Below are 230,686 nucleotides of genomic sequence, written 5' to 3'. Positions count from 1 at the left end.
TACACCTCGCAAATTACATCTATAAAAGGATACGTGAAAATAATAAGTATTGCTGCCGCCGGAAGTATCATCCATTCGCCTATACTAAACACTTTAACAGCTAAAACATTTGCCAAAATTAAAAAGCCAACAAACAACCCATTTAAATAATACAGCATTAACGATTATCCACCTTTTCAGGATACAAATCGTGGTTCATCAAACGATGTTCCGCCATTTTTTCATATTTTGTACCTGGGCGACCATAGTTGCACCAAGGATCAATAGACAAGCCACCGCGCGGTGTAAACTTGCCCCATACCTCAATATAACGTGGCTCGATCAGCTTAACTAGATCATTCATGATGATATTGACACAGTCCTCATGAAAGTCTCCGTGATTACGGAAGCTAAATAAATAAAGCTTTAGTGACTTACTCTCTACTAGCTTTTTATCTGGAATAAAAGAAATATACATTGTTGCAAAGTCAGGCTGCCCTGTCATTGGACAAAGACTTGTAAATTCTGGACAATTAAATTTTACAAAAAAATCGTTTTCCGTATGCAAATTATCGACTGCCTCAAGTACTTCCGGTGAGTACTCAAATAAATACTTTGTGTTTTGGTTACCAAGTAGTGTTAAATCCTGTAATCCTTGTTCATCTGTTCTTCCTGCCATAAAAATGCCTCCTCAAGTTGTGAGAAGTCCATTATGCGTGAAACCTAATAAAAAAAAATCGCCATATCCGCATTTTTGGGACATGGCGTAAATGACGTCATCCATAGTTTTTTATAGAGGGTATGCGCTATGAACCTCTTTTATATTCGCTAGTTATCTTAACTTAATGAATGCAATCCGTCAACTAATTTTTTTCATATCTTGTGCATTGACAAAAATACCCTGACGTTATATGGTTAGTTACATAAGTAATTAACCAATCAAGGGGGTGGATTGTGATTCATTCTTTAAACAACGAAAAGCCCATTTTCCACCAAATACGCGAACGAATAGAGGATGGAATTTTAGATGGCCACCTACAACCCGAAGATCGAATTCCATCCACAAACGAATTTGCAAAGGAATATCAAATTAATCCTGCAACTGCTGGAAAGGGCGTGAACGAATTAGTGGATAAAGGCGTAATTTATAAAAAACGCGGTGTTGGCATGTTTGTTAGTTCTGATGCTCGCGAGATATTAATTACAGAGCGTAAGGAAAATTTCTTTAAGCAACATATAAAGCCATTAAAGAAAGAAGCAATTAGATTAGGTATTTCAGTTGAAGAATTACAAAATATGTTACAAGGGAGTTAACGTATGAAAATTGAAGCGAAAAATGTTAGTAAGTCATATAGACATAGAGAAGCTTTGAGAAATGTCACTTTTACAATTGAAGGACCTAAAATCATTGGATTTTTAGGTCATAATGGCGCTGGCAAAACAACATTCTTAAATTTATTATCAGGACTTATTGCGTCAACTAACGGTAATATCTCTGTCAATGGAGAAAATGTTTTCAATGCACCTGCAACTTTATGTGACATTTGTTTTGTTGCAGAGAGTGGAAACTTTCAAGAAGAAATGACAATTGCACAAACGTTAAAGGCTAATAGCTTTTTTTATCCGAAATGGGATGAGGATCTAGCAATGGAGCTTTTAGAAGTTTTTGCCCTAAATCCAAAAGATAAAGTTCGTAGTTTATCAAAAGGGATGGTATCTGCGTTAGGCATTATCACAGGCTTTGCGAGTAATGCAGCGATTACGATTTTTGATGAGCCTTACATCGGACTTGATGTTGCTGCTCGAAATACATTTTATGATTTATTGATTGAACAACAAACAGACAATCCAAGACTTTTTATTTTGTCTACACATTTAATTGATGAGGCAAGTGAGCTTTTTGAGGAAATACTTATTTTACACGAAGGACAATTACTACTTCAGAAAACAGCAGAGGAATGGCACGAGCATATTGTTGCAGTAAAAGGGAGTGCTTCTGATGTTGAGCAGGCAATAAACGGGTTAGAGAGTATATACAAGCATATGTTTATGCAGGAATTAACTGCAATTGTCTACGCTAATGGGCAATCCATCGAAGGACAGAACATTATCCTTGAGCGTGTTTCATTACAGGATATGTTGGTGTATTTAAGTAAACAGCAGAAAGCGAGGACAATTAAATGAATACAGTAAAGGGTAGCTTTTACGTATTATTTCAAAGCTATAAAAAACAGATTATGACTTTTTGGTGCATTTTATTTTCAATCGTTCTATTTTCGCTATTCTTAGATAATTTCTTTGGGGAAAAAACTTTCATTGCCATCTCTGTTTCTATACCTGTTTATATCTTTTACGGTATAATGGCGGCAAAGCTACTAAATAAAACTTTGCCCTATTTTTTAAAACTTGGTTTAAGTCGCTTACAATATATGTTCAATGTAGGACTCTTTTTCATCTCGTGGAGCTTAATAGGTGCCTTCATTATTGCTTGTACACAAAAAATAATTCCTTACGGTTCTAACCTTTTCATTATCCACCCTATTTTACTAATTGATAATTCCCCATCATTTTTACAAACGATGGCATTGGATACTGTTTTACTGCTCTTCTTCCTTACATCTGGTCTTTTATTGAATGTTGTCTTTTATCGCTTAGGAATTCTTGGCGGTTACAGTTTTATAGGGTTACTCTGCTTAATTCCAATTCTTACAATCATTTTCAAGTGGTATTCTTCTTTGTTTGACCTACTATCAAATTTATCTACCTTTACTCTATTAAGTAGTTTATTAATTTTTAGTGCATTCCTCTACTCTATCATAACAATGGCGATCCGAAATGTTTCTGTCAATCCAGCATAATTCTAGTGGCTATTCCAAAAAAATGATGCCAAGCCCCATTTAAAGGTCTTGGCATTTTCAGCCGAATTAACCACGTTTATCATCTTAATTTGTATAGTCAATGGAATTGGCGATATCGACTAACACTTCAGGTGTCACCTTTTCTGAAACCCTTTTATCAATCCACAGCATATATTGCCAATCTTCTCTTTCAAAAGCGAGTACATTGAAACCTGATATTTCCATATAAATTGAAGTCGTTCCGTTTTTCAATTCGAATGTCTTTACTATATATTCCTTTTTAGACGGTAACTTAAAATGATTAGGTCGAACAGTTATTTTATAATGATGCTCTGGAAGTCGATTATTAATAAATGTAACTTCAAAAAAATCATTCCTCTCACCATCAAGATTACTAAATCGACCAAAATGATGTGTAAAACTAATAGGAGGTATTCGAAGTGGTAGCTTTAGTTCTTGATGAAAGTGCCGCTCAAAATCGGAGGCAGCTGCTTCAACCGTTTTATAGCCTATTTCAGGATAAATTTCTTCATAAGGACTGAACGAATCATTTAGATAGGCATTATTTGGTTGAGAAAATAACAAATAAAAGGAACTTAAGCAGAGAGAAAAAATTCTGTCCATTTTATCACCTCAGTATCACTTTAGGTGTAGTTTTTCCCAACTCAATGAATTTATGCGGCAAGTTGTATTATGTTCACAGTTATTTATTCTTTTTTATCATGACTAGATCCAACTTGTTTTAAAGCGTGGTAAAATAGATATTTTTTCACACCGGAAGTCTATATGCAAAGAATTACCTCTAGTACGCGGATATTCTCCTCTGACGCGAAGTATTCTCTCTGTCACGCGGATTTAAATAAAGAAAAAGCAATTATTCGCACTCATTAAATGCGAACAATTGCTTTTTAGATTAGAAAAGTAAATGTGCAACTAATGCTGCGATTGGTAGTGAAATAATCGTACGTAATAAGAAAATAACAACTAAATCAAAAAACTTCAGCGGGATTTTCGTACCTAAAATTAGTCCACCGACTTCTGACATATAGATAAGCTGTGTAACAGAAACGACAGCAATGACAAATCGTGTAGTTTCAGCTTCGATGCCTTCTCCTAAAATCGAAGGTAAGAACATATCAGCAAAGCCGACAACCATTGTTTGTGCCGCCTCAGCTGCTTCAGGTAAACCAAGCACTGTTAAAATCGGTTCAAACGGCTTCCCTAAAACGGTAAAAATACTAGTGAATTCAGCAAGCATTAAAGCAATGGTACCAAATGCCATAACAACGGGCGCTACACCAATCCATAAATCCAAAACATTTCTAGACCCATCTTTAATAAATTGAAGAGGATCACGATTTGCATGTGCGACTGCTAAAGCATTTTCTAATCCATGTGACATCGAATTATAACCTTTCGGTAATTCCTCACGTGATAAATCTACTGGAGTACCATCAATATAAGTATCTTCCTTGTTAGCAAGTGGATAAATTCGCGGCATAATGATCGCTAACACAAGACCGCAAAGTACAACAGTTATATAATATGGAATAAAATAGCGTGACAAGTGCACTGTATCCAATACGACGATACAGAACGTGATGGATACTACAGAGAAGCTTGTTGCAATAATGGCAGCCTCTTTTTTCGTGTAGTTCCCCATTTCATATTGCTTACTCGTCATCAGAACACCAATTGTTCCATCACCAACCCACGATGTAAGTGCGTCAACTGATGAACGACCAGGACTTTTAAAGAGAGGACGCATAATTTTTACCATCATTGTTCCGAAAAATTCAAGTAAGCCGAAGTTTGTTAAAAATGGTAATAGTAGACCCGCAAATAAGAAAATCGTAAATAAAAACGTTACCAAACCACCATCAGGGTTCATTAATAACCCACCAGTATTTTCATTATTAATCGCTGATGGTCCAAAATCAAACACAACCATTGAAGCAAATATTAAACCGATCATTCGTATTATTGTCCAAAACCAATTGACATAAAATAATGTATCTAAAATACTAGGCTTCTTTGTATTGTCGCGAGGAATGAATTTGGCAATAAGTGAACCAATTGCCGAAATCGCAAACAGAATGATAGTAAAATAACTAATAACAGGCGCAACAACACCCGCTAATATATTTGCTAAAATAGCAATCGGAACTTTCCATCCCTCATCTGTTAAGACTGGTGTCATGAATAATAGGACACCAATAAGAGAGGGGATTATGAAGTAAAAGTAGGAAGAAGTAGGATATTTTTTCATAATTAAAAGCCTCATTTCTCTAGTTTTATCAAAGTTGTATACATCAGGCTTGTTAGTTATATACTGTTCAACCGCCAAGAAGTATATCTGTATAAAGCGAAACTTTAAACAGTGGAAATTTCTTTATCCTCGCTGATTATTATTCGCCAATTGGGCATTTACGAGCGGTTAATGAGGGATAAAATAAAAAAAGCATTCCTCTAAAAAGTAATAAAGGAACGCCTAAACACTACTTTTTTATAATTAACATCTGCAATGCAAAATTTTAACAATCCCAACATTATCCATAATTTACATTTATGAGCTACAAAAATATCGTAAACCCAACAACACATCCGGTTAATTCTACAACAAAATGAATTTTTATTCAATGTAAAATATTAGTTATTGTTATAATTCTCATCTGATATCATCCAGCACTTCTTCTTAGTTTCATTACCTTTCAACAAAGCTCAATTTTACAATAGCTAAAATGTTGCCTAAATTATATGTGTAACATTTAATGTATCCAACCTTGTTCAAAGTACGGATCTGCCTTACATACTGGCACTTTCAAACTATAATAAAGCACAGCTATCATAAAAAAATTCTTGAAATGGTCATAAATACTTTAAATTTCCACATGCATTTCATCACTTCGGTCTTCGATGGTAGTTTACATTATTAACATTTGATGAAATTTTTCAATAATCATACCTATTTTGATTGCCTAAGAGATTTAACCAGCTCTTAATAGGCATACAAATAGACCACATTGTCTTTCATCTCATATCTTAAGTATGAACCACAACTTATCAAAACAGGAGGTTATAACATGTTTAAACGTATGCATCACCATGCAAAAGGTCCACATTGTTGTCCACCACAAGCATGCCCAACTCAATTTGATCCACCACATTTTTTACCGCCAGAAGAATACGTTCGCACCAATTACATCCATACGGTCGTGCCACATGTACAACCAGCACATATTACAACAGTAAACAAACATATGATTGATCATCAATATTACTTCCCTTTCACAGAATGTGTAGTGAATGAATGTTGCGAAAATCATACACTTTGCGATATGCGACCTGATCCTTGCCATATGCACCATCATCATCGCATGCCACACCACCATCATCATCACCATCAAAAATATATGGGCTATTAATGGAATATGCGATGAGGTTATAATATGCCTCATCGCTTCTTTATTTTGATTGAAAATGTCTAGCACCTATCAGTTCTTGTTATAGTATTTACTATCAAATTATTAATTCCAAAAGAAAAACCGAGTACCTTGACTAGGTACTCGGCTAATATATTAGTACATTTTTAAATATTGGTCGCGTTCCCATTGATGTACTGTTGTACGGTACATATCGAACTCGATTTCTTTTGCTTCTTTAAAGTTTGCATAAATATGCTCCCCTAATGCTTCTTGCGCTACTTTGTCTTTAGCCAGTAATGCTAAAGCGTCGTCAAGTGCTGGTGGTAAGTTTTCAATACCGTTCGCTTTACGCTCTTCTTCAGTCATTACATAGATGTTACGATTAATCGCAGCTGGTGGTGTTAATTGTTGACGAATACCTTCAAGACCAGCTTCTAAAATAACAGCCATTGCTAAATATGGATTTGCAGATGGATCCACAGAACGTACTTCTACACGAGTTGAAAGACCACGTGCTGATGGAATACGGATAAGTGGTGAACGGTTTTGAGCTGACCATGCTACATAACATGGTGCTTCGTAACCAGGTACAAGACGTTTATAAGAGTTAACTGTTGGGTTTGTTACAGCTGTGAAACCTTGAACGTGAGCAAGGACACCCGCCATGAATTGCATTGCTGTTTCAGAAAGACCTAGTTCAGTCGATTCATCGTAGAATGAATTCTCTTTACCTTTAAATAATGAAACATTGAAGTGCATACCAGAGCCAGCTTCACCGAATAATGGTTTCGGCATGAATGTAGCATGTAAGCCATGTTTACGTGCAATTGTTTTTACAACTAATTTGAACGTTTGGATGTTATCACAAGCTGTGATTGCATCTGCATATTTAAAGTCGATTTCATGTTGTCCAGGAGCTACCTCATGGTGTGATGCTTCGATTTCAAAGCCCATTTCTTCTAGCTCTAATACGATATCACGACGGCAGTTTTCGCCAAGATCTGTAGGTGCTAAGTCGAAGTAACCACCATGGTCGTTTACTTCTAATGTTGGTTCACCTTTTGCATCTAATTTGAATAAGAAGAATTCTGGCTCAGGCCCTAAATTGAAGCTTGAGAAGCCCAACTCTTCCATTTTTTTAAGGATACGTTTTAAGTTGTTACGTGGGTCACCAGCAAACGGCTCGCCTTTAGCAGTGTATACATCACAGATGAAACGTGCTACTTTCCCTTTTTCAGAAGTCCAAGGGAACACTACGAAAGAATCTAAATCAGGATGTAAATACATGTCCGATTCTTCGATACGAACGAAGCCTTCAATGGATGAGCCATCAAACATCATTTTATTTTCTAGCGCTTTGTCTAATTGGCTTACAGGAATCTCAACGTTTTTAATTGTGCCAAGAATATCCGTAAATTGTAATCGAATAAAGTTTACGTTTTTTTCCTCGATAAGGCGTTTAATGTCCTCTTTTGTGTATTTACCCACAGTTTTCCACACTCCTATAAATTGTCTAACTTTTATTATTACCCTACCCTATTAAAACAATCTAAACTGTTCACCAGAAGCGTACGTTTACTTTAATTAATAGAATCGAGATAAATCCCCTTGTCTGATGGAAGATTTTTGCATACGCTGTGCTTGACGCATTTCTTCACGCATAATGCGACGTAATTCTGAATCACTTAAATTTGGTTCTTCTGTTGCAACAGCGTCATTCTTTTTAGCGAATAGTTTTTTAATCTTCGCCATATTCATACCCTGTTCTAAGTAATCTTTAATTTCAAGCAATATGTCGACGTCATTTAATGAAAACATTCGACGGTTGCCTTCTGTTCGGTGCGGCTCAATTAAATGGTGTTCTTCATAATAACGAATTTGACGTGCCGAAAGCTCAGTCAATTGCATCACAATATTCATGGATAATAACGGCATAGTTCGTCTAATTTCACGACTCATTTAAGTCCCTCCAATACCCGCTAATCATATAACGAAAATTTTACACTGTCAACTAGTCATGTAAGGTTTCCTGACATGGATTAAAATATTTTTTTCGAATTGATGAAAAATTGTAAAAAACTATTCAAAACGAAAGTATTGAATAGTTTTTCCATCTCCTATTTTTGGATTTTTTGTACTGCACTACAAATAGCAAATTTCACATGCTCGTACGTTAAACCACCTTGAATAAATGCTGTAAATGGCGGGCGAATAGGACCGTCTGCTGTAAGCTCAATACTGGAACCTTGAATAAATGTTCCTGCTGCCATTATGACATCATCCTCATAGCCAGGCATATAGGCTGGCTCTGGTGCATAATGCGCATTAATCGGTGAATTCGCTTGAATTTCACGACAAAACGCAATCATTTGCTCCGCTGTTTGGAATGAAACAGATTGAATCAAATCCGTACGATCAGCAGCATAGCTTGGCGATGTATCCATGCCGATTTCTTCCAGCATCGCAGCTGTGAAAATCGCACCTTTTAATGCTTGCGAAACAACATGTGGTGCTAAGAAAAAGCCTTGATAGAAATCACCAAGTGTATTTAATGTTGCACCAGCTTCAGCTCCAATACCTGGTGATGTCATACGATAAGCACATTTTTCTACTAAATCTGCACGACCAGCAATATAGCCTCCTATTTTCGCCAGGCCTCCACCAGGATTTTTAATCAACGAGCCTGCCATTAAATCAGCCCCAACCTCCGTTGGTTCCTGTGCCTCCACAAATTCACCGTAGCAATTATCAACGAAAATAACAGCATTGGGTGCTAATTCACGGATTTTTGCACACATTTCCGCAATCTGTGAAACGGTAAAGGATGGTCGTGTTGCATAACCCTTCGAACGTTGGATAGCAATCATTTTTGTGTTTGGCGTAATGGCAGCTGCAACACCTTCCCAATCGATCTCTTGATTATTGATTAAATCCACATGGCTATAACCGATTTTATAATCTTTTAACGAGCCAGTATCCTTGTCTCCACCATCGACTATTGATTGCAATGTATCATACGGCTGACCCGAAATATAAAGTAATTCATCACCAGGACGTAGCACTCCGAATAAGCTAAGTGTGATTGCATGTGTACCAGAAATAATTTGCGGACGTACGATGGCAGCCTCCGCTCCAAAGACCTCTGCATAAACACGCTCTAGATTGTCACGCCCCTCATCATCATAGCCATAGCCATTAGACGGATGCAGATGATAATCACTTACTTGATGCTTTCGAAACGCAGCAAGCACTTTTTGTTGATTGAAGAACGCCATGTCTTCTACTTTTGCATGAAAAGGACGCACCTTGTCTTCTATTTTAGCTGCTAATGCTAGTGTTTCTTCCATTAAATTTGTTGTAAAAGTCATTATATTCTTCTCCATTTCACATTTGTTCAAATCCTATCTTAACAATTTGTGTGCTTGCCTGCAAAACTTGCTATTGTTTCTAATTGCATTATGCGCTAATCTAAATTGCGGACTTCATCTATTATGTCCTACTAAAATAGGATATTTAATATCTGATAATTCCAAAGTATAAGTTGATACTTTTCTTAGCAAAAACTTCTACGCTACAAAAAGGGTTTGCAACTAATCGAAAAGATTTATTCATATAGGGAGTGAAAGGTTTGGCTTGGGAGGTTTTTAGTATTATTGGAACAATTGCCTTCGCTATTTCCGGGGCAATCATTGCAATGGAGGAAGAATACGATTTATTCGGTGTATATATACTCGGGATTGTAACCGCTTTTGGCGGAGGAGCTATACGAAATTTGCTCATAGGTTTGCCTGTAACAACACTGTGGGGACAGGATATGATGTTCCAAATTGCCATTGCAGCCATTACAATTTTTTTCTTATTTCCACATCGACTCATCCAACATTGGCATCGCTGGGGCAATTTCACTGATGCTATTGGTTTATCGGCATTTGCAATTCAGGGTGCTCTCTATGCTGTGAAGCTCGACATGCCCATTAGTGCGGTTATTGTAGCTGCTGTCTTGACAGGGTCAGGCGGTGGAATTGTTCGAGATTTATTAGCTAGACGACAACCATTAATTCTCCGTGATGAAGTCTATGGTGTGTGGGCAGCACTAGCTGGACTTATCATCGGGCTTGAATTAATTTCAGGGGATATCTATTTATATGTATTATTTGGTGTAATTACAGCACTAAGAGTTCTTTCATATATGAAGAAATGGCGTTTACCGTTGCGGAAGTTACAGCGGGCATAGCTAAGTTTCCTTACATCACCGTATAACAACAAGAGGCTGGGACAGAACTCGATTATTTTGAAAAATAACGAAAGCAGATAATAACTTTTCCGCTTCAATGAGTAGAGTGTTCCTTCCTAAATCAAAAAAATGTTAGACCAATTGCAATCGGTCTAACATTTTTTCTTTTTGTCCCAGCCTCTTATTTTTTATCAATAGCAGATTTTAAATCCTTTAACTATAACTTTTGTTTATGTGTAGCAGCGCCTAGAAACAATATATCCTAATAGAAATAGTATGTTACCCTAAGTAAACTTTGTACTTGCTGAGTAACTACTTTCATAAGAACTTGTTTTTAGAATCTCACAATATTTAATTACTTTTCTAACAGCAGCATAGCTTCCTCTAATGTTGTCATGTTTTTCATCATGGAACATGCTGCGTCCAAAATAGGAAAGGCTAAAGCTGCGCCAGAACCTTCGCCCAATCGCATATTCATATGTAGCATCGGTTCAACTCCGAGCAATTCCGCAGCAATTTTAGCACCTGGTTCTTCAGAAGCATGAGAAGGAATGATATAGTCTGTTACTTTTGGTTCGAGTTCGTATGCAATAAGTGCAGCAATGGTAGAAATAAAGCCATCAATCACAACAGGCTTGCGATTTGCAGCTGCAGCGAGTACAACTCCAGCCATAGCACCTATTTCTAAACCACCAACTTTTGCAAGAATGTCAATAGCATCATCACGATTTGGTTTATTTAATGTAATAGCATTGTGAATGACCTCTACTTTATGTGCTATCCCCCCTGGCCCAACTCCTGCACCGAAGCCCGTCACTTCATTTGGATGACAATCACGAAGAACCGATAATATTGCAGCACTCGGCGTTGTATTACCAATACCCATTTCACCTGTCCCGAGTACATTTATCCCTTTGTTTATTTCTTCCGTAGCTACTTCAATTCCTACTTCAATAGAATGAATGGCTTCTTCCCTTGACATAGCAGGACCTTTTGCCATATTGTCCGTTCCATATTTAATTTTTTTTAGGATAACACCAGCATCATGCGGAATATCTTCTTTTACGCCAACATCTACTGTGACAATTTTTGCATCTGTGATTTTTGCGATAGCACAAACACCGGTCCCTCCTCTGGGAAAATTTAATGTTTGAAAGACCGTTACATTTTGTGGATTTGATGTCACCCCTTCATCACAAACACCATGATCTGCGGCACAGACAATAATGGCTTTGTGATCAATCGCAGGAAATAGTTCTCCTGTAATTCCTGATAGTTGCACAGCAAGAGTCTCAAGTTTACCTAAGCTACTAGGAGGCTTGCAAAGTGCATCTATGCGTTCCCTTGCTTCCTCCATCATTTTGTGGTCAGCACTTTGAATGTTTTGAATCGTTTGTTGTAATAATTGCATGAAAATTTCCCCTTTCTTTTTTGCCCTTGTTACTCGAAGAATGATTTAGAGAAAAAATAAAAAGCCTGTAGTTTATTTCATCACAAATAAACTACAGACTTTTCCATCGTCTATATAATACGAAGCAGTTAGGCAGGTCTCCTGGCTCAATTTCAACATTTCATAGAACCTTCCCAGACTATGCTAGTGGCATTCTCTATGAAACTCTCTTTTACAGTGGTGGGACCGCTAAAGCATTTCACTTTATTCCCTATTCTCCCGCAATGGGCACCTAATGCATTTATGCAATTATTTCAAATTTACGATAAAGTGTTTTTTGTGTCAATATATTTGATTAAATGAAAAATTGTTCCAAGGATTCCTTTGCTGGCATTCGCTCCAAAAGAGTGAATGCCAGCAAAGGAATCTTTTAACACTTCGAATAACCAAATAAATCTAACGTACGCGAATTCAGGTTCCTGAGGGCTGGCAATTTGAGCCCATGCTGAATCTTCTCTAATAGCAAATTGATTCATAACGCGCCTACTCAACCATAATCCATTTTTTCTAGGTAAATTCCTAATCGTTCACAAGTAACGGATGCAATTAAGTTTCTTCTTTCCTATAAAATAGTAGGGAAAGTATTTTTTTGATGTATGTCTATTGAATAAAAATATGCTGATGACTAACATGAAAAATAACTACATTTCAAACTTAGCCTTCATTTTGCATTTTCCTAATCTCAACAATATTCTTCCAGATCGCCCTATCAACTTTGGCAAAACTACGTATGCTTGGCGTTGTATTTACTTCAAATAATATAGGTTTTCCTTCAAGATTTATTCCAAAATCAATGCCATATTCTCTACAAGGAAAGTGGGATGCTATTACTTCAGCTGCTAAAATTGAATCCTCTTTTAGAGAATCTATTGTTTGATCTTTCTTTGTATTATCCATCATCAAATAACCTGATAATAATTCCTCAATCGATATTGCTTTAGAACCCCGATTTGAATTGACAATCCCATGATCCTCAGTTGCCACCCTTCCGTAAATCCCACCAATTACCCATTTTCCCTTTAGATTTTGAACATGAACACGAATAGATATTGAATTCCCATCAGGGGTTAGACTTTTGACCCCCTCTTGTATAATATAAATTCCGCTTAATCTACCGTGTTTCTCATATGGATGTAGAACTTGGTGGAAATCCTCAATTGCTGCTACACATTTACTTATTTCTTCACCTTGCATGGTAAATCCGTTAAAACAATAGTGTCCATCTTTTCTTTTGTAGACTTTATACATTGCTCTTCCTTGTCCAGTGGTATTATGTTTCACATAAATATACTCATACTTATTTAATAAATAGATTAGGTTTTCTAGACTGTACAGTGTTGATTCTGGCATGCAGTTAGTTGTTAAAGGATTTTGTTTTAAAAGTAAGCATTGTTCCCATTTACCAAGTCCGTTTTTCAATAAACTCACCTCATTTAGTTAGATATTTTTATTTCTTTTGTATTGATAGTGTAGTCCTCTCCACTTATGGAGGTTACTGTATTGTATGTAAATAGATTTATCTTGCATAGGTGGGTGAGACTTGGTAACGCGATATCTCATATTTTTCTTTTTGAGTCCCATAATTAAATTTACTACACTAGAAAAGTAGCATTATGATTGTTCTCAATACATCCATTTTTTGATTTCAACATCATTAGTTTCTAATATACCTGCCCTGCTAATATTTACTTTTAGTCATATGATAATGTCGAGTTAGAAGATGGAAGATATCAGAAAAACAACGAAATTTTTTAATAAAAAAATATATTCAGACACACTTGAATTTTTAATGGATACCCATAACGGTCTTTCCGCAAAAGTTGTAGAGGAAGTTGGTTTAAATGGGATTTGGGCGAGTGGTCTATCGATATAAGGATCATTAGGTGTAAGAGATAATAACGAAGCATCATGGACGTAGGTATTAGATATGCCGGTTTAAACTTTGCCAGTTTATAACCTAAAGATTCGTGAGCAAAAAAAGGATAATCTCTACAATAATTTCGAAAAAAATTTTAGCCTCATCATGAACTCACTAAAAAAAATAAGAACAAGAAAAAAGAAAGAGCAAATTAATAGGCTCTTTCTCTTTAATGTATGTCATTATTTAAATTCTAACTCTCCATCATATGCAAGCATGCCACCTTCAAGGTTTGTCACGTTAAATCCTTGAGCTTCTAAGTATGAGCAAGCATTTGCTGAACGAGCGCCAGCCTTACAAACGATAATGTATGGCTTAGAAGCATCTAATTCGTTTATGCGATCAGGGATTGTCCCAAGAGCAATATGCTGAGCACCTGGAATCATGCCTTGTGCTACCTCATCATCTTCACGAACATCGATAATGAATAAATCTTCGTTCGCATCTAATAGTTCTAATATTTCTGTTGTCTCCATAGTTTTCATCTGTGTAGTCCTCCAATATATCGATTTCCTTTTACATTATAGCCTGAAGGCAAAAAAACAGCTAGTGTCATGAACACTAACTGTTTTACTCTAATGTTTCTATTCTTCTGTCTCTAAAAAATCGACTTGCTTTGCTGGAACAAATGTAGAAATAGCGTGTTTGTAAATAAGATGCTGTTTACTTTCAACATCTACTAATAACACTGTAAAATTATCATAGGATTTCACAGTCCCTTTTAACTGGAATCCGTTTAACAGAAACACAGTAACAAAAACACTATTTTTACGTAGATGGTTCAAGAATGTATCTTGCAAGTTAATTGATTTCATCAAATATGCCTCCCCTTGCTCTCTTCCTACCTCTTCATTCCTATATTAGCACGTTCTACCAATTTATCAATTAGTAATTTTTAGAAATTTATCAAAAGTATAAAAACAATATCTACGATAAGGCGAGATCAATCAACTAAAGTTGTTCTTCATTTTTAAGAAAGTAAACATCCATTTTATTGCGGAAATATGTTAGTTGTCTTTTCGCATAGCGGCGAGAATTTTGTTTCAAACTATCAATGGCTTCTTCTAAAGAACATTTTCCATCTAGGTAATCATATAATTCCTTGTAGCCGATCGCTTGGATTGACTGCACATCTCGAATATTTTGATGCCATAAACCCTTTACTTCTTCCAAAAGCCCCTTTTCCATCATTATATCAACGCGAAGGTTAATACGATCATAGAGCTCTTCACGTGACATATTTTGCCCAAGCCCTATAATCACATGATTATAAAGTGGAACTTCTCCACGATTATGTGCTTCTGCTGCCTTTGAAACGCCACTTAGTTCAATCATTTCTAACGCACGTATGACACGGCGAGTATTATTTGGATGAATGGTCTCTGCTGTTTGTGGATCAAGGTTTTTAAGTTTAGCATGCATAGCCTCTGGACCTAATTTCTCCAGTTCTTCATAATAGGCTTTTCTTGCTACTTCATCTACCTGCTCCTCAGTAAATTGAAAATCATAGAGCACTGCCTGTACATATAAGCCTGAGCCCCCTACAATAATCGGTAGCTTGCCGCGTGCTTGAATTTCCGCAATTTTAGCACGCACTAATTTTTGATAGTCAGCTACTGAGAAAGGTTCCGTTGGCTCTTTGAAGCTAATTAAATGATGTGGCACACCTTCCATCTCTTCTTCAGTAATTTTCGCTGTACCAATATCTAAATCTTTATAAATCTGCATGGAGTCACCATTAATGATTTCGCCATTATATTTTTTCGCTAACTCAATGCTTAGTGCCGTTTTACCAGAAGCAGTAGGTCCTACGATTGCTACAACCTCTGCTCGCTGTATTTTATCTTGTATCATATTTTTCTAACCACCGTAATAAAACTTGATAGACTACTGGATCCTTGCTACCACTTATCAATAATATCGGTAACTCTTTCTTTATTTTCGCTATCTCTTTTTTACGATTTAACGACTTAAAACCAGTTGTTAAATCCACAAAAAATTGATTTGTTGGGATAAAGCCACAATATGGATCATCTATATATTTTTGCACCTCATCCTCTGCCGAACATAACCAATCATACGCAGTCTTCGAACTTGGGAACTGCTTATTAAAACTACCAAAGCTGAGCTTATTTAATATTTTGCTCTCCGTCTCTTTACCAAATTGCTTGGCCAATGCTTTTGCTACTAAATTCCCCATCGTATGCAATGCTGTAACATTCCCTGTTCCACAAAGAATCGCATTATCCACTTGCTCGCTATACAATTGAATATATCTTCTAGTAATGAACGACCCCATACTATGACCAAATAATATCAAAGGTACATCGGCAAACTGTGCATGTAATGACGTAACGACTTCATGAGCATCCTCTACTACACGGTCAAACCCATTCTGTTCAGCAAAAAAACCTAGAGTTCCATTATAGGCGGCCGTTTCTCCATGTCCTCGATGATCATGCATTGTCACTGCATAGCCAGCTTCATTAAGAGTACGAGCAAATTTCACATAACGTCCACTATGCTCCGCCATACCATGTAAAATATGAATATGACCAATACATGGATTCGACGGCTTGAATGTTCGAGTAAACAGGAAATGGCCATCTGACATTTCAATATAGCGCTCCATTACCTACACTCCTTCCTATACAAAACTTGTTGCATCTAAAATAGCTTGCTCTAGTTGAGCGACATAAGTATTTCTTTGTGACTCTGTATAGTGAAAATGTTGTTGCATAACTTGAATGACCTGCTGTTTATAACGTTTTACCGCATCAATATCGAAGTATAATAAGCCTGTACGGCGAATAAAGAAATCACTTGGTGTGTACACCATTTCTGCTTCTATGCCATAAAGTAACATTGCATGTAAGGCAAGGGGCATCGTACTTCCATGCTCATGCAAATATTTCACCTGGTTAAATAACGCATCTACATTCGTGCCATATTTTTGAACGAGTGTCTTAGCTTCATCATAATTAAGGCCATATTGAACGCCTTCTCTTGCTTTATACGCAGTATAGTCAGGGAAATTGAGAGCGTTGATGCCTTTCGCACCAGAAAGCGATAACTCACGTGTTATACATGGACCTGCGTGCTTATATCTATGTGTTTTCACAATTTTATCAACGATCGTTTCTGCCATTTGACGGTAGCCTGTTAGTTTGCCACCTGCAATTGTCATTAGTCCACTTGGAGCTGTCCATATTTCATCTTTTCGTGAAATTTCAGATGGATCCTTTCCTTTTTCAAAAATAAGTGGACGTACACCTGCCCACGACGATTCAATCGTTTCACTTGAAATATTTGCAGTTGGAAAAACAGTTTTTGCAGCATCCATTAAATAATCAACATCCTCTTTGGTTGCGACAGGATGTGCAGGGTCTCCCTCGTAAACTGTATCTGTTGTCCCAACATAGGTTTTCCCATCACGTGGAATTGCAAAGGCCATACGTCCGTCCACTATATCAAAATATACTGCTTGTCTTAATGGAAAATCCTTTTGATCAAGGACAATATGAACTCCTTTTGTGAGTCGTAATTGCTTTTTGTCTGCTACTTTATCCTTGTGGCGGACCTCATCTACCCAAGGTCCAGTAGCATTAACGATTTGCGCAGCATGCACTTCGATCATTTTCCCTGTCACATGATCCTTTACTTGAACTCCTACAAGCTTTTTCTTTTGATATAAAAACTCTGTCATTTCCGCATAATTTAGACAAAGTGCCCCGTATTCCACTGCTTTTTTCAGCACTTCTATTGTCAGACGGGCATCATCCGTACGATATTCAACGTAATAACCACCACCGACAAGCTCATCTCGATTGAGTAAAGGCTCTAGTGCTGCTGCTTCCTGAGCACTCAGCATTGTTCTACGTTCATGCTTTTTGACACCTGCTAATCGATCATATACCTTCAATGCCAGTGATGTTGTTAATGGACTAAGTGAGCCCTTCTTATATAATGGCAGTAGCATTTTTTCTGGTGTTGTAACGTGAACCGCACTGTCATAAACAATTTCACGCTCACGCCCAACCTCAGCTACTACACCTACATCTAATTGCTTTAAATAACGAAGTCCACCATGAATAAGCTTTGTTGAACGGCTTGATGTGCCAGCAGAAAAATCCTGCTTCTCAATCAAAGCGACTGATAAACCTCTAGATGCAGCATCAAGCGCAATGCCAGCACCAGTAATCCCGCCACCAATGACTAATACGTCAAAGCTATATTGCTCTAAAAAATGTATAATTTTAGGACGATGTTCAAATGAAAACATACCTTTTTCCCCCATTAGCTATGATTTTAAAATACATGTAACCTCTACAACTTTTTGCTAGATCGCTTAAAGAGCCGGTCCTTATTGTGCATCCATTTCTGATTGATAAGTTTGGTTATTCATTCATAATACGGATATTGTCTCCTTATTCGACGCAAGACCTATTGTACCTGCTAGCGGAATATCCTCACCAAAGAATACACTTAGCGCAGTCTTTGTATAAATCTCTGGAGAAATTTTCACCTCTAGTAACATTGACATTGGAATATTTAATAGCGTACAAAGTTCTTCTTCCCACTTCAAGTCGTAGATATTATACAGCAATGTACGAGTGGCAATACATTGTCCCCCTTTCTAAAATGTCAGGCGTTACAACTACATTACCCGTTTAAACATTTTCTCCACTTCATAAGTTGTAAAATGAATAAGTACTGGACGTCCGTGTGGGCAGGTAAATGGATTATCAGCATTACGTAAATCTTGTAATAACGTTTCCATTTGCTCTTTCGTTAAATAATAATTGGCCTTTATCGATTTTTTACAGCTCATCATAATCGCTGCTGCCTCACGCATTTTTTTAACGTCCGCCTTTTTAGTTGTCAGTACCTGTTCAATTAAGTCCTCGATAATCTCCTGTTCTTCCCCTTTAGGAAACCAGCTAGGATGCTCTCTCACGACAAATGAGGACTGTCCAAACTCCTCTAAAAATACGCCGACAGCCTCTAACTCCTGTCTATTTTCTCTTAAAAGAAGCGCCTCATCAGCTGCATAATGGAAGGTCAATGGGAGCAATAAAGCCTGTCGTTCATTCGGGTTTACCTGACCGACCTTTTCACGGAAAAATTCATATTTAATACGCTCCTGTGCCGCGTGCTGATCGATTAAATAAAAGCCATCCTCCATCTGTGCAACAATGTACGTACCGTGAATTTGCCCTACTACTTCAAGCGCAGGGAATGGTTCTTTAATAGACTCATCGTGTAAAACTTCTCTTGGTTCCTCTAGCGTCATTTCTTCAGGTGGATTTGCTTCCATCATTGGTGTTGGCTGCCAGCTATCTTCAATAACAGTAGGGACGGGCTCTGGCACTATAGGGTCTAATTGTTTTTGCTCCTGAACAGTTTGTACATCATAAAGCTTTTCTACAATGGCATTCATTTTCTCCACATTAAGCTTTGGTGCCGGCTTCCATATATTTAACTGCTCCGTCGCAGGCTTCGCGACTTTTTCCTTCTTTTCCATTTGCGGCACGCGAATAACATGGCGTATTTGCTCCCGTATTGTTTCCTCAATCAGTTTAAGAAGCTCTGGTTCTTTACTTAAACGTATTTGATGCTTAGCAGGATGAACATTGACATCTGTTAAATAAGGATCACCTTCTATAAAGAGTGCTACAATCGGAAAACGCTCAATTGGTAAATACGTATGATAGGCATCTACAATCGCTTTTTGTACTAAATAATGCTTCACCCAGCGACCATTAACAAACAACGACATATAGTTTTTCGAAGCACGAGTCACCTCTGGTAGTGACACGAAGCCAGAAACTTTATAATCGTGTGACTCTCCATTGAAGGACACCATTTTCTTAGCATTATGCACACCGTAAATGGCAGCTAATACTTGCTGCACGTCACCTCGTCCATTTGTTTGTAACAATTGCTGACCATTATGTAGCAATCTAAACGCAATTTGTGGATTCCCAAGTGCAAGACGGTTCATTAGGTCAATGGTATGCCCAAGCTCGGTCTGTATTGTTTTCATATATTTTAATCGAGCAGGTGTATTGAAAAATAACTGTGCCACTGTAATATCTGTTCCTTTACGCAAAGGACCAGGTTTATGTGTAGCGACGTGTCCACCTTCAAGCTCTAAATAAGTACCTGATTCACCATTTGATGTAATGAGTGTCATTTTCGACACCGATGCAATTGATGCTAACGCCTCACCGCGGAAGCCAAGTGTACGAATTCGAAATAAATCATGCTCCTGATGGATTTTACTTGTTGCATGGCGAGAGAATGATATTAATGCATCCTCTTCATCCATGCCACTACCATTATCAATTATTTGAATTGAAGTGAGGCCCGCTTCTAGTAAAAAAACATCAATGGACGTACTTCCTGCATCAATGGCATTTTCAACAAGCTCTTTGACTACAGAGGCTGGCCTTTCAACTACTTCCCCTGCAGCGATTTTATTAGACAGCCACTCGTCCATAATTTGTATTTTTCCCATAGCGCATCACTCCTTTACTTTTTTGCGTTTAATAATTGCTGTTGTAATTCATATAAAATATTCATCGCTTGCATTGGTGAAGTGCCCAGAATATTTACCTTTTCTAAGCTTTTAAGCACCTCTGCCTCTGCTGGAGCGATTGGTTCCGCCTCCGCAAATAGTGACATTTGCATTGGCTGTTCAGCAACCTCCTCCTGTGACTCAGCTACTACCTTTCCAGCCTCGAAGTTTTCAAGCAAAACTCGTGCTCTTGTTAAAATTTCCGCTGGCAATTGAGCAAGCTGTGCTACATGAATTCCATAAGATTGATCGGCAGCTCCCTTTTTCACCTTGTGTAAAAAGACAACTGTGCCATTTTTTTCAGTAGCAGATACGTGTACATTCTGCAGTCGAGGAAGCTCCTTTTCAAGTGCTGTTAATTCATGATAATGCGTTGAAAACAGTGTATTTGCGCCAATTTTATCATGGATATATTCCATCATCGATTGAGCAAGACTCATGCCATCATAAGTAGATGTCCCTCGACCAATTTCATCAAACAACATCAAACTATTTTTCGTAGCATGCATAATAGCGTGCTGAGATTCTAACATCTCCACCATAAATGTTGATTGTCCAGCAGCTAAATCATCCGCTGCACCGATACGTGTAAAGATCTGATCTGTAATTGGTAACCTAGCTTTTTCAGCAGGCACATAACAGCCCATTTGTGCCATGACAACGATCAGTGCAACCTGACGCATATACGTACTTTTACCGGACATATTCGGTCCTGTAATAAGCATCATATTGTTAGTATCCTCAAGTACACAATCATTTGGTACATACATTTGCTTATTGAGCATTTTCTCAACAACTGGATGGCGCCCCTCAATAATTTCAAGGGAACGACCTTCATGAAATTCGGGCTTCGTAAAACGATATTTCTCCGAAACGCTCGCAAAGCTTAAAAGCACATCTAATTCACTAATACTTGCCGCTAACGCTTGTACACGTGGAATAAATGCCTTTAACTCATCGCGTATTTCTACAAACAAGTTGTACTCTAACGTTAAACTCTCTTCTTCAGCATTTAATATTAATGCTTCTTTTTCCTTAAGCTCCTGTGTAATATAACGCTCGGCATTTGCCAATGTTTGCTTACGTTCGTAGCGTGTTAAATCAGCTAAATGGATGTTCGATTTTGTAATTTCAATATAATAGCCGAAAATTCGATTATAGCCGATTTTTAAGTTTTTAATGCCAGTTTTCGTTCGTTCTTCTTGCTCTAGCTGCGCAATCCAATCCTTTCCATTACGAGAAGCATAGCGTAGCTCATCTAATCGATCATTGTAGCCATCGCGTATGACGTCACCCTCTTTAATCGTAATTGGTGGATTATCTGTAATAGCTCGAGCTAATAATGCCTCTACATCCTCACACATATCCAATGCTGCACCTAGCTTTTGCAACGTTTCTTTATTGGTACTAAGTAATTGTTGCTGAATAGCAGGTACTTGACGTAACGAATCACGTAGCTGTGCTAAATCTCGTCCACCAACATTCCCGAAAGCTACACGACCAGCTAAACGCTCTAAATCATATACTTGTTTTAAAGAGGCTTGTAGCTCTGTTCTTACAAAATACTCTTCCAATAAATCAGTCACAATTGCTAATCTTGCTTCAATGGCAGAACATGTTGCAAGAGGCTGATGTAACCACTGCTTTAACTTTCGCCCACCCATTGCAGTTACTGTGTCATCTAATAGCCATAATAGGGTACCTTTTTGATCGCCACCGCGTATAGATTGAATAAGCTCTAAATTACGCTTTGAGCTAGAGTCAATTCGTAAATAATTTTTCATTTCATTGTACGTAAATGTTTGAATATGTGATAACGAACGCATTTGTGTTTTATCGATGTAAGCAAGCAAACGAAGACAAACAACATGTAACTCATTTGGCACCGCTTCTAAATAGCTTGCTGCTTTGTCCATTGTCATTTCATCCGTTTCAACAGAAAGCACGATACTAGCATTGATTGCATGCTCCGTTAACAAAAGCTGTAAACTATCCGTTACAATCAGTTCACGAATACCATATGCCTGCATTTGCATTAAGAGTGCTTTGCCATCGCCCTCAATAGAGGAAGCAACTGCCTCACCCGTCGATAAGTCTAAATATGCATAGCCGAATGTTGTGTCATCAAGTTGCTCTGCCGCACCAATAAAATGATTGGTTTTACCATCGAGTGCTTTCCCTTCCATAATCGTACCCGGTGTAATAAGTTGTACGACTTCACGTTTCACTACACCCTTTGCTTGCTTCGGATCTTCTGTCTGCTCACAAACGGCAACCTTATAGCCCTTTTGCACAAGTGTTTCAATATAATTTTTCGCCGAATGATGAGGAACGCCGCACATTGGAATACGCTCTTTTGCGCCTGCATCCCGGCTCGTTAATGTTATTTCTAAAATTTGTGAGGCATTAATTGCGTCCTCAAAAAACATCTCGTAAAAATCGCCTAGTCTAAAAAATAAAAAGGCATCCTTATAATCTTCCTTTACCTGCAAATACTGTTGCATCATTGGTGTGTAAGTTGTCATTTTTTATATTTACCTCGCTCTTGCCATATAGATATTTTTATTATAACAAAAGATACATGCGAAACGCTTCATTCACCTTTTTTAAGATGCTAGCGTTTCGCATGTATGAAAGAAATATGGCTATTAGTATTATCTTGATTTTTCACCAGGAAACGATGAGGACTCTAAAACAAACCTGCCTTCTTCGCTAGAACTCGACGATGAGCTTGAACTAGAGCTTGAGCTAGATGAAGACGAAGATGAGCTCTCATCTTTAAAGTTCCATTCCTCTTCGAAATCTAGTGGATGTACACTAATGCAAATCGTCGTTTCACCCATTACCTCTACAACGACTTCGCGTTCTACTACAATTTCAAATTTCGTGCCGCATGGAGAAATGATTGCCTCTATGCAGTTTGGTTCTTGAACTACACGCACTCGAACTTCATCACTAACACTCACTTCGCCATCTCTAAAATGGAGCTTCACTTTGTCTTTATAGTGAACCGTTTCAGAAAACACTGCTGTTTTCGAATGATTACTATAGGCATACCAGACATTTACATCAAATTTCCCTGATACTTCTACAAATTTACCGACTTTTTTTGCGGAGCAAGTATGATTGATGACCCAGCAACCCAGAATACTCGTCGGTTTATTTGATGGACATAATGTTACACGTTCTTCCGTTCTCTTCTTCCCTTTGGCAACTACTGCTTTCGTCACGATTTGTCGTAAACGTTTCAGCGCAATTCCTCCTTCGACTCTTTTCACTCCATCATATGCAGGTAGCGCCCATTGGGTGAACATATATTTTTATAGAATTAAATTGCGTCCGGATTTTGAATTGTGCCAGCACAATTCATTCCTTTGAAAATCCGTGACATCCGCCAGAGGCTTGATCTTCATATTACGTTGTCTAAATCACGATAACTTCTAAAAATATTCACCTTAATCAAACGGAATAGACTTATACCAGTGACGACTCGGAAAGCGCCCAGCCGGAACGGAAATCAACCCCTCGTTTTGCCGAAGAGCCATGCTTTATTTAATTTCATTGACACAATAGTTTTTTCAACAATAGGAAAAGCCCGAATGAAATCATTCATTCGAGCTATTTCTTCTATTATTTTTATGAGCAACTACCTGGCGTAGTATTGGCTACGTATGAGCCAGTTTCTCCACGTAGTACATCGCCACCTGTTGAGCGAACAATCTCATTTGTGACATTGTTAGCAATCGTATTCGAAACTAATTGCAACAAATCATTTACATCACCTTGAGATTCTTTAAATTGTTGGACTACTGGAATTGCGTTGATTTCTTCTTCGATTTTAGCAATTTTGTCTTCAATCAATTTCAGCGCTTTTTCTTTTCCTAAGTGTTGGAAGTTTACAGCTTGCTTTTGTAGGCTTTTTAGACTTGCAATACGCTCACGTACTTGTTGGTTTTCATTAATTTGTGCTTCTGCCTTTTTGAAAAATTCAACTTCTGGCGTATTGGCAATCATATGCGCAATTTCGTGTGACTTCTTGATTAGATCTTCTTTTGTATATAATACTTGTGTCATTTACGCTTCCACCTTTTCATTTTTTACTACTTCTACGAATTCACCACTCAATGAATATGAAGTAGCTTCAACTATTTTCACCTTCACTAATTGACCAATTAGATCTGCTGGGGCTTTAAAGTTTACAAGTCGATTTTTACGAGTATAGCCAGCTAACACATCATCGCGTCTTTTACTTGTACCTTCGACTAAAACTTCTACAATTTCACCCTTCAAGCTCTCTAAAGCTTTGCGAGAGTATTCCCCTACAACCTCATTTAATCGCAGAAGACGTTCTTTTTTCACTTCTTCAGGTACATTATCGACCATTTTGGCAGCAGGTGTACCCTCACGAGGAGAGTAAATATAAGTAAAGGCCATTTCAAAGCCTACTTCACGGTACAAGGCTAATGTCTCTTCAAATTGCTCCTCTGTTTCATTTGGATAGCCAACAATAATATCAGTCGTTAGTGTCACTTCAGGAATTGCCGCTTTAATTTTTGCTACTAGTCCAAGGAAATGTTCACGTGTATATTTACGTGCCATAATTTTTAACACTTCATTTGAACCAGATTGTACTGGTAAGTGAATATGCTCTACTAAGTTACCACGTTTTGCAAGGACTTCGATTAAATGATCATCGAAGTCGCGTGGATGACTCGTAGTAAAGCGAATACGCGGGATATCAATTTTTCGTAATTCGTCCATTAAATCACCAAGTCGGTAATCAATATCCTCGAAATCCTTACCGTAAGCGTTGACATTTTGTCCAAGCAGCATAATTTCTTTATAGCCAGAAGCTGCTAGTTCACGAACTTCAGCAATGATTTCTTCCGGACGGCGACTACGCTCCTTACCACGCGTATAAGGTACGATACAATACGTACAGAACTTATCACAGCCGTACATAATATTTACCCAAGCTTTGATAGAGCCAAGACGTTTTTTCGGCAGATTCTCAATAACATCGCCTTCTTTAGACCAAACCTCAATGACCATTTCCTTTGACATATAGGCTTCTTTCAAAATGTTTGGTAGACGGTGAATATTGTGTGTACCAAACACCATATCGACATGAGGATAGCTTCTTAAAATTTTATTTACAACGGATTCTTCCTGTGACATACAGCCACAAACCCCAATAAGCATTTCTGGATTTTTACGTTTATATTTCAGCAGGAAACCAAGTTCTCCAAATACTTTATTTTCTGCATTTTCACGGATGGCACACGTATTCAGTAGCACGACGTCAGCCTCATCGATCACATCTGTAGGCGTATAACCAAGCTGCATAAAGATCCCAGCCATTACTTCTGTATCATGCTCATTCATTTGGCAACCATAGGTACGAATATAAAATGTACGTCCTATGCCCATGCCTGCAAACTCTGCTGCAATGTTAAAGTCTTTACGGTACTTAACTTCTTCTTTCCCACGTTTTTTAGCATCTTTTAATGAAGGTGCCGTAAAGACCGTTTCAAAATATTTACTATAATCCTTTTCAGGCTTGTCTTCTTTTTTTGGTTGATTGACTTGTTGATTAGCTAAACGTTGTTCCTCATTCATCGCAATCAGGTAACTCCTTTCAAACGAATTCCATACACTTGAATTCCCATTTTACTATTATACTTAATAATTGCTACATCCTACAAGGTTTGCGTTCTAAATGTCGTGGTTTAGACTTAATTACGGCTCATTACCAAAACGTATGGTTGATTTCCGTTCCGGCTGGGCGCTTTGTTGCTGCCGCTACGTTAGCACTACGCTTTCGCACAGAGCAAAGCTTCCTGGGGGCGTCCGATGAGCCGCTTTTGTTGTTGCTGACGCTTCGCTTTCGCACAGATAAAACATTTGCTGCCGCTACGTTAGCACTACGCTTTCGCACAGAAAACATCCGCTTCGCTGCAGGGTCTCGGGCCAACAGATGTTTTTTGCGCGAAAGCGTAGCGGCAGCAGCACCGATGTTGGTCACGAAGGCGTTATCACAGGACGTGATGCTCTTAGCCTTCGTTCCTCTTTCGCTGATCCCCAAGGAGTCGCCCAGCCTCCACTCCAATCAACTTATAAACAAAACATACGTCTCAACAAATATCAACTACAACTTTTGGTGATGAGCCTTAATTACTCTTAGCTACCTTAATTCCCCAAAAAGAATAGGACACCTTTGATAGGATTCTGTATCAAAGGGTGTCCCTGTACTTATCTCGATCTTATTTGTAGTACTTTTTATATTTTAGATTCAAATAAAAATTATATAGTTTCAGCTTTGACCATCGCTTTACGTTCATATCTTCTTTAAAATATAGGGCATTCGAATATTTGCCCTGTTTTATTAATCGCTTGGCTTCTATTTTCAATTTTTCATTTTTCAAACCTTTAAACAACACACTTTTTGGAATAAGTGACCACAAATGCTTAGTCTGAACATACGTTAGCTCTTGACTTGCATTGAATATATAATCATCAGCGACATACTGCATTAAATTATGACCACTCGCTGTCACATAATAACTAGAAGCACCCGATCGTAAGTTCATTTCAAATATTTTATATTCCCCGTCACGAACGTCTAATTTCATGTCAATATTCGCATACCCAACATATCCAATATCTTCTAAAAAATAACGTATATTGTCCATTAGCTGTTCATCGAAATCCGTCATAATCGCCAGAGAAGTTCCAATATTTTGTGGCGAGGGATCTTCGAGAAGCTTGTTACCTAAACACATCAATTTAACCCTCTTATCCTTCCCTACGTAAACATCTAATACACGAATATAAGAATCATCACCTGGAATAAATTCTTGAAGAATTAAAGAATCTTTATATGTAGAACGATAAATACTGCGAATAATCTGCTGCTTCTCTTCTTCATTTTTTGCAAGAAATACTTTTTTCTTCTCAGGGAAGGAACAACTTGTATATTCGACAGAATTCGATGGTTTAATAATCATCGGATAATCAAATGGAACATCACTTATTGCATGTTCCTTTGTCACTACCACCGTTTTTGGATATTTAATATTGTATAAATCACAACACTTATAAAAATCTTCCTTTGTTCGAATCCGCTTCATTAAATCTGCATCTATATAAGGCAAAATAAAATATTGCTGTAGCGTCTGTTTATTGGTAATGATAAGCTCCGCATAGTAACAATCACCTACAAGTAAGATCAGTTTCTTATTTTTGAACTGCTTCGCGACGTCTATTAAAGCTTGTACAAAATAGTCTGGTTCATCTAATCGGTCCACATATTGAAAGTCGATGATTTGACTATTTTGAGTTGCTATTCCTCGTGACCCACCTAGCAAGAGTGTTCGAATGCCTTTTGTTTTCAATGCGGGTTCTAATACAAGACTTTTTATACAATACGCTTCGTAAAAGGAGCGGGCTACTCCATATGCATTTTGGCCAGATTGTATGATAACTGGCAAAAAGGTTTGATCTATTGTTATTGACAAATTTACTCGCCTCTCATTTATAAATGAATTTAATCATTTGTATGCAATTTGTCTTGTACTTATGTAACTAAGAGTAAATAAAGGCACTGAAACAAAAATGAATTTCTTAAGAAACCTCATTTTTGTTTCAGTGCCTTTATATTTATGAACTACAGTGTGCTAAATCTGAATTAATTTTTTCTTACGTTGTTCTAAGCCTACAATCGTTTGTACACCAAAGCTTTTAAGTAATTCTGCATTGACAAATGTATACTTGCCTAAATCGTCTGGAAAATGTGCATCTGAGGAAATTGTAAAGGCTACACCATGGTCAATTAAAACTTGCAAGAAACGAGGTCCTGGGCACATTTCCTTTACTGGATAGCGATAATATAAGCCGGCATTTATTTCAGTGGCAGTTTGTGTTGTCATAAGTGCCTTTGCAATTCTTTCATACCAAGAGTCAAGAAAAACCGTATCCTTCACTTGATAGTCAAATACTTTAAAGTTGTCCAAATGTGCCACAAAATCAAACATATTGGAGAGGATCATTTTTTCTACTGTGGCAAAAAAACGCGTATAGTTCTGCTGTAATGTAGCTGGATCCATACCCTCAAATATGTATTGTGTTTGAGGATTATCAAAGCCCCAGCCTTCCACAAAATGGACAGATCCGATGACATAATCCCATTGGTATGCTGCTAATAATGATGCTAATTCTTCCTCACCACCGACAAAATAATCAGCCTCAATGCCAAGCTTTAAGGAAATACCATGACGACTCCACTTTGCCTTTGCTCGATTAATAACTGACACAAAATCATCCATGCTTTCTGTCATCACACGATCAAGCCAGTAACGCTGCACTTTACCAACGTCATTGTCACCCAACTGCATATAACGCTCAAAATATGTTCGCGTCTCCTTAAAACGATATAGATGGTCGACAATGCCAACCTCGCGCAAACCAAGCTGTTTAGCCTGTTGTAGATATAAATCTAACCATTCCTCACTATAGCAGCCACTTTGTAATCGCTTTGACAACTGCTGTATTTGCCACTCTACAAATGCTTTAGAACCTTGTGCTGCCGCTTCATCTTCTTTAAAAAATCGAATAGCTTGAGAAGTACGCTCTAGCCAACGAAATGAATATGGACCTTCTTCTAAATGTACATGATAATCAATCATCCGCTCTTCCCTCCATTACATACCGTCCACTTTTCCTCGTATGCTTGCCACTCCACTGGACAAGCGATATCACAAAGAATTTCTGAACACTCCTCGATATGACATATTTGATAAAAGGACTTACCATTTATTTTAGATGCATCCGCTAATAAAAAGTTCATCTTGCTACGGTCAAGCATTTTTTTAGAAATTAACGATTCATCCAAATCGTAATCGTATACGATACCATCACAAATACCGCCACATGATATAAATGCTTTATCAAAATTCATATTCCCTAATACCTCCAAAGTCATAGCTCCTGCTACTGAGGATTGCCTTGGATTCGTCGTTCCTCCGAGTAAAATAACCTTCCCCGTCATTCGTCGCTCTTCAATAGCCAAATTAAATTGTACTGCAGCAGCTATAGAATTCGTTACGACTGTTATATCATCGACTGCCAGTAAAAAATCAGCGATATGCACCGTCGTTGTACCGGTATCAACGGCAATTGTATCCCCATCACATATACGTCTAGCTGCCAAACGAGCTATATTACGTTTTGCCTCTTTTTGCATTTGCAGCTTGCGCAAAAATACTGGTTCATTTCTAACGTGTGTATACTTCACAGCTCCTCCGTGTACTCTCGTTAATAAATGCTGCTGCTCTAGCTCATCAAAATCTCTGCGAATCGTTTCAGGTGCCACTTGTAATTCTTCCGCAATATTGGCAACAATAATTTTCTCATCAACCTCTAATTGCTTTAAAATAAACTCAAATCGTTCAATTTTTGCATACGTCATGATAATGCAATCACATCTTCCCTTGCCACATAGCACGTATATTTTTTGCCCTGCTCAAACGAATATCCTCGTTGATGCAGCTGTTCCATTGTAAAGAAACATTCACCCTCAAACGTTGTTCGAATAACATTGCCGCTCATTAACGACTGCTTTGCCTTTCCAGTAAAACAAACATCTCCCGGTCTCTGATCGAGATGTATGGCTTCTGGTCGAATTGCAAATTTTGAGCATTCTTTTGGTAACGTCTCACCAATCATATTCTCAAGAGCTGGACGCGTAAAAACATTGTAATGTCCGATAAAATTAGCGATAAATTCACTTTCAGGGCTTGTATAAATCGCAGTAGGGGTTCCACATTGCGCAATCATCCCATTGTTCATTACAAATATTCTGTCAGAAACAGCCATCGCTTCCTCTTGATCATGCGTTACTAACATCATCGTTATGCCTAGCTTTTGTTGAATGACTCGTAAATCTGCCTGTAATTTTTTACGAATTTGGGCATCTAGTGCACTGAGTGGTTCATCTAGCAACAACACCTTTGGTCGGACAATTAAAGCACGCGCAAGGGCAACACGCTGCTGTTGACCCCCAGACAATTCTTTCGGATAAACGTTTGCTTTTTCAGATAAATGGACAAGCGCAAGCATTTCTTGAACACGCTGGTCAACTTCAGCAGTATTTATTTTTTGCACGCGTAAACCAAAGGCTACATTTTCCTTCACCGTCATATTTGGGAATAGTGCATATGATTGAAATACCATACCAACTTGGCGATCCTTTGGGTGAATACCCATCATATCCTTGCCTTCAATGACAACTTGGCCAGCCGATGCATCTGTTAATCCTGCTACAATACGTAAAATAGTACTCTTACCACACCCACTAGGACCTAAAAGTGTTATAAATTCACCTTTTTCAATCTTCATATCTATATTGGTCAAAACAGTTGATTGTCCATATTTTTTATGAAGTCCTTCAATAACAAGATAACTCATAGATTTGTAGCACCTTTCGATCGTTTCATTAATTTTGCAATCACGAACGTTAATAAGCCCATAAGAACGATATAAATAAAGACAACTGCACTGGCAATATGCCCACTTGTACTAAGTTTTTTCATTAAATAAATTTGTACCGTTTCAAAGCGAGAACCTACAACTAGATTAATCAGTACAAACTCTCCAAAAAGTACGGAAAACGATAATAATGCACCTGCAAATAAGCCTGGGTAAACAGTAGGTAACAATATTTTGCTAAATGCCTGCAATTTCGATGCTCCCAGTAATTGCGCTGCATCTAAAAGCTGCCGAGCATCTACATTGCGTAAACTATTGCGTGTCCCTTGGTAAATGTACGGAAGGATACCGATGACATAGGCCCCTAAAACGACTAAAATCATTGGCACATCAAATTGGCTATAAACACGAATGAGTCCGACTGCTAAAATAATTCCCGGAAATGAATACACCATAACAACTGCAATCTGAATCCATTTTTCGTATTTTGGAAAATACAACACGATGACGAAAATGGCTGGTACGATCACGAGCAATGCGATTATTACAGCCCCACTCGACAATAAAACAGAGCGTCCAAACGCCTGTATAAATTCTGCATCCTGAAATAAGGTAGCAAGCCATTTCAATGTCAATCCTTCTGGCAAAATGGTCTTATTCCAATTCGTCGCAAATGCATAAAGCATTGTTGCACCAACTGGCAATACCAAATACACTACTAACAGGAGGAAGAATAAATCAGCAAAGCCTCTTTTTTTCACTATAACTTCCTCCTTGTTTTTGAAATACTCCATTCACTTAACAGCATTGCCGTCACCATCGTTACTGCTAATATCACTGCAATCGCACTTGCCAGCTCTGGCTGGGCAAAAATATCTCCCTGAATAAGAGAACCAATACGAATGGCGACTAAATTGTAACTACTATTCGTTAGCGCATAGGCTGAGGCATACGCTCCCATTGCATTGGCAAACAATACACTAAATGTTCCAACTATCCCGGGAAGCATAACAGGAACACCAATCCTCACCCAAAACTGCCATGTAGACGCTCCAAGCAATGCCGCTGCTTCCTTCCATTGTTGCTGAATTCCATCATAAATTGGGTATAAAAGCATTAGCGATAACGGTAGCTGAAAATAAATATAAATAAGTAACAAGCCACCCCAGCTATAAAGAGAAAATGACGATAATGCGTCGATCCCCCATTGATCGAATAGCAAGGTAAAGAGCCCGCTATTTCCGAGTAATACGATAAAGGCAAATGCTAATGGAATTCCTGAAAAATTTGATGTTAAGTTTGTTAATATTAAAATCTTCTCACGTACTGGCTCAGAAAATCTCATAATCGCATAAACCGCAAATAAAGTAACGATTAAGGCGATTACTGCTGAAATGACAGACAGTGTAATACTATTTTTAAAGCCTTGTAAAATGTAATCATTCGTTAGTACAGATTGATAGTGTGCAAGTGTAAATCCATCACTATTTTGAAAGCTTGTTATTAGCATATACAGTAACGGTACTAAGAAAAATAACAAGACAAGTACTAGGAACGGAGAAAGCCAGGCAACTGTTTGCCGCTTCGAAATCAAAACAATCACTTCTTTCTTTATTTAATAGCGGCCATTTAGATTAATCATTATTATTAATTAGAAGGCTCATTGACATAACGTGGGGTTGATTTCCGTTCAGGCTGGGCGCTTCCCTGGGGGCGTCGGGGCAACAGGAAGTTGGTCACGAAGGCGTTATCACAGGACGTGATGGTTTTAGCCTTCGTTCCTCTATCGCTAATCCCCAGAAGTCGTCCATAGTTGATAAAAACTGAAATTGTTCCGATAAAATGAGATTTTGTTCCGATAAATGCTAAAATTGTTCCGATATATCTTCAAAGTCTGAATAAATAATAAAAATTAAGCCCTTTTTAAAGATTGCATCCCCTCTAATAACAGGGGCACCATTTCATCAGAAGGTTCGATATTTAATAAATGACAGCACAGCGGAGCAATTTGTAACTGTGATACAATCTCATCCTTAATGCCTGCTTTAACGCGATTTGAAATAACAAACATTGGTACATGACGATCCTCAGCTGTTGTTCCTCCATGATTACCATCACTCGTCATCCCATGATCAGCTGTCACGATTACCTCATAACCCTGTTCAAGACATTTTGGAATAAATAATGATAGTAAGACGTCGACGGCTAAAACACGATTACGATACTGTGCTGAGTCAGCTGTAAATTTATGGCCATCGTCATCTACATTCATCGGATGTATATACAAGAAATCTGGTTGCTTTTGATCCATTAGCCATGCAGCTTCAGCAAATAAATGACTGTCTGGGTAGTGATCCTCAAAATAGAACAAGCCATTCTCAATCGGCAACTGCGTATCCAATTGTAGCCTGTCCTCCATATGCACAAATGGAGCACGATTGTATAGCTCACTTACCCAATAATAGGCAGCTGCCGCTGTAGACAGACCGTTTTCTTTCGCTAAATGAAATAAACTATTTTGCGTGGACAAACGTACGGTCATATTGCTCGTCACACCATGTACAATAGGTGGTGTCCCCGTTAAAATCGTTTCATATAAAGGTCTTGATAAAGATGGGACCTCCGAACAAACCTTATAACGTGCTGCAAGATTACGTTCAACTAAATGGTGCATAAATCCCATATGGGTACAAGCTGTATCAAAACGAAGAGCATCTATGACAATTAAGACAACTTTATTATTTTGCATGAATCAATACCTGCTCCTGATATAGTTGTGGAATTTGTTTTGTAGTTTCTTCCCATTTCTTCTGATCTTTTACTGGCTGTGCGTTTTTGTACATTTCTGCAGGTAATAATAGCTCCTTAACATCTTGAGACAATTGAACCTTATCACGAATTGGGCGAGCATAACCTTTCGCTAAATTTTCTTGACCTGCATCAGATAAAATATACTCTTTAGCTAACATGGCTGCATGAGGATTTTTTGCGTATTTATTAATGATCGTTGCATATCCTGATGTGACAGAGCCTTCTGATGGAATGACAACATCAAAACGTTTCTCATCGATTTGGTGACGATAGCCAAGCGCATTAAAATCCCATAAGATGGCTACGTCAATTTCACCCTTTTCTAAATTCGCTACAGATGGATCACCTTGTAAACGCCCTTGCTTTGCTAAGTCTGCGAAAAAGTCTATTCCTGGTTGGATATTTGATTCGTCGCCACCAAATGCCATAGCAGCTGCTAAAATAGCAAACTGCGCTTGGTTTGCTGTAAGTGCATCACCAATGCTGACAGTGTAATCTCCGTTTTTAATATCCTCCCAAGATTTTGGAGCGTTTTTGACGTTGTTTTTATCAGTTAAAAAGGCAATCGTACCTGTATAACCTACAACCCAATGCCCTTCATCATCCTTTGCCCAGTCAGGTATTTCATCCCAATAAGATGTTTTGTAAGGTAATGTTAAACCTTTGTCCTTAGCAATCGGACCAAAGGCAATTCCTACGTCGCCAATATCTGCAGTCGCATCGTCCTTTTCTGCCTCAAACTTTGCTAGCTCCTCGGCACTCGACATATCAGTATCCTTATGCTTCAGGCTATATTCCGTACCAAGTTCTTCCCAAGTCTCCACCCAGTTTGCCCACGTGTCTGGCATACCGACAGAATTTACAGTGCCTTCTTCTTTTGCTTTTTTCGTAATTTCTTCAAGCGTTAAATCACTGTTTACCTCTTTGGAACTAGACGAACTGTCAGAACAAGCCGCCAACATCGAAATTGCTAATGCACCGATTAGACCCTTCTTCCACAACTTTTGAATTGCCATGAGTTGGAACCTCCATTTGTTTTTGTTTATTTTTATTTGCTTACAACAGTTATGTTATAAAACAAACATTAAGCAAGTATGGAGGATTTTAAAATATTCAGTAAAAATTATTTAGGAATTATTGATTTAATGGGGAAATTGTAAAGATATTCATTTATTTGAGGGGAAGATAAAAAGGATCTAGTTAGGTATGCGCACGTTTGTGTAGTATTTCAAGACGTGCACACACTCTAGATTATTCAGAAAAACCAAGAAAATCTGCATATGTATGCGGCTCGTTCTCCTTTAAAATTGTTAAAAATGTAAATGCAAGCTGCACAACCGACCACCATCTCATATTGTAGGACATCTCAAAGCGAGCAGGCTCTAATGTAAAAACATCCTGAAAAATATCAAGCGGGTCAATTTTTTCATCTTTTAAAATGGATAAGAAACCTAGAAATAATGTATGATCTTTCACTTCAATTATCTTTTCATCAACAAGTGCATCAATTTTTTCTGGTTGTTGAAAATTACATTGTGTCGCAACGTACCTTTCTAAATCCTGCGCACGCTGCCTTTCCTCACGCTCTCTTTTCTTTGCGACAAAATCAATGACGTTATCCACGTGCATCGCCTCTTCTTTTTTCTTTTATTGTAGCATTTTTTACAATAATATTGCCCGGACAGGCTCCCCCCTTTTTTCCTTACTGTCAAAACAAAAAAAGAATGATAGTAGCAAATTTGCCAAAATCATTCTTTTCTCAAGATATTTTATCAGTAGAGAAACGACAGCCAAAAATGTTTTCTGTGCGAAAGCGAAGCATCAGCAACAAATGTTTTCTGTGCGAAAGTGAAGCGTCAGCCACAAATATTTTCTGTGCGAAAGTGAAGCGTCAGCCACAATTATGCCAAAGCGAAATTTATTGGGATTGTTATGGCTACTTTTCCTCCACCAGCTAATAAATCATTGGCAATTTGCAGTGTTCCACCATGACTCTGAACAATTGATTGGGCAATATAAAGTCCCATGCCATGGTGATTTCCTGCATTTCGGCTTGGATCTCCGCGATAAAATTGTTTGGTAGCCTCATTTAAATCTCTCGGAGAAAACCCACAACCGCTATCGGTAACCGTAAATTGCATAAAATCCGCAGCACCTTGAACAGTTAAGGTCACCGTTCCATTTTCAGGTGTGTGCTCTATAGCATTGGCAATGACATTAAAAATTGCTCGATAGAAATGCTCTTCATCGATAAATATAAGGGCAGGAAGCATTTCCTTTTGGACAGCCACTTGAAGCTTTTTCTCTAAGGAAAGAGCTCTCATTTGATGCTCTACTTCTGCCATAAATGCATCCATTTTAACATTTGTTTTTTCACGAACGATATTTTTCTCCATCTTCGATAAATCAATTAGCTCTTTCGTGAATTTTTCTATTTTAATTGTATTTTTCAAAATATAGTCATTATATTCTCTTTGTATATCGTCTTGAACCGTGTCCTGTAAGAGCTCTGCATTTCCCCGAATAATTGTAAGTGGTGTTTTCAGATCATGGGCAAGAGCAGAAATTTGTTCTCTACGAGTCTGCTCATTTTCCCATTGCTGTTTTAACGAACTATTTAAGGCCTCTTTCATCTGCTCAAGAGAAATCGATATTTCATCTATTTCACGAATTCCTGAAGAGTTAATCGTAAAATCCAAATTTTGATTTTGTATTTTTTCAATCGCTTCCTGTAAACCAAACATTTTTTTCTTTAGACTTCTGCCAAAGTGGATCGCAAGCACAGCTGCATACGCCACTATTCCTACTATAAACACTAGAAACACGAACAGCTGCGGATTAGGCAAATATTTTCTTAAAATTTCTGAACGATACTGGGGTACTAAATAATAACGTAATATACAAATCTCATTTTCTCGCTCTATAAACGAATAAAATTGGGAACCACCTTGAGTTTCCCCTTTTTTCATGACATCCCAAGCTTTAAAAGCTTCCTTTTCTGAAAGATTCCCTGCAAGAAATTGTCCATCTTTAGAAATGACAGCGTAGTCAACAAGGTCTGGGATAATATCAGCTGTAACCGAACTACTAGACGCAATACGATCCCTTGATAATGAAATTTGAGTTTCTGCATAATTTGCTGGCAAAACGATGTTGGCAGAAAAGGAAAATAAAAATAAACTAAACAGTAGTACTACTAATAGAATAGTGCCTATACATAGGAAAAGGAGATATCGAAGGAAAAAAGTATGAAGGCGTGTCCCTTTATTCGGCTTCATTGTCTCCATTTATACCCAATCCCCCAAACAGTGTCAATGACATCAATTTCAAAGGCATGTAGCTTTGAACGAATATTTTTAATATGCTCAGTAATAGCGGTACTGTCACTTCTCCCATCAAATCCAAAAATCGTTTCATAAATCTTTTCTTTAGAAAAAACCTGTCCTCGATTTCGAGCTAAAAATTCACATATTTCATATTCGCTTTTTGTCAGTATTACCTTCTCCTCATTTACAAACAGCTCTTTACCAGATAGATTGAAATGAACTTGATCTGCAAAGAGAATGCTTCGTCTCTCCCTTTTTTCGCGCCTTAAATGCGCATTCACTCGGGCACGGAGCTCTCCAATTCCAAAAGGCTTAATCATATAATCATCCGCGCCTAGGCCTAGACCATACATTAAATCTGCCTCTAATGATTTAGCCGTTAAAAAGAGGATAGGACAATCTACCGCATGACGGATTTGACCACATATTGTAAACCCATCTATTTCGGGCATCATCACATCTAGTAAAATTAAATCAAAGGCACCAAGATCCATCTTACTTACTTCTGTCGCATCAGAGACTATCGTTACTACATGTTCGTCTTTTAGTAATGCATTTTTTATCAATACTAAAATATCTTTTTCATCATCTACTGCTAATATTTTCCCCATACTACTACCCTCATCATTCCTTCATACCCTAATTCTCAGATTTTCTTCCTTCCCACTTCCAAAACCATAAACAAGACAGGGTTAATGCTAGCAATGTTCCACTAATAGCAGCCAAAATTCCAGCCTGTAGTCCTGTATCCACCATTGATAGTTCAATTCCCGACGCCTTTAGTGTCCATAACGAAACAAAGTGACCGCCCCATCCATAAGGTATAAATGACCAAATACCATCACCTAGACCAGTAAGCAGTAAGGCTACTAAAAGTGATTCCACAATACCTAATCCGATTGAGGCACCTTTCCCAAAATGAAGACTAACAAAAAGATGTAAAATATATAAAAATACATAGCTTACAAACAAAATGCATCCAGCTATTAAATAAAATTGAAAACCTAACGTATCTTCATGCAAAAGTTCAATAAATCCAACACTAAAAATACCGATGGACAGTAATAATGCCCCAAAACTAAACAACAATAACAGTAGTAGTTTGCTTAAAAAGGCCACTATTTTTGTTTTAGTAGCTTTTAGCATCTCCTGAAAATGTCCTGCCGTTGCTTCTTGCTCCGCTACCATTGCGCAAACTAATCCAATAATAATTGGAAACCCACACGAAAGCCCCTCAAAATAAGCCGATACTTTCCCATTAAAATCCCATGGTGAATAAGTATAGTACGCTAAAAACACCCCTGAAATAATGATCGGTACAATTAGATGTGTAAGCAAAAACGGCGTTCTTTTTGTTTTAAGAAGCTCTGCTCTAAGTAATCTTAACATTACCATACTCTATTTGGCCTCCCTTTTTTGAAACCAACGTGCAGTAATGAAGCTTATTAAAGCAAACCATGCTAAGGCAACTAATATACCCGGAGCTATAACCCATGTGTTTAATAATGGACTGCCCTCAGGTACCGGCAAGCCATTTGGTAAAATCTCAAGAGTTGGACAAATTAGTCTTGCTGTAATGCCATAAGGAATGCTAAACCAAAAATCTCCATCTGCAAGTGCTACGATCCCCACAATATTGCCAACTAGATTGATTAAAATAGCTATATAAGTACCTAATTTTGCCGCAAGAAATAGACAAAGTGGAATTTGCCATAACATCGTTAAGAAAATTAATAAACTACCTGCAAGACTTTTTGTTAAAGGAAAACTATGACCAAAAAGTATTCCGCCAGTAGTAATACCTGCAAAGAAAATGAGCGTAATGAGTAACAACCAGGCACTACAAGCAAGTATTTTGCTAAACCATATCTTTTTAAGGTCAATCGGCATTGCGAGAATGCTATGATATTTTAATTTAGCATCTTTCTCTACCACTAACGCACAACATATTGTCAGTGCACCTGGTAGGAGCATTGAATACCACCAATTATAAGCACCCTTTTGAAAAAAACTTCCTCCCATTAAAACTGCACTCAGTAACAGTGTCACGATGGGTGCTAGCCAAACTAATTTAGGAATAAAAGTCTTTTTCCATTTTAATCTTTCAGCCTTCATTATAGAAATCATTTTATATGCCTACCTTTCTATTAGCAGACACTACTTGCATAAATAATGATTCTAATTCCTGACCTTGTGGGGCAACTCCCTGATAACCTAATTTCCCTCCTGCAATGATGCCAATTTCATCAACGACCTGTTCTACCTCTGACAGGATGTGGCTAGATAAAATGACTGTAATACCTTGCTCTGGAAAAGATCGAATCAGCTTTCGAAGTTCTTGAATGCCGATAGGATCGAGACCATTTGTCGGCTCATCAAGAATTAAAAGCTTTGGATAGTTTAATAGCGCAATAGCTATTCCAAGACGCTGTTTCATCCCTAACGAAAACTGTCCTGCTCGTTTTTTTCCTGTATTGGTCAAATCAACAATTTTTAATACTTCGTCAATACGTGACTGCGGCAATCCGAGGGCAATCGTTCGAACCTTTAGATTTTCTCTTGCCGTTAAATTTTCATAAAGCGGTGGTGTTTCAATTAATACACCAATGTCTTTTAAATCATTACGATTCCATTCACGTCCATTAAAAAGTATCTTTCCAGCATTCGGACGCAACATACCTGTAATCATTTTTAACGTTGTTGATTTCCCTGCACCATTTGGACCGAGCAAACCATAAACAGTATTGCGAGGTATCGTTAACGATAAGTCCTCTACAATTTTTTGCCCCTTAAAGCCTTTACTAAGATTTTCTGTTTGTAAAATAATATCTTCCATCTATAATCATCTTCCTTTCGATGACTATAGTGTAAAAAATGATTATAAGGATTTTATAAGGATAACGAAAAATTTTGTGGAGCATCACTAAAAAATAAATTTGGCCAAGGCTTGTGAATGTTGTGACGCTTTAAATAAACGGAAATCAACGATATAGTAGAACTTTTTATCCATTCCAAAAATGAACACTATGACTACTCACCATAATCAAACAAAATAGCTTGTTACAGTGAAGTGATTTACATTTGCTGTCGCTTCACTTTCGTATAATTGCTGAAGTTTAACTTTAACTAAAGTGGCATGCCAAAAGATACACGGTATGTGAAGTGGTTGATTGGAGTGGAGACTGAGCGACTCATTGGGGATTAGCAATAGAGGAACGAAGGCTCATCGGACGCCCCCAGGAAGCTTTGCTCTGTGCGAAAGCGTAGTGCTAACGTAGCGTCAGCAACAATGTTTTATCTGCGCGAAAGCGTAGCGTCAGCGGCAATGTTTTATCTGTGCGAAAGCGAAGCGGCAGCGGCAATGTTTTATCTGTGCGAAAGCGAAGCGGCAGCAACAAAGCGCTCAGTCGGAACGGAAATCAACCCCTCGCTTTGCAGAAAGAGCCATATTTATTTATAAGTCATCTTAATTCCATTGACATAACAGTCTAGCAAAAGCACAAAAAGCATTTGGAATGAGAACATCCCAAATGCTTTTTGTCATGCTATATAAAATTTGATTTACATAAATTCTTTCACTAATTCATTAAAATCATTTTCGCTCATTTTAATATCAATATCCGTTAATGGTAGTTCTGAGTAGCCTGGTACTTTTTCTTGATATGAAGTTGTTTCAGTATCTTGATAAATAATACCGGTTACTAAACCTTCATGCTCCATTACTGTACGCATCGCCATACCACGGTCAGAATTGTCATAGCCTTCGATATCAGCAAGCTTTGTTAAGTTCTCTTTAAACCAATCGTACGTGTTCACTTTGTTGTATGTTACACAAGGTGAGAATACGTTGATGAACGAGAAGCCTTTATGATTAATACCAGCTTCAATTAAAGCAGTTAACTCTTTAATATCCGTTGAGAAACCTTGTGCGACAAATGTAGCGCCACTTGTTAAAGCTACTTCTAATGGTTTTAATGACGGCTCAATCGCACCACCTGGCGTAGATTTTGTAATAAACCCTGCAGCAGAGCGTGGAGATGTTTGCCCCTTTGTTAAACCATAAATTTGGTTATCCATAACAACATACGTGATGTCGATATTACGACGGATGGCATGAATTGTATGCCCCATACCAATCGCAAAGCCATCCCCGTCACCACCAGAAGCAATCACCTTTAAATCACGGTTTGCCATTTTTAAACCTTGTGCGATCGGCAATGCACGACCATGAATACCGTGGAAACCATAAGAGTTGATGTAACCAGAAATACGACCAGAACAGCCAATTCCTGAAATGACAGCTAGTTCGTTTGGTTCTATACCTACGTTAGCCGCAGCGCGCTGAATTGCAGCTTGTACAGAGAAGTCTCCACAGCCTGGGCACCAGTTTGGTTTCACTGTATTACGAAAATCCTTAAATGTTGCCATTAGCGAGTCAACTCCTTCACACGATTTTCTAATTCACCTGGCAAGAATGGTGTACCATTGTATTTTGTAATAGTCTCGATTTTATCGTGACCACCAACATTCATCTTCATAATATTTGCTAATTGACCTGTGTAGTTATTTTCTACAACAATTACTTTTTTCGCTTTTGCTACAAGCGGTGCCACCTCAGTAGATGGGAATGGGTGAATTAAACGAATATGCGCATGGTTCACCTTCATACCTTGAGCATTTAAGCGTTCTTGTACTTCTTCAATAGCTCCACGAGTTGAGTTAAAGCCCACTAATAAAATATCAGCATCTTCGTGTGGTGCATTTGAGTATACCGGATTATCAAATTTCAATGCAGCTAACTTACGGAAACGTTTATCCATTTGTACTTGACGGTTACCCGTTGCCTCAGATGGTTTACCTGTTTCATCATGCTCAACCCCTGTTACATGGTGAATACCATTTAACGTACCAGGTAGTACACGTGGTGAAATACCGTCTTCCGTATTTTCAAAACGTTTAAAGTATGCTTTATCAGCCGCTTCTTCAATGTTATCAGAAACAATTTTACCGCGACGAATTTCAATTTTATTGTAATCAAATGGTTCAACAGATTGTTTACCTAGTGATAATTGTAAGTCAGTCACTAAAATCACTGGTAATTGTAACTCCTCTGCAATGTTAAACGCTTGGATTGTATCAAAGAATGCTTCCTCCATAGTAGAAGGTGCAATTACTACTTTAGGAATTTCACCATGCGTACCATATAACATCGCCATTAAATCTGATTGCTCTTGTTTTGTTGGCAACCCTGTTGATGGACCACCACGTTGTGTATCAACAACAACTAGTGGCTGCTCTGTCATACCTGAAAGACCAATCGCTTCCATCATTAATGAAAGACCTGGACCAGCGGAAGCTGTGAAAGAACGGACACCACCAAAGTTTGCCCCAATTGCCATTGTCGCTGCAGCAATCTCATCTTCTGTTTGAATAACCGCACCACCGAATTTCGGTAATTTTTTAATAAGGTATTCCATAATTTCAGATGCTGGTGTAATTGGGTAAGCTGCCATAAAGCGTGTCCCAGCTGCAAGTGCACCAAGTGCTACTGCATCGTTCCCAATCATGAACATACGGCGTTTGCCATCTGCTGGCGCTATTTCCCATTCACCTATACGCTCGCCTAAAAGCTCATTCATTAATTCATGACCGCGTGCAATGGCCTCCATATTTTTTTGAACAACTTCTTCACCTTTTTTGCCAAAAATATCATCTACAACATTTTGAAACACTTCGTCCTCTAAATTCAGCAATGCAGCTGTTGCTCCGATTGCCACCATATTTTTCATCAACGAAGTGCCAAGCTCTGCCGCTACCTCTGTAAAAGGTACCGCAAATAATGGCGCTTTTGAATCTTCTGGCTTCACTGGATCGAATTTTGAATCCGCTAAAATAATGCCAGTCTCTGTTAGCTCTTTATAATTGACGTCGATTGTTTCTTGGTCAAATGCTACTAAAATATCTAAATCATCCGCAATAGAACGTACTTCTGTTGGACGAACTGTAATTTTATTATTCGTATGGCCACCTTTAATTCGAGAAGAGAAATGACGATAACCGTATAGGAAGTAACCCAAACGATTCATTGCCATTGAGAAAATTTCCCCTGTACTTTCAATCCCTTCACCTTGTTGCCCACCGACTTTCCATGAAAGCTGATGTAACATGTCAACAACTCCTTAAATCCAATGTGTACTATTTATTTTTTCCTTCATAAGTTTAACATGAAGAATCGTTCTGCACTATTGTTATTCCACGATTTCAGCGAAATTCAGACCTTTGACCGAAAACCTTGTTCATAAAGTTGTAATTTTCAAAAAATAATATGTGAACAGCTATTATTACTCCGGGTACATTACGTAAAAAATAAATTAGTCTAAACAAAAATGTTAATTATTCCCTTGATTCATGATCAGTACAGACTCATATAGCCGCTAATATTTCATTGATATTTTTAGAACCATCTATAATTTTTACTATGCCTTCTCTTTTATACATTTGAAAACCCAGCCTGTAATAAAAGATGTTTGAAGCAATTTAATACGGTCACTCCACAAAAAAGCTTTGTATATAATGATGCCGAGCAGTTCTCGACCATCTCTGAGCTCTTGTTCACTCGATCAACCTCCTAATACAGAAAAAAATGCCTTGCAACTTATTGTGCAAGGCATTTTACTTCATAACTTATTATCGAACACGTTTTTCTACAAGAAGCTTTAAAGCTGTACGTTCCTCACCAGCAATTAAAATATCGGCAAACGCCGGTGCGCAAATTAAATCTGTGCCACTTGGCGCTACAAATCCGCGTGCAATGGCCACTGCTTTCACGGCTTGGTTAAGTGCACCTGCCCCAACTGCTTGCATTTCTGCTTGCCCTTTTTCTCTGATTACCGCGACTAATGCACCTGCAACTGAATTTGGATTAGAGCGTGACGATACTTTTAATGAATCCACAATTATTCCTCCCCGTTTCGCGAATAGTGTTTACGCTCAACAACTCATGTCCCCCTTTTTTGGACCTCAAGTTATTGTCGATAGGTCATTTTATGCTTGGTAAAAAGGAAATAGACTATTTTCGTTTCTTATATATTTAAATAAATCAAAAAAGACTGAAAATTCTCGTTAAAACATTACTATGTCAATGAAATAAAGGTGCCATTTTAAATAACTGAGGGCTCCTTGACAAAACGAGGGGATTTATCACTATAAATTAGAGTGACATGCCAAAAATTCATACTGAGTAAAGAGGTTGATTGGAGTGGAGGCTGGGCGACTCCTTGGGGATTAGCGATAGAGGAACGAAAGCTAAAACCATCACGTCCTGTGATAACGCTTTCGTGACCAACATCCTGTTGCTGACGCTGCGTTTGCACTACGCTTTCGCACAGAAAACATTTGTTGCCCCGAGACCCTGGAGCGAGCAACGCGAGTGAAGCGGCTCATCGGACGCCCCCAGGAAGCTCTGCGCGAAAGCGAAGCGTCAGCGGCAAATGTTTTATCTGTGCGAAAGCGAAGCGACAGCAAATGTTTTATCTGTGCGAAAGCGTAGCGACAGCAACAACAAAGCGCCCAGTCGGAACGGAAATCAACCCCTCGCTTTGCCGAAGAGCCATACTTTAATTTCATTGACATAACAGTTTTTCAACATAAAAAAACTATTGTGCATTTTTTCATACACAATAGTTTCTCTCCTTATCCTTGAAACGGATAATCTTCGTTTATATAAATTCGCTCACAATGCTTAGCTTTCCCTGTTTTATCATCAATATCTACAAAGAACCCACTTAACACATCGCGTCCTTTTTTCGGCACTTCAAAACGGGATGGCATATTTGTTTGGAATTTATAAATAACACTTTCCTTCGTCATCCCCAATATTTCATCGTATGGGCCTGTCATACCAACGTCTGTAATATAGGCTGTGCCATTTGGATAAATACGTGCATCGGCAGTTTGTACATGTGTATGTGTCCCAACGACCGCCGAGGCCTTTCCATCTAGATGCCATCCAAGAGCAATCTTTTCACTTGTCGCTTCGGCATGAAAATCCACGAATACAAGCGGTGACGTTTTATGCGCTTCTTCGATTAATTTCTCAGCCATCGCAAATGGATCCTCATGAGGAGGTAAAAACACGCGACCATGCAGATTAATTACAGATAATGTTACACCGTTTTTTGAAATTTGCACCATTCCTTTACCTGGTGCTTCACTTGAAAAGTTTGCCGGACGTATTAAATAATCTGCATCATCTATAAAATCAAAAATATCTTTGTTATCCCAAGTGTGGTTGCCCATTGTAATAACATCTACACCCATTTGCAATAGATCATTATAAATATTTCGCGTAATCCCACGACCTGCTGCTGCGTTTTCACCATTTGCAATAACAACATTTGGATTGTATTTTTTCTTCAAGCGAGGTAAATATTTTTCTACAGCGTCTCGCCCTATTGAACCTACAATATCACCTATAAATAAAACTTTCATTTTTACAATACCACTCTTTCTATCCATTACGCCTTACGGTCATTTTGGTTTCCTGCTAATGATATAGTGAGACCTACTCTTCATTACACATACCAAAATAACCGCTACTTTGCTTTCATTGACGATCAATATCATCATTAATTGTAACCTCAGTAAGAACATTAAGCAAAAAAAATATAAAACACTAATTATTCGGCAGTTCACTAAATTATTTTATTCTTTTTTAAATTAACATAAATAAGTGTGGAGGATAAATTGAGCCAATTCATCTTTACTAGCCTAAAAAAGAGTAATTGCTTCACATTCCTATTAATAAGTTTGACCTTTAATAGATCCGGATACTTTTTTACAAATGATTGTATCTCTATTTTGATATCTTGTCTGACTCTACTTGTCTGTATACGATGCAAAATCACAAGCAAACCTTCAAATTGATAATTTAAAAAGCTATTTTTTACTTCATTATATACACCGCTTATTTCCAACTCTATTTTTAGCTTTTCATACAATACATCGTACTTTTGACGTACATTTATATTCGTCCCTCTCGTTAATGAGTTTTGATTACCAACATTATAGTAATATAACTGCTTCGGAACATAGCAAATAGCTTGATTTTTTATGACGGCTCTCGTAATAAAAACTGTATCTTCTGCAAAATTCATATCTTCATCAAATCGTAAAGCATGTTTATCTAAAAAGGCTTTTAAATATAATTTACAGCTAGCAAAACCGAAATGCCTTTCTCCTATTTCAGTAAATAACTGATTTAAGCAATCTACTGCACTAACAGTACAATAAACATGAGATGAATAATTCAATTGCCTACTACCAGTCGTCTCCTGCCAATATAAATCACACTTCGCAATATTCGATCCCGTTAACCGACAAGCAAGATACAATTCTTGGAGCATTGTTACCTCAATCCAATCATCTGCATCAACAAAGGTGATATATTGACCATTTGCATGCTCAATGCCTAAATTTCTTGCCTTACTTACCCCTCCATTTGGTATATCAAAAACAGTGATTCGTCCATCTTCTTCTGCAAATTTACGTAAGATCATCAAAGATTGATCACTACTACCATCATTAATAGCAATAATTTCAATGTTTTTTAACGTTTGCCGACATATGCTAGTTAAACATTTTTTTAAATATTTTTCTGCATTATAGACAGGAAGGATGACACTCACTAAGATTTTGGGTTCCAAAATTTTGCGCCTCCCCTATTAACAAGAATGACTTTTAGCTGCTCAAGCCATTTTTTTCTCTGCTCTTTTTTTAAGCCTACACATAAAAGACTAACGCCCACAATTACACTATAGTAAAAAATATATAGAATGATTGAAAACCAAGTAATCGTTGGATTTGCCACTAGCCATAAAAGCTTTATTAAACTAATAGCAAGTCCAAATGCTAGCGCTAACCTTCCTACCGCTTTCCAAAATCCATAAATATCTAATTTTATTTTCTTATAATAATAAATATTCATAACCACTACATTACCAATCAATAAGGAACACGCTGTGATAATTGCTGTGCCAATTTTTCCATAATAATAAATAGCAGGAATCGACATAAAAATATTCCCCACCGCTACACTTATTAATAAAATCGTTCTAAATTTAAATAAATTTTTTGCCTTCAACACACTTAATCCCAGGTTTTGAATGAGGTCTATTATAAAAGGCATCATAATGATTAGCACAATATAATAGACGGTTATAAATTCTTTCCCTAACCATAACGTTAAAAATTCTTTTCCAAAAAGAAAAAAGCCTCCCAAAATATAGCCAACTACTAAAAACTGCATGGATCCTACTTTTATAAATAACTTATTTATTTGCTCTAACCCATCTTCTTGTGTCACTAACATCGAGATTCGAGGCAAAAATAAACCGCTGATTGCCAAGGCCAGCGACATAAAAATTAAGACAATTTGTATAGCAACTGCATAAATTGCCACATCCTCAGTTCCCTTTAATATTCCTAAAAGAACTTGATCTGTTTGCCAATAAATTTTGTCGACAATAACCGTAATAAAAATAAAAATGGCATAGACGAAGATTTCCTTTATAAATGCTTGATTATTCAATTTAAACGTAAATTTAATAGCCAATACTTTTAGACAGAATATCGCATCAATTAGTAAAAATAACACATTGTAGATGGCTACAATGTAAATCAACGTAACAGCACTTGTACCCTGTAAAAGAAAAAACAACATCGTCAAAGGCTGTATAATGACCTGTAGTAATGCTGTTAATTTAATAAAAATGAATTTTTCATAGGCTTGTAAGATAGAGGAAAATACGCTTAGTGGAAATTGTGCTGCCAAGCTTATTGTCATAATATAGCCCATTATCTTGGCTTTATTTAGCTGCTCAACAGTCAAGCTTTTTCCAAAAATAACGTCCACTTGTGAAAATAAAAGGAAGCCAATTAGTAATGTAATGAAACCAATGCCAATAAATAATTTTAGAAAGAAACCATTTAACGACGCTTCTAATGCTTTATCATCTGTCGCTCGGTTTCTAGAAATATAGCGTACAATGGCGTTGCCTAACCCTAAATCTAAAATGGAAAGGTAGCCAACAAGTACAATCATAAGTGAATATAAACCGTACTCTTCTTGACCAAGTTTCGAGATAATGATTGGCGTAAATATTATGGAAGAAATAATCGTACAACCGATTGTTATATATGAAAGAACTGCTGCAATTTTAATTTCTTTCATAAACACACCTTTTCTTTATTTTGAATAACTTTTAGGCAACACCATTGGATACAAAGATTGATACTGCTCTATTACCTGTTTAATATTGAAATTAGCTAGTACATGCTCTCTACCGAGTTTTGCCTTTTCAGCATATTGCTTTGAACTATAATTTAATGCTTTATTAATGGCTTGAGCTAACGCATGAGCATCCTTTGCAGTGACCGTCTCACCAAATTCTCTCACTAAATATTTGCAATCACCAACATCTGTCGTGATACAGCATGTCCCACTCGCTAATGCCTCCACTAATACATTTGGTAATCCCTCACCTGAGGAGGATAAAACAAACAGATCTGCTGCCGACATTAGCTGAGATATATCATCTCTACCGCCTAATAAAAAAATGACATCCTCTAAATGGGCATCCTTTATCATTTGAAGTAACTCACTATTATTCGCATCTATTTCAAGCCCTACTAAAAACATATAAAAATCCTGTCTTTCAAGCCTTAACAGCTGTAAGCTAGCAATTAAATTTTTATAATCCTTTAAAGGATCCCATCTGCCAACGTGTAATAAAATATGTCGATTCTCTACATTAAAATGCTCGAAATAATATTGCCTCTTAACACTAGGCTTAAATAAATCCGTATTAATGCCATTGACGATGACCTTATGTTGATGACTATCATAGCCAATTTCTTCATGAATCTCTTTTACTTTTGGACCACAGGAAATAATAATATCCACCTTTTTAGATAATCTCGCACAAAGCTTTGCAATTAAAATAGTTGTCCATTTATTTTCCTTTTTATCTAAATTGCTATGATGAATCCCCCAAATTAGCTTTTTTCTCCGAACTCTTGAAATAAGATAACCCAATAAGTTTGAATGGTACATCCATGTTTGGATAATGTCGCTATTTTTACATACTTTAAAACACATTAGGAATGAGCGTAGAAAATTAGATCTCAAATCACAAATATAAACATTCATATTTAATTGCTGTTGAATTAACTCGCCATACACATCCATTTCGGTCAAACAAATAACATCTACCTCATACAAATCCCTGTCAACAGATTGCAATAATCGATAAAGCATAGTTTCCGCTCCACCAAAGCCAATCGCGGTTATAATATGAGTAACTTTAATCTTTTTTTGTATACGATCATCCTCTTTTTAATTATGAGTTTAGATTTTATTTGCTTACATCAGGGCCTAAAAGGGGTAGTACTTTTAGCTGAACGAATTCTTGATTTTGAATCTTGTACATGAGCGGTTTACCCGAGCAGTTTCTCCGGTTACCTGAGCAGTTAAGAGCCCTTTCCGAGCGAGGCTTAGATTACTTGAGTATTTATAGCTTCATTTTATATGTAGTAAGTACACATCTTTTGTGCAATATCTTCTGCATTCAATCCTTTATTGTCGATCCCATTTATTATATTGCTTAGTTCAATCGGTTCGTTTTCTTTAATGATTTCATGTAGCCAATCTTCAATATTTCCGTTTATATCTAAATACTGAATTAGACCAACATTAAGATCTACTGCTCTTGGTACAGTTGCAGAAACAATTGATGGCGTGCCACATACTTGTGCTTCTAATAGGACAATTCCAAATCCCTCATATTTAGATGGTAAAATAAATTTATCGAACAACTGAAGAAGATTGATAATATCAGCACGTTGCCCTAACAGTTTTACAGATTCCTGTAATTGATTACGTTCGACCAACAAACGGATTTCTTCCTCTAAAGGACCCTCTCCAATAAATATAAATTTATAATTAATACCTTTTTGCTTTAATCTCGCGGCAAGTTTCAATAAAAACTGCTGATTCTTCACAGGAACAAAACGTCCAATATGTCCTAAAACTAAATCATTATCACGAATTCCTAATTCTTTTTTTAATAATTTCTTTTCTGCCTGTGAGAGATATTTTATTTTGTTGATATCCATTGGATTAAATAATATGTCAAAGGGTTTCTCTCCAAAACAAAATTTTCCTGCATGTGCACTACATGCAACTAGCTTCGTCGCATTCATGACACTCATTTTTTTTAGGAAAGACAAAAAATATTTATTACTCCATTCTTCTGCTACATTTGTATGACTGTGTAACACTCTACATTTGACGCCAGCCAAACGTGCCGCTAGCAATGTAAAAATAGCTCGGTAACCCGTATGATCATGGACTGCATCATATCCATTGTCTTTAATTATTTTGTATATTTTCATCATATAGGCAAGAGGACCTTGCTTTGTGATAAATTTTTGATAAAACAATTGGGAACCATGTTCTACAAAGGAGTCATGAGATCTTCCCTTATTAAACACGACAAAGTCAAAGTGGTACAATGACTTATTTGTATTAGCCCAAATGTCTAATATCATCGTTGTAATGCCACCAAAATCTGTAGTCGGAATAATATGCAAAATCTTCTTCATAGATTTTTTAGTCACCCTTACTCTATTCCATAATATTGATCATACATATTGCGCTTCATTTTAAAATTATTTAATACAATTCCCAAAATATTGGCTTGTGAAATTGTTAATATGGACTTTGATTTTAAAACTGCAGCTTTCCCAACTACACCAGAATTGACAATCAGTAAGGTTCCATCGCACTTATTGGATAAAATTTGTGCATCAGATACAAATAATAAAGGCGGAGCGTCGAAAATAACGATATCGTATTTTTCTTTGGCGATTGCCATAAAAGATATCATTGTTTCAGATGCCAGTAGCTCAGTTGGATTTGGTGGAATTGGTCCACTTGCAACAATGTCTATTCCTTCTACAAACGTTTTTTGGATCACATCTATAAACTTTTCCTGCCTAGATAATATAGAGGAGAGGCCTACACTATTGGCGAGATGAAATGTATGGTGGAGAGTCGGCTTACGCATGTCGGCATCGACAATTAAGACCTTCTTCTCCTCTTGTGAAAAAACTACACCGATATTCGCTGCGTTTGTAGACTTTCCTTCCCCCGGAATAGAGGACGTTACTAAAATAGTTTTCACATCTTGATTTGGCTGTGCAAATTTAATATTTGTACGAATCGTCCGAAACTGCTCAGATGGAATTGATTTAGCATCAGAAACAGTAACTAGCTTGCGAGCCATCAGTGATTTATTCCTCTTTTTCCTTCGCATCGAAAACATTATGGGTTCCCCCTAGACTTAGACTTCTTCCTTACTTGCGACTCTATATTACTGACCACCCCGATAACCGGTAATGATAAAATTTCTTCGATATCGCGTTCAGTTTTGATTGTTTTATCAAATGTTTCCATCATATAAGCAAGCACAAGGGCCAGAGAAAAACCAACGATAGTTGCTATTAGTATATTTAATATTTTGTTTGGTTTAACAGCTGCTGCATTTTCACTAGATTTCGCTACAGACAAAATATTGATATTGTCCACATGCATGAGCACAGGAATTTCTTCTTTAAAAACTTCGGCGACAGTATTGGCAATTTCTACAGCCCTAGACTCTTTCTCATCTTGTACACGAATATTCACTACCTGAGAATTACTCGCACTAGAGACGTCTATTTGATTCATTAATCGTTCAGGTGTGGTCGTTAGTGACAGCTTATCAATCACCTTCGTTAAAATAGCGGGGCTTTTAATAATGACGTTGTACGTATTGATTAACCGAAGATCCGTATCAACATTTTGTGCCCCTACTAGTTGCTGATTATCATAGCTTTTTTGATTCACTATTATTTGTGTTTCCGCTTCATATATGGGTGTTAAAATAAAAAAACTTACCATAGCAGCTATACCCATCGACAACATTGTAAGCACTAGGATAAAGAACCAGCGTTTTTGCAATGTTTTTACTATACTTTGCACTGTAATTTCTTCATTCACAAAAATAGATTCCCTCCTACAAATGCGGATTATTGTACTATTAATTAAGTATATTAAGTAAGCCTTACAGTTATTCGGTAAAATATTTTTACAATAACTAAGTCGAATTTTTATTTCTGTCAAATCCGCTTACTACGAAGACAAGTATATGAAGCACATTAAAATAGAGAATTTCAAATGTAGATACACCAAGTGCAGCAACAACGACGAAGACTGTAAACACCATTAGTTGTTTGTCCATTTGACTATGGCCTTTCGCAATCGAAATAAGAAAGACAGCATAACATACTAGCGACAGTAAGCCCGCCTCCTGCAATATATTTAAAAATGTATTGTGGGCATGAGAAACGCCAATTGCCCATAGTGATTCAGCACCATGTCCCCAAAAATTAAAATGCTCAAATACATATTTCCATATTTCAAGACGACCATCTGTAATATTTGTAGATTTTTTCTCCATTTTCAAAAGAATACTTTGAAACGCCTTCTGCATCATGTCAACTTCATTAATAGCTATTACTAGTATTGAGCAAGCTGCTATCAATAAAAAAATAAATTTTAATAATGGTAAAAATCTTTTTTTCATCCTTTTTACTACTAAGACAATCATAACTATTGTCACAATGGCAATTGTTAATAATGATGTACGTGCGTTTGACAGCATAATGACATACAAAGCAAATAAATAAATAATTGTATAAATCCCTAAAAGAATAGTTAATTTCAGCTGTCGGTGCCCCTCCAGCATGGCCACTATTATTTCATATAGCTTCATAAGTACCACAACCATCAAACCAATCATAGAAAATCCTAATGTATTTGGATTTTCAAATATCCCTGAAAAAGCACCGAACATAAAATGATTTTCTTGAAAACATAAAATAAGAAATGGTATATATGCTAATAAAACACCATTAAGGACAACTTCTTTCACATGCTTTCTCACGATATCATTAAAGAAAATCGCTACAGCTAAAAAAATGCAAAATAACTGAAGGCTATTTTTTAATAGTCCTAAATCCTGGTTGACCCCTGCGGATATAACACAAAAAAAAGTATATAAACTAAAAAATAGGCTGGCTTGTACATTTTGGATGATTATTTTTTTATGCATTAGAAAGGATAGAAGGATTATTACTAGGCTAATCAACAATGTTAATTTATGATAAATCCCTTCAACGGGTTGCATTAAGCTCATAAATATAAGGGCGCTAAACAGTAGCGTGGAACACAATTTCATCTGAAAATCACGCTCAATTCTAGTTAGATTGTAAAAAAATCCCACCATTTCTTCGTGTAGATTTTGTCCAATTCAAGTGGAAGTATCGGCTTGTTTGCGATGACAAGTGCATTATTCTTTAAAAGTTGATCAACAGCATCTAGCTCCTTCTGCTTTTCAAGGTAATTGAGAGCTCTGTTATAAAGAAATGGCCTCGATGTTACGTTATGCGCGTCGGATCCAAATGTATGAATATAATTCGCTCGCACTAACGCTAACGATAAACGCTGTACCTCTTTACCATAAAGACCTGTTAAACTTCCAGCCGTTATTTGCGTTAATGCACCTTCTTGAATCAACATTTCAAGTCGCGTCGGTTTTTCTCGAATGGCATAGTTTCGTTCAGGATGCGCAAGGATTGGTGTATAACCCGCTGCCTTCAACAGTATAATCATTCTTTTCGTATACGCAGGGATTGTGCTAGAGGGTAATTCTAAAAGAATGTAGTTAGAATTCGCTAATGTATGAAGCTGCTTTTGCATAATCAAAGTATGTAGTTCTTCATGTAAACGCACTTCATGCCCTGTATGCAGTATGATTGGTATCTGATGCTCCTCTAATGCTTGTCGTAAATATATTGTTTGCTCCTCTACAAGTGAATAATTAACATGATATTGTGGATGCATCACATGGGACGTACAAATTATTTCTGTTATTCCTTCACCGGATGCTTGCTGCAACATCTTTAATGATTCCGCTTTATTTTTTGGCCCATCATCAACACCGAATAATAAATGAGCATGTAGATCAATCATCTATATCACAACTTTCTTCTTTAATGACTGATTATCTAATTGGCCTTCTTCTCTTTTATGAAAAATACTTGTTAAACATGACTAACATAGTGCTTTTTTCTAGATATGTATCAGATGTTAAAGTTCAATCGGTGCTTCGGGCTATTCTAACTGTCGTTTAGGCCTTTCTATACGTCGCTTTGGCTTCTTTCCGTCGCTCCGCCTTCCTATCCGCCGCTTTGACTCTCCTTTCCGTCGCTCCGCCTTTCTATACGTCGCTTAGGCTCTCCTATGATAGAAACAATAAAAAAAAAAGAGGCTTCTCTAGATTTTCATCTAGAGAAACCTCTAACTTTCAATATTATTTCGCATACTCCACTGCACGTGTTTCACGAATGACTGTTACTTTAATATGACCTGGGTAATCAAGTTCTTCTTCGATACGCTTACGGATATCTCGCGCTAAGCGATGTGAAGCCAAGTCATCAATTTTTTCAGGTTGCACAATAATACGGATTTCACGACCAGCTTGAATCGCAAATGATTTTTCTACACCATCATAGCTTTCAGAAATTTCTTCTAACTTTTCAAGTCTGCGGATATAATTTTCAAGTGTCTCACTTCGAGCACCTGGACGAGCTGCTGATAATGCATCAGCTGCAGCTACTAAAACAGCGATAACAGATGTTGCTTCTGTATCACCATGGTGAGAAGCAATACTGTTTATAACGACTGGATGTTCTTTGTATTTTGTTGCTAACTCCACACCGATTTCGACGTGACTACCTTCAACTTCATGGTCAATTGCCTTACCAATATCATGTAATAAGCCTGCACGACGAGCTAATGCTACATCTTCACCAAGTTCTGCAGCGAGCAGGCCTGATAAATACGCGACTTCAATTGAATGTTTTAGAACGTTTTGTCCATAGCTTGTACGATATTTCATGCGGCCTAAAATCTTCATTAAATCTGGATGTAAATTATGAATGCCAATTTCAAATGTTGTTTGCTCACCAGTTTCGCGGATTTGTTCATCCACTTCACGACGAGCTTTTTCCACCATTTCCTCAATTCGAGCAGGGTGGATGCGGCCATCCTGTACAAGTTTTTCAAGTGCAAGTCGAGCAGTTTCACGACGAATTGGATCAAAGCCTGATAAAATAACCGCTTCTGGAGTATCATCAATAATTAAATCTATACCGGTTAACGTTTCCAGCGTACGGATATTTCGACCTTCACGACCAATAATACGACCTTTCATTTCATCATTTGGCAAGTTCACGACAGAAACTGTTGTTTCTGCAACATGGTCTGCTGCAAAGCGCTGCAGTGCCAGTGATAAAATTTCACGTGCTTTTTTATCTGAGTCTTCCTTCGCACGTGTTTCAGCTTCCTTCGTCATCACAGCAATATCAGTTGCTAGCTCTTTTTCTACTTCTCCTAAGATAATAGCTTTTGCTTCATCTCTAGTTAAAGCAGAAATTCGTTCTAGCTCTGTTTTTTGCGAGGCAACGAGCTCGTCCACTTTGCTTTCCATCTGTTCAATATGCTGTTGTCTTTCGGCTAGAGCCTGTTCTTTTCTCTCTAAGCCTGCTTCTCTCTTATTTAGAGCATCATCTTTGCGATCAAGATTCTCTTCTCTTTGCAATAAACGGTTCTCTTGTTTTTGAAGTTCTAAACGACGTTCACGAATGTCATTTTCTGCTTCAGTACGAAATTTGTGAGTTTCATCTTTGGCTTCAAGTAGTGCTTCTTTCTTCAATGCCTCCGCTTCTCGTTTTCCTTCTTCAACGATTGTTTCAGCAACGTGTTTAGCACCAGTGATTTTTGAGTCATTCACTTTTTTCATGTAGATATAGCTAACAGCGGCACCAACGATGAGTCCAAGCAAAGCGGAGATGATAGTAATTCCATCCATATGAACACCTCCTCTTGCTATTTAGGTAATACAGTTTCAGTAGGCGCATACATTGCATTGCCTATTTAAAGTCATAATTCAGAAATTATACATATTTAATTGTATAGCTAGCCTCAAGCTCTGTCAAGGATAGTCGGGCATCTGTTCGCCCTTCTTAAGAAAAAAGTAAGTCACCTCCATTAAGAGAATTAATTCCCACTACCTTTACACTAAGCCACATTTATAATTTTTTATTAAAAATATAAAAAGTAGTACATAGATCAACACATTTTTATGATGACGTTCTATCCGTCGTTTCGATAATTCTATTCATCCTTATTTTCTAGTATGTATAAATACAAAAAAATGCATTGCTCTCACTCTTAAGAGTGGGAACAATGCATCTTAACTTATTTCAATAAGTTAAAAATTATTTTTCGTCTTCAAGTAGAAGTTGTAACTCTTCGTCCATTTCTTCATCTTCATCATGCGCAGCAATTGTGTAAGAAGCAGATGCCATGCCATAAGAAGCACGGATTTTATTCGCGATATCATCAAGGACTGCTGTATTTTCTTTTAAATACTGCTTGGCATTTTCACGGCCTTGACCAAGGCGCTCATCACCGTAAGCATACCAAGACCCACTTTTTTGAACGATGTCTAATTCAACACCTAAATCGACAGTTTCGCCCTCTTTTGAAATGCCTTCACCGTACATAATATCAACTTCAGCTGTACGGAACGGTGGTGCTACTTTGTTTTTCACAATTTTAATCTTTGTACGGTTACCCATTATGTCATTGCCTTGTTTAATAGCTTCCGCACGACGCACTTCTAATCGAACAGAGCTGTAGAATTTAAGCGCGCGACCACCAGGTGTTGTTTCTGGATTACCAAACATAACACCAATTTTTTCACGTATTTGGTTGATGAAAATAGCAATTGTTTTTGATTTATTAATAGCACCTGAAAGCTTACGTAATGCTTGAGACATTAAACGAGCTTGTAGTCCGACATGAGAGTCACCCATATCTCCTTCAATTTCAGCTTTTGGAACTAAAGCTGCAACGGAGTCAATGACGATAATATCGATAGCACCACTACGTACTAAAGCTTCTGCAATTTCAAGTGCTTGCTCTCCTGTATCTGGTTGTGATAATAATAATTCATCAATATTGACACCTAATTTTTGTGCGTAAATTGGATCTAGTGCATGCTCGGCATCGATAAATGCTGCTTGTCCACCATTTGCTTGTACTTCTGCAATGGCATGAAGAGCAACCGTTGTTTTACCTGATGATTCAGGGCCATATACTTCAATAATACGTCCACGTGGATAACCGCCAACACCTAATGCAGCATCAAGTGCTAACGAACCACTTGAAGATGTAGCGATTTCTAAATCCGTCTTTTCACCAAGTTTCATGATAGAACCTTTACCAAAGTTCTTTTCAATTTGTTTTAACGCCTGTTCTAAGGCTGCTTTACGATCACTCATTCCTTTTCCTCCTTCGAAAACTGTTCACTGTTTTTCTCTATCTCTACTATACTTGTTTTTAAGAGAAGACGCAAGAAAAAAGCGAACGTTTATTCGTTTTTTATTCAAAATAAAAATTTGGGTAACTTTTCATTACCCAAATTTCTATTTTCACTTCTATTAGTAGCGTTTTGTAAAGCCTCTTTCTTCCAAAAGTTGCATTAAATAATGACATGTAAACTTCACCGTACGAAGTCGATTTGTATTGCGCATGCCCGATAAATGAAGTAAATACGTAATTGGCTCTTCATCACCAATTGCAATACCAATCCAAACCGTCCCTACTGGTTGATGATCATGCGCCGTAGGACCTGCCGCACCTGTTAATCCAATACCTATATCCGTACCGAATTTCTTACGTACTGTACTAGCCATGGCCGCTGCACATTCACTGCTTACAATCCCATGTGTATCTAATAATTCTTTAGAAATACCGAGCTGCTTAATTTTAGCCCCTTCTGTATACGTAACAACGCCACCGACAAGGGCATCCCCTACGCCTGGTATCTCAGCAAGCTCTGACTGAAATAACCCTGCTGTTAAACTCTCTGCCGCAGCAATTGTTAACTTATTATCTAGTAACATTTCTACTGTTTTAGAGGCAAGAGAATCATCATCACTGCCGTATTGATAGTCACCAACAAGCGCTTGAATCTCTGCCACCTTTGCGGCAATAAGCTGCTGCGCTTCTTGCTCCGTTTCTGTCTTGGCAGTTACACGTAATGTAACCTCGCCGTCAGAAGCAAGTGGAGCAACAGTTGGGTTTGTTTGTGAATCTAAAATATCTTGGACACGTACTTCGAGCTCTGCCTCACCAATCCCATAAAAGCGCATAACGTGAGATGCAATTACCCCTCCAGTATTTAACATCACACTAAGCTTTGGCTTTGCCTCAAACTGGAACATCGGCTCAAGTTCTTTGGGTGGCCCTGGAAGCAAAATATACGTACGCTCATCTTTTGTTAGTATCATGCCAGGTGCCATACCGTGATGGTTGGCAAGCACCTCACTACCTGCTAGTATTAAAGCTTGCTTACGATTATTGTCCGTCATTGGACGTCCTCGTTTTGCAAAAAATTGCTCAATATACGTCAGTGCGATCTCATCAAATTCGAGTGAAACGCCAAGATGACGAGCAATCGTTTCCTTTGTTAAATCATCCTTTGTAGGACCAAGCCCACCAGAAAAAATGATTAAATCAGCACGAGTCTCTGCAACAGAAATAGCCTTTTCTAAACGTTTCGCATTATCCCCTACAACAGTGTGATAATACACATTTATCCCTAACTCAGACAACTGGTTAGAAATAAATCTCGCATTTGTATTCGTAATCTGACCAAGCAATAACTCTGAGCCAACTGCAAGAATTTCAGCATTCATGATCCCCAAGACCTTTCTTATTTAGACTCAAGTAAGACACGTCGATTTAGATAGAAATAATCCCATCCAGACCATACTGTAAAGAACAATGCAATATATAGCATAATTTCATCAAATGGAATACCAATCAGTGTAAAGATTGTATTGTGTAAAAGCGCTGCTGCAATAGCCATAATTTGAGTCCATGTTTTAATTTTACCAAGCTGATTTGCCGCAACAACTTCTCCTTCGCCTGCCAATATTAAACGAAGACCAGTTACCGCAAACTCACGGCTAATAATAATTATTATGATCCAGGCAGGCGCCATATCAAGCTCTACCATTAAAATAAAAGCTGCTGAAACTAGCAACTTGTCCGCTAGTGGATCTAAAAATTTCCCAAATGTTGTCACAAGATTATACTTACGTGCATAATAACCATCCACCCAATCAGTTGTTGAAGCAAAAATAAAAATAAGTGCACCTATAAAATGATGAACAGGCATCTTCGCACCGAATAGTGACATTGTTCCCCAGTTGAAATCAAACATCATCACAATGACAAAGAACGGAATAAGTAAGATTCGAGAGATGGTAATTTTATTTGGAATGTTCATTTTACTAACACCTTTCATGATGAAAGAAAGTAGTCATCACTAGATGACTACTATTCTTTATTGAAATTGATGACGATGTTTTGCGTTACAATTTGCTGTGCATACGTTAAAAGCTCGTCATTAATATATACCTTAGCTTGCGCTGAATTACCTAAACGGATACGTGCGTAGTTTTGAGATGTTGCGTCGAATTCCACTACTTCACCTGCATTGTATACACGAGTATCTGTTAGTATTTCTTGTTGCTGTTGATTTCGAATACCAATAAATGTAGGACCTGATACCTCAATACGTATTTTAAATGTATCTGTACCTGCTAACGTATAAGAAGTCGTAGCTCCATCCGCTTCAATAGCTCCAGCTGAAATCGATTGCTTAACCTCTTCAGTTTGTTTTTCATCAGATGTTTCCTTTGCTGAATCTTTTGAGTCTTGTTTAGCATTCGCTTGAGCTTTTTTATCTTCTTTTTCTTTTTCTTTTTCTGTATCTATTGGTTTTACTTTTGTATCATATTCTATTTCTGATGGAATATCGTCTTTAACATCTGGTATTGCATTATTTTTAGACTGCATTAGCACCCAAATCACCACAATAATGACAATGATAAATAAACCAACGATTATTTTTGGCATTGACTCCATCATTTTATTGGAAGGTCCCTTTGAAACTTTTCTTCTACTTGGGCTATTCGTCATCGATTGACTTACTTGATCATTTTTTGTACCTGGCAGTTCGCTCTTATAGGTTTCTAAAATTTCCTCTGCGTTCAAACCTACAGCGTCTGCATATTGTTTAATAAAAGCTCGTACATAAAACGAACCAGGCATAATCGAATAATTGCCCTCTTCAATTCCTACTAAATAACGCTTTTGAATTTTCGTTATTTCTTGTAAATCGTCTAAGCTGTAGCCTTTAGACAGTCTCGCCTCTTTCAGTCGAGTCCCCAATTCTGCCACTCATAACACCTACTTTAATATTAAATTAAAAATTAAAATCCTCCAAATGAATCGGATTCGGACATCATATGGTTTTTTTCCATTATTTCATACGTAATTTCTTCATCTGGGTGATGACGTAATTCAATGATATAATCAAAATCCTCAATCTTATATTCTGAATGCTGAACAAACATATCTGGATGCTCGACGACCTTAATAGAAGGCATACTCATCATTTCACGTACTAGTTGCAAATGCCGTTCATCAGACGAACGACGCGTCACAATGCCATCTAATATAAAAATATTATTGTCACTGAATTCATCACCAGCAAGTTTATTGCGGACGGTCTGCTTAATCATTGTAGATGATAAAAAAATCCATTTTTTATTGGCACATACACTAGCCGCTACAATCGACTCGGTTTTCCCAACACGAGGCATTCCTCGTATTCCAATGAGCTTATGCCCCTCTTTTTTAAAGAGTTCAGCCATAAAGTCAACTAAAATACCAAGTTCATCTCGTACAAAGCGGAAAGTATTTTTTTCATCTGCATCTCGAGGAATATAATGACCGTGCCTCAGAGCTAAGCGATCACGGAGTTTAGGTTGTCGAAATTTGGTAACGTTGATATGTTCCATTGTCGAAACAATTGTACGAAAACGTTCAATTGCCTCATCGTTGTCTGTATGCACTAACATACCACGTCGATCCTCATCGACACCATTTATTGAAATAATATTGACACGAAGCATCCCTAAAAGTGAAGCAATATCTCCTAATAATCCAGGGCGATTCACCTGAATTTCATATTCAAAGTACCAATCGCTCAAACACACTCGTTCCCTTCCTATTAGTTAACGTAATAAATCCTTTATAAGTTCCATCATAGCTGATTTTTTATGTAATTAAAAGTTCGAATATATGGAATTACGGCGTTATTTTTAAAAACTTACTATTTTTTTAAAAAGCATTCAAAATAGGCTTACATACGTTCCCTTTTCTATGCCAAAATTGCTTCTTCATATAGAAAAAAGAGGAGATAAACTCTCCTCTTTTTTTTACTGCACATGCTTATTTTGTACAAGTTTAACGACACAATTCGCCAATGCTTCTTTTTCATCTTCAGAGGCAACGCCCCATAAATCCGACAGCACTCGCTCTTGTTCATTTTTAGGATCGACATTTGTCGCCAAATATTCGCCAATTTGTACCGCAGCCTGTTGAATCAATTTCTTTGGCATACCGCTTGATTCTGCCTGCATAACATTTTGTCCTAAAAACGATGTCCATTTTTGCCAGTTTTCTAAAATGGTCATATGTTCCTCCTCCTTTACACATGTAGTATGTGCAAAAAAGAAAATTATATGTACCAGCCACCGTTTAATCGAATTATTTGTCCCGTAACATAATCTGCTTTTCCAGAAAGATAGAAGCGCACCATTTCAGCAACATCCGTAGTTTGCCCAATTTTACCTAAAGGAATGTCCTCCAAAATATATACAAGCTCCTCTTCACTTAAATGACTATTCATCGATGTATCAATAAAGCCCGGTGCAATAGCATTCACACGAATTCGTGACAATGCCGCTTCTTTCGCATAGGACTTTACAAAAGCATGCTGGGCTCCCTTCACAGTGGCGTAAAGTGCTTCACCAGCGGACCCGGCCTCTCCCCAAATGGAACCGATAAAAAGCACATAGCTGACATCATGAGCGCGAAGCTTTGATGAAAGCAATGCCGTCAGACGCATAGGATTTTGTACATGCACACGCCATAATGCTTCCATATCCTCCATTGTAGTATCTTCAAGTAGAGAATAATGCGCCTGACCATTCGCAAATACAATCGCTTGCACATTAAAAATTTGAGATGCTAGCGATTGCGCCCCAGATATTTTCGAAAAATCCCCCTGTACAAGCATAAACTCCTGTGCAGGGAAATTTTCTGAAAGAGAGCAGTATAAAGCCTGAGCTGCTTTCTCATTGTTTGAAAAGTGTATGTAGATGGACCAACCATCATCTGCCAGACTCCGACAAATAGCACGGCCAATCTCACCCGATGCACCTAACACGAGGGCAAACTTTTTCACTGTTCGCCCTTCTCTGTAGGTAAAATTTTAAAGACAGTTTGTTGAGCTTCACCTTGAATCGAAGAAAATGCTTTTTTCAAATCATCAATCGTTAGTTCTTCAAGTACCGGCACAACATCAAACAAATTCATCTCATTAAACGAATAACGTGTAAATTGGTTTGCGATAAATTCAATAGAGTTCAGTGCACGTAAGAAGAAACCTATTTTTTTACGTTTCACTCGTTCTAAATCGGCACTTTCAAATTGTGCATTTCCTTCATACTTTGCCAATTCTTCTTTAATTGCCTTTTCCAATGCAGCAGGTTCGGTTGAATCCGAACCAATCATAGCAAAACCAAAACCACTTTCTAACGTAAAATCAAAGGCATACGTTTCATCAATTAAACCATCTTCATAGACACGCTCATAAAAATTAGATGTACGTCCAAAAATAAGTTCAAGTGCAATTTGAACAGACAGCTCATGCTTTAACATGTCACGACCAGAAAGATTCGTTTCTTTTGCTTTTAAGCCTACATAGACCTTAGGCTTTTGTACATCCATATGCAATTCACGCTCTTTGACAGCAACCTCTGTCGGCTCCTGATCAAAGAAGCGTTGAATTGGAGTTGGTTCAGGGAATTCTTTTTTGTTTTGATTGTCACGAATAAACGTCATCATTTCATTAGGATCCACAGCACCAATGACAAATAATAGCATATTGGACGGATGATAAAATGTATTGAAGCACGTATATAAATGATCCGCTGTAATGCCGTCAATCGACTCTATTGTGCCAGCGATATCAATTTTGACTGGGTGATTATGGTACATGTTTTCGATTGTGCCAAAATACAGGCGCCAATCTGGCTGATCATCGTACATCGTAATTTCCTGACCAATAATGCCCTTCTCCTTATTGACTGTAGCTTCTGTAAAGTAAGGCTCTTGAACAAAATTTAATAATGTTTCAGTACTTTTGTAAATATTGTCTGTCGATGAAAATAAATACGCCGTACGTGTAAATGACGTAAAGGCATTGGCCGAAGCACCATACTCACTAAACTTTTGGAAGACGTCTCCATCTTCTTTTTCAAACATTTTATGCTCTAAAAAGTGGGCAATACCATCTGGTACAGTAATGCTTTCTGTTTCACCCATTGGCATAAATGTACGGTCAACAGAGCCGTACTTTGTTGTGAACGTCACAAATGTTTTTGAAAAGCCCTTTTTCGGTAAAATATAGACATCTAAGCCATTCTCTAGTTTTTCATAATACAAAGTTTCATCTAATTGTTTGAATTCAATTGTTTTCATTGTGCGGCTTGCTCCTTTCCACATAAGAAATAGACCGCTTCTAGCTGTACTTGCTTCGCCATTTCAACAACATCTTCCTTCGTAACAGCTTTCCATTTATTTGCCCAGGTTTCAACAGCGAATTCCTCAGGTAAATCTTTATATTGGTCAAAAATTTCTATTTGTCCTCGGGCAGAATCCAATGATTCTTTTAGCTGATTCGTCAGCATTGCCTTTGTTTGCTCTAATTCTAAATTCGTAATATCACCTGCTTGCATAACAGCAAGTTGTTCCTTAATAAGTGATAGTGCCTTTTCTTCATTCTTTGGTTCGATGCCAGACACAACAAAGACTAAGCCATAATGTGATGCATATGAGCTAGACGCATAGTAGGCTAAACTTTCCTTTTCGCGAACATTCATAAATAATTTGGCATGAGGATAACCACCGAACACCCCGTTAAAGATTTGCATTTTTGCGAAATCTGGATTACCAAATCGTACTGGTGTACTAAAGCCAATATGCATCTTTCCTTGCTTCATCTCTTGTTGTTCACGTACATAATCATTTTGTGGTTGCTGTTGTGGAAGTACAGCAGGAATTTCTTCAGGTGTACGATCATTAAATGGTAGCGCTTTTTTCAACTTCGCCACGATTTCGTCTTCATTGATATCACCTGCGACATAAATGTCTATTTTATCGTTAGCAAGCATGGATTGGTATGCTTCAAACAATGATGCTGAGGTAATATTTTGAATGTCCTCGACAGTTCCATTAGCAGAAATAGACGCCGGTTCATTCGGTCGTAAAATTTGCTGAAGGCGTTGCTGTGCAAAACGAGATTTATCGTCAAAAATGGATTCAATACGCTGAATAACCGTTTTCTTTTCACGTTCCACAATAGATTCCTTAAATACACCGTTTTCTAAATTCGGTTCAAATATTGCTGTGTGCAATAAACCAATCACTTCATTTAAAACACTTGTATTTGCCAAGTAATGATCATTAACGGCTTCTACATTCATCAGTACTGTATGTTCATTGCCACGCTTAGATGTGTCAAAATACAACACTGTGCCATACAAGTCATCTAAAAAACTACGGAATGCAGCTGTTGTTGTATATTTGGCATTGCTGTGTTGCAAAACATTTGTTAACACCGTGCGTTCAGAGGCACTTTTGGCCGTTAATGCTCTTCTCCATTTAATTGAAAAGTTTACGGTTTTAAATTGGGTTGTTTGTCGGATATGCAAATTGACACCTTTTGCAAAAGGTATTGTTTTAAACATATGGGAACCCTCCTATCTTTCTTAATATAACAATGTACTACACATACTATACATGTCTATTGTCTATAATTGCAAAAAGAATCCAAAGTATGTATATAAATATGTAAAATTACATGAGGTTTGTTGAAAAAGATTAATTTCCAACCTTTATTTTCCCAAACATTAGTGCTATGTACAAAAAAAGACTGAGCATTTTCGCCCAGTCTTCCTCGATAGATCTGTTTTTATTAACGTTTACCTTTAATATAAGGTTGCCCACTAGCCTTCGGTGCATTCGCTTTACCGATAAATCCTGCTAATGCAAGAATTGTTAATACGTACGGTAAAATTTGTAGGTAGACAGCAGGAATGTCTTGAATGTAAGGAATACCGCTCCCTGCAATACTTAACGTTTGTGCTACTCCAAAGAATAAGGCTGCACCTAGCGCACCAATCGGATGCCATTTCCCGAAAATCATTGCTGCAATGGCCATAAAGCCTTGCCCAGCAATTGTTGCATGTGAGAAATTAAGTGTAATTGATTGTGCATAAACTGCACCACCAAGACCACCTAATGCCCCAGAGATAACAACAGCAATATAACGCATTCTATTAACTTTTACGCCCATTGTATCTGCAGCCATTGGGTGCTCACCAACAGCACGTAAACGTAACCCAAATGGTGTTTTATAAATGATAAACCATGCCCCAATAGCTACTGCAAAAGCTAAAATTGACGTACTATAGACATCACGGAATAATAATGGACCAAGGAATGGGATATCCTGTAAATAAGGGATACCAAAACGGTCTATTGATTGGGTAATCATATCCGTTTGACCTTTATCATAAATCATTTTTACTAAGAATACAGATACCGCTAAACCTAATAAGTTGATAGCAACCCCCGATACCGTTTGATCGGCACGGAAGGAAATAGACGCAACTGCATGGAGAAGTGAGAAGATTCCTCCAGCAATGACAGCTGCCAGCATCGCCACCCAAATGGTTGCTTCACCGAATGTTGAAGCATATTCTAAATTGACATAAATACCAACAAATGCACCAACAATCATTAAACCTTCAAGTCCGATATTTACTACACCAGAACGTTCAGAGAATACGCCACCGATTGCCGTAAAAATTAAAGGTGTTGCATAAAGAATTGCAGAAGGGATGATGAAATATAACATTTCTAAAAAGCTCATGTTATTGCCCCTCCTTTTTCTTGCTCAATTTTTGTAATGCTACTCGTATGATATAACCTGATGCTACAAAGAAAATAATTAACGCAATAATAATAGATACGATTTCCTCTGGAATACCCGCAGCATTTGGCATATTTAGCGCTCCGTATTTAAGTGAGCCGAATAATGAAGCCCCAAAAACTACTCCTAGTGGTGTGTTGGCACCAAGTAAGGCAACGGCGATACCATCGAAACCTATACCAGTAAAGCCTGGTTTAATAGAGGCGTTTCCGAAAGTACCTAGTGCCTCCATCGCACCACCAAGACCTGCGAACATACCTGAAATCGTCATAGCTAAAATAATGTTTTTATTAACGCTCATACCCGCATATTCTGCAGCATTCTTGTTAAATCCTACTGCTTTTAGCTCATAGCCACGTGTAGTTTTTTCTAATATGAACCACATAACAACTACCATTAACAGTGCAACAATGATCCCATAGTGAAGACTTGAATTGTCTGTAAGCTCTCTTAAAAACGGAGAACGTAAAGAAGCCGATTCATGAATTCGTTCTGTTTTAAAGCCACCGTCGGACAATTTACTAATCACTGCATTCGCAATATAAAGCGCAGTATAGTTTAACATAATTGTCGCAATTACTTCGTGAACTTTAAATTTCGCTTTTAAGAAACCTGCAATAAAGGCCCAAAATGCACCAGCAGCTGCAGCCGCCAGTAATGCTAATGGTAAATGAATAACTTTAGGTAGTTCAAATGCATATCCTACCCAAGCTGCTGCTAGCCAACCTAAAATTAGCTGACCTTCAACACCGATGTTGAACAGTCCCGTACGGAAGGCAAATGCTACTGCAAGACCTGCCAAAATGTACGGTGTTATTTGACGAATTGTGTTCCCAATTGAATATGAATCTCCAAAAATACCTGTCCAAAGGGCCATATAACCTTGTACTGGGTCATAGCCGCTGACTAACATCACAATAGCCCCAACAATTAAACCGATAATGATAGAGATGATAGGAACGAGTATATTAATGACACGATTTGACATTAGTCGTTCCCCTCCTTCGCACCATGCATATTATTTTTACTACTTTGTCCTGCCATTAATAGGCCAAGCTCTTGTTCTGTTGTTTCTTTCGGATTTAACTCATCAACAATTTGACCATCATAAATTACAGCGATACGGTCCGAAACATTCATGACCTCATCTAATTCAAATGAAATTAATAGTACTGCTTTTCCTTTATCACGTTGCTCGATCAGGCGAGAGTGAATAAACTCAATAGCACCTACGTCAAGACCACGTGTTGGTAATGCCGCAATTAATAAATCTGGATTACGATCAATTTCACGACCGATAATTGCTTTTTGTTGGTTACCACCTGAAAGGGCACGTGCTGGTGTCATTTCACCATTACCAGTACGCACATCATACTCTTCGATAATTTGGCGTGCTTTTTCAGAGACCTTCTTGTAGTCCATGACAAAGCCCTTAGCGATTGGAGACTGGTAATATGTTTGCAGCGCGATATTATGGCCAATTGGGAAATCTAATACTAAACCGTGCTTATGGCGGTCTTGTGGGATATGCCCAACGCCTTCCTCTGTAATTTTTCGAGGCTTCATATTTGTAATATCTTTGCCATTTAATTTAACGTTACCACTTTTAATTTTACGTAGGCCTGTAATAGCTTCGATTAATTCGGATTGCCCGTTACCATCAATACCGGCAATACCAACTATTTCACCTTTACGAACTTTTAAGCTTAGACCTTTTACTTTATCAATATTGCGGTAGTCTGTAACGACTAAGTTTTCAATCGTAAGCGCTTCTTCAGTTGGTTTTGCTTCAGTTTTTTCGGTTTTAAATTCGACTTGACGACCTACCATCATTTCTGCTAATTGGTCAGGATTTGTTTCAGCTGTTGTAACTGTTCCAATCCCTTCACCTTTTCGGATAATCGTCACACGGTCAGAGACTTCCATAATTTCTTTTAGCTTATGCGTAATCAAAATAATAGATTTACCCTCTGCAATTAGGCGTTGCATAATCTGAATAAGCTCTGTAATCTCTTGTGGTGTTAAAGATGCAGTCGGTTCATCAAAGATTAAAATTTCTGCACCGCGGTATAATGTTTTTAAAATTTCAACACGCTGTTGCATCCCCACAGTAATATCCTCGATTTTGGCATATGGATCAACATCTAAACCATATTTTTCAGAAAGTGCTTGTACTTTCTTTGCCGCATCTTTAATGTTAACAATCCCCATTTTTGTAGGTTCAGAACCTAAAATAATGTTCTCTGTCACTGTAAAATTTTCCACTAACATAAAGTGTTGATGGACCATACCAATCCCTAAATCATTAGCCACATTCGGGTTTGTAATTTTTACAGCCTTCCCACGAACTCGAATTTCGCCACCCTCTGGTTGATACAAACCAAAAAGAACGTTCATTAAAGTCGATTTACCTGCACCATTTTCGCCTAGCAATGCATGGATTTCGCCTTTTTTCAGTTGGAGGGTGATGTTATTATTCGCCACGAAACCACCGAATTCTTTTCGGATTCCTAGCATCTCAATCACGTATTCCAAATTTGTCACTCCCTTAATAGGCACTTTTGTAAAATAAAATTTGCCGTGCGTATTAGTATCTGCCGCTTTGACTTTTGGTACAGATAAGCAATACGTCCAGTTTTTGAAATGTTATTTAGATTTTTTTGAGACAACATTAATTTGATATTAATAAACGAGTCTACTAATCTAAATGCTAGCCATAATCACTGTTAGCCCAACGTTTTTCACATCGTATAACATTGACTTCAGCCAAAGGTTTTATCTTCTTTCAGTGGGCATTATGAAACCCAATTAACCATAAACTCACGCATATCTTAACCCAACAATAGAGGTAGATATCTTCTGAATGAAGAAAAATTAATACAGGAAAGGTCATCGTTAGAAACCTTTCTTCTATTAACTTGTTACCATCTTACTATTCTTACGATAAACTCATAGAAAAATTACTACCTCTATGGTAAATAAAAATATAGTCTAATTGAGTATTGCAAATAGTCGAAATATAACGATAGATTAAAAAATCATCATAAGGGTCTTCTAAAAGTCCCTTATGATGAGTAAAAGATGAATTATTTTTTCACTTTTTCTGGAACTTTAATTTCACCTTTAGCAATTTTTTCTTTATATTCGTCAATGACAGCTTGAACATCTGCTGGGATTGCACCACGAGAATCTGCAAGTTTCACACCGTCTTCAGCTAAACCATAAGTAAGCGTTTGACCACCTGGGAATTCACCGTTTTTCGCTTTATTAGAAATATCTACTACTGCTGTGTTAACACCTTTTAACATAGAAGTTAAAGTTACATTTGTTTTATCGTCAATTTTACCTTCTTCGTATTGGTCAGCGTCTACACCAATTACCCATACATTTGCATTAGGATCTTTTTTCTTACGTTCTTTTGCCTCAGAGAATACACCGTTACCAGTTGCACCAGCAGCGTGGAAGATTACATCTACACCTGAAGAGTACATGCTGTTTGCAGTAATTTTACCAAGATCAGCTTTATCGAATGCACCAGTGTATTTTTTTTGGATTTCGATATCTGGATTTACAGCTTTTGCGCCTTCAACGAATCCAGCCTCGAAGCGGTTAATAACTGGAATATCTACGCCACCTACGAAACCGATTTTACCTGATTTAGACATTTTTGCAGCTGCTACACCAGCTAAGAAAGCGCCTTCTTGCTCTTTGAACATTACATTAACAACGTTATCTGCTTTTACTTCAGCGTCGATTAATGCAAAATTGTTATCTGGGTTTTCTGTAGCAATAGCTTCAACTGCGTCAGCCATCATGTAACCGATACCAAAAACTAAATCGAAGTCTCGACGTATTAAGTTGTTTAAGTTTGTTTCATAATCTGCGTCTGTTTTTGATTGTAAGTAGTCGAAGCCGCCCTTACCTTTTTCTAGGCCATGTTCTTTACCGTAAGCTTGAACACCTTCCCAAGCAGATTGGTTGAATGATTTATCATCAACGCCACCTACGTCCGTAACCATTGCTACTGAGAACGCTTCTTCTTTGTTGTTTTCGCCTGATGTTGCATTTTCATTTTCTTTTGCAGGTTTTTCTTCGTCTTTCGCACCACATGCACCTAGGATTGCACTAGCTGCTAAAACTGATGTTAATACTAAGCCAAATTTACGTTTTTTCATTTTGATAACCCCCCAAAGGTAATGTAATTAGCAGGAAAAATATTTAGAAATGTTCTACACCCGTTTACGAACTACATGGAAGCTGAATTTATCAGCTCTGAAATAATTTTTTGAATATAACACTACTTGATCATGATCATCGTAGTGCAACTGCTTTAATACTAAAAGAGCTGTTTCACGGCCACAATTTAAAATCGGTGATGCTTGCTCATGATACCCAACTGGATCAATATATGTCACAGCATAGGCAACATGAATTTTACCGGATTGTTCAAGTGCCGAGAAAAGTGAAACTTCTTTTTTTTCTACAAAGTCAGTTGGCAGAAAGCTTGCAGGTAGTCTGTCAATGCAGTATACTACTGGTTCACCATCTGCTGTTCTGACACGTTCAATCGTGAGTATTTTATCTCCGCCATCACATTGGAAGCGTTTTAAATCTTCCTCAGAAGGTATGTTTTCCGTCGCTTTTAAAAAGCGGGAACCGGGTTCCATACCTGCTGACTCGATCATAGAAGAAATGCTCGATAAATGCTCGATACCTGATGTAAACAATGGCTTAGGGTTTACAAACGTCCCCACCCCATGTCGACGCACTATGACATTTTCTTCTTCCAACAGCCGTAGCGCTTCTCTAAGTGTTGCTCGACTTACTCCTAGTGATTTCGATAATTCAAACTCTGAAGGCAGTTTTTCATTTTCTTTAAAAACGCCTGTATCAATGTCAGACTTTAAACGATCAATTACTTGAAGATAGAGATGACGATGATCTGCTTTAATAGTCACATATATCACCACCAAAATCAGAGATCAGACATCTGATGTACAACATTCCTACTAATCGTTCATAAATATAACATTTTTGCAGAATGAAATAAACAGTTTTAAATAAAATCTGTTATAGAATTCACCCTTTCTCCACAACCTTTTCAAATTAATAGACAAAAATACAATATTATCCACTAATTTGTTATTATTTTTGTGTTAATTATCATATTGATGAATGAGCACTTGACGAGGTTTACTACCCTCAGAAGGCCCGACAATACCGCGTTGTTCCATTTGATCAACAATACGCGCAGCTCTTGAATAGCCGATACGGAAGCGTCGCTGCAACATGGAAACAGAAGCTGTCTGCATACTTACCACTAATTGCACAGCTTCATCAAATAACTCATCCGTTTCCTCTAAAACGGTTTCTTCTTCGGTCGGTATCATCTCTTCCTGATACTGCGCCTTTTGCTGTTCTATAACAAAATTAACGACCGATTCAACTTCTTGATCTGATAAAAAGGCACCTTGCACCCTTTTTGGTTTAGATGCACCGGCAGGTAAAAACAGCATATCTCCTCGACCGAGTAAACGCTCTGCTCCCCCCATATCTAATATCGTTCTTGAATCAATTGCTGACGATACCGCAAAGGCAATGCGCGAAGGAATATTTGCTTTAATAACACCTGTCAAGACATCTACACTTGGTCGTTGAGTTGCAATTATTAAATGAATCCCTGCAGCACGTGCCATTTGTGCTAAACGTGTAATAGAATCCTCAACATCACCTGATGCAACCATCATTAAGTCCGCTAACTCATCTACAATTACCACAATATAAGGTAATTTCGGATGTTTTTCATCCGTTTGCTCATTTACCTTTTGTACATGGCCATTATAGCCCTCAATATTACGTGTACCTGTATGAGAAAATAAATCGTAGCGGCGTTCCATTTCTGACACTACTTTCTTTAGTGCCTGAGACGCTTTTCGTGCATCTGTAACTACTGGTGCCAGTAGATGCGGAATTCCGTTATAGACGTTTAATTCCACCATCTTTGGGTCAATCATCATGAGTTTTACTTCATGAGGTTTCGTACGCATTAGTATGGACACGATAATACCATTTATACACACACTTTTCCCACTGCCCGTTGAACCTGCAACAAGTAAATGCGGCATTTTATTAAGCTCTGCAAGTACCGCTTGCCCTGTAATATCACGACCAAATGCGACTTGCAGTAACGCTTCCGGCTTTGCTCCATCTTTAGATTCTAACACTTCACGCAGTGTGACAATGGCTACCTCACTATTCGGTACTTCAATGCCGATTGCAGACTTTCCAGGAATAGGTGCCTCCATACGAATATCCTTCGCGGCAAGTGCTAAAGCAAGATCGTCCTGTAAGTTTACAATTTTACTCACTTTCACGCCCACATCTGGCAATATTTCATATTTCGTTACAGCCGGACCTAAATGAACTTGCGTTACTTTGGCCTTTACACCAAAGCTTTGCAATGTTTGCTCAAGTTTTTTTGCATTTGCTTGAATAACAGAATATTCACCACTTTGGTCATGTTGTGGTGGTAATTGTAATAAACTATACGAAGGAAGTTGATAATCTGCATTTTCTACAGCATCTGCCCCTTCAATATGGACATCATCAACTATCTCTCCATGTTCAACACCTTCATTTTCAGCAGTTGCAAATACTTCTCGTTCATGGGATACATTTTGAGTAAAAGCAGAAATAATTGGTTCATGAGAAACCTCTTCCTCTTCTTCCTCATATATCTCAGGTGTCTGATTGACAGCAGCAATTTCATCCTTGCTTTCTACTTTTGAACGACGATTTTTAGGTTTCTTTGGCACATTTTTTTTCTTTTCACGATGTTTCTTTTGCCATTTGCCAAAAAGGTCGGGCATTTTTTCCGCTAAATATGGAACAAGCGCCTTTCCTGTTACTAAAATTAACCCAATAAAGAAAATAACCCACGCGACGACCTTCGCTCCTGTTGCCTCAAATAATACATGTAGCGCACTAAATAACAGTGCACCAATCATACCACCGCCAAGTGCATCACTTCGATGAATGACACCCTCTGTATTAATTAAAATTCGCCAAGACTCTCGCAAAACAGAATCTGATAATAAACCACCAGATTTCGATAATTGTTCAAAAAGAATACCATGACTAAAAATGGTTAAACTCATAACGATTAGGAGCATACCTAATATTAGACGATCCTTCATGCTTACTTTTTTTCGACCAATCATAAGCAACAGTGCAATAAATATAAGCATAAACGGCACAGCAAAATGTATATTTCCAAAAAGAAACATTGCTATTGTTTGCAGGACACGTCCAATCATGCCATATTCAAAAATCATAATAACCGCTATCGCAATTAAGATGAGTCCTAAAATTTCATACATAAGCGGGTGCATTTCTTTTTTTTCTGTTGTTGCTTTTCCTTTAGTGATTTTTCGCTTTTTACTAGTCGCCATCTATTCCACCTTCTTTTGCAGTCCATTCTATATATGTAGCGAATAATAACATGTAGAACTTGATTATTTCAAAAAAAAGGCTCATTACCATAGCGTGGGGTGATTTCCGTTCCAACTGAGTGCTTGCCGGAGCGTCCGATGAGCCGATTCTCTTGCGCTCCGGGGTCTTATCCACCTATAGAGGCGGGAGACTTCTTTAGCTGACGTGTCACTTTCGTTACAAAAAACATTGCTGAAAGAAGTTAAATCCCCAAGGAGTCACCCAGCCTTCACAGCCATCAACCTATATACATAGCTTGCGCTTTAACAAAGGTCATCCCCAACTTTTAGTAACGGGCCAAAAAAAGGATTTTCCACCGTTCACATTCGGTTAGAAAATCCTTTTTCATTCATTTCTTACTCAAAGCTTCAACGATGAGTTATTTTTAATATTCCATAATGATTGGGATAATCATTGGGCGGCGTTTTGTTTTTTGGAATAAATACGTATTCAGTGTATCTCGAATTTCTTGTTTTATGTTTGTCCATTCAAACGTATCTTTACCCACGTATTTTTCAATAACATTTTTAGCAATATCAGAAGCTTCCACCATTAATTCCTCTGATTCGCGTACATATACGAAACCACGCGATAAAATTTCCGGACCAGATGCAATTTTCTTTTGAGCACGATTTAATGTTACTACAACAATGAAAATACCATCTTGTGATAATAACTTACGATCGCGTAGTACAATGTTACCTACATCGCCAACACCAATACCGTCTATCAAAACATTACCAGCTTGTACACGACCACTCATTCGCATTTTACCATTTTTGTACTCTACAATATCACCTTTATCAGCGATAAAAATTTGTGATTTTTGCATACCTAGCTGTTGAGCAAGCTTAGAGTGAGCAATCAGCATGCGGTATTCACCTTGCACAGGGATAAAGTACTTTGGTTGCATTAAGTTAAGCATTAACTTTAAATCCTCTTGGCTACCGTGACCTGACACATGTACATTTTTGCTAGATGTCAGAATTTCAGCACCTGCTTTTGCGATGGAGTTCATCGTATTAGCCATCTGTACTTCCATACCTGGAGATGGTGTAAAAGTAATTAATACTGTATCATTTTTCTTAATTTTAATGTCTCGGTGATGTTTACGGACAATTTTTTCTAATGCATCAAGTGGCTCCCCTTTATTACCTGTTGCAATAATAATAATCTCATCATCTTGATACTTTTGCATTTCTGAGATAGGGATGATTGTATCTTCCTCTACCGTTAAGTAGCCTAGCTGTACACCTAAATCCACAGCTTTCTCTAAAGGTTTTCCTACAATGGCTACTTTACGGAACGATTTTTGAGCTTGTGTAAATACTTGTTGAATTCGAATAAAATTCGATGCATAAACGGCAACTAAAATACGACCTGGCGCTGAATGGAATGTTTTTGATAATTGCTCTTCAATCACAATCTCAGATGTCGTATAACCTGGTCGCTCAGCTTCACACGACTCAGATAGCAGAATAAATACGCCCTCTTCCCCTAACTGTGCCATTTTTGCTAAATCAGGCTTAAATTTACCTGTCGCTGATTGATCGAATTTAAACTCACCTGTATGAACAATTGCTCCTTCAGATGTATGGAACACTACCCCTAACGAATCGGGAATACTATGTGTTGTATGGAAGAATGTCACATACGTTGAGTTAAAATTCATACGACTACGGTTTGTAACCTCAAAGAATTTCACCTGATGTGGTGCAGGTAAATCCTTTAAATGTTCTTTTGCAAGTGCAATTGTTAATTTTGACCCGTACACTGGCGCTTTCAATTTTTGTAATACGTAGGCAATCGAGCCAATTGCATCTTCATGACCGTGCGTTAAGAAAATCCCTTTTACACGATCTTTATTTTCCTCCAAGTACGCAATATCTGGAATGACGATATCAATGCCCAACATTTCGTCTTCAGGGAACATTAAGCCGCTATCGACTACAAATAGCTCTTCATCAATTTCTACTACGTACATTGCTTTTCCAATTTCGCCCACGCCACCAAGTGGGATGATGCGAATTAATTCATTTTTCTTTTTTGTCAATTTATTTCCTCCTAAAAAATATCCCGAACAGCAACCACTTAACATTCATTATACGATTTGCAAAGCTTTTGCACAAATTAAAAATACATGTTTTGTAATGGGAACAGAAAATAATTGTGAATTTATATTACCATTAGGTGGAAATGAATGTGAGGATATAGTGTAGTGAAGGGTCTAAATTTTGTCTTTTAAATGCAAAAACCATTTAAAGCAGGCGGGATTTATCATTGCTAGGATGTTCATATACTTTTGCATAGATGGTACTAGCGCCTGAGCGTTTTTGATGTTACTTGAGCCGGTCTCCTTCTACCCAAGCAAATTCCGCCGTTGCTTGAGCGATTTTCACGTCCTATTCCTAAAAAGAAAAAAGACTTTAGACAAACCTAAATTTCAAGTTTGTCTAAAGTCTAAAGGGGCTAATATGAATTAGCCCCCATTACAATTTAGCTAAAGCTACTTATTTTTCTAAAGCTTCTCGCCTTTTCTTGATACGTATCCCAAATTCGGTCAAAGTTTGCTTTTTCTTCATCCGTCATTTCCATCATTGGCAGACGAACATTGATTGTATCAAAGCCTAATTTGGTCATCGCATATTTTACAGGCGAAGGGTTTGGTTGTGCGAACAGCGCACGTACAAGTGGTAGTAATGCTCGGTGAATTTTGGCTGCTAGCTCGTGATTACCTTCTTCAAACGCTTTAATCATTAATTGCATATCATTTCCAACAACATGGGCAGCCACTGAAATAATGCCTGCTCCACCAATTGCTAGTAGTGGAAGTGTTAAACCATCATCCCCACTATACACTAAGAAATTATCTTCTGAATCAACATTTTCAATAATATCGCCCATTTGAACTAAATTGCCGCTCGCTTCTTTAATCCAAGCAATATTAGGAATTTTACTTAAAGCAACGGATGTTTCATAGGCAACATTAATGCCTGTGCGTCCTGGCACATTATACAGCATGACAGGTAAACTTGTTTCCTTAGCAATTGTTTCAAAGTGTGCAAAAATACCACGTTGATTTGGCTTATTATAATATGGTGCTACAAGCATAATACCATCTGCACCATTTTCTTCAGCCTTGTGCGTCATTGCAATAGAGTAAGCAGTTTCGTTATCCCCTGTACCTGCAATAACGGGTACACGACCAGCTACTTTTTCTACTGTAAAGCGTACAACTTCAATTTTTTCTTCTGTGGACATAGTTGGATTCTCAGAGGTTGTGCCACATGCAACAATACAATCTGTACCATTATCAATCAAATGATTAATAATACGTTCTAGTTCTGGATAATTAATCGTGCCATCTTCTTTGAACGGCGTAATCATCGCCGTACCAATTCGACCTAAATTCATCCTTACACCCCTCTTATAGTAAGTTATCCTCAAGCAATGCTTCTGCAATTTGGATTGAGTTCAATGCAGCGCCTTTCAAAAGATTGTCGGAAACGATCCATAGGTGGAATCCTTTTTTGTTGTCTAAATCTTGACGGATACGTCCTACAAAAGTAGCATCTTCCCCTTCTGCATAGATAGGCATTGGGTAAGTTTGTGTTGCAATATCATCTTGTAATATCACACCTGGTGCACTGCGTAATACTTCAAACATCTCTTGTACCGTTGCTTCTTTTTCTAACTCAATATAAACAGATTCAGAATGTCCTGAAACGACTGGCACACGAACGCAAGTTGCAGCTACTTTAAGTTCTGGTGCATGCAAGATTTTCTTCGTTTCATTAATCATCTTCATTTCTTCATATGTAAAGCCATTGTCTGTAAATTTATCAATTTGCGGAATGACATTACGAGCGATTGGATAATGACGTTTGTCACTACCAGAAGGCAAAATATTTGCTGCTACATCCTTACCTGCATCCCAGTTTTCACTTTGTGCCTTTAATTCCTGAATAGCAGAAACACCTGCACCTGAAACTGCTTGGTATGTCGATACGATAATTTTTGTTAAGCCAAATGCATTACGAATAGGTTCAAGTGCTGCCATCATTTGAATGGTAGAGCAGTTTGGATTCGCAATAATTCCTTTATGCTTAGCAAGATCACCTCGATTTACTTCAGGTACAACTAGTGGCACCTCTGGATCCATGCGGAAATGGCTCGTATTATCGATCACTACTGCACCGCGTTTTGCCGCTTCTGGTGCTAGCACGGCTGAGACCGAACCACCAGCTGAGAATAAAGCGACATTCACGCCCTCAAAAGCTTCAGGTGTCGCTTCTTCTATTGTATAGGTCTTACCATTAAACTCGATTGGTTTTCCTGCTGAACGAGCAGAAGCTAAAAACTTAATATCTCCGATTGGAAAATTACGTTTAATTAGTTGCTCCATCATTTTTGTTCCTACTGCTCCTGTTGCCCCAACCACTGCAACTGTTAACTGCTTTGTCATCTATCATCTCTCCTTGAGTACAAGTTACATAATGTGTGCTATTGTATCATAAAAATACTGAAAATTGTGTGTAATTCATGAATTATTTTAAATATTGTATCAACAGGGGTTGTAATTGCTTTTTCTCAGTAATAGCTTCGTGAACAGTGCCGACCATTTGTTCAAAATCAGCAATCAAAGAATTGGGTTTTGAATGTGGTGAGTCCTGCCCAAATGGAATAAAGTAAATGTTTTTGGTATTTAGCAGTTTCATAATATTCAAGCCATTTAAGCCAAGAGCATCATTTGTTGAAATGCCTAGAATAACAGGCGAACCATTACGCAACGTTGCCTTAGCAGCCATTAACACCGGGCTATCTGTTGCTGCATTAGCAAATTTACTAATACTATTGCCTGTCATTGGTGCTATAACCATCGCATCAAGTGGATTAGATGGTCCGAATGGTTCTGCCTCTTTAATAGAAGAAATAACCTTTTCACCAGTCAATTCTTCTATTTTTGCGATCCACTCTTCCCCAGTACCAAAACGCGTAGCCGCATGTAAAACGGAGTGCGTAATGATTGGGATAACTGTTGCCCCTGCATCTATAAAGTTTTGAATTTTAGGTACTACATCCTCATACGTACAGTGCGAGGCTGTAATACCTAAACCAATTCGTTTCCCCGTTAACAATTTTCTTCCTCCTCTATTGCCTTGCACAGTATTGTAGCCGCATCATGTGCAAAGTATTTCCCGGGTAATGACGGCAATAGCACGTACGTTTGTAGTTGATCAGCGTCTATATCTAAACATCCAGGCTCCGAAGCCAAATCATATAGCACAGTCGGGACATGCTCTTGGAATGATTCAGTAATCCACTTAGCTGGAATTGTATTTATAAAAATTCCATCACTAATTGACCACTCGCGATCATCTAAATTCGTAGCTCTATAACCATATGCTTTTGCTTCACTCACTTGTACAACCGAACGCGCTACAATATGGACATTAGCGCCCATCTTGACGAGTAAAGATGCGAGCATTTTGGCGGTGCGCCCAAACCCTGCGATAGTAAAGTTTTGTCCGTAAATACATTTCTGCTCGAGACCGTAAAACGTGGCGATAAATCCCTCCGCTGTTAATCTTGCATTTTGCCAAATAAAAGATTCTTGCTGTAAATAGCAATTTGTTTCATTTTTCTCAAGTAAATGCTTCCAATGCATCGTCAAACGCCCTGTATAAAATTTAACTTGGGATATGCCATATAGTTGCTCTACTTCAATTTTTAGTGGAAGAATAGGCAGAATAATTCTATTTGGTTGGAATTCTAATACAAGCTTATTTAACTCCTCATTCCAAACTGACGTTCTTTTATAAAATACAGTTCTCGATGGGCTTCTTAGCATTGTAGCTAATTCCTTTAATCTAAGATCTTCACCGATAACAAGCCATTTTTCGTTTTTCAAAAGCTCACCTCACTGTAAAAATTCTGACTGTACCGTCGTTGTTTTGTTAAATAAAATCCGATCTTCACCAATTAGTATAATTTCATGCCAAGGGATCATTTCACTAACTTTCACTTTCTTTTTTTGGAATGGCAATTTATCTTTAACAATCTCAAAGCCATGTATCTTTCCTGTTTGCACATCTAGGAGACATTCCGTATGTGCCAGTATGCCAAAGTGTACGCCACCTTCAACTTGAATTAACTCTTTATCTACCATCTCTGATAGTAACATGCCTCATCTCCCTCCTTGAACCATTACCTCAATATATGCCGAGTTTTTGCAATTCGTGACCCCTACCCAAAGTATGAAATGGTGCTGGAATTTACCAAAAATAGAAAATGCCGAAATTTTGCTAATTGGTAAGGATGTTGTCGAACGTGAATTATCGATAAAAAACGACATTGGTGTGGTTTTTGACGATTTTCATGTACTTGAAACGCTCAATGTGACGTAACTCGACAATTACGAAAAAAGTATTTAAAAAGAGGGATTCAGACATTATTTTGAGCGATTAGCACAATTTAAAATTCTAGAGAGGAAAAAGGCAAGAGAATTATCTCGAGGAATGAGGATGAAGCTGTCCATTGCATTAGCACTGTCACATCATCCAAAGCTACTATTTTTAGATGAACTAACAAGTGGACTAGACCCAATTATGAAAGTAAAGAGGGTACTGATTTGTGAGTACGGCATATTTAAAGGAAGTAATGAGGAACTAAACGAAATACCAGAGCACGCTATAATAAGAAAGCGTAATGGAGCCTTTGGTATATCCACAAGCAAAAAATCTATAGTTTCCTTAACGAAAAAAGGTTGCCTACATGGGCAACCTTTTTTAAGCTTCAGGGCCAATAATTGAAATGGCTGGCTCAGCTTTCAAGATTTTTGCTATTAAACGATTTACTGATTCCATTGAGACTACATCGATTGACGCTAATACTTCGTCTACTGATCGATGTTTACGATGCACTAATTCACTTGTACCGTTGCGATTCATACGCGCTCCTGTCCCCTCTAGACCGAGCACAAAACTCCCCTTAAGTTGCTCTTTCGCATTATCCAGTTCTTCCTCTGTTACGCCACCAGCTACGATATCAAGTAATGTCGCATCAATTGTATGCTGAAGCTGTGATAATTGCTGACGACTTGTACTACCATAAATCGTAAATGCGCCAACATCTGCATAACAAGATTGGTAAGAAAATATTGAATAGGCTAAACCACGTTCTTCACGTACTTCTTGGAACAAACGAGAACTCATATTACCACCAATAATATTATTAAGTGCAATAAAACTATACATATCTGGATCTTTTACACCCATAGCTGGATAAGAAATGGCTAAATGCGCTTGCTCTGTATCGCGAGTTTTTGAAATCTCTCCAGGATAAAATTGAGGATTCGTTAACACAGGTGCAACAGCAAGTGGAGATGGCTGATAATGGCCAAATAGATCTTCAATCGTTTGTATGAGCTTTGCAGAGATATTTCCCGCTATTGAAATAACAACTGACTCTGGACCATAATGTTTAGCCATATAGTTACGTATCACATCTGCTGTAAATGTTTTTAAAGTAGCCGCAGTTCCCAATATCGGACGACCAAGTGCATCGTTTGGATACATAACTTCCCATAGTTTTTCATGGACATCGTCATCAGGTGCATCTTCACTCATTAATATTTCTTCTAGCACAACTTGTCGTTCTTTCTCTAACTCTTCCTCTGCAAACGTAGAATTAAAGAACATATCTGCTAATATTGTGACTGCAAGCTCAGCATGATGGTCTAAAACCTTTGCATAATAACAAGTGTTTTCCTTAGATGTGAAGGCATTTAACTCCCCACCAATTCGGTCAAATTCTTCAGCAATTTGACGAGCTGTTCTAGTTTTAGTCCCTTTAAAAAGCATATGTTCTATAAAATGTGTAATGCCATTTTCCTCAGGTAACTCATAACGAGATCCCGCATTAACAAAAATACCCAGTGCAACAGACCTTACATGATCGATTTGCTCAGAGACAATACGCACACCATTCTGACATGTATGTACTTGTACCAAAAAATCTCCCCCCATAAACATTGCTTGATTTAAAAAAGGCTACGCATTATACGCAGCCTTTTCTACAATTTTTTATTTATCTTGCTCAGCGCGTTCTTTTTCCTCTTGTATAACTACTTTACGAGATAAATTCACACGACCTTGCTTGTCTATTTCAATAACTTTTACAAGTAATTGATCGCCAAGTTTCAATACATCTTCAACTTGTTTTGTACGTTCCTCTTGAATTTCAGAGATGTGAAGTAAGCCATCTTTACCTGGGAATATTTCACAGAACGCACCGAATTTTTCAATACGTTTAACTGTTGATAAGTAATACTCGCCAACTTTTGCTTCACGTACGATATCTTCGATAATTTGTTTTGCACGAGCGTTCATTTCTTCATCTGCAGAAGAGATGTAAATTGTACCATCTTGCTCTGTATCAATTTTCACGCCAGTTTCTTCAATAATTTTGTTAATTTGTTTACCACCAGGTCCGATGACATCGCGAATTTTATCAGGATTAATTTTCACGATTACAATTTTCGGTGCAAATGCAGATAATTTTTCACGTGGTTCTGCAAGAGTAGCAATCATTGATTCTAAAATATGCATACGGCCAATTTTAGCTTGTGTTAATGCTTCTTCTAAAATATTGCGTGATAAACCATCAATTTTAATGTCCATTTGAAGTGCTGTTACACCTTTAGCTGTACCTGCAACTTTAAAGTCCATATCTCCAAGGTGGTCTTCCATACCTTGAATATCAGTTAAAATAGAGTAATGTTCACCTTTTTTAATAAGACCCATTGCAATACCTGCTACAGGTGCTTTTAATGGAACACCAGCATCCATCATCGCTAACGTTGAAGCACAGATAGAAGCTTGCGATGTAGAACCGTTTGACTCAAGTACTTCTGATACACAACGGATTGTATATGGGAATACAGATTCATCTGGAATAACCGCATCAAGAGCACGTTCTCCTAGTGCACCATGACCTATTTCACGACGACCTGGTCCACGAATTGGTCCAGTTTCCCCTACAGAGAATTGCGGGAAGTTATAGTGATGCATAAAGCGTTTTGATTCTTCCACACCTAAACCGTCGATAATTTGTACATCACCAAGTGCACCTAATGTACAAATAGAAAGGGCTTGTGTTTGTCCACGCGTAAATAATGCTGAACCGTGAGTACGTTGCAATAAGCCTGTTTCAGAAGAAAGTGGACGGATTTCGTCTAACTTACGACCATCTGGACGAACCTTATCTTCTGTAATCTGACGACGTACTTCGTCTTTAACCATTTTATCTAGCATTGTATAAACTTGCTTCATTGTTACTTCATCCGCTTCTTGCTCTTCATAAGAAGCAATAACACGGTCTTTTACCGCTTGAATAGCCTCATCACGTGCATGTTTTTCAGCAGTTTGAATAGCATCATGCATGTCAGTCTCACAAGCTGCTTTTATATCTGATTGAATCGCTTCATCAATTTCAAATAATGTTACCGGTAATTTTTCTTTCCCTACTTCTGCAACAATTTGCTCTTGGAAAGCAATAATTTTTTTGATTTCTTCATGACCGAACATAATGGCTTCTAGCATTATTTCTTCCGGTACTTCTAGTGCACCTGCTTCAACCATGTTGATAGCATCCTTGTTACCTGCTACAGATAAATGGACTGTTGATTGATTAGATTGTTCCACTGTTGGGTTCACAATAAATTTACCGTCAATATATCCAACTTGTACACCTGCAATCGGTCCGTCGAATGGAATATCCGAGATAGTTAACGCTAATGATGAACCAAGCATTGCAGCCATTTCAGACGTGCAATCCGAATCGTTAGACATAACCATTGAAATCACTTGTACTTCATTACGGAAACCGTCTGGGAACATCGGACGAATTGGACGGTCAATTAAACGGCTTGCTAGTATTGCTTTTTCAGATGGACGTCCTTCACGCTTAATAAAGCCACCAGGAATTTTACCTGCTGCATATAAACGTTCTTCGTAGTTTACTGTTAATGGGAAGAAATCAAGTGGTTTCGGTGATTTTGACATTGTTGCTGTTGAAAGTACAGATGTATCACCATAGCGTACTAATACGGCCCCATTTGCTTGTTTTGCTAACTGTCCAACTTCAATTACAAGTGGACGGCCAGCCCATTCATAGGAATAGACTTTCTTTTCGTTCATTCAATGAACCCCTCTCTATTATAAAAACACTTACTTCGTCTGTATGTACTAATAGTAAGTGTACCAAAAATGCTTGTTCTATGCTAAATATTTCATGAAATAATCATACATTTAAATTCAGTTATTGCCAATTTATTTAGGATTTATTTCTGTATTTTATTGGAACAGTGTTCTTTTGCTTAAAATTAATGTCATATATGCTTTTTTTCTCAATAATAAAGTTTATTAAACATAAAGAAAAAGCGGGATTAATCCCGCTTTTCGATGACAATTAGCGACGTAAGCCTAAACGAGTGATTAGTTCACGGTAACGTTGTACGTCAGTTTCACGAAGATATTTTAATAAGTGACGACGACGACCTACCATTTTAAGAAGACCACGCTCAGAGTGGAAATCTTTTTTGTGTGTACGTAAGTGAGCGTTTAGAGCGTTAATTTCCTCTGTTAATACTGCAACTTGTACTTCTGGAGAACCAGTGTCACTTTCGTGAGTACGGAACTCAGCAATAAGTTCATTTTTACGTTGTTTTGAAATAGCCATTTGTATGGACCTCCTAAATAATTTTTAATCCCCATTAGCACAGTAAACGTTGGAGTCATCGATATACCGAGCTAAGGTTAAGCATATTATGCACTTATGAATGTTACCATAAATCAATAGGTCAAGCAAGCGTTAACGTCATCCTATTCATATGTTAAAGTAGTTTTAATGTGCATTAACTCAATAAAATATGACTCATCACCATAAAGTGGGGTTGGTTTCCGTTCCGGCTGGGGGCGTCCGATGAGCCGCTTGGGCCTACACGATGTAGGTCACGAAGGCGTTATCACAGGACGTGATGGTTTTAGCCTTCGTTCCTCTATTCGCTGATCCCCAAGGAGTCGCCCAGCCTCCACTCCAATCAACTTATATTCATGGTATACGCTTTAACTTTTGGTAATAACCTTAAAATATTCAATCGCTTCTTGTTTATCTTTTTCGATTTGTACTTTCAAAGCTTCAATACCATCGAATTTTCGTTCACTTCTTATACGTTTATACCAAGCGACATGCACTTCTTCACCGTAGATGTTTTTTTCGAAGTTTAATATATGGACTTCGATGGACAATTGCTTGTCGTTTGGATCTTTAAATGTTGGTTTATAGCCTACATTACATACACCATCATACCAATTATTTTGGACAAGTAAACGAACCGCATACACACCGCTTGCTGGAATATAAGTACCCTCTAATGCTTGAACATTTGCAGTTGGGAAACCTATTGTACGACCTCGCTTATCACCATGGACAACGATACCCGTAATTTCAAATGGTCGTCCTAAAAGCAATCTTGCTTCTTCCATATCTCCCTCTTGCAAAAGCTTACGGATACGTGTAGAGCTAATTTTTTCGATGTTGTCGGTTTTCTTGTCAACAACCGTCACACCATAATCGCCATTACTCAATGTACGCATATCTTCCATTGTGCCTTTACCAAAAGCACCAAAAGAATAATCAAAGCCAGCTGTAACATGTTGGATGTTCAACCCACGAATAAATGTATCAATAAATGCAACAGGTGAGAGCTTTGCAAAATCAGATGTGAAATGTACAACAAATACTGTATCTACACCTTGTTCTTCAAAAAGCTGTAATTTCTGCTGTAGTAACGTAATATAAAAAACTTTTTCGTTACGTCCGCCTAGCACTACAGAAGGATGTGGATCGAATGTCATAACAGCTGTTGGAATTTGAAGCTTGTCTCCTTCTTCCTTCGCTGCTTTAATAACTGTCTGATGCCCTCTATGTACACCATCAAAAAAGCCAAGTGCCAATGAATATGGCTGCATGCTTTCTCGTTGCTGTAGTTGATGTGGGTATTTTAAATGAATGACCTCCATACAAAAATCCTCCTACTCTATCGTCGGAAACATCTTATGTGGCTTCATAAACCCTTCCTTTGTAGGATGGGCTTGATACACCGCCATTGCTTTCCCATTGATTCCAAAAACAATTTTATCATGTATCTTTAATAATGCATCTGCGGGAAGCACTTGTCCATTGAAAATTTCTTTTTCATTAGCAGAAGTTATCTCAATGTATGGATAATCTGTTAGTGCATACTCAACTGGTAAAATGCATGTATCGATTTGTTCAGCCTCCATCAGCTCAGCAACTTGCGCCAATGTAAAGCAATTTTCTTGCGTAAATGTACCTGAAGCTGTGCGTATGAGCTCTTTCATATGTGCAGGATAGCCAAGTGCTTCTCCAATTTGCACAGCTAGTGTACGAATATACGTCCCTTTACTACAGGCTATTCGGACTGGAAATATAATGTCTTGACCTTCATATATCTCTACATCTTCTAGCAACTCTAATGCATAAATAGTAACCTGACGTGAAGGTCTTTCTACTATTTCACCTTTTCGAGCATATTCGTAGAGACGTTTACCATTTACTTTGACAGCTGAAAACATTGGTGGTGTTTGAGTAATGACACCTGTTAACGAAGCTAAAACTTCTTGCAATTGAGTACGTGTGAACTTTTTAATCGTATGATCTTGCTCAACCGTTTCTCCTTCTGCATCCTCAGTTGTCGTTGTACGGCCAATTGAAATCACGGCTTCATAGGTTTTTCCTGCATCCGTTAAATATTCTGCAATACGTGTTGCTTGACCTATACAAATCGGAAGAACACCCTCTACACCTGGGTCAAGCGTGCCTGTATGTCCTACTTTTTTAGTACGTAAAATTTTTCGCAATTTAAAGACGCAATCATGACTCGTCATGCCACGTTCCTTCCACAGCGGTAAAATACCGTTCATAAACTTCCTCCTTAAATCAATTCATTTTTCGTATATTTGATTGTTTGCTTCATTTTATCTAAGAAAAATCTGCAATAGCATTTCTATGAATGTAAAAAGTCTGCCTGCATAAACATGCATTTGGCAGACTTTTTATGTTAGGCTTATTCTTTGTGTAAATTACGTAGCAATGAATCAATACGGTTCCCATATTCAATCGATGAATCGAATTCAAAGATTAGTTCTGGTGTACGACGTAAACGGATTCGTGTACCGATTTCTGAGCGAATGAAACCAGAAGCCTTTACTAAAGCTTTTAGTGTTTCCTCTTTTTCACGTTCATTGCCTAGAGTTGTAATATAAATGGTCGCTTGCTGTAAATCACCTGTTACCTCAACACCAGTAACAGTAACGAAACCAACACGCGGATCTTTTATTTTACGTCCAATAATTTCACCAAGCTCTTTTTTCATTTGCTCAGCGACACGGTTTGAGCGTAGAGACATAGTTTGTCACCTCAATTTCGATGTACAGATCGTTGTGTCCTTCACTTGCACAAATATTTACTCGCAAGGTAAGGCTTAATCACGCATAACACAACATCTTATGTTACTTATAGATAGTCTCGCCACACATCTAGCTGTTCCCATGATGGATTTGACTGTAAGTAATGGAGCGCATGATTAATTTCCCGCTCTGCTGCTTCTTTTGATGAAGAAACAGCAACAAGCGCTAATTTCGTGCGTTGCCATACATTTTGATGGTCAATTTCCGCAATGGATACATTAAATTTTTGCTTCGTGCGGGTAATCATACGCTGTAGAACAGCACGTTTTTCCTTCAACGAATGGGCAGTTTGAATAATAAATTCAACCTCTGCATAAACAATCATTATACGCGTTTAACTTCTTCCATAATGTAGGCTTCAATAATGTCGCCTTCTTTAATATCGTTGAAGTTTGTAATTGTAATACCACATTCGTAACCTTTTGCAACTTCTTTAACTTCATCTTTGAAACGTTTTAGTGTATCTAATTCACCTTCAAAAATTACTACATTTTCGCGGATTATACGTACGCCAGAATCACGAGTTACTTTACCTTCTGTTACGTATGAGCCAGCAATAGTACCAACTTTTGATACTTTAATTGTTTGTCTAACTTCTGCTTGACCAATAATTTTTTCTACGAATTCTGGATCAAGCATACCTTTCATTGCTTGTTCAATTTCCTCGATTACTTTATAGATAATGCGGTGTAGACGAATATCTACGCCCTCTTCTTCTGCTGCACGTTTTGCATTAACATCTGGACGAACATTGAAACCAATAACAATTGCATTTGAAGCCGCAGCAAGAGAAATATCTGATTCTGTAATCGCCCCAGCGCCAGTGTGAATAATTTTCACGTTTACGCCTTCAACATCAATTTTCATTAATGATGCAGCCATAGCTTCTACAGTACCTTGAACGTCAGCTTTAACAATTAAGTTTAGCTCTTTCATTTCGCCTTGACTCATTTGTTCGAATAAGTTATCAAGCGTTACGCGTTGTTTTTCTGAGCGTTGTGCTTGAATCGCTGACATTGCACGAGTTTCCCCAACTTGGCGTGCTGTTTTTTCGTCTTCAAAGACAACGAAACGGTCACCAGCCTGTGGTACATCATTTAAGCCTGTGATTTCTACTGGCGTTGATGGTCCAGCTTCTTTCACACGACGGCCTTTGTCATTCACCATTGCACGTACTCGCCCATAAGTATGGCCGACAACAATTGGATCCCCAACTTTTAATGTTCCATCTTGTACTAAAAGTGTTGCAACAGAGCCTCGACCTTTATCTAGTTGTGCTTCAATTACTGTACCAAGTGCTAAGCGATCTGGGTTCGCTTTTAATTCTCCAACTTCAGCGACAAGTAAAATCATTTCTAATAATGTGTCAATGCCTTCACCTTTTAATGCTGAGATTGGTACGAAAATAGTCTCTCCGCCCCAAGCTTCCGGAACTAGACCATGCTCCGTTAACTCTTGCATTACACGGTCTGGATTAGCTGAAGGTTTATCCATTTTATTGACTGCAACGATAATTGGTACTTCTGCTGCTTTTGCGTGGTTAATTGCTTCAACTGTTTGTGGCATAACACCATCATCTGCAGCTACCACTAAAATTGTTAAGTCTGTTACTTTCGCACCGCGTGCACGCATTGTTGTGAAAGCTGCGTGTCCTGGTGTATCAAGGAACGTGATTTTTTTGTCGCCCTCAGTTACTTGATAAGCACCGATATGCTGAGTAATACCTCCAGCCTCTACAGCTGTAACTTTTGTATTGCGAATAGAGTCTAATAATGTAGTTTTACCATGGTCAACGTGCCCCATTATTGTCACTACAGGAGGACGTTCTGATAAGTCCGCCTCGTTAACTTCTTCTGTTTGCTCGAAGTGTGTTTCTAAATCCGTAATATCTACACGAATTTCTTCTTCAACTTCTACACCATAGTCTGCGCAAATTAATTCAATTGCATCCTTATCTAATTCTTGGTTAATTGTTGCCATTACACCAAGCATAAATAATTTTTTAATAATTTCTGATGGTTCACGGTGCAGTTTTTTTGCTAATTCTGCTACTGATAGTGATTCAACAAAAGTAATTTTTTCTGGTAATTCCTTTTGTTTCACTGGTAGACTTGGTTGATGTGTTTTTGGATGGCGACGTTTTCCGCCGTGAATTCCTGGTTTTGGACGTTGGTTGTAACCACCGCCACCTCTGCGATTATTATTATTATTATTATTATTTTGTGTCATATTTCGATTTTGGTTACCTTTTATATTCTTAGATTTTTCGTTAGACGAATTTGAGTTTTGATGCGTTTGTTGCTGATTATTAACTTTAGGCTTAGAAGTAGCAGATTGCTGCCTTTGCCCTTCTTGCTTTTTCACCGATTGCTGTGGTTTTTGTTGGCCATTAGCTTGTGATTTTTGCGATACGTTTTGAGTAGGATTCTTCACTTCTTTTGTAGCTTTAAATGATTGGTTTAACTTTGATACCATGTCTTTTTCTAACATTGACATATGATTGGTTACACTCACATTTAATTGATTTAGTGCATCAATAACCTCTTTACTCGTTTTATTCACTTGTTTCGCATATTCATGAACTCTGATTTTGGTCATCTGCTCACCCCCGATTATTTTTCGTTGAGTAGACTAGACAATTTGCTTGCAAAACCTTTATCGGTAATAGCTAAAGCCACTCGGGCCTCCTTACCTGTAGCATGTCCTAGATCATAACGATCACCAATTACATGATACTCAACGTTATAGTACGTGCATTTATCTTGAATTTTTTTGCCAGAGTTTTTAGAAGCATCGTTTGCAAGCAGTACTAGCTTAGCATTCCCATTGCGGACTTCCTTTACTACTAACTCTTCTCCTGAAATAACTTTACGTGCTCTTGCCGCTATCCCAAGCAAATTAAACACTGCTTGATTCATCATATAATAGACTCCCTACGAATTAGCATAATAAGCTCATCGTAGACTTCTTCAGGGATTTTCACATCAAGTTGGTGCCCTAAAACATTTTTCTTTCGGGCAATTTCAATCGCCTTTTCCGATTTAGACACATAGGCACCACGTCCGGGTTTTTTTCCGGAAACATCAACACTTACCTCGCCCTCTTTCGAACGAACGACACGAATCATTTCCTTCTTAGGTAGCATTTCTCCAGTAGCTACACATTTTCGAAGAGGTACTTTTTTATTAATAACCATAAGAATCACCTTTCCTCTCTGAAGCTTGTCGTAAGAGGTGGACTAGCCATGCTCTACCTTGGTCAGAGTCCAGATTTACAATCAATAAATCCATGACAATTTCCGTTGTAGGCTCTGCCATTATTCAGTCGGCGCAACCCAACGCCCACTGAATAATGGCAGCTAACTAGTCACACGGGCTTTCTTACTTATTCTTCGTCGTCTTGATATAAGTCAACTGCAACATCAGCAAAATCACTTTCTTCATCCTCAGCAGGTATGAAAGTGCTTGTAGCAGATGGATAAATACCTGACTCACGAGCATCTGTTTCACTCTTAATATCAATTTTCCAGCCAGTTAGCTTTGCAGCTAAACGTGCATTTTGACCACGTTTACCAATTGCTAATGATAATTGATAGTCTGGTACGACAACCGTAGTAGATTTTTCTTCTTCATTTACTTGAACATCTAAAACCTTCGATGGGCTAAGTGCATTTGCTACAAAAACAACTGGATCTTCTGACCATTCAACGATATCGATTTTTTCGCCGTTTAATTCATTTACAATTGTTTGTACACGGGCGCCTTTTGCTCCTACACATGAACCTACTGGATCTATCTCTTCGTTATGTGCATGAACAGAAATTTTAGAACGATCTCCTGCTTCACGAGCAATTGATTTGATTTCTACAATACCTTCATAGATTTCAGGTACTTCCATCTCAAATAAGCGACGTAATAAACCAGGATGTGTACGTGAAACAATGACTTGTGGTCCGCGTGTTGTACGTTCAACCTTTGTAATATAGACCTTGATACGATCATGTGGACGATATGTTTCACCTTGAATTTGTTCGTTTTGTGGTAAGGCAGCCTCTACTTTTCCTAGACCTACGTAAATATTACGAGCATCTAGACGCTCAACTACACCAGTGACGATATCATCTTCACGATCCACATATTGCTCGTAAATTAGGCCGCGTTCTGCCTCACGTACACGTTGAGTAACAACTTGTTTCGCTGTTTGTGCGGCAATACGACCAAAGTTTCGTGGAGTCACTTCTTGTTCAACCACATCTTCTAACTGGTATGCAGGATTGATAGCCTTTGCATCTTCAACAGAAATTTCTAAACGGTCATCCTCTACCTCTTCAACAACATCTTTACGTGAAAAGACACGGATAGAACCCTTATCTAAGTTTAGGTCAACACGGACATTTTGTGCTTGATTGAAGTTGCGTTTGTAAGCTGTAACTAATGCCGCTTCAATCGCTTCAATTAACACTTCTCTTGAAATTCCTTTTTGTTCTAGCGCATTGAGCGCATCTAACAAATCACTACTCATTTTGTTTTCACTCCTAAATATGCATTATGCTTAAAAATCGATAGCTAGTCGTGCCATTGCGATTTTTTCTTGTTCAATTGTCACTGTAATTTTACGCGTTTTAATGCGTACTTCTATCACTAATGTATGTTCATCATATGACGTTAAGTAGCCTTGGAATTCCTTCATGTCCTTGACGGGCTCATAGGTTTTAACATAAATAAATTTGCCAATCGCTTTTTCAAAATCAGCATCTTTTTTTAATGGACGTTCTGCTCCAGGTGAAGAAACTTCTAAATAATAGTTTTGTGTAATTGGATCATTTTCATCCAATAGCAAACTTAGTCGTTCACTAACTTGAGCACATTGTTCAATGTCAATTCCACCCTCAGGTGTATCCACATAAACACGTAAAAACCAGTTACGTCCTTCTTTTACGAACTCGACATCCACTAACTCAAGATTCAACTCTTCAACAATCGGTTTAGCGAGCTCTTCAATTAAAGATGGTACTTTGCTCATTGTTTCCTCCTGCATCTATCAAATTCTGGCGTAATAAAACAGAAATTCCACCAGTAGCTTTGGTGAAATTTAACGGTCTTACCTGCTGTTAGTAAAAAATTTGTTTTGCTACGGTATAACAACAGAAAAGAGCGGGAAGGCCCCACTCTTTTGCTGGAAAACTATCAACAAATTATTACCATAAGGATAGCATAGTTTACAGCACAATGCAAATTTCCTTTTTCTAGACATCTATTAGGCAAAGCCATAATTGTGTCTGGAATCTGAAATTTGTGCTTAATTTGTTCATAAATCAAATAAGTTATTCATTATTAATGGTGATGTCTTTAGACTATCCGTTTCAATATTGAAGGACATTAGAAAAGTGATAGCTGATTGGCATCAGGCATCCCTTCTAAACAGCCCAATTGATCCATGTATTCTATTAATGTCTTGGATACACGACCACGTTGCTGTAAATCTTCCTTCGATAAAAATTCGCCGTCCTCACGTGCTACCACAATTTGTTTAGCAACGTTCGTACCGAGTCCAGGAATCGCATCGAATGGTGGAATTAAAGAGTTCCCCTCAATGACAAATTCACTAGCCTGCGAACGATATAAGTCCACCTTTTGGAAGTTCATGCCGCGCTCACACATTTCAAGTGCTAGTTCCATTACAGTTAATAGGTTTTTTTCTTTTGTTGAGGCATCTAAGCCTTTCATATTGATTTCATCTATTTTTGCACGAATCATTTGTGGGCCTTGTACCATGGCAATTAAATCAAAATCATCTGCACGTACTGTGAAATACGCCGCATAGTAAAGTATCGGGAAATGCACTTTAAACCACGCGATACGAACTGCCATTAAAACGTAAGCAGCAGCGTGGGCTTTCGGGAACATATATTTAATCTTTTTACATGATTCGATATACCAACCTGGTACCTTATTCGCTAGCATCTCTGCTTCGAATTCTTCTGATAATCCTTTCCCTTTACGCACAGACTCCATAATTTTAAACGCCAGTGACGGTTCTAGCCCTTGGTAAATTAAATACACCATAATATCGTCACGACAGCCAATTACTTCTTTCAGTACACATGTACCATTTTGAATTAATTCTTGTGCATTACCAAGCCACACGTCTGTTCCGTGTGAAAGTCCTGAAATTTGCACAAGCTCCGAAAATGTTGATGGCTTTGTATCTTCAAGCATTTGGCGTACAAAACGAGTACCAAATTCAGGAATTCCAAGTGTCCCTGTCTTACAGCCAATTTGTTTTTCTGTTACGCCTAAAGATTCTGGGGTACTAAAGATTTTCATAACGACCGGATCATCTGTTGGAATGGTTTTTGGATCTATTCCTGATAAATCTTGCAACATCCGAATCACAGTCGGATCATCGTGCCCGAGAATATCAAGTTTTAAAATATTATCGTGAATAGAATGGAAATCAAAGTGGGTTGTACGCCACTCTGCATCCTGTGCATCCGCAGGAAATTGCACTGGTGTGAAGTCGAAAATATCCATATAGTCTGGTACTACGATAATCCCCCCAGGGTGCTGTCCACTTGTACGTTTTACGCCTGTACAGCCTTGCACTAACCGATCTACCTCAGCGCCACGGAAATGTAGGTTGTTATCATTAGCATAGCCCTTAACGTAGCCATACGCTGTTTTCTCTGCAACTGTACCGATTGTTCCAGCACGATATACATAATCTTCACCGAATAAAACCTTCGTGTAGTTATGAGCTTGTGGTTGATATTCACCGGAAAAATTCAAATCGATATCAGGTACCTTATCTCCTTTAAAGCCAAGGAACGTTTCGAATGGAATATCCTGACCATCCTTTTTAAAAGGTGTACCGCATTCTGTACAATCTTTATTTGGTAAGTCAAAGCCAGAGCTTACTGAACCATCATCAAAAAACTCGGAATGCTTACAATTTGGACAAACATAATGAGGTGGAAGTGGATTTACCTCAGTAATCTCCATAAAAGTTGCCACTAATGAAGATCCTACCGAACCACGAGAACCTACTAAGTAACCATCCGCTAATGACTTTTTCACAAGCTTCGCAGAAATTAAGTAAATTACACCGAAACCATGTCCTAAAATTGACTTTAATTCCTTTTCAATTCGGGCTTTCACGATTTCTGGTAGCTCTTCTCCATATATGTGGTGGGCCATTTCATACGTTAAATTTGTTACCTCATCATCAGAGCCTTCAATTTTTGGTGTATATAAATCATCTTTAATTGGCTTAACATCACCAATCATATCGGCGACTTTTTGTGAGTTTGTCACAACTACCTCTTTCGCAAGATCTGGTCCTAAAAAGTCAAATTCCTCAAGCATTTCATCAGTCGTTCTAAAATGAACCTCAGGCAGCTTCGATCTATTTAATATGTTGGCACCACCTTGAGAGCCGATTAGTATTTGTCTGAACTTCCCGTCTATCGGATCTAAGTAATGCACATTACCTGTTGCTACAACAGGTTTATCGATCTTCTTCCCGAGCTTCACTAACTTGCGAATAATATCTTCAAGTGTCCATTCATCACGTACGACATTGCGCTCAATTAACGGTGCGTATACTGCTTTAGGTTGAACTTCAATGTAATCATAAAACCTCGCAACTTGCTCTGCTTCCTCTGGGGATTTATTCATCATGGTTTCAAATAATTCACCGTTGCTACAACCTGAGCCCACTAATAAACCTTCTCTATATTGCTCTAAGATTGCTCGTGTTACACGAGGTACACGATAGAAAGTTTTTGTATGGGCGTGTGTGACTATTTTAAATAAATTCTTTAGTCCAACATTATCTACTGCTAATATTGTGCAGTGCATTGGTCGTCCCTTTTTATAAGCATCTCCACCACCAATATGCTTATTAAAGTCATCATGGTATTTAATATCTAATTCATCTGCATCTTTTAACAGCTGTAAAAGCAAGTAACCCGTTGCTTCTGTATCATAAATAGCTCGGTGATGCTGGGTTAATTCAATATTGAATTTTTTACAAAGTGTATTTAAACGATGGTTTTTCATCGTTGGATAAAGCAATCTGGCAAGCTCCAACGTATCAATAACTGGATGAATTGTTCCCTCTAGCTCAAATTTTTTATAGCCTGTGTATAAAAAGCCAATATCAAACGATGCATTATGGGCTACGACAATACAATCTCCAATAAATGCATGGAACTCCTTAATGACTTGCTCCACTTCAGGCGCGTTTCGTACCATATCATCTGTAATACCTGTCAATTCAATAGTCGTCGCTGACAATGGGTGATGTGGATTGGCAAAGCTTTCGTATTTGTCGATCACATTTCCATCTTTAATCTTAACTGCAGCAAGCTCAATAATAGTATCGTAAGCAGTAGATAGACCTGTCGTCTCTACGTCAAACACGACATAGGTAGCATCAGCTAATAATTGGTGCTCAGGAGCATAAGCAATCGGTACACCATCGTCTACTAAATTAGCTTCCAAGCCGTAAATAACTTTTATTCCATGCTTTTTCCCTGCTGCATAAGCATCTGGGAAGGATTGCACAACAGCATGGTCGGTAATAGCCACGGCCGGGTGACCCCATTTCGCAGCCTGCGCAACAAGTCGATCAACTGGTGTCACAGCATCCATTTGACTCATTGGTGTATGCAAATGCAATTCTACTCGTTTCTCTCCCTCTGGTGCCTTGTCCTGTCGTGTTGCTTTTTTGATTTCATTAATATCATTTGCCATGACGATTAAATCACGAATAAATGTGTCAGTTTGTACGGAGCCTCGGACTTTTACCCACATACCCTTTTTCAAATATTGCATAAGTTCCGCATCATCATTATCACGCGAGAACATTTTTACAACGATGGAATCCGTATAGTCGGTAATTTTAATTTGCAATAAAGAACGGCCGCTTTTTAGTTCTTTAACTTCTGTATCAAAAACAAATCCTTCAATAATAACACGGCGTTCTTCTTCAACAATGCGTTTAATTTCCATAGTTTCATCGTCTTTAATTAACATACCGAGCTGGAATGGACGGTCACCAAGGTTAGCAATGGCTGGATTTTCTTTCTTCTCCTGCTCACGCTTTTGGAAATCTTGTATCGCTTGCTGAGATAAAGCCGCCTCCTCTAATTGCTTCTGTTCTCTGAAAGCTTTCTGCGCCGCAATCATTTCTTCCGATTGATCTTGAAGCACAAAATCTATTGCAATGTGTGGGAAGCCAAATTGACTATAGCTCTCGGAAAGCTTTTCTGCATACTTTGTTTTCAGCATCATAAATTCCATTTCTTGCATGCAGGATAATGTAATTTTTTGCCCATTCCACATTGGCATTTGCGATACGAGGCAATTTTTTAAAGTTGGCGCCATCTCATCTATTTGCTCTACTACAGTTAACCAATATCCTTGAACAAGCTCCTCCGTAACATTTTTTTCTACCGTATCAAAAGTGGTGTGAATTTGAGCGATAGCTGAAAATTTTTCAGTCAAACGAGTACGAAAAAGTTGGTATAGCGGAAAAGGGAGTATATCTCGTAATTTAATGGTAAAATTCCATAGCCTGTTCTTTTTGTGTACGGTTAACCGTGATAATTCACCCTCTTCAAAAAAGGACATATACACATCATCTGTTAACTCTAGTTGCTGCAAGAACATTTGAAACCTCATTCTTGCTTCTTGTTGCTGTTCCAATCTATTGACACCTACTTTCAGAAAGAGGCAGTCTTAAAGCCCCTTGTTTTATTTCCTGACCAACGTTTACGAATCAAAGAAAAAATTCGCTCCCTTTCCGCAGGTGACCGTCAAGCCTCACAAATCCTAAACATCTATGAATTCATGCTTGGCTCGCTGTCCCTGGGAAGTGGCGCGAATTTATTATCTATTTAATGCCATTTCCATCCTTTTTGGGACAAGCATTTAAAGGAAAATCAATTATGCCTTGGCATAATTGCGTCTGGGATCGGCTTTGTGCTTGCACAAAGAACTCCTCTCCGATTCCATGACATCCGCCGGAGGCATTAACTTCTTTCAGCTGTGCTTGGACACCCACTAAAAAGTAGCTTAAAACCCGTATTCATCTCACCACCATTGAGATGGAGACTTCAGCTGAAAGGAGTTAATTTTTGCGGAAAAATTCATTTAAGCGATCAATGACCTCTTCTTTTTTCCATTCAAACGTTTCACCTGTTTGACGGAATTTTACTTCAACAATACCTTCAGTTGCTTTTTTACCTACTGTTACACGGACAGGTAATCCAATTAAATCAGCATCTGCAAATTTAACCCCAGCGCGCTCAGCACGATCATCTATTAGCACATCATAACGGTATGATTTCAATAAGCCATACAGCTCATCAGCTAAGGCTACTTGTGTTTCATCCTTTGTATTAACAGGTACAACATGGATATCATAAGGCGATAATTGTGTTGGCCAAATAAAACCATTTTCATCTTGGAAATGCTCTGCAACAGCAGCTAAAATACGTGATACACCAATACCGTAGCAGCCCATAATAAATGGCTGTGTCTTCCCTTGTTCGTCTAAGAATGTACCATTCATTTTTGCAGAGTAAGTTGTTCCTAATTTAAAAATATGTCCAACCTCGATACCTTCTGCAAATTTGATAGTACCTTGTCCATCTGGAGATGGATCACCCTCTTGAATAAAACGAATATCTAAGTATTCATTTATTGCAAAATCACGCTCTGGATTAACGCTTACTAAGTGGAATCCATCCTCATTTGCACCAGCTACACCGTTACGGATTGATTTAATAGCATTGTCAGCTACTACTTTTATGTCTACTGGTAATTTAACAGGACCGATTGAACCAACTCCGCAGCCTAATAAATTACGGATTGCCTCTTCACTAGCAAGTTCAACAGAATCAGCATTAAGCGCATTTTTCAGTTTAATATCATTAATTTCGTGATCTCCACGAGCAAGTACCACAACTAATTCACCATCAACGTCAAACACTAATGATTTAATGACAGTTGAAGGCTCAACATTTAAGAAAGCCGATACTTCTTCGATTGTTTTTTGATCAGGTGTTGCCACTTTTTCTAGGTCTTTTAATGCTTCATCTGATGGTTGATAGTCTACAAGAACTTCTGCCATTTCGATGTTCGCAGCATAATTAGACGTGTCAGAATAGGCAATTGTATCTTCTCCAATTTCGGAAAGCACCATAAATTCATGTGTACCTTTACCACCGATTGAGCCTGCATCAGCAATAACTGCACGGTAGTTTAAACCAAGGCGAGAGAAAATATTTGAATAGGCACGATACATATCATCATATGTTTCATCTAAGCTTTCACGTGTTGCATGGAAAGAATATGCATCTTTCATAATAAACTCTCTGCCTCGTAGCAAACCAAAGCGAGGACGTTTTTCATCACGGAATTTAGTTTGAATTTGATAAAGTGTTAACGGTAACTTTTTATATGATTTAATTTCATCACGTACTAAAGTTGTAATCACTTCTTCATGTGTTGGTCCTAATGCAAAATCGCGATCATGACGGTCTTTCAAACGCATTAATTCTGGTCCGTATTTTTCCCAGCGACCTGATTCCTGCCAAAGTTCCGCAGATTGTAACGAAGGCATTAAAAGCTCAATTGAATTGATTGCTTCCATTTCTTCACGAACAATATTTTCTATTTTTGTCAACACACGTTTTGCAAGCGGTAAATACGAATATACCCCACTTGTATTTTGACGAATAAACCCTGCACGTAGTAATTGCTTATGTGATTTTACTTCTGCATCAGCAGGTACTTCACGTAGCGTTGGGATTAATGTTTTACTTTGCTTCATTAAGTGTTCCACCTTTTTTAATAAATATGTTTTTATACTCTAATTAGCATAAACAAATTTAGCTTTGAGCGCAATGTTTCAAAAAAATTGCGCTCAAAGCTATCTTTTCAATCAGTTTTCACCTTGGCGTCATGTAACATTCGCTAGGGCTTTTTCTAAATTATGTTTTACTTGATAATTTAGTTAAAAGAAAAATCGTTGTATATCGTTCCATGTAACTATGACCATTAGAATCATTAATAGTACGATACCTACAAAATGCACAAGACCCTCTTTTTGACGATCAATTGGCTTACCACGTAATGCTTCGTAGCCGAAGAATAATAGACGACCACCATCAAGTGCTGGAAGCGGTAGTAAGTTCATAATTCCAAGGTTAATACTTAACATTGCAGCCCAATTCATTAAATTCATGAATCCATATTGAGCTACTGCTTCTGTAGCTTTATAAATGCCAACTGGACCAGATAGAGCATCTATCGTGAATTTACCGGTAACTAACATACCGAGCAACTCAAATATTCGAACCGTCATATTATAGGTTTCTTGAGCGCCATAAACAACTGCCTTCAATGGATTAAATTCACGTGGGCTCTCGTACTTAACACCAATTTGACCAAACGTCTCACCCGTATTTTCATCTTTCATTTCTTTAACCGTCATTGGAAGATTTTTTGTTTGTCCATCTCGTTCAATTGTTACATTAATTGTTTCACCTGGACGATCTTGTACATTTCCAGCTAAATCTTGCCATTTTTCAACCGCTTGTCCGTCGATAGCAGTTACTTTATCGCCGGCAACCATTCCTGCCTGTGCAGCTGGATCATTTGCTACAACTTCAGTTATGATTGGCTCATACGTAGGTACCCCGTAAAATAATCCAATTAGCAAATAAATAACAAAAGCTAAAATAAAGTTAAACAAGGGACCTGCAAAGATTGTCATGGCACGTTGACCAACTGTTTTAGCGTTAAATTGACGATCATATGGTGCAATTAACGTTTCTCTACCGTTTTCTACGAGCATACAATCTCTTGCAACATTGTAACGAACTAATTTTTCTTCTTCATCATAGCCTTCTACAAACAATTCTTTTTCTAAATCGGCACGCTCAACTTCTAAAAATAACAAATCTGGTAATTGCTTATTATTTTGATTGAAGATAATTTTCTTCACTACATTATCTTCATCTACAATAAGCCCTACGCGGTAGCCCGGCTGTAATTCGGCGCCATCCATGTCTTCACCAGCCATACGAACGTATCCACCAATCGGCAATAAGCGTATCGTATAGATTGTTTCACCATGTGTTTTCCCATAAATTTTTGGTCCCATACCAATGGCGAATTCTCGAACCATGATTCCTGCGCGTTTCGCAAACAAGAAGTGACCAAATTCATGGAAGAATACGAGTAGGCCAAATATTAAAATAAATGCAATAGCTGTTTGCATAATACCCCACCTTTAAAAACGAATAGTTAACGATATCTTCTCTCGTTATTTTACCATGTCTAACACTGTTTTTCTTGTTTCACCATCTACATGTAAAATTGTTTGCAAATCTGGCACCAATATGTTGCTATGTGCCTGCATTACACGCTCAATCGTTTCGTCAATTTCAAGGAATGTTATTTGCCCTTGTAAAAATGCCGCAACCGCCGCTTCATTCGCCGCATTCATCGCCGTTAAAATTGTGCCGCCTGTACGCCCAGCCTCATAAGCTAGACGCAATGCTGGATAACGTTCAAAATCCATTTCTTTAAAATGTAACTGACCAATTTGTGCTAAATTAAGTCGTTGTCCGTTATGTAGCGGCATACGATCTGGGTAGCTTAAGGCATATTGAATAGGTACACGCATGTCCGGTGTACCTAGCTGTGCAATGACACTAGTATCATGATACTCAACTAATGAGTGAATAATACTTTCTCTATGCAAAAGTACATCAATTTTATCATAAGGCATATCGAATAAGACATGTGCTTCAATGACTTCTAGCCCTTTATTCATCATTGTAGCTGAATCTATCGTTATTTTCGCACCCATTGACCAGTTCGGGTGATTTAGTGCATCTGCAACCGTAACATGCTTCAATTCCTCACGTGTTTTGTCACGGAAGCTACCACCAGAAGCTGTAATGATTAAACGTTCAATATTTTTCGGATTCTCACCATTCATCGATTGGAAAATTGCAGAATGCTCACTATCAACCGGCAAAATTGTTGCATTATATTTCTTTGCCTCCGCCATTACTAAATGTCCAGCAGTGACAAGTGTCTCTTTATTGGCAATTGCAATGGTTTTGCCCATACGAATTGCGGCTAATGTCGATTCTAGACCAACACTCCCGAGAACAGCGTTTACAAGCACTGTTGAATCAGGGTGTGTAGCAACCTCTACTAGTCCTTTTGCTCCAAACGTAAAATGGACTTGTGGATATTCCTTAGCGAGCGTAAGTGCATCTTCCTCTAATTGAACAGATACTAGCTCAGGCTTCAAAGTTTCGATCATTTCACGAGTTTTATCGATGTTTTTTCCAGAAGAAAAGGCCACTAAATGAAAGGCTTCACGTTGTTCTTTTAAAATATCATAGGTTTGCCAACCGATTGAACCAGTTGCACCAAGTAAACTTATTTTTTTCACGACAAATTGTCCCCTTTTTCTATCTAAGCAAATAAAAATGTACGATATAAAGCAATGCTTCTATTGTTCTTAGTTACCGAAAAGATGTAAAAAATGTAGTAATGGCACGACGAATAATAGACTATCAAAGCGGTCTAAAATACCACCATGCCCAGGCAAAATAGTACCTGAATCCTTGACGTCAAAATGACGCTTTATAGCTGATTCCACTAAATCGCCCATTTGACCGATAATTGAGGCAAAGATTGTCACGAAAATAAGTGAAACATAGCTATTCATAAATGGATAAATTGCTTGCATTCCGATAGCAAAGATCACCGCAATGACAATCCCACCTACAAAGCCCTCTACGGTTTTCTTAGGTGAAATTTCAGGCCATAGCTTATTTTTACCTAGCTTTCTTCCTACAAAGTATGCGCCTGAGTCAGTTGTCCAAACAACTAGCAAACAGTAGACAACATATTCAAGACCGACATTTCTTGTTTCATTTAAATAATGAAAGCCTAGGCCAACATAAAACGCACCTAATAAAATAAAAGCAACTTCATCAAATGTTATTTTATTTTTCACAAGGACTACGTATATGAGCAATAACATCATAAGTCCATAAACAACCATTAGCGTGGACGAATAGCCAATTGCCTCTACAACTTCACTAGACCAGTCCTTTGGTATAACAAGCAATATTAATGTTAGTAGCCCTAAAAAGCCCGGCACTGAAAAAAGTGAAATACCTTTCATTTTTAGTATTTCATAAAAGCCGACAACAGCCATTGCAAGCACAAGTAGTGTAAATGGCACTTTTCCATAAATAACGAATGGAATAAATAGCGCTCCTGCAATTATTGCTGTGATAATTCGTTGTTTCAAGTTGTTTCTTCTCCCTTCAGCCCACCGTAACGGCGATTACGTTTCTGATAGTTTTCCACCGCTTCCAGTAAGTTTTCCTCGCTAAAATCTGGCCACAATGTATTTGTAAACCAAAATTCTGTATAAGCGAGCTGCCATAACATAAAGTTGCTTAATCGTACTTCACCACTTGTACGAATTAACAAATCTGGCTCTGGCAGATGGGCCGTCATTAAATGAGATGTCAAGCATTCTTCTGTTATGTCTTCCATCGTTAATTGACCGTCTTGCACTTTTTGAAGCATTGTTTTCATGGCGCCAACCATTTCTGAACGACTTCCATAATTCAAAGCAAAATTTAAAATTAATCCTGTATTATGCTTCGTTTCCTCCATCGCCTCATACAATGCTTTTTGTGTATGTGCAGGCAACAAAGATGAATCGCCGATCATTTCAACACGTACATTGCGTTCCATCATTTCAGGTAAAAAGGAACCTAAAAATTCAACAGGTAAACGCATTAGAAAATCGACCTCTGTTTTTGGTCGTTTCCAATTTTCCGTAGAGAACGCGTATACCGTTAAAACTTTAATACCTAGATCTGATGCAAATCTAGTTACCTTTCGTACCGTCTTCATACCTTCATGGTGTCCAGCAACACGTGGCATGGCACGTTTCTTCGCCCAACGTCCATTTCCGTCCATAATAATCGCTACATGGGCAGGAATCGGCTCGTTTTTAGCATGGGCAACACGTTCCTCCAATGATAGTGTATCCATTTTTATTTGTTTACCTAATAGCTTTTTAAACATGCTAACTCCCCCACTACAACTAATCGGACGTATTCTAACCTATCATAACAAACAAAAGCGCTTTTTGTCTTTTTTTTCCCTCTAAATTGACTATGTATGAACTATCTTATTTTAGAACAACAATTTTATAAAGAAAAGCCTGTAAAGAAGTCTGTTAATTGTATCACACCATCTACGAAGACTTAATCCGAGGCATTCCCCTCAAATCGCGTAAAAAACAGTTCCTCTTAAATCCTAAGCAAAAATAGATGATAGGTTATTTTCATTAAAACTAAATATATTCTGTTACATAATAATTTAACAGTAAAGAGAAAAGACGTCCTGTTATTTATAGGACGCCTTCATCTCATTAAAAAGTTCCATCATAGACATGCAAATTGAGTTTTTTACACTTCTAGAATTTCTTTTTCTTTGTCTTTCGTTACTTGGTCTACCTTTACAATGAAATCATCCGTTAGTTTTTGAATGTCTTCACCGTAGCCACGTAGATCATCTTCTGTGATTTCGCCAGCTTTTTCAAGTTTTTTTAGATCATCATTGGCATCGCGACGTACGTTACGTACAGCGATTTTTGCATCTTCTGCTTCTTTTTTCACTTGCTTCACAAGATCTTTACGACGCTCTTCTGTTAAAGCTGGAATCATTAAACGAATGACAGAACCATCGTTTGTTGGTGTAATACCAATATCTGATTTCATGATTGCTTTTTCAATTTCACCTAAAATCGTTTTATCGTAAGGTGCAATAACTAATAAACGCGCTTCTGGTACCGAAACACCTGCAAGCTGATTAATTGGTGTTGGTGCACCATAATATTCAACTGAAATGCGATCTAATAGAGATGCATTTGCACGCCCTGCACGGATTGAAGATAGTTCACGTGTGAAAGCAGCGATTGTTTTGTTCATTTTTTCTGTAGTTTGTTCTAAAACTTGTTTAGTCATTCTGCATTCCTCCTAACAACAGTTCCAATTTTTTCACCTTGTACGGCACGTTTAATATTACCTGGTTCCGTAATCGAGAAGACAATTAACGGGATATCGTTATCCATACATAAAGTTGAAGCTGTAGAATCCATTACTTGTAAACCTTGTTGAATAACGTCTAAATATGTGAGTGTATCGTATTTAATGGCAGTCGTGTCTACCTTTGGATCTGCAGAATAAACACCATCTACATTATTTTTTGCCATTAAAATTGCATCTGCGTCGATTTCTGCTGCTCGTAATGCTGCAGTTGTATCAGTAGAGAAGAACGGGTTACCTGTACCTGCCGCAAAAATTACAACTCGTTTTTTCTCTAGATGACGAACTGCTTTACGACGAATGTAAGGCTCTGCTACTTGTGTCATCACGATGGAAGATTGTACACGTGTTTCAATCCCTAATTTTTCAAGTGCATCTTGTAACGCTAATGAGTTCATAACTGTTGCAAGCATACCCATATAATCGGCTGCTGCACGATCCATGCCCATTTCGCTACCAATTTTTCCACGCCATATGTTACCGCCACCAACAACAACAGCAACTTCTACATCAAGATCTACTACTTCTTTTACTTCTTCTGCAACAGACTTGATTATTTTTGGTGATAGACCGAAGCCCGCCTCTCCAGCTAACGCTTCACCACTTAATTTTATAACTACTCGTTTATATTGTGGCACACTCATTGTAAACCTCCATCAGACTTTATTTAAAACATCTCTATTCCCTTTTCCATTATAATATATATAACAATAATTGCTAGTTGTGAATAAGGCAGAATAGGAAATTATATGGCTCATCACCATAACGTATTGTTGATTTCCGTTCCGACTGGGCGCTTTCCTGGGGATGCCCCGCCTCCACTTCAATCAACATACATTGCATACGTTTCAACAAATGTCATCCACAACTTTTGGTGGATGAACCAATGCTATCTTTTTTTGCTCATTTCGGAAAAATAGGGAACACGCTATGTTGTGTTCCCCATTTTTAGTCTAGAAAATCTAGATATTATTTGATTAGGATCAAATGCAAGCTAAATTAGTTACCTTTAACTTGGCTCATTACTTCTTCAGCGAAGTTATCTTCACGTTTTTCGATACCTTCACCTACAGCGTAACGTACGAAGCCGTTTACTGAACCGCCAGTTGAAGCAACGAAGTCACGTACTTTTTGATCTGAGTTTTTAACGAATGATTGGTCAAGTAAGCAAACATCTTCGAAATATTTACCAAGACGTCCTTCAACCATTTTCGCTACGATATTTTCTGGTTTACCTTCGTTAAGTGCTTGTTCAGTTAATACTTTACGCTCACGTTCAACTTCTTCAGCAGAAACTTCATCACGAGAAACATAAGTTGGGTTAATAGCTGCGATGTGCATAGCAACATCTTTAGCAGCAGAAGCATCTGTAGAACCTTCTAAAGTAACTAATACACCGATGCGGCCGCCCATGTGTAAGTAAGAACCGAATGCATCTGCATCAGTTTTTGTTTTCACTTCGAAACGACGAAGAGTAATTTTTTCACCGATTGTTGCAATTGCTGTTGAAATTTGGTCAACAACTTTTACACCTTCAGCATTTTCAATCTCTAATGCAGCTTCAATTGATGCAGGTTTAGCAGCAAGTAATTGTTCAGCTAATGAAGCAACTAATACTTGGAATTTATCGTTTTTAGAAACGAAGTCAGTTTCAGCATTTACTTCTAGGATGATTGCTTCGTTACCATTTTCTAAAATGTATGTTGTACCTTCTGCAGCGATACGGTCAGCTTTTTTAGCAGCTGAAGAAAGTCCTTTTTCACGTAGGAAATCGATTGCAGCTTCTAAATTGCCATCAGTTTCTACTAACGCTTTTTTACAATCCATCATTCCAGCGCCAGTTTTTTCGCGTAATTCTTTTACTAATTGTGCAGTAATGTTTGCCATTTAGTGTTTCCTCCTTAAGTTGGTTGAACAAATTTTATTGATAGGTTCTAAAAAAGGTGATAAGGGTCCTGAGCCACTTATCACCTTTTTGTAAACGTGAATTACTCAGCAGCAGCTTCTACAGCTGGAGCTTCTTCTTCACCTTGTTTTGACTCGATTAATGCGTCAGCCATTTTAGCAGTTAAAAGTTTAACAGCGCGAATAGCATCATCATTAGCAGGGATTACGTAGTCGATTTCATCTGGATCACAGTTTGTATCAACAATACCTACTAGAGGGATGTTTAATTTAATAGCTTCTGCAACAGCAATACGTTCTTTACGTGGGTCAACAACGAACATTACGTCTGGAAGAGCTTGCATATCACGGATACCGCCTAAGAATTTGATTAGACGTTCGTGTTCTTTTTTAAGTTGGATTACTTCTTTTTTAGGTAGAACTTCAAAAGTTCCATCTTCTTCCATTTTTTCGATTGCTTTCATACGTGCAACACGTTTTTGAATTGTACCGAAGTTTGTAAGAGTACCACCTAACCAACGTTGGTTGATGTAGTAGTTGCCTGAACGTTCAGCTTCATCTTTGATCGCTTCTTGTGCTTGTTTTTTCGTACCAACGAAAAGAACTTTACCACCGTCTTGACCAACTTGACGCATGAAGTCATAAGCTTCCTCTAATTTTTTAACAGTTTTTTGTAAGTCGATGATGTAGATCCCGTTACGCTCAACGAAGATATATTTCTTCATTTTTGGGTTCCAACGACGAGTTTGGTGACCGAAATGTACACCAGCTTCAAGTAATTGTTTCATAGAAATTACTGACATGTGTATTTCCTCCTAGTATGTTTGGTTTTTATCCTCCGCATTTATCACTTGCAACAAGCTACCCTAAGCTTAGAGCACCACTTACTACATCAAAATGCGTGTGTATTAATAACACCATTTGCAACTATATCATAGCTTTATCCCATTCGCAACTGTTTTAGTTATGAAACTTCAATAATAGCTCGATTTCTGTTTTTCCTCTTTGAAGCTGCTTTGCAATTTCTTCTGATGTTTTACCTTGTTTCGCTAATTCAATAGCTTGTTGTTCTATTGTTAATGGCTTTACTTCTTCTTTTCGTCTTGCTTCATTTAATTGTTCGGCTGAATGTACAACTTTTGCTTCAGTCTTAACTCCAGGTTGTTGCTGACGTGAATAAGCATTGGCTACGATCTTTTTTGGCACATAAATACGCGGTTCATGATCTACACTATTAGAACCGTCTACTGTGCTTTCTTCCTCTGTCAGGGAAGGAGATTGCTCCTGCTCCTTTTGTCTCGCAATCTCCTCTACCTGTTTAACAGCATTCGTTTTAGTTGTAGTCATTGAAACTCTTTGCAACTCTTGAATTAGGCGATCGTTTTCATCTTTCATTTCAGCTAAATAGACACTTATAGTATCATCCATTTCACGCATTAAACGTTCTTGCTTTTTTTCTAAATCTTTAAATTTTGCTAGTTTTGTATTTAAAATGATGAGGAAATAAAATGAAAGTAATTGTAAAAAAAATAGAACCGCAATTAGTATGGTTGTCATTGTAAACTCCTATCCACTAAAATCCACGAAATTACCCTTAAACGGATGTTGAACCTGTTTTTTCGGCTCTTCGTTATTATTTTTTTTCTTTTTTCGAGTACCTTTTATATACTCGACACCCGCTTCTTCATCTTCACCAATCTCATCCATACCCTCAGAAGTATTCACAACTTTTTGCTTGCGTTCAATTTCTTTTTTTAACGCTTCATTTGCATGTGCTTGCTGAGCCAAAGTTTGTTGATGTGCCTGATCTGCCATTTTCCCAGCTTCAAATGTTTTCGGAATAGCTATTTGTAGTTCGACACCCTTTAAACTCATTAGACTTCCTCCTTCAATAGTAGGTATATAAGATCATTACGCATTAATCATTTCGTTAGATAATAATTTTCGCAACTTTAATAGCGCCTTAGAGTGGATTTGTGAAATACGTGACGTAGATAGTTCCAACATTTCCCCAATTTCTGTTAATGTTAATTCTTCTGTATAAAATAAGCTAAGCACCAGCTGCTCTTTATCATTTAGCTTTTGGATATTTTCAGCTAAGTCTTCCAGTAATTCTGACTTAACGATCGCTTGCTCAGGGGTCTCAGTCGTATCATCACGTATAACAAATGACTTTCCATCAGTTTCATCTTGATCTTGCTGCTCATTAATGGAAAGAACATTTGAAAAGAAATGTTCCTGTACAGTTTGGTGAACTTCCTCAATAGGTAAAGCCATATGCTCCGCAAGCTCTTCAGGTGTTACATGACGCATATATTTTTGTTCTAAATGTTCAATTTGTGCATCTAATTTCTTTGCCTTTTCACGAGCTGAACGCGGCAACCAATCTTCCTTACGTAAACCATCTATAATTGCTCCTCTTACTCTAAAAGAAGCATATGTATCAAATTTCAAGTCTCTATTAATATCAAATTTATTTAATGCATCAAAAAGACCTAACATGCCTAAGCTCGTTAAATCGTCTCGAGATACACTCTTTGGTAAACCCGTACCAATGCGCTGTACATGATATGATACTAGAGAAATATATTTTTTTATTAGCATATCACCAGCATCTGGATCGCGCTCATGTATCCAACGATTCCACAGCTTTTGTTCATCGTTCAGAATTGGTTGTGTCATGTAATCCACCTCTCTTAAGAAAAACGCATTTACGCGCCTGTTTGCCATTGACTACGATTACCTTCTAGAAAGAAATATGTCCCTTATTGTTCTTTTTCCTGCCAAAATTCTGTTCAATCGATAGGGGCGTTAGCCATAAGCCTCTCACATAAAAAACATTGCCCTTCTTTCCTATATTATAACAAGAATCGACTTTAATTTCATTTGTTTCTCCTACTCTATCACAGATTCTTTAAATTTATTTGTCGGCCATATTTTAGTTTGGTTATAGCCAAAATCCGTCTAGTTTTAAAAGAGAATCAAGATGTAGCTCTTTAGCAAAGATGAAAACTATGCCCTTGGTTTTCCACCGATAAGTAGCTTTCACAAAAAAAGAGCCGCTATTTGCGACTCCTATGTTTATGCATTTATTTGTTGTTCATCCTCACGATTCATCATCGTTCGTACAACCTGGGCAATTTCATCTGAGCTTTCATCCTGAAACTCAACGGTTGAGTTAGCCGTCGGTGTTTCTTGATCTTCCTTGGAATTGACAGATTCGTTTTCTTCTAGCTCACCTTCAACGACTTCTTCATCGCCCTCTGGTGTGAATAAAACGTAGGCAATTAAAAACCTTACAATATACATGACAAAAAACATAATTATTCCCGCTACAAATGATCCTATGATAATACGTAATGGTGTAAAAGGTTTTTGAAATGTACTAAAAAAATATAGAGAAAAGGCAGCTAACGCACCCCATAGGTTATAAAAAATAGAACCAAACATTATATTTCACTCACTCCTTGGTTTACCGTTCGAATATGTAATGTCGACGTCGCAGGAGAAAATTCAATTGTTCTCCCACTATTACCACCCGTGTCTTCGGCAACTAAAGGAATTCCATGGCGTTTTAACTCAAACTTTACCGCTTCTACATTACGCGGACCGATACGCATTGAATCTTTGTCAGAGGTAAATTTAAACATCTGCGCACCACCCGCAATTTTTGCCTTTAGCTTAAATTTTTGAACGCCCTCTAACTTTAATAGGTCAATCATTGCCGCGACGCTTGTGTCAGCAAATTTAGCCACATTTATTGACTCTTGTCTACCTAAACTCGAATCTGGCAACATTACATGTATTAAACCAGCAATTTTTTTTGACTCATCATATAAAATAACACCTACACAAGATCCAAGACCTGATGTTCTGATCGTGTTTGGTAACTTTACTACATCCATTTGTGCAATTCCAACTTTTATCACTTGTCCATTACTATTACTCAGCATCATCTATGAAACTCCTAATGCTTTAAAAATAGCATCAAATGAATCTGGATCCGGTAATAAGAAAAAATGTCCTTTTACTGTTTCTTGGTCCTCTGCACCGTCTTCAAAAATGGATGTATTTATTACGATTACATTATCGCTAATATGTGATAATTCAATCAAACCAATACTAATAATGGCACCAAACATGTCAACACTTAGTCCTGGGACTGTCGGATAAATTTTTAAATTTGTAAAGTCAGATAACGCTGATAAATAAGAGCCAGATAAAATATTACCCATTTCCTGCATAGCTGATAAACCTAACTCTGAAACAGGTTGTTTTTTAAAGTCGAATGATTCATCGTATATGAGACGACGGATAAAACGATTTGCTTGTTCAATTGGCAAGATAAAAAACATACTACCTTCAGCATCACCTTCAATGCGTAGATAGATTCCAACTACGACATTTTCAGATCCTCCAGCAAGCTCCATCATGTCATTAAATGACACCATTTCAACCTTTGGTACTCGCATATCAATTTTTTTACCAAGTAAATTGGAAAGTGCTGTAGCAGCATGCGCAGCACCAATATTTCCAATTTCTTTAAATACGTCTAAATGTAGTGATGTAATTTTTTGATTAAATGTCATTATCGACCCCTACTTTAGTGGATTTAGTACTTTCTCTAAATGTAATAATATTAATAAACGTTTATCTATTTTAGCTACTCCTGAAATAAACTCTTCTCCAAGTGAACCAACTACTTCTGGCTGTGGTTCAATTGAGTTTGCAGGTATGTCTAACACATCATTTGCAGAATCTACTACGAAGCCTACTTCCATATCCTCTAATGAAATAATGATAATACGAGTTGTTTCTTCATGCTCAGAGATCGGTAATTCAAATCGTTCACGTAAGTCCACAATTGGTGTTACGACTCCGCGTAGGTTAATAACACCTTTTACAAATTTCGCTGTTTTTGGTACACGTGTAATATGCATTAGTTTTTCAATCCCTTGAACATGCGATACAGGAATCGCATATTCTTTATCTGCTAATTGAAAAACAATCACTTTAATACTTTCTTGTTCCACTGCGTTTGTCATTGTTTACACCTCTCTTATTCATTCACTTTATTTAATAAGTGCGTTACAATCCACAATTAAGGCTACTTTCCCATTACCTAAAATTGTTGCACCTGAAATTGCAAAGATATTCGTTAAGTAATTTCCTAATGATTTCAGAACAATTTCTTGTTGACCAATGAATGAATCCACTACTAAACCAGCAAGCTTCTCACCTTTTCGAACGATGACCACTGAATGGAATTCGTCAACTTGTGGTTCTTTGCGAGGTACCTCAAAGATTTCTTCTAAGAATACTAGTGGTACTACTTTGCCACGGAAATCGATTACTTTTTGATTATGCGCATTCATAATTTCTGATGAACGGATAATGGAAGTTTCAATAATTGATGAAAGTGGAATTGCATAAATCTCTTTTTCAATTTCTACTAGCATGACAGAAATAATCGATAATGTCAGTGGTAATTGAATCGAGAATATTGAGCCTACGTCTTGTGTAGATTCAATGGAAATATTTCCACCCAATGATTCTATTGTTGTTTTAACAACGTCTAATCCTACGCCTCGGCCTGATACATCAGAAATAACATCTGCTGTTGAGAATCCAGAAGCCAAAATAAGCTCATTAATTTGCTTATCTGACATTGAGTATGATTGTTCTTGTGTAACAATACCTTTAGAAATAGCTTTCGCTAGTACTTTTTCACGGTTAATACCTGCTCCATCGTCTTCAATTTCAATAAAGACATAGTTACCGCTATGATAAGCACGTAGTACAACCGTTCCTTCTTCTGGCTTTCCTTTCGCAAGGCGAGCTGTAGGATTTTCAATACCATGGTCGACAGAGTTACGGATTAAATGAACAAGTGGATCTCCAATTTCATCGATTACAGTACGATCTAGCTCGGTTTCGGCACCGATAATTTCCAGGTTAATCTTCTTATTAAGATCACGAGATAACTGACGGATCATTTTTGGGAAGCGGTTGAATACTGTTTCAACCGGAACCATACGCATCGTTAAAATAATTGTTTGTAAGTCACCCATGACGCGGCTCATACGCTCTACAGTTTCATTTAACTCACCGTGATTAACCTCAGTTGAAATAGACTGTAGTCGCCCTCGATCTATCACAAGCTCTTCAAATAAGTTCATTAAAATATCAAGACGCTCGATATTAACACGAATTGTTTTATTACCAACAGGCGCATGGCTTTTATCAGCTTTAGCAGGAGCTGCCGCTTTTGCAGGTTTAGGTGCTGGAGTAGTGTTTTCAGGTGCAGTAGCAGGTTTAGCCTCCGGTTCTATCGTTGCTGTAGCTGTTACTTCTTGAATTGCTTGTTCTTTTTCACTAAATTGCTTTTCTTCGATCGTAGCGACAATCACTTCTTCGACTTCTGAAACTTTCATAATCTTTTTCTGCATATCTTCAGCAGATTCTTTTGTCACGAAAGCTACATAAAATTGTTGATCGAACTGCTCATCTTCAAGCTTATCTACAGATGGATTTGATTTAATAACATCCCCATCTTTTTCTAAGATTTCAAACACCATAAATACACGTGCCGCTTTTAACAGACAGTCCTCACGTAGTCTCACTGATATTTCAAATGCATTGAAACCTTGTTCAGCAGATTGTGCAATAACTGTTTCTTCAAAGCTGTCATACTCTAAAACACTTGCTACAGCAGTAACTGTTGTCTCAATAGTTGCGACAACCACTTCTTCAACTTCTGAAACTTTCATAATCTTTTTCTGTATATCTTCAGCAGATTCTTTAGTTACGAAAGCTACGTAAAATTGTTGGTCGAACTGTTCGTCTTCAAGCTTTTCTACAGATGGATTTGATTTAATAACATCCCCATCTTTTTCCAAAGCCTCAAACACCATGAATACACGTGCTGCTTTTAAAAGACAGTCCTCACGTAATCGCACTGATATTTCAAATGCATTGAAACCTTGTTCAACAGATTGTGTAATAACTGTTTGTTCAAAGCTGTCATACTCTAAAACACTAGCTACAGCAATAACTGGTGTCTCAGTAGTTGCTACTACTTCAGGAATCGCGTACTCACCTAATTCAATACGCTTTAACTGCGCTACAGTTGAGGATACATCACGCTTTCCATCTCCGCCATTCGCAATGTCCATTACCATTTCTTCTAGATGGTCTACAGACTCAAAGACAACATCTAAAATTTCAGGAGTTACATGGATTTTCTCGTTTCGGATTGCATCTAACACGTTTTCCATTTTATGAGTTAAATCCGCTAAATCTTCAAAGCCCATTGTCGCAGACATACCTTTTAATGTATGTGCAGAGCGGAAAATTTCTCCAACAATCGCCAAATCATCTGGATTTTTCTCTAGTTCTAATAAATGTTCACTACATGCTTGTAAATGGTCTTTACTTTCTTCGATAAACATCTCTAAATATTGATTGACTTCCATAAGAGGACACCCCTTTTAAGGCAAATATTTCATTATTGTTTGTGCAATATCATCTACATCTGCAACTTCATCGACAAGTTGCGTTTCTACTGCGGCTTTTGGCATACCATACACTATGCAAGTTTCAGCTGACTCAGCAATGGCAATCACATTCCCAGAACTTTTCAGTGCTTTTAGCCCATTAGAGCCATCATGACCCATACCTGTCATAATAACTGCCACTTTATCAAAATCTTTAATTTGGCTCACATCTTCGAACATCACATCTACAGAAGGGCGATGTCCAGATTTAGGTGGTTCATTATTATCAAGGACTATGCCAAAGGAGGTACCTACTTTTCTAAGTTTTAAATGATACCCACCAGGTGCAATATACGCCACTCCAATTTGGAGAATATCTCCTTGCTCAGCTTCCTTTACGGTAATCTCACTCAATTGATCTAGACGAGTAGCAAGAGATTTTGTAAATCCTGCTGGCATATGCTGGACAATTAAAATGGGTGCTTGAATTGATTTAGGAATCTTTGTAATTACTTCCTGCAGCGCTCTTGGTCCACCAGTAGACGTACCAATTAGTACAATTTTCTTACTCACTTTACTCCATTCTACATGTGGCTTCGATAGTTCTGTCCTTGTCGGAGTAACATGGACAGGAGGAGTCACCCTACTTTCACTAAGTGGTTCTCTTCTAATGGTACTCGCATTTAATGCCTTTTCTTGTTGTTTTTTACTACCAGAAGGTTTTTTTAATTTTGAAATAGGTACTAATGCTGCTTGTTCAACCTTGTGGACAAGCTCAGTTTGAATTTTATGTAAATCAAGAGAAATTGTTCCGCTAGGCTTCGCGACAAAATCTACTGCCCCAAATTCAATTGCTGTTAAAGCATTTTCAGCCCCTCGTTGAGTTGTACTAGAAAGCATAACAATAGGTACTGGACATATAGTCATAATTTCTTTTAAAGCATCAAGCCCATTCATTTCAGGCATCTCAATATCCATTGTCACAACTGATGGCTTCAATGTTTGAATTTTTTTTATCGCATCTTTCCCATTTCGAGCTGTTCCAACTACTTCAACCTTCGAGTTGCCAACAAAAAAGTCACTAATTAGCTTTCTCATAAAAGCAGAATCATCAACAACCAGTAGCTTGCTTTTATGTAAAAAGTCCAATTAATCACGTCCTTTCGAAAAAATACTTCTTAATTTAGATAAGAATTTACCCGCTGACTGATCATGTGCATGAACTTCCTCCGCACGGTGTTCTATAAAACGCGCCACTATAAGTTGAAGTGTCTTTGAAATAAGTGCGTCTGGATAAGCAAGTGAAAAAGGTACTTGCTCACGCACAGCCTTACGCACAACAGAATCTTCAGGTAATGAACCCAACACAGTAACTTCTTTTTCCAAAAAACGTTTCATCGTAAGCCTAAGCCGTTCATTGGTTTCTGTTCCTTCTTCCTTACTAAAAGCACGATTACAGAGTATATAAAATTGCTTGTCAGCATCTCGTAAATGAATGTATTTCATCATCGAATATGCATCTGTAATAGAGGTCGGCTCTGCAGTTGATATAACAATGATTTCATTTATTGAGGCTAGTAATTCTAATGTCCAGCTTGTAGCTCCTGCCCCCATATCAAATAAGATATAATCGAAGTTTTTTTGAAACTGTTCAAATCCATAAACAAGTCGTTCAAACATCACCTCTGACCACTCGAGGACACTCGACAAACCAGATCCACCTGCAATATATTTTAAACCATAAGGGCCTTCGAAAATTACTTCTTCTAGCCCCTTATTCCCATCCAAGTAATCTTTCAAACTATTAGAAACATTTTTTCCAATTAAAATATTGATATTCCCCATACCAATATCCATATCTACGATTAGAACTTTTTTCCCTTTATTGGCCAATGTAGTGGCAAAATTCATTGTGAAGTTACTTTTGCCGACCCCACCTTTGCCGCTTACAACTGCTATTGCTCTACCTAATTCACCCTGCTGCCCCAACATTTTCAAACGTAATGTTTCAGCTTGGTCTCTCATTTTTCTTCACCTTGGAAAATTAAATTTAGTACTACTTCTAAATCAGCTTCTTCAATATCTTCTGGTACTTCTTGACCATTCGTGTAGTAAGCAAGTCCTTTATTATATTTAATCATTAAATTAATCATTGTGCCAATAGAATTTGTTTCATCAATCTTAGTAAAAATAAATTTTTCAATTGGTAATTGCTTAAATTGATCTACAATGTTTGTCATGTCCTTTTCTTTCGTCGTCATCGCAAGTACTAAGAAGGATTCTGCTTGATCATCAAATTTTATGAGACGCTGTAGATCATCTACATATTTAACCTCTTTATAATTGCGACCTGCTGTATCTATAAACACTAGATCTAAATGGGACAATCGTTGGATTGCTTGTTCAAAATCAGTAGCATTATAGGCAATTTCGACAGGTGCCTGCAATAGTCCAGCATACGTTTTTAATTGCTCAATTGCGGCAATCCGGTAAGTATCGGTTGTAATAAAGCCTATTTTTTTCTTTTTCTCTAAAACTGCTCTAGCTGCCATTTTCGCAATTGTCGTGGTCTTTCCGACACCTGTTGGACCTAAAACATTAATATATTTTTTTTCGTAGGATAAGCCTCCGACCGAAAGATTCTCAAGCTCTTTGCGCAATAAATTTTTCGTAATCATCTTACATTGAGAGAAATTGATTTCTGACGCTTCTCTGAAATGCATAAAAAGCTCATCACCAATCGTTGTGATGAGCTCTTCATTTAGCTCCTGCTGTCTTAAGTATTCAATGAAGGGTAAGAGTTCATCGGGATATTGAGCTTGTGTGGTCTTCTTATGCATGGACTGCATTAAAGCCTTAAGATCTGTAATTTCTTTCCTCAATTCTTCAGAAATGCCACTTTCCTCATGTAAGACTGCAGGATGCTGTGGCTGATGTATCTTGGCTTGAACAGCATTCGTAATCTCTAGTAACCTTGCATTCTCTTTTGTTATAGGTAAAGCTGCAGGTGCTGGAGCCGTATTACTTGGCTCCATTGAATCGATCCCTGCTACAACCTCAAAACTTTTCTTTTTAATGATTCCAAAAAATTTTTTAGTGACCACTACTTTTGAATTCAAAATGACAGCGTCCTCACCTAATTCCGCACGCACAAGCTTCATCGCCTCTGGTATGGAGGATGCATAATATTTTTTCATTTTCATTCAACATTCACCACCCCAACACTTTGAATTTCAACCGAAGCATCAAGTTCATTGTATGAAAGAACTGGAATTTGCGGGAAATAACGCTCCGTTAGTTGACGTAAATACATACGAACTGCTGGCGAGCATAAAATAATAGCAGATTGTTCCATAAAGGAAACGCGCTCTACTTCTGCAGCAATGGTTTCCAAGACCGTTTGAGAATCTTGTGGATCCATCGCTAAGTAATTTCCGTGATCAGTTTGCTGAATACTATCAGCAATCATTTTCTCAACTTTACCCGAAACAGTTATGACCTTCAATGACGAGCTGTCTCCTACGTATTGAGAAGTAATCTGACGTGCCAATGATTGGCGTACGTACTCGGTTAGTATATCTGTATCGCTCGTTAACTTTGCGTAGTCTGCTAGCGTCTCAAAAATAATTGGTAGATTTCGGACTGAAACATTTTCTCGTAAAAGTTTACCCAATACTTTTTGAATCTCACCTGTTGATAATGGTGTAGGTGTCAGTTCTTCGACTAAAATTGGATGTGTTTCACGTAAATGATCGATTAGCTGCTTCGTCTCTTGACGACCGAGTAATTCATAAGCATTTGCACGAATCATTTCCGTTAAATGGGTTGATACAACACTCGGTGGATCAACAACTGTATAGCCGAACATTTCGGCATCCTCTTTCACTTGCTCAGTAATCCACTTAGCAGGTAGTCCAAATGACGGTTCAACTGTGTCAATACCCTCGATAGAATCATCGTCTCCTGGACTCATTGCTAAATAATGATCAAGTAAAAGTTCACCACGCGCCATTTCGTTACCCTTTATTTTAATTCGATATTCATTTGGTTGTAATTGAATATTGTCACGAATACGTACAACTGGAATGACAATCCCTAATTCTAATGCTAACTGTCGACGTATCATGATGACGCGATCTAATAAATCGCCACCTTGAGCAGCATCTACTAAAGGTATTAAACCATAGCCAAATTCAAACTCAATTGGGTCCACGTTTAATAAATTCACAACGTTTTCAGGGCTCTTCATGCCGTCTGTGGCCACTTCTTCCTCAATTTCAAGTAATTCTTCTGCATCCTCAGGTTTCTTACGTTCCATCATGTAAGCACCAGCAATTAGTGAAATACCAATTGGTAGTGTTACCCAAAGAGGTATAGGTGTGAAAAATCCTAGTAAAAGTATTGTTCCACCTGCTACATAAAGCAGTTTTGCTTGAGCAAATAACTGTCCTGTAATATCTTCACCAAGACTCCCTTTAGAGGATGCACGTGTTACAACAATCCCTGTCGCTGTAGAAATCAACAATGCCGGAATTTGCGATACAATACCGTCCCCAACCGTTAGCTTAGAAAAATGAGTAGCTGCTTCAGCAAATTCAAGATCCATCTGCACAACCCCGATGATGATACCAAATAATAAGTTGATAATAACCATAACCATTGAGGCAATGGCATCCCCTTTTACGAATTTTGTGGCACCATCCATCGCTCCGTAGAAGTCCGCTTCACCCGCTACTTTGTCGCGTCGTTCACGTGCTTCTCGCTCAGAAATAACTCCTGCATTTAAGTCAGCATCAATACTCATTTGTTTACCCGGCATCGCATCAAGAGTGAAACGTGCTGCTACTTCTGCTACACGTTCCGCCCCTTTTGTAATAACGATAAACTGAATTAACACAAGAATTAAGAATACAACTAAACCAACAAGAACATTCCCGCCGACTACGAAATCACCAAAGGTTTCAACAACAGAACCAGCATCTCCATTCGCTAAAATAGCACGTGTTGTGGAAACGCTCAGTCCGAGTCGGAACAAGGTTAACAGTAAAATAACTGAAGGGAAAATAGAAAAATCTAACGCTTCCTTCATACTCATTGCTGTTAACAGTACTATTATTCCTAGTGTAATATTAATGACGATTAAGAAACTTAACATCCACGGAGGAAGAGGGATGATGAGCATCGCAACGATTAAAATAACCGCACCTAAAACCCCTAAATCGCGAACTTTCATTTGTGTCCCTCCTACTAAAAGCTTTAAATTTTCCGCTTAATTCGATAAACATAAGCAAGCACTTCTGCTATTGCTTTGAAAAACTCTTCTGGTACCTGATCGCCGATTTCTACTTGATCATACATTGCTCGTGCTAATGGTCTATTTTCAACCATAATCACATCATTTTCTTTGGCAATCAGTTTAATTTTTTGAGCGATAAAGTCTGTCCCCTTCGCGACGACGCGTGGGGCTTCCATACTTTCCTCATCATACTTGAGGGCAATCGCATAGTGAGTAGGGTTTGTTATGACAACATCAGCGCTTGGAATCTCTGACATCATACGACGCATCGCCATTTCGCGTTGGCGTTGTTTGATTTTCGATTTGATCAGCGGGTCACCCTCACTATTTTTATATTCATCTTTAATGTCTTGCTTCGACATTTTAAGATTTTTTTCGTATTCAAGTTTTTGATATACCCAGTCTAAAATAGATACACAAAGTAAAACGAGGGAAGCTGCAATTCCCATAATACCAACAAGCTTACCCACTGTAATTAGAGTCATCCATGGACTTTTAAAGGATAACGCCAAAACCTCTGGCAAATTTGTCCATATAATAATTGTCGTAACACCACCGATAAAGCCAATCTTTAATACTGACTTTAAAAGCTCTACAATGGCTTTAACAGAAAATATTTTTTTTAACCCTTTAATCGGGTCCATCTTTTTCAAATCAAACTTCATCGGCTCCAATGTAAATAGAAAGCCGAATTGTAGAAAGTTACCTGCCAATGCTCCAACAAATGCAATTGCCATAATTGGTATGACAATAATAGCCATTTGCATTAATGTTTCTGTAAATAGGCGCATCACACTATCAATTGTTAGTGTTTCTACGCGTATGTTATGAATGAAAGTTTGCCTGAAAAAAGCTAGGAGTTCGTCTCGCAGTGAACCTGCAAAGAAGAATAAAAAGATAAATACCATAAGCATGACAATCGCACTGGATATATCCTGACTTTTGACAACCTGACCTTTTTTTCGAGCATCCTGTCGTTTTTTTGGTGTCGCCTTTTCCGTTTTTTCTCCCGCAAAGTACTGTAAATCTAAATCCAGCAGTAGCAGCATCTTACCCACCACCTAAAATAGCCATTAAATCACGCATAGCGTAAATCATAATTGTAATAAGTTTTTGAATAACTTGAACCATGACAGCCATCATTGTGAATAACACTAGTAAACTAACACCAATTTTAATGGGAAAACCGACTACAAAAATATTTAATTGTGGTACAGTTTTCGCTGTGATTCCTAAAGCCAAATCGACTAAAAATAAAGTTGCTACGACAGGAGCGGCCATTTGAAAAGCAATCGCAAAAACAGCCGTAAATGTTGTGATGATAAACTCGATATAATCATCATTTGCGAAATTAGGGAATCCCTGATCCATCGGTAAGAATTGATAGCTATAATAAATTCCATCGAGAATCATATGATGTCCATCTATTGCTAGCAGAAAGAGTAATGCTAGCGTATTAAAAAATTGTCCAATCAATGGACTTTGTGCACCTGTTTGCGGGTCAATAATGTTGGCAATGGCAAACCCCATTTGAAAATCTATAAAGCTTCCGGCAATTTGAATTGCCGACATGATGATGTAGCCTATTAGACCAAGTAACAGCCCAATGAGCGCTTCCTTCACCACTAAAAGTATGTAATCACCATTAACTACAAATGGTTCAACGTCAATTGTATAATACATCATCCAAGCTAAAACTATTGCGAGAGTTATTTTGACTTTTGCCGGAATCGTTCTGTATGAGAATAAAGGTACACTCACAAAGAAAGCTGAAACGCGCACAAGTACTAATAAAAAAACCGTAAAATGCGGGATTAATTCATTCATCTACTCACCCTATATAACGCGTTAAATTCTCAAAAATGTCTCTCGCATAGCTTGTCACCTGTGATAACATCCATGGACCGAAAAATACGATAGCTACTAATACAGCGATGATTTTTGGAACGAATGCTAACGTTTGCTCTTGAATCGAAGTTGTTGCCTGAAAAATACTTACTGCTAAACCAACGATTAAAGCAACTAATAGTAGCGGACCGCTTGTTAGAAGGATAATCATAATGGCACGCTCTGCAATTGAAATAACCAATTCACCTGTCATACTGTATCATCCCCTAAAAACTTTGTAGTAATGATTTTATCACCAGGTACCAACCATCAACGAGTACAAATAATAAAATCTTAAACGGTAATGAAATCATAACCGGCGGTAACATCATCATCCCCATCGACATTAGAGTACTTGCGACAATCATATCGATTACTAGGAATGGAATAAAAATCATAAAACCAATTTGGAACGCTGTTTTAATCTCACTCAACGCGAAAGCAGGTACTAGCATTGTAAGGGGAATTTCTTCTACAGATGCTGGCTTTTCTGCCTGATTATACTTTAAAAACAAATCAAGGTCCTTTTGCCTTGTATGCTTACTCATAAACTCTTTAAATGGTACACTTGCCCGATCATACGCTTCCTCAAGCCCAATTTCTTCAGCGAATAATGGCTGTAATGCCTCTTTATTGACCTCTTGAAATGTTGGAGCCATGATAAAGAAAGTTAAAAACAAGGAAAGACCTACAATGACCTGGTTTGGTGGCATTTGCTGTGTCGCCAATGCCGTACGAACAAACGATAGCACAATAACAATTCGTGTAAACGATGTCATTAAAATTAAAATACTTGGTGCTAGTGATAGAACAGTCAACATTAAAAGGAGCTTAACAGAAGTTGAGACGTTTGTCGGATCGCTGTTGGAAAAAGTATTGATTACATCATTCATTTATCATCGTTCTCCTTTTGCTTCCATTTATCCAGTTCTTCACTACGCTCCTGTTTAATTTCGGAAATCTTTTTTTCAAATAGTTCACCAAAAGCGTTTTGATTTTGCTTTGTTGATGAACTCTCATTATTTTTTCTCTTAAACTTCGAAAATACTTCTGCAATATACGGTGATGTTGCTGCAAGTTCTTGTCGTTCATTATAAAGTGCTAATAGTGATGCAATTTCATCAGGATCAGTAATTTCACGTAACAACTGTACATCCTCACCAACCCCAACTAAATACAGTGTTTTACCTACTTGTAATAGCTGTACCGACTTTTGAGCACCTAACGATAAACCGCCTAAATTTTGTACCAATTGATTACGTTGAAAGTTTAAATTTCTTTTATTTAAAAACTTCATCAATCCATAGAATAAAGCTACAACAAAAATAAGCGCCAAAACCATTTTTATGTATTCCCATGCAGATATGTCTCCAGCTGCTTCTACATTTAAATCATCTTGCTTAGCAGCTGGATCTTTATCTTCTGTACAATCTCCTTTATTTATGCAGTCATTTACACTATTCGTGTTAGAGTCTGCATACACTGAAGTCGTTGTAGGGTACAAAAACAGGAAGGATACAAGAAATGCGAAAATCATCGTTAGACGAAATGATTTTAACATTCTCATGCAATCATCCTAGAGCTTTTTGAATCGCTTCAATTACACGATCAGCTTGGAAAGGCTTAACGATAAAGTCTTTCGCACCCGCTTGAATTGCATCGATTACCATAGCTTGTTGACCCATAGCTGAACACATAATTACAGTTGCATTTGGATCTGAACCCTTAATCGCTTTAAGAGCTGCAATACCATCCATTTCAGGCATTGTAATATCCATCGTTACTAAATCTGGCTTTAATTCGTTGTACTTTTCAACAGCCTGTAAACCATCAGCTGCCTCACCAACAACTTCAAATCCATTTTTCGATAAAATATCCTTGATCATCATGCGCATGAATGCAGCGTCGTCTACAATCAAAATTCTTTTTGACATGGTTAACTCCTCCAATTGAAACTATCTTAAATTATTTAAACGCTCTGCTTGACTTAAAACATCCGTAATGCGGACACCGAAGTTTTCATCAATAACAACGACTTCACCTTTAGCGATTAAACGACTATTTACTAAAATATCAACCGGTTCACCAGCCAATTTATCTAGTTCAATAATCGAACCACTAGATAGTTCTAAAATCTCTTTTACAGAACGCTTTGTACGTCCTAACTCTACAGTAACTTGCAACGGAATATCAAGTAGCATATTTAAATTTCTAGCTTCAGGTTGCGAGATAACATTTGTATCAAAACTAGCAAACTGTGCTTGTTGAACATTGACCGGTTGAACAGGTCTTGTTGCATGAGGAATTTGTTGTTGCTCTTGATACATTGGTTGCTGTACTGGTGCTGCCTGCTGTTGATAAACTGGCTGTGCAGGCGGCGCTGATGTTACAGGTGCTTGTGGTTGCACAAGCGACGCTACTGGTGCTTCAGGCGCTATAGTTGCAGCCACAGGTTCCTCGATTGATTCTGTTTCCCCTAATAGAGATTTTACAATGTTTTGACTAAATTTAAGCGGTAATAATTGCATTAGATTTGAATCAATTAAATTACCGATTTTCAATCTGAAGGATACTTTTACGAGTAAATCATCTTCAGGAATATTTTCTCGCCCTTCATTTTGAGAAATATTCATTAAATCAATGGTTGGTGGAGAAATATCCACTTTTTTATTGAATACCGTTGACATTGAAGTAGCCGCAGAACCCATCATTTGATTCATAGCTTCTTGAACAGCGCTTAGCTGAATTTCACCTAGGTCTGGTTTCGGATTTAAGCCATCTCCACCTAACATTAAATCAGCAATAATCGCTGCATCGGATTGCTTAATAACAAGTAAATTCATACCTGATAATCCAATCGTATATTCAACTTGTACGGCTACATAAGGATGAGGAAATTCCTCTTCTAATTTGTTACGGTTAATCATTGAAATACTTGGGGTAGTAATATCTACTTTTTGACCTAATAACGCTGAAAGTGCTGTAGCAGAGCTACCAAAAGATATATTTCCTACTTCACCTAATGCATCTTGGGCAAACGAATCGAGGTAATCCTCCACTCGTAAATCATTTATTTCTTCATCTGTAGAAGCTTCAGTGTCGCTGTTTTTATCTTCCAACGTCTCGCCCCTTAATAACGCTTCAATTTCTTCTTGGGAGAGCATTTCATCACTCATCTTCGTCTCCTCCTTTCAAAGGGTCGATAATCTGGATTGCTAATTTTTTACCGTGTTTTCCTGGTTGAACTGTGAATTTCGGTAATGTCCCTACCTTTAATAGTAACGGGTCTTCAATTTTTTGTTCTAATTGAACGACATCCCCAACTTGCATCGTGAGGAAATCCTCAATGGTGATGTCTGTAATACCAAGTTCGACGGAAAGAGGTAGTTGTGCTTGTTTCACACGTGTTTCAAGCATTTTTGTTTGCTCTGGAGACATCTCTTTTGTATTTGTCTGCATCCAATAGCGAACAGAAAGATTTGGAACAATTGGCTCCAATACAACATGCGGAATACAAATATTAATCATTCCGCTTGTCTCACCGATGATCGTATTTAATGAAATAACGACAACCGTTTCATTGGGTGAAATCATTTGTAAAAATTGAGGGTTGACCTCAAGCTCTACTAAAATCGGATCAATTTCCGCAACATTTTCCCACGCCTCGCGTAAATTATCGAATGACCGTTCAAAAAGGTTCGTCATAATCTTAGTTTCAATTTCTGTTAAGTTATCCACATTACTATGACTCGCCCCGCTACCGCCCATTAAACGATCTAACATCGAGTAGGCAATGTTCGGATTTATTTCCATCAATATGTTACCATCCAATGGTGGTACTTCAAATACATTAATGAGTGTCATATTCGGAATCGAACGTACAAACTCTTCAAATGGTATTTGGTCCACTGATGCAACAGTAATCTGCACATAGCTCCTTAGCTGTGCAGAAAAAAATGTTGTCAGTAGTCGTGCAAAATTTTCATGTATTCGGGTCAAACTTCGGATTTGATCTTTTGAGAAACGCAGTGCTCGTTTAAAGTCATATACCTTAACCTTGCGTCCTTCGTCCTCTTTTTTTATGTCGTCTGCTGACATTTCCCCTGTTGATATTGCGGAAAGCAGCGCATCTATCTCGGATTGAGATAACACATCTCCTGCCATTTGCCCACCTCCATTTCAAGCAGTTTCTTTATTATTGAGTAATGAAGGAGGTAATATAAATCTCTTGAATTTCTCCCTCTTGCATCAATTCATTTATTCGTGTTTTTAATGATTTTTGGAAAGCTTGTTTACCTTGCTTACCTTCTAAATCTTTTTGCTCCATTTCGGAAAGCTCTTGAATAACAATATTTTTCACTTGGAAATCACGCTTTGTTAACTCGGCAGCTGCATCTTTATTTGTTGTTTGAATTTTTAAAGACATACGTACAACTTTGTTATCAGCTAGATTTGTCGTAATTTCGGGAACTTCTACAGAAGCTTCTACGATTTCATCAATTGTTGGTTCAATAGGTCCTGCTGGCTTATTAAATTGGGTAAACAAAACAAACGCAATAACCCCGATAAGTATGATTGCTACTAGTACGATGATAATCATCGTTAACATTTTGTTATTCTTCATCTTCATCACCTCGTAGATGCGGGTTTGATAGTATTTGTATATTTTTATAAAAGGCTCTTACCTTTTGTCGCACCTCATCTTCACTCTGTAAAACAATGATTTTGGTTCCAGTCGTTAATGTAATGGTCGTGTCTGGGAAAGATTCGACCGTTTCTATGTATAAAGCATTCAATGTAAATGCTTTGCCATTTAGACGTGTTAGTTCAATCATTGAAATAGGGCCGGGTCTACATGAGAGCCGGCCCGACCCTCCCTCATATGAAATTATGTTTTTCTACAGTCTGAACGCCAGCTATTTCTACCATGCTTATGTCCTAGTATTCTAAGCGTTTAAATGGCTTTCCTTAACACACTTGGCGAGCCAAACTGAAAATATTCCAATTATTTCAGACTATCGTTTTAAGTTTACTAACTCTTGAAGAATTTCATCTGATGTTGTAATAATACGAGTATTCGCTTGGAAACCACGTTGTGCAACAATCATCTCAGTAAATTCTTCAGATAGGTCAACGTTAGACATTTCTACCTTCCCAGCTTGAACACTACCCATACCTGCCACAGTACCTACTTGTGCATACGCTACACCTGAGTTTGTTGTTTGTTGATAGTAATTACCGCCTACTTTAGCAAGCCCACCAGCATTCGGGAATTTAGCCATAATCAATTGACCAGCCCATTGTAGGTCCCCATTTAAATCTGTATAAGTAATCGTACCATCCTGACTAACGTTTACCGCTTTAGCTGTAGGCGGGATACGAATTGGTCCTACAGTACCGTCAGCAGGTGTTAATTTGCCAGTATCATCAAATAAGTTGGCACCTTCATCACCAGATGCTTTTGGTCCATCTGCCGCTAAGATACCTGTATCATCCTTCTCGATAACAAGCTCGTCACCAGCTGAAATACCTACCATATATTTACCATCAGCATTCACTAAATATCCATTATTATCCATGTAGAAAACACCATTACGTGTAAATAATGTGTTATTGAAACCTTCTTCATCAATAAAGCCACTATCTGGATCTGGTGCACCATTAGCATCAGCCACCATAAAGAAGCCATCACCTTCAATAGCTAAATCTAATCCACGTCCTGTTTGTTGTAAGGATCCACCACCGTGAATGGTATCAATAGCCGCTATTTGTGAACCTAAACCTACTTGTTTTGGGTTTACACCCCCAGTTGTTGCAGTAGATCCTGAAGCACCTGCTTCCGTTTGAGACATTAAATCTTTAAATTGAACACGACCTTTTTTAAAACCAATTGTGTTAACGTTTGAGATATTATTACCAATAACATCTAGCTTTGTTTGGAAGTTTTTAAGACCTGAAATACCTGAATACATAGAACGTAACATAATACCGTTCTCCCTTCATTTAAAATTGTGCACCTCTATCAATCAGCACACCTAGGCTTCCTTTCAAAGGTCCAGCCCTTACAGCACAATTGTGCCATCAATATTTGTAAATATTTGCTGCTTTGCTTCCGTGCGGTCCATTGCTGTAATGACAGTAGCGTTTTTAGCACTGACAATTAAAGCTGCTTGATCCATCAAGACTAATGGTTGTTTAACACCTTTTGAGTGCGCTTCAAATACCTTGTCTGATACAACTTGCCATTCTTGTTCAGAAATCGCTATATTACGCTCGATAATACGTTCATGCGCGTGCTTGCTCACTTTTAGTTCTTGTTGGTTGGTAGCATCCTGTAAATGAGCCTTAAACGATTGCTGTGATTTTAATGGCGTAGGTTGTGTCTGGCGAATAGATGGATGCAATGGTACACGATGAATTGAAAACTTATCCATCATTTTTCTCCACCTTTATTCGCTTATTACGGTAAAATCTTTATCCATTAGTTTTTTATCATTGTCTAATACATAATGAATGACGCCATCTTTATTCGTTACAGAAACGATTCGTCCTTGTAGTTCTTGGTCGCCTTCCTTATAAGTAACCTTTTTACCGATTAACTTACTTGCCTGTACAAGCGGGGATTCTGGTACCGTATTATCATTCGAATCCGTTCCTGAACTACCTAAAATTGCTGAAATATTGCCAGGGGTAATTTCCTTACCATCTGCTAATTTAAACACTACATCACCGTCTACAAAATTCAACGACTCAATAATGCCTGTTCCTTCTGCGACAATAGGTTTTTGCTTTTCATCAAGCTTATCTGTAATCTCATGCCACTTAACTTCTTTACCAATAAATGTTGAATAATTCATCATCTGTGTTTGTTGCTGTGAAGCAAGCATTGACTCCATCGCTTTTGTCATGTTTTGCATTTGCTCTAAGGAAGAAAACTGTGCCATTTGCGAAATAAATTCTCTATCATCCATTGGATTCGTTGGATCTTGGTTTTGTAATTGTGTAATTAACAATTGAAGAAAAGCATCCTTCCCAAGTTCACTATTTCCTGTTTGCTTCGTAGGCTTCTTATAATTGGAATAATGAAAGTCATCCGTTACTGTTGTATTTGTTGCTTTAGGTGTATTTGTTGATTTAGGTGTATTCATTGGTTTTGGTGTATTCGGTGTTTTAGTTATTGCATCTGCCATCCTTACACCTCCTCATTTAATAAATATTCACTAAAGGACTTGCTCTCATCGTCATCTTCGCTTTTTTGCTCCTGCTCATCTTCCTGCTGTTGCTTAAAGAAATTGTTGAAGAAGCTTTGGTCACGTTGTTGACGATCTGCATCTTGCAATGACTGGGCAATATCGAGACGATCAACTTGTATATTTTGCTGTACAAAGGCTTGCTTAAGTTGATGTGCCTGACTATCTAGTAATTCACGTCCATGAGCCGTTGAAGCAAGTAGTCGTGCTGAGAGGACTCCATCATTTTGCACAAGCTCGATACGAATTGTCCCTAGATTTTCCGGGTACAATTTCAATGTTAAACGTGTAATCCCTTGTGCATTAGAGACTTGCGCTCTATTGATGATTGCTTGCATCTCTTTCAGCAATGCCTCAGACTGTGCTGGTTTTGCTGCTGGCAATGTTACTTGGAATGAGTCTGCTTTTGTTTGGACTGTATTGGCCGTCACCATTTCATTAGCACTTGTGTCGGTCTGCTTTGTAACTTGAACTTGCTGCACTACTTGCTGGAAGCCCTGTAACGGAAGCGTTACTGTTGTTTTAGTTGTTACTTGCTGAGCAGTTTGAATCGTCTCTACTTGTGTTTGCATTGTAGTTAAAAAACTCTTAACGTTAGTTAGCAAGCTTTCTTGTTGACCTGTTAAGTCTGTTTTCTGTCCTACTAATTGTGCTAACTTCAACACTTGAAGTAATTGTGTTGCTTCTTTCGGTGTTACTTGACCTTCACCTTGCAAAGCTGATACAACTTGCGCTTGAAGCATTGGTGCCTGAGCGTCTACTAGCGCTAAAAGCTCCCATACATCACTAGCTTCTTTATCTTCCCCTAGCAGCTGTTGTACTAATTTTTGAAGTTGCTCTGAATCAATTCCTAATGCATCCATTAAATTTTCTAGATTTAGCATCTCATCTATCGCAACAGCTTTGCCTTCCTCACCAACTTGAAGCATTAACAAACCATCGTCGTGTGAAATACCTAGTAAATCTAGAACATCTTCAATAGATTCAGCATTTAAAACTTCTGTTAATTCTGCAGTATCATTTGTTTCTGTTGATTGTTTAGACTGCTGTGTTTGATTTGAAGAAGAAATAATTTGTCCAAAAACAGAGCCAAACGTTGATAGATTTTCTTTCTTCGACGTTTCACTTGCTTTCACATCGGCATTGCCCGCTGGTCCAGGTTTGGTAGCTGCTGTTTTAGTTGGTATAGTCTTGGACATCATTTGCATCGTTGCCACATCCATCATTTCACCTCCTTTCTTATTTCCTTATTCCTTAGCCATCATTTCTGTATATTTCGCTGCATCTTGTGGATCCATTTTTTCCAGAATTGCTGCTAATTTATCTGGTTTTAAGTTCGTTAAAATACGAAGTGCTTCAACATCGCTCATTTTAACAAGCACTGGCGCTGCTGCTTTAGGAGACATGGTATCAAATGTTTTTAAAATGTCATTAAAGTCACCCTTTACGTCATCTTGTTCCCTATTTATTTTTTCAACTTCAAATTTCAACTGCTCAATTTCTGTCGTTAACTTTTCTTTTTCAGTTGTTGCCGTATCCAATTTTTTTTGCAGTTGAGCGATTTCCGCTTCTTTTTCTTGAATATCAGCCTGTAATTTTACAACCTTCGAATCGTTACTAACAACAGCATCTTTTGCTTGTTGTTCTTCTGAAGGTACGAATGGTAAGCTTTCATATGCCTTCTTTCCTAAATCAAAGACATTCGTATTCATTAGTGTTGCAACTACAAGTAGAATTGCTACTACAAACATTATAGGTATTACAAACCACATAAAAAACTTTCGAAAGCCACCTGATTTTCGTTTAGGTGGATGTTCTTCTAACTCCGTTGTAAATCGATTATCTTTTTTTGCCATGAAATCACCTGATTTCTCTCTTGTTATACGTAAGTGATGAAATCTCATCTAAAAAAATGCCTTCGACGCGATCCTGTTCTTGCTGGAATAACTTAAAATCTTTCTCTCGCATTTTTTCAAATTTACGTACTTCCAAGTTTTTTTCTAATAATTTTTCTTCGTGCCAATTCATTTTTGCACGAGCTTGTACAACTTTTTGCTGTACATCAGTAATTGTTTTTTCGAGACTATCAATAAATCGGGCATAGTGATGAATCTCCTCTATTGATGAACCCACAGATAAACGATCCTGCTGAAAGTCTAGTAAATCTTCTTTCTTTTTTAGCAAACTATAAAGCTTTGATGCTATCTCTTCAAAAGAACGTACAGATTCTTTATAGGCCATTTCAGTCTCATTTTTTTCCTGCTCTCGAATGGTTAATACTTTTTCAAAACGATATATATAACTTGTCATCTATTTGCCACCACCGTTCGATAATGTAATTAACTCATTCATACTTTCCTCAAGCGTCACTTTTTCCAAATAGCCTTGCTTTAAATAAGAGGTAATAAGAGGTTCATAGTAAATCGCTTCATCAATTTCTTTTGATGTTCCCCGCTTATAAGCACCGATGTTAATTAAATCCTCCGACTTGTCATATGTATAATAGAGCTCTCTTAAGCGTTCTGCAGCCTTTTTATGCTCTGGCTCTGCCACATGATTCATTAAACGGCTGACGCTTTTTAATACATTAATAGCTGGATATTGACCTTTATTAGCAAGGTTTCGATCAAGAACAATATGGCCATCTAATATCCCTCGTACAGTATCTGCAATTGGTTCGTTCATATCATCACCATCTACTAATACTGTATAAAAGGCAGTAATAGTGCCATTCTCATTAGTACCTGTGCGCTCTAATAGTTTAGGTAAAATCGCAAATACAGATGGTGTATATCCTTTTTGAGCTGGTGGTTCACCTGTCGCAAGGCCAATCTCTCGCTGTGCCATTGCAACACGTGTCACAGAATCCATCATCATCATTACATTTAAACCACGATTTCTAAAATACTCTGCAATCGCTGTTGCGGTAAAAGCCCCTTTAATTCGCATCAGCGCAGGCTGATCAGAAGTAGCAGCCACCACTATTGAGCGTCTCAAACCCTCTTTTCCTAAATCACGCTCTATAAACTCACGTACTTCACGTCCACGCTCTCCAATGAGTGCGATAACGTTTAAATCGGCTTGCGTATTTCGCGCAATCATTCCGAGCAATGTACTTTTCCCGACCCCAGAACCAGCGAAAATACCTACACGTTGTCCACTTCCGACTGTTAGCATACCATCAATCGCTTTAACCCCAACTTCAAGTCTTTCATCAATCGGTGGACGTGTCAGTGGATTTGGTGGGTCCTGCTCTGTCGGTACTGTCATTAATCCTTTTGGTAATACAGTTCCATCTATTGGATTTCCCATAGAATCAAGTACCTTACCGATGAGCTCAGGACCCACTTTTATCTCTAGTGGTGCTCCTGTGCCTTCAACTAGGCAGCCAATGGAAATTTCTCGAAGAGATGTATAAGGCATTAAGACGACAATTTCATCTTTGAAGCCGACAACCTCTGCTAAGATGATTTGATGGCCGTTTTTCGAAGTTTCCACATGAATTTTACAGACATCACCAATGGAACTATCTGGACCTTGCGACTCAATCATCAAGCCGACAACTCTAGTTACTCTACCAAATTTTTTAAAGGTTGGCATTTGAGGAATTTGTTTGATCAATTGAGCCGTTTTCATCTAGATCATTCCTTACTTTCTAATATTTCATGTAGCTTCAATCTTAGTTCATTTAATTGCTCATCAATACTTACAACAATACGCCCATGATTTGTTTCGATATAACAATCTGTTGCGTTTTCTAAATCCTCATTTGCAAAAATCATAAACGGTACGTCTGTTGGGAACATTTCAGCTAGTTCATCTCGATTTGAAGTAATTAATGCATAGTAGATAGGTGAAACATAAATTTTTATTTCTTTCATTTCTCTAGCTTCTTTAAGTCCTCTGCGAACGATAGAAACAAATAATTCATTGTCTCGCTCTAAAGATGCATCAATAATTCGCGCTGCTGCAGTTAAGCCTAGCTCTAAAATAATCGCTTCCTGATCTTCAATATATTTTCGTGCATTTTCCTTCGCCTGAAGGATTACTTCATTGGCTGTTTGGAGAGAATGTGCCATCGCTTCATTCGCTTTATTTGTCCCATCCTCATAGCCTTGACCAAATCCTTCATCATAAGCTTCTTGCACTCGATTAGGTCGTTCTTCTTCCCAACTTTGCTTTAAATGCTCAATTTCCTGAAAGAACATTTGCTTTTTTTGTTCAAAAGCCTCACGTTCAGCCTGTATAGTAGCTCTAGCCTCTGCAAGTAAACGTTCGCGCTCTTCCAGTACTTCTTCTATAGTCATTTGTTTTTGAAGTGGAATTTCTTCATTTTCTACTTCATGCATGTCAAACATGTCACGAATCTGAATCTTTTTTACATTTTCGCCATTGGATTGTGTATATACGGAACGGATGATTCTAGACAATGACGTCATCTCCTCCACCGCGTGCAATAATAATCTCACCAGCATCCTCTAAGCGACGAATGACCGCAACAATTCGAGATTGCGCTTCCTCTACGTCACGCAGACGCACAGGTCCCATAATTTCCATTTCTTCCTTAAACGTGTCAGCCATACGTTGTGACATATTGCGGAAAATAATATCTTTTACTTCTTCGCTTGAAACTTTCATTGAAAGCAGCAAATCTTCATTTTCACAATCACGAATAACTCGTTGAATCGAGCGGTTGTCGAGTGTAACAATATCCTCGAATACAAACATACGTTTTTTGATTTCTTCAGCAAGCTCTGGATCTTGAATTTCGAGTGCATCGAGAATCGTTTTTTCCGTTTGTCGGTCTACACCATTTAACACTTCAACAACTGCATCAACGCCACCTGTTTCTGTGTAATCCTGTGTAACTGTCGATGATAATTTACGTTCTAAAACAGATTCAATTTCACTAATAACTTCTGGTGAAGTTGATTCCATTACAGCTATACGTTTAGCAATATCAGCCTGAACTTCCTGCGGTAATGACGATAAAATAACACCCGCTTGCCCCGCTTCTAAATAAGATAGAATAAGGGCAATTGTTTGTGGATGTTCATTTTGAATAAAGTTGAAAATTTGTGCTGGATCAGCTTTACGCGCAAAGTCAAATGGACGCACTTGTAAAGATGATGTTAGACGATTAATAATTGTTTGCGCCTGTTCTACCCCAAGTGCTTTTTCCAATACTGTCTTCGCGTAACCAATACCACCCTGTGTAATATAATCTTGTGCAAGTGCAATATTGTGGAATTCTTCAATAATTTCCTCTTTAACATTTGCTTCTACTTTTTTAACGCTTGAAATCTCTAATGTTAAACGTTCAATTTCTTCCTCTGTTAAATGTTTATAAACAGCAGCTGAAACCTCAGGCCCTAATGAAATTAACAAGAGAGCGGCCTTTTGTTTTCCGGTTAATTCCTTTTCTTTCTTGGACACAGCCGAACCTCCTAGTTATTCTTCCGCAATCCAACTACGCAGTAACTTCGCAAAATCGTCTGGCTTTTCTTTTGCCATTTTTTCAAGCTGCTTACGACGCATTGTAGCTTCCGTTTCAATTTCTTCATTAATATCTTCAATCATCAGTTCTTCTTGTTCTTCTAGGATGCTAAACTCTTCTTCTTCCTTCGCACGTTTACGTGAACGGATAATGAAGAATGCAAGCAATAATATTACAGCTAGTAATATTCCGCCGATTACCCAAACCCACCATGGGATAATAGATTTTTCGCTAACTTCATCTGTTGCTTTACCATTTAAAGGTTGTACTGAAACAGCTACTTTTTCATCAATTTGCTCTTGAGTAAGCTCTGCTGCTACATCTTTAGAAATCGTCGTACGAACAATAGTACTTAAAATTTTCTCGATATCCTCTTGAACCCCATCTGGTAATGACGCTGCATCAGTTGCTGTCGGAGGTTCAACAATTACTTGGATACCAATATCTTGGACTTTATATGGTGCCTCTTGGATTTCTTTGCGTATACGGTTTACGTCATTATTAATTGTTTCTTCAGTACGCTCGTAATCCCCGTTACCCGTTGCACCTTCGTTATAAGTTGTAAAGTTATCTGTCGTCGTTTCAGCTTCAGGTGTTCCAGTAGCAGCAGCTCCTGTACCAGAATATTGCTCTGTTATACGTTGGGCGCTAATAGCAATCCCTTCCATATTCTCTTCATCAACTGGCGAAACTAGATTTTCTTCACGATTTTCTTTTTTAAAATCGATGTCTGTTGTCACAGAAACTATTACTTTGTCTTGTCCCATAAGCGTACCTAACATAGTTTGCACTTGACGTTGTAGATCACGCTCAACCATTTTCTTCGCCTGTAACTGACCTTCAGCTGTCGTTGTTGAAGTTCCATCAGCCGTAGTAGCATTCAAATCAAAGTACTCAGAGAACTGGTTAGATATAACGATATTTTCTGTTTTTAAATTTGGTACACTTTTTGCTACTAGGTTGTACATAGTGGCAATTTGTTGCTCGGTAAATTTATAGCCAGGGTCTGTATTCAATACAATAGATGCTGTCGCTTCCTCTTTTGTATCATTCAAGAAAACTCCTTCTTCAGGAACATTTATCATTACTTTTGCATCTTTTACACCTTCTAGATTTTTAATGAGTTTGGCAATTTCTGTTTCAGTTGCCGCCTTTTTTAATAAGTTAAACTCATTATCCGTCATACCAAATCCAGAGCTGTTCGCAAATGAGTAATCAATCGTTCCTGTTTGCGGATATCCTTCCGAAGCTAATTGCACTAACAATGCATCAACTTGTTCCTGAGGCACTAAAATTGCTGTCCCTCCGGGTGCAATTTCATATTTTACACCTTGGGAGTCCAACGCTTCCTTTACTTGACCGATTTCTCTAGTCGATAAATCTTTATAAAGTGGTACATATGTAGTTTTTGTAGCAAAAAGTGTAATAACGGCAGCAAGCACTAAAACACCTACTACTGAACTAATCATTACAATTTTTTGTTTTTTACTACGACTTGTCCAAAATTGGCTGGTGTCGTTTTTTATTTTCGTCAATCGTTCATTCATTATGAATCCTCCGGTTATAGTGAATAACCTATCCATCTAATAATTCGCGAAAACAGTGACATCCCGCCACATTCATTTAGTCAAAATTGCGGGATAAAATCTTTACTTCAATAGTGAGTGAATCACTTGTTTATTAAAGTTAGACACTCATTCGCATTATTTCTTGGTAAGCTTCAATCACCTTATTGCGAACTTCCATTGTTGCATTTAATGTAATACTCGCTTTTTGTGATGCAATCATCACTTCGTGCAACTCTACATCTTCACCAGCAATTAGCTTTTGAGTAAGATTATCAGAAGTAATTTGTTGGTCATTAACTTTCGCTATCGCTTCTTTTAACGAGTTCGCAAAGCTTTGTTGTGCTTCATAAGGTGTCGTGTTAAGTTTATTTGTTTCTTTTACAACCTGTGTAGGTGTCATTAGTGAAACGGACGAAATTGCCATTATGTATCTTCCTTTCTTCTTATTTATTTACCAATCTCTAAAGCCTTTGTCAGCATAGACTTATTTGCATTCAATACAGTTACGTTTGCCTCGTAGGAACGAGTGGCTGACATTAAATCTACCATTTCTTTTAATGGATCTACATTTGGCATATTTACATAGCCATCTGCGTTAGCATCTGGATGAGTTGGATCATACACAAGTTTGAAAGGTGTTTCTCTATCTTCTTTTATTTGTGTAACTTTTACGCCGTTGCCAACGCCGCTTTTCGCATTTTTCCCAAGTGCGGCATTATAGAACTTTGAAAACTGTCCTTCTTGAGCTGTCAATGTCACAGACTTCCGGCGGTATGGTTCCCACTCCCCATTCACTTGTCTAGCACGCGTTACATCCATGCCTGCCATATTAGAAGAAATGACATCCATTCGTAAACGCTGCGCTGTTAAAGCTGAGGCAGTGGTATTCATTCCATGAAAAATAGACATTTATTACTTACCTCCTTTAATAACAGTGTTTAATGTATTTAACTTACCGTTCATACGGTCAATTAATGCATTGTAATAGATTTGATTTTCTGCCATTTTCACCTGTTCTGCATCCATATCTACAGCATTACCATTATTTCGATAACGCAAGCCGTCTACATTATTTACACCAGGTGTAGATTGTCGAATCGTAAAATCATAATGTCTATTATCAGTACGATATGCCGAAATTGATATTTGTTGTTCTTTCTCCAACATATCCTTAAAACTTACATTTTTCGCCTTATAGTTCGGTGTATCGACATTCGCAATATTATTGGCGATTGTTTTATGATTCAAAGTTGCATAGGAAAGTCCGTTTTCCAGGCTACTAATAGTTCCTCCAAATAAATTCAAAACCATTCACCTCATTTATTTCTTTTTATGTATTTCTTATTTTATCCAATAATACAATTGTAATTAAGATGATACGTTGTGTCTATTGTCTTTTGTCACTTTTCGCTAGTCTATACGACCCATTTTTTACCTCACCTAACCAGGACAATAATGCCGGAACCCTTGATCCGCCTGCTTTCGCGAGGATTCTACAAACTCTAGTAATTTTACACTATTTCGACAGTGTTTAAGGGCATAGTATCAGATTATTCCCTTTTTTTCACTTTATCGCATTCGACACGATGTCTAATTTAAGGTTCGTTTTTACTACTTCTGAGTATTATACTGAATATTCCGTTAACTATCAAAAGAATTTTCTACCATTCCAGACAGGTAACAAAAGGGGTATTCGCAACTTTCGTTTTTTATGCTAATAGTAGCGGAATTTTGGTGAAAATATTTAGGGAGAAAGAAACGGGGTTATTCAAGTTATAGAACTCAGGATTATTTAAGTTAATTTACTCTTCATCTTTTAGCACTACTTTACCCATAATAACAGGCAGTAATTTAGCTGTACCGAAAGCGAATCGTCAGATATATGACCCCACCACAAAATTCGACACAAAAGACTATGAAAACTAATAATCAGTCGGGATAAAGACAAACTCACTGATTAAAGCTTCACTATAGTGTTTTGTTTACTATGATGTAATTTACACCAATCATCCATAAAGGTATCAGCTCTCTTTTAACTAATCGAGTAGGACACTAGCCATTAATTGACTAGTTGACTAGTCGACCTCTCACACCCGTACATACAATCCCGTATTCGGCGGTTTAGCTTCTTAAGTGTCCATTCCTTCTCAACGGAATGGACATCCTTGTCTTTCGCTAACAGTTCCTACTATCAAGCCTGCAGTGGAGCGTCACCATCAAGTTATTGCGCATGCCGAGCACATAAAAAAAGCATCTGGAACAAAATTGCTCCAGATGCCTTGTAAAGTTCCCATGATCTAAAGGGAACTTATCATTATTTCATTTTAATTTCCGCTAATGCATTTAAGAATTTATCGTTTAGTACTTTAATGTAAGTACCTTTCATACCTAGAGAGCGCGATTCAATAACACCTGCAGATTCTAGTTTACGTAATGCATTTACGATTACTGAACGTGTAATACCTACTCGGTCTGCAATTTTTGAAGCAACAAGTAAACCTTCATGTCCATCAAGTTCTTCAAAAATATGTTCAATAGCTTCTAACTCACTGTATGAAAGAGAATTTATCGCCATTTGTACAACCGCTTTACTACGTGCTTCCTCTTCGATTTCCTCTGATTTCTCACGTAAAATTTCCATACCAACTACAGTTGCACCATATTCAGCTAAAATTAAATCATCATCCTCGAATTGTGCAGCTAAACGAGCAAGAATTAATGTACCAAGACGTTCACCACCACCAACAATCGGTACGATCGTTGTTAACGCATTTTGGAATAACTCTTTGTTTTCAACTGGGAAAGCAGTGTGTTCGTCATGAATATCTAGATTTGAAGATGTCTCAGAAATTGTAAACAAGCTATGTGTGTATTCTTCTGGGAATTGTCGCTCTTCGAACATCTTTTTCATACGTTCGTTTTCAATTTGTTGATGAATTGAAATACCTAAAAGTTTCCCTTTACGGCTTACAATATATACATTACTGTCTATAATGTCTCCTAATGTATCTGCCATTTCTTTAAAGTTTACTGGCTTGCCAGCAGATGCTTGGAGCATTGAGTTAATTTTACGCGTTTTTTCTAATAAATTCATTATATGTTCCTCCTATAAATAATCCGAAGAGTATTTACTTAATATTCTAAAGGTTTTTACAACCGAATGATACTATTTTGACTTATTTTACAATATAAACTGTGACAAATCTTTGTTTTTTACTATACCCGCAAGTTTTTGATCGACATATGCAGCTGTGATTGGAATATTTGCAGGTGCAATTTCAGATGCTTCAAATGACAATTCTTCTAACAAGCGTTCTAAAATTGTGTGCAAACGTCGAGCCCCTATATTATCAGTCTCCTGATTAACTTCGGTAGCAATTTCAGCAATTCGTTCAATCGCATCTTCCGTAAAGTTTATTTCTACACCCTCTGTTTCTAACAATGCCTTGTATTGCAGAATAAGTGATTGATCTGGTTCTTGCAAAATACGTACAAAATCTTGTTTCGATAATTTTTCAAGCTCTACGCGAATCGGGAATCGACCTTGCAACTCAGGAATTAAATCTGACGGCTTTGACATATGAAATGCTCCTGCAGCAACGAAAAGCATAAAGTCAGTCTTTACAGCACCGTACTTCGTTGTTACAGTAGAACCTTCAACGATTGGTAGAATATCACGTTGTACACCCTCACGTGATACATTTGCAGAAGAGTTACCTTCTTTACTAGCAATTTTATCAATTTCATCAATAAAAATAATTCCTGACTGTTCAGCTCTTGAAACGGCTTCTTGTGCAACTTCGTCTGCATCTATCAGCTTATTTGCTTCCTCGATTGTTAAAATACGACGCGCGTCTTTCACTTGTACACGGCGTTTCTTCTGCTTTTTAGGCATTAAACTAGATAGCATATCTTGCATGCCATTGTTTGCAGACATATCCATGCCCGTTCCTTGTAAGGCATCAAAAATAGAAGGAGTTTGTTCCGTCACTTCAACGGTAACCCATTCATTTTCTAATTTACCATTCCGTAAATCAATAGCGATTTGCGCACGTTTAGAACGCACCTCGGTCTCTTCAGATGAAGTATCGTCATTTGTTTGCTGATCTTTACCACCAAACAACATTTCAAACGGATTTTGCATGGATTGTTTTTTTCGTAAAGAAGGAACCAATAGCTTAACTATTGCTTCGTTGGCTAATTCTTCTGCTTGTTCCTTCACAGACTCCATCATTTCTTCTTTTACAAGACGATGTGAAGCTTCTACTACATCACGTACCATCGATTCTACATCGCGTCCAACATACCCTACTTCTGTAAACTTCGTTGCTTCGACCTTTACAAATGGCGCATTCGTTAACTTCGCAATTCTTCTAGCAATTTCTGTTTTTCCGACACCTGTAGGTCCAATCATTAAAATATTTTTCGGAATTACTTCAGCCTTCATATCATCACTTAGCAGCGAGCGACGATAACGATTACGTAATGCAATAGCTACTGCTCGCTTTGCCTCATTTTGCCCAACGATATAACGATCCAAATGCTCAGTAATTTGTCTTGGCGTTAAATTATTTAGTTTCATTAGTTAAGCGCCTCCACGATAATATTATGATTCGTAAATACACAAATCTCAGCAGCAGTTTCTAATGCCGCCTCCGCGATTTCGCGAGCAGACATTGTATCACCCGCATATTTTTTTAAAGCACGACCTGCTGATAATGCATAGTTACCCCCAGAACCTATTGCCAAAATACCGTCATCTGGTTCAATTACTTCTCCCGTACCTGAAACAAGAAGAAGTGTAGTTTTATCCATTACAAGTAGCATAGCCTCTAATTGACGTAGCATTTTATCACCGCGCCACTGCTTGGCAACTTCTACTGCTGCACGTTGTAAGTTGCCATTGTATTCATTTAGCTTTCCTTCAAACATCTCAAAAAGCGTAAAAGCATCAGCAACCGATCCTGCAAATCCAGCAAGCACCTGCCCATTAAACAGACGTCTGACCTTTCTTGCTGTACCTTTCATCACAACCGAATTCCCTAGGGTTACTTGACCATCACCAGCCATAGCGCAACTTCCATTATGATGAACTGCAAATATCGTTGTCGCATGAATTTGTCCCATTTGCCTTCCTCCTTAGCTCTATTATGCCCTTGGATGAGCATTCATATATGTTTGACGAAGATGCTCTTTTGTTACATGTGTGTAAACTTGCGTAGAAGATAAATGAGCGTGGCCTAATAATTCCTGTACCGTTCGTAAATCTGCGCCATTATTCAATAAATGTGTGGCAAAAGTATGACGAAGCATATGTGGATATATTTTCGTATGAAGCGAGGCCTTGTCAATCATTTCTGTTAAAATATGACGTACACCTCGTGGAGTAAGTTCCCCACCACGCATGTTGACAAACAATTGCTGATGACTTGTTTTCTTCATCAATCGTGGACGAGCTTGCTCTATGTAATCCTGCATGGCTAAACTCGCAAATTGACCGAATGGAATAATACGTTCTTTTCGCCCTTTCCCCATTACCCTAATAATCGAATAATGGAAATCCACATCTGCTACTTGTATGGAAGTGAGCTCACTTACACGAATACCTGTCGCATATAACAGCTCTAATATAGCTGTATTTCTTAATGATTTCAAATCATCGCCAGCATTCGCATCAAATAGTTGCTTCAATTCTTCTTCGTAGAAAAAACTAGGTAAACGTGATTCTTTTTTTGGATGATATAGTGATCTAAACGCTCCATCATCTAATCCGTATTGTCTATTTAGAAAACGAAAAAAGGAGCGTATTGAGGAAATTTTTCTTGAAACAGATGATCTTGCTCTTTTTTCATCGTACAACTTTGTTACATAGAGACGTGCATGTATATACTCAACACTAGCTAAATCATTTACGTCCTCCGCCTGTAAAAACGCTAAAAAATCTAGTAGATCTGATTCATATTCTCGTACTGTATGAACAGAGAAGTTCTTTTCAACTTGGATGTAAAGCATGAACTGTTCAAGTGCATCTTGGGACGAAACTAACATGAAAGATTCACCACCAACGAATTATTGATAACCGTCTCAAATTACTAACACTTGCATAAAAGGATATACTAATTTGTTTATCCTTCTTATTGCGTCCGGAATTGCACTGACTGAAGTGAAGATAAACATACATACTGACACTATACCTATCTTCATCATATAGCAAGTGAAAAAGGTTATATTTTGAGAAAATCTCCATACAAAACAATAAAATACGTGTAAATCAGCATTTTGTCTACAAAAAAGAAAAGCCTCTAAGAGTATATCAACTTTTAGAGGCTTTTTGCAATTAAATTGTTTGTGAATTCACAAAATTTTGAATTGTACTTATTGCTCGTGTAGCATGCATCTCTGCACGCTCTGGTTTTGAACGACGACCTGGTGGTAGTTCAGGGAAAATCCCGAAGTTGACGTTCATTGGCTGGAAGTTTTTCGATTGCGCTTCTGTTATATAACGCGCCATGCTTCCTAACGCTGTTTCGAATGGGAAGATAATCGGTTCTTGACCTAATACTAATCGAGCTGCATTAATGCCAGCAATTAATCCACTACCAGCAGATTCAACATATCCCTCGACTCCTGTCATTTGACCCGCAAAGAAAATATTTTTTTGCTCGCGAAGCTGATACGTTTTCTCTAGAACTTTTGGTGAATTAATGAACGTATTTCGATGCATAACTCCATAACGGACGATTTCAACGTTCTCTAACCCTGGAATTAGTTGCAATACTTCTTTCTGCGGGCCCCATTTTAGATGTGTTTGGAAGCCAACAATATTGTAAAGAGTACCTGCTGCATCATCTTGACGTAATTGGACAACAGCGTAAGGGCGTTTTCCTGTTTTTGGATCTTCCAGACCTACTGGCTTCATCGGTCCAAATAACATTGTTTTCTCCCCGCGTGCAGCCATTACTTCGATAGGCATACAACCTTCAAAGTAAATTTCCTTTTCAAATTCTTTTAACGGCACAACTTCTGCTTCGATTAACGCTTGACGGAAACGATCAAACTCTTCCTTTGTCATAGGACAGTTTAAATACGCCGCTTCCCCTTTATCATAACGAGATTTTAAATAAACCTTATCCATATCAATGCTATCTTTTTCGATTATTGGTGCTGCTGCATCATAGAAATACAGATAGTCTAAACCTGTTAAGCCCTGAATTTTTTCAGCTAAAGCTTTCGATGTCAGTGGTCCTGTGGCAATAACAGTAACGCCTTCTGGAATCTCAGTAACTTCTTCATGAATGACTTCTACAAGAGGGTGATTTTTCACTGCCTCTGTCACATATCCTGCAAATTCATGACGATCTACTGCTAAAGCACCGCCTGCTGGTACTGAACACGCATCTGCTGCCTTCAAAATCACAGATTCTAAAACGCGCATTTCTTCTTTAATCACACCCACTGCATTTGTTAATCCATTAGCACGTAGTGAGTTCGAACAAACAAGCTCCGCAAATTTATCAGTATGGTGAGCCGGCGTTTGCTTTACTGGGCGCATTTCATAAAGTTTAACTTTCACACCACGTTTGGCAATTTGCCAAGCCGCTTCACTGCCTGCAAGACCCGCGCCTATTACATTTACTACTTGTTCAGTCATGTTCTTACCATCTTTCTATCATTGAGTAGGTGCTTCTTCATAGTCACATTTCGTACACTGAATTTGCACACCTTTTTTTATTTTTTTCTCTACTAATAATGCACTACATTTCGGACATGGTCTACTAATCGGCTTGTCCCACGAGACAAATTCACACTCAGGGTACTGATTACAACCATAGAATAAACGCTTTGTTTTACTTTTGCGTTCTACGATCTCGCCTGTTTCGCAGGAAGGACATTTTACGCCAATTGGCTTCATAATCGCCTTCGTGTTACGACAATCTGGGAAGTTTGAGCAAGCCATAAATTTCCCATATCGTCCAAGCTTATAAACCATTGGAGAACCACATAGCTCACAATCTTCGCCGGCTGGTTCATCTTTAATGACAACCTTTTCCATAGCCTCATCCGCATGCTTTACATGGACCTCAAAATCCTTATAAAACTCATCTACAACCTCTACCCATTGTCGACTACCTTCTTCAATATCATCTAAATCTTGTTCCATTTTTACTGTGAATTCGATATTTATGATATCAGGGAAAAACTCTAGTACGAGTTGGTGTACGATTTCACCCAGCTCTGTTGGCATAAATCGTTTGGCATCTAACACGACATAGCCTCTGCGCTGAATTGTGTCGAGGGTCGGTGCATACGTGGACGGGCGCCCTATACCTAGCTCTTCCATTGTTTTTACAAGACGCGCCTCGGAATAACGTGGTGGTGGCTGTGTAAAATGCTGCTTGGGCTCGATTTCAAGGGATTTTACTTGATCACCAACTGCCATCTCTGGTAGAAGCTTAGTTGTTTCTTCTGTCTGATCATCGGTACCCTCAATATATAGTTTCATAAAGCCTGCAAATTTAACTTGCGAGCCGTTTGCACGGAATAAAACATCACCATTTTGAAGGTCTACAGCAACTGTATCGAGTACAGCTGGTGCCATCTGACTTGCGATAAAGCGCTCCCATATTAAACGATATAAACGCAATTGATCACGACTAAGCACCGCTTTTAACTCTTCTGGAGTTCGCATCGTGCTAGTTGGACGAATAGCCTCATGGGCATCCTGTGCATTTGATGCTTTTTTCGTCTGCTTCGTTTCTGTAGAAATGTATTCTTTGCCGTATTTGGATTCAATATATGCAATTGCCTCTGTTTTCGCTGTTTCCGAAATACGTGTTGAGTCAGTACGCATATAAGTGATTAAACCGACTGTACCCTCTTTTTTACCAATATCTATACCTTCATACAATTGTTGAGCAAGCATCATCGTTTTCTTAGCACGGAAATTTAACTTACGTGCTGCCTCTTGCTGTAAAGAAGAAGTTGTAAAAGCAGGTGCTGCATTTCGTTTACGTTCTTTTTTAGATACATTTACGACATCAAAGTTTGTACCTTTAACATTTTTTAAAATAGATTTTACTTGTTCTTCATTTGTTAATTTAATTCTGTCTTTACCATTGCCATAGTAAAGAGCATCGAACGTTTTTTTGCCTTTTTCAAAAGAGCCTTCAATTGTCCAATATTCTTCAGGTTGGAAGTTTTTTATTTCATTTTCACGATCGATAATCATGCGCAGTGCTACAGATTGTACCCGTCCTGCTGATAATCCTTTTTTAACTTTTTTCCACAAAATCGGGCTAATGTTATAACCAACAAGTCTGTCCAGTATACGTCTTGTTTGCTGTGCATCTACTAAATCCATGTTGATAGCCCGTGGATTTTTAAAAGATTCTACTATCGCATCTTTTGTAATTTCGTTAAAAACAACTCGACAATCTGAATGAATATCAATATTTAACGCAGTCGCAAGGTGCCAAGCAATCGCTTCTCCCTCGCGGTCTGGATCGGCCGCTAGAAACACTTTCTTCACTTTTTTAGCCGCAGACTTTAATTCCTGTAAAACAGGCCCTTTTCCACGAATAGTAATATACTTAGGTTCATAATTATTTTCTGAATCAACGCCCATTTGGCTACGTGGTAGGTCACGAACATGCCCGATTGACGCTTTCACTTTGTATTTCTTACCTAAATAACGTTCAATTGTTTTTGCCTTTGCTGGTGATTCTACAATCACTAAATAATCCGCCATCTATGTCTCCCCCTTAGCGAGGTCTATTGCTTATTTTTTTAAGTTACCTGTTGCAAAATGTATAACAGATTTTAAGATAATGCAACTTTTTTTCAATTTTTGTTAGAAAAGAGCGCAAGTGTTTCAACGATTTCTTGACCACTACACACTGGTATAGCCCCTTCTAATAGTAATTTATTTGTGCCTTTTGATTGCTCAGCATTAATTGGTCCTGGTACAACAAATACATCCTTACCTTGCTCTAATGCGTGTTCTGTTGTAATAAGCGTACCACTTCTTAATGCAGCTTCCGTTACAACTAAAGCTTTGGACAATCCACTAATTATTCGGTTACGCATTGGAAAATGCCATTTCTCAGGCTTCATATATGGGGGGTACTCCGTGACAAGCAACTGATGCTCCGCCATATGCTCAGCGAGTGACTGGTTTTCCTTAGGGTATATATAATTAAAACCGTGACCAAGTACTGCAATTGTGGAACCACCAACTTTTATAGTAGTTTCATGAGCTATCGTATCCGCTCCTCTTGCAAGCCCACTGACAACAGTATATCCGTGTTCAATAAGAGGTGGAACAATTAAGTCCATTGCAGTTTTTGTATAAACTGTAGCCTTTCTAGAGCCTATAATGGCTACTTGTTTTTCTTTCGTTAGTAGAGAATACTGACCTTTCACATACAATACAGTAGGTGGACTGGATATTTCAAATAATTGCGCCGGGTAAAAAGGATGATAAAAAGGGATGGGGGAAATATCGGCCCGTTCATAGGCATCTTCAAATGACAATGTCATAATTTGTCTAAAATTCCTAGAGATTTGCAAGGCTCTTTGCGATGATAGTTGCAGTGCTTTTGCAATCTCGTAGGGGGGCGCTTCTTCAAAATAACTTAATATATCCACCGGGGACAGTAATTGCTGAAGTTTTTGAAGTGGTAATGGGTATACATAATGTAAAGCTAGTAATCTCTGTGTATCGACTGAAAAAATCATTTAAAAACCTCCTTTTAATAGAAGAAAATTAAATGACCGCATTATAAATTTACATCACAACATCAAATCTTGAAAAACAATGTGACACAACTTTTTAGGAAAGGCTTTTTAAACAGAGTAAGTAGGAAGTTAGAAATTACATCGCTTGAACACAGTTCCATTAGAAGCATGTTAAACAATGTCTAAAAAGGAAATAGAAAAGATGTAGCCACAACGTGCTACATCTTCCATTTTAATGGGTTTTACACTTTTCGTATAGCCCTTTTTCTTTAATTACTTTAATAAGCGTTTCACCAATAACAGATGGCGTTTCCGCTACTTCAATGCCAGCAGCATTCATTGCCTTAATTTTCTCTGCTGCTGTTCCTTTACCACCAGAAATAATAGCACCCGCGTGACCCATACGTTTACCTGGAGGCGCTGTTTGTCCACCGATAAAGCCAACGACAGGTTTCGTCATATTCGCTTTAATCCACTCAGCCGCTTCTTCTTCAGCTGTACCTCCAATTTCCCCAATCATCACAACTGCATATGTTTCTGGATCATTATTAAACGCTTCCAAAACATCGATAAAGTTTGTACCATTGACAGGGTCTCCACCGATCCCTACAGCTGTAGTTTGACCAATACCAGCTTGTGTCAATTGATGTACAGCTTCATATGTTAACGTACCAGAGCGAGAAACAACTCCTACATGCCCTTTCGTATGGATATAACCAGGCATAATGCCAATCTTACATTCATCTGCCGTAATAACACCAGGACAGTTTGGACCTACAAGGCGTGTCTTTTTACCTTCCATATAACGTTTAACCTTAACCATATCAAGGACAGGAATATGCTCAGTAATACAGATTGTTAATTCTAATTCTGCATCAACAGCCTCTAAAATAGCATCTGCCGCAAATGGCGCAGGCACATAAATAACTGAAGTTGTCGCGCCTGTAGCAGCTACAGCTTCTGCCATAGTATTGAACACAGGGACTCCCTCAATTTCAAGACCACCCTTACCTGGTGTTACACCTGCTACAATTTTAGTACCATACTCAAGCATTTGCTTCGTATGGAAAAGCGCTGTTTCGCCCGTAATCCCTTGTACAATTACTTTCGTATCTTTGTTAATAAATACAGCCATTATTCTCCCCGCCTTCCTTAGCCTACTAGTCCCACAATTTTTTGTGCACCGTCAGCCATTGAATCCGCTGCAACGATGTTTAAACCAGATGCATTTAAAATTTCTTTTCCTAGTTCTACATTTGTACCTTCTAAACGTACAACTAACGGCACAGCTAAGCCAATTTCTTTGGCAGCCGTTACAACACCCTCAGCGATAATGTTACATTTCATAATTCCGCCAAAAATGTTAACGAAAATGCCTTTTACATGTGGATCAGAAAGGATAATTTTAAAAGCTTCTGTTACTTTTTCAGCTGTTGCACCGCCACCTACATCTAGGAAGTTAGCGGGGCTTCCGCCGTAATAACTAATTGTGTCCATAGTAGCCATAGCAAGACCAGCTCCATTCACCATACAGCCAATGTTGCCATCTAGTGAAATATAGCTTAAGTCGTATTTTGATGCTTCGATTTCCTTTGCATCCTCTTCATCAAAATCACGTAATTCGACAATATCTTTATGACGATACAACGCATTTGCATCGAAATTAAATTTAGCATCTAATGCTACAACTTCGCCTTGTCCAGTTACAACAAGTGGATTAATTTCTACAATCGAAGCATCTTTGTCGATAAACGCTTGATACAAGCCTAACATTAATTTGACAGCTTTCCCCACTAGGTTTGCTGGAATATTCATATTAAACGCCATTCGACGTGCCTGGAAGCTTGTTAATCCAACTACTGGATCCACAACTTCTTTGAAGATTTTTTCTGGATGTGCTTCCGCTACTTCCTCAATATCCATGCCGCCCTCTTCAGATCCCATCATTGTTACACGGGATGTTGCGCGGTCTAATACTAAACTTAAATAGTATTCTTTTTGAATATCAGAACCCTCTTCAATATATAAGCGTTTTACTTCTTTTCCTTCAGGACCTGTTTGATGAGTCACTAAGATTTTTCCTAATAATTCTTTTGCGTACGTACGCACTTCGTCAAGGTTTTTAGCGATTTTCACACCACCCGCTTTACCGCGTCCACCTGCATGAATTTGCGCCTTGACTACTGTCACATTAGAGCCAAGTTCCTTCGCTACTTTCACTGCTTCATCAGGGGAAAAAGCAACTTTTCCATTCGGTACAGCTACACCATACTTTCTAAGAATCTCTTTCCCTTGATATTCATGGATATTCATAATACATCCTCCCATCAAACATTTGCATAAAATTGTTTTACTAACATAATCTATTCTAACTAAAGATTCTGATAAAGTCTACACTTTGTCTTTTGTTCGTTTTTTATCTTTTAATATTACACTTTCTTCTACTTTGTGTACTAAAACAGATTTTTTCGAAAATTAGAATTATCTTTCTTTTCTATATATTTGCGCATATTGTTGGTCTAACCGATAAATAAATGCAAAAACTTCAGCGACAGCTTGGTACAGTTCTTCAGGAATCGACTCATTTAAATCTAATTGTCCAAGCAATTGAACAAGGTTAGGATCCTCATAAATCGGCACATTATACTCATTCGCACGCGCTAAAATATTTTCTGCTACTTTACCTTTTCCTTTTGCTACTACCGTTGGACTATCAAAGCGTCCTAACTTATACGTGAGCGCAATAGCCTCTTTTCGAGTAAATTTTTCTTCACTCATACGCGGAAATCCACCCCAATATGTTCCTCCTGCTGTTCTAATACAGAGGTTGTTTTTTCAGGTTGAGCTTTTTCAAATTGCTTAATAAAAACGCCTGAAAGTTGATAATCTTTTTCAGCTAAGCCTATTTTTAAAGCTGCTTTTAGTGGTTCTGCAAGTGGAATAATATCATCATTTTCATTAAATACCGTCACAGTAACGACACGATTTTGAACCTGCATATCAATAACCGTCTCTTTCATTGATTCCATTTGTAAATAAAATAATATACGCGCATAATTGGCATCAATTTTACCATCATCCTTCATGCGTCCATTCCACTGTAATGTTGCATCCATTTTCTTGCCGAAGAACTCCAATGGTACTTGCATAACAAGCTGATGCTGATGACCATTCTCGCCTGATGCTAGCTGCATACCGTTCATACGCGCCATTAACATTTCTGCCGCTTCCTTCAGCTGTGGAGTAGTATGTGTCTCCTGCAATAACGTATGAAGCTGAGGTTTTAATTGATGGGCAATCTCCTGTAAATCGGCTGACTTATTACTAAGTGTCGCCTCATAGCTAATTCCTAGATTTTTTAATACCGTTTTCAGTGCATGTTCCATTGCTTTACTATCCATGGAATTTTGTACATGGGCATCTGCTTGCGTAACAATCTGCTGAATCATTGATTGCGGCGATTCAACACTATTTTTCATCAGATTTCGCATGAATGCGTCGTTTTGTAATGGGGTAGTTGCTCCATGCTTTAAAAGCGATAGTAAGTGGTCCTTCACTGAAAGAGCGTTGGCGTCTTGTGTAAATAAACGCTCCGAGGAATTTTCAGTAAATGCTTTGATCAGTTGTTCTTGCATCTGCTTTGCAAAAATCTCTAGCGTTTGTTTAGTTGCTGGTAGCTGATTCAATCGATCGATCAGTTGATTTACTTGTTGCTTTTGTTCATTGGTTAACAAGCTTTGATTCGCTGTCCATAATTTAAGTTGGTCGATAAGCTGATTTGTATTGTCAGGTTGTGCCGTTAGAATCGTTTGAATAACTTGTCCAGCATGTTGAAGCTGATTAGGCTGAACGGCGTTTACACCGCTGAGACTTGACCAGTTTTGCAAGGTTGCCTGCTGAGGTAATATCCCAGCCTCCTTTAACATATTCATAGCTTGAATCTTTTCACTCATAGAAGCCGTATTATTCGTTAATATTTGTATAGACTTGGCTAGTACTAAACCACCTGTTTCTACTTCAAAAGGTTTTGCAATTGCCTGTACCTGTTGCATTAGATTTTGCTTGATGTTTTCTGGTAAAGCTGTATCTTTAGCTAAAAGCTGTGTAAAGTTTTCCATTACAGAAATCATGCCGGTCGTTTTTTGCCCACTAATAAGAGCTTGAAAAACGTCATTTGTCATTGGCATTTTAAGCTCCACCATTTTTTGAATAACTTGTAGAGCATCTAGTTTAGTAATGCCCTCTGGTAATGCCTTTATCCACATTTCTGCCTGCATCAATTGATCCTTTGAAATCGGTAGCTGTGCTTTCATAAAATGGGCTAGAAGCTGTTGCATTTCAGCTGACTTAGGCAAATTCATCGATTCAAGTAACTGATTGATTTGTTGACTTTGGGAAGCCGTTTGCGTCATAGGTCCCGTAACAACTTTTAATTCGGTTTGCGGGTTTGTACCAGTTACTTGAAAGAAATGGGCATCACCTGCTTTTAGTGGAACTTCAAGTTTAGCAATAAACTTCTGATGGCCAACTTGTATCTCTGCCATTTGATCTGGATATAATTGTTTAATCGTACCATGAAATACTTGTCCCTGTTTCAAAGCAAGTGGCTGATTAGTTGCGGTTATAGCAGCTTGTTGCATCTGAATCGGATTAAAAGATGTCGCTGTCATATACATACTCCTTTCATCAATTACTCTTTGGCGTAATTGGTGTCCTATTTTTTATTTTTAGTATGCTAGTTATTAAAACATTGACTTTATTGGTTCAAACGATTTGCGATGATGAATGGTTGGACCGAATTCTTCAAGTGCTTTTATATGTTGCTTTGTACCATATCCTGCATGCTGAGCAAAACCATACATAGGGAATTCTTTGTCCAATTGATCCATATAATCATCACGAGCTGTTTTCGCTAATATCGATGCAGCTGCAATAGCTAAGCTTTTTGCATCTCCTTTAATAATTGAATCCTGTGGAATAGAGATTGGCAGTGTCATAGCATCAACTAGGACATAATTAGGCTTACTAGTTAACGATTCTACACTTATCTTCATCGATTGCTTTGTCGCTTCGTAAATATTTAATTCATCAATTTGTTGTGTTGATTGGAAATGGATAAAATAACTTACTGCATGTTCTTTTATTAAAGCAGCGTAGGCATTACGTTTCTCTTGTGATAATTGCTTTGAATCATTTAATCCGACAAGCATCTCACAGTTTGCAGGTAAAATAACAGCAGCTGTTACTACTGGGCCCGCTAATGGTCCACGCCCTGCTTCATCTACACCTGCGATTAAAGCACTTACTCCTCCATAGCTTCGATCGAAATCGACTTTTGCTTGATGCTCCTGTAATAACTGTTGTTTTTTATCTTGACGCTTGTTCCAGCTTTGCCAAGCCTTTTGCACACCTGCTCTTTCATCAGTTGCTACTTCTGTCATCCAGTCCTGCCATTCCTCAGCTTCCTTCAATGCTGCTGTTATTTCTTTAATCGTTTTCATAAATTTACTCCCTTTTTGGTTCTTAAAAGTTAATCGCTAATTTTACGTATCAATTTGCCTCGGGCGTCTCTCCCAGTATGTATTCCCTTTTTGTGGTTCATCACCAAAATGAAGAGTTAACATCCGTTTTAAGTTATCATTATTTTTCTCGCTCTATATCATTTATCGGCAAGAAGAGGCATTCCTAAAAGAAAAACTGCCATGCTCACGATCTGCTAAAGTGAGTATGACAGTTTTTAACTTATTGCTGCTCTGCTTCTTTTTCAAGTTGTTCGTCAACAAAGTCAAATGTTAGTTTGCCTAATTGTAATCCACGAATATCTCGAACGATCAGTTGAGCTACTTGATCATAGTCGATTTCTCCTCCAGGACCGAAAACACGACGTAGCTTACCTATATGATCAAAGGTTTCAACTAAATCTTCATGGACAAATTGGAAGCCGTAGCGTTCCTCCATACGTGCTGGATAATGATTGGATAAAAAGCGTAGGCCATATACAGCTAAATCCTCCATATTTGTTATCGTATCCTTAATAGCACCTGTTAAGGCTAATTTGTAGCCTACTTCTTGATCTTCAAACTTCGGCCATAAAATACCTGGTGTATCGAGTAATTCAAGCTCCTTACCAACTTTTATCCATTGCTGAGCCTTAGTTACCCCTGGGGTATTCCCTGTTTTTGCGATATTTTTCTTCGCTAAGCGATTAATAAGCGTCGATTTCCCTACGTTCGGGATCCCAACAATCATTGCACGAATGGCTCTTGGCTTCATCCCACGTGCCTTCATACGATCAAATTTTTCTTTTAATATTTCTTGGGCAGCCTTTGTCACTTGCTGTAATCCTTTGCCTTCAAGAGAATTGATGGCTACTGCCTTATGACCACGTTGTGCAAAGTACTCTACCCACTTACGTGTTTCCTGCTCATCTGCCATATCTGCTTTATTTAAGATTAGGAGACGCGGTTTTTGATTAATCACTTCGTCTATCATCGGATTACGCGAAGATAGAGGTAAACGTGCATCTATTAATTCAAAAATAATATCAACGAGCTTTAATTTTTCTGTTACTTGTCTGCGGGCCTTCGCCATATGCCCGGGAAACCATTGTATAGTCATATCTTTTCCTCCTAAACTAAAAGAAAAAGGGAGTGTTAGACCTCCCTTTCATGCGTTACTTTACAATTTTTATATCACTAAACGGCCAGAAAATTAGACTTGTATTTCCAATGATCTCTTTTTGATCGACAAGTCCAATATGACGACTGTCCTTACTGTATCGACGATTATCTCCCATAACGAAAACATAACCCTCTGGAATTACATCTAGTTTTACATCAATGTCTTTTAATGTAAAATCTTCTGTTAATGTACCTTCCGTAATTTGTGATTTGTAGGCATCTAAATAAGGTTCGTCTATTGGTTCACCATTAATGTATAATTGATCGTTTTTATATTCTAGCGTGTCTCCTGGAAGTCCAATAACACGTTTAATATAGTTTTTCTGCTCTGGAGCGTGGAACACCACAATATCAAAGCGTTCTGGTTCACTTATTTTATAACCAATTTTATTGACAATCATACGGTCCCCATTTTCAAGGGTTGGCATCATGGACTCGCCATCTACTGCAATGGGTGTAAATAAAAAATAACGAATAATTGCCGCAATCGCAAATGCAATTAGAAGTGCCTTTGTCCATTCCCATAATTCATTCTTTTCTTTCACTTGTTTTTCCATCGAGATTTGCCCCCTTGTCTATCTTCATTTTAGATGATAGTTATTTAAGATGACAAGCAAAAAGAAAAGGAGCTTGTTGCACAAGCCCCTCACTTTTAAGTCATTATTATCGAATTTCTTTAATACGAGCAGCTTTACCACGTAGGTTACGTAGGTAGTAAAGTTTAGCACGACGTACTTTACCACGACGTACAACTTCTAAGTTAGCGATTTTTGGTGTGTGTACAGGGAATGTACGTTCAACACCTACACCGTAAGAAATTTTACGAACTGTGAAAGTTTCGCTAATACCGCCACCACGACGTTTAATTACTACACCTTCGTATACTTGGATACGTTCACGAGTACCCTCTACTACTTTCACGTGTACCTTAACAGTATCACCTGGACGGAAAGTTGGTAGATCAGTGCGAAGCTGAGCTTTAGTAATTTCTGTAATAATGTTTGACATTGTTTTCTCTCCTTAGACAGATGCTCTTGCACGCAATCTATGCCACAGCGGAACACCGTAATTCAGTACTTCACATAGAAGTACAGAATAGATGTTATCACAAATATAGATAGCAATCAAGCATCTTTATTATTGTTTTTAAGTTTTTCTACATACATTTTTTGCTTATCTGTTAACTGATAATTCTCGAGTAAATCTGGACGACGCTCGAATGTTCTTTTCAGAGATTCTTCCGCACGCCATTGCTCAATTTTTGCGTGATTGCCCGATAGTAAAACATCAGGTACTTTCATTCCGCGAAATTCAGCAGGTCGTGTATAATGCGGGTGCTCTAGAAGACCTGTTGAGAACGAATCTTGTATGTGAGAATCCTCTTGTCCTAAAACCCCCGGCAGAAGTCGTACAACGCTATCAATAACCGTCATAGCCCCTAGCTCTCCACCAGTTAAGACGAAATCTCCAATTGAAATCTCGTCTGTGACAAGATGTTGACGGATGCGTTCATCATAGCCTTCATAATGTCCACATAAAAATACTAGTTCTTGTTCTTGCGCTAGCTCTTCTGCCTTTTTTTGAGTAAAGCGCTCACCTTGCGGACACATCAAAATGATACGAGGTTTTTTTCCTGCAGTAATGGCCTCGACAGCGCTAAACATCGGCTCTGGTTTTAACACCATTCCCGCACCACCGCCATACGGATAATCGTCTACTTGGTTATGTTTGTTACCCGAAAATGCACGGATATCGGTTACTTCTAGCTTTACGGCACCTTTTTCCTGTGCTTTCTTTAAAATTGATGCACCAAAGACGCCTGTAAACATATCAGGAAACAGACTTAACACATGAATATTCATCATAGCAGGCCTTCCATTACGTGGATCACAATTTTCTTCTCATCAACTTTAATTCCCTTGACGATGTCTTCGATATACGGGATGTAATGCTCTTTTTTAGCACCTTTGACTACCCACACATCATTTGCACCTGTTTGAAGAATGTCAATCACCGTTCCGATTGTTTCACCTTCTTCAGAAACCACTGAACAACCAATTATATCGTGGAAGAAATATTCATTTTCCGCTAATAAATCATCTGACATTTGATCCTTCGTCACTTTGAGCATACCTTCTTTGAAAGGCTCTACCAAGTTAATATTGTGCATTCCTTCAAAAGTTAATAAAATAAAGTTTTTATGACGACGCATTGATTCAATTGTTACCCATGTTGGCTTTTTATCGTCTTTTTTAAACGCCGCAAGCTTATTTCCTACTACGAAGCGCTCTTCCTCAAAATCTGTTGTTGATAATACACGTACCTCACCGCGAATACCATGCGTATTGACAATACGACCTACATTAAACCATTCCATTTAAATCTCACCTCATATAAAAAATGCTATCCACGTCAAGCTACTAGCTAGCCAGATCAAAAGTAACCATCTCTCACTTTTATCTAAGAAAGCAGATTAACTTTTGGCGGATGATGTTTTAGCTAAGACGTTGACCAGTCTTCCTCCATGTCATTATGGTCAATTACCTCTCAATGTAATGACAATAATGAATAAAGATAAAAAAAGGAAGGAACTCGCAAGCTCCTTCCTTCTTAGTCCAGATTTTACGCTTCACCTCAAAGCCACTTCGAATTCCTAAATGCATGTAAACATACCTATCAGGACTCTCAAGTGCTTGTTGCATGTAAAAGAGCGTGAAAATCTTTTCTATCAATCCAATATATCGACGTAGGTCTTTTTTTGATGGTGACTACCCGCCGCTGAATAAACAATTGTACGAATCGCTTTTGCTACTCGCCCTTGTTTGCCTATGACTTTCCCTCGATCCTCTGGATGAACAAAAAGTTTATAAACAATTCGATTTGCATTTTCATCCGTCTCTATACGAACTTCTTCTGGATAATCGACTAACGGTAAAACGATTGCTTCAATCAGCTGCTTCAAAAATGTCGCCCCCGATTATTTACTGAATTTTTGGTTATGGAATTTTTCCATGATACCTTGTTCTGAGAACAAGTTACGCACTGTATCTGATGGTTTTGCACCGTCAGCTAACCATTTAAGAGCTTTCTCTTCATCAATGTTTACAGTAGCTGGTTGAGTAAGTGGGTTGTAAGTACCAACTGTTTCAATTGAACGACCGTCACGTGGTGAACGAGCGTCTGCAACTACGATACGATAGAAAGGAGATTTTTTAGCTCCCATACGTTTTAAGCGAATTTTAACTGCCATTTTAATAGCACCTCCGAATAAGTTTCACACAAGATAGTATATTATCAATGTTTAGGTTGTTTGTAAAGTGTTTTTTCTTAACACCTATAAATTATTATTTAAACAATGAATCCAAGCCCGGCAATTTCATCTTTTTCTTCCCTTTACCGCTCGCCATGCCTGTCATTTGTTTCATCATTTTCTTCATTTCATCAAACTGCTTTAATAGACGATTCACCTCTTGAATTGAAGTCCCAGAACCCTTCGCTATGCGCTTTTTACGGCTGCCATTAATAATTTCTGGATTCGTCTTTTCGGCAGTTGTCATCGAATAAATAATCGCTTCTACGTGGCCCATTTGCTTATCATCAACTTTAACGTTGTCTAAGCCTTTGATTTTGTTAGCGCCTGGTAGCATTTTCAAAATTTCATCTAAAGGCCCCATTTTCTTTACTTGCTGCAATTGTTCAACAAAATCATCTAAAGTAAAGGTTTGAGTTTTAAATTTTTCCTCTAGTTCTTTAGCCTTTGCTTCGTCAACATTTGCCTGAGCCTTTTCAATAAGCGATAGCACGTCACCCATTCCTAATATACGAGACGCCATACGCTCTGGATGGAAAGGTTCGAGTGCATCCATTTTTTCGCCCATCCCGACAAATTTAATCGGCTTCTGTGTTACTGAACGAATTGATAATGCCGCACCACCACGTGTATCACCATCAAGCTTTGTTAAAACAACCCCAGTAATGCCGATTGCCTCATTAAAGCTTTCTGCTACGTTTACAGCATCCTGACCCGTCATAGCATCCACAACAAGGAATACTTCATCTGGCTCTTTTAATGCACGAATATCTTTTAATTCTTGCATTAAATCTTCGTCGATATGCAAGCGACCAGCCGTATCGATAATCACAACATCATGATGCTCTTCTTTTGCCAATTCAATTGCCTGACGTGCAATTTCTACTGGGGATACATCAGTGCCTAATGCAAAAACAGGTAGTGATAACTGTTTTCCTAATGTTTGTAATTGCTGAACAGCTGCTGGGCGATAAACGTCTGCTGCAACTAGTAGTGGCTTACGATTATATTTTTTTCGTAACACATTTGCCAGTTTCCCTGTAGTCGTCGTTTTACCCGCACCTTGTAATCCGACCATCATAATGACAGTTGGCGGCTTCGTATTAAATTTGATTGGGCTTTGTTCGCCACCCATTAATTCTGTTAATTCGTCTTGTACGATTTTAATAACTTGCTGACCTGGTGTTAAGCTTTGCATAACATCTACACCGACAGCACGTTCACTGACCTTTTTAACGAATTCTTTGACTACTTTTAAGTTAACATCCGCCTCGATTAAAGCAAATCGGACTTCTCGCATCATTTCTTTAACGTCTTGTTCCGATACTTTTCCTTTACCTTTAATCTTTTGGATTGTCCCTTGGAGTCGTTCCGCTAATCCTTCAAAAGCCATTGCTTTCGCCTCCTAATCCCATTCTTTCAACTGTTCTATAAGCGCTAACTGCTCTTCAACTGTCATACTTCGTTCTGTAATCCCCGTTGTTAGCTGCGCAAGCATTTGTGTACGTTGTTGAAATTTTTCCAATAAACATAGTTTTTCTTCATATTCTTCAAGCATCGCTTCTGTTCGACGAATATTATCATAAACAGCTTGACGTGAAACTCCATACGATTCAGCGATTTCTCCAAGTGAGTGATCATCTAAATAATAGAGCTCCATATAACTCCGTTGCTTATCTGTTAATAATGCTTGATAAAAGTCGAAGAGAAAGTTCATGCGTGTTGTTTTTTCAAGTAGCATCGAATATTTCTCCTCCCGTAATTAGTCATTTGTATCATAACGAAAAGCGCCCGCATGTGTCAAGGTAATCTCCTTGTCTAAAAGCCTTAATTAACTGCTTTACAGGCGTTTTCACCTATAGCTAGCATTTCCCTTTTAAACAATGCGATTCCCCTGCACAGACGAGCGCAATTACAAATTTACTTACTTAAATGTTAATCCTCGGACCATCACCAAAACGTGTGGTTGATTTCCGTTCCGACTGGGCGCTTTCCTTGGGGCGTCCAGCCTCCACTCCAATCAACTTAACATAGTATACGTTTTAACAAAAGTCATTCACAACTTTTGATGATAAACCTAGTCTTCACTATTTTGTAATTCTTTATCTAAACCATCAGCAAATAAGCCATACACATAACGTTCAGCATCAAATGGCTGTAAATCATCCATTTTTTCACCAAGACCAATAAACTTCACAGGAATGTGTAATTTATTGCGAATGGCAAGGACAATACCACCTTTTGCAGTACCATCAAGTTTTGTTAAAACGATTCCCGTTACATTAGTAGCTTCTTTAAACGTTTGTGCTTGAACAAGTGCATTTTGACCTGTTGTTGCATCTAATGCTAATAGTACTTCATGCGGAGCATTCGGTACCTCTCGGGAGATTACTCGATGAACTTTTTCAAGCTCATTCATTAAGTTCACTTTGTTTTGCAGACGTCCAGCTGTATCACAAATTAACACATCCGCTTTACGATTTTTCGCCGCATGAATTGCATCATACATAACCGCTGCTGGATCGGAGCCTTCCGATTGTTTAATCACTTCACACCCAACACGGTCTCCCCAAACTTGTAATTGATCGATGGCACCAGCACGGAAAGTATCACCTGCTGCTAAGACAACCGTTTTACCTTGTGATTTTAGACGATGGGCAAGTTTACCGATTGTTGTTGTCTTCCCAACCCCATTTACGCCAACGAATAAAATAACAGTAAGCTCACCTTGAGGCTGCATATTAAGGTCGATTAAATCTTCTTCTCCCTGCTCATAAATTTCTACAAGTTTTTCAGAAATAATCGTTTGAATACCATTTGTATCTTTTATATTTTTACGCTGAACTTCGAAGCGTAATTTGTCCATCAGCTCCATTACTGTTTCAAAGCCTACGTCTGCCTGTAATAATAGGTCTTCTAATTCTTCAAAGAAATCTTCGTCTACTTTTCGATAACGAGCAACTAGGTCGTTCACTTTTGAAGTAAATGAATTACGCGTTTTTTCTAGTCCGGCTTTGAATTTTTGCGTAATAGACCATGCAGAAGGTTTTTTCTCCTTCACAGGTTCTTCCACTATCGCGACCTCTTGCACTTCTTGTTGTTCTTGATCTTCTATTACTACAGGATTTTCTGTTTCAATTGGACTGTCCGTTACAGAAGTCTCCTCTACTTCCTCAACTTCATCTATAACTGCTTCAATTTGAGCAGGCTCTGTTGCATCATCTAGCTTCTGTTCAGCAACTTCTTCTTCATTTATCTCAACTACTTTTTCTTCCTCGGCTGGGTTGCCAACCAATTTGTCTTTTAAACGTTTAAAAAAACTCATGCTTGTTCGCTCCTTTGCTCCGCAAGTACGGGTTCATCTTCTAATTTTACTGATACAAGTTTAGATACGCCAGATTCCTGCATTGTAATACCATACAACACATCCGCTCCCTCCATCGTTCCTTTACGATGTGTGATCACAATAAATTGCGTGTCACGGCTAAATCTTTTTAAATATTGGCTATATCGAACAACATTTGCCTCATCTAATGCCGCCTCTACCTCATCAAGAATACAGAATGGTACAGGTCGTATGTTTAAGATAGAGAATAATAAAGCGATTGCTGTTAGTGCACGTTCACCACCCGAAAGCAAACTTAGATTTTGTAATTTTTTTCCTGGTGGTTGCGCTACTATTTCTATACCTGTTTCTAGCAGATTTTGAGGGTCCAATAACACTAAATCTGCCTGTCCTCCACCAAACAATTCACGGAAAACATGTTTAAATTGCTCACGAATGGCATAGAAGGTTTCGCTAAAGCGTAGCGTCATTTCCTCGTCCATCTCTTTAATAGCCTCATGTAACGTTTCCTGTGCAGCAAGTAAATCTTCACGCTGCTCTGTTAAAAATGAATGACGTTCAAGCACTCGATCGTATTCCTCAATGGCACTCAAATTAACAGGACCTAGCTCCTCTATAGATTTCTTCAGCAGTTTCACTCGACGTCGCATATGCTCTTCATCTTCAATAACAAGGGCCAACTCCTCAGCTTCCTCTACCGTTAGCTGATAGTTTTCTTCTAGCTGTTCATTGAAATTATTGACTTCAAATTCTACGCGACTTCGCTTCAATTCATTAGCACGTATTGCTTCAAGATAGCCTTTATGTGTACGTTGCAATTCCTTCAGCTGTTCTTCTAAAGTAGTAAGCTCTTGTTGTTGTGCTACTTTTTCATCTTTTTTCTGTGAGATTATGTCCTGCAGTGAATCTCTTCTCGCCTTCCATGTAGCAACTTGCTCATCCACTTCTTCATCGCTTAAAAGTTTTGTCGATTCATCAGATTGAAGCCAGATTATTTCCTGAGAAATATTATCGACTTTTTGACGACCTTTGTTTAATTGTAGGGCTAACTCGGCTGTAGCAATTTGTACTTGTGACATTTGCTCCTGCATAACCGCTAACTGCGAGCGTTTTTCCGCCGATTGCTCACGAAGTACATCCTTCTCCGTCTCACTTTGCAGCTTCGCCTTACTTAGTTGTTCCACTGTTTCATTAATTTCTAACAGTTCGGTTGCTAGTGCCACTAAACGCTCTGTAGCTGCTTCCTTTTGAGCTAACAATGCTTCTTCTCGTGTTTTTACATCTTGTGTCTCATTAGAAGCAAAAGATACTCGAGCAGATAAGCTTTTTTCGACAACCTCTAGCTCGCGAATACGACTCGCCTGCTGCATTTCATCTTTTCGTAATTGCTCTCCGTCAAGCTTCAATTGCTCTACTTTTTCTCGTAATGTTGCAAGTTTCTCTTTTTCAGCTACAACAGCCTGTTCAGCACTATAGATGGAAGCTTCTAACGATTGTAGCTTCAAGATTAAACCATCTAATTCCGCTTTTCTAGTAAAGAGTGAAGATTGTTGCTTCACAGCACCACCTGTTAATGAACCGCCTGCATTGACGATATCACCTTCAAGTGTTACAACACGATATCGGAAACCACATAAACGAGCAATTTGGCTTGCACCTTCTAAATTTGATGCAACGATTACATTGCCAAGGAGGTTTTCGACAATTGTGCGGTTGTCTTCATCGAACGTAACAAGTGCATCAGCCATTTGGACAAATGCTGGGTGCTCAGTAGCTAACTGAATCGTAGAAAGATTGATTTTACGTGACTTTATGACTGTTTTAGGTAAAAATGTTGCGCGTCCAGCTCTCTTTTGTTTTAACCAATGAATTGCCTGTTGAGCATGTCGTTCATCGGTTGTCACAATATGCTGAGAGGCTGCACCTAATGCTGTTTCAATAGCCTGAGAATATTTTCCACCAACTTGGATTAACTCAGCAACAGCTCCTTCAATTCCAACTAATTCACCTTTATCACGTGCTAACAATACTTCTTTTACTCCATGGAAGAACCCAGAGAAATCTGCTTCAAGTTCAGCTAGCGTATCTTTTCTAGCCTTCAATTGCTGCTGATGCTGATAGGCCTTATAAAGCATATCCTGCTTTTCATTAAACGATGCATTGACGTTCTTAAGCTGTATTTGCAATGTTTCATATTGCTCGAGCTTTTCCTGCAATTCATTAGTTGTTGTTGTATGGGCAGCAACTAGCTTCTCTTTTTCTGCTAAAATTTGCGTAAGCTCTTGCCCGATTTCATCAGTTTGATCTGTCATTCGTGCTGCCGTCGCTTTTTGTTGCGCTAATTGCTGATCGATATTTTTTAATTCATTTTTGATGGTTGCTTCTTCGTTTAAGGAATCAATATACCGGTTTTTTTGTTCTTCAATTTCTTGTTCAATTTCAGAAACAGAGCGGTTTAAAGATTGTTCCAATTGCTTGAGGCTTTGTTTTAGCTCTGATACTTCTTGTTGTTTTTCAGCGAACAATTCTTTTTTCTCTTGTTCTTGAACAATGAGAGCCTCTACCTCATTTTTTGCTTCTTGTAATGCTGTATTCAATTGTAGTAGTTGATTAGAAGCATTTTGTCGCTTTTCAGCCATTAACGCTTTACGACCATCCCAACGCTCTACCTCCATCGTCGCATTAACAAACTCAGCCTGAGTAGTATCTAAATAGCTATCTAGCTCTTTTAAAAACTTACGAATGCCTACAGTTTGCTTTTCAATTGAAGAAATATTATGAGCTTGTTTTTGTTCTATCTCATATAGCTCTGAGTACTCATTTTTCAAAGCACGCAAAGATTGTGCACAATTTTTCAAATCGTGCACAAGGATGGCGATATCAAAATCCTTTAACTCTGTTGACATTTGCACATAATCTCTTGCACTTGATGCCTGAATTTCTAACGGCTCCAGGCGACTATCTAGTTCATGTAAAATATCTAAAACACGATACAAATTTTCATCTGTTTCAACAAGCTTATGCTCTGCCTTTTTCTTTCGTAATTTATACTTTAATACGCCAGCTGCCTCTTCAAAAATTGAACGACGGTCATCAGGTCTGCTATTTAAAATTTCATCTACACGGCCTTGTGAAATAATGGAGAAGGCCTCTTTTCCAAGTCCTGAGTCCATAAACAAGTCCGTAATATCCTTCAGGCGACACTGCTGGTTATTTAATAAATATTCACTATCACCTGAACGGTATACGCGTCTTGTTACGCTGACTTCTGTATATGAAAAAGCAAGCTGTTCATCGGTATTATCTAAAATTAACGTTACCTCTGCAAAGTTTAGTGGCTTACGTGAGTCACTCCCAGCAAAAATAACATCCTCCATCTTTGCCCCACGTAACGACTTTGCAGATTGCTCCCCAAGTACCCAACGAATAGCATCAATGACATTACTTTTCCCACTGCCATTTGGTCCAACAACCGCTGTAACACCGGGTACAAAATCAATTCCAATGCGCTCCGCAAAAGATTTAAAGCCAATCACTTCGAGTCGTTTTAGGAACATCTATTAAGCCTCCTCTTTTGCAGTTTGGTCACGCATTGCACGCATTGCACATTGCGCAGCTTGCTGCTCGGCTTCTTTTTTTGATTTCCCACGCCCAATACCAAGCTCCTGTCCATTTAATAGGACACTCGATACAAAGGTACGATTATGTGCAGGACCCTTTTCATCAATAATTTCATAATGAAGAAGACCGTTATTTGTTTGCTGTACCATTTCTTGCAATTGACTTTTAAAATCCATCACATGCGAAAAAGCACCGACTTCTACTTTCGGGAATACGATTCGTTCTAAAAAGGACACAACCGTTTGTAAGTCTTGATCTAAATAAAGGGCACCTACAAATGACTCAAATACATCTGCAAGTAGCGCTGGGCGTTCCCGTCCACCTGTTAATTCCTCACCTTTTCCGAGTAATACAAAGCGACCGAATCCTAATTCATTTGCAAAGATTACAAGTGATGGCTCACATACTATGGATGCTCGTAGCTTCGTTAGCTCACCCTCACTCATATTAGCGTATTTCTCAAAAAGGTATTTAGAAACAGACAGTTCAAGTACTGCGTCTCCTAAAAATTCAAGACGCTCATTATCCGTAAACAATTTACGGCGATGCTCATTCACATAAGATGAATGTGTGAATGCTTGATACAATAGATTTTTATTAATAAATGTGATATTTAATTCATGCTGTAACAGCTCGAATTGATTGCGTACTTTTTCAGGAAGTACGCCAGATTTCTGCATAGTTCCTCTTCTTTTCATAGCCATTGAACAATCTGCCTTCCTAATAGTTTCTACCGTTTTAGTGTACCTTTTTCACGGCATTTATGCAAAAGTATTTCGGCTGAAATACAACGTTTTGGAAATTTTTTCGCAAATTTTTTCCGCCATAATCAATTTCGCCTTGGCGTAATTGCGTCCGGATTTTGAATTGTGCCCGCACAATTCATTCCTTTGAAAATCCGTGACATCCGCCGGAGGCTTTAGGCCAACGTGATGTTGGTCACTCAGTCGTCGCCACAGGACGTGGCGTTCTTAGACTGAGTTCCTTTATATCAGTAGATGTTTGGACACCCACTGACAAGGAACCACTCCTGCATTCATCTCACCATCTTTAGAAGTAGAATCTTCTACTGAATGAAGATAAAAAAAAAGGGACGTTCACAGTTCGAAAAACGAACCGTTTCGTACCCTTTTAAATACACCTTAGTATAGTATCTGCTCTTCACATTTAAGCAAAAAACAGGAGTAATCTCTGCCATAGGCTTTAACTTTATTCAACTAATTCATAAACACTTATTGTATAAAAACTATGACTGCGTTCATGTCAACACCGATAGCGGTGATAAATTTATGCTGAATAAAGCTAAACGAAATTAGTTTATTTTACTTTCGATGTATGAAATTGCAGAACCAACTGTTGAGATTTTTTCAGCATCTTCATCAGAAATTTCCATATCGAATTCGTCTTCAAGCTCCATTACAAGCTCAACTACGTCTAATGAGTCAGCACCTAAATCATCACGGAAAGAAGCTTCTAGAGTAACTTCACTTTCCTCAACACCTAAACGGTCCACGATTACTTTTGTTACGCGTTCTAATACTGTAGTCAAAACATTCACCTCCCCTCAAATGATTATACAAAAAATTATTATTTATGACTAATTGAAATTACATCACCATTCCGCCATCTATATGTAGCGTCTGCCCCGTCATATAGTTTGCATCATCTGAAGCTAGGAATACTACTGCCTTTGCGATATCCTCTGGCTGCCCAAGTTTAGCAAGAGGAATTTGAGTAAGCATTCCTTGCTTTATATCATCTGGTAGTTGATCCGTCATTTCTGTTTCAATAAAGCCTGGTGCAATCGCATTTACTAAAATATTGCGTGATGCCAATTCTTTTGCAGTCGTTTTAGTTAATCCAATAACACCTGCTTTGGCAGCTACATAGTTTGCTTGCCCCGCATTACCAGCTACACCGACAATCGATGAAATGTTGATGATACGACCTGCACGTTGCTTCATCATTTGACGTGTTACTGCTTTTGTACAAAGGAAAACACCTTTAAGGTTTGTATCTAACACATCATCCCACTCATCTTCTTTCATACGCATTAACAAGTTATCACGAGTAATACCAGCATTATTTACTAAAATATCAAGTGAACCGAATGTTTTCACAGCTGCATCCATTAATGCTGTAACTTCCTCTGTTTTTGAAACACTACCTTGTACAGCAATAGCCTCGCCGCCATTTTCTTGAATCATCGCGACAACTTCTTCTGCCTTTGCCTGTGAGCCACTGTAGTTAACAACAACTTTAGCACCCTCATCAGCAAGCTTTAATGCAATAGCGCGTCCTATTCCACGCGAAGCACCAGTTACAACAGCTACTTTCCCCTCTAATTTACGCATTAATTGTCCACTCCTTCGCCGCTTCTAGCACAGCCTCTAATGATGCTTCATCATAAACACAATAAGTCGCAACAGATCGGTCGATTTTTTTCACTAATCCACTTAACACTTTGCCTGGTCCACACTCAATAAAGACATCCACACCTTGTGCAATCATTTCACGCACAGATGCTTCCCATTGCACAGCGCTATATACTTGTTCTACTAACTCATGTTGAATAGCAGGAACATCCTCTAATTCTTTCGCCATGACGTTGCCGATTACAGGGATTCGCGGAGCTGATAATGATATTTCGGCTAACGCTCCGCTTAATTTTTCAGATGAAGGACGCATTAGCTCTGAATGGAATGGTCCACTAACAACTAAAGGAATTGCTCGTTTTGCACCCGCTTCCTTTGCCGCTAACGAAGCCTTTTCGACCCCTTCCTTTGTACCAGAGATAACGATTTGTCCTGGACAGTTTACATTCGCTACCTGAACCGCATCACCTGCTGCCGATATTTGTTCAGTTACCTCATGTAGTGCCTCAAGCTCCATCCCTAAAATGGCTGCCATTGCACCTTGCCCTGCTGGTACAGCTTCATTCATATAAAGACCACGCTTATGAACGACAGAAACAGCATCCTCAAACGTTAACACACCGGCGATTACTAACGCACTGTATTCTCCAAGTGAATGTCCAGCTGCATAGTTTGGCTTAATTCCTGCTGCAAGTAATTTTTCTGCAACCATTACACCCGTAGTTAAAAGTGCTGGCTGTGCATGGTATGTCAATGTTAGCTCCTCAGCTGGTCCCGTTAACATAAGCTTAGATAGCTCAAAACCAAGTGATTGATTTGCACGATCATAAAATGCTTTACTTTCTGCCGCATTCTCAACAAACTCTTGCCCCATTCCAACTACTTGAGAACCTTGTCCTGGAAAAACAAATGCTATTTTCGTCATTTTGTATTAATCCCCTTTTTAATCAATTTTGCCTCGGCATAATTGCGTCCGGAATCGGCCGGAGGCTTTAGGCCAACAGATGTTTTTTGTGCGAAAGCGCAGTGCTAACGTAGCGTCAGCAACATGATGTTGGTCACTCAGTCGTTGCCACAGGACGTGGCGTTCTTAGACTGAGTTCCTCTATTTCAGCGGGTGTTTGGACACCTGTACCTGTCGCTACGCTTTCGGTACAAAAGACACCCGCTGAAAGAAGTTAATTAAATTCTGAGTGGCGTACTGTATCTGTAATCGTCGAGATGACTGTATGCTCTACCATCGTATTTGCTTGGCGAATCGCACTGTAAATTGCTTTTGCATTGGATGAACCATGCGCTTTAATTACAGGTGCTTGTAAACCAAACAAACCTGCACCACCATACTCTGTGTAGTCCATTTTATTTTTTAAGTCACGTAAATTATTTTTCATAAGGGCTGCCGATATTTTTGTTTTTGTTGAAGACATAAACGCCTCTTTAAGCATTGAAAATAACGCGCCAGCAGTACCTTCAATCGATTTCAGCACCATATTACCTGTAAAACCATCTGTTACAACAACGTCCGCTACCCCTTCAAGTAAATCTCGAGCTTCTACGTTGCCGATAAAGTTCAAGTCCGCTTCTTTTAACAGCTCGAAAGTAGCCTTTGTTAATTCATTCCCTTTTTTATCCTCAGTACCGATATTTAACAAGCCGATACGTGGCTTTTGTAAGCCGCCTACCTTTTTCGCATAAATATCGCCCATAATCGCATATTGCAATAAATGCTCAGGGCGCGCATCTGCATTTGCCCCTAAATCAAGCATTAAAAAGCCCTTACCGTCCAATGTCGGTAATGTAGTGGCTAAAGCCGGTCTAGCAATCCCTTCAATACGTCCTACTTTAAATAATCCTCCTGCCATTAAAGCACCCGTATTACCCGCAGAAAGACAAGCATCCGCCTTTCCTTCTTCAACCGCATCCATCATTCGCGCCATCGATGAATCCTTTTTCCGACGAACAGCGCGTGCTGGATCGTCTGTTCCTTCCACAACTTCCTCACAATGTACTACTGTCAATCGATCATGTATTTTTAATAATGGTTCAAGCTTTTCACGCTGACCATATAATTGTATTTCTAAATTTGGAATTTGCTCTAATGCTAATAAAGCACCTTCAACAACTGATTTTGGTGCGTTGTCGCCACCCATTCCATCAAGCGCTAATTTCATTGTTGTTCACCTTTACCTTTCGTGCGGTACATATCAAATTCACCAACAAAAACTGTTTCACCGTTAACAGTGGATGTTAACTCTACTTTTGTACGATGATTTTCGTCATCACGTCCAATAACGATTGCTTTTGTAATAACACGATCTCCAGCTCTAACAGGTTTCACAAAGGTAATGTTTGAATGTACTGTTAAAGCTAGTTCATCGTCAATTACCGCTACCGCTAATGAGTTTGCCTGTGCAAATAAATGATGTCCACGTGCGATGCCATTGCGCTGAAAAACATGCTCTTCTTTTACGTCAAAAATAGATAATGCACGATTATCCAATTCAATATCAACAATTTCACCAATTACTTCATCTATTGGAAGTGATTTCACTTCGTTTTCATATGTTTTCGAAGCAACATCTTTAATTCGTTCTCGTAATTCAGGAATTGCTAACTCCATACGATCTAAACGGATTGTTTGGACACTAACCTGAAACTGCGTTGCTAGCTGTTCATCTGTGACGAATGGATTTTCAGCTATCGTTTCAGATAATAGTCGCTGCCGCTCTTTTTTCGTTCGTCTCAACATCATTCGCCACCTTTTTAGTTGTTATTAGCACTTGGTACTAATATCAGTATATAGAGTATAAAAAAAGAATGCAAGACTTGTTTTCAAAACAAGTGCTTACATTCCAAATCGGGTATAAAATTCAGTTAATCAAAGCGTTCTCCCTGTAGAACACCCGACTCTTCAAGCATACTACGTAAATATTTATACTCATCATCATGCCAAAATGCATCTATCTCAAGTATAGTCGTTGCATCTTTTCTTGCCGTCTCCAGTATTCGATAATCATGCACTAAATCCGCTACTTTAAAATCAGGCAAACCACTTTGTTTACGCCCGAAGAAATCACCTGGACCACGTAATTCCAAATCCTTTTCAGCTAGGCGGAAACCATCATTTGTTTCCGTCATTGACTGCATACGCTCCTTGCCTTCATCGGATTTAGGATCAGCAAGCAATACACAGTATGACTGATGTTCACCTCGTCCAACTCGCCCACGTAGCTGATGCAATTGAGCTAAGCCGAAGCGTTCAGCATCATAAACAATCATAAACGTTGCATTCGGCACGTTAACCCCAACCTCAACTACTGTTGTCGATACAAGCACATGAATAGTCCCTTCACTAAATGCTCGCATAACAGCATCTTTTTCATCTGCCGTCAAACGACCATGCATTAATCCAACATTGTATTGTCCGCTAAAATATGTAGCAAGTTGTTCATAGATTTCTACAGCATTTTGCACATCAAGCTTGTCTGATTCCTCGATAAGGGGACAAATAGCATACGCCTGTCTTCCAGCAGCAAGCTCTAATTCTAACTTTGACATAGCTGAGCCTAATTGCTCTTTTTTCATCCAATGTGTTTCAATTTGTTTACGCCCCGCTGGCATTTCATCAATCACTGAAACATCCATTTCTCCAAATGCTGTAATCGCAAGCGTACGCGGAATAGGTGTCGCCGTCATAAAGAGCACATCTGGATTTTCCCCTTTATCACGCAATATTCTACGCTGTTCAACACCAAAACGATGCTGTTCATCCGTTATAACAAACCCAAGCTTGTAAAAGATGACTTCAGGCTGAATAAGTGCATGCGTACCAATTAAAATATCTATTTCCCCGTTTGCTAGTTCTTCTAAAAGTAACCGACGCTCCTTTACTTTCGTCGATCCTGATAGTAAAGCTACACGTACACCAAATGGCTCAAACCATTCTTTCAAATTTTCAGCATGCTGCTCAGCTAAAATTTCTGTTGGTGCCATTAATGCCCCCTGAAAACCAGCAGTTACAGCTGCATATAAACATATTGCCGCAACAACGGTTTTACCTGATCCTACATCACCTTGAAGTAAGCGGTTCATGCGATGCGGCTCTTTTAAATCTTTGCAAATTTCATTGACAACACGTTTTTGAGCATCTGTTAATTCATAAGGTAGCGATGTAATAAAAGCCCGTAGTTTTTGCAAATCGAATTGAATAACTGTACCGCGCTCACTATCCTTTCGAATTTTACGTAAAGCTTGAATACGAAGCTGAAAGTTTAGTAACTCTTCATAGGCAAAGCGTCTTCTAGCCTGCTTTGCATGCCCCGCATCAAGTGGGAAATGAATTCCCTCAAGCCCTTCACGTATTGAAACAAGCTTATAGTCTGCCTGAAAACGTTGCGGAACAGCATCCGGTATCTCTGCACCAAACTCATCTAACACTTGTCGCATATATTTACGAAAACGTTTTTGCGGAATCAAACCCTTCAAACTATAAACAGGTTCAAAGTCTACCTGATCTATTTTTGGGCCAAATGTAACAGACGTTCCATTGATTACCTGTCTGCCTCGGTCCCATTTACCTGTGACGGTAATAATAGCTCCTGGTACCAGCTTCTGCTTCAAATAGCCTTGATTAAAAAAAACAACCTTCACTAAATGTCGACCTGCCAGCACTGTCACTTGTAATCGTGATTTATTGCGGCCTAAAAACAATACTGTGGGTTCACGTTCAACTTTACACTCAACAGTGACACGTTCATTATGTGGTGTTTGCGCTAAATCCTTTAAACGAAAATCTTCATGCCGATGAGGGAACGTCCATAATAAATCCGCGATCGTCTCGATGCCTAACGCCTCTAAATGTCCTGCTGTTTCTTTCCCGATTCCCTTTAAATCAGTTACGGCACTCGTTAAATCAGTCACCTTGCACGACAGCTCCTCCAAAGATTTTCACCGCAAGTGCTTTATTTGTAGTCATTAGCATATGAGTTTTCCCCTTTCTTTACGATTATTCTCGGCTTTTATAATAATGTTGCTTGTGGTTAGTTATTCCCAACAGTTCATGCTGTTCATCTGTATTTCCAATACTATTATATAACTTTTCAATTTCACTAACATAGCAATTCAATTCATCAATAATTGATTGATAGTTATATCTTTAAGTAGCCAACATAAAGAACATGAACTTTTTCACCTTTAGCAAATAAAGAATCAATCACTTCAATGCCTTCTTAGGTATTTCGAACTTCAGATATAGCCAACCTTTAGTTGAAATACATAGCTTTACAATCTTTAGGTTTTTAATAATCCAGTTAAATAAATGCATTTATTTTTTCTCAGCATATAATGTTGAAAAAGGAGTGAAATCACTTGGGCTATTTTCCACCTCAAGGGACCATGAGACCACAATCACCTCCACCAAACTTCAAACCACCAAAACCTTCTGTGTCCTATATCATTGATTGTGTATATCAAAATACTTATGTATGGCTTAGAAACGGGAGAGAATTTTGGTTTTATCCTACTCGTGTAGAAATGGGTGAAGTATCTGGATATAGATGGAACGGTGCCTACTGGTCGTTCTACGGATTTGATGAAGGATTGATCGATGCCGTTGCCTGTTATCCTACCCCTACCCTTTACTAAAATCCCAAAATGCTTTTTCTTTTTTTATTGGCTGTAATAGGGGATCATCGCCAAAAGTAGGGGATGACATTTATTCAAACGGATGCCATGTATATAAATCGACTTAGGGATAACGTCACAGATGAGACCCATCTACACTATGTAGAAGCTCACAAAAAAACACGCCCTAAGTGCGTGTTTTTTAATTTTATTTTTGAAGTGATTGGATACTCTCCAAATTGCCATTATCAAATATAGCTTTGCTGATAGCTTTGCCTGTTGGTGTTGCAGCTAAGCCGCCACGGGCAGTTTCTTTTAAATTCGGACTCATAGATTGTCCAATTCGATACATCGCACCAATTACTTCATCACACGGGATGCGACTTGTTACACCTGCAAGTGCCATATCCGCTGCCACAAGCGAATTCGCTGCACCCATAGCATTCCTTTTAACGCAAGGAACCTCTACCAATCCAGCTACTGGGTCACAAACAAGCCCAAGCATGTTTTTAAGTGTAATCGCAAATGCTTCTGCACATTGCTGTGGAGAACCACCGGCCATCTCTACAATTGCTGCCGCTCCCATACCAGCAGCTGAGCCAACCTCTGCTTGACAGCCACCAGCAGCACCTGAAATCGAAGCATTATTGGCAACAACGAAGCCAAAAGCACCTGATGTGAATAAAAAACGAATCATTTGCTCACGCGTTGGGTTTAGCTTGTTTTTCACTGCAAACAGTGTCCCTGGCACAACACCAGCTGAGCCTGCAGTGGGCGTTGCACAAATTGTACCCATTGCCGCATTCACTTCATTAGTTGCAACCGCTTTACTCACTGCGTCTAATAATAAATCCCCTGACAACGAATTTCCTTGCGCAATGTAATTTTGAAGCAATACTGCATCGCCACCTGTTAAACCCGTTACAGATTGCACACCCTTCAAGCCTCTTTCAACAGCTTCCTCCATCACCGTTAAATTACGGTCCATTTGCTGCATAATTTCTTCTCTTGTACGTCCAGTTATTAACATTTCTTGCTCAATCATAATTTCAGAAATTAGTTTACCTTCTTGCTCGGCTCGTTCAACAAGCTCACGAACATTATGAAATAATACGTCCATACTGGGACACCCCCTTAGTTGTTATTAATTTTAGAAACCTTTGTAATATGTGGTATTAAAGAAATTTGTTGTAGTACTTTATCCTCGATGTTTTGATCGACTTCTATCACCATAAGTGCTGTTAAACCACGTTCAATTCGTGAAACCTCCATATGTCCAATGTTGACTGCATGCATTGCTAAGCAATTTGCTACATTGGCAATACAGCCAGCTCGATCATCATGAACTACAAGGATAGCCGGCATACCTCCTGTTAATCGTAACTTAAAGCCATTAACCTCACTCACTTCTATTTTACCGCCACCGATAGAAATTCCAACAACAGACATCTCTCCATCATCATCGCCAATCACTAGGCGAGCTGTATTCGGATGTTCTGTGTTAGCTGTTTCTGGGATAAACTCATAATCTAATCCGGCCTTCTCTGCATCGGCAAAAGCTGTTTTAATCCGCTCATCAAATGTATCGTAATTTAATAAGCCTCCTATCAGCGCTACATCTGTTCCATGTCCTTTATACGTTTCAGCAAAGGAACCATATAAGTGGATTTTCGCCCACTTTGGTTGTCTTCCAAATAAATCTCTGGCAACGCGGCCAATTCGTGCTGCACCTGCCGTATGAGAGGAAGAAGGCCCAATCATCACTGGTCCAATAATATCAAATACTGAAGTAAACTTCATACAAACACCCCTCTATTCTATCCATATAAATAAAATCGATTTTTACTATATCATGCTTGATTGTTACTACAAAAGTAAAGCACTTATTTATCAAATTTCAGAAAATTTACTCTACTATAATTTACACATTGGAAATATTGTTTAACTTTTGTCTACTCCATATACACAAAAATTTCAAAAGGCTAATATTCCAGTATTTCCAAATCCGTCGTCCTCCGGGTACATACATCAAATGATTCATTTTTGGCTAATCTCTATCGTTTATTATCCTCTAATCTCCTTGTACCATAAACAAAAGCAGTACACGGCGTGTGCACTGCTTTGTCTACTTATGCGCAAAGTAGCATCAAATTATTCTACTGAAATAATATATGGATATAATCCTTGTTTACCATTAAATAACTCTACTTCGACCTCTGGATAATGTTCTTCAATAAATTTCACTAATGCTGAGGCATTTTCTTCCGTTGTGTCCTCACCATAGATGACTGTTACAATTTCTGCATCTTCATCTACTAAATCAGTAATTACCTTCTCAGCAGCATCTTTTAATGCTGGAGTAGATAATACAATTTTCCCTTCCGCAAGAGCCATGAAATCATCCTTATGGATTTCTACACCATCGATAGATGTATCTCGAACTGCATAAGTGACTTGGCCTGTTTTCACATTTGCAAAAGCTTCCGTCATTGTTGCTTGGTTCATTTCTACTGCCGCTTCTGGATTAAACGATAGAATCGCCGCCATACCTTGAGGGATTGTTTTCGTTGGCACTACAGCCGCTTCAATATCTAAAAGCTCAACTGCTTGTTCTGCAGCCATGACGATATTTTTATTATTCGGTAAAATCAACACTTTTTCAGCACCAATTTCTTGTACTGCCTTCACAATATCTTCAGTTGAAGGATTCATTGTTTGACCGCCTTCAATAACATAAGAAGCACCAATTGAACGAAGTAATTCAGCAACTCCCTCGCCCATTGCAATCGTTACAATTGCATACGGATGCTTTTCTACTTTTTTGGCTGGAGAAGGCACTTTATGATCCTCACCAACGATGGCAGAATGCTGTTCACGCATATTGTCGACTTTAATTTTAATAAGACTACCATATTTTTGACCCATAGCTAACACAGCGCCAGGTTGCTCTGAATGAATATGCACTTTTGCAATCTCTTCATCCGAAATAACAAGTAAAGAATCACCTAGTGGGTTTAATTCATTGCGGAATTGTTCTTCGCTAAATGGCTCTTTCCCATTTTCTAAACGTACCATGATTTCTGTACAATAACCAAACTCAATATCAGCAGTATTCATAAAATCTTGTGCTCTATGATGCTCTGCATTGATTAAATCATCTAAAGTTGCTTCATTTTTCTGCGGTAATGGCTCACCTTTTAAAGATGCTAAGAACCCTTCGTACACAAATAGAAGACCCTGACCACCACTATCTACAACACCTACTTCTTTAAGAACAGGTAAAAGCTCAGGTGTACGTTCCAACGAAGCCTGTGCTTCAGCAGTAAATGCTTCCATCACCGTAATGATATCGTTTTCAGTTTCTGCCACTTCCACGCCTTTTAGTGCCGCTTCACGTGCTACCGTTAAAATCGTTCCTTCAACTGGCTTCATTACTGCTTTATAAGCTGTATCAACACCTGCTTGGAAGGCACCTGCAAAGCCCTTGGCATCAATTGTCGCCTCTTTTTCAATAGCCTTACCAAAACCACGGAATAACTGCGATAAAATAACCCCAGAATTTCCGCGCGCTCCCATAAGTAAACCTTTTGATAAAGCTTGAGCTGTTTTGCCGATATGTTCTGACGCAAATTGCTCCGTTTCCTTCGCACCAGATGTCATCGACAAGTTCATATTTGTTCCTGTATCACCGTCCGGTACTGGAAATACATTTAATGAATCAACATAATTTGCATTTTGGAATAGGTGATGGGCACCCATTTGCACCATTTCTGCAAACTTTATTCCGTCTAAAGACTGCATTCGATTTAGTTCCTCCTCTTAATCATTCGCTACACGAACGCCCTGCACAAAGATATTGACAGATTTTACGCTCATACCTAATGTTTTATCCACTGTATATTTCACTTTTGATTGTACTTGATAAGCAACTTCTGAAATTTTCGTCCCGTAACTAACAATAATGTACATATCAATATGTAAATTGTCGTCCTGTTTTCGAATAACAACACCTTTTGCAAAATTTTCTTTACGTAAAATATCAGTTAGACCATCACGAATTTGATGTTTAGATGCCATGCCAACAATACCGTAGCATTCTACAGCAGCGCCACCAGCAATTTGCGCAAGTACATCTGTTGAAATATCAATTTGGCCGAATTCATTGTTTAATTCAATCGACATAGAAATGCCCCCTTGGCTCTTTTTGACTAAACTATATTGTAACACTTTCGTTATACATTAGGCAACCTAGGAGGGGATGAAAACGCACTGTATCAACGTTTTACTGACATTACAGATTAACATACCAATTCATCGAAATGTTCATTTTTGCTATAAAAGTTGGTACGACCGTTTTGTTTTGCTGTGTATAATGCTTGATCGGCTAATTCACAACACGTTTTCGAATGCTCGATAATTGAGATTTTGTCATTGCACATCCCAATACTAACCGTTACAACATCAGCTATGTTCAAACGCTCGTGAAGAATGTTTAAGTTGCAGACTTCCTCTAAAATTTCCTCACAAACATGCTCTGCAAATTTTGCGGCCTGTTAAGTAATAATCACGAATTCTTCTCCTCTCCAACGTGTAGCAAATGCATTATACTTTTCTGAAATTCCATCTAACAGAACTGCCACATTTGTTAACGCTTCATCACCCTGTAAATGACCATAATAATCATTGAAATCTTTAAAGAAATCAATATCCACCATTATCACCGCTAGAGACTTCGGTTTACTAAATTGTTGCCAAATTTGTGTCAATTTATTATTAAATGCTCGCCGATTTGGAAGGTTTGTTAACGTGGCACGAAGTGCTTGCTTTGATAGTACATCATTTTTCTCAGCTAATAATTTCTTGGATTTTGTCATTTCTTCATCTATTAAAATATGCTTTTTCGTAAATTGCCTTTGTACTTTATAAGTGTGACGCTGAATAATTAGCCCCATTGAAATAATAAGGGACATCGGCAAAAACACTTTAATACTTTTACCTGATATCCCATTATTTTATAGACACTTATTAAAATCGGTGGAACTTTTATGAACATAATCCAAAAAAATTTCCGAAATGGAATGGCAAAAACGGTACAAATCATTAAAAAAAGCTGATACCATTCTGAACTGCCCTGTAAAAGTTAGATTGGTGTCTAACTTTTACGGGGCAGTTCATTTAGCATCAGCTTCCTTACTTAAATCCATTTTTATGATCTAAATCAAGCTCTTAATAAGCGTTTCAATCATCACTGGCATTTCCTTAAATGCGCTGTCGACATGTAATCTTTCTGTCTTTTGGTGGGCATCCTTTCCAAAAGGTCCAACATTTAATACAGGGCCCTGCAATGCAGACATAGCTTCAAACGGGATGCTATATGTATCTCCCCATACAGGTGTGTTACGTTCGAATGCTGTCCATTCATTTGAGTCATCTGAATAATTGACATAACTCAAATCGCAAATACCATTAAAATAGTGAATTTGCTCCACTTCAATATCAAACGTTTTTGCCGTTTTCTTCATCAACTCTATCGATTGAATGACAAGTGGATGGTTCGACGAATTGATTGCAGGATAGTAAGGTGGTGCATACAACAGCACTGTTGCCGGCGTCAGTTCCTGGCAACGGATCATTAGCTGATCCACGATGCGAATGGATTTCTCTCGATCATCCCATAAATGATTATCAAGAACATGACGTTTTATCGTATTTACTTCCTCAGTTCCTAATTTAATGATCGCATGCTCTAAAAGCGTTTCATAACGAAGTACTTTTACTTCACCTACACCCTTTACCTTTTCTCGCTCACAAATTTGCTTATACTGCTCATTACAAGCTGCCATTGCCTCCAATGCAACTTGTTCAAAAATATCCATTACTTCAGATGCTGTGCGCTTTAATAAAAACACATTGTAAAGAGCTGCTGCACGATATGGTGTTTGTGTAGAGTACTCCCTTTTCAAATCTTTTAATTGTAAGGATACAGGTAATGGCGTACTTTCACCAAGATCTGTTTCACGGAAAACTGGATTCCACTCCATATGCTGCGTCATATATGAAGCAATAAAGTTTGCTGTCATTCCTTTTAACGGCTCACCTACATGTGTCTCTTTTCCATAAAATAAGGCAGCAGGCATAATTTTACCGATTGTTCCTGAATAAATATATTCATTCGTATCAGCTGGACCTTGTGAAAAAGAAGGCTCACTATTTAAAAATAGTTTATAAGATAATCCATGCTGGTCACGAAGCCTTACAAGCTCAACAACTGCTGCTCGCATCCCAGCAGAGTTCACTTCTTCATCTGGCACAGCCGTTAAAATGAGATTAATTGGCCACTCTTCAATGCTTGCTTTTTCTATTAATTGCATATGCAAAGCAAGTCCCATTTTCATATCCATCGTTCCACGACCAAATAAATAGTTTCCTGATTCCAAATCAATTCTTGCCGCTTCAGGTAAATCCTTTTTGTATTTAGGTTCCATTAGCTTTTTTGTTAATTCTTCAGGATAGAAGGCAAGCGGCTCAAGTTCACCATATTCTTCGGTATGAACAGTATCAAAATGACTAATTAACACAACCGTTTCTGTCGCAGATGGGTGCTTGTACAAAGCAGTCACAGCATTGCGCCCAAGCCCTGCATCATGTAACTCAATCAATTCTGGCCTTTTTTGAAAGTAAGAGAGCGTTTGCAATTTATTTGTTAATTTATAGGCAAATTCATTTTCACCTTGCGTTAATGTCCTACTTTCCCAACTGACAATTTCACATAATAATGCACGCAGTTTTTCAGGTGTATTCCAAAGATAATTAGTCATAATCATTCTCCTTTATCCGATGCCTCAAAATCGAATGCATTTCATTTCAATGTAAATCAAACGATTCCTCATTTTTCACTTCAATCTCAGAAGAAACTGTATTTATTTTACTCAATTTCAATTTATAGAAAATCATACAAGCAATGAAGAATCCAATACCGTATAATAAACCAATTCTTTGTGTTGGATCGAATGCTAAAAAGATAAGAATTAGCATACAAAAACTAATACAGAATATTGGAATCAATGGATAAAATGGCGTTTTAAATTTTAAATCAGCCACATTTCCTCCTGCTTTCACATAGCGATATCGGAACATCAATTGGGAAGCACAAATTCCCATCCATGAAATTGTGACAGAAATCCCTGCAACAGACATGAGTAAAACAAATACTGCATCTGCTTCCATCACGCTCGTTAATAAAGAGAGCAGTGAGAAAAGCATCGTGAAAACGAGGGCATTTAATGGCACTTTATTTTTCGTTAGTCGTCCAAATAATTTTGGAGCCATCCCCTCTTTTGACATCGACCATAATAAACGTGTTGAAGCATATAGACATGAGTTACCTACCGATAAAATCGCAGTTAGAATAACAAAATTCATAATACCAGCAGCATAAGGAACGCCCGCTAAACTCATCAATGTGACAAATGGACTTTCCAGTAGTCCAAGCTCCGATGACGGGAATATGGCAGATAAAACAATAATAGAAGCAATATAGAAAACTATTATTCTAAAAAGAATTGTCCGGATTGCTCGCGGAATATTTTTTTCTGGATTTTCAGTTTCCCCTGCTGCAATACCAACAAGTTCGGACCCTTGGTAAGAAAAGATAACATTCATCATTGTGACAAAGATAATCGCAATACCAGCTGGGAATAATCCTGTCGGCGCTAAATTTGTTAGATGTGGCGTAGGGCGATCAGCTAATGGAATCAAACCAAAAATTACCGCGCCCCCTATGATGATAAAGGCTATCACTGCAATTACTTTAATGCTCGCAAACCAAAACTCCGCTTCAGCAAAACCTTTCGTTGTTAACGCGTTTAATGCAAACAGAAGAACCATAAAAACTGCACACCAGATCCAAATAGGTACATTCGGGAACCAATGTTGCATCAATATTCCCGCTGCTGTAAATTCTACCCCCGCTGTAGCAGCTGACCCGACAAAATACATCCACCCTAAAGAAAAGCCTGCTGAAGGACTGATAAATCTTGTTGCATACGTTTGAAAAGAACCCGTTACAGGCATATAAACAGCTAATTCCCCAAGACAATTCATAACCATGTACAATATTAAACCACCAAATAAATAACCAATTAACGCTCCCCCAGGACCTGCTTGATTAATGGTATAGCCAACGTTTAAAAACAAGCCTGTCCCAATAACTCCACCGAGTGATAGCATCAATAAATGACGACTTTTCATTGAACGATTTAATTGATCATCGTGCCGTTGTTCCCCTTTACTCAATATCCATCCCCACTCTCTAGTCGTTGTTTAAAAATTCTGACATCAACACTACTAAAGTACCCAACCAATTTATCCTATTTAAATTGATTGGGTATTTATAAATCTAAAAACGTAATGACAGGCAGCTTAACCCACCATCATGTTTTCTAAATTCAGACATTTCAAGTTCAATTGTTTGATAGCCTAAATCATTTAATTTACGGTTTGTTTCTGGATAGCCTGCTGGAATAATGACATAATCATTTACTTGAATACAGTTTGCTGAATACTCATCCTCTTTTGGAATTATAATTTTTTCGTAAGATTCAAACGCAGGGTGATCGACAAATTCTCCTGCTAGCACCATTCGATTTTCACCAACATAGGCGATACCCGTTTTTAAATGGAAAAATTCTTTTAACGGAATAATCGTTGCCTCATAGCCTTCTTTTTCAACGATTTCTTTAAATTGTCGAGCTCCTTCTTCATTCGTACGATCAGAGATACCAACATAAAATTTCTTTTCTGCCTGCAATACATCTCCACCATCAAGTGTTCCTGGACCTTCGATATAGTACATTTTTTCATAGAACTTTTTAACACCTGGTTCAATGTCCTCAATCTCACGATTACGAGCTTCTGCGCCAGGGTTTGAAATAATGGCAAACTCAGGTGTTAAAACAGCTGTATCTTCTACGAATGTCGAATCTGGGAAAGCTTCGTTTGCCGGAAGCTGTGTAACCTCTACGCCACATTTCTTTAAAGCCTCTACATATTTTCCGTGCTGCTCAAATAATTTCTCTAAAATTGGTTTTCCTAAGTCACTAGTCGTTAAACCGTTTATATAACTATTTCCTGGATTTTTTACTATCACATTTTTAAACATTTACTTCGTCCCCTTTTATTCTTCTATTCTTTTATCCTCTTACTACTGGACAAGTTAGACATGTAGGTCCACCTGTCCCTTTTACTGTAATTTCATTTCCTTTATATTCATAGACTGTTGCGCCTGCATCAAGTAATTGTTGCTTTGTCATTGGATTTCCATTTGGAAGCATACATACTCTAGGCGCAAGTGCTAAGACGTTACAGCCTAGCGCATCATACTCATCCTTCGGTACCTCAACTAATTGAATACCTCGTTCAATCAAAAGCTGACGGAAAAAAACTGGCATTAATCGTGAATGTACAACCGCTAAATCCTTATCCACCATACTAATAAAGGACATTAAGTGTAAACATTCCGCTTCACCTAAATCATGGGATAGCTGGACAACAATAAATTCATCGACAATATCCGCCGTCATATCCTTTAACTGACGAATTGCTTCATCATTCGTTCGATAGCCTCGACCTACAACAAGTGTACGGTCATCAAGCCAAACGATATCGCCACCATCTGCAACAGCATCTCCTGTCAATTCACCGATTATTGGAATACCCTTTTCTTGTAAAAATGTTTGATAAACAGCTGCTTCTGACTGTCTTAATTTTTTTCCAGATTTTAAGATCATTGCCCCTTTTGGCGTAAATTTGACAGGGTCATGTGCATATAGAGAATCCAACCCTACTTCTTCTGATTCTGGTAGATAATCAATTTTTTCAACATATTTTTCGAGAATACTTGTAAATTCAGCATATTCTCTAAGAGCCTCATTATAGTTAGGTTCTGATAGGTAGTTAAATGTTTTCCATTCATCACTAAGATGCTCTTGGCTCCGGAAAGCATCTTTTGGATGTTTTACTATTACGTGTTTCAAAGGTGCATACATTGATGAACAATAATGCATTCCCTTCACCCCCTTTTTCCGTGCAGTGGAAAACGTTTCCGCTAAGAGGAAAGTTTATATGAAAAATATATTTGTTTTATGTTATACTGTCAATATATTTAGAAAAATTTATTTATTCACTCAACTTATGATGCGGAGAGAGAGGTTTACTAAACCATAGTTCTATGTTTAAGCTAGACGTAGACAAAGTATAAAAATGAGTGAAGGACAGGTGGGACATTAATGCAATTATTAGAACGTGCTATGACAATTGCTAAAGTTTTAGCTTCGGAAGCAAGTGAAAGCAGCTTGTCCATTTCAGAGCTTGCAGCAAAATGCGATTTGCCACTAAGTACATTACATAGAATTTTAAAAGCAATGATTAAGGAAGGAATGATTGAACAAGACGATCAAACGAAACAATATCGGCTTGGTACAATATGGATGGAGCTTGGCCTACAAGTGTATGATACGATGGACTACATTAGTAAAATTAGGCCAGAATTAGAGCGTTTAGCTAGAGAGGTCGAGGAAAGCGTCTATTTAAGTAAGCCTGCCGGTTTAGATACGATCATTATCGAAAGAATAGACAGTGCAGCTAATCCAATTCGTATTTATGATCAGTTAGGAATTCGGATTCCGATGCATATTGGCGCCGCAAATAAGACAATCTTAGCCACAATGCCCGTTTCTCAAGCAAGGGAAATTATTGAACAGCTTCTCCCTCATGAAGAAATCCCTGAATTAGAGGCACAACTTGACCAAATAAGATTACAGGGATTTGCCATTAGTCATGGGGAAAGAACAGCAGGAACATCCTCAATTGCAGTTTCCATTTTAAATGGTTTTAATGAAGTAGTAGGTGCTGTCAGTATAGGTTTTGTTAGCTTTAACGTTTCAACAGAACATATTAACACCCTTACGGCGCGTTTAGTGGAAACTGGTAAACGTGTTTCTATGAAGCTTGGCTATCGAGAAAAATAATATTGAAAGACTTTTAATTATATTAGCTTAAATTTGCTGTATCCAGAAATTGATTCCCTCTTATCTGACAATTATTTATGTCTGTAAAGGTTTTTTTCTTGAAAGGTTACGTGAAAACTGTTGCACTGAACGTCATCGTATGTTAAATTATTATGGTATGTGAAATACCGAACTGAAATAATAATCTTTCAGCATAAACAGTAAGGAGGGAATACAACATGCCAAAACAATGTGTAATCACTGGACGTAAAGCTCGTACTGGTAACAACCGTTCCCACGCTATGAACGCTAGCAAACGTACTTGGGGTGCTAACCTTCAAAAAGTTCGTATCTTAGTAGACGGTAAACCAAAACGTGTATGGGTTTCTGCTCGTGCATTAAAATCAGGTAAAATTGAGCGCGTTTAATCGTTGCTTCCAAAAAATCGATTTGGCATTTGGCGCAAATCGATTTTTTTCTTTCTAATTACTGGGCAGACTACCAACCGCCTTTGTGAATATTTAGATAAAAGTAGAAGTTGTATTTAAACATCCTTCTAGTGGACGACCATAAATACAATGAAATGACTAAGCCGTTAGTAATTACAATCTCGTTGTAATTACTAGCGGCTTTCTTTACATATAACAGCCTCATGTCAGCACAACAATCGCCTGTTATCTAGAGAAATTAAGAATCTTCAATAGTTACTGCGATAATGTAGATAGAACAGTAAATATTCGACTAGTGTTAATCGGGTTTTTCTTAGTATTGAAAAATAAAATGGTAAAGGATATTTTTGCGAATGATGTGGCGCATTAAAAAAGGGTGATTTCTGTTTCTGGCTACTCGCTTCCTATGACCTATGAGCGAGCGTTGAACCACTTCCTTCACTTTGCTGTTGTTGCTGTCGCTTCGCTTTCGCACAGATAAAACATTGCTGGAGTTTCGTTTTATTACATTATATTAGAGTGAAATGCTAGAAGTTATACACTATGTGAAGTGGTTGATTGGAGTGGAGACTGGGCGACTCCTTGGGGATCAGCGTCACAGATGAGACCCTGCAGCGAAGCGAAGCGGCTCATCGGACGCCCCCAGGAAAGCGCCCAGTCGGAACGGAAATCAACCACTCGTTTTGCCGAGAGCCATACTTTATTTAATGATTTCCTTGACCATTTTGTTTTTCAACACTAAAAGAAAAATCCGACTAGTGTTAGTCGGATTTTTTTACTTTCTTTTCTTTTTTAAAAAGATTGATACACGTACGCGTAATACTACTCACAAATTTCGGTAGCTGGAACGTATATACTTTCAGGACCCTCTCCCCCTCACGCTAATCTATGCTTCTTATCATTAAACATATGCCTTGCGAGAAAGATATAGACCCTGAATTCCCTATTATTTCATTACTTGTAAAGCGGGATGTCCCTAGAGAGATTTCTTCATTTGTTGTTTCATATTTCACTTGCCTTAATGTCACATCTTTAATCGGCTCTTCATGTGCAAAAAAAGACAAATAACGATATTGCTCGTTTGCTTCTATGTTATGTTTGCCCGGCATTAAAAATTGCAACATATTTGCATGATTACTAATCTTCAACACTACCTGTGGATGCTCTTTTTGTAAGCGATACATCGAACGAACCGCTGCCTCATAATGATCTAAGCGCCCACCTGTAACACCTGTAAGAACAATTTCTAGCGGTGTATACGTCAAGGCTTTTAACAACGCTAAGTCCGTATCTGTTTCATTTTTTTCTTCCTGAAATCGTTGACTATCATTTGTATGAGTCATCACCATTTCGTATTCCTCTTGTGAGAGTGAATCAAAATCTCCTACTATGGCATGTGGTGTAATTCCTTGCTCAACCAAATAAAGTGCTCCTCGATCAGCTCCGATAAAAATGATATCATCTTGCTCTTTAAACGGTTTAAATGAACAGAGTTCCTCTTTTGGTCCACCTGCACAAACAACGACTGTTGTCATTCTTTTATCGCTGCCTCACCAGCAGCTAATATTTCCTGAAGTGCCGCTGTACGATCTTCTTTACTATAAATTGCCGAGCCAGCTACAAAAATAGTTGCTCCTGCTTTTGCACAAGGAATAATAGTCTCTGCATTAATACCACCGTCGATTTCAATAGCAATATCAAGATTACGTTCTTTAATAATAGCTGCTAATGCTTCAATTTTTGGTACTACAGAATGAATGAATTTTTGTCCACCAAAGCCTGGATTCACAGTCATGAACAACACCATATCAATATCCTCTAAAACATGTTGAATTGATTCTATTGGTGTATGTGGGTTTAATACAACACCCGGTTTGACTCCATATGAGCGAATTAACTGAATTGTACGGTGTAAATGACGGCAAGCCTCTACATGCACTGTAATATAGTCTGCTCCTGCTTTTGCAAATTGTTCTATATACTGATCAGGATTTTCAATCATTAGATGAACGTCCAACGGTAAATCAGTTAAAGGACGGATTGCATCTAAGACGATGGAGCCAAATGAAATATTCGGCACAAAATGACCATCCATTACATCAATATGAATAAGCTGTGCACCCGCTTTTTCTACTTCCTTTACTTCTTCTCCTAATTTAGCAAAGTTAGCTGCTAAAATTGATGGTGCTATTTGTATCATCATTAATACCTCGGCTTTCGATCCATAATTTCTTGTATAAATTGTTCGTAGTGCTTATAGCGATAATCACGAATTTCTCCCGTTTCCACGGCTGCCTTTACCGCACATTTTGGCTCCTTTAAATGTAAACAGCCTCTGAATTTACAATCCTCGGCAACTCGGGCCATATCAGGGAAGCATGCACCTAACTCTTCTTTTTCTATTTCATCAAAATCAAAAGAACTAAATCCAGGTGTATCTGCTAATAAACCGTCACATACCTCGATTAATTCGACGTGGCGTGTCGTATGTTTTCCACGCCCTAAGCTTTGTGAAATAACGCCCGTTTTTAAATTTAAATCTGGGATTAATGTATTTAGTAGTGTGGATTTCCCCACTCCAGATTGTCCTGCTAAAACAGATGATTTCCCTTTTAATATGGGCTGCAAGCGTTCAACTAATTCTTCCTCATCTTTATAGGTTTGCAGCACGGTATACCCCATGCTTTCATAATCTTCAATATAGCTTTGTAATTCCTCACGTTCATGCTCTTCTAGCAAATCCATCTTTGTTAAACAAATAATCGGATGGACATGAAATGACTCTAAAACAACTAAGAATCGATCCAGTAAAATGGTATTAAAATTAGGTTCTTTTACAGAAAAAACCAGAATACCTTGATCAATATTGGCAATCGGAGGGCGTACTAATTCATTTTGGCGATCCATAATTTTTTGAATGGTACCGTCTGACCCCTCTGTTTCCACTGTGTATTCTACAATGTCGCCAACGAGTGGGGATTCCCCGCGATTGCGAAATACCCCACGTCCTCGACATTGTATAAGCTGCTTTCCATCATATACATAATAATAACCGCTTAATGCTTTACGAATTTGGCCTTGCGCCATCCAATTCCCCCTTATTTAATATCATCATATCCCTTTTTTTCTTCAGCAATAATTTGCGAATCACGTATAATTTTATAGGCCGCTTCCTGCCCCTCTTCAATAACAAGCTGTATTTGGTATTGTGTATCAGCCGTGATCGTAAATTCCTTAAATGTTTCTAGTATAGAATGGTTTTTATCTTGAATATCAATTCGAATGGTTTGCTCCATACCTTCCTCTTTTGGCTCATATGGAATTTCCACAGTTTTCACCCAAGTTTTAACAGGTTTTTCAGCGGGTCCTTTACTTAAAACAACAGCTATTGTAGAGCCTGCTTCAACTTCTGCCCCTTCTTTTGTCAATTGTGAAATAACACTTCCAGCCGGTACTGTTTCATCAAAGTCTTCACGAGCAACACGCCATTTTAATCCTTTTCTACTTACATAGTCATCCATTTGAGCCTTCGTATAATTCACAACATTATCTACAGTCACCATTTTTACACCTGCGCTTACCGTAAATTTCATCGATGTATCTTTAGCGATTACCTCTTCTTGTGGTTGCGGCTCTTGTTCAATAATTTGTCCTTCTGGCGCTGTTGAATGCACGAAGCTAATTTGTGACTCTAAAAATTTATCCTTTAACATTGATTCGACTTGGCTGATTTGCTGCCCTCTATAATCATCCACTTTCGTCATTTCCACTCCAAGACTAACGACTAAGTCTACTTCCGTACCTTCTACACGCTCTGTCCCCTCCGAAGGGTCTGTTTCAATAACTTTATCCTTTTCAACGTTCTCATCAAAACGCTCCTGATGTTCACCAACAATAAAACCTTCAGCCTCTAATTTCTTAGTAGCTTCCTCAATTGTCAAATTAGTTACACTAGGTATAGGAATCCTTTTCGGACTAAATACATCTGTTGCAAATATCAGGAATAGAAGAATGGCAATGGCTGCTATTACTAATCCAGCGACATATATTGGCCATTTTTTCTTTTTCTTTACAGGCGCTGATGTCTCAACTGGCTTCTTAACTTCTGGTTTAGGCTTTACTTGCGTAATTGGTTCGATCGCTCTTGTCTTCGTTAAATCTTCATCTTTACGTACAACTGACTCTTTTATAATGGGAATTGCCTTTGTAACATCATCATCTACAGGTATGACAAATTTTGGTTCGTTGATACGATTTGGCGATAAAACTGTCTCTAAATCCTCTTGCATTTCCTCAACAGTTGAATATCGGTGCGATGCGTCTTTTGCAGTAGCCTTCAGCACAACATTTTCCAAGCTTTGTGGAATCGTAGCATCGAATGCGCGAACTGACGGTGTCTCCGCTTGTAAATGCTTAAGCGCAATCGAAACAGCTGATTCTCCTGAAAACGGTAATTCCCCTGTTAATAATTCATACAAAACAATCCCAAGTGCATAAATATCAGATTTATTTGTTGCTGTACCGCCACGAGCCTGCTCTGGTGACAAATAATGCACAGTTCCAAGCACGGAGTTTGTTTGTGTGAATGACGTTGCACTAAGCGTCATCGCGATGCCAAAATCAGTTACTTTCACATCGCCCTCAGCATCCATTAAAATATTTTGAGGTTTAATATCACGATGAATAATATGATTTTCATGAGCATTGGCAATTGCAGATGTTAACTGCTTCATAATATGCACACTTCTGGCAGGAGAAATTGGTGCAAATTCCTGTATGTACTGCTTTAATGTTTTTCCTTGGACATACTCCATTACAATATAATGTAGATCACCATCATCACCTACATCATAAACACTAACAATATTTGGATGTGTAAGACTTGTAGCAGAAAGTGCCTCACGTTGAAAACGTCGATGTAATTCATCCTCATTGGTAAAATCATAGCGCAATATTTTTATCGCTACATCACGGTTTAAAATCATGTCATGCGCCAAATAAACATTGGACATACCACCGCCACCAATGAGCTCTTTAACTTTATAGCGGTCACTAATTCGTTTGCCTACAAACATACTTACACCTCCTCATCTTGCCTTGTGAGTAGCACGAGGGAGATATTGTCTTCCCCCCCGCTTGCATTTGCTAATTCCACAAGTTTCCGTCCTTTTTCTTCTATTGAATCTGGATACGTAATAATTGATGCCATTTCATACACGGTTAGTTTATTGCTTAAACCGTCAGAGCAAATGAGTAAATACGATTCTGATGCTAAATCAACTTCATAAAAGTCAGGTTCAATCGTTTCTTCTGTACCAACAGCTTTTAAGATGAAATTTTTCTTTGGATGTGTCAACGCTTCCTCTTCACTTATTTCACCATTTTCAACGAGAACATTTACATATGAGTGATCTCTTGTTATTTGTTGTGCACCATCATCAAAGAAATAATACACACGACTATCGCCAACATGTGCGATAAAGCAATGATTATCTTCAATTAACACCGCAATAAACGTCGTGCCCATTCCTTTACAGTCTTCATGTGATAAAGAATAGTCATATATATTTTTATTTAATTGCTTAACTGCTTGTAATAACCATTCTTTTTTTGATGTTGTTGATGCAAAATGATGTGCCTCTGCCTGTAAAAAAACGGATTCTATCTGTTTCATTGCCATATCACTTGCTACATCGCCAGCATTATGACCTCCCATGCCGTCCGCTACAAGTGCAAGTGCAAGCCCGTCTGGACGTTTAAAAAAAGCCGCACGGTCTTCATTAATTGCTCTTTTTAACCCAATATCACTTTCGACTGTGTATTTCAACACTGGTCACCTCGTCTCTTCAGATCTCTCTTGCGCACGTAACTGTCCACACGCAGCTGCAATATCTGAACCTTGCTCTCGGCGGATCGTTACGTTTATACCATTTTTCTTTAAAGTTTTTTCAAAGGCAAAAATTTGACTACGAGATGTGCGAACATAATCACGTTCTGGTACGTAGTTTACAGGAATTAAGTTCACGTGGCATTTAATTCCTTTTATTAATGCAGATAATTCTTCAGCAACTTCAACTGAATCATTTTCACCAGACATTAAACCATACTCAAAAGTTACACGTCGGCCAGTTTTTTTAGTATAGTAACGGACAGCTTCCATTAATTCATCCAATTTGTAAGCACGTGCAATTGGCATTAGTTTTTGACGAGCCTCTTGGTTTGGTGCGTGCAAGGATACTGCGAAGTTGATTTGTAACTGTTCATCAGCAAATTGATAAATTTTCGGAACAATCCCCGATGTCGATACAGTGATGTGACGAGCACCAATGTTTAACCCTTTTTCATGATTGATGACTTTTAAGAAGTTCATCATTGCATCATAATTATCGAAAGGTTCTCCAATACCCATAATGACGATATGTGATACACGCTCGCCCACTTCATCTAAAGTTTGTTGTACTTTGACAACTTGCTCTACGATTTCCCCTGCTAGTAAGTGACGTTTTAATCCACCTAAAGTTGACGCACAAAACGTACAGCCAATTCGGCAGCCTACTTGTGTCGTCACACAAATAGAGTTCCCGTATTCATGACGCATTAATACAGTTTCAATAGAATAGCCGTCTTGTAATTGGAATAAAAACTTGATAGTACCATCTTTTGATTCCTGTTGAATAATTGTTGACAATGTCGTCAATACAAAACTTGCTTCAAGCTTGTCACGTAATCCTTTTGAAAGGTTAGACATTTCATCAAATGTTTTTACACGTTTATTATAAAGCCAATCAAAAATTTGTGCTGCACGGAATGGTTTTTCACCATTTCCCTTTAACCATTCTTCTAACTGTTCCGGCTGTAATGAGTATACCGATTCCTTTAAATTTGGTTTTTCTTTTTTCGCGCGTTGTACAGGCTTGTCTTCTGCTTCCTCAACTAAGTCGCTAATGCGCTCATTAAATTTCTCTTGATCCACCATTAGTTGGATTCTCCTTTTTTACGAAAGGCGGCAACGAAGAAACCGTCACTGCCAAAGTCTTGTGGAAAGACTTGAAGCATGCCATTTGCTTGCTTTTCCGCTAATTTTGTTGGTAAAGATTCTAGTTGTATAGCTTCCATTTCTGGATGCGTAGTTAAAAAGGCTTCTACAGTGCCTTCATTTTCTTTTTTATCGACTGTACATGTACTGTACACAAGCTTGCCACCAATTTTCAATACTTTTGTTGCAGCATTTAATAGCGCCAATTGTATCTTTTGGAGGTTTTCTAAATCTTCTTCTCGTTTTGTATATTTAATATCTGGCTTGCGGCGCATGACACCTAAACCACTACAAGGTGCATCGACTAAAATAGCGTCGAAAGATTCTAGTTGTAGAAAATCAGGTGCTTTACGTCCGTCAATCGGTGCAGTCTCTACTATATCAATCCCTAGACGATCAGTATTATGGTCGATTAAATCTAATTTATGAGGGTGAAGGTCGGTCGCTAAAATCGAACCTTCATTTTTCATAATTTCAGCTATATGTGTTGTCTTTCCACCTGGAGCTGCACACATATCTAAGACACGCATGCCAGAGGATGGATTCAAAACTTTTGCTGGAATCATTGAGCTTTCATCCTGAATGGTAATAAGCCCTTCTTGGAATGCCTTTGTTCGAGCTGGCTGACCATTTGTTACATGTAAGCATTCAGGCATCATATCGCTTTTTTTCGCTGTTAAGCCTTCCGCTTCTATGCTAGCAATCGCTTGATCAACGCTCACTTTTGTCGTATTTACACGTACAGTTTGTACTGGAGGCACATTATTTTCATGTAACATTTCAGATGCTATTTCAATACCATAATTCTCGACAAAACGTTGCACTAACCACTCCGGATGACTCGTTTCAATGACCAGACGCTCGATCGGATCTTTAATCTCATCAGTAGAAGCCACACCCTGACGTAAAATAGAGCGTAAAATACCGTTAACCATTGAAGCTATACCTTTGTGACCTCGTCGCTTGGCAATTTCTACAGCTTCATTCACCGCTGCATGTGGTGGTATACGAGTTAAATAATGCATTTGATATAAAGATAAACGTAAAAGCCAGCGCACCCAATGATCTACTGAACCACGAATAAATGGCTCTAAATAGTAGTCAAGTGTCATTTTAAATTGTAAAGTGCCGTACGTAATTTCTGTTAAAAGCGCACGATCCTTCGCTTCAATTTTATGGCGCTTTATCGTTTCATTTAAAAGTAAATTACTATAGGCTTGATTTTTATCCACTGCTAACAAAATAGAAAGTGCAGCATCACGCACATTTCCATCCCAAATTACTACGCTTTTTTTACTCATTTAAATTGGTCCCCAATCTGTAATTTAGAACCTGTACCACGCAAATATTCCTCTGCTGTCATGCGTTTTTTACCAGCTGGTTGCACATCATACAGGGCAAGTGTTGTTCCATTTCCTGCCGCTACTTCAAAATGATCCTTTGAAATCACAACGACCGTACCAGGAATAGTATCATGTTTTGCGTTACCAACCTTCGCCCACCAAATTTTAAAGTTCCCATCTTCAAATGTTGTATAGGCAACTGGCCATGGATGAAGACCACGTACTTGATTGTATAAAGTTGTAGCATCGTTTGCCCAGTCGATTTGTTCCTGTTCACGTGAAATATTGCTTGCAAAGGTTACTTGTGCTTCATCTTGCACAATACGACTATTTGTTCCATTTATAATAGAAGGAAGTGTATCTTTTAATAATTCACTGCCCACAGCACTTAGCTTATCAAATAGCAACCCCGTATAATCATCCTTTTCAATTGGGATAGCCTTTTGGGAAATGATATCACCAGCATCGAGCTTTTGCTCCATATACATAATCGTTACACCTGTCTCTTTTTCACCATCCATAATGGCTTGATGAATAGGTGCTCCACCGCGATATTTCGGTAAAAGTGACGCATGGACGTTAATGCAACCAAGCGGTGGTGCATCTAACAATTCTTTCGGCAAAATTTGGCCAAAAGCTGCTGTTACGATTAGGTCAGGCTGTAAATCAATAATTTGTTGTAATTCCTCTGAACCACGTAGCTTTTCAGGCTGAATAACGTGTAAACCTAATTCTAAAGCTGCTGCCTTAACAGGTGGCGGTGTTAGCACACGCTTACGCCCAACTGGACGATCTGGCTGAGTAACTACCGCTTTAATATCATAGCCTTCATGATGTAGCATACGCAAAATTGGCGCGGAGAAATCAGGTGTTCCCATAAAAATTATTGAAGTCATGTTATTCCTCCTCTTCAGCGTACATTGCTTCAAGCTCTTCTTCAGTTAGAATACGTTTGATTTTTGAATCAAATAGCACGCCATCTAAATGATCGATTTCATGTAAAATTGCTCGTGCATCAAAGCCTCCCGCTTCTAGCTCATATACACGTCCTTCACGGTCACACGCTTCAATTTTTACATAGTCAGGTCGTTCAACCTCACCGTATAATCCCGGGAAGCTTAAGCATCCCTCAATATCTACTTCAGCTCCATCCGTTACAATAACAGTCGGATTAATCATTTCTAAAATATCTCGTTCCTCGCCAAGCTCAACAATTGCAACGCGTAAGCCTACATCTATTTGTGGTGCTGCAATACCAACACCATCATATTCAACCATTGTGTCATATAAATCATCTAGTAAAGCAATAATTTCTTCATTAATTTCTGTTACTTCCGCACACGGTGTTGATAATACCTTTGCTGGATGTTCAACAACTTTTTTAATTGCCATATTCTATTCCTCATTTCTATATTTAAGGCATATACCTTGTCTAATTGTAACGCCACATCATAATCTAACTAGTTCATTTAAAAATGTCATCCCTGACTTTTGGTGATGAACTATTTTATATAGTTGACGGATCTAAATCTACCGTCATTAATATACCCTGTTTAATCCATTCCGCTCGATACATCGCTAGCAGGCGCTGTAATACAGGAATTAGATTTGGTTCAATTTTATATTTTATCAAACATTGATAGCGATATCTATTTTGGAGACGACTAATACTTGCTGTTGTTGGACCAATAATGGCAACCTGGTTTGATAAGTTTCCCCTGAGCCAATCTGCCGCTCGTCCAGCATACTCTGCAGCCATCATGACATCTTCATGAGATATTTGAACAAGCGCTACAAAATAATACGGTGGGTAGCCTGAGCGACGGCGTAAAAACATTTCACGTTCGTAAAACGGCTCGTAATCTTGTATTTTTGCCAATTCAATCGCATAATGCTCTGGCGTATATGATTGAATAATAACCTCACCACGCTTTTCATGACGGCCAGCTCTACCACTAACCTGCGTTAATAATTGGAATGTACGCTCCGCTGCACGGTAATCGGGTAGATGCAGAGATGTATCAGCACTAAGGACACCAACAAGCGTGATATTAGGAAAATCAAGGCCTTTAGCAATCATTTGCGTCCCGAGCAAAATATCTGCTTGTCCTTCCCCAAATGCCTGCAAAATTTCTTCATGTGCACCTTTTTGCTTTGTTGTATCAACATCCATCCGCAAAACCCTTGCCTCAGGAAATAGCTTATAAATTTCTTCCTCGACTTTTTGAGTTCCTGTACCAAAATAGCGAATATGCTCACTCTGACATTGTGGACATATTTGTGGAACACGTTCCTCATAACCACAATAATGACATTTTAATTTCTCTGTTGTTCGATGATATGTTAACGAGATGTCACAATTTGGACATTGCACAACCGTCCCACAATCACGACAAAGCACAAAAGAAGAATAGCCACGACGATTTAAAAACATCACCATCTGTTCTTTTTTCTCAAGTCTTACACGTATAGCATCAATAAGTTGCTCCGAAAACATAGAACGATTCCCTTTTTGAAGTTCTTCTCGCATATCGGCAATAAAAACAGTTGGTAACGGTTGATGCAAAGCACGTTGCTTTAAGGATAGCAAACTATATACACCCTTCTTTGCTCTCGCAAATGATTCAAGTGCAGGCGTTGCACTACCTAATATAACAGGGCATTTGTAAAATTCACTTCGCCATATCGCTACATCTCTAGCATGATAACGTGGTGAATCTTCTTGCTTATATGTTGATTCATGCTCTTCATCTAAAATAATAAGCCCTATATTTGTAAAAGGTGCGAAAATTGCTGAACGAGCTCCAACAACAACGCTCACCTTCCCTTGCTGAATTTTACGCCATTCGTCATACTTTTCGCCGACAGATAACCCACTATGCATCACGGCAACCATCTCACCAAAACGACTACGGAAACGTTCCGTCATTTGTGGTGTTAATGATATTTCAGGCACTAGCATAATGGCTTCCTTACCTTCATCTAACACCTTTTGTATTGCTTGCAAATAGATCTCCGTTTTACCACTTCCAGTAACGCCGTGAAGTAAAAAAGTTTTCGCTGTCTGTTCTTCCATCGATCCAACAATTGCCTTTAGAGCTACGTGTTGCTCATCCGTCAACTGTAAAGATTGTGTACGGGAAACCTCTCTCGTAAAGGGGTCACGATACACCTCTTCTTGTATAAAATGAGCGGCTCCTTTTTCAATAACTGACTGTAATACCGCGGAAGATGCACCTGTTTCCTCATAGATTTTCTGTGGCAAAAGGACCTCTCCAAGATGTCTGCCCATCCATTCAATTAGCTGGCGTTGTTTAGCTGCTCTCGCAGCACCTTCCATTGCTTTGGAGATATCTTGCTGCTTATCTGAAATTTTGACCATCCGTATTTCTTTCACATTGCCTTGCTGCTTCACAACATTTTCAATTTTTACAATTTTATTAGTGATAAGCTGTTTTAATAATGGAAGTAATTCTGAACGCTCGAACTCTTTGAAATTAGCCTGTTGTCGCTTACCGAAAATAGCCTTAGCCTCTTCCGGTAAAGCATCTTTGTCCTCTTGCATCATGATGATTTTTTCATACTTCGCTCGAAGCGCTGATGGAAGCATGACCTGCAAGGCATCAATTTCATAGCAAATCGTTTCGTTTTTCAGCCACTTTGCCATTGATAGCATTTCTTCCGTTAGCACAGGCTCTATATCTAAAATTTGCGCAATTAATTTTAATTTGTTAGATGGTACATCTGTGTTATTTTTTAATCCGACCACAAAGCCTAGCACATTTCTTGGTCCAAACGGTACTTTTACACGACAGCCCATTTCTATAATATTTACCCATTCTGTAGGTACTTCATAGTCAAATGGACGATCTACATGGTATGTCGAAACATCCACTATAACTTCTGCAATCAAAAAACTCATTGCTTCTCACCATCTAAAACATATGTCCAAAATGCTTTAGAAAACTGCGTGGCATCTGTCGTATCCCAAAATTGACCATTTACTTCTGCTGTGTCACTAAAATCAATCCACGTGTCAGATACGATTGTTAACATTTGATCCCCAATAACTTTTTGTCCAAAGGTTATAGTAGTCTTTCCTTCTACGGATAATATCGGTGCCCCTTCAATTGTAGGCGTATTTGCAGCATGAATAAAATATGCAGATGGATACTGTTTTTGATAATCCTCAAGTTGTTCAAAAAGCTTATGCACATTTGCTTCTTTCTCATTTATCAGGATAACATTTGCGCCAAGTTTTTTTGCTTCTTCTGCTATTGCTTGACCAATTCTACCATTCGCTTGTGTACTAATAACATGGTGCTCGTCCAATGGTACATAAAATGCTCCAGCTGTGACCACTACCGTTTTACCAGCTAGTCGCTTGGCCTTCTCTGAAAAAAATTCTTGCACAATCGCCGTTATTTTTTCTGGCTCCTCTAAACGACCTTTACCAACATAGCCACATGCCAAAAATCCTTCCGAAGGCTCAATAAATTGATAGCCATCAGATTTTAACTGAGCCAAATTTCGTTTTACCGCTGGATGGTCATACATATGTACATTCATCGCTGGTGCAAGCCATACAGGGGCAGTTGTTGCAAGCAATGTCGTCGTTACCATATCATCTGCAATGCCATTCGCCAGTTTCCCGATGACATTTGCAGTAGCTGGTGCAACTAAAATTAAATCTGCCCAATCGGCCAAATCAATATGGGCAATAACACTCGAATCCTTTTCATCAAAAGTATCGAAAAAAACATCATTTTTGGACATAACTTGAAAGCTCAGCGGATTCACAAATTGTCTTGCTGATGCTGTCATGATAACCTTTACATTTGCCCCTGCCTGAGATAGCTTGCTAACTAGAGCGACAGCCTTATAAACCGCTATACCACCTGAAACACAAAGTAAAATATTTTTATTCATGCACAATCGTCCTTTCAAATGATAAGCTCCCAAAGGAAAATTCCTCGGGAGCTCTCGACATTCTGTATAATCAAAAATCCACTGCTGACGATCAATTATGCCTCGGCATAATTGTGTTTGAACATCTGCTGAAAAGTAGCTTAAATCGGCATTTATCTCACCACCTAGAGAGGTGGGAAACTTCTGTACCTGTCGCTACGCTTTCGGTACAAAAGACTTTTGCTGAAAGAAGTTAACATTAATTTGGCAACAGCTTATTTATCAATGTTAGATTTCGTCTTCGTATACAGTTGACTCATCCTGTGACACTTTCGTAAGTACACCCGCTGCTACTTCTTCAAGTGCTTTCCCTACGTATTTATAAGAAACATACTTGTGTAAGCGTTCAGTGCCTTCTTCTTCTTGCATTTGACGAGCACGTTTAGATGCTAGACTTACTAATGAATATTTTGAATCGATTTCTTTTTTTAATCTATCTACTGATGGGTATAACATAGGTTTATTCTCCTCTCAACATTGACAAATATCTTTTTTCAACACGTTCTCTACGACAATGCTCGGCTTTAATAATCGCATTTATACGATCACAAGCATTTGTCACTTCATCATTTTCAACCACATAATCATATAGGCTCATCATTTCGAGCTCTTCACTTGCAGTTGCAATACGCTTTGCAATCACTTCTGCTGTTTCTGTCCCACGACCAACTAAACGGTCCTTTAGTTCTGTTAAGCTTGGTGGGGCTAAGAAAATAAATAATGCATCTGGTGCCTTTTTACGGATTTGTGCAGCACCCTGCACTTCGATTTCTAAAAACACATCACGTCCTGCATCAAGTGTTTCATTTACATAGGCTAACGGTGTTCCGTAATAATTGCCTACAAATTCAGCATGCTCCAATAAACCACCATGATCAATTAACGTTTCAAATTCTTCACGTGTCTTGAAAAAATAGTCTACACCATCTACTTCACCTTCGCGAGGATTTCGTGTTGTCATCGAGATGGAATACTCATAATTCGTATTCGGCTGAGAAAATAATTCTTTACGCACTGTCCCTTTACCTACACCAGATGGGCCAGACAGAACAATTAATAATCCACGTTCTTTTATCATTTTTTCTCTATATCTCCCTTAATTTATAACAGATACATGCGAGCTATTCGATATTTTGAACTTGCTCACGCATCTTTTCTAAAATTGTTTTCGCCTGAACCACTGCAATGGCCGCCTCTGTAGATTGATTTTTTGAACCAATCGTATTGATCTCACGGTGTATTTCTTGCATTAAAAAGTCTAGTTTACGGCCAACCGAAATCGTTTCTTGTAACGTTTCTTTCAGTTGATGAAAGTGACTATCTAATCGGTCCAATTCTTCGGTGATGTCCACACGTTCTGCAAATATCGCTACTTCTGCAAGTAGGCGATCTTCTAACAACGCTCCATCCGCCACTTCAGAAATTCGTTCTAATAATCGTGTACGATATTTTTCAACAGCAAGAGAGGAGCATGAACGAATCTGTTTCACTTGTTCCATTAACTGTTCTTTAAATTGTACAACAACATCTTGTAATTCTCGCCCTTCACGCTCACGCATTTGAATCAACTGCTCAATTGCTTGCGTAATAGCCTTTTCAACAGCCAAAAGTAAATCCTCAGGTGTAAGCTGCGGTTTTTCCTGTACAAGTGCTTGTTCAAGCGATAGTAGCTCTTGCATCGTCCATTTTTCTTCTAGTGGTACTTTACTTGCTAATTGCTCTTTTGCCTTACGATACGCTTCAATTAATGACCAATTAATTTCAATAGTTTGCTCGACGTTATCTAAGTCCTTAACGTATACCATCACATCAATTTTGCCACGTGACAAAGCTTGTGAAATTAACTTCTTTGCAAAAATTTCTGCTTCAAGCCATTCTTTCGGAAATTTTGCATGAATTTCTAAAAAACGATGGTTGACCGAGCGCATTTCTACGGTTAATTGAAAGTCTTTTGTTGTTGTGACACCTCTGCCAAAACCAGTCATACTACGCACCAAGGTTCGTCACACCTTTCTTTGCATACTGGGATTATTATAACATAAGCTCTGTCATTTATGACGTCTCTCCGCAAAAAATTAGATAGAGCAATAATTCTACCACAATTGAAGCTATATTTTAATATTCACCTAAAAAATGCTATGATAAACATAAGAAAAGTGCATTTGTGCTACTTAGACACTAACCTTGTGTAACAATGCACCATTAAAATATTAAAAAGACGAAAGTACCAAGATGCTTTATATTCTTGGGAAGAGGAATTCATATGGCATTTGATGGCTTATTTACTTATGCAATGACGGCTGACCTACAACAATTAGTAACAGGTCGGATCACTAAAATACATCAACCAAACGCTCAGGAGGTTGTTCTACATATTCGTGCGAACGGAAGCAATCACAAATTACTTTTTTCAATTCATTCTTCTTACGCACGTGTCCATCTTACTGAGCAGTCTATCGAGAATCCAGCAGAACCCCCTATGTTTTGTATGCTGTTGCGCAAGCATATAGAGGGCGGTTTTATTTCTTCTATTAAACAGCATGATTTTGATCGCATTATAATAGTAGAAATTCACAGTAAAAATGAAATAGGAGACCCTATTGTCAGGGAGTTGCATGCTGAAATTATGGGCCGTCACAGTAATCTGTTGTTAATAGATAAGGAGCAGGGAAAAATAGTCGACAGCTTAAAGCATTTGCCGCCTTCTGTGAATAGTTTTCGAACAGTGTTACCTGGTCAACCTTATATCGCGCCGCCTGCCCAAAATAAATGGCATCCTTTAGCAGTTACGGACGAACAGCTTACTAGTTTTTTCTCTGAACAAAAAACCGCTAAGGAAATTGTTGCGCAATTTGTCGGCTTCTCACCCAATCATGCAGAAGAATTATTGTTCCGTTTAACAGATGCAGATGATCAAGTAAATTGCTTTAAAAATTTTATTTCTTCCTTTAATAATGGTGGAACGGAGCCAATGTATGTCATCGCTAATAATAAAACTTACTTCTCACCAATCGCTCTAACACATTTACAAGGAGATGTAACGATTTATCCAAATGTACACGAGCTGCTTGACCGCGTATTTTTTGCACGAGCAGAGCGAGATCGCGTCAAACAGCAGGCAGGTGATTTAGAGCGATGGTTACAAAATGAAATTGATAAGCTTACATTAAAAACTAAAAAGTTAAATAAAGACTACGAACGTGCATCTAAACTTGATCAGTTCCAATTATATGGAGAATTACTGATGGCAAATATTTACTCGTTCGAAAAAGGTGTAAAGGAAGTAACTGTCGTTAACTACTATAGTGAGACTGGTGAAGACGAAATCACCATTCCAGTGAGCGAACGTAAAACACCGATTGAAAATGCTCAAAGTTATTACACAAAATATACAAAGGCAAAAAATGCCCTTATTATGGTTCAAGAACAGCTAGAAAAAACGAAGGAAGAAATAGCATATTTTGAAATGCTTGCTCAGCAAGTTCAACAAGCTGCCCCTGGGGATATAGAAGAAATTCGTGAAGAATTAGCAGAGCAAGGTTATTTAAAATTACGTCATGCAAGAAAAAAGAAAAAGCAAGTGAAGCCTGAGCCTGAACGCTATGTCTCTTCTACAGGTGTAGCCATCTCAGTTGGGAAAAATAACAAGCAAAATGACATGCTTACATTTAAAATGGCTAAACGTACAGATATTTGGCTACATACAAAGGATATTCCAGGCTCTCATGTTGTCATTCATACGAGTGAACCAGACGATACAACATTACGAGAAGCTGCTACTCTTGCTGCCTATTTTTCAAAAGCAAGAGACTCTTCCTCTGTCCCAGTCGATTACACAGAAATACGTCAGGTAAAAAAGCCAAATGGCGCTAAACCTGGTTTTGTTATTTACTTTGAACAAAAAACTTTATACATCGATCCAGATGAAACTGTCATTTTACAGTTAAAAAAACAGTCTTAAAAGTGGGAATACGATATGAAATGTATCGTATTCCTTTTTTAGGATCATCACCATAACATTTGATTGATTTTCGTTCCGACTGAGCGCTTTCCTAGGGGCGTCCGATGAGTCGCCCAGTCTCCACTCCAATCAATCACCTCACATAGCGTATGTTTTCTGACCTGTCACTTAAACAAACTTCAGCAAATTTGTGCGAAAGCGGAGTGGCTGGATGTTCCAAAATGCCAATCGCTGATAAAATGCAATGAATCGCTGATAACATCGTGAAAATCGCTGATAAAATGCCGTGAATCGCTGATAACATCAAGAAAACCGCTGATAAAATGCTATGTATCGCTGATAAAAATGCCGAGCCCCCATCACCTCGACGGTCAACATCATATTGCCCTGGGCGGCTTCTCATTCACCCACCTGCAACTGCTTTACTGTTTATTTTTAAAAAGCCTTTTATATAGAAATCATAATATGGTAAAATCGACCATATATATAGAAGTTAAGTAAATTTTCTACTCATTAAGTTCTACTGACACAGTTTTTTAGTAATTATCTGTAGAAGCCTTCCTCCTAAGCAGGACAAATGATTTTCTCCATAAAACAGCAACATAAAAGTACTTAGAAGCATGTATGTTTTTCCATTTACATACATAAAATTCTGTTCGCATATAATTAATAATATATAGTGTTTTTTCATACATAGTTGTATATGCAAGCAATGTGTAAATTATTTCAAAAAAATATATTTAACGAAAATACAATACACTTTTTACTTAATAAATGTTCATTTTTTCAACATTTACTCTATTTCTTCTTTTTTCTCTTTTATACTAAATAACCTTAGATAAATACAAAACAAGATTCCTATATATCATTAATAGCTAAAAATATTCATTCTTCGCAATTAGAAATTACAAAAAAATACCTGAACTTGAAGCTAAATCACTCAGTTTTACAATGATTTTCTACAAATTCATGCAAATCTCTCAAAGTATCACACCCATGACTATTGAATCATTTTTCGAATAACAATAATGTTATCTAAAGAATATGAATTTTCGGTATAATAAATCATTTTTTTATTTTTATTTTATTTTTGATATTCAGAACAAATAATTATCAAATTTTTATCATCATATTACTTTCACACACTAAAGTGATGAATCGAAAAAAATTATTATTCTATTAGATGTCAGATAATACTATATAAATTTGAATCTTTTTTATTTTGTGCAAATGATTTTTTTGGTATATTAAATAAGAGCTTCACAAAAGGCTTAAAAATTGTATAAGGGGGATTCACATGAATAAAAACAAAAAGTTTTTATTATTAACAGTCCTTGCAGTCTTTTCATTAGTACTAGCTGCATGTGGCTTCGGTGGAGATTCGTCTGAAAAATCAAAAGACGAAGGCAAAGATTCTGGTTCATCTGGAAAAGCTTCTCAAGAGTTAGATCTAGTAGTTGCTTCCGAACCACCATCACTACATCCACAATTAGCAACAGATTCAACTTCTAGTGTTATTCTTAAAAACATCTTTGAAGGATTAACAACACTAGACGATGATGCAAAACCAGTTCCAGCAGCTGCTGAAAGCTGGGAAATTAGCGATGATAAATTAACGTATACTTTCAAACTACGTGATGCTAAATGGTCAAATGGTGATCCAGTAGTTGCTGGTGACTTTGAATATGCGTGGAAATTTGCATTAAACCCTGATAATCTATCTGAATATGCTTCAATCCTTTATCCTATTAAAGGTGCTCAAGCTTACAATTTAGGTGAAGGCTCTGTTGATGCTGTAGGCATTAAAGCTCAAGACGAAAAAACTTTAGTAGTTACTTTAGAAAATCCAACACCTTACTTCTTAGAATTAACAGCATTTAAAACATATGCACCGTTAAATCAAAAAGTTGTTGAAGGCAAAGAAAACTGGTACGCAGATGCTGGTGAAGACTATGTAACAAACGGTCCTTTCACTTTAGCTGATTGGCAACACAATGCTACAGTTGTATTAGAGAAAAATGCAAATTACTGGGATGCTGATAAAGTATCTTTAGAAACTGTAAATATTGACATGGTAGAATCTGAAGCAACTGCAGCTACAATGTACAAAAATGGAGAAATCGACTACCTTGGAGCACCATTCCAATCTGTAGCTCTTGACTCAATTGATGAATTTAAAGAATCTAAAGTATTAAATATTGCTGACCAAGCTTCTGTTTATTGGTACAAATTCAATACAAAAGATAAAATCACTGGAAACGCTAACATCCGTAAAGCGTTAACATTAGCAATTGACCGTCAAGGATTAATTGACAACGTTACTAAAGGTGAACAAAAACCTGCATTAGGTATGGTTCCTATCACAGTTCAAGGCTTTGAAGAAGACCGCGGTTACTTCAAAGACAACGATATCGAAGGTGCTAAAGCAGCACTTGAAGCAGGTATGAAAGAACTTGGCATTAAAGATCCAAAAGACATTAAAATTAACGTTTCATTCAACACAAGTGAAGCACACGCTGCTATCGCTCAATTTATCCAAGAGGGCTGGACTAAAAACCTTGGTATTACAGTAGGTCTTGATAACTCTGAATGGCAAGTATATTTAGAAAAACTTAACCAAGCAGACTTCCAAGTTGGACGTATGGGCTGGATTGGTGACTACAATGATGCTTATACATTCTTAGAAATGTATGATACTGCTGCAAACGGTAACAACGATACTGGCTGGGAAAATGCTGAGTACAAAAAATTATTAGCTCAATCTAATAAGGAAACAGATCCTGCTAAACGTATTGAACTTCTAAAACAAGCAGAAAAAGTTGCTGTTTCAGAATTCCCAGTTGCACCTATCTACTACTACACGAACCTTTCTGTAGTACATGATAACGTGAAAAACATGAAAGCAGATAAACTTGGTAACATCCAACTTAAAGACGTTGTAGTAGAAGAAAAATAGTCTAATTCATATCGCTTATTTAGCTCTACAGCGAAGAGCTGCCTCGTAGCCACTTCGGCGCGAGTCAGCTCTTTTTAAAATACGAAGGCATATATTTGTCTGAAAATTGACAAATAGAAGGAGGAGTTTCATGTGATTAAATATATTTTGAAAAGGCTGATGTATATACTTCTCGCGCTTTTCGTCATCGTAACGGTTACGTTTTTCTTAATGCGTCTCGCTCCGGGTAGTCCTTTTGCGAGTGAACGTAATTTCCCCCCTCAAATTGAGGAAAAGTTAAACGAAACGTATGGATTAAATAACCCTTGGTATATTCAGTACAAAGATTATTTAATCGATACGGCCACTTTCAATTTCGGTGAGTCAATGAAATATAAAGCGCGTTCTACAAATGATATGATCAAAGAAAGTTTCCCTGTTTCTTTAACATTAGGGATTGAAGCTATGCTATTGGCAGTTGGATTCGGTATTTTAATAGGCGTAGTTTCCGCGCTTTATCATAATAAGTTCCCGGATTATTTGGCAACGTCCTTTGCGGTGCTAGGTATTTCAGTACCTTCATTTATTTTAGCGGGTTTAATGCAGTATTTCTTATCCTACAAACTAGGCTTGTTCCCGGTAAGTGGATGGAAAGGCTTTATTTATAGTATATTGCCGGCTCTTGCAATCGCTTTCAGCCACATGGGCTTTATCGCAAAATTAACACGTTCAAGTATGCTTGAACAAAATAATAGTGATTATGTAAAAATGGCACGTGCAAAAGGACTTGGTAAATGGACAATCGTCTTCCGTCATACTTTACGTAACGCTCTACTTCCAGTGGTGACATACTTAGGTCCTTTAACTGCAGGTGTTGTAACAGGTAGTTTCATAGTTGAACAAATTTTTGCTATCCCAGGACTAGGTAAACACTTTGTACAAAGTATTACAAACCGTGACTATACAGTAATCATGGGTACGACTGTGTTCTATTCCATCATCCTTTTATTTGCAGTATTAATCGTTGATATTCTATATAGTGTGATTGATCCGCGAATTAAACTGAAAGGAGCGAAAAAATAATGACACAGCAACAAATTGAAAAAGATAAGTTTAAAATTGTCGGTGGTAATCATGAAGCAACGGAAAAATTAGCTGATAAATCAGTCTCCTTTTGGAAGGAAGTATTTCTCCGTTTCTCTCATAACAAAATGGCCATCCTCGGGATAATCATTTTAATTATTATTATTTTAATGGCTACTTTCGTGCCTATGTTCTCTCAATATAAAGCAAGTGATCAACTTGGTGTGTATAATGCCCCACCATCTGCTGAATTTTGGTTCGGAACTGATGATTTAGGCCGTGATATTTTCGTTCGTATTTGGGAAGGTGCACGTATTTCATTATTCATCGGAATCGCTGCAGCTATCATCGACTTAATTATTGGTGTTATTTGGGGAAGTATTTCTGGTTTAGCTGGTGGACGCGTTGATAATATTATGATGCGTATTGCCGATGTTTTAACAGCTGTACCTTACCTATTAGTAGTAATCGTACTATTAGTTGTTATGCAGCCTGGTTTAGTTCCTATGATTATCGCACTTTCAATTACGGGTTGGATTAACATGGCTCGTATTGTACGTGGTGAAGTATTATCGATTAAAAATCAAGAATATGTTCTAGCTGCTCGTACTTTAGGTGCTAGCACTGGTCACCTAATTATTAAACATTTAGTTCCTAACGCACTTGGAGCGATTTTAGTAACGATGACATTAACAATTCCATCTGCGATCTTTACAGAATCATTCCTAAGTTATCTTGGCCTTGGGGTTCCTGCTCCAACAGCTTCTTGGGGTACAATGGCTTCTGAAGGGAATAAAGCGATTGGTAATGCTCCATGGCGTTTGATTTTCCCAGCAGTGTTCATTTCACTTACAATCTTTGCATTTAACGCAGTTGGTGACGGCTTACGTGATGCATTAGATCCAAAACTACGTAAATAAGGAGGTGGCCGACAATGAGTAAAACTATTTTAGAAGTAAAAGATTTAAGAATAAACTTTAAAACGTATGCAGGACTTGTTCACGCTGTTCGTGGCGTAAACTTTGACCTAAAAGAAGGTGAGACACTCGCAATCGTTGGTGAATCTGGTTCTGGTAAAAGTGTTACGAGTAACGCATTAATGAAACTAATTCCACAGCCACCTGGTATTTATGCGTCAGGACAAATTTTATTTAACGGCCGTGATTTAGTTCCGTTAAGCGATAAAGCAATGTCAAAAGTACGCGGAAATGAAATTGCTATGATTTTCCAAGACCCGATGACAAGTTTAAACCCAACTATGAAGGTCGGACGTCAAATAACCGAAGTTATTTTACAACATAAAAATGTATCTAAAGCTGATGCTAAAAAACGTGCAATCGAGCTATTAACTCAGGTAGGCATCCCCTTCCCTGAAAAACGTTTTAACCAATACCCGCATGAATTTTCAGGCGGTATGCGTCAACGTGTTGTTATTGCCATTGCACTTGCAGCTGATCCAAAGCTTCTAATTGCCGATGAGCCAACAACAGCATTAGACGTTACAATTCAAGCGCAAATTTTAGAGCTAATGAAAGAAATCCAAAAAAATTCGAAAACATCTATCATTTTCATTACTCACGATTTAGGTGTCGTTGCAAACGTTGCTGACCGAGTGGCAGTTATGTATGCAGGCCAAATCGTCGAATATGGTACTGTTAATGATATTTTCTATAATCCGAAACATCCATATACATGGGGTCTACTTGGTTCAATGCCAGACTTAGATAACGATACGGATGAGCTATTACGCACGATTCCTGGTTCACCACCGGATCTGATCAACCCTCCAAAGGGCGATGCGTTTGCTGCTCGTAATGAATTCGCAATGGCTATTGACTATGAACAAGAGCCTCCGATGTTCCAAGTAAGTGACACACACTTTGCTAAAACTTGGTTGTTGCATCCTGATGCGCCAAAAATTCCGCTTCCAGATGCAGTTGCTAAACGTATTGATGGCTATTTAGCAAAGGAGGCACAAGAAAATGACTAAATCGGGTGCAAAAAAAATTCTTGAAATCAAAAATTTAAAGCAGCATTTCGGTTCACCAAGTAACCCTATTAAAGCTGTCGACGGTATTAGCTTCGATGTATACGAAGGTGAAACGCTCGGTCTTGTAGGTGAATCGGGCTGCGGTAAGTCAACAACTGGTCGTTCCATTATTCGCCTGTATGACATTACAGATGGTGAAATTATTTTCGACGGCGAAAATGTTCATGGGAAAAAATCTAAAAAAGAATTAAAGAATTTTAATAGTCAAATGCAAATGATTTTCCAAGATCCATACGCTTCTTTAAACCCTCGTATGACAGCAGGTGAAATCATTGGTGAAGCCTTTGATATTCACGGTCTACACAAGGATAAAAAAGCACGTCGTGAAAAAATTAATCAACTACTAGAGGCTGTTGGCTTAAACAAAGAGCACGCAAACCGTTATGCACACGAATTCTCTGGTGGTCAACGTCAACGTATTGGGATTGCTCGTGCACTAAGCTTAGATCCTAAGTTTATTATCGCCGATGAGCCAATTTCAGCACTTGACGTATCGATTCAAGCACAAGTTGTTAACTTATTAAAACAGCTACAAAAAGAACGTGGTTTAACATATCTTTTCATTGCCCATGACTTATCAATGGTTAAGTACATCAGTGACCGTATTGCTGTTATGTACCGTGGTAAAATTATGGAAATCGGTAAAGCAGATGATATTTACAATCACCCTGTCCATCCGTATACAAAATCATTATTATCGGCAATTCCACTTCCTGATCCAATGTCAGAAAAACGCCGTCAACGTATTCCGTACAAGCATACAGAGGTTGACGATAGCGCAACATACCATGAAGTAGGCGATCAGCATTACGTTTATGGTACAGCGGATCTTGTGAAAACTTGGGTTGCTAATCGATAACTATCAGAACTCTCATTAACAGTATAAACGCTGTTGATGGGAGTTTTTTATTGCTTTAATGCTCTGCTACTTATATTCAACCAATAGTGTTAATTCAATAAAGTGAGATAATATGAAAAGAGTGTGGAAATGATTATCGCTGCTTTTGTCTTACTGCATTTATAGTAGGTCCCAGCGTCAAGGTTGTTTCTTATGCTAGTGTATATCCTCCAGCATTTGGTTTTAAGCCTTACAAAGACAGATCTTATCTACAAAGTAATTTCAGTCAACAACCTACATACAATCAGGCTGTTGTTTTGTATTATGATTGATATCATCTTTAATTTTCATTGATATATCAGATGTTAAATTGTATACAATATGTTGATTTAAATTTTTTACTATACCTATTCTTTTGGTACCTTTATTTTTAAAAAACAGCTTTTCTTGTGACAAGAAAAGCTGTTTTTTGATTTTAAACTATTTTAATGGTTGGTCAGCTACTAATTCTACTGTGTGAAGATTTTCAATAGAACCATTCTCATGAGCTGCATCGTAATTTTTCACACGTTTGTTTACTGGAATGATTTCCGTACGGAAGTACATTGGAATTGTCGTTGCTTGTTCGCTCATATATTCTTGCCATGTACGGAATGCTTTCGAACGATATTTTTCTTCCTTTGGTTTATCAGAATTCATATCTTCTAACGCTTTATCAGAATCGATATCTTCTAACATTGTAGTTAATTCGCTTGAAACGAAACGACTCATGTTAAACTCTGCACCCTCACTATATAGACCTATCGGAGATGGGTTTGTGCCTGTTCCCCACGCTGCCATAAACATATCGATTTCTGGATCATCAGCCTGTACTTTATCATAGAAGCTGTTGAATTCAATTAGACGACCAGTAGTTAATTCTACATTTAACCCAACATCTTTCCAGTTTTGGCGATAGTATTCAGCAATTGCTTCATCTGTATCTGAACCAGACATTGCTGCTAAACGAATAGTGAATTTTTTCCCGTCTTTATCTTCACGGATTCCGTCGCCATCTTTATCCTTATACCCAGCTTTATCTAATAATTCCTTAGCTTTTTCCGGATCATAGTGATAGCCCTCTAACGTATCATCATAGTAAGATGCAAACACTGGTGGAATTAATGAGTTTGCTCTTACACGTAGACCTTGATAGAATTTCTCTGTAACTGATTCAATATCCATCGCATAGCCAATCGCTTGACGTAAATTTACATCATTCATTTTTGACTTCTCATCAAAAATATTTTTACTACTCACTTTATCATATTTCCCTAATTTAAACCCTACATAAGAGTATGCTAACTCAGGACGACCTAAAAGCGATACATTTGAAAGATCTTTTACACCATCATATTGATTTGTTGGGAATGAAGTTGCTATATCATATTTCCCTGTTTTCATAGCTTCACCGATTGAAGTTGAAGGAACCACTTCGACAACTACCTTATCTAACTTTGGCTTGCCTTTAAAATAGTGTTCATTTGCTACAAATTGTACAGACTCACCATTAACAATTTTGTCATATTTAAATGCGCCAAGTGTTACAGGATTTTTACGAACTGCATCTGAAGAAATTAGATCTTTAACAGGGATTGACTCTAGCTGATGCTTCGGTGCTGCATACGCCCATAACCCATCCCCAATTGAATAAATAGCTGGTGACACTTTCTTGAACGTAATTTCAATTGATTTTTCGTCGATTTTTTTAATACCAGAAATTGTTTTTGCCTTTCCATCATGATATTCTTCTGCACCAACAATATTTTTGAAGTCGTCATCATAGCGTACTCCTTCGTAATCAGGATGACCTATAATTTCGTATGGGTAAATTAAGTCATCCGCCGTTAATGGTTTACCATCAGACCACTTAACGTCCCCTTGAATAGTAACCTTTGCTTTCTTGTTGTTAGCATCAACATCTAATTTTGCAATACCTGTATCTTTTATCTGAAAATCTCCATCCAATTCAAAAAGAACATTTGTTGCGTATGCCATAATTTCTGAATCGTATGCATCATCATATAATTCCCAAGAGAAAACTCCTTTGAAAGGCGTATCTGTTACAAGACCTACTTTTAAAGTACCACCTTTAATAGCATCCCCTTCATTTGTTACATCCATAGGAAGCGTGTTTGTATCCACTTTATTATCTTCTGTTTGTGCTGGTTTGTCTTTGTTACCATCATCCGTTTTAGCCGAATCTTTATCGGCATTATTGCAGGCTGCCAATACAAGCATCACTGCGAAAATAACGGATAGTATTAACCAATTTTTTTTCATAGTAAATCCTCCCCTTTATCCCATTCTTTGTTTTGCGTCAGCTGCACGACGAAGTGCTTGACCGACATAATTTATACCAAGCATCAAAATTAAAATTAATATTGATGCGGGCAACCATACCCACCACTTACTAGATAGTACTATTGGATTCGTTGCATAGCTTACGAGAGTTCCTAAGCTAGGTGTAGAAGGTGGTAAACCAAAGCCTAAAAATGATAGACCTGTCTCAATACCAACATTCCCTGCAAAATTTAATGTCAATTCTACAATTAGCAACGAGCTTAAATTTGGTAGTATCCCCTTAAACATGATAGCAAAATCGCTAGTACCCATTGTTTTTGAGGCACTCACATAATCACGGCGTCCTTCTGATAAAGCTTTACTGCGGACTAAACGTGCTGTCCCTATCCATTGGAAGGCACTTAATATTAATATCAACTCAGCAACACCGTATTTGGGAATAATTGTAACTAAAACAATTATAATCATTAAAGTTGGCAATGTCATGAGAAAATCGATGATACGCATAAATAAATTATCAATAAAGCCACCATAATAGCCCATTATTATGCCGAGCACGACTCCTATTGTATTGGCAATAAGCGTAATAGCGATCGCTATTAATATGGAGTTTTTCGCGCCGATAATAAGCTGTCCTAGCATATCGCGCCCAGCTTCATCAGCTCCAAGAATATAACCATTTACACCCGGCTCTGTATAGCGCTCTAACAATTGTATTTTTAAAATTTCTTCCTGATCCATAAGCATTGCTGCAATTAATATCGAAATAATCAGTAAATTCATACCAATGAATGAAATTAACGCTAGCTTATCTTTTCGAAATTCACGTATTACAACTTGTATCCCTGTTGGTGGAGTACTTTCAACTGTCATTGTGTCATTTTTTTGTTCCATTTTTATTCACCTCTCCTTAAACATTAAATTTAGCAGTTAGTCTATGCGGATACGTGGATCAACAATGCTCATAATAATATCTGACAGTAGACTACCTAATAATGCTAAGAAGCCATAAAGCATAACGAGAGCTGTAATCACACTATAATCGCGACTCGTTATAGAATGGATGAATAATTGCCCCATGCCCGGGAAGCCAAAAATTGTTTCTATAAAAATCGAACCACCTAATAAGCCTGTAATTGTAAAACCTAGGAAAGCTGCAATTGGCAATAAGGAATTGCGGAAAATATGTCTTCTATAGATTCTTTTCATCGGTACGCCTTTACTACGTGCTGTTTTAACATAATCCTGTGTCTTAGCATCAATTATTTCTGAACGCAAATATTGAATAATCGTTGTCGTACCTAAAATTGCATATGTCATCGCAGGTAATATTAAATGATAGATGCGATTCCAATAATATTCCATCGTTCCCGGTTCTACACCTACATCAACTGTTCCACTCGTCGGGAACCACATTAAACGATAACCGAAAATATATAGGAAAATTAAACCCAAGACAAAAGTCGGTATCGCGTAGCTTATAAAGCTATAGAGTGTAATCGACTTATCGTACAATGAATCTTGCTTGCGCCCCGCAATCATTCCTAATGGAATAGCAATCGCATAAACGAGAATTGCACTAAGTAGAGCGAGCCAAAATGTATTTAATGCGCGCTCACCAATCAGTGTGGACACCGCAATTTTATATGTATAGCTTTGTCCAAAATCCCCCTGCAAGGCATTTGTTACCCAATGGTAATATTGCACATACCATGGGTCATAAAATCCTGCCTGAATTCTCAATTCTTCAATGCGTGAAGGGTCTGTTTCTGGTGTAATCAATCCTGTAAATGGATCACCCGGCATTTGCTTCGCCAAAATAAAGATAATTAGGCTTAGCACAAACATTTGAGGAATCATCAAAAGTGTTCGTCTAACAATCGTTTTCCACATTTTATATACCCCCTGACATCGCAACCATATGTGTATCTGAAATGGATTTAAGCGGGTATACTTTTCCATGCTCATCATAATATTGATGTTGCTCTTTTTGATAGTTCTCTTCTACTTTTTGTCGAATGAATTTGCGCTCCAAGCGTGTCTCTGGCTCAATATTTGGAATGGCAGATAACAGACGTTTTGTATAAACATGTTGTGGATCCTTATATATATCATGTCTCGTACCTGTTTCAACGAAGCGTCCTTTATACATAATGGATATATGATCGCACATATGTTTCACAACACCTAAATCATGTGAAATAAATAAATAAGTAAGCCCATATTCAGTTTGAATATCTTTCATAAAGTTTAGCACCTGTGCTTGTACCGATAAATCCAGCGCAGATACAGGTTCATCAGCTATAATCATTTTTGGATTACAAGCAACGGCTCGCGCGATTCCTAGACGTTGTTTTTGACCACCAGAAAATTCATGCGGATATTTTAACAATACATCTTCAGACATCCCTACAATTGCTAGTAACTCTTTTATGCGCTTACGCTCCTCTTGATCACTAAGCTTCATAAAATTCCGAATAGGCTCTGCTAAAATGTCTAAAACCCGTTTTCTAGGATTCATACTAGAATGGGAATCTTGGAAAATCATTTGAATGTCTTTGTTATAAGCTGAATTACGATTTCTGCGTTGGTTTGTTACATCCTCACCTTCATAGAAAATTTGACCTGAAGTGATTTTCTCTAAACCAATAATGGCCTTTCCTGTAGTAGATTTTCCTGATCCTGATTCTCCTACTAAACCATATGTTTTTCCTTTTTCAAATTCCATTGTGACGCCATCAACCGCATATACCTTATCGATTACTGTATTAAAAAACCCGCCTCGAATTGGGTAATGAACGTTTAAATCATTAATTTGCATAAAGCTCATACAGCCCCGCCTCCTTCTTCACCTTCTAAATGAAAGTGTTTCCAGCAGGTACATCTAACAAAATGACCTGGTGCAATTTCATGTAATTGTGGTTTTCTTTCATGTGCAGATGCATCTATCCACGGTATTCGTGCTGAAAATCGGCAGCCTTCCCGAGGCAAATTCTTCAGCGATGGCACCATACCTTGAATAACTTCAAGTCTTTCATTTTCACTATGAGTTTGTGGAATAGAATTCAATAGAGAACGAGTATAAGGATGTTTAGCATTTTTAAATAATTCCTGAACAGGTGCTTCTTCTACTACTTCACCCGCATACATTACTGCAACTCGATCAGCCATTTCTGCCACAACGCCTAAATCATGAGTAATTAAGATAATACCTGTCTCGGTTTCTGACTGTAGTGCTTTTAATAAATCAAGTATTTGAGCTTGAATCGTCACATCTAAAGCTGTTGTCGGTTCATCTGCAATTAAAATAGATGGTTTACATGACAAGGCAATGGCAATCATGACACGTTGACGCATCCCCCCAGACAATTGATGAGGAAATTGTCTTGCCACACGTTCAGGATTAGAAATGCCTACCTGATTCAACAATTCTAATACTCTCTCCGCGCGCTGTTGCTTTGAGAGCTTTGTATGATATACCAGCCCCTCTTCAATCTGTTCTCCTATCCGCATTAACGGATTGAGAGCTGAAAGAGGATCCTGAAAAATAAAACCAATATCATTACCTCGTAAACTATTAAATTGCTGCTCATTTAATTGCGTTAAATTTTGATTATTATAATGAATTTCCCCTGTAACCTTTGTGTTAACTTCATTGTGCAAGCCTACAATAGTAGTTGCTAATGTACTTTTACCACAACCAGATTCTCCAACGATTGCTAATACTTCATTCTTTTTAAGCGAAAGCGAGACATCCTCTACAGCAGCGTGGTAAGTTTCTTTAATGCGAAAACTTGTAGTTAAATTTCTAATTGTTAGTAGGTCATTTGCTGTATTCAAACAATCTCCCCTCCCATATTCAATATTCTGAAAAATCATTTCACTTGGCTATAAATTTATTTCAGAATTATATTCTTTGAAATATTCTTTACACCTCCATTTATATTTGTAAACACCATTAATAATTTTTTTACTTCTTCAGACAACAAAATCCGATGCGGGAATTATCTGAAAATTAAATGTAACATTATTTTATCTAGAAATAATACATTAAATCAAGTAGTTTTTTTGAAATATTAAAAATATATAAACAAATCAAGTCCTTACATCTTGATCAAATCATTTTACAAGCTTAATTTTTTCTTTACATGATTATTTGCTTCTTTTTTAATCTATTAACTAAACTCCTCGATTTTTATTATTCAAATATAATTTTCTTTCACAAAAAATGTTTTCTTTATTTGTAAAAATACACTTTAATTTTTGATTAATTCTATTTAACAGTAAAAAGTTATCAATTCTTATTCCCATATATATTTCCAATTAAGTTATTTTTGTTTTAATATATAGTTTTCTCATTTAAAGCGTTAAAAACTACAAATCATTATTGCTATACTGAAGTAAGTAATTTTTGGATATCTTTTTCCTATCCACTTACGTACTTCTTGATTACACTTAATTATATTTTTTCTAAAAAAAATTAACTTTATAAATAATATATGTAGAATTAAAGGAAAAATATGATAAAAGTTCGAATAAAAGCATTATATTCAATTATGCCTCGGCATAATTGCGTCCGGAATCGGCTCTTTGCTAGCGTCAGCAGCAGATGTTTTTTGCGCGAAAGCGAAGCGTCAGCAGCAGATGTTTTTTGCGCGAAAGCGAAGCGTCAGCGCAGATGTTTTTTGAAGCTATAATAGATTAATTAATTTAAAGGGGCGTATATTTAATGGTTATTATTAAGGATTCTTGGTTTACAGTAGAAGAAATTAATGAAGAAACGTTTGCAATAAGTGAATATGGACATTGGGAAAAAGTTCATTCATTTTTACTGATTGGGACAGATAAATCAGTTTTAATTGATACTGGTTTAGGCATCGATAACATCGAAAGGATATGTAATCAACTAACATCTTTACCTATTACGGTCCTCACTACCCATGTTCATTGGGATCATATTGGTGGTCATGGACAATTTGAACATATTTACGTACACAAGGAAGAGGCTGATTGGCTAGTAAATGGCATTAAAAAGTTATCGATTGAACAGATCAGAAAAGACGTTAGTCGTGATATCACGATACCTACGCCCAAAACGTTTAATCCTGAAACATATAAACCTTTCCAAGGACAGCCTACAGGTATTTTGGAAGATAGAGATATTATAGATATCGGAAATAGAAAATTGACTATACTGCATACTCCTGGCCATTCACCAGGGCATATATCTATTTTAGATCATAACAACGGTTATTTATTTACTGGTGATTTACTGTATGATAAAACGCCGATTTACGCTTTTTTTCCTACAACAAATCCAGTAGATTTAGTAGATTCCTTAGAGAAGATAGCGAACTTACCTAATATTACGAAGATTTTCGGGTCTCATAATACATTGGGGCTTGATTCTTCTATTTTAATAGAAGTAAAACAGGCAGTTACTACGTTGAGAGAAGAGGATCTTGTAAAATTCGGTACGGGAATCCATCATTTTAACGGTTTCAGTGTTCAATTTTAATCGAGTAGGAGGAGGTGGATTTTCTCATTAACTAGAATCGTAAAAATATACGTTATAGAAGGCACATGCGGAAATGCCTATATTGTTAAAAAAAAGAAAACAATTTATCATAAAAATATGAAAGTACAACTTTCTCTTATGAAAATTATATTTAAGAAAGAATAGGTGAAAATGCATCATATGAAAAATCGGGTTGTCCAATTACTATTTTTATTTACAATTGCAGCAATTATGCTCATATTCTTAAATAAGTCCATCATTCCCTTATCTACCTTAATCGGCTTACTATGGCCTATCACACTTATAGGGATTGCTTTCGTTATTTTTATTGAAAACCGTTCTCCGCAAAGTACATTAGCTTGGCTTTTAGTTTTAGCTATTCTCCCTGGTATTGGTGTATTTATGTACTTACTTTTCGGAAGAAGTCACTGGAGAAGAAGGAAGCATTTACATCGTTCAGAAGAAAGGAGAATAGTATTCCGTGAAATTTTAGCAGGAAAAAGTTTTGATTTAGAAAACTCCCCTCCTTTAAATGAACGATCCACCTATTTGACTCAAGTTTTACAAAAATTTGGTGGTGGTCCTGTTGCTAATGAAACTACAACAAAACTCTTAACAAACGGTGATGAAACATTTACTGAGATCATACAAGCGATTGAAAATGCTACACACCATATTCATATTCAATACTATATTTATCGATCAGATGAAATCGGCACAGAAATTCGAGATGCCTTAATAAGGAAAGCAAAATCTGGCGTGATCGTACGCTTTCTTTACGATGGACTCGGAAGTAATAAATTAAAGAAGAGTTTCTTACAACCTATGAAAAAAGTAGGGATTGAAGTAATCGAATTTGATTCTATTCTTTCACCTTGGCTATTAGAAACCGTCAATTATCGTAATCACCGTAAGATTGTTATTGTAGATGGGACAATTGGATTTACAGGTGGACTCAATGTCGGAGATGAATATCTTGGTCGTTCGAAGAAGTTTCCTATTTGGCGTGATAGTCATTTAAAAATAGAAGGAAAAGCATTATATAAACTACAAGCCATTTTCTTAGAAGATTTTCTTTATGCCACTAGTCGTTTAAATACTTCTTCTTGGAATCAATTTATGGATAAAGCATACTTCCCAAGTCAAGGAATTCATCAGGCAGAAGGGGCCGTACAAATCGTTGCAAGCGGACCTAGCTCAGATGATACAAATATTCGGAATGCGTTATTGAAAGTGATGGGCTCTGCCAAAAAGTCAATTTGGATTGCCACTCCATACTTCATTCCTGATCAGGAAACATTAACATTATTACGTTTGAGTGCACTTTCCGGAGTAGATGTCCGAATTTTATATCCTGGAAAAGGCGATAGCGTCATTAGTGATCAAGCATCCCAATCATACTTTTCACCGCTTCTAAAAGCGGGAGTCTCTATTTACTCTTATAAAGATGCTTTTATGCATGCCAAGATTGTACTTGTTGATGATGAAGTTGCATCAATTGGTACAGCAAATATGGATATTCGTAGTTTTGAGCTTAATTATGAAATCATTGCAGTCCTATATGAATCTAAAACGGTTCTAGATATAAAAAATGATTTTGAACAAGATTTTAAAGACTCCATAGAAATTACATGGGCTTCATTTCAAAAGCGAAGTATTCAAAAACGCATGCTCGAATCTCTTATGCGACTTATTTCTCCCCTACTGTAAGTTACTCAATTATGCCTCGGAATAATTGCGTCCGAAGGCTTTAACTTCTTTCAGCAGAAGTTAAAAAATAAAAAAGACGGTAAACATACCCGATATTATTCGGGTATGTTTACCGTCTTAAATGGTCAAAGAAATCTTTGTGAATGTTGATGCGCTTGAGATGAGGATGATTTCCGTTCCAGCCTACCGCTTTACTACAGGTGCGATTCATGATGCTATCGGCGGTTCTCGAAATTTTATCAGCGATTTTCATGTTGTTATCAGCGATTCTCGGCACTTTATCAGCGGTTTTCTCGATTTTATCAGCGATTCTCGGCACTTTATCAGCGGTTTTCTCGATTTTATCAGCGATTGGCATTTTGGAGCATCCTGCCGCTTCTCTTTCGCATATAAAACACTTGTTGGTCCAAGCGGCTCATCGGACGCCCCCAGGAAGCGCCAGCCGGAACGGAAATCAACCCCTCGTTTTGCCTGAAGAGCCATGCTTTATTTATTTTGACGCAATAGTTTTTCAGCAAATGAAAGGGTGGTATGAAAAAATTTTCATACCACCCTTTTTTAAAATCAATTACAGCTCGCCTGCTTTTAATTTGCCATGCCACTCTTTAAGGAATGGGATGTCTCCTTCTTTAATAGCGCCTGATTCGTTAGCTGCTTCAATTAAATAATCAAAGTTTGTTAGAGATACATATTTAATGCCAGCCTCTTCAAATGCTTGTTCAGCACGTGGAAGGTTGTATGTGTAGACGCAAACAACGCCTAGTACTTCACAGCCTGCTGCGCGTAGGGCTTCTACAGCTGTAATGGATGAGCCGCCTGTTGAAACGATGTCCTCTACGACTACAACTTTTTGACCAGCTGCGTATTTCCCTTCGATTTGGTTGCCACGCCCATGTTCTTTTGCTTTAGAGCGTACGTAAACCATAGGTAATTCTAAAATATCACTTACCCAAGCAGCATGTGGGATTCCTGCTGTTGCTGTACCTGCTACGACTTCTGTTGCGCCAAAGTTTTCTTTAATAAGAGATGCTAAACCGTTTGCTAATTGCTTACGAATTACAGGGTCAGAAATTGTTAGACGTGTATCACAGTAGATTGGCGATTTAATGCCTGATGCCCATGTGAATAGTTCTGTTGGATTTAATTCTACTGCACCTACTTTTAACATAGCGTGTGCGATTTCATTTTGTAATGTCATATTTATGCCTCCCATAATTCACTTACGATTTTATATGCTGCTACTGGATCTTGTGCACCTGTTACGGCACGTCCTACGACGATTAGCGAAGAACCATCACGTTTTGCGCCGTCTGGTGTTGCAATGCGCTTTTGGTCGTGTGCGTCGCCGCCTGCTAAGCGGATACCAGGTGTCACACGTAAGAAATCTTCACCGCATACTTCAGCAATTGCTTTTGCCTCATGTACGGAGCAGACAACTCCATTTAAACCAGCTTGTTTTGTTACGCTTGCATAATGTAATACAGATTCCTGTAAAGATAAAGCAATTTTTTGCTCTGCCTGCATTTGCTCTTCTGTTGTAGAAGTCAGTTGTGTTACTGCAATTAATGCCGCACGTTCACGCCCTGCAGGAGTACCCGCTTCAAGCCCCTCAAGTGCTGCTTCCATCATTGGACGTCCACCTGCCGCATGAACGTTGACTAAATCTACCCCTAATTTTGCTAAGCCTTTCATAGCAGAGCCAACTGTATTCGGAATATCGTGTAGCTTTAAATCAAGGAAAATATCATGACCTAGATCTTTTACCTTGCGGACAATATCCGGTCCTTCCTGCATATATAATTCCATACCAATTTTCACGAAAAGAGGCTCATTAAAATGCTTTAGAAAATTGAATACTTCTGCTTCTCCAGGAAAATCTAGTGCAAGTATTGGTTTTGTATTCATGAACGATGGCTCCTTCCGATAATTTCTGAAATATGCTCTACACCTAAGGCATCAAGCTTTGCTGGTAATTCATCAATAATAGTAGGACAAACGAAGTGATCGACAAAGTTTGCTGTTCCAACAGCAACTGCTGATGCACCGGCCGACATAAAGTCAATAACGTCTTGCGCTTCTGTCACGCCACCCATGCCAATAATCGGAATATTGACAGCCTTATACACCTCATAGACCATGCGAATTGCAACTGGCTTTACAGCAGGACCAGATAAGCCACCTGTACCATTGGCAATTACTGGCTTACCTGTACGCTCGTCTAAACGCATACCGATTAATGTATTGATCATTGTAATACCATCTGCACCGCCTGCTTCAACAGCTTGGGCGATTTCTACGATGTTCGTTACATTAGGAGACAATTTCACGTATACAGGCACTTCAGAAACAGCTTTTACAGCTTTCACTAACTCGCGTGCTGTTGCTGGGTCTGTACCAAACTGAATACCACCACATTTAACGTTCGGACAAGAAATATTAAGCTCTAATGCTTTCACATTTGGTGCAGTCGAAATACGTTGTGCTACTTCTACGTAATCCGCTGTCTCAGTTCCCGCTACGTTCGCAATGATTGGCACATCATACGCTTCTAGAAATTTTAATTCTTCATTCATTACTTTTTCAATGCCCGGATTTTGCAAACCAATTGCATTTAACATCCCTGCCGCTGTTTCTGCTACACGCGGAGTTGGGTTGCCAGGACGTGTTTCTACAGTCGTTGCTTTTATCATAATAGCGCCAAGCTTTGATAAATCATAAAGCTGCGCGTATTCACGACCAAAGCCGAAGCAGCCTGAAGCTGGCATTATTGGATTCTTTAATTCTAAGCCTGGTAATTGAATAGTTAATCGACTCATAATGCCACCGTACCTTTCGGGAAAACTGGACCATCAGAGCATACTTTGACATAATCTTTTGCTACTTGATCTGTTGTTTTACATACGCATGCGAAACAAGCACCGATACCGCAGCCCATACGCTCTTCAAATGATAAATAACCTTCTTTTTCTGGATAGAAGCCTTCTAATGCTTTTAACATTGGTAGCGGACCACAAGAATAGAATACATCGAATTCAGGTGCTCGTGACTCTAATACATTTGTAACAAAGCCTTTTGTTCCTTTAGAGCCGTCAACCGTTACATAATGTGTTTCCCCAAGCGCACTGAATTGTTCCTCATAGAAGCATACATCCTCTGTTTGAAAGCCAAGTACATGAATTGTTTTAACACCACGAGCATTCAATTGTTTAGAAAGCTCATGTAATGGTGGTACTCCGATTCCTCCGCCAACTAAAAGTGCAGTACCGCCTTCTTTTACCGCCTCAACAGGGAAACCATTTCCAATTGGACCGAGTACATTGACAAGCTGCCCCTCGCGATTTGTCGCTAAAACCTGTGTTCCACGACCTTCCGCACGATAGATCATCGTAAATTCGTTGTTGTCTTTGTCTATATTTGCAATACTGATTGGTCGACGTAAAAGCGGCTCCATTGAATCTGACACCTTTACATGGACAAACTGGCCAGGAGTCATATCCTGAACCAGTTCACCACGAAGTGTCAATTCGAAAATGTTTGTCGCAATTTGCTTTTGAGAGACGACCGTCATTTTCTCTTGACGAATCATATTAGTGTACTACCTCCGCTTTTGGCATTTGTTCTGCTGTAAATGTCATTGACTCAATAACACGTACCATCGCTTCTGCTGTATCTAATGAAGTTAAGCAAGGTACGCCGTTTTCAACTGATTCACGACGGATTCGGAAGCCATCACGTGCCGGTTGCTTACCTTTTGTTAATGTGTTGACAACAAGCTGTGCCTCACCGTTTTGAATTAAATCGATTAATGTTTGACCTTTTGCACCGATTTTGCCAACTACATCTGTACGTACACCTGCAGCTTCGAACGATTTTGCTGTACCTTCAGTAGCGACAATACGATAGCCTACTGTTGAGAAGCGTTTTGCCAGCGCAATTGCTTCCTCTTTATCTTTATCGGACACAGTGAACAATACTGTGCCTTCTGTGCGAATTTCCATACCTGCTGCAACTAAGCCTTTGTAAAGTGCTTTTTCTAATGTTGCATCTTTCCCCATTACTTCACCTGTTGATTTCATTTCAGGTCCTAATGTAATGTCTACACGACGTAATTTAGCAAATGAGAATACTGGCACTTTTACGAAGACACCTTTTTGCTCAGCTGCTAATCCTGTTGGATAGCCTTGTTCTACGATTGATTTACCAAGGATCGCTTTCGTTGCAATATTTGCCATCGGAATGTTTGTAATTTTACTTAAGAACGGTACTGTACGAGATGAACGTGGGTTAACCTCGATAACATATACTTCGCCTTGTGAAATAACATACTGGATGTTCATTAAGCCTACGATACCAAGACCTTTTGCTAGGCGAGTTGTATAATCCACTAACGTATCTTTTTGCGTTTGCGTTAATTTTTGTGGAGGGTATACAGAGATGGAGTCACCAGAGTGAACCCCTGCACGCTCGATATGCTCCATAATACCTGGAATTAATACATTTTCACCGTCACAAATTGCATCTACTTCAATTTCTTGACCAGTTAAGTAGCGGTCTACTAATACTGGATGATCAGGAGAGGCTTCTACTGCGTTTTCCATATAGTGTTTTAATTCTTCTTGGTTGTAGACAATTTCCATCGCACGTCCACCTAATACATATGAAGGACGAACTAGCACCGGGAAGCCTAGACGTTCACTAATAGCAAGTGCTTCTTCCGTAGATACAGCTGTTTGACCTAGTGGCTGTGGAATGTTCAAGTCGCGTAATGCTTGCTCGAATTTGTCTCGGTTTTCCGCACGGTCGATATCTTCAAGTGTTGTACCTAGGATTTTCACGCCATTAGCAGCTAATTTATCAGCAAGATTAATAGCTGTTTGACCACCGAATTGTACAACTACTCCAATCGGTTGCTCAAGGTCGATAATATGCATTACATCTTCGATTGTTAATGGCTCGAAGTATAATTTATCTGAAATCGAGAAGTCCGTTGATACTGTCTCTGGATTCGAGTTAATAATAATTGCTTCGTAACCCGCTTCTTGAATTGCCCATACTGAGTGTACTGTTGCGTAGTCGAATTCTACCCCTTGACCAATACGGATTGGACCAGAACCAAGTACAACAACTGATGGCTTGTCTGATTTAATCGATTCGTTTTCATCCTCATATGTGCCATAGAAGTATGGTGTTTCAGATTCAAACTCCGCTGCACATGTATCGACCATTTTATATACTGGGACAATGCCATGTTCTTTACGATATGCATATACTTCCTCTTGAGTTGTTTCCCAAAGCTCGGCAATTTTCTTATCTGCAAAGCCTAGACGTTTTGCTGTACGTAATACGTCTTTATCGTTTTTATTGTCAGCAAGTGTTTGCTCCATATCTACGATGTTTTTGAATTTATTTAAGAAGAATAAGTCAATTTCAGACCATTCATGAATTTGCTCAATTGTTACTCCGCGACGAAGTGCTTCACCGATGAAGAATAGACGCTCGTCACCAGCTTTACGAATACGTTTTTCAATCCAAGAATCAGTGTTTTCTTCTGCATGTTTCAGCTCTAAGTGAACTTGACCTGTTTCAAGAGAACGCACTGCTTTTAGCATCGCTTCCTCAAATGTACGACCAAGTGCCATTACTTCACCAGTCGCTTTCATTTGTGTACCAAGATTACGCTTTGCTGATTCAAATTTATCGAATGGCCAGCGTGGGATTTTTGCTACGATGTAGTCTAGAGCTGGCTCGAAGCAAGCATACGTTGAACCTGTTACAGGGTTTTTGATTTCATCTAATGTTAAACCAACTGCGATTTTTGCTGCTAGCTTTGCAATTGGATAGCCTGTTGCTTTTGACGCTAACGCTGATGAACGAGATACACGTGGGTTTACTTCGATTACATAGTAATTAAAGCTATATGGATCAAGAGCTAATTGTACGTTACAGCCACCCTCGATTTTTAGTGCACGGATAATATCTAAAGAGATATTACGTAGCATTTGGTTTTCACGATCTGAAAGTGTTTGCGTAGGTGCAACTACGATGGAGTCACCTGTATGAATACCAACTGGGTCAACGTTTTCCATGTTACATACAACGATTGCGTTGTCAGCAGCATCACGCATTACTTCATATTCGATTTCTTTATAACCAGCGATTGATTTTTCTAGTAAACATTGTGTTACTGGAGAATATTTTAGACCAGATGTCACAATTTCCTCTAGATCTTGATCGTTGTAGCAAATACCGCCGCCTGTACCACCAAGTGTGAAGGCAGGGCGAACGATTACTGGATAGCCAATTCTCGCTACAAAGTTTTTCGCTTCGTCTAAGTTATGGATAATATCTGATTCAGGTACTGGAGCACCTAGCTCATACATTAAATTACGGAATAGATCACGGTCTTCTGCTTTATGGATCGCCTCTAATTTTGTACCAAGAATTTCAATATCAAGCTCATCTAGAATTCCTGATTGATCTAATTCAATGGCCATGTTTAAACCAGTTTGACCACCAAGTGTTGGTAGGATGGCATCTGGGCGCTCTTTACGTAAAATTCGTGATACAAACTCAAGTGTAATTGGCTCAATATATACTTTGTCTGCAATTTCTGTATCTGTCATAATTGTCGCAGGGTTTGAGTTTATTAAGATAACGCGATAGCCTTCTTCTTTTAGTGAAAGACAAGCTTGTGTTCCTGCGTAGTCAAATTCTGCTGCTTGTCCGATAACGATTGGACCTGATCCGATTACTAAAATAGTTTCTATATCTGTACGTTTAGGCATGTTGTTTCCCCTTCCCTGCTTCTACTTCCATCATTTCGATAAATTCATCAAATAAGTGATTTGAATCCTCTGGACCTGGTGATGCTTCTGGGTGATATTGCACTGTGAAGATTGGATATTTCTTATGGCGTACCCCTTCACAAGTACCGTCATTTAATGCGATATGTGTTAATTCTAAATCTGTATCTTTTAATGAATCGATGTCGATTGCATAGCCATGATTTTGAGATGTTAAATCAGTACGGCCAGTACGTAAATCTTTTACTGGATGGTTACCACCGCGGTGACCGAATGGTAATTTGAAGCTTCGCGCACCACATGCTAGTGAGAAGATTTGGTGCCCTAAACAAATACCGAACATCGGTACTTTTCCGATTAAATTACGAACTGTTTCAATACCTTCTTGCACATCTTCAGGGTTACCTGGGCCGTTAGAAAGCATGATGCCATCTGGATGCCACGCTAAAATTTCTGCTGCTGAAGTATTGTAAGGGACAACTAGCACATCACAATCACGTTTGTTTAACTCACGAAGAATACCATGTTTCATACCAAAGTCTATTAATACTACGCGTTTGCCACGACCTGGTGATGGGTAGGCTGCTTTCGGTGATACTTCATGTACATGGTTTGTAATAGCTGGTGTTGCCTGTAATTTTGCCACGATTTCGTCAACATTCACTTCCTCATCAGCCGCTGTTAAAATAGCCTTTACTGACCCTTTGCTACGAATAATACGTGTTAATTTTCGTGTATCGATTCCTTCAATCCCTGGAATATCCTTTGATGTTAAGTACTCATCAACTGTTAAATCACAGCGGAAGTTTGAAGGTGTTTTTGCTAATTCACGAACTACAAAGCCACGAATAGCAGGCGTGATTGATTCAAAATCATCACGGTTAATACCGTAATTACCGATTAAAGGGTAAGTTAACGTTACGATTTGTCCGTAGAACGAAGGATCTGAAATTGTTTCCTGATAACCTGTCATCCCTGTTGTAAATACTACTTCACCTTGTGAAGCTCGCTCACTACCGAACGCTGTACCTGTAAATACTGTGCCATCTTCTAAAATAAGTAAACGTTTTTTCATTACTCTGCCTCCTGGTATACGATATTGCCTTCAAAAATTGTTAGCACTGGCCAACCTTTTGCAACCCAACCATTGAATGGTGTATTGCGTCCTTTTGATACAAAGCCTTCTGCATCAATTGTTTGTTCTTTATTTAAATCTATTAAAATCATATCTGCTGAAGATCCAACTTCTAATGTGCCATATGGTAAATCGAAAATTTGAGCTGCTTTTACAGACATCCAGTCGATCAACTGTTTTAACGTCCATTTCCCTGTTTCTACAAATTGTGTGTAAAGTAGTGGGAAGGCTGTTTCAAAGCCTACAATGCCAAACGGTGCGCCTACCATGCCACAGCATTTTTCTTCTACTGTATGTGGAGCGTGATCCGTAGCGATACAATCGATTGTGCCATCTAGCATAGCTGCGTGAAGTGAGTCTTTATCATCAGAACCTCTTAATGGCGGGTTCATTTTCCAGTTTGCATCATCTGATGGAATATCCATTTCTTCAAGTAATAAATGATGCGGGCAAACTTCTGCAGTGACACGAATACCCGCTGCCTTAGCGTCTCGTACTGCACGTACAGATTCCTTTGTGGACACGTGACATACGTGGTAGCGTGCGCCAGCAGCTTCTGCTAGTAGAACATCACGTGCAATTTGAACGGATTCACAAATCGATGGAATTCCTGGTAAACCAAGTTCTTGATTACGCTTCCCTTCATGCATAACGCCATCGTAAATTAATGAGTTGTCTTCACAGTGTGCTACAACTACCACATCATGCTGTGCCGCATCTTTCATTTGCTCATACATTGTTGATGCAAGCTGGATCCCAACACCATCATCTGAAAATGCAACAGCTCCATGTGCTTTTAATTCTTCAATACTTGTGCGAACCTCACCTGAGATGTCCTTTGTTAAAGAGCCGTATGGAAGTACTCGAATGACCGCACTTTCTTTAATCAGACCGTTAATCAACTGCATGTTTTCTACTGAATCTGGAACTGGTTTTGTGTTTGGCATCGCACAAATTGTTGTGAAACCGCCTTTAGCTGCTGATGCAGAACCTGTAGCAATTGTTTCTTTATGTTCAAAGCCTGGCTCACGTAAATGTGTGTGTACATCGACAAAGCCTGGTGCAACAACTAAACCTTTCCCTTCGATAATTTCTGCGCCTGCTACATTTACGTTTTGTCCAATTTCAGTAATTTTGCCATCTACCATAGCGATATTGACTGTTTGTAGCTCGCCTTGTTCATTTAACATTTGTACATTTTGAAGAACCTTTGTCATATTATTCTCTCCCCTTTAAAATTGTTTCGACAATAGCCATTCGCGTATATACTCCATTTCGAACTTGCTCGAAAATTCGAGAACGCTCGCATTCAACTAGCTCTGAAGCAATTTCCACATCACGATTGACCGGTGCTGGATGCATAATAATTGCCTTTTCCTTCATTTGTTTTTCACGTTCAATGGTTAAACCGTACTCGTTATGATAACTCTCTTTTGAGAAGCTTTTATTTACCTTATGACGTTCATGCTGCACACGAAGTAACATAATCACATCACTTATTTCGATTAAATCATCCCAAGAGTGATGTGCTTCGAAACCGCCAGCCCACTCTTCTGGACAAAGGAAATGAACATTTGCCCCCAATCGCTGTAACGCTGATGCATTTGATTTTGCTACACGGCTATGGGATATATCCCCAGCGATTGTTACATTCAACCCTTCAAAAGAACCAAACTCTTTTTTGATTGTATAAAGATCCAATAATGATTGGGATGGGTGTTGACCTGCACCATCACCCGCGTTAATGATTGACACATTAATGCCTTCTAGCAGTTCATTGTAATACTCGTCTTCTTTTGCGCGGATGACTACTGCATCTATACCAATCATTTCTAACGTTTTTACCGTATCGTACATTGTTTCCCCTTTAGTGACACTTGAAAAACCCGCATCAAATGGGATAACAATACAGCCAACTTTACGCTCTGCCATTTCAAAGCTCGTTTTCGTACGTGTACTCGGTTCAAAAAATAAGTTTGCTACGTTGTATTCTCTAGATAACAATGATGCTTCACCATTTTCAAAAGCTTGCGCACGATCTAGAATGTGGTTAATTTCTTCAGTTGTTAAATGTTCCATCGATAATAAGTTCTTCATCATGTAACCTCCATTAGATTGTGTTTCATGAACGTCTATGTATAAACGTTCCGTATTCAAATAAAAGCCCCGCTGATGTCATCAACGAGGCATAAGGAGGCGTGACAAACTAGAGCAGAACATATTCCTACGTTTAGCTTGTCTACAACTTCCCTTTTTTTGCCTCTCTGGACAATTCATTAAAAGGTACTACTTATTTAATTAATCTTCTAAAATTTCTTTCTCTCGCCCTGGTAATACTAAGTTTAAAATCACACCTATAATTGCTGCTAATGCCATACCTTCAAGGGCAAATGACTCAGAGAATCTAAGTGCAGCACCGCCGATTCCTACTACTAAAATTACAGATGCAATAACCATGTTTCGATTATTCCCAAAGTCTACTTTACTTTCAACTAGCATACGTAAACCACTAGACGCGATAATACCAAATAATAAGATTGAAATACCACCAAGAACTGCGGTTGGTATTGTTGAAATTAATGCCATGGCTTTCCCAAAGAATGACACGACAATCGCAATGACTGCTGCTCCCATGATAACATATACGGAATAGACACGTGTGATTGCTAAAACACCTATATTTTCACCGTATGTTGTTTTCGGTGGTCCGCCGATTAAGGCACTCAGTAATGTCCCTAAACCATCCCCTAAAATTGATCGGTGAAGGCCTGGATCTTTGACATAATTTCGATTTACTACTTTCCCCAAAACTAATTGGTGACCAATATGTTCTGAAATCGTTACGATGACGATTGGTACCATTGCAAGTAAAATTTTAGCTGTAATATTGAATTCATAGTCCACACCTGGAATCAAAAAATCCGGTGAAGCGAATAATGATGCTTCTTTTACTGGAGTGAAATCAACGATTCCAATAAACACTGAGTAGATATATCCAACAATTAGACCCATCAGAATAGGCATAGCACTTAAAATATTTTTAAAGTATACCGTGAATATAATGGCTGCTAATAAAGTAACTAAAGCTGCTGAAAAATGTAATCCACTGTATTGAGATACCGTTTCAACAACCCCTGTTGTCTCATTCACCTGTTCTACATTTATATTCATTGCCATATTTACTGCTGTACCTGACAGTCCTAAACCAATTACGATAATAACGGGTGCCACAACAATTGGTGGTAGCAAACGCATTAACCATTTATAGCCTGTCTTCCAAATGATTAAAGACACAATTCCGTAAACTAGGCCGACTGCTAGTGCCCCAATCATCGCATTCCCCGGATTCACACTAGCATTATTTGCATCTAATCCATTCGCGGCAATTAGAATTGGTGAGATGAAAGCAAATGATGAACCTAGATATGCTGGTACTTTAAACTGTGTTACTAATAAGAAAACAAGTGTAGCAATCCCACTCGTTAAAAGAGCAATTGCTGGGCTAAGACCTACCAATTGAGGGACTAAGATCGTTGACCCAAACATGGCAAACATGTGTTGGAAACTTAATGTCACTAGTTGGACTGGAGTCGGTTTATCCTGAATATCTAATACTGCTTTTGACATAGTGTTTCCTCACTTTATTGTTAGTCTTCTTTATAAATAATGACGCAATCTTCGTCGTCTACCTCTTGTAAATTTACGACTATACGCTCGGATCCAGATGTTGGAACATTTTTACCAACATAATCAGCTCGTATTGGAAGCTCTCTATGACCTCTGTCGATAAGGACTGCCAGTTGAATTTGTCCAGGTCGCCCTAAATCCATCACTGCATCTAGTGCTGCTCGTACTGTACGCCCAGTGTATAATACATCATCAACAAGTATGATCTTTTGATTCGCTACAACGTAATCAATATCAACTTGCTCAACATGTGCCTGCTCGTTTTCATGCTTTGTTGATAGATCATCTCGATAAAGTGTAATATCAAGCTCTCCGGTACGAATTGCTTTACCTTCAATTTTTTCAATTCTTTCTGCAAGGCGTCTCGCGAGAAAAGCACCTCGCGTTTTAATGCCGACTAAAATACATTCATCGATCCCTTTATTACGTTCAATAATTTCATGTGCAATTCGTGTTAATGCTCTTGCCATTGATGGGCCATCTAATAGCTCATTTTGTGCCATGTAAATTTCCTCCTCTCTTCTATCTATTGTTGGTCATGTGTCCATAAAAAAACCTCTCGAAGCGAATAGCCTGAGAGGGTTGAGTACGTGTTTAAATAGCATGTCGGAAAAATTTGCAGCACAAATTTTCACAACACAATCACATATACCTTCTCAGCCTCTCTGGACTGCCATTAAAGGTGAATATTTAGTTAAGTTGTTCATTTCACTGTCGTTAGTATAGACCTTCTTTTACTATCCGTCAATCCCTATTTCGTAAATCATTTAATAATTGTTCATAATCAGCAGGAAGTGGCGCTTCAAACTGGATATATTCTCCAGATGCAGGGTGATCGAATCCTAAAATTCCAGCATGTAATACTTGTCCACCGAAGTCTATTGTCTTTTTCGGTCCATATTTCGGATCACCAACAAGTGGATATTCAATATATTTCATATGCACACGAATTTGATGAGTTCGTCCTGTTTCTAAACGACATTCCACTAGTGTAAAGTCGCCAAAGCGTTCAATAACTTGGAAGTGAGTTACTGCATGCTTTCCGTTATCGACAACTGCTTGTTTTTGACGATCTTTTTGATCGCGTGCAATAGGTGCATCAATTGTTCCTTTATCATGTGCAATATGTCCGTGTACTAGCGCGGTATATTTACGTGTCACTGTTTTATTAACTAGCTGATTCACTAACGATTCATGAGCCGCATCATTTTTAGCAACCATTAATAATCCTGAAGTATCTTTATCAATACGATGCACAATTCCCGGACGCAGAACACCATTTATGCCTGATAAATCCTTACAATGATACATTAAACCGTTTACAAGAGTACCTGTCATATGTCCAGGTGCTGGATGCACGACCATGCCTTTTGGTTTATTCACAACAAGGACATCTGCATCTTCATAAACAATATCAAGGTCCAAGTTTTCAGCAATAACATCTAATGGCTCTGCTTCAGGTACATCTACTTCTACTAGATCTCCTACTTTTACCTTATACTTCGCCTTGACAGTTTCTCCATTTACTTTAACAATACCTTCAGTAATCCAATTACCAATTTGTGTACGCGACCATTCTGATTGCACACTTGAAAGCGCCTTATCAATGCGCTCTCCCTTTTGCTGTTCTTCCATTGTATATGATACTTGCGTCATTCTTTCACCTGTTTCTTTTCTTTTTTATCTTCAGCGATTAAGCCAATCATTATTACCACTACCGCAATTGTTAAAGCTGCATCCGCAATATTGAAGATCGGGAAATCATAATTAATTACTGGAATTAATACATCTATAAAATCGACAACTTCGCCTCTAAATAAACGATCAATAAAATTACCTATCGCTCCGCCTAATAAGAGCATTAAGCCTACTTGAAAAATAGGTTTCCCCTTTGCCTCTTTATGATAATAGTAAATAACGGCACATATAACAACTACAGTGACAATCGTAAATAGCCACATACGTCCTTCAAGCATGCCCCATGCTGCCCCTTTATTTCGATGAGACAATATCCCAAACCATGGATCCCATACTGAAATTCGTTCACCAAACTCCATATTTTTCACAATTAGCCATTTTGTCCATTGATCTAATAGGACAACGAATGCGGCCAATCCATAATATTTATACACAGTCATTCCTCCGTTCACTCAACATCTAACCTATTCTACCATAACAGCCCATCTCAGAATAACTAATATAGCATGAAAATATGGCGGAAAGACCAAATCTGTTACATAAAACATTATTTCAAAATGCAATGACATTCTATCTGTCGCTTCGTCGGTTCTGTCCGTCGATCTGTCGGGGCTATCCACGCTTTTGACGGGGCTATCCACGACTTTGGCTGTTCTATCCACGACTCTGACGGTTCTATCCGTCATTTTGGCTCTTCTTTCCGTCGTTCTGATTTTCATCCGTCGTTTTGGCCTTTCTTTCCGTCGCTCTTGGCTTTCTATCCTTCACTTCGACTCTTCTTTCCGTCGCTCTGATTTTCATCCGTCGTTTTGGCCTTTCTTTCCGTCGCTCTTGGCTTTCTATCCTTCACTTCGACTCTTCTTTCCGTCGCTCTGATTTTCATC

Annotated in this window: 224 protein-coding genes, 1 pseudogene and 2 riboswitches (1 of these 227 cut by a window edge); of the genes and pseudogenes, 24 read left to right on the top strand and 201 right to left on the bottom strand. The window is 38.1% G+C overall.

Features of this window, described 5'->3' with window-relative positions; genetic code table 11:
- Together ACVWXS_RS01125 and queF are read right to left on the bottom strand one after the other, a co-directional pair.
- A protein-coding gene (locus ACVWXS_RS01125; RefSeq protein ID WP_456955457.1) for a queuosine precursor transporter crosses the window boundary here: on the bottom strand, window positions 1-158 show its beginning. Its footprint begins 478 nt before the window's first position; the window shows 158 of its 636 coding nt (coding positions 1-158); its start codon is at window positions 156-158; the stop codon falls past the left edge of the window.
- Entirely contained in the window at window positions 158-658 is a 501-nt protein-coding gene (gene queF, locus ACVWXS_RS01120; protein ID WP_402985316.1) for a preQ(1) synthase, read from the bottom strand. The genes ACVWXS_RS01125 and queF overlap by 1 nt, the downstream gene beginning before the upstream one ends.
- Before the next feature lie 97 nt (window positions 659-755).
- Window positions 756-802, bottom strand: a riboswitch (PreQ1 riboswitch).
- Window positions 803-933: 131 nt separating this feature from the next.
- Between queF and ACVWXS_RS01115 the strand changes: the two genes are divergently transcribed.
- From ACVWXS_RS01115 to ACVWXS_RS01105, 3 genes are read left to right on the top strand one after another with little or no spacing between them, the layout of a single operon-like run.
- On the top strand, window positions 934-1,293 hold the full coding sequence (locus ACVWXS_RS01115) for a GntR family transcriptional regulator (protein WP_368635353.1): 360 nt from the start codon (window positions 934-936) through the stop codon (window positions 1,291-1,293).
- A 3-nt stretch (window positions 1,294-1,296) separates the two neighbouring features.
- Window positions 1,297-2,163, top strand: coding sequence for an ABC transporter ATP-binding protein (locus ACVWXS_RS01110; protein WP_368635354.1), 867 nt, complete (start codon window positions 1,297-1,299; stop codon window positions 2,161-2,163).
- Window positions 2,160-2,837, top strand: coding sequence for a hypothetical protein (locus ACVWXS_RS01105; protein ID WP_456955454.1), 678 nt, complete (start codon window positions 2,160-2,162; stop codon window positions 2,835-2,837). The genes ACVWXS_RS01110 and ACVWXS_RS01105 overlap by 4 nt, the downstream gene beginning before the upstream one ends.
- Window positions 2,838-2,921: 84 nt before the next feature.
- Here ACVWXS_RS01105 and ACVWXS_RS01100 read toward each other — a convergent pair whose 3' ends face one another.
- Window positions 2,922-3,461, bottom strand: a complete 540-nt coding sequence (locus tag ACVWXS_RS01100) for a hypothetical protein (protein WP_456955452.1) — start codon at window positions 3,459-3,461, stop codon at window positions 2,922-2,924.
- 289 nt (window positions 3,462-3,750) lie between these two features.
- Window positions 3,751-5,106, bottom strand: coding sequence for a YjiH family protein (locus ACVWXS_RS01095; RefSeq protein WP_427419891.1), 1,356 nt, complete (start codon window positions 5,104-5,106; stop codon window positions 3,751-3,753).
- Window positions 5,107-5,920: 814 nt separating this feature from the next.
- Here ACVWXS_RS01095 and ACVWXS_RS01090 point away from each other — a divergent pair.
- Complete coding sequence (locus tag ACVWXS_RS01090; RefSeq protein ID WP_423491719.1) at window positions 5,921-6,262, top strand: CotD family spore coat protein; 342 nt, start codon at window positions 5,921-5,923, stop codon at window positions 6,260-6,262.
- A gap of 153 nt (window positions 6,263-6,415) precedes the next feature.
- On the opposite strand, the gene glnA is transcribed toward ACVWXS_RS01090, so the two are convergent.
- The 3 genes from glnA to ACVWXS_RS01075 all read right to left on the bottom strand — a co-directional run bounded on the left by glnA (window position 6,416) and on the right by ACVWXS_RS01075 (window position 9,630).
- Window positions 6,416-7,750: a type I glutamate--ammonia ligase gene (gene glnA / locus ACVWXS_RS01085; RefSeq protein ID WP_068983052.1), complete on the bottom strand. Its 1,335-nt coding sequence runs from the start codon at window positions 7,748-7,750 to the stop codon at window positions 6,416-6,418.
- A gap of 96 nt (window positions 7,751-7,846) precedes the next feature.
- On the bottom strand, window positions 7,847-8,221 hold the full coding sequence (locus ACVWXS_RS01080) for a MerR family transcriptional regulator (protein ID WP_068983053.1): 375 nt from the start codon (window positions 8,219-8,221) through the stop codon (window positions 7,847-7,849).
- A gap of 158 nt (window positions 8,222-8,379) precedes the next feature.
- On the bottom strand, window positions 8,380-9,630 hold the full coding sequence (locus tag ACVWXS_RS01075; protein WP_456955448.1) for a methionine gamma-lyase family protein: 1,251 nt from the start codon (window positions 9,628-9,630) through the stop codon (window positions 8,380-8,382).
- Window positions 9,631-9,890: 260 nt separating this feature from the next.
- On the opposite strand from ACVWXS_RS01075, the gene ACVWXS_RS01070 reads away from it, so the two are divergent.
- On the top strand, window positions 9,891-10,496 hold the full coding sequence (locus ACVWXS_RS01070) for a trimeric intracellular cation channel family protein (protein WP_456955446.1): 606 nt from the start codon (window positions 9,891-9,893) through the stop codon (window positions 10,494-10,496).
- Window positions 10,497-10,851: 355 nt separating this feature from the next.
- Here the strand turns inward: ACVWXS_RS01070 and cobT are convergent, their stop codons facing one another.
- The 3 genes from cobT to ACVWXS_RS01055 form a co-directional block, all read right to left on the bottom strand.
- The gene (cobT, locus tag ACVWXS_RS01065) at window positions 10,852-11,907 is read right to left on the bottom strand and encodes a nicotinate-nucleotide--dimethylbenzimidazole phosphoribosyltransferase (protein WP_456955444.1); all 1,056 of its coding nucleotides are present in this window, start codon (window positions 11,905-11,907) and stop codon (window positions 10,852-10,854) included.
- 114 nt (window positions 11,908-12,021) lie between these two features.
- A riboswitch (cobalamin riboswitch) is annotated at window positions 12,022-12,197 on the bottom strand.
- Window positions 12,198-12,206: 9 nt separating this feature from the next.
- Window positions 12,207-12,422, bottom strand: a complete 216-nt coding sequence (locus ACVWXS_RS01060) for a hypothetical protein (RefSeq protein ID WP_456955442.1) — start codon at window positions 12,420-12,422, stop codon at window positions 12,207-12,209.
- 178 nt (window positions 12,423-12,600) lie between these two features.
- On the bottom strand, window positions 12,601-13,365 hold the full coding sequence (locus ACVWXS_RS01055; protein ID WP_368635365.1) for a YheC/YheD family protein: 765 nt from the start codon (window positions 13,363-13,365) through the stop codon (window positions 12,601-12,603).
- Between the two features lie 301 nt (window positions 13,366-13,666).
- Between ACVWXS_RS01055 and ACVWXS_RS01050 the strand changes: the two genes are divergently transcribed.
- Window positions 13,667-13,819, top strand: coding sequence for a hypothetical protein (locus ACVWXS_RS01050; RefSeq protein WP_368635366.1), 153 nt, complete (start codon window positions 13,667-13,669; stop codon window positions 13,817-13,819).
- 227 nt (window positions 13,820-14,046) lie between these two features.
- Here the strand turns inward: ACVWXS_RS01050 and ACVWXS_RS01045 are convergent, their stop codons facing one another.
- From ACVWXS_RS01045 to ACVWXS_RS00920, 26 genes are all read right to left on the bottom strand, one after another.
- Window positions 14,047-14,349, bottom strand: a complete 303-nt coding sequence (locus tag ACVWXS_RS01045; protein ID WP_368635367.1) for a rhodanese-like domain-containing protein — start codon at window positions 14,347-14,349, stop codon at window positions 14,047-14,049.
- Between the two features lie 99 nt (window positions 14,350-14,448).
- Window positions 14,449-14,679, bottom strand: coding sequence for an RNA chaperone Hfq (hfq, locus tag ACVWXS_RS01040; RefSeq protein ID WP_374963389.1), 231 nt, complete (start codon window positions 14,677-14,679; stop codon window positions 14,449-14,451).
- A gap of 136 nt (window positions 14,680-14,815) precedes the next feature.
- Entirely contained in the window at window positions 14,816-15,718 is a 903-nt protein-coding gene (gene miaA / locus ACVWXS_RS01035; RefSeq protein WP_456955439.1) for a tRNA (adenosine(37)-N6)-dimethylallyltransferase MiaA, read from the bottom strand.
- Complete coding sequence (locus tag ACVWXS_RS01030; protein WP_456955437.1) at window positions 15,705-16,496, bottom strand: alpha/beta fold hydrolase; 792 nt, start codon at window positions 16,494-16,496, stop codon at window positions 15,705-15,707. The genes miaA and ACVWXS_RS01030 overlap by 14 nt, the downstream gene beginning before the upstream one ends.
- A 15-nt stretch (window positions 16,497-16,511) precedes the next feature.
- Window positions 16,512-18,146: a glycerol-3-phosphate dehydrogenase/oxidase gene (locus ACVWXS_RS01025; RefSeq protein WP_368635371.1), complete on the bottom strand. Its 1,635-nt coding sequence runs from the start codon at window positions 18,144-18,146 to the stop codon at window positions 16,512-16,514.
- A gap of 123 nt (window positions 18,147-18,269) precedes the next feature.
- Window positions 18,270-18,449 carry a hypothetical protein gene (locus tag ACVWXS_RS01020; RefSeq protein ID WP_456955434.1) on the bottom strand — a complete coding sequence of 60 codons (180 nt, stop codon included), beginning with the start codon at window positions 18,447-18,449 and terminating at the stop codon, window positions 18,270-18,272.
- 72 nt (window positions 18,450-18,521) lie between these two features.
- Window positions 18,522-20,384 (bottom strand): DNA mismatch repair endonuclease MutL, encoded by a 1,863-nt coding sequence (mutL, locus tag ACVWXS_RS01015; RefSeq protein ID WP_456955432.1) that lies wholly within the window; start codon window positions 20,382-20,384, stop codon window positions 18,522-18,524.
- 14 nt (window positions 20,385-20,398) lie between these two features.
- Window positions 20,399-22,969 (bottom strand): DNA mismatch repair protein MutS, encoded by a 2,571-nt coding sequence (gene mutS, locus ACVWXS_RS01010; protein ID WP_456955430.1) that lies wholly within the window; start codon window positions 22,967-22,969, stop codon window positions 20,399-20,401.
- A gap of 129 nt (window positions 22,970-23,098) precedes the next feature.
- Entirely contained in the window at window positions 23,099-23,758 is a 660-nt protein-coding gene (gene cotE / locus ACVWXS_RS01005; RefSeq protein WP_368635374.1) for an outer spore coat protein CotE, read from the bottom strand.
- A gap of 322 nt (window positions 23,759-24,080) precedes the next feature.
- The gene (locus ACVWXS_RS01000) at window positions 24,081-24,518 is read right to left on the bottom strand and encodes a RicAFT regulatory complex protein RicA family protein (RefSeq protein ID WP_285394548.1); all 438 of its coding nucleotides are present in this window, start codon (window positions 24,516-24,518) and stop codon (window positions 24,081-24,083) included.
- Complete coding sequence (miaB, locus tag ACVWXS_RS00995; protein WP_374963402.1) at window positions 24,519-26,063, bottom strand: tRNA (N6-isopentenyl adenosine(37)-C2)-methylthiotransferase MiaB; 1,545 nt, start codon at window positions 26,061-26,063, stop codon at window positions 24,519-24,521. It lies immediately after the preceding gene.
- Between the two features lie 130 nt (window positions 26,064-26,193).
- A complete protein-coding gene (locus ACVWXS_RS00990) occupies window positions 26,194-26,553 on the bottom strand; it encodes a hypothetical protein (RefSeq protein WP_456955427.1) in 360 nt (119 codons plus the stop codon).
- A gap of 154 nt (window positions 26,554-26,707) precedes the next feature.
- Complete coding sequence (locus ACVWXS_RS00985) at window positions 26,708-27,955, bottom strand: carboxylate--amine ligase (protein ID WP_423473707.1); 1,248 nt, start codon at window positions 27,953-27,955, stop codon at window positions 26,708-26,710.
- A 165-nt stretch (window positions 27,956-28,120) separates the two neighbouring features.
- Complete coding sequence (locus ACVWXS_RS00980; RefSeq protein ID WP_456955425.1) at window positions 28,121-29,128, bottom strand: histidinol phosphate phosphatase domain-containing protein; 1,008 nt, start codon at window positions 29,126-29,128, stop codon at window positions 28,121-28,123.
- On the bottom strand, window positions 29,125-29,910 hold the full coding sequence (locus ACVWXS_RS00975) for a DeoR/GlpR family DNA-binding transcription regulator (RefSeq protein WP_456955423.1): 786 nt from the start codon (window positions 29,908-29,910) through the stop codon (window positions 29,125-29,127). Before ACVWXS_RS00975 ends, ACVWXS_RS00980 begins: the two co-directional genes overlap by 4 nt.
- A complete protein-coding gene (locus ACVWXS_RS00970; RefSeq protein WP_456955421.1) occupies window positions 29,907-30,908 on the bottom strand; it encodes an ABC transporter ATP-binding protein in 1,002 nt (333 codons plus the stop codon). The genes ACVWXS_RS00975 and ACVWXS_RS00970 overlap by 4 nt, the downstream gene beginning before the upstream one ends.
- On the bottom strand, window positions 30,905-31,690 hold the full coding sequence (locus tag ACVWXS_RS00965; RefSeq protein ID WP_456955419.1) for an ABC transporter permease: 786 nt from the start codon (window positions 31,688-31,690) through the stop codon (window positions 30,905-30,907). Before ACVWXS_RS00965 ends, ACVWXS_RS00970 begins: the two co-directional genes overlap by 4 nt.
- Window positions 31,690-32,532, bottom strand: a complete 843-nt coding sequence (locus tag ACVWXS_RS00960) for an ABC transporter permease (protein WP_456955417.1) — start codon at window positions 32,530-32,532, stop codon at window positions 31,690-31,692. The genes ACVWXS_RS00965 and ACVWXS_RS00960 overlap by 1 nt, the downstream gene beginning before the upstream one ends.
- Before the next feature lie 309 nt (window positions 32,533-32,841).
- Window positions 32,842-33,678, bottom strand: a complete 837-nt coding sequence (locus ACVWXS_RS00955) for an alkaline phosphatase family protein (protein ID WP_456955415.1) — start codon at window positions 33,676-33,678, stop codon at window positions 32,842-32,844.
- Window positions 33,668-34,756 carry an ABC transporter substrate-binding protein gene (locus ACVWXS_RS00950; protein ID WP_456955413.1) on the bottom strand — a complete coding sequence of 363 codons (1,089 nt, stop codon included), beginning with the start codon at window positions 34,754-34,756 and terminating at the stop codon, window positions 33,668-33,670. Before ACVWXS_RS00950 ends, ACVWXS_RS00955 begins: the two co-directional genes overlap by 11 nt.
- Before the next feature lie 235 nt (window positions 34,757-34,991).
- Entirely contained in the window at window positions 34,992-35,369 is a 378-nt protein-coding gene (locus ACVWXS_RS00945) for an ELKS/Rab6-interacting/CAST family protein (protein ID WP_223552643.1), read from the bottom strand.
- A gap of 272 nt (window positions 35,370-35,641) precedes the next feature.
- Window positions 35,642-37,027 carry a sensor histidine kinase gene (locus tag ACVWXS_RS00940; RefSeq protein ID WP_456955411.1) on the bottom strand — a complete coding sequence of 462 codons (1,386 nt, stop codon included), beginning with the start codon at window positions 37,025-37,027 and terminating at the stop codon, window positions 35,642-35,644.
- A complete protein-coding gene (locus ACVWXS_RS00935) occupies window positions 37,015-37,677 on the bottom strand; it encodes a response regulator transcription factor (protein ID WP_456955409.1) in 663 nt (220 codons plus the stop codon). The genes ACVWXS_RS00940 and ACVWXS_RS00935 overlap by 13 nt, the downstream gene beginning before the upstream one ends.
- 28 nt (window positions 37,678-37,705) lie before the next feature.
- Window positions 37,706-38,461: a lantibiotic immunity ABC transporter MutG family permease subunit gene (locus tag ACVWXS_RS00930; protein WP_456955407.1), complete on the bottom strand. Its 756-nt coding sequence runs from the start codon at window positions 38,459-38,461 to the stop codon at window positions 37,706-37,708.
- Window positions 38,462-38,464: 3 nt separating this feature from the next.
- Entirely contained in the window at window positions 38,465-39,181 is a 717-nt protein-coding gene (locus ACVWXS_RS00925) for a lantibiotic immunity ABC transporter MutE/EpiE family permease subunit (protein WP_456955405.1), read from the bottom strand.
- A 13-nt stretch (window positions 39,182-39,194) separates the two neighbouring features.
- Window positions 39,195-39,902 (bottom strand): lantibiotic protection ABC transporter ATP-binding protein, encoded by a 708-nt coding sequence (locus tag ACVWXS_RS00920; protein ID WP_387090261.1) that lies wholly within the window; start codon window positions 39,900-39,902, stop codon window positions 39,195-39,197.
- Window positions 39,903-40,319: 417 nt separating this feature from the next.
- Between ACVWXS_RS00920 and ACVWXS_RS00915 the strand changes: the two genes are divergently transcribed.
- Entirely contained in the window at window positions 40,320-40,526 is a 207-nt protein-coding gene (locus ACVWXS_RS00915; RefSeq protein WP_456955403.1) for a hypothetical protein, read from the top strand.
- A 101-nt stretch (window positions 40,527-40,627) separates the two neighbouring features.
- Here the strand turns inward: ACVWXS_RS00915 and ACVWXS_RS00910 are convergent, their stop codons facing one another.
- From ACVWXS_RS00910 to ACVWXS_RS00900, 3 genes are all read right to left on the bottom strand, one after another.
- The gene (locus tag ACVWXS_RS00910) at window positions 40,628-41,494 is read right to left on the bottom strand and encodes a 2-oxoacid:ferredoxin oxidoreductase subunit beta (RefSeq protein WP_368635389.1); all 867 of its coding nucleotides are present in this window, start codon (window positions 41,492-41,494) and stop codon (window positions 40,628-40,630) included.
- Window positions 41,494-43,233 (bottom strand): 2-oxoacid:acceptor oxidoreductase subunit alpha, encoded by a 1,740-nt coding sequence (locus ACVWXS_RS00905; RefSeq protein ID WP_456955400.1) that lies wholly within the window; start codon window positions 43,231-43,233, stop codon window positions 41,494-41,496. The genes ACVWXS_RS00910 and ACVWXS_RS00905 overlap by 1 nt, the downstream gene beginning before the upstream one ends.
- A 520-nt stretch (window positions 43,234-43,753) precedes the next feature.
- Window positions 43,754-44,020 carry a stage V sporulation protein S gene (locus tag ACVWXS_RS00900; protein WP_010858535.1) on the bottom strand — a complete coding sequence of 89 codons (267 nt, stop codon included), beginning with the start codon at window positions 44,018-44,020 and terminating at the stop codon, window positions 43,754-43,756.
- Between the two features lie 299 nt (window positions 44,021-44,319).
- Between ACVWXS_RS00900 and ACVWXS_RS00895 the strand changes: the two genes are divergently transcribed.
- Both ACVWXS_RS00895 and ACVWXS_RS00890 read left to right on the top strand, forming a co-directional pair.
- The gene (locus ACVWXS_RS00895) at window positions 44,320-44,499 is read left to right on the top strand and encodes a hypothetical protein (RefSeq protein ID WP_456955398.1); all 180 of its coding nucleotides are present in this window, start codon (window positions 44,320-44,322) and stop codon (window positions 44,497-44,499) included.
- Window positions 44,462-44,686 (top strand): hypothetical protein, encoded by a 225-nt coding sequence (locus ACVWXS_RS00890; RefSeq protein ID WP_456955396.1) that lies wholly within the window; start codon window positions 44,462-44,464, stop codon window positions 44,684-44,686. Before ACVWXS_RS00895 ends, ACVWXS_RS00890 begins: the two co-directional genes overlap by 38 nt.
- A 72-nt stretch (window positions 44,687-44,758) precedes the next feature.
- Here the strand turns inward: ACVWXS_RS00890 and ACVWXS_RS00885 are convergent, their stop codons facing one another.
- From ACVWXS_RS00885 to ACVWXS_RS00735, 31 genes are all read right to left on the bottom strand, one after another.
- Window positions 44,759-45,556, bottom strand: a complete 798-nt coding sequence (locus ACVWXS_RS00885) for a TIGR00282 family metallophosphoesterase (RefSeq protein ID WP_368635391.1) — start codon at window positions 45,554-45,556, stop codon at window positions 44,759-44,761.
- A gap of 203 nt (window positions 45,557-45,759) precedes the next feature.
- Window positions 45,760-46,770 carry a glycosyltransferase family 2 protein gene (locus tag ACVWXS_RS00880; RefSeq protein ID WP_456955394.1) on the bottom strand — a complete coding sequence of 337 codons (1,011 nt, stop codon included), beginning with the start codon at window positions 46,768-46,770 and terminating at the stop codon, window positions 45,760-45,762.
- Entirely contained in the window at window positions 46,752-48,296 is a 1,545-nt protein-coding gene (locus ACVWXS_RS00875; protein WP_456955392.1) for an oligosaccharide flippase family protein, read from the bottom strand. Before ACVWXS_RS00875 ends, ACVWXS_RS00880 begins: the two co-directional genes overlap by 19 nt.
- A 15-nt stretch (window positions 48,297-48,311) precedes the next feature.
- Window positions 48,312-49,406: a glycosyltransferase gene (locus ACVWXS_RS00870; protein ID WP_423473705.1), complete on the bottom strand. Its 1,095-nt coding sequence runs from the start codon at window positions 49,404-49,406 to the stop codon at window positions 48,312-48,314.
- Window positions 49,407-49,648: 242 nt separating this feature from the next.
- The gene (locus tag ACVWXS_RS00865; protein ID WP_456955390.1) at window positions 49,649-50,728 is read right to left on the bottom strand and encodes a glycosyltransferase; all 1,080 of its coding nucleotides are present in this window, start codon (window positions 50,726-50,728) and stop codon (window positions 49,649-49,651) included.
- A gap of 17 nt (window positions 50,729-50,745) precedes the next feature.
- Window positions 50,746-51,450: a CpsD/CapB family tyrosine-protein kinase gene (locus ACVWXS_RS00860; RefSeq protein WP_402986809.1), complete on the bottom strand. Its 705-nt coding sequence runs from the start codon at window positions 51,448-51,450 to the stop codon at window positions 50,746-50,748.
- On the bottom strand, window positions 51,450-52,166 hold the full coding sequence (locus tag ACVWXS_RS00855) for a YveK family protein (RefSeq protein WP_456955387.1): 717 nt from the start codon (window positions 52,164-52,166) through the stop codon (window positions 51,450-51,452). Before ACVWXS_RS00855 ends, ACVWXS_RS00860 begins: the two co-directional genes overlap by 1 nt.
- A 97-nt stretch (window positions 52,167-52,263) precedes the next feature.
- Window positions 52,264-53,112 carry an O-antigen ligase family protein gene (locus ACVWXS_RS00850; protein ID WP_456955385.1) on the bottom strand — a complete coding sequence of 283 codons (849 nt, stop codon included), beginning with the start codon at window positions 53,110-53,112 and terminating at the stop codon, window positions 52,264-52,266.
- A 317-nt stretch (window positions 53,113-53,429) separates the two neighbouring features.
- A complete protein-coding gene (locus ACVWXS_RS00845; protein ID WP_456955383.1) occupies window positions 53,430-54,200 on the bottom strand; it encodes a tyrosine-protein phosphatase in 771 nt (256 codons plus the stop codon).
- Window positions 54,201-54,540: 340 nt separating this feature from the next.
- Window positions 54,541-56,100: a ribonuclease Y gene (rny, locus tag ACVWXS_RS00840; RefSeq protein WP_368635399.1), complete on the bottom strand. Its 1,560-nt coding sequence runs from the start codon at window positions 56,098-56,100 to the stop codon at window positions 54,541-54,543.
- 409 nt (window positions 56,101-56,509) lie between these two features.
- Window positions 56,510-57,577: a recombinase RecA gene (recA, locus tag ACVWXS_RS00835; protein ID WP_368635400.1), complete on the bottom strand. Its 1,068-nt coding sequence runs from the start codon at window positions 57,575-57,577 to the stop codon at window positions 56,510-56,512.
- Between the two features lie 159 nt (window positions 57,578-57,736).
- Window positions 57,737-58,996 carry a competence/damage-inducible protein A gene (locus ACVWXS_RS00830; RefSeq protein ID WP_427419862.1) on the bottom strand — a complete coding sequence of 420 codons (1,260 nt, stop codon included), beginning with the start codon at window positions 58,994-58,996 and terminating at the stop codon, window positions 57,737-57,739.
- 17 nt (window positions 58,997-59,013) lie between these two features.
- Window positions 59,014-59,592, bottom strand: coding sequence for a CDP-diacylglycerol--glycerol-3-phosphate 3-phosphatidyltransferase (gene pgsA / locus ACVWXS_RS00825; RefSeq protein ID WP_068983093.1), 579 nt, complete (start codon window positions 59,590-59,592; stop codon window positions 59,014-59,016).
- A 50-nt stretch (window positions 59,593-59,642) separates the two neighbouring features.
- Entirely contained in the window at window positions 59,643-60,548 is a 906-nt protein-coding gene (locus tag ACVWXS_RS00820) for a helix-turn-helix domain-containing protein (RefSeq protein ID WP_456955380.1), read from the bottom strand.
- Window positions 60,549-60,580: 32 nt separating this feature from the next.
- Complete coding sequence (locus ACVWXS_RS00815; protein WP_068983492.1) at window positions 60,581-61,363, bottom strand: DUF3388 domain-containing protein; 783 nt, start codon at window positions 61,361-61,363, stop codon at window positions 60,581-60,583.
- Window positions 61,364-61,591: 228 nt separating this feature from the next.
- Complete coding sequence (locus tag ACVWXS_RS00810; protein ID WP_068983095.1) at window positions 61,592-61,849, bottom strand: DUF3243 domain-containing protein; 258 nt, start codon at window positions 61,847-61,849, stop codon at window positions 61,592-61,594.
- A 44-nt stretch (window positions 61,850-61,893) separates the two neighbouring features.
- Window positions 61,894-62,622, bottom strand: coding sequence for an elongation factor P 5-aminopentanone reductase (gene ymfI, locus ACVWXS_RS00805; protein WP_456955377.1), 729 nt, complete (start codon window positions 62,620-62,622; stop codon window positions 61,894-61,896).
- Window positions 62,619-63,920, bottom strand: a complete 1,302-nt coding sequence (gene yfmH, locus ACVWXS_RS00800; protein WP_456955375.1) for an EF-P 5-aminopentanol modification-associated protein YfmH — start codon at window positions 63,918-63,920, stop codon at window positions 62,619-62,621. Before yfmH ends, ymfI begins: the two co-directional genes overlap by 4 nt.
- Window positions 63,917-65,188, bottom strand: a complete 1,272-nt coding sequence (gene yfmF / locus ACVWXS_RS00795; protein ID WP_456955373.1) for an EF-P 5-aminopentanol modification-associated protein YfmF — start codon at window positions 65,186-65,188, stop codon at window positions 63,917-63,919. The genes yfmH and yfmF overlap by 4 nt, the downstream gene beginning before the upstream one ends.
- A gap of 227 nt (window positions 65,189-65,415) precedes the next feature.
- On the bottom strand, window positions 65,416-66,375 hold the full coding sequence (locus tag ACVWXS_RS00790) for an ABC transporter permease (RefSeq protein ID WP_456955371.1): 960 nt from the start codon (window positions 66,373-66,375) through the stop codon (window positions 65,416-65,418).
- 1 nt (window position 66,376) lies between these two features.
- A complete protein-coding gene (locus ACVWXS_RS00785) occupies window positions 66,377-67,423 on the bottom strand; it encodes an ABC transporter permease (RefSeq protein WP_456955368.1) in 1,047 nt (348 codons plus the stop codon).
- Window positions 67,423-68,970 carry an ABC transporter ATP-binding protein gene (locus tag ACVWXS_RS00780; protein ID WP_456955366.1) on the bottom strand — a complete coding sequence of 516 codons (1,548 nt, stop codon included), beginning with the start codon at window positions 68,968-68,970 and terminating at the stop codon, window positions 67,423-67,425. The genes ACVWXS_RS00785 and ACVWXS_RS00780 overlap by 1 nt, the downstream gene beginning before the upstream one ends.
- A 551-nt stretch (window positions 68,971-69,521) precedes the next feature.
- On the bottom strand, window positions 69,522-70,610 hold the full coding sequence (locus ACVWXS_RS00775; RefSeq protein ID WP_456955364.1) for a BMP family lipoprotein: 1,089 nt from the start codon (window positions 70,608-70,610) through the stop codon (window positions 69,522-69,524).
- A gap of 54 nt (window positions 70,611-70,664) precedes the next feature.
- The gene (locus ACVWXS_RS00770; protein WP_368635411.1) at window positions 70,665-71,393 is read right to left on the bottom strand and encodes a GntR family transcriptional regulator; all 729 of its coding nucleotides are present in this window, start codon (window positions 71,391-71,393) and stop codon (window positions 70,665-70,667) included.
- Between the two features lie 198 nt (window positions 71,394-71,591).
- Window positions 71,592-73,886, bottom strand: a complete 2,295-nt coding sequence (locus tag ACVWXS_RS00765) for a DNA translocase FtsK (protein ID WP_456955362.1) — start codon at window positions 73,884-73,886, stop codon at window positions 71,592-71,594.
- 425 nt (window positions 73,887-74,311) lie between these two features.
- Window positions 74,312-75,979, bottom strand: coding sequence for a ribonuclease J (locus tag ACVWXS_RS00760; RefSeq protein WP_374963466.1), 1,668 nt, complete (start codon window positions 75,977-75,979; stop codon window positions 74,312-74,314).
- A gap of 443 nt (window positions 75,980-76,422) precedes the next feature.
- Window positions 76,423-77,340 carry a 4-hydroxy-tetrahydrodipicolinate synthase gene (gene dapA / locus ACVWXS_RS00755; RefSeq protein WP_456955359.1) on the bottom strand — a complete coding sequence of 306 codons (918 nt, stop codon included), beginning with the start codon at window positions 77,338-77,340 and terminating at the stop codon, window positions 76,423-76,425.
- 13 nt (window positions 77,341-77,353) lie between these two features.
- A complete protein-coding gene (locus tag ACVWXS_RS00750; protein ID WP_423473607.1) occupies window positions 77,354-78,391 on the bottom strand; it encodes an aspartate-semialdehyde dehydrogenase in 1,038 nt (345 codons plus the stop codon).
- Window positions 78,392-78,473: 82 nt separating this feature from the next.
- On the bottom strand, window positions 78,474-79,064 hold the full coding sequence (locus tag ACVWXS_RS00745) for a dipicolinate synthase subunit B (protein WP_368635416.1): 591 nt from the start codon (window positions 79,062-79,064) through the stop codon (window positions 78,474-78,476).
- On the bottom strand, window positions 79,058-79,837 hold the full coding sequence (locus ACVWXS_RS00740; protein WP_368635417.1) for a dipicolinate synthase: 780 nt from the start codon (window positions 79,835-79,837) through the stop codon (window positions 79,058-79,060). Before ACVWXS_RS00740 ends, ACVWXS_RS00745 begins: the two co-directional genes overlap by 7 nt.
- Window positions 79,838-79,846: 9 nt before the next feature.
- Window positions 79,847-80,110: a YlmC/YmxH family sporulation protein gene (locus tag ACVWXS_RS00735; protein ID WP_053594254.1), complete on the bottom strand. Its 264-nt coding sequence runs from the start codon at window positions 80,108-80,110 to the stop codon at window positions 79,847-79,849.
- A gap of 73 nt (window positions 80,111-80,183) precedes the next feature.
- Here ACVWXS_RS00735 and ACVWXS_RS00730 point away from each other — a divergent pair, with 73 nt between their 5' ends.
- Together ACVWXS_RS00730 and ACVWXS_RS00725 are read left to right on the top strand one after the other, a co-directional pair.
- Window positions 80,184-80,333, top strand: a complete 150-nt coding sequence (locus ACVWXS_RS00730) for a hypothetical protein (protein ID WP_456955356.1) — start codon at window positions 80,184-80,186, stop codon at window positions 80,331-80,333.
- Between the two features lie 63 nt (window positions 80,334-80,396).
- Window positions 80,397-80,738 (top strand): annotated as a pseudogene (locus ACVWXS_RS00725) (ATP-binding cassette domain-containing protein); the annotation flags it as partial.
- Here ACVWXS_RS00725 and ACVWXS_RS00720 read toward each other — a convergent pair.
- The 87 genes from ACVWXS_RS00720 to recG form a co-directional block, all read right to left on the bottom strand.
- Entirely contained in the window at window positions 80,715-81,938 is a 1,224-nt protein-coding gene (locus ACVWXS_RS00720; RefSeq protein ID WP_456955354.1) for a M16 family metallopeptidase, read from the bottom strand. The pseudogene ACVWXS_RS00725 and the gene ACVWXS_RS00720 overlap by 24 nt on opposite strands.
- A gap of 72 nt (window positions 81,939-82,010) precedes the next feature.
- Window positions 82,011-84,125 carry a polyribonucleotide nucleotidyltransferase gene (gene pnp / locus ACVWXS_RS00715; protein WP_427418465.1) on the bottom strand — a complete coding sequence of 705 codons (2,115 nt, stop codon included), beginning with the start codon at window positions 84,123-84,125 and terminating at the stop codon, window positions 82,011-82,013.
- Window positions 84,126-84,396: 271 nt separating this feature from the next.
- The gene (rpsO, locus tag ACVWXS_RS00710) at window positions 84,397-84,666 is read right to left on the bottom strand and encodes a 30S ribosomal protein S15 (protein ID WP_049668484.1); all 270 of its coding nucleotides are present in this window, start codon (window positions 84,664-84,666) and stop codon (window positions 84,397-84,399) included.
- A gap of 386 nt (window positions 84,667-85,052) precedes the next feature.
- Window positions 85,053-86,009: a riboflavin biosynthesis protein RibF gene (ribF, locus tag ACVWXS_RS00705; RefSeq protein ID WP_456955351.1), complete on the bottom strand. Its 957-nt coding sequence runs from the start codon at window positions 86,007-86,009 to the stop codon at window positions 85,053-85,055.
- Window positions 86,010-86,021: 12 nt separating this feature from the next.
- Window positions 86,022-86,933, bottom strand: coding sequence for a tRNA pseudouridine(55) synthase TruB (truB, locus tag ACVWXS_RS00700; RefSeq protein ID WP_456955349.1), 912 nt, complete (start codon window positions 86,931-86,933; stop codon window positions 86,022-86,024).
- Between the two features lie 143 nt (window positions 86,934-87,076).
- On the bottom strand, window positions 87,077-87,418 hold the full coding sequence (gene rbfA, locus ACVWXS_RS00695; protein ID WP_368635425.1) for a 30S ribosome-binding factor RbfA: 342 nt from the start codon (window positions 87,416-87,418) through the stop codon (window positions 87,077-87,079).
- A gap of 107 nt (window positions 87,419-87,525) precedes the next feature.
- Window positions 87,526-87,804: a DUF503 domain-containing protein gene (locus ACVWXS_RS00690; RefSeq protein WP_285394631.1), complete on the bottom strand. Its 279-nt coding sequence runs from the start codon at window positions 87,802-87,804 to the stop codon at window positions 87,526-87,528.
- Window positions 87,804-90,077: a translation initiation factor IF-2 gene (infB, locus tag ACVWXS_RS00685; RefSeq protein ID WP_456955346.1), complete on the bottom strand. Its 2,274-nt coding sequence runs from the start codon at window positions 90,075-90,077 to the stop codon at window positions 87,804-87,806. The genes ACVWXS_RS00690 and infB overlap by 1 nt, the downstream gene beginning before the upstream one ends.
- A 14-nt stretch (window positions 90,078-90,091) precedes the next feature.
- Window positions 90,092-90,400 (bottom strand): YlxQ family RNA-binding protein, encoded by a 309-nt coding sequence (locus ACVWXS_RS00680; RefSeq protein ID WP_368635427.1) that lies wholly within the window; start codon window positions 90,398-90,400, stop codon window positions 90,092-90,094.
- Window positions 90,397-90,675: an RNase P modulator RnpM gene (gene rnpM, locus ACVWXS_RS00675; RefSeq protein ID WP_456955344.1), complete on the bottom strand. Its 279-nt coding sequence runs from the start codon at window positions 90,673-90,675 to the stop codon at window positions 90,397-90,399. The genes ACVWXS_RS00680 and rnpM overlap by 4 nt, the downstream gene beginning before the upstream one ends.
- Window positions 90,676-90,863: 188 nt before the next feature.
- Window positions 90,864-92,000 carry a transcription termination factor NusA gene (gene nusA / locus ACVWXS_RS00670; protein WP_456955342.1) on the bottom strand — a complete coding sequence of 379 codons (1,137 nt, stop codon included), beginning with the start codon at window positions 91,998-92,000 and terminating at the stop codon, window positions 90,864-90,866.
- 30 nt (window positions 92,001-92,030) lie between these two features.
- Complete coding sequence (gene rimP / locus ACVWXS_RS00665; RefSeq protein ID WP_427496909.1) at window positions 92,031-92,501, bottom strand: ribosome maturation factor RimP; 471 nt, start codon at window positions 92,499-92,501, stop codon at window positions 92,031-92,033.
- A gap of 356 nt (window positions 92,502-92,857) precedes the next feature.
- The gene (locus ACVWXS_RS00660) at window positions 92,858-97,189 is read right to left on the bottom strand and encodes a PolC-type DNA polymerase III (protein ID WP_456955339.1); all 4,332 of its coding nucleotides are present in this window, start codon (window positions 97,187-97,189) and stop codon (window positions 92,858-92,860) included.
- A gap of 424 nt (window positions 97,190-97,613) precedes the next feature.
- Entirely contained in the window at window positions 97,614-99,320 is a 1,707-nt protein-coding gene (locus ACVWXS_RS00655) for a proline--tRNA ligase (RefSeq protein WP_456955337.1), read from the bottom strand.
- A gap of 183 nt (window positions 99,321-99,503) precedes the next feature.
- Window positions 99,504-100,772, bottom strand: a complete 1,269-nt coding sequence (rseP, locus tag ACVWXS_RS00650) for an RIP metalloprotease RseP (RefSeq protein WP_456955335.1) — start codon at window positions 100,770-100,772, stop codon at window positions 99,504-99,506.
- A gap of 45 nt (window positions 100,773-100,817) precedes the next feature.
- Window positions 100,818-101,963, bottom strand: coding sequence for a 1-deoxy-D-xylulose-5-phosphate reductoisomerase (dxr, locus tag ACVWXS_RS00645; RefSeq protein WP_456955333.1), 1,146 nt, complete (start codon window positions 101,961-101,963; stop codon window positions 100,818-100,820).
- A gap of 69 nt (window positions 101,964-102,032) precedes the next feature.
- Window positions 102,033-102,833: a phosphatidate cytidylyltransferase gene (locus tag ACVWXS_RS00640; RefSeq protein WP_456955331.1), complete on the bottom strand. Its 801-nt coding sequence runs from the start codon at window positions 102,831-102,833 to the stop codon at window positions 102,033-102,035.
- Entirely contained in the window at window positions 102,830-103,624 is a 795-nt protein-coding gene (locus tag ACVWXS_RS00635; RefSeq protein ID WP_068983126.1) for an isoprenyl transferase, read from the bottom strand. The genes ACVWXS_RS00640 and ACVWXS_RS00635 overlap by 4 nt, the downstream gene beginning before the upstream one ends.
- A 386-nt stretch (window positions 103,625-104,010) precedes the next feature.
- The gene (frr, locus tag ACVWXS_RS00630) at window positions 104,011-104,568 is read right to left on the bottom strand and encodes a ribosome recycling factor (RefSeq protein WP_368635436.1); all 558 of its coding nucleotides are present in this window, start codon (window positions 104,566-104,568) and stop codon (window positions 104,011-104,013) included.
- Complete coding sequence (gene pyrH / locus ACVWXS_RS00625; protein ID WP_368635437.1) at window positions 104,565-105,293, bottom strand: UMP kinase; 729 nt, start codon at window positions 105,291-105,293, stop codon at window positions 104,565-104,567. The genes frr and pyrH overlap by 4 nt, the downstream gene beginning before the upstream one ends.
- Window positions 105,294-105,648: 355 nt before the next feature.
- Window positions 105,649-106,536, bottom strand: coding sequence for a translation elongation factor Ts (gene tsf / locus ACVWXS_RS00620; RefSeq protein WP_368635438.1), 888 nt, complete (start codon window positions 106,534-106,536; stop codon window positions 105,649-105,651).
- Window positions 106,537-106,637: 101 nt separating this feature from the next.
- Complete coding sequence (gene rpsB / locus ACVWXS_RS00615) at window positions 106,638-107,357, bottom strand: 30S ribosomal protein S2 (protein WP_349660877.1); 720 nt, start codon at window positions 107,355-107,357, stop codon at window positions 106,638-106,640.
- A 157-nt stretch (window positions 107,358-107,514) separates the two neighbouring features.
- A complete protein-coding gene (locus ACVWXS_RS00610) occupies window positions 107,515-108,111 on the bottom strand; it encodes a hypothetical protein (protein WP_456955328.1) in 597 nt (198 codons plus the stop codon).
- Window positions 108,112-108,120: 9 nt separating this feature from the next.
- Window positions 108,121-108,429 carry an RNA polymerase subunit sigma gene (locus ACVWXS_RS00605; protein WP_068983131.1) on the bottom strand — a complete coding sequence of 103 codons (309 nt, stop codon included), beginning with the start codon at window positions 108,427-108,429 and terminating at the stop codon, window positions 108,121-108,123.
- 36 nt (window positions 108,430-108,465) lie between these two features.
- Window positions 108,466-109,236: a FliA/WhiG family RNA polymerase sigma factor gene (locus ACVWXS_RS00600; RefSeq protein ID WP_374963490.1), complete on the bottom strand. Its 771-nt coding sequence runs from the start codon at window positions 109,234-109,236 to the stop codon at window positions 108,466-108,468.
- A gap of 399 nt (window positions 109,237-109,635) precedes the next feature.
- Window positions 109,636-110,004, bottom strand: coding sequence for a hypothetical protein (locus ACVWXS_RS00595; RefSeq protein ID WP_368635441.1), 369 nt, complete (start codon window positions 110,002-110,004; stop codon window positions 109,636-109,638).
- Window positions 110,004-110,510 (bottom strand): chemotaxis protein CheD, encoded by a 507-nt coding sequence (locus ACVWXS_RS00590; protein WP_368635442.1) that lies wholly within the window; start codon window positions 110,508-110,510, stop codon window positions 110,004-110,006. Before ACVWXS_RS00590 ends, ACVWXS_RS00595 begins: the two co-directional genes overlap by 1 nt.
- Entirely contained in the window at window positions 110,511-111,143 is a 633-nt protein-coding gene (locus ACVWXS_RS00585; RefSeq protein WP_368635443.1) for a chemotaxis protein CheC, read from the bottom strand. It lies immediately after the preceding gene.
- 9 nt (window positions 111,144-111,152) lie between these two features.
- Window positions 111,153-111,599 carry a chemotaxis protein CheW gene (locus tag ACVWXS_RS00580; protein WP_368635444.1) on the bottom strand — a complete coding sequence of 149 codons (447 nt, stop codon included), beginning with the start codon at window positions 111,597-111,599 and terminating at the stop codon, window positions 111,153-111,155.
- A 27-nt stretch (window positions 111,600-111,626) separates the two neighbouring features.
- Entirely contained in the window at window positions 111,627-114,029 is a 2,403-nt protein-coding gene (locus ACVWXS_RS00575) for a chemotaxis protein CheW (RefSeq protein WP_456955324.1), read from the bottom strand.
- Window positions 114,030-114,044: 15 nt separating this feature from the next.
- Window positions 114,045-115,199: a protein-glutamate methylesterase/protein-glutamine glutaminase gene (locus ACVWXS_RS00570; RefSeq protein ID WP_456955322.1), complete on the bottom strand. Its 1,155-nt coding sequence runs from the start codon at window positions 115,197-115,199 to the stop codon at window positions 114,045-114,047.
- Entirely contained in the window at window positions 115,200-116,075 is an 876-nt protein-coding gene (locus ACVWXS_RS00565; protein WP_368635447.1) for a MinD/ParA family protein, read from the bottom strand.
- Complete coding sequence (gene flhF / locus ACVWXS_RS00560; protein ID WP_368635448.1) at window positions 116,072-117,253, bottom strand: flagellar biosynthesis protein FlhF; 1,182 nt, start codon at window positions 117,251-117,253, stop codon at window positions 116,072-116,074. Before flhF ends, ACVWXS_RS00565 begins: the two co-directional genes overlap by 4 nt.
- Entirely contained in the window at window positions 117,250-119,283 is a 2,034-nt protein-coding gene (gene flhA, locus ACVWXS_RS00555; RefSeq protein ID WP_456955319.1) for a flagellar biosynthesis protein FlhA, read from the bottom strand. Before flhA ends, flhF begins: the two co-directional genes overlap by 4 nt.
- Window positions 119,284-119,306: 23 nt before the next feature.
- Entirely contained in the window at window positions 119,307-120,395 is a 1,089-nt protein-coding gene (gene flhB / locus ACVWXS_RS00550) for a flagellar biosynthesis protein FlhB (RefSeq protein ID WP_456955317.1), read from the bottom strand.
- 1 nt (window position 120,396) lies between these two features.
- Window positions 120,397-121,173 (bottom strand): flagellar biosynthetic protein FliR, encoded by a 777-nt coding sequence (gene fliR, locus ACVWXS_RS00545; protein WP_068983140.1) that lies wholly within the window; start codon window positions 121,171-121,173, stop codon window positions 120,397-120,399.
- 4 nt (window positions 121,174-121,177) lie between these two features.
- Complete coding sequence (gene fliQ / locus ACVWXS_RS00540) at window positions 121,178-121,447, bottom strand: flagellar biosynthesis protein FliQ (RefSeq protein WP_368635451.1); 270 nt, start codon at window positions 121,445-121,447, stop codon at window positions 121,178-121,180.
- 13 nt (window positions 121,448-121,460) lie between these two features.
- On the bottom strand, window positions 121,461-122,126 hold the full coding sequence (fliP, locus tag ACVWXS_RS00535; RefSeq protein WP_368635452.1) for a flagellar type III secretion system pore protein FliP: 666 nt from the start codon (window positions 122,124-122,126) through the stop codon (window positions 121,461-121,463).
- On the bottom strand, window positions 122,123-122,794 hold the full coding sequence (locus ACVWXS_RS00530) for a flagellar biosynthetic protein FliO (protein WP_423472028.1): 672 nt from the start codon (window positions 122,792-122,794) through the stop codon (window positions 122,123-122,125). Before ACVWXS_RS00530 ends, fliP begins: the two co-directional genes overlap by 4 nt.
- A 10-nt stretch (window positions 122,795-122,804) precedes the next feature.
- The gene (locus ACVWXS_RS00525) at window positions 122,805-123,167 is read right to left on the bottom strand and encodes a response regulator (RefSeq protein WP_049668450.1); all 363 of its coding nucleotides are present in this window, start codon (window positions 123,165-123,167) and stop codon (window positions 122,805-122,807) included.
- A 21-nt stretch (window positions 123,168-123,188) separates the two neighbouring features.
- Complete coding sequence (fliY, locus tag ACVWXS_RS00520) at window positions 123,189-124,409, bottom strand: flagellar motor switch phosphatase FliY (protein ID WP_456955313.1); 1,221 nt, start codon at window positions 124,407-124,409, stop codon at window positions 123,189-123,191.
- On the bottom strand, window positions 124,402-125,397 hold the full coding sequence (gene fliM / locus ACVWXS_RS00515) for a flagellar motor switch protein FliM (RefSeq protein ID WP_368635455.1): 996 nt from the start codon (window positions 125,395-125,397) through the stop codon (window positions 124,402-124,404). Before fliM ends, fliY begins: the two co-directional genes overlap by 8 nt.
- A 31-nt stretch (window positions 125,398-125,428) precedes the next feature.
- On the bottom strand, window positions 125,429-125,857 hold the full coding sequence (gene fliL / locus ACVWXS_RS00510; protein WP_368635456.1) for a flagellar basal body-associated protein FliL: 429 nt from the start codon (window positions 125,855-125,857) through the stop codon (window positions 125,429-125,431).
- Entirely contained in the window at window positions 125,847-126,068 is a 222-nt protein-coding gene (locus ACVWXS_RS00505) for a flagellar FlbD family protein (RefSeq protein WP_068983147.1), read from the bottom strand. Before ACVWXS_RS00505 ends, fliL begins: the two co-directional genes overlap by 11 nt.
- A 180-nt stretch (window positions 126,069-126,248) precedes the next feature.
- Window positions 126,249-127,217, bottom strand: a complete 969-nt coding sequence (locus ACVWXS_RS00500) for a flagellar hook-basal body complex protein (RefSeq protein WP_456955309.1) — start codon at window positions 127,215-127,217, stop codon at window positions 126,249-126,251.
- Between the two features lie 78 nt (window positions 127,218-127,295).
- On the bottom strand, window positions 127,296-127,667 hold the full coding sequence (locus tag ACVWXS_RS00495; RefSeq protein WP_368635584.1) for a TIGR02530 family flagellar biosynthesis protein: 372 nt from the start codon (window positions 127,665-127,667) through the stop codon (window positions 127,296-127,298).
- 15 nt (window positions 127,668-127,682) lie between these two features.
- A complete protein-coding gene (flgD, locus tag ACVWXS_RS00490; protein ID WP_456955507.1) occupies window positions 127,683-128,381 on the bottom strand; it encodes a flagellar hook assembly protein FlgD in 699 nt (232 codons plus the stop codon).
- Between the two features lie 44 nt (window positions 128,382-128,425).
- The gene (locus tag ACVWXS_RS00485) at window positions 128,426-129,706 is read right to left on the bottom strand and encodes a flagellar hook-length control protein FliK (RefSeq protein WP_456955307.1); all 1,281 of its coding nucleotides are present in this window, start codon (window positions 129,704-129,706) and stop codon (window positions 128,426-128,428) included.
- A 24-nt stretch (window positions 129,707-129,730) separates the two neighbouring features.
- The gene (locus tag ACVWXS_RS00480) at window positions 129,731-130,339 is read right to left on the bottom strand and encodes a MotE family protein (protein WP_456955305.1); all 609 of its coding nucleotides are present in this window, start codon (window positions 130,337-130,339) and stop codon (window positions 129,731-129,733) included.
- A 4-nt stretch (window positions 130,340-130,343) separates the two neighbouring features.
- Window positions 130,344-130,793 (bottom strand): flagellar export protein FliJ, encoded by a 450-nt coding sequence (fliJ, locus tag ACVWXS_RS00475; RefSeq protein ID WP_456955303.1) that lies wholly within the window; start codon window positions 130,791-130,793, stop codon window positions 130,344-130,346.
- On the bottom strand, window positions 130,794-132,119 hold the full coding sequence (gene fliI, locus ACVWXS_RS00470) for a flagellar protein export ATPase FliI (RefSeq protein WP_456955301.1): 1,326 nt from the start codon (window positions 132,117-132,119) through the stop codon (window positions 130,794-130,796).
- A gap of 5 nt (window positions 132,120-132,124) precedes the next feature.
- Complete coding sequence (gene fliH / locus ACVWXS_RS00465; protein ID WP_456955299.1) at window positions 132,125-132,913, bottom strand: flagellar assembly protein FliH; 789 nt, start codon at window positions 132,911-132,913, stop codon at window positions 132,125-132,127.
- Window positions 132,906-133,919, bottom strand: coding sequence for a flagellar motor switch protein FliG (fliG, locus tag ACVWXS_RS00460; RefSeq protein WP_068983155.1), 1,014 nt, complete (start codon window positions 133,917-133,919; stop codon window positions 132,906-132,908). Before fliG ends, fliH begins: the two co-directional genes overlap by 8 nt.
- A 15-nt stretch (window positions 133,920-133,934) precedes the next feature.
- A complete protein-coding gene (gene fliF, locus ACVWXS_RS00455) occupies window positions 133,935-135,527 on the bottom strand; it encodes a flagellar basal-body MS-ring/collar protein FliF (RefSeq protein ID WP_456955297.1) in 1,593 nt (530 codons plus the stop codon).
- Window positions 135,528-135,666: 139 nt separating this feature from the next.
- Window positions 135,667-135,972 carry a flagellar hook-basal body complex protein FliE gene (gene fliE, locus ACVWXS_RS00450; protein WP_068983157.1) on the bottom strand — a complete coding sequence of 102 codons (306 nt, stop codon included), beginning with the start codon at window positions 135,970-135,972 and terminating at the stop codon, window positions 135,667-135,669.
- Between the two features lie 23 nt (window positions 135,973-135,995).
- Window positions 135,996-136,457: a flagellar basal body rod protein FlgC gene (gene flgC / locus ACVWXS_RS00445; RefSeq protein ID WP_402986713.1), complete on the bottom strand. Its 462-nt coding sequence runs from the start codon at window positions 136,455-136,457 to the stop codon at window positions 135,996-135,998.
- 3 nt (window positions 136,458-136,460) lie between these two features.
- Window positions 136,461-136,853: a flagellar basal body rod protein FlgB gene (gene flgB / locus ACVWXS_RS00440; RefSeq protein ID WP_068983159.1), complete on the bottom strand. Its 393-nt coding sequence runs from the start codon at window positions 136,851-136,853 to the stop codon at window positions 136,461-136,463.
- Window positions 136,854-137,862: 1,009 nt separating this feature from the next.
- Window positions 137,863-138,642 carry a GTP-sensing pleiotropic transcriptional regulator CodY gene (gene codY / locus ACVWXS_RS00435; RefSeq protein ID WP_068983160.1) on the bottom strand — a complete coding sequence of 260 codons (780 nt, stop codon included), beginning with the start codon at window positions 138,640-138,642 and terminating at the stop codon, window positions 137,863-137,865.
- 87 nt (window positions 138,643-138,729) lie between these two features.
- On the bottom strand, window positions 138,730-140,130 hold the full coding sequence (hslU, locus tag ACVWXS_RS00430; RefSeq protein ID WP_456955293.1) for an ATP-dependent protease ATPase subunit HslU: 1,401 nt from the start codon (window positions 140,128-140,130) through the stop codon (window positions 138,730-138,732).
- Window positions 140,130-140,675: an ATP-dependent protease subunit HslV gene (gene hslV / locus ACVWXS_RS00425; RefSeq protein ID WP_368635465.1), complete on the bottom strand. Its 546-nt coding sequence runs from the start codon at window positions 140,673-140,675 to the stop codon at window positions 140,130-140,132. Before hslV ends, hslU begins: the two co-directional genes overlap by 1 nt.
- A gap of 21 nt (window positions 140,676-140,696) precedes the next feature.
- Window positions 140,697-141,596: a tyrosine recombinase XerC gene (gene xerC / locus ACVWXS_RS00420; RefSeq protein ID WP_368635466.1), complete on the bottom strand. Its 900-nt coding sequence runs from the start codon at window positions 141,594-141,596 to the stop codon at window positions 140,697-140,699.
- Window positions 141,597-141,885: 289 nt separating this feature from the next.
- A complete protein-coding gene (gene trmFO / locus ACVWXS_RS00415; protein WP_368635467.1) occupies window positions 141,886-143,199 on the bottom strand; it encodes an FADH(2)-oxidizing methylenetetrahydrofolate--tRNA-(uracil(54)-C(5))-methyltransferase TrmFO in 1,314 nt (437 codons plus the stop codon).
- Window positions 143,200-143,217: 18 nt separating this feature from the next.
- Window positions 143,218-145,296: a type I DNA topoisomerase gene (gene topA / locus ACVWXS_RS00410; RefSeq protein ID WP_368635468.1), complete on the bottom strand. Its 2,079-nt coding sequence runs from the start codon at window positions 145,294-145,296 to the stop codon at window positions 143,218-143,220.
- A gap of 92 nt (window positions 145,297-145,388) precedes the next feature.
- Complete coding sequence (gene dprA, locus ACVWXS_RS00405; RefSeq protein WP_368635469.1) at window positions 145,389-146,285, bottom strand: DNA-processing protein DprA; 897 nt, start codon at window positions 146,283-146,285, stop codon at window positions 145,389-145,391.
- A gap of 232 nt (window positions 146,286-146,517) precedes the next feature.
- The gene (gene sucD / locus ACVWXS_RS00400; RefSeq protein WP_368635470.1) at window positions 146,518-147,420 is read right to left on the bottom strand and encodes a succinate--CoA ligase subunit alpha; all 903 of its coding nucleotides are present in this window, start codon (window positions 147,418-147,420) and stop codon (window positions 146,518-146,520) included.
- A gap of 17 nt (window positions 147,421-147,437) precedes the next feature.
- The gene (gene sucC / locus ACVWXS_RS00395) at window positions 147,438-148,598 is read right to left on the bottom strand and encodes an ADP-forming succinate--CoA ligase subunit beta (protein ID WP_368635471.1); all 1,161 of its coding nucleotides are present in this window, start codon (window positions 148,596-148,598) and stop codon (window positions 147,438-147,440) included.
- Between the two features lie 168 nt (window positions 148,599-148,766).
- Window positions 148,767-149,063 carry an EscU/YscU/HrcU family type III secretion system export apparatus switch protein gene (locus tag ACVWXS_RS00390; protein ID WP_368635472.1) on the bottom strand — a complete coding sequence of 99 codons (297 nt, stop codon included), beginning with the start codon at window positions 149,061-149,063 and terminating at the stop codon, window positions 148,767-148,769.
- The gene (locus ACVWXS_RS00385) at window positions 149,060-150,955 is read right to left on the bottom strand and encodes a hypothetical protein (RefSeq protein WP_456955288.1); all 1,896 of its coding nucleotides are present in this window, start codon (window positions 150,953-150,955) and stop codon (window positions 149,060-149,062) included. The genes ACVWXS_RS00390 and ACVWXS_RS00385 overlap by 4 nt, the downstream gene beginning before the upstream one ends.
- Before the next feature lie 72 nt (window positions 150,956-151,027).
- Window positions 151,028-151,786 carry a ribonuclease HII gene (locus tag ACVWXS_RS00380; protein ID WP_456955286.1) on the bottom strand — a complete coding sequence of 253 codons (759 nt, stop codon included), beginning with the start codon at window positions 151,784-151,786 and terminating at the stop codon, window positions 151,028-151,030.
- A 241-nt stretch (window positions 151,787-152,027) separates the two neighbouring features.
- On the bottom strand, window positions 152,028-152,903 hold the full coding sequence (gene ylqF / locus ACVWXS_RS00375) for a ribosome biogenesis GTPase YlqF (RefSeq protein ID WP_368635475.1): 876 nt from the start codon (window positions 152,901-152,903) through the stop codon (window positions 152,028-152,030).
- 55 nt (window positions 152,904-152,958) lie between these two features.
- The gene (gene lepB / locus ACVWXS_RS00370) at window positions 152,959-153,522 is read right to left on the bottom strand and encodes a signal peptidase I (RefSeq protein WP_068983172.1); all 564 of its coding nucleotides are present in this window, start codon (window positions 153,520-153,522) and stop codon (window positions 152,959-152,961) included.
- Between the two features lie 106 nt (window positions 153,523-153,628).
- Entirely contained in the window at window positions 153,629-153,973 is a 345-nt protein-coding gene (gene rplS, locus ACVWXS_RS00365; RefSeq protein ID WP_010858422.1) for a 50S ribosomal protein L19, read from the bottom strand.
- 116 nt (window positions 153,974-154,089) lie between these two features.
- Window positions 154,090-154,827, bottom strand: a complete 738-nt coding sequence (trmD, locus tag ACVWXS_RS00360; protein WP_402986865.1) for a tRNA (guanosine(37)-N1)-methyltransferase TrmD — start codon at window positions 154,825-154,827, stop codon at window positions 154,090-154,092.
- On the bottom strand, window positions 154,827-155,342 hold the full coding sequence (gene rimM / locus ACVWXS_RS00355) for a ribosome maturation factor RimM (RefSeq protein WP_374963523.1): 516 nt from the start codon (window positions 155,340-155,342) through the stop codon (window positions 154,827-154,829). The genes trmD and rimM overlap by 1 nt, the downstream gene beginning before the upstream one ends.
- 351 nt (window positions 155,343-155,693) lie before the next feature.
- Entirely contained in the window at window positions 155,694-155,927 is a 234-nt protein-coding gene (locus ACVWXS_RS00350) for a KH domain-containing protein (protein WP_004269410.1), read from the bottom strand.
- 15 nt (window positions 155,928-155,942) lie between these two features.
- A complete protein-coding gene (rpsP, locus tag ACVWXS_RS00345) occupies window positions 155,943-156,215 on the bottom strand; it encodes a 30S ribosomal protein S16 (RefSeq protein ID WP_024362057.1) in 273 nt (90 codons plus the stop codon).
- 94 nt (window positions 156,216-156,309) lie between these two features.
- Window positions 156,310-157,668 (bottom strand): signal recognition particle protein, encoded by a 1,359-nt coding sequence (gene ffh, locus ACVWXS_RS00340; RefSeq protein WP_368635477.1) that lies wholly within the window; start codon window positions 157,666-157,668, stop codon window positions 156,310-156,312.
- A 12-nt stretch (window positions 157,669-157,680) separates the two neighbouring features.
- The gene (locus ACVWXS_RS00335) at window positions 157,681-158,016 is read right to left on the bottom strand and encodes a putative DNA-binding protein (RefSeq protein WP_068983175.1); all 336 of its coding nucleotides are present in this window, start codon (window positions 158,014-158,016) and stop codon (window positions 157,681-157,683) included.
- 336 nt (window positions 158,017-158,352) lie between these two features.
- Window positions 158,353-159,600 carry a signal recognition particle-docking protein FtsY gene (ftsY, locus tag ACVWXS_RS00330; protein ID WP_423472046.1) on the bottom strand — a complete coding sequence of 416 codons (1,248 nt, stop codon included), beginning with the start codon at window positions 159,598-159,600 and terminating at the stop codon, window positions 158,353-158,355.
- A complete protein-coding gene (smc, locus tag ACVWXS_RS00325; protein ID WP_456955282.1) occupies window positions 159,597-163,178 on the bottom strand; it encodes a chromosome segregation protein SMC in 3,582 nt (1,193 codons plus the stop codon). The genes ftsY and smc overlap by 4 nt, the downstream gene beginning before the upstream one ends.
- A 3-nt stretch (window positions 163,179-163,181) precedes the next feature.
- Window positions 163,182-163,946, bottom strand: a complete 765-nt coding sequence (gene rnc, locus ACVWXS_RS00320; RefSeq protein WP_368635480.1) for a ribonuclease III — start codon at window positions 163,944-163,946, stop codon at window positions 163,182-163,184.
- A gap of 608 nt (window positions 163,947-164,554) precedes the next feature.
- Window positions 164,555-164,791 carry an acyl carrier protein gene (acpP, locus tag ACVWXS_RS00315; RefSeq protein WP_068983180.1) on the bottom strand — a complete coding sequence of 79 codons (237 nt, stop codon included), beginning with the start codon at window positions 164,789-164,791 and terminating at the stop codon, window positions 164,555-164,557.
- 58 nt (window positions 164,792-164,849) lie between these two features.
- Entirely contained in the window at window positions 164,850-165,596 is a 747-nt protein-coding gene (gene fabG / locus ACVWXS_RS00310; protein ID WP_068983181.1) for a 3-oxoacyl-[acyl-carrier-protein] reductase, read from the bottom strand.
- Window positions 165,589-166,542 (bottom strand): ACP S-malonyltransferase, encoded by a 954-nt coding sequence (gene fabD, locus ACVWXS_RS00305; protein ID WP_374963527.1) that lies wholly within the window; start codon window positions 166,540-166,542, stop codon window positions 165,589-165,591. Before fabD ends, fabG begins: the two co-directional genes overlap by 8 nt.
- 253 nt (window positions 166,543-166,795) lie before the next feature.
- A complete protein-coding gene (gene plsX / locus ACVWXS_RS00300) occupies window positions 166,796-167,788 on the bottom strand; it encodes a phosphate acyltransferase PlsX (protein ID WP_374963528.1) in 993 nt (330 codons plus the stop codon).
- A complete protein-coding gene (gene fapR / locus ACVWXS_RS00295) occupies window positions 167,785-168,363 on the bottom strand; it encodes a transcription factor FapR (RefSeq protein WP_368635484.1) in 579 nt (192 codons plus the stop codon). The genes plsX and fapR overlap by 4 nt, the downstream gene beginning before the upstream one ends.
- A gap of 128 nt (window positions 168,364-168,491) precedes the next feature.
- Window positions 168,492-170,537 (bottom strand): ATP-dependent DNA helicase RecG, encoded by a 2,046-nt coding sequence (gene recG / locus ACVWXS_RS00290; protein WP_456955277.1) that lies wholly within the window; start codon window positions 170,535-170,537, stop codon window positions 168,492-168,494.
- A 474-nt stretch (window positions 170,538-171,011) separates the two neighbouring features.
- Here recG and ACVWXS_RS00285 point away from each other — a divergent pair, with 474 nt between their 5' ends.
- A complete protein-coding gene (locus ACVWXS_RS00285; RefSeq protein ID WP_368635486.1) occupies window positions 171,012-171,260 on the top strand; it encodes a transporter in 249 nt (82 codons plus the stop codon).
- Between the two features lie 187 nt (window positions 171,261-171,447).
- On the opposite strand, the gene sdaAA is transcribed toward ACVWXS_RS00285, so the two are convergent.
- The 9 genes from sdaAA to ACVWXS_RS00240 form a co-directional block, all read right to left on the bottom strand.
- Window positions 171,448-172,359, bottom strand: a complete 912-nt coding sequence (gene sdaAA / locus ACVWXS_RS00280; protein WP_068983185.1) for an L-serine ammonia-lyase, iron-sulfur-dependent, subunit alpha — start codon at window positions 172,357-172,359, stop codon at window positions 171,448-171,450.
- A 14-nt stretch (window positions 172,360-172,373) separates the two neighbouring features.
- Window positions 172,374-173,039: an L-serine ammonia-lyase, iron-sulfur-dependent subunit beta gene (sdaAB, locus tag ACVWXS_RS00275; protein WP_068983186.1), complete on the bottom strand. Its 666-nt coding sequence runs from the start codon at window positions 173,037-173,039 to the stop codon at window positions 172,374-172,376.
- A 351-nt stretch (window positions 173,040-173,390) separates the two neighbouring features.
- Entirely contained in the window at window positions 173,391-175,040 is a 1,650-nt protein-coding gene (locus tag ACVWXS_RS00270; RefSeq protein WP_368635487.1) for a DAK2 domain-containing protein, read from the bottom strand.
- An 18-nt stretch (window positions 175,041-175,058) separates the two neighbouring features.
- Window positions 175,059-175,421 (bottom strand): Asp23/Gls24 family envelope stress response protein, encoded by a 363-nt coding sequence (locus tag ACVWXS_RS00265; RefSeq protein WP_049668404.1) that lies wholly within the window; start codon window positions 175,419-175,421, stop codon window positions 175,059-175,061.
- Window positions 175,422-175,792: 371 nt separating this feature from the next.
- Entirely contained in the window at window positions 175,793-176,209 is a 417-nt protein-coding gene (locus tag ACVWXS_RS00260) for a GGDEF domain-containing protein (protein ID WP_456955273.1), read from the bottom strand.
- 243 nt (window positions 176,210-176,452) lie between these two features.
- The gene (locus tag ACVWXS_RS00255) at window positions 176,453-178,057 is read right to left on the bottom strand and encodes a M20/M25/M40 family metallo-hydrolase (protein ID WP_456955271.1); all 1,605 of its coding nucleotides are present in this window, start codon (window positions 178,055-178,057) and stop codon (window positions 176,453-176,455) included.
- A gap of 46 nt (window positions 178,058-178,103) precedes the next feature.
- Window positions 178,104-179,537, bottom strand: a complete 1,434-nt coding sequence (locus ACVWXS_RS00250; RefSeq protein ID WP_402986863.1) for an amino acid permease — start codon at window positions 179,535-179,537, stop codon at window positions 178,104-178,106.
- A 100-nt stretch (window positions 179,538-179,637) separates the two neighbouring features.
- Entirely contained in the window at window positions 179,638-180,399 is a 762-nt protein-coding gene (locus ACVWXS_RS00245) for a dimethylarginine dimethylaminohydrolase family protein (RefSeq protein ID WP_368635489.1), read from the bottom strand.
- A gap of 31 nt (window positions 180,400-180,430) precedes the next feature.
- Entirely contained in the window at window positions 180,431-181,303 is an 873-nt protein-coding gene (locus tag ACVWXS_RS00240; RefSeq protein ID WP_456955269.1) for a dimethylarginine dimethylaminohydrolase family protein, read from the bottom strand.
- 222 nt (window positions 181,304-181,525) lie between these two features.
- Between ACVWXS_RS00240 and ACVWXS_RS00235 the strand changes: the two genes are divergently transcribed.
- The 3 genes from ACVWXS_RS00235 (at window position 181,526) to ACVWXS_RS00225 (ending at window position 183,402) form a co-directional block, all read left to right on the top strand.
- Window positions 181,526-182,266 (top strand): IclR family transcriptional regulator, encoded by a 741-nt coding sequence (locus ACVWXS_RS00235; RefSeq protein ID WP_368635491.1) that lies wholly within the window; start codon window positions 181,526-181,528, stop codon window positions 182,264-182,266.
- A 218-nt stretch (window positions 182,267-182,484) separates the two neighbouring features.
- Window positions 182,485-182,673 carry a 50S ribosomal protein L28 gene (gene rpmB, locus ACVWXS_RS00230; protein ID WP_049668398.1) on the top strand — a complete coding sequence of 63 codons (189 nt, stop codon included), beginning with the start codon at window positions 182,485-182,487 and terminating at the stop codon, window positions 182,671-182,673.
- A 579-nt stretch (window positions 182,674-183,252) separates the two neighbouring features.
- On the top strand, window positions 183,253-183,402 hold the full coding sequence (locus ACVWXS_RS00225) for a hypothetical protein (protein ID WP_456955266.1): 150 nt from the start codon (window positions 183,253-183,255) through the stop codon (window positions 183,400-183,402).
- Window positions 183,403-183,455: 53 nt separating this feature from the next.
- Here the strand turns inward: ACVWXS_RS00225 and spoVM are convergent, their stop codons facing one another.
- From spoVM to ACVWXS_RS00150, 15 genes are all read right to left on the bottom strand, one after another.
- Window positions 183,456-183,557: a stage V sporulation protein SpoVM gene (gene spoVM, locus ACVWXS_RS00220; protein WP_139114376.1), complete on the bottom strand. Its 102-nt coding sequence runs from the start codon at window positions 183,555-183,557 to the stop codon at window positions 183,456-183,458.
- 18 nt (window positions 183,558-183,575) lie between these two features.
- On the bottom strand, window positions 183,576-184,229 hold the full coding sequence (locus ACVWXS_RS00215; RefSeq protein WP_402986671.1) for a thiamine diphosphokinase: 654 nt from the start codon (window positions 184,227-184,229) through the stop codon (window positions 183,576-183,578).
- Window positions 184,226-184,894 (bottom strand): ribulose-phosphate 3-epimerase, encoded by a 669-nt coding sequence (rpe, locus tag ACVWXS_RS00210; protein ID WP_368635588.1) that lies wholly within the window; start codon window positions 184,892-184,894, stop codon window positions 184,226-184,228. Before rpe ends, ACVWXS_RS00215 begins: the two co-directional genes overlap by 4 nt.
- 2 nt (window positions 184,895-184,896) lie before the next feature.
- Complete coding sequence (gene rsgA / locus ACVWXS_RS00205; RefSeq protein WP_402986669.1) at window positions 184,897-185,781, bottom strand: ribosome small subunit-dependent GTPase A; 885 nt, start codon at window positions 185,779-185,781, stop codon at window positions 184,897-184,899.
- A gap of 11 nt (window positions 185,782-185,792) precedes the next feature.
- Entirely contained in the window at window positions 185,793-187,769 is a 1,977-nt protein-coding gene (gene pknB / locus ACVWXS_RS00200) for a Stk1 family PASTA domain-containing Ser/Thr kinase (protein WP_456955263.1), read from the bottom strand.
- A gap of 2 nt (window positions 187,770-187,771) precedes the next feature.
- Window positions 187,772-188,521 (bottom strand): Stp1/IreP family PP2C-type Ser/Thr phosphatase, encoded by a 750-nt coding sequence (locus ACVWXS_RS00195; protein WP_223552766.1) that lies wholly within the window; start codon window positions 188,519-188,521, stop codon window positions 187,772-187,774.
- A 6-nt stretch (window positions 188,522-188,527) separates the two neighbouring features.
- Complete coding sequence (gene rlmN / locus ACVWXS_RS00190) at window positions 188,528-189,670, bottom strand: 23S rRNA (adenine(2503)-C(2))-methyltransferase RlmN (RefSeq protein WP_456955261.1); 1,143 nt, start codon at window positions 189,668-189,670, stop codon at window positions 188,528-188,530.
- Window positions 189,670-191,031, bottom strand: coding sequence for a 16S rRNA (cytosine(967)-C(5))-methyltransferase RsmB (gene rsmB / locus ACVWXS_RS00185; protein ID WP_427418505.1), 1,362 nt, complete (start codon window positions 191,029-191,031; stop codon window positions 189,670-189,672). Before rsmB ends, rlmN begins: the two co-directional genes overlap by 1 nt.
- Complete coding sequence (fmt, locus tag ACVWXS_RS00180) at window positions 191,028-191,969, bottom strand: methionyl-tRNA formyltransferase (protein ID WP_456955259.1); 942 nt, start codon at window positions 191,967-191,969, stop codon at window positions 191,028-191,030. Before fmt ends, rsmB begins: the two co-directional genes overlap by 4 nt.
- Before the next feature lies 1 nt (window position 191,970).
- Window positions 191,971-192,465 (bottom strand): peptide deformylase, encoded by a 495-nt coding sequence (gene def, locus ACVWXS_RS00175; protein ID WP_068983202.1) that lies wholly within the window; start codon window positions 192,463-192,465, stop codon window positions 191,971-191,973.
- Between the two features lie 115 nt (window positions 192,466-192,580).
- The gene (gene priA, locus ACVWXS_RS00170) at window positions 192,581-194,995 is read right to left on the bottom strand and encodes a primosomal protein N' (protein ID WP_456955257.1); all 2,415 of its coding nucleotides are present in this window, start codon (window positions 194,993-194,995) and stop codon (window positions 192,581-192,583) included.
- Window positions 194,992-196,002, bottom strand: coding sequence for a bifunctional phosphopantothenoylcysteine decarboxylase/phosphopantothenate--cysteine ligase CoaBC (gene coaBC / locus ACVWXS_RS00165; protein ID WP_456955255.1), 1,011 nt, complete (start codon window positions 196,000-196,002; stop codon window positions 194,992-194,994). The genes priA and coaBC overlap by 4 nt, the downstream gene beginning before the upstream one ends.
- A 267-nt stretch (window positions 196,003-196,269) precedes the next feature.
- Entirely contained in the window at window positions 196,270-196,497 is a 228-nt protein-coding gene (rpoZ, locus tag ACVWXS_RS00160; protein WP_368635500.1) for a DNA-directed RNA polymerase subunit omega, read from the bottom strand.
- A 4-nt stretch (window positions 196,498-196,501) separates the two neighbouring features.
- Complete coding sequence (gene gmk, locus ACVWXS_RS00155) at window positions 196,502-197,119, bottom strand: guanylate kinase (protein WP_068983204.1); 618 nt, start codon at window positions 197,117-197,119, stop codon at window positions 196,502-196,504.
- 43 nt (window positions 197,120-197,162) lie between these two features.
- Window positions 197,163-198,038, bottom strand: a complete 876-nt coding sequence (locus ACVWXS_RS00150; protein WP_456955252.1) for a YicC/YloC family endoribonuclease — start codon at window positions 198,036-198,038, stop codon at window positions 197,163-197,165.
- A 266-nt stretch (window positions 198,039-198,304) separates the two neighbouring features.
- On the opposite strand from ACVWXS_RS00150, the gene ACVWXS_RS00145 reads away from it, so the two are divergent.
- On the top strand, window positions 198,305-200,002 hold the full coding sequence (locus ACVWXS_RS00145; protein WP_456955250.1) for an Rqc2 family fibronectin-binding protein: 1,698 nt from the start codon (window positions 198,305-198,307) through the stop codon (window positions 200,000-200,002).
- Here the strand turns inward: ACVWXS_RS00145 and ACVWXS_RS00140 are convergent.
- Entirely contained in the window at window positions 199,985-200,131 is a 147-nt protein-coding gene (locus tag ACVWXS_RS00140; protein WP_456955248.1) for a hypothetical protein, read from the bottom strand. The two genes, ACVWXS_RS00145 and ACVWXS_RS00140, sit on opposite strands and share 18 nt — an antisense overlap.
- Window positions 200,132-200,135: 4 nt before the next feature.
- Window positions 200,136-200,405: a hypothetical protein gene (locus ACVWXS_RS00135; protein ID WP_456955246.1), complete on the bottom strand. Its 270-nt coding sequence runs from the start codon at window positions 200,403-200,405 to the stop codon at window positions 200,136-200,138.
- Between the two features lie 894 nt (window positions 200,406-201,299).
- Here ACVWXS_RS00135 and ACVWXS_RS00130 point away from each other — a divergent pair.
- From ACVWXS_RS00130 to ACVWXS_RS00110, 5 genes are all read left to right on the top strand, one after another.
- On the top strand, window positions 201,300-202,958 hold the full coding sequence (locus ACVWXS_RS00130) for a peptide ABC transporter substrate-binding protein (protein WP_456955244.1): 1,659 nt from the start codon (window positions 201,300-201,302) through the stop codon (window positions 202,956-202,958).
- Window positions 202,959-203,090: 132 nt separating this feature from the next.
- Window positions 203,091-204,020, top strand: coding sequence for an ABC transporter permease (locus ACVWXS_RS00125; RefSeq protein ID WP_368635505.1), 930 nt, complete (start codon window positions 203,091-203,093; stop codon window positions 204,018-204,020).
- A complete protein-coding gene (locus ACVWXS_RS00120; RefSeq protein WP_402986646.1) occupies window positions 204,020-204,940 on the top strand; it encodes an ABC transporter permease in 921 nt (306 codons plus the stop codon). The genes ACVWXS_RS00125 and ACVWXS_RS00120 overlap by 1 nt, the downstream gene beginning before the upstream one ends.
- Window positions 204,941-204,954: 14 nt before the next feature.
- A complete protein-coding gene (locus tag ACVWXS_RS00115) occupies window positions 204,955-206,010 on the top strand; it encodes an ABC transporter ATP-binding protein (protein ID WP_402986644.1) in 1,056 nt (351 codons plus the stop codon).
- Window positions 206,003-206,929, top strand: a complete 927-nt coding sequence (locus tag ACVWXS_RS00110) for an ABC transporter ATP-binding protein (protein ID WP_456955241.1) — start codon at window positions 206,003-206,005, stop codon at window positions 206,927-206,929. The genes ACVWXS_RS00115 and ACVWXS_RS00110 overlap by 8 nt, the downstream gene beginning before the upstream one ends.
- A 459-nt stretch (window positions 206,930-207,388) precedes the next feature.
- Here the strand turns inward: ACVWXS_RS00110 and ACVWXS_RS00105 are convergent, their stop codons facing one another.
- Genes ACVWXS_RS00105 through ACVWXS_RS00085 form a run of 5 tightly spaced genes read right to left on the bottom strand, consistent with a single transcriptional unit; the run spans window position 207,389 to window position 213,091 of the window.
- Entirely contained in the window at window positions 207,389-209,230 is a 1,842-nt protein-coding gene (locus ACVWXS_RS00105; RefSeq protein ID WP_456955239.1) for an oligopeptide ABC transporter substrate-binding protein, read from the bottom strand.
- A 15-nt stretch (window positions 209,231-209,245) separates the two neighbouring features.
- The gene (locus ACVWXS_RS00100; RefSeq protein WP_368635509.1) at window positions 209,246-210,145 is read right to left on the bottom strand and encodes an ABC transporter permease; all 900 of its coding nucleotides are present in this window, start codon (window positions 210,143-210,145) and stop codon (window positions 209,246-209,248) included.
- 36 nt (window positions 210,146-210,181) lie between these two features.
- A complete protein-coding gene (opp4B, locus tag ACVWXS_RS00095) occupies window positions 210,182-211,144 on the bottom strand; it encodes an oligopeptide ABC transporter permease (RefSeq protein ID WP_368635510.1) in 963 nt (320 codons plus the stop codon).
- A gap of 1 nt (window position 211,145) precedes the next feature.
- On the bottom strand, window positions 211,146-212,081 hold the full coding sequence (locus tag ACVWXS_RS00090) for an ATP-binding cassette domain-containing protein (RefSeq protein ID WP_423472105.1): 936 nt from the start codon (window positions 212,079-212,081) through the stop codon (window positions 211,146-211,148).
- Complete coding sequence (locus tag ACVWXS_RS00085; protein ID WP_456955236.1) at window positions 212,078-213,091, bottom strand: ABC transporter ATP-binding protein; 1,014 nt, start codon at window positions 213,089-213,091, stop codon at window positions 212,078-212,080. The genes ACVWXS_RS00090 and ACVWXS_RS00085 overlap by 4 nt, the downstream gene beginning before the upstream one ends.
- 889 nt (window positions 213,092-213,980) lie before the next feature.
- On the opposite strand from ACVWXS_RS00085, the gene ACVWXS_RS00080 reads away from it, so the two are divergent.
- Both ACVWXS_RS00080 and ACVWXS_RS00075 read left to right on the top strand, forming a co-directional pair.
- A complete protein-coding gene (locus ACVWXS_RS00080) occupies window positions 213,981-214,769 on the top strand; it encodes an MBL fold metallo-hydrolase (protein WP_456955234.1) in 789 nt (262 codons plus the stop codon).
- A 180-nt stretch (window positions 214,770-214,949) separates the two neighbouring features.
- Window positions 214,950-216,479 (top strand): cardiolipin synthase, encoded by a 1,530-nt coding sequence (locus ACVWXS_RS00075; protein ID WP_456955232.1) that lies wholly within the window; start codon window positions 214,950-214,952, stop codon window positions 216,477-216,479.
- 109 nt (window positions 216,480-216,588) lie between these two features.
- Here ACVWXS_RS00075 and ACVWXS_RS00070 read toward each other — a convergent pair whose 3' ends face one another.
- The 13 genes from ACVWXS_RS00070 to lspA all read right to left on the bottom strand — a co-directional run bounded on the left by ACVWXS_RS00070 (window position 216,589) and on the right by lspA (window position 230,236).
- Window positions 216,589-216,837, bottom strand: a complete 249-nt coding sequence (locus ACVWXS_RS00070) for a hypothetical protein (RefSeq protein WP_456955230.1) — start codon at window positions 216,835-216,837, stop codon at window positions 216,589-216,591.
- 210 nt (window positions 216,838-217,047) lie between these two features.
- On the bottom strand, window positions 217,048-217,677 hold the full coding sequence (gene pyrE, locus ACVWXS_RS00065) for an orotate phosphoribosyltransferase (RefSeq protein WP_456955228.1): 630 nt from the start codon (window positions 217,675-217,677) through the stop codon (window positions 217,048-217,050).
- A gap of 2 nt (window positions 217,678-217,679) precedes the next feature.
- Complete coding sequence (pyrF, locus tag ACVWXS_RS00060; RefSeq protein WP_068983221.1) at window positions 217,680-218,384, bottom strand: orotidine-5'-phosphate decarboxylase; 705 nt, start codon at window positions 218,382-218,384, stop codon at window positions 217,680-217,682.
- Window positions 218,381-219,295 (bottom strand): dihydroorotate dehydrogenase, encoded by a 915-nt coding sequence (locus ACVWXS_RS00055; RefSeq protein WP_368635518.1) that lies wholly within the window; start codon window positions 219,293-219,295, stop codon window positions 218,381-218,383. Before ACVWXS_RS00055 ends, pyrF begins: the two co-directional genes overlap by 4 nt.
- Entirely contained in the window at window positions 219,292-220,065 is a 774-nt protein-coding gene (locus ACVWXS_RS00050; protein ID WP_423472122.1) for a dihydroorotate dehydrogenase electron transfer subunit, read from the bottom strand. Before ACVWXS_RS00050 ends, ACVWXS_RS00055 begins: the two co-directional genes overlap by 4 nt.
- A 1-nt stretch (window position 220,066) precedes the next feature.
- Complete coding sequence (gene carB / locus ACVWXS_RS00045; RefSeq protein ID WP_456955225.1) at window positions 220,067-223,264, bottom strand: carbamoyl-phosphate synthase large subunit; 3,198 nt, start codon at window positions 223,262-223,264, stop codon at window positions 220,067-220,069.
- Entirely contained in the window at window positions 223,257-224,357 is a 1,101-nt protein-coding gene (locus ACVWXS_RS00040) for a carbamoyl phosphate synthase small subunit (RefSeq protein WP_068983225.1), read from the bottom strand. The genes carB and ACVWXS_RS00040 overlap by 8 nt, the downstream gene beginning before the upstream one ends.
- A complete protein-coding gene (locus ACVWXS_RS00035; protein WP_423472125.1) occupies window positions 224,357-225,634 on the bottom strand; it encodes a dihydroorotase in 1,278 nt (425 codons plus the stop codon). Before ACVWXS_RS00035 ends, ACVWXS_RS00040 begins: the two co-directional genes overlap by 1 nt.
- A 1-nt stretch (window position 225,635) precedes the next feature.
- A complete protein-coding gene (locus tag ACVWXS_RS00030; protein WP_402984142.1) occupies window positions 225,636-226,514 on the bottom strand; it encodes an aspartate carbamoyltransferase catalytic subunit in 879 nt (292 codons plus the stop codon).
- A gap of 201 nt (window positions 226,515-226,715) precedes the next feature.
- Window positions 226,716-228,044 (bottom strand): solute carrier family 23 protein, encoded by a 1,329-nt coding sequence (locus tag ACVWXS_RS00025; protein ID WP_402984139.1) that lies wholly within the window; start codon window positions 228,042-228,044, stop codon window positions 226,716-226,718.
- A 20-nt stretch (window positions 228,045-228,064) separates the two neighbouring features.
- Window positions 228,065-228,607, bottom strand: coding sequence for a bifunctional pyr operon transcriptional regulator/uracil phosphoribosyltransferase PyrR (gene pyrR / locus ACVWXS_RS00020; RefSeq protein WP_368635523.1), 543 nt, complete (start codon window positions 228,605-228,607; stop codon window positions 228,065-228,067).
- Between the two features lie 241 nt (window positions 228,608-228,848).
- Window positions 228,849-229,760 carry an RluA family pseudouridine synthase gene (locus ACVWXS_RS00015; protein ID WP_374963568.1) on the bottom strand — a complete coding sequence of 304 codons (912 nt, stop codon included), beginning with the start codon at window positions 229,758-229,760 and terminating at the stop codon, window positions 228,849-228,851.
- Window positions 229,757-230,236: a signal peptidase II gene (gene lspA / locus ACVWXS_RS00010; protein ID WP_368635525.1), complete on the bottom strand. Its 480-nt coding sequence runs from the start codon at window positions 230,234-230,236 to the stop codon at window positions 229,757-229,759. The genes ACVWXS_RS00015 and lspA overlap by 4 nt, the downstream gene beginning before the upstream one ends.
- 190 nt (window positions 230,237-230,426) lie before the next feature.
- Here lspA and ACVWXS_RS00005 point away from each other — a divergent pair, with 190 nt between their 5' ends.
- The gene (locus tag ACVWXS_RS00005) at window positions 230,427-230,678 is read left to right on the top strand and encodes a hypothetical protein (protein WP_456955220.1); all 252 of its coding nucleotides are present in this window, start codon (window positions 230,427-230,429) and stop codon (window positions 230,676-230,678) included.
- Window positions 230,679-230,686 lie beyond the last annotated feature (8 nt).

The organism is Lysinibacillus sp. TE18511, assembly GCF_054062295.1.
This window is presented reverse-complemented; position numbering and strand designations above follow the sequence as displayed.

Excerpts from the sequence above, each read along its gene's own strand:
- ACVWXS_RS00865 (WP_456955390.1), bottom strand. The coding sequence starts at position 50,728 with ATGAAGAAGATTTTGCATATTATTCCGACTACAGATTTTGGTGGCATT.
- queF (WP_402985316.1), bottom strand. The coding sequence starts at position 658 with ATGGCAGGAAGAACAGATGAACAAGGATTACAGGATTTAACACTACTT.
- ACVWXS_RS00580 (WP_368635444.1), bottom strand. The coding sequence starts at position 111,599 with ATGACAAACGCAGTGGAACAAGAAAGTATTAAAGTGATTGTTTTTCAA.
- ACVWXS_RS01100 (WP_456955452.1), bottom strand. The coding sequence starts at position 3,461 with ATGGACAGAATTTTTTCTCTCTGCTTAAGTTCCTTTTATTTGTTATTT.
- nusA (WP_456955342.1), bottom strand. The coding sequence starts at position 92,000 with ATGAGTAGTGATTTGTTAGATGCGCTCAATGCGCTAGAACAAAAAGGA.
- coaBC (WP_456955255.1), bottom strand. The coding sequence starts at position 196,002 with ATGAATAAAAATATTTTACTTTGTGTTTCAGGTGGTATAGCGGTTTAT.
- ACVWXS_RS00390 (WP_368635472.1), bottom strand. The coding sequence starts at position 149,063 with ATGAGTGAAGAAAAATTTACTCGAAAAGAGGCTATTGCGCTCACGTAT.
- pyrH (WP_368635437.1), bottom strand. The coding sequence starts at position 105,293 with ATGAGTGTGCCACAATATAAACGAGTAGTTATAAAATTAAGTGGTGAA.
- ACVWXS_RS00080 (WP_456955234.1), top strand. The coding sequence starts at position 213,981 with ATGGTTATTATTAAGGATTCTTGGTTTACAGTAGAAGAAATTAATGAA.
- ACVWXS_RS00110 (WP_456955241.1), top strand. The coding sequence starts at position 206,003 with ATGACTAAATCGGGTGCAAAAAAAATTCTTGAAATCAAAAATTTAAAG.
- ACVWXS_RS01105 (WP_456955454.1), top strand. The coding sequence starts at position 2,160 with ATGAATACAGTAAAGGGTAGCTTTTACGTATTATTTCAAAGCTATAAA.
- sdaAA (WP_068983185.1), bottom strand. The coding sequence starts at position 172,359 with ATGGACGTATTATTTCATAATGTTCGTGAGCTTGTTGAACGAGCCGAG.
- mutS (WP_456955430.1), bottom strand. The coding sequence starts at position 22,969 with ATGACAACTTACACACCAATGATGCAACAGTATTTGCAGGTAAAGGAA.
- ACVWXS_RS00600 (WP_374963490.1), bottom strand. The coding sequence starts at position 109,236 with ATGACACAACCAATTCTGAACGATGAACAAAAGCTGTGGAATCGTTGG.
- ACVWXS_RS00790 (WP_456955371.1), bottom strand. The coding sequence starts at position 66,375 with ATGAGCTTTTTAGAAATGTTATATTTCATCATCCCTTCTGCAATTCTT.
- ACVWXS_RS00240 (WP_456955269.1), bottom strand. The coding sequence starts at position 181,303 with ATGCATTATTGTTCATCAATGTATGCACCTTTGAAACACGTAATAGTA.
- ACVWXS_RS00575 (WP_456955324.1), bottom strand. The coding sequence starts at position 114,029 with ATGGAAGTCAATCAATATTTAGAGATGTTTATCGAAGAAAGTAAAGAC.
- ACVWXS_RS00050 (WP_423472122.1), bottom strand. The coding sequence starts at position 220,065 with ATGATTCGTCAAGAGAAAATGACGGTCGTCTCTCAAAAGCAAATTGCG.
- ACVWXS_RS00285 (WP_368635486.1), top strand. The coding sequence starts at position 171,012 with ATGAGACCACAATCACCTCCACCAAACTTCAAACCACCAAAACCTTCT.
- ACVWXS_RS00265 (WP_049668404.1), bottom strand. The coding sequence starts at position 175,421 with ATGTCGATTGAATTAAACAATGAATTCGGCCAAATTGATATTTCAACA.
- topA (WP_368635468.1), bottom strand. The coding sequence starts at position 145,296 with ATGGCGGATTATTTAGTGATTGTAGAATCACCAGCAAAGGCAAAAACA.
- ACVWXS_RS00235 (WP_368635491.1), top strand. The coding sequence starts at position 181,526 with ATGCAATTATTAGAACGTGCTATGACAATTGCTAAAGTTTTAGCTTCG.
- ACVWXS_RS00595 (WP_368635441.1), bottom strand. The coding sequence starts at position 110,004 with ATGTTTGGTTCTATTTTTTATAACCTATGGGGTGCGTTAGCTGCCTTT.
- ACVWXS_RS00730 (WP_456955356.1), top strand. The coding sequence starts at position 80,184 with ATGAAATGGTGCTGGAATTTACCAAAAATAGAAAATGCCGAAATTTTG.
- cotE (WP_368635374.1), bottom strand. The coding sequence starts at position 23,758 with ATGTTCACCCAATGGGCGCTACCTGCATATGATGGAGTGAAAAGAGTC.
- ACVWXS_RS00145 (WP_456955250.1), top strand. The coding sequence starts at position 198,305 with ATGGCATTTGATGGCTTATTTACTTATGCAATGACGGCTGACCTACAA.
- rplS (WP_010858422.1), bottom strand. The coding sequence starts at position 153,973 with ATGTCAAACATTATTACAGAAATTACTAAAGCTCAGCTTCGCACTGAT.
- ACVWXS_RS00500 (WP_456955309.1), bottom strand. The coding sequence starts at position 127,217 with ATGTTACGTTCTATGTATTCAGGTATTTCAGGTCTTAAAAACTTCCAA.
- opp4B (WP_368635510.1), bottom strand. The coding sequence starts at position 211,144 with ATGTGGAAAACGATTGTTAGACGAACACTTTTGATGATTCCTCAAATG.
- ACVWXS_RS00940 (WP_456955411.1), bottom strand. The coding sequence starts at position 37,027 with ATGGAGACAATGAAGCCGAATAAAGGGACACGCCTTCATACTTTTTTC.
- sdaAB (WP_068983186.1), bottom strand. The coding sequence starts at position 173,039 with ATGAAGTTTACTTCAGTATTTGATATTATTGGACCAGTGATGATTGGG.
- ACVWXS_RS00655 (WP_456955337.1), bottom strand. The coding sequence starts at position 99,320 with ATGAAGCAAAGTAAAACATTAATCCCAACGCTACGTGAAGTACCTGCT.
- codY (WP_068983160.1), bottom strand. The coding sequence starts at position 138,642 with ATGAATTTATTAGAAAAAACGCGTAAAATTAACTCAATGCTCCAAGCA.
- ACVWXS_RS00215 (WP_402986671.1), bottom strand. The coding sequence starts at position 184,229 with ATGACAACAGTCGTTGTTTGTGCAGGTGGACCAAAAGAGGAACTCTGT.
- trmD (WP_402986865.1), bottom strand. The coding sequence starts at position 154,827 with ATGAATATTCATGTGTTAAGTCTGTTTCCTGATATGTTTACAGGCGTC.
- ACVWXS_RS00480 (WP_456955305.1), bottom strand. The coding sequence starts at position 130,339 with ATGGCAAAAAAAGATAATCGATTTACAACGGAGTTAGAAGAACATCCA.
- ACVWXS_RS01060 (WP_456955442.1), bottom strand. The coding sequence starts at position 12,422 with ATGAATCAATTTGCTATTAGAGAAGATTCAGCATGGGCTCAAATTGCC.
- yfmH (WP_456955375.1), bottom strand. The coding sequence starts at position 63,920 with ATGAAAACAATTGAATTCAAACAATTAGATGAAACTTTGTATTATGAA.
- ACVWXS_RS00590 (WP_368635442.1), bottom strand. The coding sequence starts at position 110,510 with ATGATGCTGAGTAATAGTAATGGACAAGTGATAAAAGTTGGAATTGCA.
- rpmB (WP_049668398.1), top strand. The coding sequence starts at position 182,485 with ATGCCAAAACAATGTGTAATCACTGGACGTAAAGCTCGTACTGGTAAC.
- truB (WP_456955349.1), bottom strand. The coding sequence starts at position 86,933 with ATGAACGGTATTTTACCGCTGTGGAAGGAACGTGGCATGACGAGTCAT.
- fabD (WP_374963527.1), bottom strand. The coding sequence starts at position 166,542 with ATGACGAAAATAGCATTTGTTTTTCCAGGACAAGGTTCTCAAGTAGTT.
- miaA (WP_456955439.1), bottom strand. The coding sequence starts at position 15,718 with ATGATACAAGATAAAATACAGCGAGCAGAGGTTGTAGCAATCGTAGGA.
- ACVWXS_RS00975 (WP_456955423.1), bottom strand. The coding sequence starts at position 29,910 with ATGACGTATGCAAAAATTGAACGATTTGAGTTTATTTTAAAGCAATTA.
- ffh (WP_368635477.1), bottom strand. The coding sequence starts at position 157,668 with ATGGCTTTTGAAGGATTAGCGGAACGACTCCAAGGGACAATCCAAAAG.
- ACVWXS_RS00690 (WP_285394631.1), bottom strand. The coding sequence starts at position 87,804 with ATGATTGTTTATGCAGAGGTTGAATTTATTATTCAAACTGCCCATTCG.
- ACVWXS_RS00120 (WP_402986646.1), top strand. The coding sequence starts at position 204,020 with ATGACACAGCAACAAATTGAAAAAGATAAGTTTAAAATTGTCGGTGGT.
- fliR (WP_068983140.1), bottom strand. The coding sequence starts at position 121,173 with ATGAATGAATTAATCCCGCATTTTACGGTTTTTTTATTAGTACTTGTG.
- xerC (WP_368635466.1), bottom strand. The coding sequence starts at position 141,596 with ATGTTAGTTTCGTCCCAAGATGCACTTGAACAGTTCATGCTTTACATC.
- rpe (WP_368635588.1), bottom strand. The coding sequence starts at position 184,894 with ATGATACAAATAGCACCATCAATTTTAGCAGCTAACTTTGCTAAATTA.
- ACVWXS_RS01025 (WP_368635371.1), bottom strand. The coding sequence starts at position 18,146 with ATGTTTTCATTTGAACATCGTCCTAAAATTATACATTTTTTAGAGCAA.
- rsgA (WP_402986669.1), bottom strand. The coding sequence starts at position 185,781 with ATGGCGCAAGGCCAAATTCGTAAAGCATTAAGCGGTTATTATTATGTA.
- def (WP_068983202.1), bottom strand. The coding sequence starts at position 192,465 with ATGGCAATTAAAAAAGTTGTTGAACATCCAGCAAAGGTATTATCAACA.
- ACVWXS_RS00635 (WP_068983126.1), bottom strand. The coding sequence starts at position 103,624 with ATGTTTAAAAAGCTATTAGGTAAACAAATAAAAATGGATACACTATCA.
- ACVWXS_RS00070 (WP_456955230.1), bottom strand. The coding sequence starts at position 216,837 with ATGCCAATCGCTGATAAAATCGAGAAAACCGCTGATAAAGTGCCGAGA.
- dprA (WP_368635469.1), bottom strand. The coding sequence starts at position 146,285 with ATGATTTTTTCAGTCGATACACAGAGATTACTAGCTTTACATTATGTA.
- ACVWXS_RS00910 (WP_368635389.1), bottom strand. The coding sequence starts at position 41,494 with ATGGCAACATTTAAGGATTTTCGTAATACAGTGAAACCAAACTGGTGC.
- ACVWXS_RS00680 (WP_368635427.1), bottom strand. The coding sequence starts at position 90,400 with ATGATGAATCAAGCAGTGTTTAATTTGCTTGGGATAGCGGCAAGAGCA.
- rbfA (WP_368635425.1), bottom strand. The coding sequence starts at position 87,418 with ATGTCTCTACGCTCAAACCGTGTCGCTGAGCAAATGAAAAAAGAGCTT.
- rsmB (WP_427418505.1), bottom strand. The coding sequence starts at position 191,031 with ATGAGTAAAAAAAGCGTAGTAATTTGGGATGGAAATGTGCGTGATGCT.
- fliF (WP_456955297.1), bottom strand. The coding sequence starts at position 135,527 with ATGAATGAACGATTGACGAAAATAAAAAACGACACCAGCCAATTTTGG.
- ACVWXS_RS00750 (WP_423473607.1), bottom strand. The coding sequence starts at position 78,391 with ATGACAAAGCAGTTAACAGTTGCAGTGGTTGGGGCAACAGGAGCAGTA.
- ACVWXS_RS01045 (WP_368635367.1), bottom strand. The coding sequence starts at position 14,349 with ATGAAAACTATGGAGACAACAGAAATATTAGAACTATTAGATGCGAAC.
- ACVWXS_RS00135 (WP_456955246.1), bottom strand. The coding sequence starts at position 200,405 with ATGAGAAGCCGCCCAGGGCAATATGATGTTGACCGTCGAGGTGATGGG.
- ACVWXS_RS01075 (WP_456955448.1), bottom strand. The coding sequence starts at position 9,630 with ATGACTTTTACAACAAATTTAATGGAAGAAACACTAGCATTAGCAGCT.
- ACVWXS_RS00980 (WP_456955425.1), bottom strand. The coding sequence starts at position 29,128 with ATGATTGATTATCATGTACATTTAGAAGAAGGTCCATATTCATTTCGT.
- yfmF (WP_456955373.1), bottom strand. The coding sequence starts at position 65,188 with ATGTTTAAAACAATACCTTTTGCAAAAGGTGTCAATTTGCATATCCGA.
- pyrR (WP_368635523.1), bottom strand. The coding sequence starts at position 228,607 with ATGGCACAAAATGAGCTATTAGATGGCCCATCAATGGCAAGAGCATTA.
- ACVWXS_RS00765 (WP_456955362.1), bottom strand. The coding sequence starts at position 73,886 with ATGGCGACTAGTAAAAAGCGAAAAATCACTAAAGGAAAAGCAACAACA.
- ACVWXS_RS00245 (WP_368635489.1), bottom strand. The coding sequence starts at position 180,399 with ATGTTTAAAAATGTGATAGTAAAAAATCCAGGAAATAGTTATATAAAC.
- ACVWXS_RS00115 (WP_402986644.1), top strand. The coding sequence starts at position 204,955 with ATGAGTAAAACTATTTTAGAAGTAAAAGATTTAAGAATAAACTTTAAA.
- ACVWXS_RS00015 (WP_374963568.1), bottom strand. The coding sequence starts at position 229,760 with ATGACGCAAGTATCATATACAATGGAAGAACAGCAAAAGGGAGAGCGC.
- flhA (WP_456955319.1), bottom strand. The coding sequence starts at position 119,283 with ATGAAAGTTCGCGATTTAGGGGTTTTAGGTGCGGTTATTTTAATCGTT.
- ACVWXS_RS00485 (WP_456955307.1), bottom strand. The coding sequence starts at position 129,706 with ATGGATGTGGCAACGATGCAAATGATGTCCAAGACTATACCAACTAAA.
- trmFO (WP_368635467.1), bottom strand. The coding sequence starts at position 143,199 with ATGACTGAACAAGTAGTAAATGTAATAGGCGCGGGTCTTGCAGGCAGT.
- ACVWXS_RS00785 (WP_456955368.1), bottom strand. The coding sequence starts at position 67,423 with ATGTCAAATCGTGTCATTAATATACTCGTTCCTATCATCTCTATCATT.
- ACVWXS_RS01000 (WP_285394548.1), bottom strand. The coding sequence starts at position 24,518 with ATGACACAAGTATTATATACAAAAGAAGATCTAATCAAGAAGTCACAC.
- fliP (WP_368635452.1), bottom strand. The coding sequence starts at position 122,126 with ATGAATGATGTAATCAATACTTTTTCCAACAGCGATCCGACAAACGTC.
- ACVWXS_RS00950 (WP_456955413.1), bottom strand. The coding sequence starts at position 34,756 with ATGGCAATTCAAAAGTTGTGGAAGAAGGGTCTAATCGGTGCATTAGCA.
- fliL (WP_368635456.1), bottom strand. The coding sequence starts at position 125,857 with ATGAAGAATAACAAAATGTTAACGATGATTATCATCGTACTAGTAGCA.
- ACVWXS_RS00860 (WP_402986809.1), bottom strand. The coding sequence starts at position 51,450 with ATGTTTTCGATGCGAAGGAAAAAGAGGAATAAATCACTGATGGCTCGC.
- ribF (WP_456955351.1), bottom strand. The coding sequence starts at position 86,009 with ATGGAGGTCATTCATTTAAAATACCCACATCAACTACAGCAACGAGAA.
- ACVWXS_RS00845 (WP_456955383.1), bottom strand. The coding sequence starts at position 54,200 with ATGATTGATCTACATGCTCATTTATTATTCGGTGTTGATGATGGGCCA.
- ACVWXS_RS00875 (WP_456955392.1), bottom strand. The coding sequence starts at position 48,296 with ATGAAAGAAATTAAAATTGCAGCAGTTCTTTCATATATAACAATCGGT.
- flhB (WP_456955317.1), bottom strand. The coding sequence starts at position 120,395 with ATGCTGCTACTGCTGGATTTAGATTTACAGTACTTTGCGGGAGAAAAA.
- ACVWXS_RS01030 (WP_456955437.1), bottom strand. The coding sequence starts at position 16,496 with ATGGAGCGCTATATTGAAATGTCAGATGGCCATTTCCTGTTTACTCGA.
- plsX (WP_374963528.1), bottom strand. The coding sequence starts at position 167,788 with ATGAAATTAGCGCTTGATGGAATGGGTGGCGACAACGCACCAAAATCA.
- ACVWXS_RS00495 (WP_368635584.1), bottom strand. The coding sequence starts at position 127,667 with ATGGATAAGTTTTCAATTCATCGTGTACCATTGCATCCATCTATTCGC.
- ACVWXS_RS00585 (WP_368635443.1), bottom strand. The coding sequence starts at position 111,143 with ATGACATTTAATCAAAAAATTACATCACTACATTTAGACGTATTTAAA.
- rimP (WP_427496909.1), bottom strand. The coding sequence starts at position 92,501 with ATGAGCAAAGTACCATCTTTAATTGAAGAGCTCGCTAAACCGATTGTT.
- ACVWXS_RS00380 (WP_456955286.1), bottom strand. The coding sequence starts at position 151,786 with ATGAAAACGATTAAAGAAATAACAGCAGCATTGAAGGAAGCTGAGGAA.
- pnp (WP_427418465.1), bottom strand. The coding sequence starts at position 84,125 with ATGAACGAAAAGAAAGTCTATTCCTATGAATGGGCTGGCCGTCCACTT.
- pknB (WP_456955263.1), bottom strand. The coding sequence starts at position 187,769 with ATGTTTGTAGGCAAACGAATTAGTGACCGCTATAAAGTTAAAGAGCTC.
- ACVWXS_RS00930 (WP_456955407.1), bottom strand. The coding sequence starts at position 38,461 with ATGGTAATGTTAAGATTACTTAGAGCAGAGCTTCTTAAAACAAAAAGA.
- ACVWXS_RS00935 (WP_456955409.1), bottom strand. The coding sequence starts at position 37,677 with ATGGGGAAAATATTAGCAGTAGATGATGAAAAAGATATTTTAGTATTG.
- ACVWXS_RS00775 (WP_456955364.1), bottom strand. The coding sequence starts at position 70,610 with ATGAAAAAACGTAAATTTGGCTTAGTATTAACATCAGTTTTAGCAGCT.
- ACVWXS_RS00040 (WP_068983225.1), bottom strand. The coding sequence starts at position 224,357 with ATGAAAAAACGTTTACTTATTTTAGAAGATGGCACAGTATTTACAGGT.
- ACVWXS_RS00885 (WP_368635391.1), bottom strand. The coding sequence starts at position 45,556 with ATGAAAGTTTTATTTATAGGTGATATTGTAGGTTCAATAGGGCGAGAC.
- recA (WP_368635400.1), bottom strand. The coding sequence starts at position 57,577 with ATGAGTGATCGTAAAGCAGCCTTAGAACAGGCGTTAAAACAAATTGAA.
- ACVWXS_RS00075 (WP_456955232.1), top strand. The coding sequence starts at position 214,950 with ATGAAAAATCGGGTTGTCCAATTACTATTTTTATTTACAATTGCAGCA.
- cobT (WP_456955444.1), bottom strand. The coding sequence starts at position 11,907 with ATGCAATTATTACAACAAACGATTCAAAACATTCAAAGTGCTGACCAC.
- ACVWXS_RS00270 (WP_368635487.1), bottom strand. The coding sequence starts at position 175,040 with ATGCAGTCTTTAGACGGAATAAAGTTTGCAGAAATGGTGCAAATGGGT.
- rpsO (WP_049668484.1), bottom strand. The coding sequence starts at position 84,666 with ATGGCTATTTCAAAACAACGTAAAAATGAACTTATTGCTGAGTTCCGT.
- lepB (WP_068983172.1), bottom strand. The coding sequence starts at position 153,522 with ATGGAAAAACAAGTGAAAGAAAAGAATGAATTATGGGAATGGACAAAG.
- pyrF (WP_068983221.1), bottom strand. The coding sequence starts at position 218,384 with ATGAATACAAAACCAATACTTGCACTAGATTTTCCTGGAGAAGCAGAA.
- rpsB (WP_349660877.1), bottom strand. The coding sequence starts at position 107,357 with ATGTCAGTAATTTCTATGAAACAATTACTTGAAGCTGGTGTACATTTC.
- ACVWXS_RS00810 (WP_068983095.1), bottom strand. The coding sequence starts at position 61,849 with ATGACCATTTTAGAAAACTGGCAAAAATGGACATCGTTTTTAGGACAA.
- hfq (WP_374963389.1), bottom strand. The coding sequence starts at position 14,679 with ATGAAATCAATTAACTTGCAAGATACATTCTTGAACCATCTACGTAAA.
- miaB (WP_374963402.1), bottom strand. The coding sequence starts at position 26,063 with ATGAATGAGGAACAACGTTTAGCTAATCAACAAGTCAATCAACCAAAA.
- ACVWXS_RS00925 (WP_456955405.1), bottom strand. The coding sequence starts at position 39,181 with ATGAAGGCTGAAAGATTAAAATGGAAAAAGACTTTTATTCCTAAATTA.
- gmk (WP_068983204.1), bottom strand. The coding sequence starts at position 197,119 with ATGATAAAAGAACGTGGATTATTAATTGTTCTGTCTGGCCCATCTGGT.
- ftsY (WP_423472046.1), bottom strand. The coding sequence starts at position 159,600 with ATGAGTTTTTTTAAACGTTTAAAAGACAAATTGGTTGGCAACCCAGCC.
- fliM (WP_368635455.1), bottom strand. The coding sequence starts at position 125,397 with ATGGCAGGAGATGTGTTATCTCAATCCGAGATAGATGCGCTGCTTTCC.
- ACVWXS_RS00105 (WP_456955239.1), bottom strand. The coding sequence starts at position 209,230 with ATGAAAAAAAATTGGTTAATACTATCCGTTATTTTCGCAGTGATGCTT.
- ylqF (WP_368635475.1), bottom strand. The coding sequence starts at position 152,903 with ATGACTATACAATGGTTTCCCGGGCATATGGCGAAGGCCCGCAGACAA.
- ACVWXS_RS00920 (WP_387090261.1), bottom strand. The coding sequence starts at position 39,902 with ATGGAAGATATTATTTTACAAACAGAAAATCTTAGTAAAGGCTTTAAG.
- hslV (WP_368635465.1), bottom strand. The coding sequence starts at position 140,675 with ATGGGACAAATTCATGCGACAACGATATTTGCAGTTCATCATAATGGA.
- fliY (WP_456955313.1), bottom strand. The coding sequence starts at position 124,409 with ATGAGTGATGAAATGCTCTCCCAAGAAGAAATTGAAGCGTTATTAAGG.
- ACVWXS_RS00030 (WP_402984142.1), bottom strand. The coding sequence starts at position 226,514 with ATGAAGAACTTATTATCGATGGAACATTTAACAACTGAAGAAATTAAC.
- rseP (WP_456955335.1), bottom strand. The coding sequence starts at position 100,772 with ATGCAAACAGCTATTGCATTTATTTTAATATTTGGCCTACTCGTATTC.
- ACVWXS_RS00605 (WP_068983131.1), bottom strand. The coding sequence starts at position 108,429 with ATGAGTTTAAAGGGTGTCGAACTACAAATAGCTATTCCGAAAACATTT.
- ACVWXS_RS00610 (WP_456955328.1), bottom strand. The coding sequence starts at position 108,111 with ATGACAACCATACTAATTGCGGTTCTATTTTTTTTACAATTACTTTCA.
- mutL (WP_456955432.1), bottom strand. The coding sequence starts at position 20,384 with ATGGGAAAAATACAAATTATGGACGAGTGGCTGTCTAATAAAATCGCT.
- hslU (WP_456955293.1), bottom strand. The coding sequence starts at position 140,130 with ATGAAACTAAATAATTTAACGCCAAGACAAATTACTGAGCATTTGGAT.
- rpoZ (WP_368635500.1), bottom strand. The coding sequence starts at position 196,497 with ATGTTATACCCATCAGTAGATAGATTAAAAAAAGAAATCGATTCAAAA.
- carB (WP_456955225.1), bottom strand. The coding sequence starts at position 223,264 with ATGCCTAAACGTACAGATATAGAAACTATTTTAGTAATCGGATCAGGT.
- fliJ (WP_456955303.1), bottom strand. The coding sequence starts at position 130,793 with ATGACAAGTTATATATATCGTTTTGAAAAAGTATTAACCATTCGAGAG.
- priA (WP_456955257.1), bottom strand. The coding sequence starts at position 194,995 with ATGAGTTTTTTGATTGCAGAAGTTATAGTGGATGTTTCGACATACCAT.
- ACVWXS_RS00385 (WP_456955288.1), bottom strand. The coding sequence starts at position 150,955 with ATGACAGCGACATCTTTTAATCCGATTCAGATGCAACAAGCTGCTATA.
- rnc (WP_368635480.1), bottom strand. The coding sequence starts at position 163,946 with ATGGCTATGAAAAGAAGAGGAACTATGCAGAAATCTGGCGTACTTCCT.
- fliQ (WP_368635451.1), bottom strand. The coding sequence starts at position 121,447 with ATGACAGGTGAATTGGTTATTTCAATTGCAGAGCGTGCCATTATGATT.
- ACVWXS_RS00955 (WP_456955415.1), bottom strand. The coding sequence starts at position 33,678 with ATGCAAAATAATAAAGTTGTCTTAATTGTCATAGATGCTCTTCGTTTT.
- ACVWXS_RS00090 (WP_423472105.1), bottom strand. The coding sequence starts at position 212,081 with ATGAGCTTTATGCAAATTAATGATTTAAACGTTCATTACCCAATTCGA.
- sucD (WP_368635470.1), bottom strand. The coding sequence starts at position 147,420 with ATGGCTGTATTTATTAACAAAGATACGAAAGTAATTGTACAAGGGATT.
- ACVWXS_RS00260 (WP_456955273.1), bottom strand. The coding sequence starts at position 176,209 with ATGTCCCTTATTATTTCAATGGGGCTAATTATTCAGCGTCACACTTAT.
- pyrE (WP_456955228.1), bottom strand. The coding sequence starts at position 217,677 with ATGACATTACAAAATGAAATCGCACACGCTATGTTAAAAGTAGGTGCA.
- fabG (WP_068983181.1), bottom strand. The coding sequence starts at position 165,596 with ATGCGTAAATTAGAGGGGAAAGTAGCTGTTGTAACTGGTGCTTCGCGT.
- frr (WP_368635436.1), bottom strand. The coding sequence starts at position 104,568 with ATGACTAAACAAGTTTTAGAACAAACTACAGAAAAAATGAACAAAACA.
- ACVWXS_RS01050 (WP_368635366.1), top strand. The coding sequence starts at position 13,667 with ATGGAAGATATCAGAAAAACAACGAAATTTTTTAATAAAAAAATATAT.
- rlmN (WP_456955261.1), bottom strand. The coding sequence starts at position 189,670 with ATGGTGGATCAAGAGAAATTTAATGAGCGCATTAGCGACTTAGTTGAG.
- ACVWXS_RS00100 (WP_368635509.1), bottom strand. The coding sequence starts at position 210,145 with ATGGAACAAAAAAATGACACAATGACAGTTGAAAGTACTCCACCAACA.
- ACVWXS_RS00335 (WP_068983175.1), bottom strand. The coding sequence starts at position 158,016 with ATGCTACTTGAAAAAACAACACGCATGAACTTTCTCTTCGACTTTTAT.
- flgD (WP_456955507.1), bottom strand. The coding sequence starts at position 128,381 with ATGAATACACCTAAATCAACAAATACACCTAAAGCAACAAATACAACA.
- ACVWXS_RS01110 (WP_368635354.1), top strand. The coding sequence starts at position 1,297 with ATGAAAATTGAAGCGAAAAATGTTAGTAAGTCATATAGACATAGAGAA.
- rny (WP_368635399.1), bottom strand. The coding sequence starts at position 56,100 with ATGGATGGAATTACTATCATCTCCGCTTTGCTTGGACTCATCGTTGGT.
- ACVWXS_RS00505 (WP_068983147.1), bottom strand. The coding sequence starts at position 126,068 with ATGATTGAACTAACACGTCTAAATGGCAAAGCATTTACATTGAATGCT.
- ACVWXS_RS00735 (WP_053594254.1), bottom strand. The coding sequence starts at position 80,110 with ATGTTACTATCAGAGATGGTAGATAAAGAGTTAATTCAAGTTGAAGGT.
- tsf (WP_368635438.1), bottom strand. The coding sequence starts at position 106,536 with ATGGCAAACATTACTGCACAATTAGTAAAAGAATTACGCGAAAAAACT.
- ACVWXS_RS00025 (WP_402984139.1), bottom strand. The coding sequence starts at position 228,044 with ATGTCAAAAGCAGTATTAGATATTCAGGATAAACCGACTCCAGTCCAA.
- rpsP (WP_024362057.1), bottom strand. The coding sequence starts at position 156,215 with ATGGCAGTTAAAATTCGCTTAAAACGTATGGGAGCTAAAAAATCTCCT.
- pgsA (WP_068983093.1), bottom strand. The coding sequence starts at position 59,592 with ATGAACATTCCAAATAAAATTACCATCTCTCGAATCTTACTTATTCCG.
- fmt (WP_456955259.1), bottom strand. The coding sequence starts at position 191,969 with ATGACTTCAATAATTTTTATGGGAACACCTGATTTCTCCGCGCCAATT.
- ACVWXS_RS00830 (WP_427419862.1), bottom strand. The coding sequence starts at position 58,996 with ATGAATGCTGAAATTCTTGCAGTTGGCTCAGAGTTATTGCTTGGTCAG.
- rnpM (WP_456955344.1), bottom strand. The coding sequence starts at position 90,675 with ATGGTTATTAATAAAAAAGTACCTCTTCGAAAATGTGTAGCTACTGGA.
- ACVWXS_RS00905 (WP_456955400.1), bottom strand. The coding sequence starts at position 43,233 with ATGTTACATCAGCTTTCATGGAAAGTCGGTGGGCAACAAGGTGAAGGG.
- ACVWXS_RS01095 (WP_427419891.1), bottom strand. The coding sequence starts at position 5,106 with ATGAAAAAATATCCTACTTCTTCCTACTTTTACTTCATAATCCCCTCT.
- rimM (WP_374963523.1), bottom strand. The coding sequence starts at position 155,342 with ATGGAATGGTTTAATGTAGGTCGTATTGTCAATACGCATGGTATTCGC.
- infB (WP_456955346.1), bottom strand. The coding sequence starts at position 90,077 with ATGACCAAAATCAGAGTTCATGAATATGCGAAACAAGTGAATAAAACG.
- ACVWXS_RS00255 (WP_456955271.1), bottom strand. The coding sequence starts at position 178,057 with ATGACTAATTATCTTTGGAATACACCTGAAAAACTGCGTGCATTATTA.
- smc (WP_456955282.1), bottom strand. The coding sequence starts at position 163,178 with ATGTTCCTAAAACGACTCGAAGTGATTGGCTTTAAATCTTTTGCGGAG.
- ACVWXS_RS00035 (WP_423472125.1), bottom strand. The coding sequence starts at position 225,634 with ATGACAAAGGTTCTTCAAAATGTACAAATGTTAAATGAACAAGGCGAG.
- flhF (WP_368635448.1), bottom strand. The coding sequence starts at position 117,253 with ATGAAAATGAAAAAATATTATGCATCCTCCATACCAGAGGCGATGAAG.
- ACVWXS_RS00970 (WP_456955421.1), bottom strand. The coding sequence starts at position 30,908 with ATGAGTTATCTTGTTATTGAAGGACTTCATAAAAAATATGGACAATCA.
- ACVWXS_RS00055 (WP_368635518.1), bottom strand. The coding sequence starts at position 219,295 with ATGAGTCGATTAACTATTCAATTACCAGGCTTAGAATTAAAGAATCCA.
- ACVWXS_RS00130 (WP_456955244.1), top strand. The coding sequence starts at position 201,300 with ATGAATAAAAACAAAAAGTTTTTATTATTAACAGTCCTTGCAGTCTTT.
- ACVWXS_RS00530 (WP_423472028.1), bottom strand. The coding sequence starts at position 122,794 with ATGTTAAAATCATTTCGTCTAACGATGATTTTCGCATTTCTTGTATCC.
- fliI (WP_456955301.1), bottom strand. The coding sequence starts at position 132,119 with ATGAAAACGGCTCAATTGATCAAACAAATTCCTCAAATGCCAACCTTT.
- flgC (WP_402986713.1), bottom strand. The coding sequence starts at position 136,457 with ATGTCTATTTTTCATGGAATGAATACCACTGCCTCAGCTTTAACAGCG.
- sucC (WP_368635471.1), bottom strand. The coding sequence starts at position 148,598 with ATGAATATCCATGAATATCAAGGGAAAGAGATTCTTAGAAAGTATGGT.
- ACVWXS_RS01090 (WP_423491719.1), top strand. The coding sequence starts at position 5,921 with ATGTTTAAACGTATGCATCACCATGCAAAAGGTCCACATTGTTGTCCA.
- ACVWXS_RS00945 (WP_223552643.1), bottom strand. The coding sequence starts at position 35,369 with ATGCACGTGGATAACGTCATTGATTTTGTCGCAAAGAAAAGAGAGCGT.
- fliE (WP_068983157.1), bottom strand. The coding sequence starts at position 135,972 with ATGGCAATTTCGTCCGTTTCACTAATGACACCTACACAGGTTGTAAAA.
- ACVWXS_RS00525 (WP_049668450.1), bottom strand. The coding sequence starts at position 123,167 with ATGTCAAAAAGAATTTTGATTGTAGACGACGCTGCATTCATGCGCATG.
- ACVWXS_RS01080 (WP_068983053.1), bottom strand. The coding sequence starts at position 8,221 with ATGAGTCGTGAAATTAGACGAACTATGCCGTTATTATCCATGAATATT.
- ACVWXS_RS00565 (WP_368635447.1), bottom strand. The coding sequence starts at position 116,075 with ATGAGAGACCAAGCTGAAACATTACGTTTGAAAATGTTGGGGCAGCAG.
- dapA (WP_456955359.1), bottom strand. The coding sequence starts at position 77,340 with ATGAATTTAGGTCGAATTGGTACGGCGATGATTACGCCGTTCAAAGAA.